169 protein-coding genes and 6 pseudogenes are annotated in these 178,253 nt (G+C 49.7%); 85 read left to right on the top strand and 90 right to left on the bottom strand.

The annotated features are described in order from the left end of the window. From C6Y40_RS02365 to glmU, 13 genes and pseudogenes are all read right to left on the bottom strand, one after another. Nucleotides 1-354, bottom strand: a pseudogene (locus C6Y40_RS02365) (IS21 family transposase); the annotation flags it as partial. Between the two features lie 130 nt (nt 355-484). Next, nucleotides 485-736, bottom strand: a complete 252-nt coding sequence (locus C6Y40_RS02360; protein ID WP_105933155.1) for a 4Fe-4S cluster-binding domain-containing protein — start codon at nt 734-736, stop codon at nt 485-487. A 192-nt stretch (nt 737-928) separates the two neighbouring features. Next, nucleotides 929-2,584 carry a Tn7-like element transposition protein TnsE gene (locus C6Y40_RS02355; protein ID WP_105933154.1) on the bottom strand — a complete coding sequence of 552 codons (1,656 nt, stop codon included), beginning with the start codon at nt 2,582-2,584 and terminating at the stop codon, nt 929-931. Nucleotides 2,585-2,598: 14 nt separating this feature from the next. Continuing rightward, nucleotides 2,599-3,228, bottom strand: coding sequence for a TnsD family Tn7-like transposition protein (locus C6Y40_RS02350; RefSeq protein ID WP_170308387.1), 630 nt, complete (start codon nt 3,226-3,228; stop codon nt 2,599-2,601). 77 nt (nt 3,229-3,305) lie between these two features. Further along, complete coding sequence (locus tag C6Y40_RS02345; RefSeq protein ID WP_205664735.1) at nt 3,306-3,590, bottom strand: hypothetical protein; 285 nt, start codon at nt 3,588-3,590, stop codon at nt 3,306-3,308. Continuing rightward, nucleotides 3,583-5,691, bottom strand: coding sequence for a Mu transposase C-terminal domain-containing protein (locus tag C6Y40_RS02340; RefSeq protein ID WP_105933152.1), 2,109 nt, complete (start codon nt 5,689-5,691; stop codon nt 3,583-3,585). Before C6Y40_RS02340 ends, C6Y40_RS02345 begins: the two co-directional genes overlap by 8 nt. Beyond that, nucleotides 5,675-6,241, bottom strand: a complete 567-nt coding sequence (locus C6Y40_RS25470; protein ID WP_205664737.1) for a TnsA endonuclease C-terminal domain-containing protein — start codon at nt 6,239-6,241, stop codon at nt 5,675-5,677. The genes C6Y40_RS02340 and C6Y40_RS25470 overlap by 17 nt, the downstream gene beginning before the upstream one ends. Before the next feature lie 24 nt (nt 6,242-6,265). Continuing rightward, on the bottom strand, nt 6,266-6,544 hold the full coding sequence (locus C6Y40_RS24895; RefSeq protein ID WP_205664734.1) for a PDDEXK family nuclease: 279 nt from the start codon (nt 6,542-6,544) through the stop codon (nt 6,266-6,268). Nucleotides 6,545-6,686: 142 nt separating this feature from the next. After that, nucleotides 6,687-8,519, bottom strand: coding sequence for a glutamine--fructose-6-phosphate transaminase (isomerizing) (gene glmS / locus C6Y40_RS02330; RefSeq protein WP_105933151.1), 1,833 nt, complete (start codon nt 8,517-8,519; stop codon nt 6,687-6,689). 2 nt (nt 8,520-8,521) lie between these two features. Then, nucleotides 8,522-9,292, bottom strand: coding sequence for a DeoR/GlpR family DNA-binding transcription regulator (locus tag C6Y40_RS02325; RefSeq protein WP_105933150.1), 771 nt, complete (start codon nt 9,290-9,292; stop codon nt 8,522-8,524). A gap of 60 nt (nt 9,293-9,352) precedes the next feature. Continuing rightward, nucleotides 9,353-9,892 (bottom strand): annotated as a pseudogene (locus C6Y40_RS25510) (DUF6942 family protein). Beyond that, entirely contained in the window at nt 9,883-10,923 is a 1,041-nt protein-coding gene (locus C6Y40_RS02315; RefSeq protein WP_105933149.1) for a Gfo/Idh/MocA family oxidoreductase, read from the bottom strand. Before C6Y40_RS02315 ends, C6Y40_RS25510 begins: the two are co-directional and overlap by 10 nt. Next, on the bottom strand, nt 10,923-12,281 hold the full coding sequence (glmU, locus tag C6Y40_RS02310) for a bifunctional UDP-N-acetylglucosamine diphosphorylase/glucosamine-1-phosphate N-acetyltransferase GlmU (RefSeq protein ID WP_105933148.1): 1,359 nt from the start codon (nt 12,279-12,281) through the stop codon (nt 10,923-10,925). The genes C6Y40_RS02315 and glmU overlap by 1 nt, the downstream gene beginning before the upstream one ends. Nucleotides 12,282-12,479: 198 nt before the next feature. Between glmU and C6Y40_RS02305 the strand changes: the two genes are divergently transcribed. Beyond that, a complete protein-coding gene (locus C6Y40_RS02305; protein WP_105933147.1) occupies nt 12,480-13,904 on the top strand; it encodes a sensor domain-containing diguanylate cyclase in 1,425 nt (474 codons plus the stop codon). Here the strand turns inward: C6Y40_RS02305 and C6Y40_RS02300 are convergent. Genes C6Y40_RS02300 through C6Y40_RS02290 form a run of 3 tightly spaced genes read right to left on the bottom strand, consistent with a single transcriptional unit; the run spans nt 13,890 to nt 16,630 of the window. Then, on the bottom strand, nt 13,890-14,786 hold the full coding sequence (locus C6Y40_RS02300) for a DMT family transporter (RefSeq protein WP_105933146.1): 897 nt from the start codon (nt 14,784-14,786) through the stop codon (nt 13,890-13,892). The genes C6Y40_RS02305 and C6Y40_RS02300 overlap by 15 nt on opposite strands. Then, complete coding sequence (locus tag C6Y40_RS02295; protein WP_105933145.1) at nt 14,787-15,239, bottom strand: methylated-DNA--[protein]-cysteine S-methyltransferase; 453 nt, start codon at nt 15,237-15,239, stop codon at nt 14,787-14,789. Then, nucleotides 15,239-16,630 carry a DNA-3-methyladenine glycosylase 2 family protein gene (locus C6Y40_RS02290; protein WP_105933144.1) on the bottom strand — a complete coding sequence of 464 codons (1,392 nt, stop codon included), beginning with the start codon at nt 16,628-16,630 and terminating at the stop codon, nt 15,239-15,241. The genes C6Y40_RS02295 and C6Y40_RS02290 overlap by 1 nt, the downstream gene beginning before the upstream one ends. Before the next feature lie 249 nt (nt 16,631-16,879). Between C6Y40_RS02290 and C6Y40_RS02285 the strand changes: the two genes are divergently transcribed. Next, complete coding sequence (locus C6Y40_RS02285; RefSeq protein WP_105933166.1) at nt 16,880-17,983, top strand: serine hydrolase domain-containing protein; 1,104 nt, start codon at nt 16,880-16,882, stop codon at nt 17,981-17,983. 34 nt (nt 17,984-18,017) lie between these two features. On the opposite strand, the gene speA is transcribed toward C6Y40_RS02285, so the two are convergent. Next, complete coding sequence (speA, locus tag C6Y40_RS02280; protein WP_105933143.1) at nt 18,018-19,946, bottom strand: biosynthetic arginine decarboxylase; 1,929 nt, start codon at nt 19,944-19,946, stop codon at nt 18,018-18,020. Between the two features lie 283 nt (nt 19,947-20,229). Between speA and C6Y40_RS02275 the strand changes: the two genes are divergently transcribed. Both C6Y40_RS02275 and C6Y40_RS02270 read left to right on the top strand, forming a co-directional pair. Beyond that, entirely contained in the window at nt 20,230-20,607 is a 378-nt protein-coding gene (locus C6Y40_RS02275) for a DUF3224 domain-containing protein (RefSeq protein ID WP_105933142.1), read from the top strand. Between the two features lie 175 nt (nt 20,608-20,782). Continuing rightward, a complete protein-coding gene (locus tag C6Y40_RS02270) occupies nt 20,783-21,514 on the top strand; it encodes a MauE/DoxX family redox-associated membrane protein (protein ID WP_105933141.1) in 732 nt (243 codons plus the stop codon). Nucleotides 21,515-21,556: 42 nt separating this feature from the next. Here the strand turns inward: C6Y40_RS02270 and C6Y40_RS02265 are convergent, their stop codons facing one another. Continuing rightward, nucleotides 21,557-22,825, bottom strand: coding sequence for a pectin acetylesterase-family hydrolase (locus C6Y40_RS02265; protein ID WP_105933140.1), 1,269 nt, complete (start codon nt 22,823-22,825; stop codon nt 21,557-21,559). Between the two features lie 243 nt (nt 22,826-23,068). On the opposite strand from C6Y40_RS02265, the gene glpK reads away from it, so the two are divergent. From glpK to C6Y40_RS02245, 4 genes are all read left to right on the top strand, one after another. Further along, nucleotides 23,069-24,565, top strand: a complete 1,497-nt coding sequence (gene glpK, locus C6Y40_RS02260) for a glycerol kinase GlpK (protein ID WP_105933139.1) — start codon at nt 23,069-23,071, stop codon at nt 24,563-24,565. Between the two features lie 324 nt (nt 24,566-24,889). Then, a complete protein-coding gene (locus C6Y40_RS02255; RefSeq protein WP_205664733.1) occupies nt 24,890-25,651 on the top strand; it encodes a fumarate reductase cytochrome b subunit in 762 nt (253 codons plus the stop codon). Then, on the top strand, nt 25,651-27,624 hold the full coding sequence (locus tag C6Y40_RS02250; protein WP_105933137.1) for a fumarate reductase flavoprotein subunit: 1,974 nt from the start codon (nt 25,651-25,653) through the stop codon (nt 27,622-27,624). The genes C6Y40_RS02255 and C6Y40_RS02250 overlap by 1 nt, the downstream gene beginning before the upstream one ends. A gap of 32 nt (nt 27,625-27,656) precedes the next feature. Then, nucleotides 27,657-28,385 carry a fumarate reductase iron-sulfur subunit gene (locus C6Y40_RS02245; protein WP_476726840.1) on the top strand — a complete coding sequence of 243 codons (729 nt, stop codon included), beginning with the start codon at nt 27,657-27,659 and terminating at the stop codon, nt 28,383-28,385. Between the two features lie 71 nt (nt 28,386-28,456). On the opposite strand, the gene C6Y40_RS02240 is transcribed toward C6Y40_RS02245, so the two are convergent. The 6 genes from C6Y40_RS02240 to C6Y40_RS02215 form a co-directional block, all read right to left on the bottom strand. Then, a complete protein-coding gene (locus tag C6Y40_RS02240) occupies nt 28,457-30,265 on the bottom strand; it encodes a DUF5666 domain-containing protein (protein WP_105933135.1) in 1,809 nt (602 codons plus the stop codon). A gap of 136 nt (nt 30,266-30,401) precedes the next feature. After that, nucleotides 30,402-30,890, bottom strand: a complete 489-nt coding sequence (locus C6Y40_RS02235; protein WP_240621820.1) for a helix-turn-helix transcriptional regulator — start codon at nt 30,888-30,890, stop codon at nt 30,402-30,404. A 114-nt stretch (nt 30,891-31,004) separates the two neighbouring features. Beyond that, nucleotides 31,005-32,393: an NAD(P)(+) transhydrogenase (Re/Si-specific) subunit beta gene (locus C6Y40_RS02230; RefSeq protein WP_105933133.1), complete on the bottom strand. Its 1,389-nt coding sequence runs from the start codon at nt 32,391-32,393 to the stop codon at nt 31,005-31,007. Between the two features lie 12 nt (nt 32,394-32,405). Beyond that, complete coding sequence (locus tag C6Y40_RS02225; RefSeq protein WP_105933132.1) at nt 32,406-32,690, bottom strand: NAD(P) transhydrogenase subunit alpha part 2; 285 nt, start codon at nt 32,688-32,690, stop codon at nt 32,406-32,408. A gap of 3 nt (nt 32,691-32,693) precedes the next feature. Continuing rightward, nucleotides 32,694-33,851 (bottom strand): NAD(P) transhydrogenase subunit alpha, encoded by a 1,158-nt coding sequence (locus tag C6Y40_RS02220; protein WP_105933131.1) that lies wholly within the window; start codon nt 33,849-33,851, stop codon nt 32,694-32,696. Between the two features lie 512 nt (nt 33,852-34,363). Further along, entirely contained in the window at nt 34,364-36,703 is a 2,340-nt protein-coding gene (locus tag C6Y40_RS02215; RefSeq protein WP_105933130.1) for a glycosyltransferase family 61 protein, read from the bottom strand. Nucleotides 36,704-36,927: 224 nt separating this feature from the next. On the opposite strand from C6Y40_RS02215, the gene C6Y40_RS02210 reads away from it, so the two are divergent. After that, on the top strand, nt 36,928-37,455 hold the full coding sequence (locus C6Y40_RS02210) for an NADPH-dependent FMN reductase (RefSeq protein ID WP_105933129.1): 528 nt from the start codon (nt 36,928-36,930) through the stop codon (nt 37,453-37,455). Between the two features lie 12 nt (nt 37,456-37,467). On the opposite strand, the gene C6Y40_RS02205 is transcribed toward C6Y40_RS02210, so the two are convergent. Next, nucleotides 37,468-38,286 carry a helix-turn-helix domain-containing protein gene (locus C6Y40_RS02205; protein ID WP_146129472.1) on the bottom strand — a complete coding sequence of 273 codons (819 nt, stop codon included), beginning with the start codon at nt 38,284-38,286 and terminating at the stop codon, nt 37,468-37,470. Between the two features lie 105 nt (nt 38,287-38,391). Between C6Y40_RS02205 and C6Y40_RS02200 the strand changes: the two genes are divergently transcribed. After that, the gene (locus tag C6Y40_RS02200; protein ID WP_105933127.1) at nt 38,392-38,769 is read left to right on the top strand and encodes a DUF3224 domain-containing protein; all 378 of its coding nucleotides are present in this window, start codon (nt 38,392-38,394) and stop codon (nt 38,767-38,769) included. 102 nt (nt 38,770-38,871) lie between these two features. Here the strand turns inward: C6Y40_RS02200 and C6Y40_RS02195 are convergent, their stop codons facing one another. The 19 genes and pseudogenes from C6Y40_RS02195 to C6Y40_RS02100 all read right to left on the bottom strand — a co-directional run bounded on the left by C6Y40_RS02195 (nt 38,872) and on the right by C6Y40_RS02100 (nt 60,640). Beyond that, a complete protein-coding gene (locus C6Y40_RS02195) occupies nt 38,872-40,803 on the bottom strand; it encodes a fibronectin type III domain-containing protein (RefSeq protein ID WP_105933126.1) in 1,932 nt (643 codons plus the stop codon). Nucleotides 40,804-42,504: 1,701 nt separating this feature from the next. Next, a complete protein-coding gene (locus C6Y40_RS02190; protein ID WP_105933125.1) occupies nt 42,505-43,353 on the bottom strand; it encodes a DUF2971 domain-containing protein in 849 nt (282 codons plus the stop codon). Nucleotides 43,354-43,757: 404 nt separating this feature from the next. Further along, a complete protein-coding gene (gene groL, locus C6Y40_RS02185) occupies nt 43,758-45,404 on the bottom strand; it encodes a chaperonin GroEL (protein ID WP_105933124.1) in 1,647 nt (548 codons plus the stop codon). Nucleotides 45,405-45,437: 33 nt separating this feature from the next. Then, nucleotides 45,438-45,728, bottom strand: coding sequence for a co-chaperone GroES (locus C6Y40_RS02180; protein ID WP_070175315.1), 291 nt, complete (start codon nt 45,726-45,728; stop codon nt 45,438-45,440). Between the two features lie 474 nt (nt 45,729-46,202). Further along, nucleotides 46,203-46,808 (bottom strand): SDR family oxidoreductase, encoded by a 606-nt coding sequence (locus tag C6Y40_RS02170; protein WP_105933123.1) that lies wholly within the window; start codon nt 46,806-46,808, stop codon nt 46,203-46,205. Further along, nucleotides 46,805-47,254 carry an FAD synthase family protein gene (locus C6Y40_RS02165; protein ID WP_105933122.1) on the bottom strand — a complete coding sequence of 150 codons (450 nt, stop codon included), beginning with the start codon at nt 47,252-47,254 and terminating at the stop codon, nt 46,805-46,807. The genes C6Y40_RS02170 and C6Y40_RS02165 overlap by 4 nt, the downstream gene beginning before the upstream one ends. A 52-nt stretch (nt 47,255-47,306) precedes the next feature. After that, nucleotides 47,307-48,023 carry a LytR/AlgR family response regulator transcription factor gene (locus C6Y40_RS02160; protein ID WP_105933121.1) on the bottom strand — a complete coding sequence of 239 codons (717 nt, stop codon included), beginning with the start codon at nt 48,021-48,023 and terminating at the stop codon, nt 47,307-47,309. Continuing rightward, the gene (locus C6Y40_RS02155; RefSeq protein WP_105933120.1) at nt 48,014-49,045 is read right to left on the bottom strand and encodes a sensor histidine kinase; all 1,032 of its coding nucleotides are present in this window, start codon (nt 49,043-49,045) and stop codon (nt 48,014-48,016) included. The genes C6Y40_RS02160 and C6Y40_RS02155 overlap by 10 nt, the downstream gene beginning before the upstream one ends. Before the next feature lies 1 nt (nt 49,046). Continuing rightward, nucleotides 49,047-50,414, bottom strand: a complete 1,368-nt coding sequence (locus C6Y40_RS02150; protein WP_105933119.1) for an alpha/beta hydrolase family protein — start codon at nt 50,412-50,414, stop codon at nt 49,047-49,049. A gap of 158 nt (nt 50,415-50,572) precedes the next feature. Next, nucleotides 50,573-51,487, bottom strand: coding sequence for a sugar kinase (locus C6Y40_RS02145; RefSeq protein WP_105933118.1), 915 nt, complete (start codon nt 51,485-51,487; stop codon nt 50,573-50,575). Continuing rightward, a complete protein-coding gene (eda, locus tag C6Y40_RS02140; RefSeq protein WP_105933117.1) occupies nt 51,484-52,122 on the bottom strand; it encodes a bifunctional 4-hydroxy-2-oxoglutarate aldolase/2-dehydro-3-deoxy-phosphogluconate aldolase in 639 nt (212 codons plus the stop codon). The genes C6Y40_RS02145 and eda overlap by 4 nt, the downstream gene beginning before the upstream one ends. Continuing rightward, the gene (locus tag C6Y40_RS02135; protein WP_105933116.1) at nt 52,122-53,585 is read right to left on the bottom strand and encodes a mannitol dehydrogenase family protein; all 1,464 of its coding nucleotides are present in this window, start codon (nt 53,583-53,585) and stop codon (nt 52,122-52,124) included. The genes eda and C6Y40_RS02135 overlap by 1 nt, the downstream gene beginning before the upstream one ends. A gap of 2 nt (nt 53,586-53,587) precedes the next feature. Beyond that, the gene (uxaC, locus tag C6Y40_RS02130) at nt 53,588-55,009 is read right to left on the bottom strand and encodes a glucuronate isomerase (protein ID WP_105933115.1); all 1,422 of its coding nucleotides are present in this window, start codon (nt 55,007-55,009) and stop codon (nt 53,588-53,590) included. A 13-nt stretch (nt 55,010-55,022) separates the two neighbouring features. Continuing rightward, nucleotides 55,023-56,510, bottom strand: a complete 1,488-nt coding sequence (locus C6Y40_RS02125; protein ID WP_105933114.1) for a UxaA family hydrolase — start codon at nt 56,508-56,510, stop codon at nt 55,023-55,025. 108 nt (nt 56,511-56,618) lie between these two features. Beyond that, complete coding sequence (locus C6Y40_RS02120; protein WP_105933113.1) at nt 56,619-57,644, bottom strand: LacI family DNA-binding transcriptional regulator; 1,026 nt, start codon at nt 57,642-57,644, stop codon at nt 56,619-56,621. Nucleotides 57,645-57,764: 120 nt separating this feature from the next. Then, nucleotides 57,765-58,926: pseudogene (locus C6Y40_RS02115) on the bottom strand (TRAP transporter large permease). Beyond that, complete coding sequence (locus C6Y40_RS02110; protein ID WP_105933112.1) at nt 58,926-59,414, bottom strand: TRAP transporter small permease; 489 nt, start codon at nt 59,412-59,414, stop codon at nt 58,926-58,928. The pseudogene C6Y40_RS02115 and the gene C6Y40_RS02110 overlap by 1 nt, the downstream one beginning before the upstream one ends. A 1-nt stretch (nt 59,415) precedes the next feature. Next, a pseudogene (locus tag C6Y40_RS02105) lies at nt 59,416-60,086 on the bottom strand (TRAP transporter substrate-binding protein); the annotation flags it as partial. Between the two features lie 71 nt (nt 60,087-60,157). Next, nucleotides 60,158-60,640, bottom strand: coding sequence for an FxsA family protein (locus C6Y40_RS02100; RefSeq protein WP_105933111.1), 483 nt, complete (start codon nt 60,638-60,640; stop codon nt 60,158-60,160). A 186-nt stretch (nt 60,641-60,826) separates the two neighbouring features. Between C6Y40_RS02100 and cutA the strand changes: the two genes are divergently transcribed. The 16 genes from cutA (at nt 60,827) to C6Y40_RS02020 (ending at nt 77,716) form a co-directional block, all read left to right on the top strand. Beyond that, nucleotides 60,827-61,168, top strand: a complete 342-nt coding sequence (gene cutA, locus C6Y40_RS02095) for a divalent-cation tolerance protein CutA (protein ID WP_105933110.1) — start codon at nt 60,827-60,829, stop codon at nt 61,166-61,168. 4 nt (nt 61,169-61,172) lie between these two features. After that, a complete protein-coding gene (locus C6Y40_RS02090) occupies nt 61,173-63,011 on the top strand; it encodes a protein-disulfide reductase DsbD (protein WP_105933109.1) in 1,839 nt (612 codons plus the stop codon). Between the two features lie 193 nt (nt 63,012-63,204). Further along, complete coding sequence (locus C6Y40_RS02085) at nt 63,205-64,359, top strand: methyl-accepting chemotaxis protein (protein ID WP_105933108.1); 1,155 nt, start codon at nt 63,205-63,207, stop codon at nt 64,357-64,359. A 10-nt stretch (nt 64,360-64,369) separates the two neighbouring features. Next, on the top strand, nt 64,370-64,654 hold the full coding sequence (locus tag C6Y40_RS02080) for an STAS domain-containing protein (protein WP_105933107.1): 285 nt from the start codon (nt 64,370-64,372) through the stop codon (nt 64,652-64,654). An 8-nt stretch (nt 64,655-64,662) separates the two neighbouring features. Next, on the top strand, nt 64,663-66,342 hold the full coding sequence (locus tag C6Y40_RS02075; protein WP_105933106.1) for an ATP-binding SpoIIE family protein phosphatase: 1,680 nt from the start codon (nt 64,663-64,665) through the stop codon (nt 66,340-66,342). A gap of 7 nt (nt 66,343-66,349) precedes the next feature. After that, on the top strand, nt 66,350-66,715 hold the full coding sequence (locus C6Y40_RS02070) for a response regulator (RefSeq protein WP_105933105.1): 366 nt from the start codon (nt 66,350-66,352) through the stop codon (nt 66,713-66,715). A 6-nt stretch (nt 66,716-66,721) separates the two neighbouring features. Next, complete coding sequence (locus C6Y40_RS02065; protein WP_105933104.1) at nt 66,722-68,734, top strand: chemotaxis protein CheA; 2,013 nt, start codon at nt 66,722-66,724, stop codon at nt 68,732-68,734. Next, nucleotides 68,734-69,252, top strand: coding sequence for a chemotaxis protein CheW (locus C6Y40_RS02060; RefSeq protein ID WP_105933103.1), 519 nt, complete (start codon nt 68,734-68,736; stop codon nt 69,250-69,252). Before C6Y40_RS02065 ends, C6Y40_RS02060 begins: the two co-directional genes overlap by 1 nt. Beyond that, complete coding sequence (locus C6Y40_RS02055; RefSeq protein WP_105933102.1) at nt 69,249-71,417, top strand: methyl-accepting chemotaxis protein; 2,169 nt, start codon at nt 69,249-69,251, stop codon at nt 71,415-71,417. Before C6Y40_RS02060 ends, C6Y40_RS02055 begins: the two co-directional genes overlap by 4 nt. 18 nt (nt 71,418-71,435) lie before the next feature. Next, entirely contained in the window at nt 71,436-72,251 is an 816-nt protein-coding gene (locus C6Y40_RS02050; protein ID WP_105933101.1) for a CheR family methyltransferase, read from the top strand. Beyond that, on the top strand, nt 72,248-72,856 hold the full coding sequence (gene cheD / locus C6Y40_RS02045; RefSeq protein WP_105933100.1) for a chemoreceptor glutamine deamidase CheD: 609 nt from the start codon (nt 72,248-72,250) through the stop codon (nt 72,854-72,856). The genes C6Y40_RS02050 and cheD overlap by 4 nt, the downstream gene beginning before the upstream one ends. A gap of 6 nt (nt 72,857-72,862) precedes the next feature. Next, nucleotides 72,863-73,909, top strand: a complete 1,047-nt coding sequence (locus C6Y40_RS02040; RefSeq protein WP_105933099.1) for a protein-glutamate methylesterase/protein-glutamine glutaminase — start codon at nt 72,863-72,865, stop codon at nt 73,907-73,909. Between the two features lie 232 nt (nt 73,910-74,141). Beyond that, nucleotides 74,142-74,576, top strand: a complete 435-nt coding sequence (gene aroQ, locus C6Y40_RS02035; protein WP_105933098.1) for a type II 3-dehydroquinate dehydratase — start codon at nt 74,142-74,144, stop codon at nt 74,574-74,576. A gap of 25 nt (nt 74,577-74,601) precedes the next feature. Beyond that, nucleotides 74,602-75,045, top strand: coding sequence for an acetyl-CoA carboxylase biotin carboxyl carrier protein (accB, locus tag C6Y40_RS02030; protein ID WP_105933097.1), 444 nt, complete (start codon nt 74,602-74,604; stop codon nt 75,043-75,045). 11 nt (nt 75,046-75,056) lie between these two features. After that, the gene (gene accC / locus C6Y40_RS02025) at nt 75,057-76,397 is read left to right on the top strand and encodes an acetyl-CoA carboxylase biotin carboxylase subunit (protein ID WP_105933096.1); all 1,341 of its coding nucleotides are present in this window, start codon (nt 75,057-75,059) and stop codon (nt 76,395-76,397) included. A 350-nt stretch (nt 76,398-76,747) separates the two neighbouring features. After that, nucleotides 76,748-77,716, top strand: a complete 969-nt coding sequence (locus C6Y40_RS02020; RefSeq protein WP_105933095.1) for a hypothetical protein — start codon at nt 76,748-76,750, stop codon at nt 77,714-77,716. Nucleotides 77,717-77,721: 5 nt separating this feature from the next. Here the strand turns inward: C6Y40_RS02020 and C6Y40_RS02015 are convergent, their stop codons facing one another. After that, complete coding sequence (locus tag C6Y40_RS02015) at nt 77,722-78,285, bottom strand: antibiotic biosynthesis monooxygenase (RefSeq protein WP_105933094.1); 564 nt, start codon at nt 78,283-78,285, stop codon at nt 77,722-77,724. A 190-nt stretch (nt 78,286-78,475) separates the two neighbouring features. Further along, nucleotides 78,476-80,191 carry a sigma-54-dependent Fis family transcriptional regulator gene (locus C6Y40_RS02010; RefSeq protein ID WP_105933093.1) on the bottom strand — a complete coding sequence of 572 codons (1,716 nt, stop codon included), beginning with the start codon at nt 80,189-80,191 and terminating at the stop codon, nt 78,476-78,478. 384 nt (nt 80,192-80,575) lie between these two features. Here C6Y40_RS02010 and C6Y40_RS02005 point away from each other — a divergent pair, with 384 nt between their 5' ends. The 9 genes from C6Y40_RS02005 to C6Y40_RS01965 are packed head-to-tail and all read left to right on the top strand — an operon-like array spanning nt 80,576 to nt 87,979. After that, the gene (locus tag C6Y40_RS02005; protein WP_105933092.1) at nt 80,576-80,926 is read left to right on the top strand and encodes a 2Fe-2S iron-sulfur cluster-binding protein; all 351 of its coding nucleotides are present in this window, start codon (nt 80,576-80,578) and stop codon (nt 80,924-80,926) included. Beyond that, nucleotides 80,923-81,846: a catechol 2,3-dioxygenase gene (locus tag C6Y40_RS02000; RefSeq protein ID WP_105933091.1), complete on the top strand. Its 924-nt coding sequence runs from the start codon at nt 80,923-80,925 to the stop codon at nt 81,844-81,846. Before C6Y40_RS02005 ends, C6Y40_RS02000 begins: the two co-directional genes overlap by 4 nt. A gap of 21 nt (nt 81,847-81,867) precedes the next feature. Next, nucleotides 81,868-83,328, top strand: a complete 1,461-nt coding sequence (locus tag C6Y40_RS01995; protein WP_105933090.1) for a 2-hydroxymuconic semialdehyde dehydrogenase — start codon at nt 81,868-81,870, stop codon at nt 83,326-83,328. An 8-nt stretch (nt 83,329-83,336) separates the two neighbouring features. Next, complete coding sequence (locus C6Y40_RS01990; protein ID WP_105933089.1) at nt 83,337-84,200, top strand: alpha/beta fold hydrolase; 864 nt, start codon at nt 83,337-83,339, stop codon at nt 84,198-84,200. A 3-nt stretch (nt 84,201-84,203) separates the two neighbouring features. Further along, on the top strand, nt 84,204-84,989 hold the full coding sequence (gene dmpE / locus C6Y40_RS01985; protein ID WP_105933088.1) for a 2-oxopent-4-enoate hydratase: 786 nt from the start codon (nt 84,204-84,206) through the stop codon (nt 84,987-84,989). Between the two features lie 14 nt (nt 84,990-85,003). Next, the gene (locus C6Y40_RS01980) at nt 85,004-85,948 is read left to right on the top strand and encodes an acetaldehyde dehydrogenase (acetylating) (protein WP_105933087.1); all 945 of its coding nucleotides are present in this window, start codon (nt 85,004-85,006) and stop codon (nt 85,946-85,948) included. Nucleotide 85,949: 1 nt separating this feature from the next. Next, nucleotides 85,950-86,987 (top strand): 4-hydroxy-2-oxovalerate aldolase, encoded by a 1,038-nt coding sequence (gene dmpG, locus C6Y40_RS01975; protein ID WP_105933086.1) that lies wholly within the window; start codon nt 85,950-85,952, stop codon nt 86,985-86,987. Continuing rightward, nucleotides 86,984-87,781, top strand: a complete 798-nt coding sequence (gene dmpH / locus C6Y40_RS01970; protein ID WP_240621819.1) for a 2-oxo-3-hexenedioate decarboxylase — start codon at nt 86,984-86,986, stop codon at nt 87,779-87,781. Before dmpG ends, dmpH begins: the two co-directional genes overlap by 4 nt. A 9-nt stretch (nt 87,782-87,790) precedes the next feature. Next, nucleotides 87,791-87,979, top strand: coding sequence for a 4-oxalocrotonate tautomerase (locus tag C6Y40_RS01965; RefSeq protein ID WP_105933085.1), 189 nt, complete (start codon nt 87,791-87,793; stop codon nt 87,977-87,979). Between the two features lie 65 nt (nt 87,980-88,044). Here C6Y40_RS01965 and C6Y40_RS01960 read toward each other — a convergent pair whose 3' ends face one another. The 3 genes from C6Y40_RS01960 to C6Y40_RS01950 form a co-directional block, all read right to left on the bottom strand. Next, the gene (locus tag C6Y40_RS01960) at nt 88,045-88,368 is read right to left on the bottom strand and encodes a DUF3718 domain-containing protein (RefSeq protein ID WP_105933084.1); all 324 of its coding nucleotides are present in this window, start codon (nt 88,366-88,368) and stop codon (nt 88,045-88,047) included. A gap of 374 nt (nt 88,369-88,742) precedes the next feature. Beyond that, on the bottom strand, nt 88,743-90,878 hold the full coding sequence (locus tag C6Y40_RS01955) for an exonuclease domain-containing protein (RefSeq protein ID WP_105933083.1): 2,136 nt from the start codon (nt 90,876-90,878) through the stop codon (nt 88,743-88,745). 67 nt (nt 90,879-90,945) lie between these two features. Next, a complete protein-coding gene (locus C6Y40_RS01950) occupies nt 90,946-91,242 on the bottom strand; it encodes a hypothetical protein (RefSeq protein ID WP_105933082.1) in 297 nt (98 codons plus the stop codon). An 82-nt stretch (nt 91,243-91,324) separates the two neighbouring features. Between C6Y40_RS01950 and C6Y40_RS01945 the strand changes: the two genes are divergently transcribed. The 3 genes from C6Y40_RS01945 to C6Y40_RS01935 all read left to right on the top strand — a co-directional run bounded on the left by C6Y40_RS01945 (nt 91,325) and on the right by C6Y40_RS01935 (nt 92,620). Then, complete coding sequence (locus tag C6Y40_RS01945; RefSeq protein WP_105933081.1) at nt 91,325-91,516, top strand: zinc ribbon domain-containing protein; 192 nt, start codon at nt 91,325-91,327, stop codon at nt 91,514-91,516. 2 nt (nt 91,517-91,518) lie between these two features. Next, nucleotides 91,519-92,172, top strand: coding sequence for a flavin reductase family protein (locus C6Y40_RS01940; protein WP_105933080.1), 654 nt, complete (start codon nt 91,519-91,521; stop codon nt 92,170-92,172). 154 nt (nt 92,173-92,326) lie between these two features. Next, nucleotides 92,327-92,620: a high-potential iron-sulfur protein gene (locus C6Y40_RS01935; RefSeq protein ID WP_105933079.1), complete on the top strand. Its 294-nt coding sequence runs from the start codon at nt 92,327-92,329 to the stop codon at nt 92,618-92,620. 58 nt (nt 92,621-92,678) lie between these two features. Here C6Y40_RS01935 and C6Y40_RS01930 read toward each other — a convergent pair whose 3' ends face one another. Then, on the bottom strand, nt 92,679-94,301 hold the full coding sequence (locus C6Y40_RS01930) for an amidase (RefSeq protein WP_105933078.1): 1,623 nt from the start codon (nt 94,299-94,301) through the stop codon (nt 92,679-92,681). Between the two features lie 162 nt (nt 94,302-94,463). Between C6Y40_RS01930 and prmA the strand changes: the two genes are divergently transcribed. The 7 genes from prmA (at nt 94,464) to C6Y40_RS01895 (ending at nt 102,089) form a co-directional block, all read left to right on the top strand. Beyond that, nucleotides 94,464-95,345 carry a 50S ribosomal protein L11 methyltransferase gene (gene prmA / locus C6Y40_RS01925; RefSeq protein WP_105933164.1) on the top strand — a complete coding sequence of 294 codons (882 nt, stop codon included), beginning with the start codon at nt 94,464-94,466 and terminating at the stop codon, nt 95,343-95,345. 194 nt (nt 95,346-95,539) lie between these two features. After that, nucleotides 95,540-96,541, top strand: a complete 1,002-nt coding sequence (dusB, locus tag C6Y40_RS01920; protein WP_105933077.1) for a tRNA dihydrouridine synthase DusB — start codon at nt 95,540-95,542, stop codon at nt 96,539-96,541. Between the two features lie 30 nt (nt 96,542-96,571). After that, complete coding sequence (gene fis, locus C6Y40_RS01915) at nt 96,572-96,865, top strand: DNA-binding transcriptional regulator Fis (RefSeq protein ID WP_070175272.1); 294 nt, start codon at nt 96,572-96,574, stop codon at nt 96,863-96,865. A 150-nt stretch (nt 96,866-97,015) separates the two neighbouring features. Continuing rightward, entirely contained in the window at nt 97,016-98,614 is a 1,599-nt protein-coding gene (gene purH, locus C6Y40_RS01910; RefSeq protein WP_105933076.1) for a bifunctional phosphoribosylaminoimidazolecarboxamide formyltransferase/IMP cyclohydrolase, read from the top strand. A gap of 156 nt (nt 98,615-98,770) precedes the next feature. Further along, complete coding sequence (locus C6Y40_RS01905) at nt 98,771-99,583, top strand: class I SAM-dependent methyltransferase (RefSeq protein WP_105933075.1); 813 nt, start codon at nt 98,771-98,773, stop codon at nt 99,581-99,583. 18 nt (nt 99,584-99,601) lie between these two features. Further along, nucleotides 99,602-100,900, top strand: coding sequence for a phosphoribosylamine--glycine ligase (gene purD, locus C6Y40_RS01900; protein WP_105933074.1), 1,299 nt, complete (start codon nt 99,602-99,604; stop codon nt 100,898-100,900). A gap of 171 nt (nt 100,901-101,071) precedes the next feature. Further along, nucleotides 101,072-102,089, top strand: a protein-coding gene (locus tag C6Y40_RS01895) for an IS630 family transposase (RefSeq protein WP_105933073.1) whose coding sequence is annotated in 2 segments (ribosomal slippage) — nt 101,072-101,515 and nt 101,517-102,089 — 1,017 coding nt in all. Because the reading frame shifts where the segments join, the coding sequence is not laid out codon by codon here. Here the strand turns inward: C6Y40_RS01895 and C6Y40_RS01890 are convergent. Beyond that, on the bottom strand, nt 102,086-102,328 hold the full coding sequence (locus C6Y40_RS01890; RefSeq protein ID WP_105933072.1) for a superinfection immunity protein: 243 nt from the start codon (nt 102,326-102,328) through the stop codon (nt 102,086-102,088). The two genes, C6Y40_RS01895 and C6Y40_RS01890, sit on opposite strands and share 4 nt — an antisense overlap. Before the next feature lie 174 nt (nt 102,329-102,502). On the opposite strand from C6Y40_RS01890, the gene C6Y40_RS01885 reads away from it, so the two are divergent. From C6Y40_RS01885 to envZ, 5 genes are all read left to right on the top strand, one after another. Continuing rightward, on the top strand, nt 102,503-103,516 hold the full coding sequence (locus C6Y40_RS01885; RefSeq protein ID WP_105933071.1) for an ion transporter: 1,014 nt from the start codon (nt 102,503-102,505) through the stop codon (nt 103,514-103,516). A gap of 108 nt (nt 103,517-103,624) precedes the next feature. Beyond that, nucleotides 103,625-104,521, top strand: a complete 897-nt coding sequence (locus tag C6Y40_RS01880) for a phosphoribulokinase (protein WP_105933070.1) — start codon at nt 103,625-103,627, stop codon at nt 104,519-104,521. A gap of 383 nt (nt 104,522-104,904) precedes the next feature. Further along, entirely contained in the window at nt 104,905-106,161 is a 1,257-nt protein-coding gene (gene nhaD / locus C6Y40_RS01875) for a sodium:proton antiporter NhaD (RefSeq protein ID WP_105933069.1), read from the top strand. Between the two features lie 117 nt (nt 106,162-106,278). Next, nucleotides 106,279-107,004 carry an osmolarity response regulator transcription factor OmpR gene (gene ompR, locus C6Y40_RS01870; protein ID WP_105933068.1) on the top strand — a complete coding sequence of 242 codons (726 nt, stop codon included), beginning with the start codon at nt 106,279-106,281 and terminating at the stop codon, nt 107,002-107,004. A gap of 8 nt (nt 107,005-107,012) precedes the next feature. Next, the gene (envZ, locus tag C6Y40_RS01865; RefSeq protein WP_105933067.1) at nt 107,013-108,353 is read left to right on the top strand and encodes a two-component system sensor histidine kinase EnvZ; all 1,341 of its coding nucleotides are present in this window, start codon (nt 107,013-107,015) and stop codon (nt 108,351-108,353) included. On the opposite strand, the gene C6Y40_RS01860 is transcribed toward envZ, so the two are convergent. The 4 genes from C6Y40_RS01860 to hslR form a co-directional block, all read right to left on the bottom strand. Then, nucleotides 108,350-109,534 carry an MFS transporter gene (locus tag C6Y40_RS01860; protein WP_105933066.1) on the bottom strand — a complete coding sequence of 395 codons (1,185 nt, stop codon included), beginning with the start codon at nt 109,532-109,534 and terminating at the stop codon, nt 108,350-108,352. The genes envZ and C6Y40_RS01860 overlap by 4 nt on opposite strands. Nucleotides 109,535-109,722: 188 nt before the next feature. Then, nucleotides 109,723-109,965 carry a hypothetical protein gene (locus C6Y40_RS01855; RefSeq protein WP_105933065.1) on the bottom strand — a complete coding sequence of 81 codons (243 nt, stop codon included), beginning with the start codon at nt 109,963-109,965 and terminating at the stop codon, nt 109,723-109,725. Between the two features lie 11 nt (nt 109,966-109,976). Continuing rightward, nucleotides 109,977-110,876 carry an Hsp33 family molecular chaperone HslO gene (hslO, locus tag C6Y40_RS01850; RefSeq protein ID WP_105933064.1) on the bottom strand — a complete coding sequence of 300 codons (900 nt, stop codon included), beginning with the start codon at nt 110,874-110,876 and terminating at the stop codon, nt 109,977-109,979. A gap of 27 nt (nt 110,877-110,903) precedes the next feature. Continuing rightward, nucleotides 110,904-111,302, bottom strand: a complete 399-nt coding sequence (gene hslR / locus C6Y40_RS01845; protein WP_105933063.1) for a ribosome-associated heat shock protein Hsp15 — start codon at nt 111,300-111,302, stop codon at nt 110,904-110,906. Nucleotides 111,303-111,441: 139 nt separating this feature from the next. Here hslR and gspC point away from each other — a divergent pair, with 139 nt between their 5' ends. From gspC to C6Y40_RS01785, 12 genes are read left to right on the top strand one after another with little or no spacing between them, the layout of a single operon-like run. Continuing rightward, a complete protein-coding gene (gene gspC, locus C6Y40_RS01840; protein WP_105933062.1) occupies nt 111,442-112,410 on the top strand; it encodes a type II secretion system protein GspC in 969 nt (322 codons plus the stop codon). Nucleotides 112,411-112,470: 60 nt separating this feature from the next. Next, nucleotides 112,471-114,498, top strand: a complete 2,028-nt coding sequence (gspD, locus tag C6Y40_RS01835) for a type II secretion system secretin GspD (RefSeq protein ID WP_420836919.1) — start codon at nt 112,471-112,473, stop codon at nt 114,496-114,498. Next, entirely contained in the window at nt 114,495-116,054 is a 1,560-nt protein-coding gene (gene gspE / locus C6Y40_RS01830) for a type II secretion system ATPase GspE (RefSeq protein ID WP_105933060.1), read from the top strand. The genes gspD and gspE overlap by 4 nt, the downstream gene beginning before the upstream one ends. Continuing rightward, nucleotides 116,054-117,277 (top strand): type II secretion system inner membrane protein GspF, encoded by a 1,224-nt coding sequence (gene gspF, locus C6Y40_RS01825; RefSeq protein ID WP_105933059.1) that lies wholly within the window; start codon nt 116,054-116,056, stop codon nt 117,275-117,277. The genes gspE and gspF overlap by 1 nt, the downstream gene beginning before the upstream one ends. Next, complete coding sequence (gspG, locus tag C6Y40_RS01820) at nt 117,277-117,714, top strand: type II secretion system major pseudopilin GspG (protein WP_105933058.1); 438 nt, start codon at nt 117,277-117,279, stop codon at nt 117,712-117,714. Before gspF ends, gspG begins: the two co-directional genes overlap by 1 nt. Before the next feature lie 15 nt (nt 117,715-117,729). Continuing rightward, nucleotides 117,730-118,392: a type II secretion system minor pseudopilin GspH gene (gene gspH / locus C6Y40_RS01815; RefSeq protein ID WP_105933057.1), complete on the top strand. Its 663-nt coding sequence runs from the start codon at nt 117,730-117,732 to the stop codon at nt 118,390-118,392. After that, the gene (gene gspI / locus C6Y40_RS01810) at nt 118,383-118,769 is read left to right on the top strand and encodes a type II secretion system minor pseudopilin GspI (RefSeq protein ID WP_105933056.1); all 387 of its coding nucleotides are present in this window, start codon (nt 118,383-118,385) and stop codon (nt 118,767-118,769) included. The genes gspH and gspI overlap by 10 nt, the downstream gene beginning before the upstream one ends. After that, nucleotides 118,769-119,383: a type II secretion system minor pseudopilin GspJ gene (gspJ, locus tag C6Y40_RS01805; RefSeq protein ID WP_105933055.1), complete on the top strand. Its 615-nt coding sequence runs from the start codon at nt 118,769-118,771 to the stop codon at nt 119,381-119,383. Before gspI ends, gspJ begins: the two co-directional genes overlap by 1 nt. Further along, nucleotides 119,380-120,363: a type II secretion system minor pseudopilin GspK gene (gene gspK / locus C6Y40_RS01800; protein ID WP_105933054.1), complete on the top strand. Its 984-nt coding sequence runs from the start codon at nt 119,380-119,382 to the stop codon at nt 120,361-120,363. Before gspJ ends, gspK begins: the two co-directional genes overlap by 4 nt. Further along, on the top strand, nt 120,363-121,568 hold the full coding sequence (gspL, locus tag C6Y40_RS01795) for a type II secretion system protein GspL (protein ID WP_105933053.1): 1,206 nt from the start codon (nt 120,363-120,365) through the stop codon (nt 121,566-121,568). Before gspK ends, gspL begins: the two co-directional genes overlap by 1 nt. Next, the gene (gene gspM / locus C6Y40_RS01790; RefSeq protein WP_105933052.1) at nt 121,565-122,041 is read left to right on the top strand and encodes a type II secretion system protein GspM; all 477 of its coding nucleotides are present in this window, start codon (nt 121,565-121,567) and stop codon (nt 122,039-122,041) included. The genes gspL and gspM overlap by 4 nt, the downstream gene beginning before the upstream one ends. Then, nucleotides 122,038-122,799 carry a type II secretion system protein N gene (locus C6Y40_RS01785; RefSeq protein WP_240621818.1) on the top strand — a complete coding sequence of 254 codons (762 nt, stop codon included), beginning with the start codon at nt 122,038-122,040 and terminating at the stop codon, nt 122,797-122,799. The genes gspM and C6Y40_RS01785 overlap by 4 nt, the downstream gene beginning before the upstream one ends. Before the next feature lie 14 nt (nt 122,800-122,813). On the opposite strand, the gene yjjX is transcribed toward C6Y40_RS01785, so the two are convergent. After that, a complete protein-coding gene (gene yjjX, locus C6Y40_RS01780) occupies nt 122,814-123,344 on the bottom strand; it encodes an inosine/xanthosine triphosphatase (RefSeq protein ID WP_105933051.1) in 531 nt (176 codons plus the stop codon). A gap of 14 nt (nt 123,345-123,358) precedes the next feature. Beyond that, the gene (gene yrfG, locus C6Y40_RS01775; RefSeq protein WP_105933050.1) at nt 123,359-124,045 is read right to left on the bottom strand and encodes a GMP/IMP nucleotidase; all 687 of its coding nucleotides are present in this window, start codon (nt 124,043-124,045) and stop codon (nt 123,359-123,361) included. A gap of 68 nt (nt 124,046-124,113) precedes the next feature. Here yrfG and nudE point away from each other — a divergent pair, with 68 nt between their 5' ends. From nudE to C6Y40_RS01760, 3 genes are read left to right on the top strand one after another with little or no spacing between them, the layout of a single operon-like run. After that, nucleotides 124,114-124,686, top strand: a complete 573-nt coding sequence (nudE, locus tag C6Y40_RS01770; RefSeq protein WP_105933049.1) for an ADP compounds hydrolase NudE — start codon at nt 124,114-124,116, stop codon at nt 124,684-124,686. Beyond that, a complete protein-coding gene (gene cysQ / locus C6Y40_RS01765; RefSeq protein WP_105933048.1) occupies nt 124,679-125,497 on the top strand; it encodes a 3'(2'),5'-bisphosphate nucleotidase CysQ in 819 nt (272 codons plus the stop codon). Before nudE ends, cysQ begins: the two co-directional genes overlap by 8 nt. A 15-nt stretch (nt 125,498-125,512) precedes the next feature. Further along, a complete protein-coding gene (locus tag C6Y40_RS01760; protein WP_105933047.1) occupies nt 125,513-126,085 on the top strand; it encodes a YceI family protein in 573 nt (190 codons plus the stop codon). A gap of 52 nt (nt 126,086-126,137) precedes the next feature. Here C6Y40_RS01760 and C6Y40_RS01755 read toward each other — a convergent pair whose 3' ends face one another. Then, a complete protein-coding gene (locus C6Y40_RS01755; RefSeq protein WP_105933046.1) occupies nt 126,138-129,335 on the bottom strand; it encodes a M1 family aminopeptidase in 3,198 nt (1,065 codons plus the stop codon). After that, nucleotides 129,335-130,186 carry an ABC transporter ATP-binding protein gene (locus C6Y40_RS01750; protein ID WP_105933045.1) on the bottom strand — a complete coding sequence of 284 codons (852 nt, stop codon included), beginning with the start codon at nt 130,184-130,186 and terminating at the stop codon, nt 129,335-129,337. Before C6Y40_RS01750 ends, C6Y40_RS01755 begins: the two co-directional genes overlap by 1 nt. Nucleotides 130,187-130,476: 290 nt before the next feature. Here C6Y40_RS01750 and C6Y40_RS01745 point away from each other — a divergent pair, with 290 nt between their 5' ends. The 5 genes from C6Y40_RS01745 to C6Y40_RS01725 all read left to right on the top strand — a co-directional run bounded on the left by C6Y40_RS01745 (nt 130,477) and on the right by C6Y40_RS01725 (nt 133,664). Next, nucleotides 130,477-131,967 carry a sensor histidine kinase gene (locus C6Y40_RS01745; RefSeq protein WP_105933044.1) on the top strand — a complete coding sequence of 497 codons (1,491 nt, stop codon included), beginning with the start codon at nt 130,477-130,479 and terminating at the stop codon, nt 131,965-131,967. Next, a complete protein-coding gene (locus C6Y40_RS01740; RefSeq protein ID WP_105933043.1) occupies nt 131,961-132,656 on the top strand; it encodes a LytR/AlgR family response regulator transcription factor in 696 nt (231 codons plus the stop codon). Before C6Y40_RS01745 ends, C6Y40_RS01740 begins: the two co-directional genes overlap by 7 nt. A 65-nt stretch (nt 132,657-132,721) precedes the next feature. After that, nucleotides 132,722-132,943 (top strand): VF530 family protein, encoded by a 222-nt coding sequence (locus C6Y40_RS01735; RefSeq protein WP_105933042.1) that lies wholly within the window; start codon nt 132,722-132,724, stop codon nt 132,941-132,943. 158 nt (nt 132,944-133,101) lie between these two features. Next, complete coding sequence (locus tag C6Y40_RS01730) at nt 133,102-133,347, top strand: type II toxin-antitoxin system CcdA family antitoxin (protein WP_105933162.1); 246 nt, start codon at nt 133,102-133,104, stop codon at nt 133,345-133,347. Beyond that, nucleotides 133,347-133,664, top strand: coding sequence for a CcdB family protein (locus tag C6Y40_RS01725; RefSeq protein ID WP_105933041.1), 318 nt, complete (start codon nt 133,347-133,349; stop codon nt 133,662-133,664). Before C6Y40_RS01730 ends, C6Y40_RS01725 begins: the two co-directional genes overlap by 1 nt. Before the next feature lie 190 nt (nt 133,665-133,854). On the opposite strand, the gene nhaC is transcribed toward C6Y40_RS01725, so the two are convergent. The 3 genes from nhaC to C6Y40_RS01710 all read right to left on the bottom strand — a co-directional run bounded on the left by nhaC (nt 133,855) and on the right by C6Y40_RS01710 (nt 139,150). Then, nucleotides 133,855-135,342 carry a Na+/H+ antiporter NhaC gene (gene nhaC, locus C6Y40_RS01720; protein WP_105933040.1) on the bottom strand — a complete coding sequence of 496 codons (1,488 nt, stop codon included), beginning with the start codon at nt 135,340-135,342 and terminating at the stop codon, nt 133,855-133,857. A 228-nt stretch (nt 135,343-135,570) separates the two neighbouring features. Further along, a complete protein-coding gene (gene mdoH / locus C6Y40_RS01715) occupies nt 135,571-137,538 on the bottom strand; it encodes a glucans biosynthesis glucosyltransferase MdoH (protein ID WP_105933039.1) in 1,968 nt (655 codons plus the stop codon). Beyond that, nucleotides 137,519-139,150, bottom strand: a complete 1,632-nt coding sequence (locus C6Y40_RS01710; protein ID WP_240621816.1) for an OpgD/OpgG family glucan biosynthesis protein — start codon at nt 139,148-139,150, stop codon at nt 137,519-137,521. Before C6Y40_RS01710 ends, mdoH begins: the two co-directional genes overlap by 20 nt. A 406-nt stretch (nt 139,151-139,556) precedes the next feature. Here C6Y40_RS01710 and C6Y40_RS01705 point away from each other — a divergent pair, with 406 nt between their 5' ends. Next, nucleotides 139,557-140,105 (top strand): outer membrane beta-barrel protein, encoded by a 549-nt coding sequence (locus tag C6Y40_RS01705; protein ID WP_105933038.1) that lies wholly within the window; start codon nt 139,557-139,559, stop codon nt 140,103-140,105. A 120-nt stretch (nt 140,106-140,225) separates the two neighbouring features. Here C6Y40_RS01705 and C6Y40_RS01700 read toward each other — a convergent pair whose 3' ends face one another. The 6 genes from C6Y40_RS01700 to C6Y40_RS01675 form a co-directional block, all read right to left on the bottom strand. Beyond that, nucleotides 140,226-141,611, bottom strand: coding sequence for a M16 family metallopeptidase (locus C6Y40_RS01700; protein ID WP_105933037.1), 1,386 nt, complete (start codon nt 141,609-141,611; stop codon nt 140,226-140,228). A gap of 2 nt (nt 141,612-141,613) precedes the next feature. Further along, nucleotides 141,614-143,086, bottom strand: a complete 1,473-nt coding sequence (locus C6Y40_RS01695) for a M16 family metallopeptidase (protein WP_205664732.1) — start codon at nt 143,084-143,086, stop codon at nt 141,614-141,616. A gap of 168 nt (nt 143,087-143,254) precedes the next feature. Next, entirely contained in the window at nt 143,255-143,485 is a 231-nt protein-coding gene (locus C6Y40_RS01690; RefSeq protein WP_105933036.1) for a YheU family protein, read from the bottom strand. A 9-nt stretch (nt 143,486-143,494) separates the two neighbouring features. After that, nucleotides 143,495-144,508 (bottom strand): hydrolase, encoded by a 1,014-nt coding sequence (locus tag C6Y40_RS01685; RefSeq protein WP_105933035.1) that lies wholly within the window; start codon nt 144,506-144,508, stop codon nt 143,495-143,497. Next, on the bottom strand, nt 144,505-145,005 hold the full coding sequence (locus tag C6Y40_RS01680) for a TIGR02444 family protein (RefSeq protein WP_170308386.1): 501 nt from the start codon (nt 145,003-145,005) through the stop codon (nt 144,505-144,507). Before C6Y40_RS01680 ends, C6Y40_RS01685 begins: the two co-directional genes overlap by 4 nt. After that, the gene (locus tag C6Y40_RS01675) at nt 144,989-146,902 is read right to left on the bottom strand and encodes an ATP-binding cassette domain-containing protein (protein ID WP_105933033.1); all 1,914 of its coding nucleotides are present in this window, start codon (nt 146,900-146,902) and stop codon (nt 144,989-144,991) included. The genes C6Y40_RS01680 and C6Y40_RS01675 overlap by 17 nt, the downstream gene beginning before the upstream one ends. 118 nt (nt 146,903-147,020) lie before the next feature. On the opposite strand from C6Y40_RS01675, the gene C6Y40_RS01670 reads away from it, so the two are divergent. The 6 genes and pseudogenes from C6Y40_RS01670 to C6Y40_RS25365 all read left to right on the top strand — a co-directional run bounded on the left by C6Y40_RS01670 (nt 147,021) and on the right by C6Y40_RS25365 (nt 151,090). After that, nucleotides 147,021-147,224, top strand: coding sequence for a YheV family putative zinc ribbon protein (locus tag C6Y40_RS01670; RefSeq protein ID WP_105933032.1), 204 nt, complete (start codon nt 147,021-147,023; stop codon nt 147,222-147,224). Nucleotides 147,225-147,286: 62 nt separating this feature from the next. Continuing rightward, nucleotides 147,287-147,738, top strand: a pseudogene (locus C6Y40_RS01665) (YgjV family protein). A gap of 98 nt (nt 147,739-147,836) precedes the next feature. After that, on the top strand, nt 147,837-148,466 hold the full coding sequence (locus tag C6Y40_RS01660) for an OB-fold-containig protein (RefSeq protein ID WP_105933031.1): 630 nt from the start codon (nt 147,837-147,839) through the stop codon (nt 148,464-148,466). A gap of 24 nt (nt 148,467-148,490) precedes the next feature. Continuing rightward, a complete protein-coding gene (locus tag C6Y40_RS01655; protein WP_105933030.1) occupies nt 148,491-150,263 on the top strand; it encodes a flotillin family protein in 1,773 nt (590 codons plus the stop codon). A 63-nt stretch (nt 150,264-150,326) separates the two neighbouring features. Further along, on the top strand, nt 150,327-150,968 hold the full coding sequence (locus tag C6Y40_RS01650; protein WP_105933029.1) for a DUF1294 domain-containing protein: 642 nt from the start codon (nt 150,327-150,329) through the stop codon (nt 150,966-150,968). Continuing rightward, the gene (locus C6Y40_RS25365; RefSeq protein ID WP_276309502.1) at nt 150,968-151,090 is read left to right on the top strand and encodes a hypothetical protein; all 123 of its coding nucleotides are present in this window, start codon (nt 150,968-150,970) and stop codon (nt 151,088-151,090) included. Before C6Y40_RS01650 ends, C6Y40_RS25365 begins: the two co-directional genes overlap by 1 nt. 8 nt (nt 151,091-151,098) lie before the next feature. On the opposite strand, the gene C6Y40_RS01645 is transcribed toward C6Y40_RS25365, so the two are convergent. Together C6Y40_RS01645 and C6Y40_RS01640 are read right to left on the bottom strand one after the other, a co-directional pair. Then, nucleotides 151,099-151,344, bottom strand: a complete 246-nt coding sequence (locus C6Y40_RS01645; RefSeq protein WP_105933028.1) for a SlyX family protein — start codon at nt 151,342-151,344, stop codon at nt 151,099-151,101. Further along, the gene (locus C6Y40_RS01640; RefSeq protein ID WP_146129471.1) at nt 151,345-152,355 is read right to left on the bottom strand and encodes a WD40 repeat domain-containing protein; all 1,011 of its coding nucleotides are present in this window, start codon (nt 152,353-152,355) and stop codon (nt 151,345-151,347) included. A 216-nt stretch (nt 152,356-152,571) separates the two neighbouring features. On the opposite strand from C6Y40_RS01640, the gene fkpA reads away from it, so the two are divergent. After that, a complete protein-coding gene (gene fkpA, locus C6Y40_RS01635) occupies nt 152,572-153,342 on the top strand; it encodes an FKBP-type peptidyl-prolyl cis-trans isomerase (protein WP_105933027.1) in 771 nt (256 codons plus the stop codon). Nucleotides 153,343-153,722: 380 nt separating this feature from the next. Here fkpA and C6Y40_RS01630 read toward each other — a convergent pair whose 3' ends face one another. The 3 genes from C6Y40_RS01630 to greB all read right to left on the bottom strand — a co-directional run bounded on the left by C6Y40_RS01630 (nt 153,723) and on the right by greB (nt 155,332). Next, complete coding sequence (locus C6Y40_RS01630) at nt 153,723-154,010, bottom strand: hypothetical protein (RefSeq protein ID WP_146129470.1); 288 nt, start codon at nt 154,008-154,010, stop codon at nt 153,723-153,725. A 295-nt stretch (nt 154,011-154,305) separates the two neighbouring features. Beyond that, nucleotides 154,306-154,842 (bottom strand): hypothetical protein, encoded by a 537-nt coding sequence (locus tag C6Y40_RS01625; protein WP_105933025.1) that lies wholly within the window; start codon nt 154,840-154,842, stop codon nt 154,306-154,308. Between the two features lies 1 nt (nt 154,843). Continuing rightward, nucleotides 154,844-155,332: a transcription elongation factor GreB gene (greB, locus tag C6Y40_RS01620; RefSeq protein ID WP_105933024.1), complete on the bottom strand. Its 489-nt coding sequence runs from the start codon at nt 155,330-155,332 to the stop codon at nt 154,844-154,846. 251 nt (nt 155,333-155,583) lie between these two features. Between greB and C6Y40_RS01615 the strand changes: the two genes are divergently transcribed. Then, the gene (locus tag C6Y40_RS01615) at nt 155,584-157,914 is read left to right on the top strand and encodes a Tex family protein (protein WP_105933158.1); all 2,331 of its coding nucleotides are present in this window, start codon (nt 155,584-155,586) and stop codon (nt 157,912-157,914) included. Nucleotides 157,915-157,982: 68 nt separating this feature from the next. Here the strand turns inward: C6Y40_RS01615 and C6Y40_RS01610 are convergent, their stop codons facing one another. The 3 genes from C6Y40_RS01610 to bioH form a co-directional block, all read right to left on the bottom strand. After that, complete coding sequence (locus tag C6Y40_RS01610) at nt 157,983-158,915, bottom strand: putative metalloprotease CJM1_0395 family protein (RefSeq protein WP_105933023.1); 933 nt, start codon at nt 158,913-158,915, stop codon at nt 157,983-157,985. 16 nt (nt 158,916-158,931) lie between these two features. After that, a complete protein-coding gene (locus tag C6Y40_RS01605) occupies nt 158,932-159,258 on the bottom strand; it encodes a hypothetical protein (RefSeq protein ID WP_105933022.1) in 327 nt (108 codons plus the stop codon). 205 nt (nt 159,259-159,463) lie between these two features. Beyond that, the gene (gene bioH / locus C6Y40_RS01600) at nt 159,464-160,279 is read right to left on the bottom strand and encodes a pimeloyl-ACP methyl ester esterase BioH (protein ID WP_105933021.1); all 816 of its coding nucleotides are present in this window, start codon (nt 160,277-160,279) and stop codon (nt 159,464-159,466) included. Between the two features lie 36 nt (nt 160,280-160,315). Here bioH and C6Y40_RS01595 point away from each other — a divergent pair, with 36 nt between their 5' ends. After that, the gene (locus tag C6Y40_RS01595) at nt 160,316-161,083 is read left to right on the top strand and encodes a ComF family protein (protein WP_146129469.1); all 768 of its coding nucleotides are present in this window, start codon (nt 160,316-160,318) and stop codon (nt 161,081-161,083) included. Here the strand turns inward: C6Y40_RS01595 and C6Y40_RS01590 are convergent. Further along, nucleotides 161,080-163,581: a M14 family metallopeptidase gene (locus tag C6Y40_RS01590; protein WP_240621815.1), complete on the bottom strand. Its 2,502-nt coding sequence runs from the start codon at nt 163,579-163,581 to the stop codon at nt 161,080-161,082. The two genes, C6Y40_RS01595 and C6Y40_RS01590, sit on opposite strands and share 4 nt — an antisense overlap. A 241-nt stretch (nt 163,582-163,822) precedes the next feature. Here C6Y40_RS01590 and nfuA point away from each other — a divergent pair, with 241 nt between their 5' ends. Together nfuA and C6Y40_RS01580 are read left to right on the top strand one after the other, a co-directional pair. Further along, nucleotides 163,823-164,401: a Fe-S biogenesis protein NfuA gene (gene nfuA, locus C6Y40_RS01585; protein ID WP_105933018.1), complete on the top strand. Its 579-nt coding sequence runs from the start codon at nt 163,823-163,825 to the stop codon at nt 164,399-164,401. A 23-nt stretch (nt 164,402-164,424) separates the two neighbouring features. Beyond that, nucleotides 164,425-164,640: a hypothetical protein gene (locus tag C6Y40_RS01580; protein ID WP_105933017.1), complete on the top strand. Its 216-nt coding sequence runs from the start codon at nt 164,425-164,427 to the stop codon at nt 164,638-164,640. Nucleotides 164,641-164,642: 2 nt separating this feature from the next. Here the strand turns inward: C6Y40_RS01580 and C6Y40_RS01575 are convergent, their stop codons facing one another. Continuing rightward, a complete protein-coding gene (locus C6Y40_RS01575) occupies nt 164,643-165,905 on the bottom strand; it encodes an MATE family efflux transporter (RefSeq protein WP_105933157.1) in 1,263 nt (420 codons plus the stop codon). 111 nt (nt 165,906-166,016) lie between these two features. Here C6Y40_RS01575 and C6Y40_RS01570 point away from each other — a divergent pair, with 111 nt between their 5' ends. Next, the gene (locus C6Y40_RS01570) at nt 166,017-167,105 is read left to right on the top strand and encodes a polysaccharide deacetylase family protein (RefSeq protein WP_105933016.1); all 1,089 of its coding nucleotides are present in this window, start codon (nt 166,017-166,019) and stop codon (nt 167,103-167,105) included. A 56-nt stretch (nt 167,106-167,161) separates the two neighbouring features. Here C6Y40_RS01570 and C6Y40_RS01565 read toward each other — a convergent pair whose 3' ends face one another. Genes C6Y40_RS01565 through C6Y40_RS01540 form a run of 6 tightly spaced genes read right to left on the bottom strand, consistent with a single transcriptional unit; the run spans nt 167,162 to nt 171,664 of the window. Continuing rightward, entirely contained in the window at nt 167,162-167,770 is a 609-nt protein-coding gene (locus C6Y40_RS01565; RefSeq protein ID WP_105933015.1) for a GNAT family N-acetyltransferase, read from the bottom strand. Continuing rightward, a complete protein-coding gene (locus C6Y40_RS01560) occupies nt 167,771-168,418 on the bottom strand; it encodes an SCO family protein (RefSeq protein WP_105933014.1) in 648 nt (215 codons plus the stop codon). Next, nucleotides 168,415-169,350, bottom strand: a complete 936-nt coding sequence (cyoE, locus tag C6Y40_RS01555; RefSeq protein WP_105933013.1) for a heme o synthase — start codon at nt 169,348-169,350, stop codon at nt 168,415-168,417. The genes C6Y40_RS01560 and cyoE overlap by 4 nt, the downstream gene beginning before the upstream one ends. Nucleotides 169,351-169,359: 9 nt before the next feature. Next, nucleotides 169,360-170,337, bottom strand: a complete 978-nt coding sequence (locus C6Y40_RS01550) for a COX15/CtaA family protein (protein WP_105933012.1) — start codon at nt 170,335-170,337, stop codon at nt 169,360-169,362. 9 nt (nt 170,338-170,346) lie between these two features. Next, nucleotides 170,347-170,919, bottom strand: a complete 573-nt coding sequence (locus C6Y40_RS01545) for a hypothetical protein (protein WP_105933011.1) — start codon at nt 170,917-170,919, stop codon at nt 170,347-170,349. Between the two features lies 1 nt (nt 170,920). After that, the gene (locus C6Y40_RS01540) at nt 170,921-171,664 is read right to left on the bottom strand and encodes an SURF1 family protein (RefSeq protein WP_170308385.1); all 744 of its coding nucleotides are present in this window, start codon (nt 171,662-171,664) and stop codon (nt 170,921-170,923) included. Here C6Y40_RS01540 and C6Y40_RS01535 point away from each other — a divergent pair. After that, the gene (locus C6Y40_RS01535; RefSeq protein WP_105933009.1) at nt 171,663-171,872 is read left to right on the top strand and encodes a DUF2909 domain-containing protein; all 210 of its coding nucleotides are present in this window, start codon (nt 171,663-171,665) and stop codon (nt 171,870-171,872) included. The two genes, C6Y40_RS01540 and C6Y40_RS01535, sit on opposite strands and share 2 nt — an antisense overlap. Nucleotides 171,873-171,874: 2 nt before the next feature. Here C6Y40_RS01535 and C6Y40_RS01530 read toward each other — a convergent pair whose 3' ends face one another. The 5 genes from C6Y40_RS01530 to lexA all read right to left on the bottom strand — a co-directional run bounded on the left by C6Y40_RS01530 (nt 171,875) and on the right by lexA (nt 177,155). After that, nucleotides 171,875-172,753 carry a cytochrome c oxidase subunit 3 gene (locus tag C6Y40_RS01530; protein ID WP_105933008.1) on the bottom strand — a complete coding sequence of 293 codons (879 nt, stop codon included), beginning with the start codon at nt 172,751-172,753 and terminating at the stop codon, nt 171,875-171,877. A 16-nt stretch (nt 172,754-172,769) separates the two neighbouring features. Continuing rightward, nucleotides 172,770-173,345, bottom strand: coding sequence for a cytochrome c oxidase assembly protein (locus tag C6Y40_RS01525; protein WP_105933007.1), 576 nt, complete (start codon nt 173,343-173,345; stop codon nt 172,770-172,772). A gap of 10 nt (nt 173,346-173,355) precedes the next feature. Continuing rightward, complete coding sequence (ctaD, locus tag C6Y40_RS01520; RefSeq protein ID WP_105933006.1) at nt 173,356-174,972, bottom strand: cytochrome c oxidase subunit I; 1,617 nt, start codon at nt 174,970-174,972, stop codon at nt 173,356-173,358. A gap of 9 nt (nt 174,973-174,981) precedes the next feature. Further along, a complete protein-coding gene (gene coxB / locus C6Y40_RS01515) occupies nt 174,982-176,094 on the bottom strand; it encodes a cytochrome c oxidase subunit II (protein WP_240621823.1) in 1,113 nt (370 codons plus the stop codon). Nucleotides 176,095-176,531: 437 nt separating this feature from the next. Next, nucleotides 176,532-177,155 (bottom strand): transcriptional repressor LexA, encoded by a 624-nt coding sequence (lexA, locus tag C6Y40_RS01510; protein ID WP_105933005.1) that lies wholly within the window; start codon nt 177,153-177,155, stop codon nt 176,532-176,534. A 155-nt stretch (nt 177,156-177,310) separates the two neighbouring features. Between lexA and C6Y40_RS01505 the strand changes: the two genes are divergently transcribed. Further along, nucleotides 177,311-177,745 (top strand): hypothetical protein, encoded by a 435-nt coding sequence (locus C6Y40_RS01505; RefSeq protein WP_105933004.1) that lies wholly within the window; start codon nt 177,311-177,313, stop codon nt 177,743-177,745. Nucleotides 177,746-178,042: 297 nt separating this feature from the next. Here C6Y40_RS01505 and C6Y40_RS01500 read toward each other — a convergent pair. Then, nucleotides 178,043-178,253, bottom strand: a pseudogene (locus C6Y40_RS01500) (IS1595 family transposase); the annotation flags it as partial.

The raw sequence follows: 178,253 nt of genomic DNA, 5'->3' as shown, positions 1-178,253 counted from the left end.
ATTGTCGCAAAACTGGCTGTAGCTATAGCAAGCATCAGGGTAATTAGCCTGATATTCCTCCCAGAGCAGCAGTTTAGTTACACCTTTACGCCGCAGTTCAATATCCATCAGGCCATAATCAGGTTTAATACGGCCCGCTTTCCTGTCAGGATAAAGTGACTGATGTAGCCATTGATCGGAGGCATGCTCAGGTAACGGCCAGCCACAATCCAGGGTTCTGAATTTACCGAGAATATCAGATATAGTGGCAGCCCCCACATTCAGTCTCCTGGCGATGTCCCGGTTACTGAGGTTTTCATCAAGCTTAAGATAGAGAACCGCTTTAACGCGTTCTATGTCAGTAGGTTTTGACATACTTGTTTCCTCTTTAAAATTAAAAGAAGTTAACAAGCATAAAAGACTGATCGGGTGGTGAAGAAAAAGTCTGTGATCGAATGACCGGAATAGAGTTGATCGGGCTAGCCAGAATCAGCGATCGAGAACATCAGAATACGCACTCTGCATGCCATTCACCTCCAAAGAAGAGCACACAGGTTATAAAGCCCTCATATTTTTTAAGGTAAGCGGCAAATGCTTCATTCGTTAGGGATACTCCCAAGTTGCCGTCCCAAATCTCTTCGCTATGGCAGCCTTCACAACGTAGTTTACAACCGGTGATAGTAAAGCCGAGCGACACTTCATCAGGTACTTCTTGGAAAAGCACTTGAGGTTCCAGTGTGTTAAAAAGGGGCTGCATTAGATAACCCAAATAACTATATGTTGTGCTAAATAATCACACGAGACACTATATGTTGTATTGATCCAGATCAAGGCTTGCAACTGCCAATCATTTTTTCACAGCGCAATAGGATGCAACCCACTTCTTCGCAAAGCAACCGCTCGAAGCTAGAATAGCCACTCTGACGGAAGCGGTATTAATATATTTCTGCTACATTCCTATAACTTTATCAGCGGCTCTTGCTACCCATGATTCAAGAGCATCTAGTTCGTTTTTTATCTTGTTGTCAGGGTGACCTAAATATTCTCTAACCGAAGTGTTTTGTGAAATAAACTGTCGTTTCCAGCTCATTGCATTCAACCTTTCGTCCTTATATGCCGTCATCAACTCATCTAAAATCCTTTGAAAAGTAACAGCGGTATCGCCTGCTCGAAAAAACAATGTGGATAAGCTTTCAGCTTCTAATGTCCCGTCTTTCTTTAACTTACTGGTTAGTTCAATTTCTAGTATCTGAATCGTCGTCGATTTATCTCGCTTAATAACAGCATGGCAGTACCGACGCGGTCTATCCCCAACTAAATGCTGACTGCGACATTTTTTCTTCGGGACATCTCCGATTTTGCTCTCAATTTGCCACCCATGTTCTTCTTCCAGTTTTCGCAGCATGGACTGAAAGAATACAATTTTCTCGGGCGCATCTACTAAGTCCGGAGGGTCAAGATTGTCGACATCGGCCTTTAGAGCTTTTCCTTTGTCACTCCCTTGTTGCAGGCTAGCCAATTCTTTAGGAGTCTGCTCTTCTATCTCTTCAAGGTCTGGTTCAGATTGGGGTGGCAGCGCCTTCACATTCCTTGGGCTACGCCTTGTATCGAGCTCCACATCAAAATTTAATCCGCTTCGCCCTAACTTTACAGAGTGCCGCTTTTTACTGGATTTCGGATTCGTGTCTGGGTCCAGTTCTCTAATATCTACGGGTGGTTTGTTAAGTGGTTTAGGTTTTTCGTCATTTTCTTTAGGGTCTTTGCTCAGCAATAGGTGGTCATCAGGGTGTGAGAAATATACAACATCAAGGTCAGGCGCCTTCAGACCAGAAACTGACCTAATTTCACGAATAAACACCTGATTTTCTTCAGCCTCTCTGCCCGTATAGCCTGAAAGTGAAATTTCACAGTAGCTCAAGTCTGGCGTTGTAAAATCAAATGTCCAACGATCTGCACCGTTTTCAACAATTGAATTCTGATTAATTGATTTAAAAACAGAGCCGAAGCTATCTTGCGTGTCAGAATCAAAGAATAACCAAGTAAAGAACTTTCTGTACTGTAGGCTGTTCATATACCTAACAGGGATATTGGCAGACAACTCAACGTTACCAACCCAATCTTCAGACCAGGACTTACCAAGTTGCCAGTTATTCCCCTGATAAACAGCAGCGCGCACCACTTCTGAAGAATGAAAGAAAAGCATGCGTGCGACTTCTGCTATTGGTAACCAATATACTTTTTCGTCAGTTTCGATTCTGTACAGAACGCAATTGTCGAATTGTTCTGAAAAATCATCGACACGTTTTAAGGTGCGAGGTAGTTGTCGAAAATCTACTTTTTTCCAGCTGTCCTGCTGAGGCAACATAACCGTTTCTGTCCATCCCTGAGCCTTGTTTTCTGTTGATGTTCTTGGAAAGACAGTTCCGGGGACTAAGGCTGGTAATAGATCGATAGGCAAACCCTTCCTAAAATAACCTAGATCATCCCGGTAAAAATAACAAATGACTTTCCACTCTTGCCCTGGATTCTGATACCAATCTCCCAACAATATTAGCTTTGATTCTTTAGGTATTCCGCGAATTCCAATCTCATCAATATTAGACATAAATCGGGCTATCCTTAACTTTGTTCTAAACGTCGTATTTCGGCTTCAATCTTGGGGGTTACTAATTCTATTCGAATTGCAGCTGTTCTGAGTAAACGCCAACGTTTCACCTCAAGGTCGTTCGATTTCATTTGTTCGTAAGCAATCCTCAATCTGTGGAGTTGAAAGTCTTCTACCGATTCTTCATGATCAGTGAGCCATTGGCTCGTCGCTGGTAGATCAGGCAAATGTTTCTCAACTGAATTTGACCGGGGCAGTTCCTTAATGATTCGAGTTCTTGTCAAACGCGGTCTATTACGCACGTTAGCCATGACCTCATATACTGATTCAAGATGCGCAACGTTTTTTGCATCCCAATCACGGTAGTTAACGGCGTAGTGGCTTTGCGAATTTACTTTTCGCTTTGGCCGATTAGACATCAGCCAGCTCTTGTCGTTGCGATACAGCCAAGCATAAATAGCATCACCACGCTCGGTACTTCTAAGTTCTTTGACGCCTGCGCTTGGGTGCCGCTTTAGCATATCTACCCAACTGTACCTGTATTCTGCAGCGTTCTGTACGGTGACTTTTTTGCTAAAATGGCTAGGCACCAAAACTCCTTCCGGAAGTCTGCGCACTTTTTCCAATAACTTAGTTACAGACAATTCGGAGACCAGTGCAGTGGTAACAAGTAAATGGCGCAAAGGGTGAAACGACTTACGATGTTTTCGAAATAGGTTAGTCAGCCAGTAGTTGTTTTCTGAATAGTTAAATTGATCTTCAAATGTTGTTCCAGCCCATGTCCTCTTGAGTAGCCTATGTATTTCCTGATTGCATGGGTTCGAATGTGGCATGGTAAATTAATTTCTTCAGGTTGAAAGTGGGGTCTCTTTCTCAAAGACTTTGCCACTTCTATAGGGCTCATTATTACCGGAAGCGCCGCGATCAGCGGGTTTTCATCGTACTCAGGCAAACCTGTTTTTTTGTATTCTGCTTCAGGAAACCTTGTAATTTTTGGATTAGTCATCTGAGTCCCCATCTTTCAATAGGTCTTTCAACCGAGTTGGAAGTTTAAAGCTCTTTTGCTCGGTATTTGCCCCATGTATCGGTGTTACAGTCGCAGAAGTCCTTTCTAAAGGTTCACTCCGATCTGCTGTTTTATTGCTTCGCTCATACTGTCTTTCTTTACGCTTATTGCCCGCTATCCCTTTCGCTCTTTGCGCTTTCTCTGTTCTCGTATATTTTGGTTGATGCTGCTTGGATTCGTCTTTGATTTGCTGAAGTTCACTAACCAAATTAACCGAGCCTGATCGTTTCTTAAGTTTTGAAGTGGCTGCTACATCCAATCGAATGTCCTGGAAAACCCATAGTTCCCATATGGTTATATTGGCGTAAGCACGACTTCGGGACGTTAAGTTTGCGGGTATAAATTCAGCATACGAGTCAGAGGGGCGAAGGTAAATTTCATTCGTACTGTATAGGTCATAGGCAACGGTAACCGTTTTAGGTCCTCTGTAATTCTCTTCGAACCAACCCCACTCCAGCGCTTGTTTACAGCTGTAATAACAGCCAAAAAGCTTTAGGCCATGCTCGGTCACAGTCGCGTTGGTATGAGGAAGCAGGTTGACCTTGACTAGTTTAGGGTCAGGTCTCCTTAGTAACCCTGTGCGATATTCGATTCCCCACGCCCACAGCGCCAAAGGGTTCGCTGGAAGTTTTTTCGGAATATCAGAGTCAATATCGTAAGTTCGAATAACATGGTCATTATTATAGTGAAGCACTATCTTAATCATCATTTTCGTGAACTCTTTTAGAGTTAATATTCCATCTTGCCGATAATCATTACCATGCCGTTTCTTGCCAATTGGATTTTTGGTTACATAACCTTCAACAAAAGGCTTCATTTTAGTCTGAACAGTTCGGAAATAGCGTTCAACAATTCCTCTCCAGTCAGCCGCTCGGTAGGCAGGCGTATTTTGAATCTCGACGTGAAAAGCTTTACTGAGTACTTCGACATGTCGACCAAGCATTTCACCTTTGTCTCCAATTATATGTTCTGGCAAACCCTGCATTGGCCATAGGTCAGACGTGATATCAATGCCATGCTCTGCACAATAATCGACTTTATTTGCCATAGCATTTCCAAGCGCCTCCATTGCACTGACCCAGGAAGCATTTTCCAAGCCAATGTAGATACCAACAATCGCTCGACTGAACACATCGACAACAAAATACATAGTAGGTCGGCCAACTATTTCTGCTCGGTCCTGTTCTGACACAAGGTACACATCAGCAATGGTGGCATCAATTTGGTAAAGGTATCCAGGACCAGGCACTTCAGCTGTCGAGGTACCAATACTGGGACTGAAATCTTTCAGATAGTTAATTTCACCTTCACGCTTTTTGGTCACTTCGATCGATGTATATTCTTTCTGAAAAAAATATTTAAATTGACGCTCTGTTGGCACATTTATTAAGTCTTCCGGCGATGCTGGAATTTTAACCCCATAAGCGATCAATAATTGGTTGTATGCATAATCGAAGTCATATTTATTTTCGTTGAGATAACTTTTTTGGATAACTACCCTGAACAGAGATTTGACTTGATCTGTGATCGGGACACCTTCACCCAGATTACGGGTACGGATGGGTCCGTTTCGCTTCTCTTTAAATGTTTTCGGTTTTCCTCGTCCCCCACACAAGTCATAACGGCCACTCAAAGAATTCGGACACATACCGAATTGCCAATATTTTCGCAGCCAACGATACAACGTTTGCTTTGTTGCTTTGTTCTCTTCCATGATCTTACTCATTAGCAATCCACGGGCCTTTCTCTCATAAATATCGGGCTCAGACTTGACTACATTCTTGATAGCAATCCATGCATTTTGTTGTACTTTCTCGGATTTCGAACCTGCCTTAGGTGCGCTCATACTGATATTTACGTAAGGGTCATTGATTATTTTAAGATCGGCTCTAGCCAACAAGTGTTCAAATTCTGATTTCTGTGTTGCTTGTGGTAGGGCTCTTTCGTCATCAATATTTATCCAATAGATTACTTGTGGATTGCTCCAGAGTATTCTGATCCTCTTGGTATCCCATTGATAAACATCATTTGGCATGAACATAATTTGCCTCCTGATTTAACCAGTACTCTGACAGTTCTATATCCCTTGCTTTTAGCTTGGTGTGCAGTGTTCCGTGAATGTCCCAAAGAAAAGCATGCTGTGCGGCTAAGTGTCTGAAGTATTGGAGGTGAGCGCCGGGCTCTTGAGCATATTTGTCATCCAGCTCTCGCAACGGAACTGGCAATTTTTCTTCCGAATTGCCATCAAGCGCTTTGGCAATTCGTTCGAAAATGCCCATTCTTTCGGAAACTTCAAGGTCATAACTGTGCATGTGAGACGCTAGCCAGCGGATATTTTTTACCGACGTAACTGGCACATCGTGTTCTGTAAATGCGTACCAAGCTACTTTTTCATTCTCCCAAAAGCGACGCTCAATCTCCTGCTTTTCTAGTGTGCGCGCATCCTCTAGATCTTCAGCATACTTGACGGAAACAGCACGACTAACTAAAACCCCATCAATTTCCATATCAATTAAAAAATCAGTAGTCATAACCTGAAGTATCCCTTTGTATGCGGGATGTTTGATACCTAATCTTTTTGCAATATCAATAGTGGCTTCAGGGTTAAGAGGGAACTACTCACGTATATCGACTACGGTATCATTCCAATCAAAAAGTAAAAATGCCGCAAGCTCAAGGTCTGACAGTAGATGGACAATACGGTTATTAGTAAGAGCTGGACGGCGATGTACTCTTCCCTTGCTTGGAACATCTCGTACAGTTAGAAAGGGCTGATAATCTTTTCCATAACCTTGACCACGTTTTTCTTTTTGTAAGCGTCTCAGAATTGCAGGCTGAAGAAGACTCTTAATTTCTTTTGGGTAGGGGCTTAAGAAAGCGGTTTTCATACTCATATTGATAATCCGAGCGAGGCTAGTAAGTCAAAGCATAGCTCGGATTATATTAAGTATGATAGTTTTTTGTTTAGTATGATACTTTTATGTAAGTGTGATAGTTTTTTGTCAATCTACAACCGACATAAAGCAAGTCTATCGGTTACTCAACAGTAACCGATTTAGCCAGGTTCCTTGGTTGATCTACGTCTGTCCCTTTTATCAGTGCCACGTAGTACGAAAGCAACTGCAGCGGGATGGTGTAGATAATTGGAGCGATCGGGCTGTCGCAGTGTGGAACATTGATTACCCGCATGGTTTCGTCGCTGGCGAATGACGCGTCTTTATCGGCAAACACGTACATGATTCCACCACGGGCACGCACTTCTTCAACGTTGGATTTGAGTTTTTCCAGTAACTCGTTGTTTGGCGCAACCACAATAACCGGCATTTCTTCATCGATCAGTGCCAGTGGGCCATGCTTAAGCTCACCTGATGCATAGGCTTCGGCGTGTATATAAGAAATCTCTTTAAGCTTTAGCGCCCCTTCCATTGCTATGGGGTACTGGTCGCCGCGGCCAAGGAATAAGGAGTGATTCTTATCGGCAAATTCCTCAGCTAAATCTTCAATGCCCTGGGTTATAGCCAAAGTTTCTTCCAGCTTGGCTGGCAGACTGTGCAGCCCCTGCACAATGGCTTGTTTCTCGGCTGTGGCCATGCCGTTGTGCTCACCAAGGGCTAGGGTCAGAATTAAAAACGCTGTAAGCTGGGTAGTAAAGGCTTTGGTGGAAGCCACGCCAATTTCGGCGCCGGCACGGGTCATAAACGCCATGTCAGACTCGCGTACCAAGGATGAGCCCGGCACGTTACAAATGGTCAGGCTGGCGGTATAACCCAGCTCTTTGGCTAAACGCAGTGCAGCGAGGGTATCGGCGGTTTCGCCTGACTGAGAAATCGTCACCAGCAGGCTGTTTTCCTGCACCACTGATTTGCGATAGCGGAATTCGGACGCAATTTCCACGTTACAGGACACATTGGCAAACTGTTCCAGCCAGTAACGTGCGGTCATGCCCGCATGGTAGCTGGTACCACAGGCCACAATTTGAACATGTTTAATCTTAGCGAGCAGCTCATCGGCTCCCTTGCCAAAGATATCCGGCAGCAATCCCTCGTCGCTCACACGTTCTTTTAAAGTGTTACGCACAACCACTGGCTGTTCGTGGATTTCTTTGAGCATGTAATGGCGATAACCGCCTTTATCGCCAGCATCATGTTCGATATTCGATTCGATAATCTCGCGTTTAACCGGCTTACCGTCTTTATCGAACACCGATACACTGCGACGGGTGATCTCGGCTACATCGCCTTCTTCAAGAAACATAAACCGGCGGGTTACAGGTAGCAGCGCCATCTGATCAGAGGCAATGAAGTTTTCGCCCAGACCAAGACCAATCACCAGCGGACTGCCCGAGCGGGCAACCACCACTTTAGACGGGTCGGTGCGATCCATAATAACAGTGCCGTAAGCGCCGTGGAATTGTTTTACTGAAGCCTGCACGGCAGCCAGTAAAGAATCAGTATTCTTTAATTCTTCATTCACCGTGTGGGCAATGGTTTCGGTGTCTGTATCGCTGGTAAAGGTGTAACCTTTGCTGGTGAGTTGCTCACGCAGAGACTGATAGTTCTCAATGATACCGTTGTGCACTACGGCAATTCGATCGTCGGAAAAATGCGGATGCGCATTGGCTTCTGTTACACCGCCATGAGTCGCCCAGCGCGTATGTGCAATACCAGTAGAACCAAGCGCTTCCTGATCGCTTAGCGCATCCACCAGTTCCTGTACCTTACCGGTACGGCGTACGCGGCTAAGAATGCCATTGGGTTGTAACAACGCTACCCCGGCCGAATCATACCCCCGGTACTCAAGCCGCTTGAGGCCCTCAAGCAATATCTCAACCACATTACGCTCTGCAACCGCACCGACGATCCCACACATAGCTATTCTCCATTGAGTGAGGCTTTCATTACCTTCACACCTTGTTGATTTAATTGTTGTTCTGCACTGAATGGTAAACCGTCATCGGTTACCAGCACTGCTACCTGTTGCCAGGCCAATTCGATATTCGGCATTTTATGCCTGAGTTTGGTTGATTCCGCTAATACCACCACGTTGCCGGCTACCCGGGCCATTTCCTGGCTCAGCAGGGTCAGTTCATTATAGGTGGTGGTGCCGCGCTCCACATCAAGTCCGGCTGCGCCCACAAAGGCCAGATCAAAACTATAGGACTGTAGCATCTTACCCGCCATGTTGCCCTGAAACGACTGCGACTGTTTATCCCAGGTACCGCCAGTCATCAGCACGGTAGGTTCATTATCAAAGGTCACTAACTGGTTGGCGACATCCAGCGAATTGGTCATCACCACCAATTGCGAAGGCTGTTTAAGGTGCTCCACCATAGTGGCGGTGGTACTGCCGCTGTCGATAACGATTTTGTGGCTGTCATTTACCAACGAGGCAGCGAGCTGCCCAATCGCCTGTTTAAGCGATAACTGCGTATTGGTAGCGGGTTGTGGCTTGTTAAGAGGCGCCGCACCGCCGTGCTGGCGGATCAGACGGCCTTGCTCGGCGAGCAGGGTCAGATCTTTACGAATAGTGACTTCAGAAGTCGAAAACTCACGGGCGAGTGTTTCCACCGGGGTTTGTCCGTGCTGAACAACCCAGTTAACAATACTTTCATGACGCGCGTGGAGGTTTCTTTTTTGTTTCATTCGAAAGTTATATATTTCGTTTGAAAACAAATATAGCACTAAACTTTCAAATGTTACGAATTAATTTTTATACATAGGTAAATGTAACTGCTCGAGCAAGTCGATAAGAAACACTATCTTAGCATTCGAAAGTTGGCGGTAATCAAAGTAGGGGCACACCACAATGTTGCGTTGCTTATTTATCGCAAATTCAGGTGTTTCCCAGTACAGGGAGGAAGCCACAGTAAGGGAGTTTGCGTAGGTCTTACCGGTAATAATGTGCAACACGTCGGGCGAAAACTCTTCGGGTTCGTTGAAATACAACGCGGTACCAGAGCCTGCTTGTAATAAGCGGCTATCACGAAAGTCCTGTCAGCGGGATGTGGTGTCTCTGAATCCCAGCGTGGGTGGCAGGGCAAAGATCAGCTTGGCATAAACATTAAACACTTTTCGCCAACCGTTCCCGCAAACCTGACCGATATTGTATATATCCTGAGCCATCAGCGGGAATACGCCGGGCTGGACGTGCTCAATCAGCGTATTGGGGCGATTGCCAATATACACACGAATTCGCGCGTTACTATCGCCCAGTGCGTTTATATCCGGATCGGTTAAATGCATTCCACGCTTAATGTTTGCTGTTGCTCACTGGCAAGCCTGGCCAGTTCGATCAACCGGATTACCGCCACTACGCTCTGCCCGCTTGCAGGTAACGCCTCAGCGTTGTTGGTGATTAAAGCCGTTGCCAACTGACGGTAAAAGGTGGTGTAGCCGCCGTTGAGCGTCGCCACCAATTTACTTTCATCTTCAAGGTAGAGTGTACCGTGCTGCGGCGCGGGTGCTACAGACCACTCGGGATCGTTAAAGGACATGCCGGCTTTGAGCTGGTCTTCCTGCGGATCGAGGTGGTACTTGCGGTAACTGCCTTTGGTGCCCTGCAGCGCATATCGTAGTGTAGGGCCTGCTTCGAATGGCGAACTGCCCACCTTCACGGTGATAGCAGCGTAATGCAGCGTTACCTCAAAGGCGTCGTCGGATTCACCGCCGTCTCGCAGAATGCGGATATCGGCCGATACCTGCTGCGGCATCCCGAATAACTGCACAACCTGGTCGATGAGGTGAGGGCCGAGATCCCAGAATATGCCGCTGCCCGGCCCGGCATTTTCCCGCCAGCGCTTGCGCGGCGTGGGTCTGAACCGGTCGAAACGACTTTCAAGCCGCTTTATATCGCCCACCGCCTGCTCAGCGATTAGCTGTTTAAGGGTAAGGAAGTCGCCGTCGAAGCGACGATTATGAAACACGCAAAGCTGTTTATTAAGCTGAGCAGCGAGTGCTACCAGTTGCTCTGCCCGCTCACTGCTCAGCGTAAAAGGTTTCTCCACCAGCACATGACACCCGGCACGCAGCACTGCTTCGGCCTGTTCGGCATGCAGATGATTAGGTGTGGTGATCACTACCAAATCAAAGTTATCGTCAGCGATTGCCTGCTCAAAACTGTTATACACGCTAACGCCCGGCAGCACTCCTTGCACCTTGGCCGGAACTGATGACACCACGCCAGCAATGCTATAGGCATCCATCGCCTGTAAAAACGGTACGTGAAAGGTTTTGGCGGCGTAGCCAAAACCCATAACCAATACTGAAAGGGCCATTATTTTTTCTTAGGACGCTGCCAGCCAGCAATGTTGCGCTGCTTGCTGCGTGCCACGGCCAGTGCGTCGTCCGGCACTTTAGCGGTAATAATAGAGCCTGCTGCCACCGTTGCCCCTGCGCCTATCTCTACCGGAGCAACCAGCGCAGAATTAGAGCCAATAAACGCATTTTCTCCAATTAGGGTCTTAGACTTATTTACACCGTCATAGTTACAGGTAATGGTACCTGCGCCAATATTACTGCCGGCGCCGATGTCGGCGTCACCCAGGTAGGTAAGGTGATTGGCTTTGGCGCCTTCGCCTAAACGGGCTTTTTTCATTTCGACGAAGTTGCCCACTTTGGCACCGCGTTCCATTACTGCGCCCGGGCGTAACCGTCCGTAAGGACCTACGGTACAGGATTCACCAACGCTGGCTTCTTCCACAATGCTGTTGGCCTCGATTACGGCGTTATCCGCCACCTCGCAATCAATCAGCACGCAGTTGGGGCCGATCACCACGTTATTACCCAGCGTTACTTTGCCTTTAAATACCGTATTGATGTCAATAAACACATCCTGTCCGGTAGTTAACTCACCACGCACATCCACACGCAGCGGGTCAGCCAGAGTGGCACCGTTGGTCATCAGTTCTTCTGCCTGCCATAGCTGCAGGGTTCGCTCCAGGCGGGCCAGCTGAATGCGGTTATTAACACCTTCAACCTCCAGCGGCGAGTCTGGCTGGGCAGCTTTGATCACTTTGCCTTCGTTGGCGGCCATGGCAATAACGTCGGTAAGATAATACTCGCCCTGGGCGTTGTCGTTATTCAGCTCGCTGAGCCAGCGCTTTAAGTCTTTACCGGGCATCATCATCATGCCGGTATTAATTTCGGTAATAGCACGCTGCGCCTCGGTAGCATCTTTATGTTCTACAATGGCCACAATGTTATCGTCGTTACGAATAATGCGCCCCATGCCAGTTGGGTCGTCGAGGTTTACGGTGAGAAGCGCTAAGTCGCAACTGGCTTTTACATCGATGAGTCGCTGCAGGGTATCGGCTTTAATCAGCGGCGCGTCCCCTACCAGGATCATCACGTCTTCTTCGTCGCTGATATGTTCAACCGTTTGCATTACGGCATGGCCGGTGCCTAATTGCTCGGCTTGCAGGCACCAGTTAATTTGTTGTCCGCTAACATTGGCCTGTAGCTGGTCGGCACCATGGCCATAAACCAGATGCACGGCCGTGGCCGTTAAGGATTCTGCGGTATTGATAATCCGTTGAACCATCGCCACACCGCCAACCGGGTGCAACACTTTGGGTAACGCCGACTTCATTCTGGTGCCCTTACCGGCTGCCAGAACCACTACAGAAAACGCCATAACTCATCCTTTTAACTGATATTTGGCCAATAGTGTAACCAAGCCGGCACAACAAGTCAGCGCTCATTTTCAGGCATCGGATTATTTAGGTGTGCGAGCTTATACGTCAGTATTTGGCGACAGTAGCATGACAAGCCGTCTGTCTGTATTATACTCAGCTTCGGGCTAACACCGCTTACAGGGAGAAACAGAAAGCAAGTGAATGCGTTCAGGACATTACATCGAAGTATATTACTGCTGTTTGCAGTAGTAGTGATTGCGATTGTCACTTTAGTACACTTCAGCATCTCAAAAATCGTCGCTGAGCAAAGTCGGGCTCAACAACAATCGTTGTCGCCAGCGGTTTCGCTTATTGTGTCGCAAATATTAAAACCGCTGCATGTTTCTGAAGCACTTGGAAAATCCCGGGAGCTGGTAGAATTAATGGAGCATGAAAATATCAACGAATCCGAGGTATTTTCTGCCTTGGACCGCCTGGAGCAGGAGTTTGGCTTAACCTTCTTTATTGCCAGCGATCTGGCCCGCATGCAATACAATTCTGATGGTACCAAGCTCGCACTGATTGAAGGCGAGGTGTCGTGGTATTTTAAATATCGTGACAGAGAAGCCGATGCAGTAGCGGATATTGGTAAGTGGGAAAACCCGCATTTTTATATCGATATAAAGATTTATGACGATGCCGGTAAGTTTTTAGGCTTTTTTGGTGTAGGAAAAAGCTTAAAAAGCTTTGTTTCGGTTTTTGAAACCTACAAACGCCAGTATGGCTACGACTTTTTGTTCGTAGATGGTTCAGGCGACATTATGCTGTCATCGGATCAAACGCTGGTTGCCACCTATTCCGAATTTACCAACTTATCAGAGCTACCCTGGTACGCCAGCCTGCCGGAACCTATCCGCGCCAAAAACGCCCTTAACAACCAGCTGATCACCATTGATGGTAAAGACCACCTCATTGCTGAAGTGAGTCTGCCTCAGTTTGGCTGGACGGTTTACCTGTTGAGTCCGCTTGACGCCAGACAAGCAGAGATTTCCCAGGGCTTTATTTTCAGCGTGGTTACCATGCTGGTAATTATTTTTGCGCTGTTTCTGCTTATCTATAATTTGCTGTACTACTTCCGCCGCGATATGCAGCCGGAGTTGATTATTCGCAATACTCACCGTTTGCCGGATCGCAATCAGCTGGAAGAAACCTACCAGTCGCTTTCGGAACAAAACGCGTCACTGAGTATTATTATGGTCGACATAGATCACTTTATGGATATCAACGACCAGTTTGGCCGCAATGCCGGTGATGACGTGCTCGACAAAGTCTCTGGTTTTATTTCCAGTCACCTGCGGGAACAGGACGTACTGGGGCGTTGGAGCAGTGAGGAGTTTATTATTCTGCTCCCCGAAATGGGCCCTCGTGAAGCGCAGGAACTGGCGCAAACGCTGCGCCACGGTATTGCTATTCTGCCGCCACCGAGCGACTATCCGGAAATGCACTTAACCGCCAGCTTTGGTGTGTCGTTTACTGCCTCTAAGCGTAACCTCAATGAGCTTACTGCCCACGCTGAGGATGCTTTATATCAGGCTCGTCGTGATGGCCGTAATCTGGTACGTGTGCAATTAATTGACAACTAATCGCTGTTTTGCCCAGTGCGCAACGCGCTGGGCAACACCCGTAGTAAAACTTATCCCCAGCAATATCAGCAGTCCGCCGCAGAAGTCCCACACACTTAAGATCTCGTTGAGAAATATAACGCCCCAGGCGATGCCAAATAACGGCACCAGATATCCCACCATCACCGCTTTGGCCGGGCCGGCAGAAGCTATCAGGTAAAAATACAGCAAATAAGCCATGCCAGTACCCACCAGTGCCAGCGCCAAAGCGTTCATCCATGCCAGCGATGAAGGCCAGGCTTCGGGGAGCTGCATTAATGCAAACGGGGTAAGTAACAGCGAGGCCCACAACTGACTGCCCGCAGCCACCGCCACCGGTTTTACCCCCGCCAGCGATTTCTTCATCATACAGGCGCCCCAGCCATAACAACCGGCGGCGCCGAGCACGGCCAGTACCGGCACAATACTGAGCTGACTGCCCAGGGTTTTATCCAGGCTGATCACCACCACGCCAACAAATCCACACAACAGGCCGGTTATTGCGAGCGTACTGAGGCGTTCTCGCAGCCAGATAAACGCAAACATGGCAGCAAACATTGGTGCGGTTGCATTGAGAATAGCCAGTACCCCGCTTTGTAATTGCAAGCTGGCAAAGTTGAATAGCGCAAAAGGCACCGCTGTATTAATCGCCCCCAGCAGGCACATTGGCTTCCAGAGTTTAACCATCTGCCGACCACCACCGGTGAGAAATAAGAATGGCAGAAACACTAAGGTTGCAAGTGAGGTTCTCAGGACCACCAGCGGCACTATGCCAAATTCAGGCGCGGCCACGCGCATAAAAATAAACGAGGCTCCCCAAATAGCGCCAAGGAGTAATAATGCGCCCATTTCTCGCGATGTCACCTAAATTGCTCCTTCCAATGCCAACAAAAACTGCTTTCTGGTTAAGCCACCCGCATAACCGGTTAATTTGCCATTGCTACCAATCACACGATGACAAGGCACAATAATGGTTAGCGGGTTTTTGCCGTTTGCCATGCCCACCGCACGCAAAGCTGTGGGCTGACCAATGCCATTGGCAATAGCGCCGTAACTTACAGTGTGACCATAGGGTATTGACTGCAGCTGGCGCCATACCTGCTGCTGAAACACAGTGCCGGATGGGTTTAACGGCACACTAAAAGTGGTCAGGCGGCCGTCGAAGTAAGCCTCAAGCTGCTCGCAACAGGCCAGAGTAAGATCGGAGGGGCTTGCCGCAGCAGTCGATTCTGACACAAAACGAATGCTGGTGATGCCCTTTTCATCCGCGCTGATTGCCATAAGCCCGCAGGGGCTTTGCCAGTAACTGAGTGCCATTAGGTTTCTCCGGTGTGTTGATTGGCAAGTAACCATAGCTGGATGGTGAGGTAACTTCGCCATGGTGCCCCCAGCGATGCCTTAATGGCAAAGCGTTGTGCCTGACGAGCAACAATAAGATCTTTTTCCAGATAGACATCCGGCTCACTGCTGCCTCGCAGTTTAATATATTGTAAGGTCCACGGGCCAATACCTTTAATCGCCAGAATGTCACTGTCGCTGAGTTCTTTACCCGGATTTGCTGCCACCAGCGCGGCAAAATCGCGGATAGCCTGCTTTCTGGCTGCCGGCATTTTAAGCATATCCAGCGCCGAAGAGGCCACTCTCTGCGGGCTTGGAAAAGTATGGCCATATGGCTGTTTTTCACCCAGTTCATCGCTCAAACGCTGCAACTGCGTGATTGCCGCTTTGATACTGATTTGCTGACCTATAATTGCCCTGCAGCCGGCTTCAAATAGACTCCACACACCGGGTAACCGTAAGCCGTTGGACTGCAGTTCTGGAGGCACTTCGGCATTACTTAATGCCTGCCCGACACTCTGTGGATCAGTATCCATATCCAGTACCCGGCGCAACGTGGTCAACAACGGCGGCAAATGTTGCGGTCGGGTGAGCTGCGCTTTTATGTGGAAGCCGCCTTGTTGTTCATCAAACGTGGCGCAAACAAAACCCGGTTCATTATCAACACGAAAGGCCCGGCTATAACTTTGCGCCTCCACACTCTCAATGTCTTCTAGCGCTCTTAATTGCAAAAAATCTCTTATCTGCGACCAGTTATAGGGTAATCGTACCGGCAAAAAAAGTGTTAGTTCCGATGCCATGGCCTGCCGCCCGCCAGCTTTGCGAATATCACCTGCGGTTAAGGCAAAATCTTTTTTTAAGTGGCTTTGCAGGCTGCGGCTCGATTGAAACCCGCTGGCTAACGCCACATCCTCAACAGACAGAGACGTTTGCTGCAGCAGGCGTTTTGCCAGCAATAGCCGACTGTAGAGCTGAAACCGTTTGGGTGACATGCCCACTTCCCGGCTGATTAACTGCCCAAGGTAACGCTCGCTGATCCCCAAACGTTCGGCGATGGCCTGCACCGTTTCATCGAGTGACTCACTCAGCAACCGCATGGCACGCTGGGTGGTGGTGCTCACGCCGCGCCAGGCAAATGAGCCCGGCGCGCTGTCTGGCCGACACCGCAAACAAGGCCGATAGCCCTGCTCAATAGCCTGCTGCGCATAATGATAGTAATCCACGTTCTTTTCATCCGGCAGACGGGCAGGACAGACAGGCCGACAAAAAATGCCGGTAGTTTTTACTGCCACAAAAAACCGCCCGTCAAACCGGCGATCCCTGGATTTTCGGGCCTCAGAGTACTGTTGTTGCAGAGCGGCGTCGAGCATCGCAGTCTCGCGGTTGATTTACATATGGCCATTGTAGCCTGCTTTGCTGAACAGGTTGCGAAGAAATCGGAACTGACAGTCAGCGATGGATTAATCAGCACTTACTTTCAATGAGTTGATCACTGTGCGGTCACCCCGCATAATAGCGTCGATCATTTGCCACAATATTATTCAATCCCATATTCCGGAGTTTTTTGTTTGCCTTATTTGGACTTGCTGCGTCGGTACTGTTTTATCGCGCTGTGTGTAATGCCTGGATGCATTGTTAGTAACACCACGATCGCCGCCGACCAGTGGTTTGAAGACTATGCTGCCCAGGTAAAGCGCGACGCACGCAAATACAATGTGCCCGGTTACGCCATGGTATTTTATCAGCAGGGCAAATCACCGGTTATCAAGGTTTACGGCAGAACTCACAGTGGCGGGAAGCCTGTTGACGAGAATACGGTGTTCCGCCTGGCATCGGTATCGAAGACCTTTACCGCTGTACTGATGGCCAAGCTGGTGCGTCAGAATCAACTCGACTGGACGACCCCCGTGACCGAAATGAGCCCTACGCTGGGCGCCGCAGGCACATTGAACCCAGGCATGACACTGGGCCATATTGTTGGCCAGTCCAGTGGCTTTATGCCTAACGCTTACGACAATCTTATTGAAGCGAATTACCCATTAAAGCGGGTCCTCAATCAACTCGCCGGACTCGAACCCTTGTGTCAGCCCGGCGAGTGTTACACTTATCAGAACGCGCTGTTTGGCGTGATCCAGGAATACTTTGTCAGTCGCAATACCTCTTATCAGCGCCAGTTGCAGGAGCAACTGCTCACTCCGCTCGGGATGGATACTGCCAGTGCCGGCAAAGGTGGTTTGCTGGCCTCAGAGCAATGGGCTCGCCCGCATATTGCGATTGCGCGAAATCGCTGGCGCGAAGGTCAGGTGGAAAGTAATTACTACCGGTTTACACCGGCGGCCGGTGTAAATGCCAGCATCAATGATATGACCCGCTGGCTGCAAGCTATGTTACTGGAGTTTCCCACTGTTGTGCCGGAAGATGTTGTGGCGGCAGTTACCACTCCGCGGGTACGTACCACCCGTGAGGTCTACCGCCGCGGCTGGCGTGACGATCTTAGCGATGCCCATTATGGTCTTGGCTGGCGAATCTACGATTATGCCGGCGAAGTACTCAACTATCATGGCGGCTGGGTAAAAGGCTATCGTGCTGATGTGTCGTTTTCGCCGAAATACAAAGCCGGCTATGTGATGCTGATGAACGCTGAGTCTAACCTCATAAACACCACCACAGCGGACTTCTGGGAAGCTTACTTTGAGCAGGCAAAGCGTCGCTTGCCTGAGTAGTTTCCCGCCCACAGAATGGCGGGCGGGACTGGTGTTATTTGCCGGTTTTTAAATAGGTATAACCGCTCAGACAGGCTTCATAAAAGTCTGTCCAGCGTACTCCTTCACGGGGTTTGATATTGCCCGCAGAAACCTGCTTGTCGATTAAACGCTTCACATCGTAAGCCATAGCTTTCGGGTTATACTGCATGATGCTCAGTACGTCTTCCACTGAGGTTCCTTTCACCACTTCTTCGATGTAAAAATCTTCCGGATCATCATCGTAACTGAAAATGTGCACTTCGTTCAGACGGCCAAACAAATTGTGCATATCACCCATTACGTCCTGATACGCACCGGTCAGGAACAGACCAATATAGTAGGGCTCATCAGGCTTCAGCTTGTGCATTGGCAACACATCGGTGATTTCACGGCCGACAGTGAACTGATCGATTTTGCCATCGCTGTCGCAGGTAATGTCTACCAGCGAACAGTTTACCTCCGGGCGTTCATTCATGCGTGTGATCGGCACAACCGGCAATAACTGGTCGATAGCCCAGGTATCAGCTGCCGACTGAAACACCGAGAAATTACACAAATATTGTGATGACAAACTGTAATCGAGCTCCTGCAGCTCTTCGGGTACATAGTCAGCATGAGCATAATACGCCTGTAAGCGCTCCATGATTTCCCAGTACAGCGTTTCGATTTTTGCCAATTCTTCTAACGAAAGGACACGCAACTTGAAGGCATCCAACGCTTGCTCTTTATATTGGGAGGCGTCGTTATACACTTCCTGCATATTGGTTTGTTGATCGAATGTGCTGGCCATTTCCCGCATGTTCTTAACGAAATAATGCTCACCTTCAGCCTCGCCGGTATCTACTCCTGCGCTATTAGAGCGAATTTCACCCACGATCTGAGTAATTACGCAGCTGTGGTGGGCGGTAATCGCGCGGCCACTTTCGCTAACCAGATGAGGATGCGGAACACCTTCCAGATCGCACACCTCTTTCATACCATAAACCACGTCGGCCACGTACTCCTGCATGGAGTAATTGCGCGAGGATTCACTGGTTGAAGCAGTTCCGTCGTAGTCGATTCCAAGACCACCACCCACATCAACATAATCGAGCGGGAACCCCATCTTATGCATTTCAGCATAAATGCGACCGCCTTCAGAAATAGCCTCTTTAACCGAGCGGATATCGGTAAGCTGACTACCAATATGAAAATGCAATAACTTAAGGCAATGCGCCATGCCCTGCTCTTTGAGATAACGGGCGGTATTAATGATTTCGGCAAAGCTCAAGCCAAATTTGGCTCGTTCGCCACCGGAGCTCTCCCATTTACCACGGCCTTTTACTGTCATTTTGGCGCGTACACCAATTAACGGTTCAATGCCCAGTTCTTTGGAGATTTTAACCAGAAGCAGTAGTTCTGAGTATTTCTCAACAACCACAACCATGCGCCGACCGAGTTTGCGACCGAGCAAAGCCAAACGCATAAACTCTTCATCTTTATAGCCATTAAGAATGGTCAATGAGTCTTCATTGGTGTTAAGTGCCAACACGGTAATGAGCTCAGCCTTAGAACCGGCCTCAAGACCATAGTTGTAGTGTTCACCCACATCAACGATCTCTTCCACCACTTCACGCATCTGGTTAACTTTCACCGGATACACGCCCTGATATTCGCCGCTGTATTCAGCCTCTGCAATGGTATTGCGGAAGATAGTATTCAGATTAGCAACCTGAGAACGCAAAATATCATGAAAACGTACTACAACTGGCAGTTGCACGCCTTCCTGATGGATCTCTTCAATGACCGCTTTGAAATCGATTTGAATTGATGGATCTGAAGGGTTGGGTGTGACCTTGATATTGCCGTTTTCACCAATGTGAAAATAGCCACCGCCCCAACGGGAAACGCCGTATACGCGTTCTGCCTCTTCAACAGACCACTCCTGAGAAGTTCCATCCATCGCTAACACCTTAAATATTTTGCGTGCTGGTAAAAATGATTTGCAGCTGACATGCTCATGGCGCGTATTATAACGGTCTTTACAATCAGCGCTATGACAATTTACGCACCTGGCACTGACCCGGATTACTGCTTTTTTACGTATTAAGTCAATATGATAGAAATTTGTTGACTATTTTTTACTCACCACAGTACCATAAAGTAGTACAAATTCATGACGTTAACATATTATCTGTGAGCATTTCATGGTGCCGGGATAAGTCCACGGAAAGGAGTATGAGGGAATGCAACGTGTATTAGGAGAATTTGCCGTTGAGTTAACCCCACAGCAGGACGAGCTGGACATGGGCAGAATGCTATTCACAAAATCCTTTACCGGCGAGCTTGCCGGTACTTCCAGTGGACAGATGCTCAGTAAGCGCAGCACCGTGCCAGGTTCAGCAGGTTACGTAGCCATCGAAACCTTTGAAGGCGAACTGCAAGGTAAAAAAGGCAGCTTCTCTTTGCAACATCTGGGCATTATGAGCCGGGGCGAGCAAAAGCTAACCATCGTAGTGGTACCAGATACAGCCACCGACGGCCTGGAAGGTTTATACGGAAATATGCAAATTCAAATAGTCGATGGTAAGCACTACTACGACTTTGAATTCGATTTTACCTGAGGCCCCCGCGGTAGTAAGCCACTAAGCAGTTAACAATAATGATTTACCATTGCAGGAATGGTTCCTGCAATGCTCTTCCGTAAAGTGTTAAACACCCTCTATTTTAACGTGTTGTGCTGTAGTTATTGCAGGTCGGGCGCGTAGGGTGTGAATAATTTTCATTGCGGAGGACTTCATGAATAAAACAGCCGAGCTTTATCGCATGGTGACATCACAACATATTTGCCCTTTTGGCCTGCGCTCTAAGGATTTACTGGAGCGGGAAGGGTTTGAGGTGGAAGATCATCAGTTAACTTCCCGCGAAGAAACCGATGCGTTTAAACAGCAATACGATGTAGAAACCACCCCGCAAACCTTTATTGATGGCAAGCTGATTGGCGGTTACGACGACCTCCGCGAGTATTTCGGTAAAGGCGAGGCGGGCCAGACAGGGACTACCTACACACCGGTCATTGCCATTTTTTCGGTAGCAGCATTAATGACCGTCGGTTGGCAGTTTGCCTCATCCAGCGGCCTGCTGAGTTTATCTTCATTATTGCTGTTTATTGCCGTCAGCATGTGTTTTCTTGCAGTACAAAAACTGCAGGATTTATACAGCTTTACGCAGTCTTTTATTACCTATGACCTGCTTGCCATGCGCTGGCTGCGCTACGGTTATTGGTATCCATTTCTGGAGGCCTATGCGGGTATCGGCATGATAACGGGTTTGCCAGCCCTGTGGGTTGCTCCGGTATCGCTGTTTATCGGTACCGTTGGTGCCGTATCAGTATTTAAAGCGGTGTATGTAGACAAGCGAGAACTCAAATGCGCCTGCGTAGGCGGCGACAGCAATGTGCCTTTGGGCTTTATTTCACTGTCGGAAAACCTGTTTATGATTGGCGGTGGTTTACTGATGCTACTGAGCTAATTCGTGTTTTAAAAAAGGCTGCCAGATGGCAGCCTGTGTTGTTTACTGGTCAATCACACTGGTTTTTCTGAACTGCCAGCGGTTGGCAAACTGATGAAGCCAGCGGGTGAATCGCAATCGCCCCGCTCTTTCATCATAAAACGGATTTTCTCCCGGCGCGGTGAGATAAGTATTCGTAAGCACTGTGTGTGCATCGCCTGCACCAATAAAATACTGATAATTCGGCACATACTCATTCAGGAAAGTATAAGAGCCTGTCATTGCTGCGTTCCACTCCATAAACAACAGGTAGTCATCTTCAGTAAGGCCCCAGGTAAACGGATCCATATTACCGGCGTCAATCTCTGAGGAAATTTTGTAGAACAGCACCTGTACTGCATCCAGTTGCGTAGAATACTGAGCAAAACGAACCTGGGGATAGCTGGCCGCCAGCACGCCCATCATATCCTGATTTAACGTAGCGGCCTGATAAGCTCCCATAAACTGAGCAAACATAGGCGCCAGGCTATTTTCTACGCCCCAGGTATGACCAAAGGAGAAGGTCGACTCCACGAAGCCCGCAGACAAGACCCCGGCAGCACCATCGCTTAACAAGGCGGTACGGGCTCTTGGGAACGCAGTTTGCAGGTAAGGGAAATTAATAGTGGCACCATAACCACCGGCGCTAGAACCGGCAACCAACATTCTGCGGGGTTTAACCGTGCTGTGGGCATAATAGTCTTTTAGCCATTCTCGCACCGCCATAAAATTATCAAAGCCGCGATGGCGCACCGGAACCGGCGCGGCAGGCACGCCTGTGATTATGCCTGTGGTATCGTCATAAACCACATCGTTTGAACCAATGTGGATATCGCCGGTGCAATAAGGAATAAACACCTTACTCCAGTTGGCAAAGGGGTTTCGCGGATTATCATCATCAAATATGCCCCCGGCATCGACCGGCGAGTTTTCAGTGTACATAGACGGGTTATAAGTAGGACGGCCACCAGGTACACCGCTCAGAGCCAGCGATGTCACGCAGGTTGCGTCGTTCCAACAGGCACCACCACCATTAAAAAAGACCACCAATTTACCGGCATTGCCCGGTTTAAAATAAAAATGGAAATCGTTTGGAATAGCAGCCCCGGTAGCAGGGTCGGTGATTGTCTCCAGAGCACAGGCTGGCGACAGCGTTTGCGGTTGCCCCTCATCATTGATGATTTCTACTGTGGCTGGCACTGGGATCTGTTGCCATTCTTCAGCGTTAACATTGATATGCAGAGCACAGGAAAACAGAGCTATAAAAGCACTTAAGCAGCGAAAGCGAGTCATATTTCATCCTTGAGTGATAAAAGATTGTTTAATAACAAACCGCTGATGCTGCAGGTAGGAGCGGGTTAAGCTTATTAATATAAGTCTTAATTTACATTAAGGTAAAAATCGCAGACAGCAAAGCAATAAATTGGCGTAACCCACAATTATTTCGCCATAGGGCGGGCAATAGCCAGCGGGCTGGCGTTCCGCTTTTATCCCGTTAAACTACATCATTATAACTAATTGAAAAATGAGTAACGTATGCCTGCTGCAACCGGTAACTCTGCCTACCTGGCCATCGACCAGGGAACCACGTCTTCCAGGGCCATTTTATTTAACCAACAGTTTGAAATGATTTACACGGCGCAGCGGGAATTTCCGCAGTACTACCCTAAAAACGGCTGGGTAGAGCAGGATCCCGAGGAACTTTGGCAGTCGGTACTGAATGTCGCCCGTGAGGCGCTAACCGTTGCCAGCGATCTCAAACTGTCAGTCAAACATGTGGGGATCACCAATCAACGGGAAACCACGCTGGTCTGGAACAAAGAATCCGGCCAGCCAGTGTATAACGCTATCGTCTGGCAGGACCGGCGCACCAGCGGCTATTGCAGCAGCTTATCGGTGCATGAAAACCTGGTACAACAAAAAACCGGCCTCAAACTGGACCCGTATTTTTCGGCCAGCAAGATTCGCTGGATCCTCGACAATGTGGAAGGCGCGGCTGAGCTGGCCGCAAATAACAAGTTGCTGTTCGGCACCGTTGATACGTTTTTAATCTGGCGCTTAACCAACGGCAACGTGCACGCCACCGACGTGACCAATGCCAGTCGCACCAGTTTGTTTAATATTCACAGCCAGCAGTGGGATAAGGAACTCTTAGCGCTGTTTGATATTCCAGCCGCCCTGTTGCCAGAGGTAAAAGATTGTGCCGACGACTTTGGCCGGACTCAGGCAGGTCTGTTACCGGTGGTGCTAAACATCAGCGGCGTGGCTGGCGATCAACAGGCTGCCATGGTTGGCCAGGGCTGCGTTACACAAGGCAGTGTTAAAGCTACCTATGGCACTGGCTGCTTTGCTCTGGTTAATACCGGATGCCATTGCGACATTAACCACACCGGTCTGCTTACCACCATTGCTTATCGGCTTAACGGCATTACTCATTATGCGGTAGAAGGCTCCATTTTTGTTGCTGGCGCGGCGGTACAATGGCTGCGCGACGGGCTGGGTTTAATTGAAAAAGCCGCCGATTCCGAAGCCATTGCCGGACAAGTGGGTAACGAACACGGCCTGGTGGTAGTGCCCGCTTTTACCGGTCTTGGTGCACCGCACTGGGATCCTGATGCCCGTGGGGCAGTCTTCGGCATCACCCGTGCCACTACTGCCAATGATATTGTGCGCGCTACCCTCGAATCGATTTGTTTTCAAACCCACGACTTAGTCACTGCCATGAGCAGCGGCGGTAATCCACCAACTATTTTAAAGGTAGATGGTGGTATGGTGGCCAACGAGTGGTTTTGCCAGTATCTGGCCGATACGTTGAATGTGCCGGTAGTCAGGCCAAAAGTGATGGAAACCACCGCACTGGGCGCTGCACTACTGGCCGCTTTTCAGGCCGGAGATATCACCGAATTAAACCAACTGGCCGAAGCGAATCCCTGCCAGCGTGAGTTTGAAGCCAATGCCACCGACAGCGCCCGCGAGCAGCGTTTAACCCAGTGGCATAAAGCGGTAAAAGCAACCCTGCTGATGACCTCTTAAATACCAAATTCTGCACAGCCAGGGGCCATTTAGGCTCCTTGTCGAGACAAAACTGTACCAGTAGTTTAACCACCCTGCTCTTTTTACGGGAGATTGAAACCAGAGGATGATCCAGAACAAACATTGGTAAAGTTGCCTTAGTTAGTGCATTGCGCCACACTTTTTAGTGCCGTAAAGTAAAACAAATACCGCATGGTTTGTGCTGTCGTCTTATGCAATCCCAACCAGCCATGTCATAACAAAGTAAAACGTAACTCTTACATTCAATCACTCAGGCCATCTTTCCCTGCATGCAGGGAACCCGACTTTCAGGGAGAAAGTGCTGTGCTGTTCAAAAATCCGCTATCCAGCCCCCGCGGCCCCGCTGTAATGGACATGCTGCAAAGTGTCAGCGGCATCATTCTGGCCCTGTTCATGTGGGCGCACATGTTTATGGTGTCGAGCATTCTGCTGGGCAATGATGCCATGTACTGGGTGACCAAGATGTTTGAGGGCGAGCCAATCTTTGGTAAGGGCTACCCCATTCTGGTGAGCCTGTTTGCGCTGTTTATTCTGTCGTTAGTTGTGCTTCACGCGTTTCTGGCGATGCGTAAGTTTCCGGCCACTCACCGCCAGTACCGTACCCTGCACAATCATCTTGGCGGTATACGCCATACCGACAGTTACCTGTGGTATGTGCAGGTGTTCACCGGTTTCGCCTTATTCTTTCTGGCCTCTGTTCATTTATACCAGTTAATCATGCATCCAGCGGATATCGGCCCGTACGCCTCATCCGACAGAGTATGGACTGGGCGCATGTGGCCGCTGTATTTAATGCTGCTGTTTGTGGTTGAGCTCCACGGCGGCATTGGCCTGTACCGGGTGCTCGTCAAGTGGGGCTGGTTTATGGGCAAGGATCCAAAAATTGGCCGCAAACGCCTGACCATAGCCAAATGGGTACTCACTTTATTCTTTCTGGTACTGGGATCACTGACGCTCGCCGCCTATATGAAAGTAGGCTACGAGCATCAGGATAGCGCCGGAGAGCGTTATCAACCCGCCGAATATTCGCAGCTGCACAGCGCCTCGCAAGGAGAGAATGACTAATGCAAACTATAGTAACCGATGCGCTGATTATTGGTGGTGGTCTGGCGGGTTTACGAACCGCTATTGGGGTTAAACGCCGCGGCTTTACGCCGCTCATTTTAAGCCTTGTACCGCCTAAACGCTCCCACAGTGCCGCCGCCCAGGGTGGCATGCAAGCCAGCTTAGGCAACAGTGCCAAAGGCTGGGGCGATAACGAAGACGTGCATTTTGCCGATACCATTCGCGGCAGCGACTGGGGCGCCGATCAGGTAGTTGCCCGCATGTTTGTGCATACCGCCCCGAAAGCGGTGCGCGAACTGGCTGCCTGGGGTGTCCCCTGGAACCGGGTACAAAAAGGCGATCATAAAAGTGTGATCAACGGCGAAGAAGTAACGATTACAGAAAGGGATGAGTCACACGGCCTGATTACCGCACGCAACTTTGGTGGCACGGCCAAATGGCGCACTAACTATGTGGCCGACGGCACCGGCCACTCCATGCTGTATACCATGAGTAATCAGGCCATTGCCGAGGGCATTGAAGTCCACGAGCGCATGGAGGCCATTGCTCTGCTCCATGATAACGGCCGCTGTCAGGGTGCGATTGTACGAAACCTCATTACCGGTGAACTCATGGTTTACCTGGCTAAAGTCACCTGTATTGCTACCGGCGGCTTCGGCCGTATTTACCGGGTATCCACCAACGCCGTAATTAATCAGGGCATTGGTACTGCTATCGCACTTGAAACCGGCATTGCCAAACTGGGCAATATGGAAGCGGTGCAGTTTCATCCCACCGGAATTTTCCCGGCGGGTATACTGGTTACTGAGGGCTGTCGCGGCGATGGCGGCCTGTTGCTGGATGCAAAAGAGCACCGCTTTATGCCGGATTATGAACCCGAGAAGCGCGAGCTTGCCTCCCGCGATGTGGTGTCGCGCTGGATGGAAACGCACATTCGTAACGGCCACGGCGTACAGTCCCGTTTTGGTGAACATTTGTGGCTGGATATCCGTTTGCTGGGCAAAAAGCATATCAACAGCAAACTGCGCGAGGTGAAGGAAATCTGCCAGTACTTTTTAGGCATCGACCCTACCGAGTCGTTAATTCCGGTACGCCCTGCCCAGCATTATTCAATGGGCGGTATCCGTACTGATTACCGCGGCGAGTCCCCTACGCTTAAAGGCCTGTTCGCCGCCGGGGAAGCTGCCTGCTGGGATATGCACGGTTTTAATCGCCTTGGCGGTAACTCGGTGGCTGAAACCGTGGTAGCCGGCATGATTGTAGGCGAGTTTATGGCCGACAGCCTGACCACAGAGGCTACCCTGGCAATCAGTTCTACGGCCATTGATAGCCAGGTGAATGAGGTTCGTGATGAACTGGCGTCGTTCCAGCGCAGCGAGAATAACGAAAACGCCTGGCAAATTATTGAAGCCATGCAATCAGTGATGACCGACAAAGTGGGGATTTTCCGCCACGGTGAGCAGTTGGCTGAGGCGGTTACTGAATTGCAATCTCTGTATGAGCGTGCCGGACGAATAAAAGTCAGCGACACCAGCCGTGGTGTAAACCCGGAACTCTGCGCGGCTTATCGCGCCAAAAAGATGCTTAAGCTAAGCCTGTGTGTGGCCAGTGGTGCATTAGCCAGGGAAGAAAGCCGCGGCGCGCATTGCCGTGAAGACTTCCCGCTTAGAAACGACAAAGACTGGCTCAAGCGTACGCTGACCAGCTGGTCACCTGAGGCAGCCTCGCCTGCCATAGACTATGAGCCGCTCGATGTAATGAGCATGGAACTGCCGCCCGGCTGGCGCGGTTATGGTGGCAAAGAGCGCATTGATCACCCTGATACGCCTACTCGTCAGGCCGAAGTAGATGGCGTACAAGCAGGCGATGCAGACCGTTTTGCCAAACAACAGCAACTGATGCCCTTTACAGGCTGCTTGCCCGAACCCTTCCGTGGCCGCAACGCCCGTTTATCCGAGGAGCTTGATGCATGAACGCCTGCACAGAAAAAACCATTCCGGTAAAGGTGAGCACCGCGAGAACCATTGAGTTTGCGATTTTTCGGCATAACCCTTTCGATGAGGCCAGCGAGCCGCATTTTGAAACCTACCAGTTAGAAGAAGCAGACAGCATGACGCTGTTTATCGCGTTAAATGAAATTCGCGCTAAACAGGCCCCCTCTTTGCAGTTTGATTTTGTGTGCCGGGCCGGCATTTGCGGCAGTTGCGCCATGCTCATTAACGGTCGCCCGGGTCTCGCCTGCCGCACCTTGATAAGCCAGCTTCCAACCAAAGTTACTTTAATGCCATTACCCGGCTTTGAGCTGATCGGCGACTTATCGGTGAACACGGGTAAGTGGATGCGCGGCATGAGTGAGCATTTACAAACCTGGATTCACAGCGCAGAAGTAAGTAACTTTGATGCGATGGAAGAAAAAATGGCACCAGAGCAGGCCGAACAGATTTACGAGCTGGAGCGTTGTATTGAGTGCGGTTGCTGTATCGCCGGCTGTGGTACTGCCCAAATGCGCCCGGAATTTGTTGGCGCAGTAGGCTTAAATCAATTAGCTCGTTTTAAAATTGATCCCCGGGACAATCGCACCGATGCGCAGTTTTACGAAGTCATTGGCAACGAACACGGCGTATTTGGTTGTATGACCATGCTCGGCTGTGAAGACTTCTGCCCCAAAGAACTGCCCCTGGCGCAGCAAATTGCTTATATGCGCCGTGCTATGGCGGCTGCCGGAATAAACTAACCAGCTTATTGCAGAGCCGAGCGATAACAAACCGTTAGCGGCTGTATAAAGCCGCTAACGGTTAACGCTGATTAGTCGTCGTCACTTTCGCCGTTATCGTCGGACGTTTCGATTTCAGCTTCCCTGGCCAGTAGTACCCCTGCTTCGTTGAGCGAACCTTCTACCTCGACGATAGTGCCTGCACTGATGGCTGCCATAAACTCAGCGGCGCTCACCCGGCGGCCGTTAAGTTCAAGCTCGGACGCACCACTTATATCTACCTCGTAGCCATTCACCGTAAAGCGGTTGTCTGCACCCACTGCACTAACCCGTCCTTCAATCTCCAGATAAGTACCCGTGGTAGCGCCATCGTTATCCTGGCCGTCGTCGTTATCGTCCGAATTATCATCAGAGCCATCATCCGAACCACCGTCTGAATCATCATCCGAATTGTCATCTTCGAGCTCCAACTCAAACTTATTCGCGGTAAAGCTACCATTGGCATCATAGTTTCCACGTACCTCAAGTATTACACCGTTAACCAGGGCAGCAATGAACTCTGCCAACGTGACACGGCGATCGTCAAGCAAGTAAACTGCGTCGACACTCATAGCGATAGTCAGGCCCGAGAGCGTTACAGAGTTCTCTGTAAAAGCTGTAAGATACCCTTCAACCTCAGACTCCTCGTAATACTCGTTGTCATCCTCACGCTCGAGTCGCAGTACGATGTTTTGCCCTGCCTCCACCTGATAAACCACTTCCACTAAATCATTCAGTTGTAGTGAATTCAGTGCAATGTATTGGTCATTATCGTCTTCAAAGCGGGTTTGTGTATTAACGTAAAATACCGTGTTGTTAACGGTAAATGAGCCTGCTTCGTTGTCCAGAGCAGTAATCATTCCCTTTAGCTTGCCGTCGGTAACGGATAGTTGTTTAAACTCAATTTTGGTAACGGTTTGCTCGCCGTTATTAAAGGCCAGGTTCAGTTCAACCACTACACCCGGCGCTAAATTTTCAGCTGCGCCATATTCAAACTGAGTGGCATTATTATAAGCGTAAGTTTGACCATAAATTTCCAGCGTCTGAGCAGCAGCATCTACCGCCGTAATCACCCCTTCCACTTCAGCTTCTGCAATGTCATCCTGCTCTTCAAAGCGGCTGTTGCGTACTTCAAGCTCAGAAGCCACAAAGACATTGTTAGTTATTACTCCCTCAAGTTTAACCTGCAGCGCGTTGGCCAGCTCACCCTCTGGCACCGCCTGGCTGTAATCCACCTGCATGCTGCCAATGAAAAAAGTTTGCGCAGTCGTTTCCAGCTCGCTAATCACTCCGGTGATGTGCTGTGGCTCACTTTCTGGCAGATCATTTTCCAGTTCTACGTATGTGGCATAAAATGAGCCATCAGCCATTGCGTAGCCGCTTGCCTCGATGCGATCTCCCACGTTTAATGTGGTAACAGAGGTACCGATAAAATGGGTTAAATCGTCGTACACCATCGTTACACCGGCAATTTGAATTTGCCCGGCAGAGCGATCAATCGACTGAATAATCCCACCCACATCTGAGTCGTAAGTAATACTCGTTGCGCTGGCGTCATTGCTATTTTCATCGTCGTCATCATCACTGGTGAGCTGAATTTTCATGCCCACTTTTAATGCGTCGATAGCCGCGCCGGCGTTGCCGTTAACAGTAATTGTGGTGGTATTGGTGGTATAGCGTTTACCATCGATGTAGACACTACCAAACCCGGTGATCACACCGCTTTTTACTACAGTAGTTGGATTGGAAGTTGGCGGCTCAGTGCCTGATGGCAGGGTTTCTACAGCAGAATCAGAAGATCCACCACCACAACCGGTTAGCAAACCGGCCAAAATAGATAAACTTAACAGTGAACGTCGCATTACGACTCCTCAGTGATTGCAAATTCTGTGAAGAGTATAGTCGTTAATCGCTATTGTTACCTTAGAACATTAGTTTGAAATACATAGGGCATTTAGCCTATAAGCGGGGCATATAGCTGATTTAATAGAATAAAAATCAACTCATTTCCTCAAAGAAAAACGCGGCTAATTCGTGGCGACCGGTACAGTCTGACTTTTTGTAAACCGCCGAAGCCTGATGACGAATGGTTTTCTCAGAAGTCTGGCGCAGCTCGGCAATTTCGTTGAGGCTAAGTCCTTTTAACAAAAACAAGCCCACCTCTTTTTCGCTTGGGGTGAGTTGCCAGCGCTCGAACTGTTCCTGCACAGCAGCAAAGAAATCACGCTTGGAGCGTTTTAGTTCTTCAGACATCTGGCTGACTTTATTGTTGGAGAGTTCCAGGTCGTCCCGTAATGCTTTTAAGGCGTTGGAGCGTTGACGAATATCAAAAATCAGAAAAACAAACAGTCCGGAGGAGATGAGAATTAAAATGGACTCCTGGATAATATGAATTAATTCAAGATCCTCTGAAAAGTCGATATACAGATCCATACACTTCAGCGCAATTATGCACACCAGCGCGACAGACAGGACTTTATCTTTCACCACTTACTCCAACAATTCATCCGGTGGAAAGAAATCATATCAGCAGCCAAAAAAAATGGCCTGCACAATTCACTCATACAGGCCATTTTTACGATGATTGACTAAGCGTAACGATTAATCGTCACCAAACTCGCGAACGATGTTATTAATGGTGTCTTTGGCATCACCCAGTACCATGCGGGTGTTGTCTTTAAAGAACAGCGGGTTATCAACCCCGGCAAAACCAGCATTGGCAGAACGCTTAAGCACAAATACGGTTTTGGCACGGTAAACTTCGATTACCGGCATGCCGTAAATGGGGCTGCCTTTCATCTCTTTGGCCGCCGGGTTAACCACGTCGTTAGCACCGATAACAATGACCACGTCGTAGTTTTCCATGCGCGGATTCACATCGTCCATTTCGCACAGCAGATCATAAGGTACATCGGCTTCTGCCAGCAGTACGTTCATGTGGCCAGGCATACGCCCCGCTACCGGGTGAATAGCGTATTCCACCGTACAGTTGTTTTCTTCCAGTAGCGACTGCATCTCGCGAACCGCATGCTGAGCCTGTGCTACCGCCATACCGTAGCCCGGCACAACCAGTACAGACTGCGCAGCTTCCAGTACGTAAAACGCATCCTGGGCAGACATGATTTTCACTTCGCCTTCGATGGCCTCGCCCATCTCTACCGGCTTGGCAAACCCGGACAGCAATACATTCATGAGCGAGCGGTTCATGGCTTTACACATAATGTTAGTCAGGATAAGACCAGACGCGCCTACCAGCAGACCGGTAACAATCAGAATGGTGTTGGCAACCGCCAGACCCGCCGCACAGGCTGCAACACCTGAGTACGAGTTAAGCAGGGCAATAACCACCGGCATGTCGGCACCTCCAATGGAGATGGTGGCCCAAATACCAAAGCTCAACGCCAGCGCAATCGACACATACAACCACAGCGGGTTGCCCGGGTCAGTAGCAAACAAATAGCCCACCACAAAAAATGCTACCAGATGCAGAATGCTCAGTTCACGCAGGCCGGTAAAAATAAATGCTTTGGAGGACATCTTGCCCGACAGTTTACCCCAGGCAATCACAGAGCCCGAGAAGGTGACACCACCAATTAGAATAGTCAGAAACACGGTGACAAAAACCAGCGAATCAGTAGTGGCCAGCGTAATGGCACTCATACTGGAAACGGTTGCCCAGCCCAGCAGCAGTGATGCTGCGCCGCCATAACCGTTAAACAAAGACACCATTTCTGGCATCGAGGTCATCTCTACGCTTTTGGCTTTCCATGCACCATACGCGCCGCCAATCACAAAACCCGCCAGGATCCAGTGATAGCTGATAATCTGCTGGTCGATTAAGGTAACGACCACGGCGATAAACATACCTATAGCCGATACCAGGTTGCCTTTTTTGGCCGATGACGGATGACTCAGTAATTTAAGGCCAACAATGAATAACGTGGTTGCCAGTACGTAGGCAAGATTAATGATCAATGCATTATCACTCACAGCATAATCTCCTTACTTGCCTTGTTTTTTCTTGAACATGCTGAGCATACGGTCGGTAACCATATACCCGCCCACAACGTTGATACTCGCGAGCGCTACCGCAGCGGTACCTAAAATGGTGGTTAGCGTATCGTTGTCGGAGCCTGAAGCGACCAACGCGCCCACCAGGGTGATCCCCGAAATGGCGTTAGAGCCGGACATTAACGGTGTATGCAGTGTTGCCGGTACCTTACGGATAAGTTCGAATCCTAAAAAGGCAGCCAGCAGAACAATAAAGATCAGGTAAATAGTTTCCATACGTTAGCCCCCTTTGTATGCGTTTTTAAGCATGTCATTGGTGATCTCGCCAGCGTGGGTAATTACGCTACTTGCGAGGATTTCGTCTTCCAGATCCAGCGTGAACTGCTTGGATTCCTTATCGAAAAACTCATCAATGAGATTGATCAGGTTATTGGCATACATATCGGTAGCATCGCGAGCCACGCGCTGGCTCCAGTTGCCGTCACCAATCACGGTAACGCCCTCAACCACCGCTGTTTCGCCAGGCACAGAGCCTTCAACGTTACCGCCCGATAGCGCAGCCATGTCCACCACAACGCTGCCGGGTTTCATGAGCGCCAGAGTTTGTTTGGAAATCAGCACCGGGGGTTTACGTCCAAACAGCTGGGCAGTGGTGATAACGATATCCGAGTCGGCAATCGCATCGCGCTGCGCTTCCTGCTGCTTGGCTTTTTGCTCGTCGGTAAGCTCTTTGGCATAACCGTCTTTGGTCTGACCGGTTTCACCAATATCAATTTTAAGAAACTTGCCGCCTAAAGATTCTACCTGCTCGGCCACTACCGGGCGGGTATCGTAAGCCAGCACGTTAGCGCCTAAACGCTTAGCAGTCGCAATGGCTTGCAGGCCAGCTACACCAGCACCAATAATAAACACCTTGGCCGGTTTAATGGTACCGGAGGGTGTCATCATCATGGGCAGGATGCTTGGCAGGGCATTCGCGGCCTGCATCATCATCACATAACCCGCCAGACTCGCCTGAGAACTCAGGGCATCCATTTTCTGGGCACGGGAGGAACGCGGGATCATCTCAACGGAAAGTGTAGATAAACCTTTACCCGCCATACTTTCAACCAGTTCCTGCTGGAAGAACGGGTCGATATGGCCAATTACCAGCGCATCGGCTTTTAGCTGAGCCAGTTGGCTGCTTAGGGGGCGGTTAACATAGAGTACAATATCGGCATCACCCAGCACGTCGGCAGTGGCTTTTACGATAGTGGCACCTTGTTCGGTGTAGGCGGCATCGGGATAGCCTGATAACGCGCCAGCGTCTTGTTCAAGCATGACGGTAAAGCCCATTCGGGTAAACCGCATTACTGTGGCAGGCGTTACAGCGCAGCGCTGTTCGACAAAACTATCATCAATAGCGTGCCTTGCTTCGTTTAGAACTAAGAGTTTCAAGAGTATCCTCCTTTCCTCCGGGCAAAATTAACCTAACCGCCGTTTTTAAGGAGCGATTAAGCGGTATCTGTTTGTTGCCACAAGGTGCTTTTGATCCATTTACTACAAAATTGTAAAGCTCTTGCTTTATAAAACTGGTTTATATCTACAATTTTGTAATCTTCCATTTTTATTGGAGTTTTAGGAAAGGATTACAGCGAGAAGCCAATAATGCATAAATAAAATCGAAATTGAAAGAGAAAATTTACCCTTAAACACGTAAATACCACTTATGAAACGTTTAAGCCTTATAACTCTTACTTATAATACAATTCAAAGAAGTAGGTAAATAGTGCGGGCGGGGAATTGAGTATTTAGCGCAGATATGCAACGGGCTGCACTATGATTTTCACCGCTTGGTATTGGATGTTTATTTTACCGGCATAATTGCGATGCTTTTTTCAGCAATATGTCAAGCGAACGGATCATCAACGGCGGCCCCTCACAAATATCCAAACTATGTTTATCGGTAATCAATCAGCGGGCCAGTTTTCTGCTATGCCCCCTGTGTATGGAGGCTCTAACTCTTTCACCTTTTCAATAAATTCATCCGGTATCTGCTTTAAATCATCGTTTGACCGAAGCGTTTCAACATATGCGTTGAAGTAACTATCAATATCCTGTCGAACCGTTGCCAGGAATTCATCAGTATCAAAGCCGTTAAGGGCAAGCTGCTGTGTCAGGTGCCCTTTAAACGCCGAAGCGTGCAGAACAGATAATGCACTACCGTGGGCAGCACTTTTATAACCTTTTACAACAAACAAGGACGGCAATACCTTTAACGCTCCGAAGAAATTAACATTCTTACAGCGGGCTTCAAGTATCGGGCTAAACAGTTGGTCGGAATTGCTCCTGCGCTGCAGCACCGTTATCCGGGCGTTCATTTCGCCAAGTAATTCCATTACGTGTAAAGCGGCTCCCTCGGCAAGCACGATTTCTGCGGCACTTTTGTAATAGCGAAACTGTTCATACAGTGAGTGTTTCTCTGGCCGGAAGATGGTGTAACCTTGCCGGGCAAAAAACTGTTCTACATACCGCTCTCCGGCAAAGCTGCCCCGCATTAAAAATGGCGTTCGACTCACATAGAGTTTTGCGGGCAGGTGCTTATCAGGCAGCACGCCGGCGCGGCGCTCGCATTGCAGCAGAAACTGACGATAATCCGCTGAGATCTGACTACGAGTACGGAACAGGCTTTGCTGTGGCGCGATCCAGAGGTTTTCAACACGCTGCGGCTTATCGACTAACACTACCTGCGACTTATCGACACCAAGATACGCCAGAATTTCATAAAAGTTTGGTGGCAGTAGCGGCTTAGTCAGTTTACGTAAACGGCGGCGTAGCTGAGGTAAAATAAGCACCTTGCTAATATTGGCCTGCTGTTTAGCACCGGACAGAGCTGCTAACCGATGGATTGACTCAGCAATGAAATGGACAAAATTACCGAACGCCGGCCCGCCGTAATAATAATGGCCCTTCTTAAGGTGGGTAACCTCTGGCTGTTCTGCCAGTACTTCGGTTTCCGTCGCGCACACTGCTGCCGATTGCTGTAAGTTGATTTGTTGATAACGAAACTGATGAGCAAACTCCGGCAGCTCCTTTGCCCGCACACCTCCACGGAGCCTGGCCGGCGTCGAACCGGACAGTTGCGGAATGATGTCAGCATTAGTGACCTTCACTGCGTTATTGAGAGATGCCGGGGGTTGCAGCGTCGATTTGTGCGCCGAGACATGCCGTTTTTGTCTGACTTCGCCCAGTTTACGCTTAAAAAACAATGGTAATGCCGCGAACCAACGCGCACCACGGCTCAACTCAAACAAGCTCTTCAGCGACGCGTCATAATCCGGCTGTTCCGCTGAATCGACTATTACACTGAGTGACCTGAAAAGCATGGGCTTATCCCGTCGCAACTGACAAACTAAGCCGGCAATTTCCGACTCATGCACACCCTGCTGATAATAGGGCAATGCAGCAACGTTATTGAGGGCTTCAGTCACCAGTTGCCAGTCCTGTTCAGGCAGTAACCGCTGAAACTTAGCAGTAACATTGGCTAGCTGCTGTTTATAAGCTGCCAGAGTTTCATCGTCCAGCAGCCGATAACGGCCTGCGCCGGCACTGGCCGCCTGTAAATAAGCATCCAGTTCTGCCTGCAAAGCGTCAATCGGGAACTGGTTAAGCCAACGTTTCAGTTCGAGCGCGGCGAAGCTGTACGAAACGTTTACCGAATTACCACTCACCGAAAGTTCATCTCGCAGACCTAACACGCCAAGAACGTCAGTAATGACATTGCCCTTTTCACCATGATTCTTATAAGCAAAGCAATGGAGCTGATGAGCCTCCAGCTGGTTGGCTGCTTTTAAAATGCTCTCCCATTGGCCAAGGTTAAGGCGCTTACCCGGCGTAAAAGGCTTTTGATTGCCATGACGTTTTACCGACTGGTTATAAATTGACAGCTGAAACTCTACCGGATTTCGCAAAAAGCAGATAATTTCAACATCAGGCACAGCCTGTGTAATGTCGTCAATAATTCTGAAAAACGATTCGGAGCTTAATAATAGTATGTGAGCTTTAGGGTTGTTCTCAAAAGCGTTAAGAACATTGGTTAGCTTTTGATGATCCAGCGCCAGGCGGCCCTCTGGATCCGGAACGCAAATTTCTCTGGCATTACCCGAGCTAATGCCGTTTTCATCTACAGAGTGCGCGGGATATAAAACCCCCGACGCCAACAGTTGCTGGCGATGCTGATGAAGAAACTGCTGGATCGCCGAACTGCCGGTTTTTGGCGGACCCACATGGAAGATAACGCGCTTATTCAAACTACTGCTCTGTCCCTGGAAAACGGCGTAATATTAGCACACATACCGGCCGCCTAGCATAACGGAAATCAGATTTTGTACCTTCGCTCTTAACTGACGAATATTTGTCCGGTTTGTAAATATCATTCTGAAAAAACGAATATCTGTGGGGTTTTAATCTGATGGATGTGCTTATCAGGCTCCATTATCATTACCATAGTTATTAAATTAGCAAGGGGCAAATTATGAAAATTGTAGCTTATGGAGCAAGTACCAGTTCAACTTCAATCAACAAGGCACTGGCTACTTATACTGCCGGTCTGGTTGACGGCGCAGAAGTTAAGGTGTTGGACATCAATGATTATGATGTGCCTATGTTCAGCGAAGATCTGGAAAAAGAAATTGGCCAGGCTGACGGGGCTAAAGAATTCTTAAACGACCTGGCCGACGCTGATGCATTTGTTATCTCGTATGCCGAGCATAACGGCCATTACCCGGCGGCATATAAAAACCTGTTTGACTGGGCAACACGAATCGACCGTGAGTTGTTCAAACAAAAGCCGGCGGTTTATCTGGCTACTTCTCCTGGCCCAAGTGGCGCGAAATCAGTGTTAGCGGCGGCCGAAGCGTCAGCACCATTCTATGCAGCGAATGTGAAGGCTACGGTTTCTGTACCGGGCTTCTACGACAAGTTCGATACAGAGGCGGGTAAAGCCACTGACGAAGCGCTGATCACCGAGCTAAAAGCCGCAGCAGCCAAATTAGCTGGCTAGTATCCACTCTTATTAAGAGCGCGATTTTTCCGGCGCGTACCTGTCTGACAGGTATTGCGCTGGTGACATCCCCAACATATCTTTAAAGTCTCTAATCAGGTGCGACTGGTCTGTATATTCAAGCTGAGTGGCCAGCTCAACCATTGTCAGTGTGTTTGCTTCAAGCTCGTCAAGTGCGTCATGCAAGCGGTATTTACGCAACAGCCATTTTGGCGACAGTCCAATATATTGATTGAATAATCGCTGTAACGTCCTCACCGAAAGGTCAGCGCGCTGCGCCAGTTGCGCAACGGTATAAATCTCACCGCTATTTTTAATGCAGTCCAATAACACTGCCACCTGTGTTTGTTTTGCCGTTACAGGCTCTACAAAGCGGACCAGGAACTTGTTTAATGCCGATACAATCATTTCGTCGGTCATGCCGTCAGCACGTGTTTCAAAAATGTCAATCACGCCTGACCCGAAATACTTGCTGGCAGAGAGTTCCTTATCGACATAATCGCTTGCTGGACCGTCCAACAGCACGTTGAGTGCACCAGCATTAAATTTAACACCAATTACAAAGCCACTGGCAGCCATCGGATACTGGTACACTTTGCTCACCGGCCCGATAAGTTTTACCCCCAGGCCATCGAAGGTTAAGTGAAAGTTAGGATCAGGCAAATTCCTTTGAACATGCTCCTGGCCGTTTTTTAGCTGCCAGTTTACTAACCAGTACTGTTCAATAAGGTTCGCCAATGGCGTATCAGGCACATAACGCCGCAGACGGTAGTGTTTTTTACTGTCATTGTGGTGCATGACGCCTGATACGCGATGATGACTGTATTGCAAATCGATGGCTCTCACAAAAGCTGGGGTGACGTGTTTTTACAATACCAAAGGCGGCAGTAATGGTAACCTGCAAACTCAATCAGGATATATCACAAAGAGGTTTACATGACACTAGAGGGCATGTTTTCGATAACCGACTGGCAGGAAACTACTGAAAAAACCTTTGAGCAGGGCAGTAAACTCAATACTGCCAAAGTTTCACAGCACTATAGCGGCGAGTTAACAGGCACCAGCGAGGTGTTTTATCACATGCATTATAGTGCTGCCGGTGATGCTACCTTCAGTGGCTTTGAATACATTAACGGCGTTATTGATAATCAGGCTTGTCGATTGGTGATAAGCCACACTGGCACATTTCAGCAAGGTGTTGCATCCAGCCACTTTACCATTATTGAGTGCGACACGATTAAGGCCCTGGAGGGACAAACTGGGTATTTTACCTCTGCCGAAGGCGGCAAAGCTGACTATGTTATTGGTGAGTAGTTGATAGCCTGAAGGTTCGGAACTAAAACGGAACAGAAATAAAAAAGGCATGCCGAGTTAAGCATGCCCCTATAACAAAGCGCAGTAATGCGCTCACTTTTTTTAGTTTAGCGAAAACTCGTCGAACAACGTGACTTCTGACTCTAAATCAGTAGGGTCGAACACGTAACTTTGTACCCTGCCCGATCCGGTATCAAGTATAGAGAAAACCGACAATGTGTTACTGGTCACAAAAGGCAGATTCGGGTAACTCTCGTTTTCTGCATCCATTGGACTAAATACCGTTGGGAAACTCATTACACGGCCTTGAGGATCGCCATTTGGCGGGTAATTAGTAATGTCCCAGCGCGGCGAAGCTGAGTTTACATCGTCCCAGAAATCGGCGTAGCTGGCGCGCACATCACGGGTGTATTCACCGGAAGCATCCACGTAGTAGGCCCCATAGCTGTTACCCACATTAGAGCTTTCTAAATAATGCAGATTGCCTACCTGGGCGCGGTTCCACAAGTGCGAGTGACCAATGTGAACCAGGTCCACATCGTTATCGAGAAGTAATGGCTCGATGTCGTTTAGCCACACATCTTGAGCTAGCGGGTACTGGTAACGGATTTCAGAGGCCTCATCGAGTAAGGGCGCAACATCTTCTGACCACTGTGTAGCAGTGAGCGGGAACGTGAATTCTTCAATAGTCTCAGCGCCGGTAGCATCTGTTTGCACTACTTGCATAACAGGCTGCGCCAGCACGGGGACGGTGTTGTCACCTAAACCAAATACGCCTTGGTGTGCCATGACCACCTTGTATTTTGCATTTCTGAAGTCGTCGCTTGCCATGACTTCTTCTAACCACGCGTATTGGTCTGACTCGGCATCGAAACGCTCAAACAAGAACTCACCAAACCCCCAGTCAGATGGAGAGGTTAACGATTCAGTCGCTTCTACAAACTTAGATTTACTGGCACCAGACACACTCCAGGAGCGCCAGATCCTCGACACATTCATGGAAATAATAAACACGTCGCCAAACTTAGCGGCGTAGTAATCTTCACCAGCCGGGCCATCTTCCGGAAAGCTAAAAATATCCAGAAAACTTTGCTGATTGTGAGAGTGATCGGCAATCCACTGAGCTTTTATATCAGCGTCGCCGGTGGGATTGACCGTTGCAGCCACCTCTTCGTAGGCCGCTTCGGCAAACCAGGCGGGTTGTGGGTCGTTAAAGCTACCGTTTAAGCTGTAGCCCTCTTCATCGGGCATATAGCGGCCCATGACTTCGTGGTTGCCAATGGTGCCGAACAGAGGTGCGTGCTGCAGAATTTCACCGCCATTGTACGGAAAACCCGGCAAATATGCCTGATAGTGTCCTTGCAGCGCAGGGAAGAAAGCAGGAGCATTGTCTTTCGCCTGATCGAACCATTCAGACGCCCGGTCCGGTACGTTTACAAAGTCGCCTGCAAATAACACGGCATCCGGAGTCCCCACGGTTTCCACCACTTTTTGGTAGTTCGCAACCACGTTTTTCTTCGACTGTAAGTCAGAGGTAAGCAGTATTTTCATTGCCTGACCTTCAGCCGGCGCTGGAGCAAGCGTAAACTGCTCGCTGTTAAAAGCAAAGCCGTCTTCGTCGGTGCTGGACACGTGATAGTTCACACGCTCGCCCTGGGTCAATCCGGTTGCAATGGCTTCATGGCGATACACGTTACGATAAGTAACTTCTTCGTAGGTTACTCCGGTAACCGAAGACGAAGCGTCTTCCATCATGCGGGTAAGCGCAGTGGTAGTTACGTCTGTGGTAGAGCTATCGCCGTAATGTAGCTCATGAGCAGTACCTTCAAAGTTAGTAAACCACACTACATTTACACTGTTTTCGGTAGGCAGTTGCAAGAAGGGGTCGGTAAGCATTTTGTGTTCCGGGTTAGCCGTTACCGGCACCTCAACGGGCACTTCAACCGGAACCTCGACCTCAACAGTCTCATCATCACAACCCGCCAAAACGATTAGCGGGCAAATAACACTCAGCAAACGCAGTTGCGACCTCATAAAATCCCCCTTAAAAAATGTCAATTAACAATTGGACTAATAAGTTAAAAGGGAGGTGTGTCGATTCAAGAAATCAGTAGTGAATTTTCGATGAACCCTTTATGACAGAGTTACCAGATGCGACTGTCCAGCTATGTTTGTTAGAAAAAGTCAGACTCATAAACTTAGAGAAGTTCATGTATCTCCATGTCACTGAATTTGCCGTATACTGAGGTCTATCTGCAATGTCAGGCGAAGAATTGTTCATATTCAGACAAGAATCGATGTTCACTGTCGGCCAGAATATGCGACGCTAAGTAAATGGTATAGGGGTCTGCTGTTAGATTACGCGTAGAGGCGCCTCATTGGAGCAAGTTAATAAAGGGAGGCATTAAGACCTCCCATACTTAACTACTTACCTTTACGTTTTGGTATCTTCCATGCTTGATAGCCATAGTCATGAGCATCCATTATCTCAGTGCTGTTCTTTTTCCTCTTGTATCTTCGGAATATAAAGTCTGTGTTCTCGCTCTTATGTTCACTCATAATTCAAACTCCGAAATTATGAACGGCATATAGCAACGAGTTGGTTTAGCTTCAGGACAGGTGCATAAAACACCCATTTTAAAAGGGCAAGACTGCCCAACGATAGATTTACAATGTGTCATTGATATTATCTCCAAATAACACGTTAATGGAGACAGAGGCACCAGAGCTAACACAAGGGTCAATACAATATAGGGAATATCAATGAGTTATCAAAGCGAGGGACGAAAAGCGTTAAATCAAAATTGATTTATACACTCAACTTCTCTATTCTCAAACTTCAAACGATACACACCGACTAGTGGCGACTCAAGGCGACATACCTCTGCAAAGGTAGTCTGAGTTGCATATTGTTTGACACTCGGAGTTAATCCGAAGCACCCTACTGTCGATTAAGTTGACTAGTAGCTTGGCAAGGAACGGTCTTAACCACCGTTCCTATGCCTACCTTCCTTGAGTACAAAGCTATAAATAATCAGACCTATTAGAGCACTGGATGTATTGACAGCCTTTTGTCTTCCTGTCTTAGAAGATAAAGCGCTTTGGAGCTGCTTGCAACCCAATATCTGGTGCTTCAATCGAATAAATTTTGATACGTGTTACAAGGTTAGTATTGACTAACTATTTACGATTGAACAAAGCAAGACTTGGTTGAATGCAAGCACTTTAAATTTTTTTCCGCTCGCTTAAAACAATTTCTTCCGAATATGACTTTTTTATAAATTTGCGATATTTAGTACCTAAAACCTCCTTGAAACACTATATATAGTAGCCACATCTACCAAAAAGTTTGACTGCAAAAATCTGAGAGGCCAACTCGACAATGATGAAGCCTCAATTCCCCCATAGGGTAGCCTCTATGTGCCACAGGAAGATCGCTTAGACCACTTCCAAATCACTAGCTACGTTTACCTTAACCAGACACGAAGACTACGCACAGGTTCTGTTGGTGGCTGTCAGAGTCAAAATACAAATATGCATAATTAACATGACTGCATTATTGCAGGCGTGAGGTTAAGCTCCGGAAATTTCCAAAGCTTGACGAGACACCAAATCTGGAGTTCCTAACTGTCCACCAAAGTAAGAGATATTGATAGTAGTAAACCAGAGTGCCAACAACTCTTAAATTTTAGATTTTGACAGTGTCAGATTTAGAGGGAGTGATTTTGACAGCATCTAATACTTATTAAACCTTAGCTGAAAGTCGCCATCATCCAGTTGTGAATTCCAAAATTCTGGTTTAAAAGGCCCTTTCGACACAAGCTCCACTATCTTTGCCTTGTGTGCCTCCCCCATGTTTAACCCAAAGTAAACGTCTGTGATTTCATCATTACTTAGCGAAAGAGAGTGGCCGTTATTCCCCAGTAGTAATGGCCAGCTTGGGCTGAAGAAGCTTCTATATTCGTCTTCATATATCCAGTCCAGCGACTTCCTTAAGATAGGTCTCATAGTACTCACTGCATTGCTGGAAATAATTGGGAAATCTAAAGTTGGATACTCATTAGAGTAATGAATTTTTCTGGTATTAGAGAAGATACTCTTATCACTATCCCCAACTTTGAACCTCAGACAGTAACCGGTACTAGATTGCGCATAATGAGCCCAGAACAAAGGGTTAGTTTTACTGGTGGTAAAGCAACATATACGCGTTTTGGCATAATAGGCTTTTAATTCTGATTCAAAGCGATTGCGATATTGCTCATCCGTTAGCAAGTCGCCAACAGTAAGGCCTTCTGGGAACTTGGTTACCCCAGATAAAGCTATGCTTAACTTTAAGTCTTCAATGTAACCGCTAATCCTCGGTTCATCGTCTATGGCAGGCCAGTTTATTTTAAAGTTTAAATCATGTGGATCGTTAAGGTGCTCTCTAGTTGTATGGTAAAGCCACCCGTGAGTAAGAGTAGCCTCATGTTTCTTAATTGCTTCGTCATCTAGTGAAAATGACAGGAATCGATAAAGACCTGATAGACCCGCTTCCTGAGCAGTTTTGTGAGTCTCTGCAAATTCTAAAATTCTCTCATCCATAACTTTTAATCCGTTACTTTGTGCAGGAATCCATCATAACTAAAAAAATGACCAAAAATAACACACGCTTTTTTAGAAAAGCATGGAACGCTGCAATCGCATAGGAAGGGTATTACCTCGCCCCCTCCCCCTGTACTCATAGGAGATCGTGAGGTGTTCTGTGAGAAGACTTTCAGACACAGTAGGGCATTTGCTTATGTCTACATTACGTGATCGTAGAGAGCCATACAGAGCTTATTTGATTGAGGTAAAGATAAAGGGTAGCTATTGGGAAGCTGATGGAATATCGTAGAAAAAGATTAAGGGAAAAGTGTGAAACCAACCGTGACACAAAACGTACCACAGTTGGTTTCGATAGGCTTCTAAGTCATTGATTTATAATGACCCTGAAAGCGGGGCGATTCTTACATCATGCCGCCCATGCCGCCCATTCCGCCCATGCCGCCCATATCAGGCATTGCAGGTGCGTCGTCTTTAGGCAGTTCAGCAATCATAGCTTCAGTAGTGATCATCAGTGAAGCGATTGATGAAGCAAACTGCAGTGCAGAGCGAGTTACTTTAGTTGGGTCAAGGATACCCATTTCCAGCATGTCGCCGTAAGTGTCGTTACCGGCGTTGTAACCGTAGTTACCAGAGCCGTTCTTAACCTCGTTAACAACCACTGAGGCTTCTGCACCAGAGTTGATAGAGATTTGACGCAGTGGCGCTTCCATTGCACGCAGAGCCAGCTTGATACCGTGAGTCTGGTCTTCGTTGTCGCCAGTCAGGTCAGCCAGTTTAGCGGCCGCACGAACCAGTGCTACACCACCACCAGGTACCACACCTTCTTCAACCGCAGCGCGAGTTGCATGCAGTGCATCTTCTACGCGGTCTTTCTTCTCTTTCATTTCTACTTCAGTGGCTGCGCCAACTTTAATTACTGCTACACCGCCAGACAGTTTCGCCAGACGCTCTTGCAGTTTTTCTTTGTCGTAGTCTGAAGTTGAATCAGCGATTTGACCACGGATTTGCTCGCAACGTGCTTCGATAGCCGCTTCTTCGCCTGCACCGTCAACAACGGTAGTGTTGTCTTTGTTGATAACAACACGCTTAGCAGTACCTAAGTCTTCCAGCTGAACTTTTTCCAGCTCCAGACCGATCTCTTCAGAGATTACCGTACCACCAGTCAGGATAGCGATGTCTTGCAGCATAGCTTTACGACGGTCACCGAAACCTGGTGCTTTAACCGCTGCAACTTTAACGATACCGCGCATGTTGTTAACAACCAGAGTTGCCAGCGCTTCGCCTTCTACGTCTTCAGCGATGATAAGCAGAGGCTTGCCGCCTTTTGCTACCGCTTCCAGCGTAGGCAGTAATTCGCGGATGTTAGAGATTTTCTTATCAACTAACAGAATGTATGGGCTGTCCAGTTCTACTGCACCGCTTTCCTGGTTGTTGATGAAGTATGGAGACAGGTAACCACGGTCGAACTGCATACCTTCAACCACGTCCAGCTCGTTTTGCAGAGCCTGACCTTCTTCTACAGTGATTACGCCTTCTTTACCTACTTTTTCCATTGCCTGAGCAATGATGTCACCTACTTCGGCGTCAGAGTTTGCAGAGATAGTACCTACCTGAGCAATCGCTTTGCTGTCTGCACAGTCAGTAGACAGGGCTTTCAGTTCTTCAACTGCTGCCAGTACCGCTTTGTCGATACCGCGCTTCAGATCCATTGGGTTCATGCCCGCTGCAACTGATTTTAAGCCTTCAGTAACGATTGATTGAGCCAGAACGGTTGCAGTAGTAGTACCGTCACCCGCTTCGTCGTTTGCTTTAGACGCTACTTCTTTTACCATCTGTGCGCCCATGTTCTCGAACTTGTCTTCCAGCTCGATTTCTTTGGCTACAGATACACCATCTTTAGTGATGGTAGGCGCGCCGAACGACTTGTCTAAAACAACGTTACGGCCTTTAGGACCTAAGGTAACTTTAACTGCGTTAGCCAGGATGTTTACGCCTTTCAGCATTTTCGTGCGGGCGTCATCACCAAAACGTACTTCTTTAGCTGCCATGATAAATTCCTCTTAATTCGGGTTAACGGGTGATTATTCTACGATTGCCAGAATGTCGCTTTCGCTCATGATCAGTACTTCCTGATCGTCCAGCTTCTCGGTTTTTACGCCGTAACCGTCGTTGAAAATAACGGTGTCACCGACTTTTACGTCTAATGCTTTCACTTCGCCATTCTCCAGAATGCGACCGTTGCCCACAGCGATTACCTCACCGCGAGTCGATTTTTCTGCCGCAGAACCGGTCAATACGATACCGCCAGCAGATTTGCTTTCTTGCTCTGCGCGCTTGACGATAACGCGATCGTGTAAAGGACGAATTGCCATTTTCAAATCTCCTGAATAATTCAACTATTCAATTTAAGTGTTGTTGGGATGCATGAGCATTCATGCAGCCTTTACGTGGTTTTGGCCTGTAAGGGCCGTAAAATCTTGTCTGCGTGGATAAATGGGGTAGTACCCGGATAAACTCAAGGGCTATGTTAAAAAAAAAGTGAAATTTTTTTCAGATACTACAAATTGGCAGGGGGAAGAGCGATTGCCAGCCTGGCAATCGCTATTTAACAAGGGCCTGATAACAGGGCGAGAGCATGAATGCTTAAATATCGCTCAACGCCCGCTATCCGGATGGCAAAACCTACAACACCCATTTAAATGTGGTGGGCGCTTCCAAGGTAGCACAGTTTTTCATTCGCGATTTGCGTGCCCGTAACCACCCGTTAGCGAAATACGTTTACCGCGACTCGCTATAAATTCACTTTCTATGGCAAAACAGTTGCAACGCTGGCTTGTTATTCCTGTTTACGGATTCAACTCAAACTCGTTAGCCCGGATAAACAGCACATCTCCGGGTGTAAATTCACCGTTGATTACCTGCATCACGTAGCCGGTGAGTTGTTCGCAGGTCATCATATTATTGTTTGGTAAATCAAAGTAATCGCGGAATTTGGTATCAATAGCGCCGGGGCATAAACAAATTGAGTTGTAACCATCGGCAGCGAGACTTTTCGATAAGGTGATCACGCCGGCTTTTGACGCACAGTACGACGACCAGTCCTTGTAGGCATTAAACCCAGCCGTTGATGAGATCTGAATTAGCTGAGTAGATTCAGAATCAGTAAGCGCATACTTACATACATAATACGTACCCACCAGATTCACCTGAATATCATTAACCCACAACGCACTGTCAGACTCCAGAATACGCTTAGGATGGATAGAGCCGGCATTGTTGATCACAATATCGTAGGGAGCAGAAAGTCCGGCAAAATAGGCTTTAACAGAGTCTTCGCTGGTGACATCCAGCTCACTGCGCCCTGGCGTATCAATGTGGAATTGATTACCGTATTGCTGCTTAAAACTCTGCGCCCAATCGCCGCTGCCCCCGGTGATTAATACTCGCTTCATGATTTTTTAATCTCCGGGTTTTCGTGCTTATCGGCGGTGCTTTTCAACTTGTTGTATTGTTCGGTGATTTGCTGTTTTAATCTGGTGGAACTCACCCCTTCACCATAAGGGAAGTAGTAAACTTCCACGCCTAAGTCGCGCAGGTAATCATATTTTCCGCGCCAGTCATCCCCTACCACGAACACGTCGATATTGAGATCTTTTACCCGGTCGGTATGATCCAACGAGCGCTGAGGGATAACCATATTGGGGTATTTTAAAGCAGAAATAATCGCCGCACGCTCTTCATAAGGCACTGCAGGGGGATTCTTATAGGTACAGACAAGTTCATCCGTACTAACGCCCACAATTAAAGTACCACCAAAGCCAGCGCCATATTCAATCATCTTAAGATGGTTACTGTGAAATAAATCAAAGGTGCCGGATACATATACTATTGGTTTCATTTTTATTCTTCCTGCGTAGCTATGTAATTAGGATAACATTGTTTAAGCGGGGTTACAGTGATAACCGTTGCCTGAATGCCTGAGCCTGGCGGCGTGAGGGCACCAGAATACGCCCGTTTTGCATACGTACCTGCCACTGGCCGTTAAGCGGCACTTCAATATCGTCGATAAAGGCCAGGTTGATAATTTCTGAACGGTTGATGCGAAAAAATTCGGCTTCAGGCAAACGCGCCTCAATATGCGAAATGGCCTTATTCAACATCGGCTTATGCTGATCAAAATAAACCCTTGTGTAATTACCAACCGATTCAAACAGCTGTACCTGTTTAAGCCTGATCAGCCAGCATTGCTCGCCCTCTTTTAAAAACAACTGGCTGTCGCCATGCAGTCTGGACTCGGTGGTTACAGCCTCTTGCGCGGCAAGTTGCGCCTCAGCTTTGGCCAGGGCTTTGGTTAATCGCGGTAAGGTAATGGGTTTAAGCAAATAATCCAGCGCATCCACTTCAAAAGAGCGCACAGCAAATTCGTCAAAGGCAGTGGTAAACACCACTTTTGGCAATACCTCAAGTTGCTCTAGTAAGTCGAAGCCGGTGCCTCCGGGTAAGTCGATGTCCAGCAGAATCAGGTCGGGCTGCACTTCGTCGATAAGAGCAGTGGCACTTTCCACTGTATCGGCCTGCCCCACCAGAGTGACATTTGGCAGTTGCGACAACTGCTCACACAACTCCAGTCTCGCCAGTCGGCTGTCTTCCACTATGACTACCCGCATGGTTTGTCCTTATACGGTATTTGTACCCGTGCCACGACCTTGTCTTGCTGTTGGCTCAGCGTAAACGCCTGCTGCTCTGTATAAAGTATTGCCAGCCGCTGACGAATATTCTCAACGCCTATACCGCCCTGGCCGGCATTCAGTGAACCAGGGTTGGCCACTTCAATCAGCAGGCAATGCTCGGCAAGGCCGATAGACACGCTAACCACACCGCCCTCTACCTGCCTGGCGATACCATGCTTGATAGCGTTCTCCACCAGCAATTGCAGCATTAATCGCGGTACGGGGCAATCCTGGCTAACTTTATCGTCCACCGTCACCTGGTAGGCCAGACGGGATTCATACTGCATCTTCATCAGGCTCACGTAAGTCTCAACAATAGCCAGTTCGGCAGACAACGATGAGGTTTCCCCGGCATCACTTTGCAGATTATACCTTAGCATATCAGCCAGATTGGCCAGCATCTCTCTGGCCTTAGCCGCATCTTCTAATATCAGTGCACGAATATTATTAATGCAGTTAAACATAAAGTGCGGATTCAACTGACTCAGCAAGGCGTTTAACTGCGCCTGTTGCAGGTTTTGCTGGAGGTCTTCCTGAGTCGTCTCAAGCTCATCTACTTTACGTTGCCGGGTAATAAAAAAGTACAGGCCACTCCAGATAAGCAGAACGGCCCAAACCACCAGCAAATTGTTAATAAACAGCAAATCCAATGCGCCACTGGCCTGTTGGATAATCGGGTTTTTGATGACCACCAGGGTGCCGAGCATCAGACTCGTTGCGCCGCCGGCAGCAAGCAGGGATGCTGTTATGACGCCGGCAACGACTTTTAACAAGGGTAAGCGCTGCCAGCGGCGATACCAGATGCGCAAACAATGTGAAGCCGCCATAGCAAAGCCATAGAGGATAAAGACAGCGATAAATAACGGATAGCTGACTATGCCTGCAGCCACTTTTAACATTGAGTCAATGGCGTAGAATAGTCCCCAACCGGTAACCTGGAGCAGCCAGTATTGCTTCACACTATTCTCCCACCCGGCTGCTGATCCAGTCACTGATAATCAATAGCGCCTGTGGCGCAAACGTCTGATTAATCCTGCCATATTCGTCCGGCAGGCCGGATTCAGCCTGCTGAAAAAGGTGATTAAGATCCGGCAGTATTTTCAGCGTTACATCCTCGTTTTCCGAGCTTGCAAAAATGGCCTCCATACCTCCGATATTCGTGGCTGCAGCCACCTGCAAATCCTTCTCGCCATTTAATGCCAGTACCGGCATAGTCAGCTTTGGCAATACCTCTTCAGGCTGATAGGTTAAAAAACTTCGCCCCCACTCGTTAGCCACCACTTTAAGATACTGTTGGGCTGTGGCTTTGTCATAACCTTTGCTCAGTAAATCCTGCTCTATGGCCTGAGGGCTTTCCCCGGCAATCACCTGCTCAGCAAACACGCGCATCGCCTGATAAATAGCCTCGCCATTGGGCAATCCGTAGGCCACCGCCATATCCCGTTGTTGTTCTGCCCATAGTGTTGTGCCATCCACACCTAATCCTGCCAGCAACACAACAAATGCAACGTCTGGCTGACGGGCTGCAAACAGTGGTGCCGTGACACCGCCCTCACTGTGTCCGATTAGACCAATCTTTTGCTGGTTTATTTCATCCCGGGTGTTTAAGTACTCGAAAGCGGATGCCACGTCGGTGCTGAAATCATCAATGGTTGCTCCGGCAAAGGTACCGCCACTTTTAGCAGTACCGCGATCATCAAACCGTAATACCGCGATGCCGGCTTTAGTCAGATGGTCGGCAATCACCAGAAAAGGCTTATGACCCATCAGGGTCTCATCACGATCCTGCGGGCCCGAGCCGGACACCAGTATGGCAGCCGGGAAAGGGCCTTTGCCGTCAGGCAGAGTAAGCGTTGCGGCAAACTCAAAAGCCCCGGTAGTATGTGGGTAACTGACTTCTTCAACGGTATAGGGAAAAGGCGCTTCAGGGTGCTGAGGTCGTGCCGCGGCTTGTTTGGCTTTCTCTTTTCCTTCCTCGGTCTGGCGGGCCAGGGTCAGCGCAAAAGACTTGCCGCTTTGAGTGAATGTCCCTGCCAGCTTGCCGTCTTCCAGCGCCGCCTCATAAGAAGCACCGATGGCAGCAAACTTCAACGTTACCTGCGTATCTGTCATTTTCTCGGCACTGCCCGGGATGCCGAATGCCCCCTGGTTCGGGCTATCCAGACTAACCTGCCAGTCGGGCTCACTGCCCGCAATATGCAGTACCAAAGGCAATGATACACCAGGCTGAATATTGAGTTCGCCGTGCCAATCACCCGCGGTTTCCATGGCCGCGCTGCTAGTTGCCAGGACTAATCCGGCAACCAAACCTGTTATCCATTTAAGCATGAAATGTCTCCTTAACGGTTGTGCTATGGAACACAGAATGCCTGATTAAATCAAGTCTGGTGGAATAAATGACTAACGGTGATAACGACGGGTAAATGGTAAATGGAGGGGGATGAGCGGTTAGCCAGCAGGGCAAAGTTACCCTGCTGAGATATTCCTTAAAGGGGTGTTACGGCCTTTCTTAACGTGTCGGCCGGAATAATGGCACCGGGGTGCTGGATAACCGTACCGGCCACCATGGCACCAAAGCTGGCGGACTCCGTCACGTTTTTGCCGGATAACCGCGCAGCAAGATAGCCGCCGTTAAACGCATCGCCAGCGGCGGTGGTATCCACCACATTAGTTACCGTTTGCACCGGAACGATAAACTGGCCTTGGTGATTGACAATATGCACACCTACTGCGCCGTTTTTCATTACCACTTCGCCAATGCCAAACGGGGCGAGGTGCGCGAGCACGTCATCAGCATTGGTATGCCCATATAGTGCGAGGTGATCATCGCCACCAGGGAACGCGATATCAGCAACCTGATAACTTTTATCCATCCACTCCTGAGCTTCCTGCTGATCACGCCACAGGCGCGGGCGGTAGTTAGGATCAAAGACAATTCGGCAGCCGCTGCTGCGTAAGGTCTTGATCAGGTCAAACAGCTTCTCGCGCTGCTCAACATCTAAAATAGCCACCGAAATGCCCGAAAAATAAAACATCTCGATATTATCCGGGGCCTGAGTCATCACATTGAGGGTTTGTGTGGCTGCCGAGCCATCCCGCCAGTAGGCAAAGGTACGCTCGCCGTACTTGTCGGTTCGTACCATATACAAACCCAGATTACGCTTGCTACAGCGATAAACATGGTCGGTATTTATTTGCTCATCACCCATGGCAAACAGCAGTTCATTACTTAAAAAGTCTTCGCCAATAGCGGTCAGATAACTTACCGACAGGCCCGGCGCATTGCGTTTTAAGTACACTGCGGTGTTGTAGGTGTCACCCGCAAAACTCTTCTTTAGTTCGGTGGCGCTGGTTGACACCAGTTCCACCATACATTCCCCAAAAATGACGACTCTTTTCACGCGGCATCCTTAGTAAATTGTTGTTGCGCCAGCGCACAGGCAGCGGTTACGCCCTGCCAGTCGCCGCTTGCTACACAGCTCTTTGGAATCATCCAGGAGCCGCCCACGGCGAACACGTTAGGCAGGCTGCTGTACTCATGCAAATTAGAATTGGAAATACCACCGGTTGGGCAGAGTGATACTTCCGGAAAAATAGCGCTGAAATTTTTCAGCATAGCGGCACCACCGCTTAAACTGGCCGGAAAGAATTTCACTTCCGACAAGCCGGCCTCAACGGCCAGTAAAATGTCTGAGGGAGAAGCAGTACCAGGCAGATAGGGAATATTAATGTCGCTCAGCGCCGACAGCAGTTTTTCACTGAGAGTCGGGGTAATAATAAACTGACTTCCGGCGTCTACCGCTTCCTGCACATGCGCCTGATTTAACACGGTGCCCATGCCCACCAATAGCTCCGGAAAAGCTTCGCGAATGGCGGTAACCGCAGCCGCGGCTACTGGTGTACGGCGCACCACTTCAATACTACGTAAACCACTGGCATGCACGGCACCGGCAATATTAACGGCCTGCTCTACACTGTGTGGTTGCAGAATCGGTAGTAATGGCGTGCCCTCTATCAGGCTTTTAAAGTCGCTCATTACAGTGCTCCTAACACGTCGGCAGCATTGTCGCCGGTGATGGATGACAGCACCTCAACGTATTCCTGCACGGTGTCTTTAAACCATTTGTTGGCCGTCAGTTCGGCGAACACCTGAGGCAGATTCAGCACCGCTGCACCGAGCGCCGGCAGGTCACCCTGGTGCTGACTGGCTAAACCAATTAAGGTTTCTGCCAGCGGATCCACCAGCTCTTCCTGGTCGCTAGCACGTTTAGCAATAAATAAAATCCATGCTGCAATCGGTACGCACAGCAGTTTTGCCTGCTGACCAAGTTTTAAGTTGTCGCGCACGGTATTAAGCACACGGAAAGGAAGCTTCTGCGAGCCATCCCAGGCGATTTGTGCCAACAAGTGGCGAATGTGGCGGTTCTTGTAGCGATTTAAAATATCTTCCGCGTAGGCCGGTAAATCCATCACGCCTTCTGCATTGATAGATGGAATAATTTCATCACTGAGCAAACGACGAATAAAGGCTTCCAGGGCGCTGTCGCTGATCGCTTCATAAACGGTTTCTTTACCAAGCAAAATACCGGTGTAAGCAAGCGTTGAGTGAGTGCCATTTAAAATACGCAGTTTGGCATTTTCAAAGGCGGCGACATCATCGGTAAAGGTGACACCAACCTTATCCCAGGCCGGACGCGGCCCGCTGAATTTGTCCTCAACCACCCACTGGGTAAAGCCTTCGCGCTGGATAGGCCAGGCATCTTCAACACCCAGCTTGTCGGCTGCCAGGCTAATCAGTGCTTCATCGGTGGCCGGCGTAATGCTATCAACCATGGTGCAGGGAAAGGCAATGTTCTGTTCAATCCAATGCGCCAGTTCGGGCTGGATTTTCTGAGCAAACTGCAATACGGCTTTGGCCAGCTTTTTGCCGTTATCAGCCAGGTTGTCGCAACTGATTACGGTAATATCAGTCTGTTGCTGTTCAAAGCGGTGCTTGAGCGCACTTACGATAAGCCCTACCGCCGATACCGGCTCATCAGGATTGGATAAATCGTGCATGATGTCGGCATGGGACGTATCCAGCTCACCATTACTGGCCAGGCAATACCCCTTCTCAGTAATCGTTAACGAAATAATATGCGTGTTGGCGTCGGTCAGCGCAGCCATAATGGCTTCACGGTCTTCATTTAATACCAGTACGCTGTCGAAAGCGCCAATTACCTGCACATAGGGCTCGTTATCCAGTACTACCAGTGAATACAGATTGTCCTGATCGGCCATTTTTTGTTTCAGCGTAGCGCTGCGCATCGACACACCGGTAATTCGCCAGTTACCACCATAAGCCATCGCCATGTCGGTATACACAGCCTGATGGGCGCGATGAAATGCGCCCGGCCCAATGTGCACAATACCGCGGCTGCGTACAGCGCGATCGTAGTCAGGCTTTTTTACCTCGGCAGGCAAGGTGGCCAGTGTAGCATTATTTAACGACGCCGCCATGATTATGCCTGCCCCAGTTTGTAAGCTTTTTTCGCCAGATCGTAAGACAGCTGTTTAATCAGGCTGCCAGCTTCTTCTTCGCTAATTCGGTGTTCCACCACCATATTGGCAAGGAACCGGCAATCAATACGGCGGGCTACGTCGTGGCGAGCCGGAATCGACAGGAAGGCGCGGGTGTCATCGTTAAAGCCAACGGTATTAAATAAACCGGCGGTTTCGGTTACCTGATGGCGATAACGCAGCATGCCTTCCGGGCTATCGTGGAACCACCAGGCAGGGCCCAGCTTAAGGCACGGATAATGACCAGCCAGCGGCGCCAGCTCACGGGAATAGACGGTTTCATCAAGCGTAAACAAAATGATGTTCAGGCGCGGATCGTTGCCGTATTTATCCAATAGCGGTTTTAAGGCGTTGACGTATTCGGTTTGCAGCGGAATGTCTGCGCCTTTGTCGCGGCCGAATTTGGTAAACACATCGTTATTGTGATTACGGAATGCGCCCGGATGGATTTGCATAACCATTCCATCTTCAATACTCATACCCGCTAATTCGGTAAGCATTTGAGCGCGGAATAACTCCTGATCAGCTTCGCTGGCTTTGCCGCTCAGGCATTTGCTGAATAAAGCCTGACAATCAGCCTTCGACAGATCTGCGGTACGGGCAGTTGGGTGGCCGTGATCGGTGGCTGTGGCACCGTGCTCGCGGAATACCGCGCGGCGCTGACGAATAGCGGCCAGGTAACCTTCCCAGTCACTGGTATTTTCACCGGTAATTTCACCGAGTAGCTCAATATTCTGTGCGAAGTCTTCACGGGAGGCATCCACCACATCATCCGGACGGAAGGAAGTAATAACACGTTTATCCCAGCCGGTGCCTTTTAATACCCGGTGGTGCTCAAGATTATCCAGAGCCCCTTCAGTGGTGGCAATCAGTTCAATATTGAAGCGGTCCATTAAAGCGCGGGGTTTGTATGCGTCTTTCGCCAGCTCTGCTGTGATGAAATGGTAGTACTCCATGGCGTTTTCGCTGCACAGCATGTCGGTTAAACCAAACACATTCTTAAATACCGTATCGAGCCACATTCTGGATGGCGTACCGGCAAACAGGTAATAATGGTCAGCAAAAATCTGCCAGATTTTCTGCGGGTCGCTTTCGGTTGGACCACCATCCCAGCGACGAATACCGAGATTCTCCAGCGAAACGCCCTGACTATAGAGCATTCTGAACACATAGTGATCGGGTAAAATAAACAGCTCGGTGGCATTACCAAAATTTTCGTCATAGGCAAACCAGCGCGGATCGGTGTGACCGTGGGGGCTGATAATAGGCAGGTCTTTGACTGTTTGATACAGCGCGCGAGCAACAGATCGGGTTGCTTCGTCGGCCGGAAACAATCTGTCTTCGTGTAATAGTATTGGTTTCATATCAGTCTCTTTGTTACAGGGTTACGCCACGTTTCCAGATCGCTATCTCGTGACTGCCATTTTTCTCGTTGCAGGTTTTCTCGCCCGACGCAATATTCAGGCATTGCTGGTACAGCAGAGCAGCACAGTCATCAATACTGGTGCCCTGCAATATCTGGCCTGCATTAAAATCTATCCAGTGTGGCTTCTTATGAGCAATTTCACTGTTAGATGAGATTTTCACTGTGGGTACAGGAAAGCCGAGCGGGGTACCCCGTCCGGTGGTGAATAAAATGATGTGCGCGCCGCTGGCGGCGAGCGCAGTGGAACTTACCGCATCGTTGCCTGGTGCCTGAAGCAAATTGAGGCCTTTCTTTGACAAAGGCTCGCCATACTGCAATACACCGTTTACCGGTGCCTGTCCGCCTTTTTGCACGGCGCCCAGGGACTTTTCTTCCAGTGTGGTGAGTCCGCCGGCTTTATTACCCGGAGACGGGTTTTCATAAATAGGTTGGTTGTTATCAATAAAATACTGTTTAAAGTCGTTAACCAGTTCAACTATTTCGGAGAATACAGCCTGGCTGGTCGCACGGTTCATCAATAACTGTTCGGCACCGAACATTTCCGGGGTTTCAGTTTGCAGCACACTGCCGTTCTGTTTAACCATTAAATCAGTCATGCGACCCACCAGCGGGTTGGCGGTAATGCCACTAAACGCATCACTCCCGCCACACTTCACACCCAGTACCAACTCGCTGCCATCAATAGGTTCCCGGGTACACTTGCCAACATCAGCCAGCATTTCATGAATAAGGCGGATACCTTCCTCAATTTCGTCGCCAACCTGCTGGGAGTTAAAATACCGGATCTGTCCGGCAGGGCGGTCTACTTTCTCAAGCAGATTGGATAACTGGTTGTTTTCACAACCGAGCCCAACAATTAGCACCGCGCCCGCATTGGGGTGCGACGCCAATGAAGCAAGTATGGTTTGGGTATCGTGCAGATCATCGCCCAGCTGTGAGCAGCCAAACGGATGGGTGAATGAACGAAAACCATCGCATTCACCAAAGAAACGGCGATCGCACTCTGCGGCGATGCGCTCAGCAGTACGGTTTACACAGCCTACGGTATTGATGATCCAGACTTCGTTGCGGATCCCAACCTTACCATTTGCCCGGCGATAGCCCATAAAGCTGGCCTGAGATGGCTTGGTAACCGGTTGGCGCACAGCAACCGGCTCATACTGATAGTTTTCCTGACCACTTAATGCCGTTTTTAAATTATGGCTGTGAACATGATCACCACGTTTGATATCAGCCTGCGCAATGCCGATGGCAAAACCATATTTCACCACTTTTTCGCCGGCGGCAATGTCACTCAGGGCAACTTTATGGCCCGCGGGTGTATCGCTGGCAAGGGTCACCGACAATGCATCTACGATCGTGCCGGCAGACAGCGCCATGGTCGACACAGCTACGTTATCGTTTGGATGCACTTGTATAAGCTTGGTTTGATCGGCCATAAAATCTCTAAACGTTTATTCCAGTTGTTGATTAAATTACCACACTTTTAACATTAATGCCACCGGTGGCAAATTACGTTAAAGCAGATTTTCTTTATTTTTTATCTGCTATGGTTTGGTTGCTTTGCGTGTTGACTCACGAATAATAAGGTGTGGCTTAATAGTGTATTCTTCCACACCTTCAGCCGGCTTATTCTCTATCAGCGCGACAATCTTTTTCGCGGCAATACCTGCCATGGCAACCACCGGACGCTGCACTGTAGTGAGTGATGGGATCACCCGCGACGCCAGTAAGTTATCATCAAAGCCGGCAACCGATAACTCGCCGGGGACATCGATACCCAGTTCATGCGCCACTTTGAGTACACCAGCGGCCATTTCATCGTTATTGGCCACAATCACCTGCGGCCGCGGCGTTTGGATCAGTAATGCCCGGGCACACTCAATACCGCTCTCATAACTGTTTTTGCCTTCAATAATCCGTTCTGCAGGAATGTTTAAGCCCAGTTCCTGAAGTGTGTTAGTAATCCCTTCCAGACGCTCTACGGTAGAATAGTAATGGTTTGGACCACTAATAATCGCGATGTCCTTGTGCCCTAACGACACCAGGTAGCGCGCCATATCACTCAACGCCGCACGGTCGTCTGACACCACAATATTGGCTTTATCGTCGATATCCACCGACGTCAGCCTGACATAGTTAATGCCATGATTTTCCAGCGCTGTGGCCAGTTCGTTTGATTCCGACACCGGCGGCAGCACTATCACGCCGTCAATGTTTGAGCGTCGGACGAAGCCAACACAATTACTGATAAAATCATCACTGCGATAATTACAGGGATGAACAACCAGCTCGTAGCCTTTTTTCGAACAAACATCGAGTACACCACGTTGTACCTGGTCGATATAGAGTGCATCCGGGTTATCGTAAATCAAACCAATCAGATAAGAACGGCTGGCAGCCAGGCCCCGGGCCTGTTTATCCGGCGAAAAGCCCAGCTCATCCACCACCTGTTGAATTTTTTCCCGGGTAGCGGCGCCAACATTTGAGGCCCCATTGATAACCCGGGAGACGGTGCGCTTGGACACCCCGGCTATACGTGCCACATCATTGATGGTTGGCTTCTTATCCATGCAGAGTACTCTTTATTTTTGTTTTTTATTCATCAGTCTGAGTTTACCGTTAACCGGTTTGTTAGGCTACTCTCAGCACTTTCGGGTTATTCGTTGATTTCCAAACCAGCAGCCGGGGTTTTATACCCCGAACAGTGGTGCCGGTAATGCCTCACTAAACCAGGCCACATAGGTTATCAGCATCAGCACCACAAACATCGCAACATAGAGTGGCAGCAACGGCCGGATAATTTTATCCAGGCGTGTTTTGGCAATGGCACAGGTAATAAACAGCACAGCCCCAACAGGCGGTGAGCACAAACCAATCGACAGGTTTAATACAATCATAATACCAAACTGCAGCGGTGACATGCCCAGTTCCGCCGCCACCGGCAGGAATGTTGGCGTATTACAGCATACAAGACATTGCCGTAGAAGCACCGATAAGCAGCATGACAATAGCGGTAGTTTCGGCCGATTTCAGCAGTATATCCGGCAGTTGTTTGGGTTTTACTTCGCGGTAAACACCCACCGCCAGGATCAGTGAATAAACCACCGCGATGGCGCCGGCTTCAGTGGCGGTAAAGATACCACCCACAATTCCGCCAATAACCAGAAAGATTAAAAACAAGCTGGGTATTGCAGCGGCAACCTGCTGCACCACCAGTATCATTGGCAGGCGATCAGCCGTTGCATAACCTTTGCGCTTGGCATGAACAAAGCACACCATCATCAGCGCCAGCCCTACCATCACGCCTGGTAGATAACCGGCCATAAACAGCGCCGCGATAGATACACCGCCGCTGGCAATGGCATAAACAATCAGAATGTTACTGGGTGGGATCAGCATACCTGTAGTCGAGGCAGCAGCGGTAACCGCCGCGCTGAAGTTCTCGTCGTAACCCTGCTTTTTCATTTCCGGCAGCATAAAGCTACCAATGGCAGACGTAGTGGCCACGGCTGAGCCTGAAATAGCCCCAAACAGCATGCAGGACACAACGTTAACCAACGCCAGACCACCAGGCAGCGATCCTATCAGCGCCAGCGCGCAGTTTATAAGGCGCTTGGCTATACCACCACGCCCCATAATCATCCCGGATAATATAAAGAACGGAATGGCCAGCAAGGCAAAGCTGTCCAGTCCACCAGCCATTCGCTGAGCAATGGTAGTGACTGCCGGCGTAAAATCTATGCTCATCAACATGGCAGCCATGGTGGCAATCCCGATGCTGAATGAAATGGGTACGTTAAGGACCAGCAGTAAAAAGAAAGTGACTGCCAGCACCAGTGCGGTGTAATCCATTATAGCGCTCCTTCTTCGTCGGCCAGCCACAGGTTATGGATATTAATTAGCCCGTAGCAAATGAGCAGGATCCCGGACAGCGGCAACACCACATACACATACCCCATCCGAATACCCAGGGCTGCGGAGATTTGCTCCAGTTCCAGCGTTAGTGATACCAACTGGCTGCCGCCAAATAACAGGGTGGCAGCACAAAAAATGATAACCAGCAATTCAACCAGAGTGAGTATGTACTTACGAACATGCTCAGACTGTTTCTTTACAACCAGATTAAAACCCAGATGGACTTTTTGCCGGTAGGCAAATGCTGCACCGAGCAGGCCAATACAAATCAGCAGAAAACGGGATAATTCTTCGGTTACTGAAGCCGGATCCTGCATGATGTAACGGGAGATAACCTGCCAAACCACGGTCAGCAAAATGAGCGCCATTGCCAGCATCAGGGTGCCGGCCACGAGTTGATCAATGAGTCGTATAACCTTGCGCATACTACATGGCCTTAATTTGAGAAATGAGATCGCCGACGGGAGTGCCGCGCAGACTATCGTGAAAGGGTTTTACCGCTTCAACGAAAGGCTTTTTATCCGGATAGATCACTTCCACACCATCAGCTTTGACCTTTGCCAGTGAATCAAGCGTAGATTCCTGCCAGGCCTGGCGCTGAAAAATTACTGAGTCCTGCATAGCCTTATCCACCCATTCCTGTTGCTGGTCGGTGAGGTTTTCCATACCCGCAATGACATCAGCATCACGTCGGGCACTGACGTGTGCTCATCCAGCGAGTAGTAACGGGCAATTTCATAATGACGAGACAGGTAGTAACTGGGCGGGTTGTTTTTTGCGCCATCCACCACGCCTTGTTGTAACGCAGTGTAGAGCTCGCCCCAGGCTACCGGCGTAGCAGCACCGCCCAGCTCACGAACAGTACGTACTGCAGTAGGGCTGTTAAGTACTCGAATTTTCATACCGGCTAAGTCAGCCGGTGTTCTGACCGGCTTGTTATTGGTGTAAAAACTGCGACTGCCAGCGTCATAATAGGCCAGACCTTTAAGTCTGAATGGCTCAACACCAGCCAGCAGCCCTTGCCCGACCTCGCTGTTAAGCACTTTCCAGAAATGGTCGTTGTCGCGAAAAATGTAGGGAATACTGAAGATGTTCATGGAAGCCAAACTGGCGACTCTTGAAGCATCACCTAAGCAAAAGTGTTAACCGGAAAGCACAGCGTCTGAGGTTATTTCAGGCGCTTATCCGGATCGTTTTCAGACTTATCAGTATACTCACCCTCGATAGTATCGCCATCATCGTGAGCCGAAGGGCGGCTGCTGTACTGATAAGTTGACTGCTGCGAAGCATTAAACGTACGCACCGTAAGATGACTGGCCGCTCTGCTGGCAATAAATTTGCGGGAAAATGGCAGCGCAAAAGCAAAACCGACGATATCGGTAATAAAACCCGGAGTAACTAACAGTACGCCGGCAATCACCAGCAACATACCTTCCATCATTTCTTTGCCCGGCACCTGATTCTGCGCCAGTTTCGCTTGTGCGGTCTGTAATGTTGAGATGCCTTCCTGACGAACCAGATAAGCTCCCACAAAAGCGGTGACTACGATTAGCCCAACCGTATTCCAGCCACCGATTAAGTCACCCACCTGCAGCAACAGCGAAATTTCAGCGATTGGCATGACAATGAAAAGTAATAATAAAAAGCGCAAAGTACGTTTCCTGTTGCATTCTTAAGTTTCAGTTAATTAAGATGGGGCACAATTATATAAACCCAAGTCATCGTATCGTAAGTTTATCGCGTACTAACGATGATTGACTTGTCATAGACCCGATTTGCTCGGTAAAGTGCCGGCAAGTCGGACAAGTTGAATAATAATTGGGATAAACCCGGTCCTATGAAAACTATGACAGACCTTTGCATCGTATATTGCACTACGGATTCGCGGCAAAACGCAGAAACCATTGCCAATCAGTTGCTGGAGCAAAATCTTGCTGCTTGCGTGCAGATAATGCCGGGGATGACCTCGGTTTATCGCTGGGATAATCAGGTGACGCAGGAACAGGAATACCAGATCCTCATTAAAACCCACCAGCACAAGATTGCACAAGCAGAGCAACTGGTGAAAGCACTTCACAACTACGACGTGCCGCAGTGGGTTGCCGTGCCGGCTTGTGCAGCGAGCGAGGCTTATAACTCCTGGGTAGAACAGGAATTAAACATTAATAAGAGGAAGTAATTCGGTGAATCAGTCCCGGCTAGCAGTAATCACCCTGACATTTTTTGCCCTGTTATTCACAACGGTGGCTTCGGCCCAGTTAAGTAACAATAACATGGACGATCTGTTCAGTGACGAACCGTCATTTCTCCCGGTAGAAGAAGCCTTTGTTTTTGACTTTTCACAAAAAGGCGACTCCCTGGTAGTACGCTTTGATATCGCAGACGGCTATTACCTGTACAAAAAGCAATTTAAGGTGTCGACCAAAAATGCCACACTGGGCGAACCGGCCTTCCCCCCGGCTGAACAGATTGAAGATGAATTCTTTGGCATTTCCGACGTGTTTTATAACACGGTGTCGTTCAGTTACCCCATTACCGAAACCGTGCAGGATGGCGTGGTTAAACTGCGCTACCAGGGCTGCGCCAGCGCCGGATTATGCTATCCACCCACCACCAAAGTGATTTACCTCAACGAAATTCAGGGTGCCAGCGTCACCGGTGAGTTAAGCGGTGGCGAAAAGCAAGCCTCTCAGAGCTCTGAGCAAACAGTCAGCGAGCAATACGATCTGGCTAACCTGCTGCAATCCGATGAAAACCTGCCTCTTACTCTGCTGCTGTTTTTAGCGCTGGGGATAGGACTGGCGTTTACGCCCTGTGTGTTCCCCATGTATCCCATCGTGTCGGGCATCGTTATTGGCCAGGGCAAAGACATTAAAATGTCCCGCGCGTTCACGCTCGCGTTTGTGTATGTGCAGGGCATGGCCATCATGTACTCATTGCTGGGCCTGGTGGTTGCCTCTGCCGGCGTGCAGTTTCAGGCATCGCTCCAGAGTCCGTATATCCTCGGCACCTTTATTGTGGTTTTTGTAGCGTTGGCCGCCGCCATGTTTGGTGCTTACGAGATTCAGTTACCCAGTAAGTGGCAGGAAAAAGTCAGTGGCATGAGCAACGCTCAGCAACGTGGCAGTCTTGTGGGTGTATTTGTAATGGGGATTTTGTCTGGCTTAATCGCCTCACCCTGCACGACTGCGCCACTCACCGGTGTGCTGATATTTATCGCTCAGAGCGGCGACATGACACTGGGCTTCCTTGCTCTTTACGCGCTGAGTCTGGGGATGGGAATTCCGCTGATTATCTTTGCCATGACCGGCGGTAAGTTACTGCCCAAAGCCGGTAACTGGATGAACATTATTAAAACCACCTTTGGCTTTATGTTACTGGCCGTCGCAATTGTGTTTGTTGAACGACTGTGGAATTCAGACTACAGCATGCTGCTCTGGTCGGCGCTTGGTCTGGGGGCTTTCAGCTACTATCAGGTGGTTAATCAGCCAAGCGCTGCCACCTTTGCCAAAGGTGTGCGAACACTGATGATTTTCCTGGGCCTGTTTGTATCCGCGATGCTGGGCTATAACGCTTTGTTTGGCCAAAGCAGTGGGCATTATGAAGCCACCGGAACATCCGCCGGAGTAACCTCCCAGACAACTTCTCATCCAACCTTTATGGTAGTGAAAAACCTTGAGGATTTTGAACAAAAGCTTGCCGCCGCCAACGCAGAGGGTAAGTCGGTTATGGTTGATCTCTACGCGGACTGGTGTGTGGCCTGTAAAGAGTTTGAAAAATACACCTTCGTTGATCCGGCGGTGATTGATGCACTGAGTAACACGGTGTGGATGCAGATTGACTTAACCGACAATACGCCCACCAACCTGGCTTTTCAGGATGCCTTTGACGTGTTGGGCTTACCCACCATTTTACTGTTCGACGAAGCAGGCAATGAACTTACCAAAGCCCGGGTAACCGGCTTTATGAAAGCAGAGCCTTTTGCGCAACATGTAACAAACGCATTAAACAAAAATCAATGAGTTAACATTCAAATTTATGTTTAAGCAAACTCAAAAACAAACTATTTACTTTAATCTATATCAAAAAAAACGATTAATCATCAATTAGTTGCAACTACTCATAAAAGTAGTTGCAACACTTTCAATACTTCCCTACAGTAGCACCATATATGTACTACAATTCATAGCGTTAGCCTGTGGATTAGAGAAAGTCATGAATAAATATTTTGTTGTAGGGATAGCAACAGTCGTTGCTCTGATTCTCGCTCATTTTGTTTCCGGCGTAGTTGGAGTGCTCATTCTTGCCGCGGCGGTATTCGCATACGAGTATCTGGCGCCAGCCTCACCAGCAAGTAGTGATAATGCACCACAAACCGCGTCATCTGCGCCAGCTACCACCGCAAGTCCGCTTGCGGCAGAGCCCGCACTAAACAGTGTTGCACAAACATCAACGGAAGTGCTGGCCGATTGTGAGTCGAGCCTGGCCAATATCATTTCCACCCACAACGACGCAGTGGATACGCTTAGCACCAGCTTTATTGGCCTGCGTGGCCTGGTGGATCAGCAAAGCAATACCATTTTGCAGTTAATCAAAGCCGACGACGAAAGCGATGAATTGTACAGCGATCGAATGCGCAGTTTTGCAGAGCGAACCGGCGTAACCCTTGACCGCTTTATCCAGAGTACCGTGGATATGTCGGCCGGGATCATGGAAATCCTCGAGCAAATTACCGCCATTAACGACACCGTACCGTCGGTTATTCAGGCGCTGAAAGATATCGACAGTATTGCAGCACAAACTAATTTGCTGGCGCTGAACGCGGCTATTGAGGCTGCCCGGGCAGGAGAACATGGCCGTGGTTTTGCCGTAGTGGCAGATGAAGTACGCAGCTTATCCAATCGCTCCGCTCAGTTTAGCGAATCGATTCAGACCCAGATTAACAGTATCAATAACAAAATATCCTCGCTGAGCGACCGAATCGGTGTACTCGCTGCCTATGATGTGAGTTATGTTATTGAAGCCAAAAAAGATATTAACCAGGCGCTGGAAGGGATAATTGTTAAGGCCGAACATGATCAAAATATCACGTCGGGCCTCCATGACCTGTCGATTCAGTTAAACTCGGCGCTGGATAATGCCACTCGCAGTCTGCAATTCGGCGACATTAACCGTCAGTATATTGAATACACCATTGGCACCGTTACCCTGCTGAATATGAACCTTGCCGATCTGATGAACGATGCTCACCGCCAGGCGTTTTTAAACGACCCGGAACAGTTTAAGCAAAAAGTGAAATCAGAGTGGGCGGCACTGCATAACCCCGTATCATCTTCTTCTGTGGAAGCAGGTGAGATTGAATTGTTTTAACGGAGCATTAATGAATTCAACAATTTCAGTCCCGGAACGCTTTGACTTTAGTTTTCATAAGTCTTTTACCGAGCAATACAACCAGATTCTGGAAAATAAAAAAGGCGGTCTGATTACACTGGACTTTTCAAAAGTACTTTATCTCGATAGTGCGGCACTTGGCATGGTGGTATTGCTCAAGAAGCGCGCTAAAGCCAATGGCTGTGATGTCGAAATCGCCAGCGCTAAAGGCACCGCTCTGGAAGTCCTCGAAATTGCCAACTTTGATAAAATGGTTACGATCCGCAAAGGGTAAATACCGTTATGAACTCACAAGAAACCCCCAAACCAACAGAATCGGTACTGGTTGTCGACGATGATCCAATATTTTGTGAGTTGTTAGTTTCCGATTTAATGCTCAGGGGCGTAAAGATCTTTTCAGCCTTTGCAATTGAGGATGCCCGTGAGGTCATTAAGAAACACCACTTTGACGTGGTGATTCTGGATAATCACCTGCCGGATGGGCAGGGCACAGACTTGCTACCCGATTTGCAGCAAATGGAACTGCCGCCCTATGTGATGATGGTATCCGCAGACGACCAGCTTAATAGTATCAGTAATAGCTTTAGTCAGGGCGTGCACGACTACATCGTTAAGCCTGTTAGCGTTGAATTGTTATGGGAAAAGATCCGTAACCTGTTGACGTTCAAACGAACCAGCCTGGACCTAGCTAATAAATATCAACTGTTACAGCAGTTACTCAGTGAAAAAGCGCAGGAAGAAAGCCTGGCCCAGCACGTTTATCAGAACATGGCCAACAGTCAGTGTGACTTGCCGGATTTTGCCGCTGTGCGTAGCCGGCCCATGACAAATTTCAGTGGCGACACTATTTTTTCACCACCGAATCCCTCTGGCAAGATTCAGCTTATTCTGGCAGATGCTATGGGCCATGGCCTGGCAGCAGCGATTTGTATTATCCCCATCGTCACAACCGCTAAAGCCATGGCGAATAAAGGTAAAACTATCGATGAGATTTTTCACGAGATCAATCGCAAGCTGTATACCGAGATCCCGGACGATCGCTTTGTCGCACTATTAGGCATTGAAATTTGCCCTTACTCCTCTACGGTAACTATTGTAAATGCAGGTTTGCCGGACGTCTTGTGCTGTTGTAAGCAAGGTGAGGTAAAGCGATTCCGTTCGAAAGCCATGCCGCTGGGCATAATGGAGCCTGGCGAGTTCAGTATTCAACCTGAACAAATTCCGCTGGAAGAAATTCAGCAACTGGCACTTTACACCGACGGCATTATTGAACAAACCAACCCGGCCGGTGAAGCCTATTCATCAGCCAGATTAATCTCACAAGCCGAGCAACTGGCGGGAAATGACGAAAGCCTGATCCACATTATGGATGATTGCCTGCAGTTTGCTGAGGGCAATGCCATTGAAGATGACATTACCCTGTGCGTGATTAATGGCGAAGCACTGCGCAGTCAGCTACAAACCCGCACCGAAGAAGAGCCGGTGAGTTTTGGTGAGATAGATTATCAGTTTTGCATTCGTGGCAAAGTCATCGCCAGTCTTGATGTGCTTAATCAGGCTATGAATATCATGCAAAATTCAGGGTTGCCCAGAGATCTGTGCCAAAAAGCGTTTACCGTGCTGGCCGAACTTATCAATAACGCCCTTGATCATGGCATCCTCCATTTAGACTCTAACCTCAAAAATGACTTTGAAGGATTTGCTACCTACCTGGCATTGCGTGAAGAGCGTTTGAGCAGCCTGACAAATAATGATCAGTTAACCATACAAATTTACACAAATTCGACTACGTTTATAAAGATATCAGTGGAAGACTCCGGTTCGGGTTTTGCGCTGCCTGACAGTTCCGCCGACCAGCAAGGTCTTAGTGGGCGGGGCCTGGGGCTTGTTCAAGCCATGAGTCAGTCAGTTGAGCGAAATGCCAGAGGCAATCGAACTACTATTTCCATAGCAAGGAATTAATACAGTTATGAGCAAGAAAATACTAATCGTTGACGACTCTATGTCAATCCGTCAAATGGTAGAGGTTACCCTGCGTGGAGCCGGCTACAATGTAGATTCAGCCGAAGACGGTCAGGCGGCACTGGATAAGTGTCAAACCACCCGTTATGACTTCGTGCTTACCGATCAGAATATGCCGCGTATGGATGGTATTACCCTGATCAAGTCCCTGCGAGGCATGATGAGCTACCGCACGGTGCCCATTGTGGTATTAACCACCGAAGCCGGCGATACCCTGAAAAGTCAGGGCAAAGCGGCCGGTGCCACAGGATGGATGGTAAAACCGTTTGATCCGTCAAAGTTACTGGCCATTGCTAAAAAACTGCTTGGTTAGTCGCACATGTCTGTTGATATGAACCAATTCCACACCGTGTTTTTTGAAGAGAGCCAGGAGCATCTTCAGACCATGGAGGAATTGCTGTTAAACATTTCTACAGACGACCCCGACGCGGAAGAGCTCAACAGTATATTTCGCGCCGCACACTCTATTAAAGGTGGCAGTGGCATCTTTGGCTTTGACGCCTTAACCGGCCTCACCCATGTGATGGAAACCATCCTGGACAAGGCCCGTAACCATGAGCTGGATTTAACCACCGACATTGTTGATGTGTTGCTGGCTACTACTGATACCCTCGGCGATATTCTGCAGGCATACCAGGACGAAAGTGAAATCAACTGGCAGCAGATAGAAGAAGGAAAAGCAGCGCTCGAAAGCGTTTTGTCTGCAGAAGGCGATGAAAGCACAAACGCAGAATTGCCCCCTGCAGCGGACACTACAGAAGACGATGACAGCTTCGGTTTCTTTGATGACGCACCCGGTCAGCCCGAAGCCGAAATGGCCGAAGAAGACGATGACGGCTTTGGCTTCTTTGACGACGCACCCGGTCAGCCTCAACAAGCCACAGACAGTGATGAGGAGGACGACGGTTTCGGCTTTTTCGACGATGCGCCAGGCCAACCAGAAGCAGAGGCAGCCGCAGCAGAAACCGGGCATGACGACAACGACGGCAGCTTTGGATTTTTCACCGAGCCCAAACCCGCTCAGCCAATTAAAGACGAAGACGCCTATGGTTTCTTCGAGCAGGAGAAATCCTCAGCAACACCAGCGGCTAAAGCGCCGGCAAAAGCAGCTAAATCACCGGCAAAACCGCCAGCCAAAGCTGCTACAAAGAACGATGCCGGCTCCATAAGGGTCGAGACCACAAAAATAGATACGGTGGTAAACCTGGTCGGCGAAATGGTGATTACTCAGTCCATTTTGTCGATGATCGGCGAAGATGTAGAAGGCAATACCGGCGAAAAACTGAATGGCGCCATTGGCGAATTGTCGCGCAACATTCGCGAAATTCAGGAAGCTGTCATGTCGATGCGAATGATCCCGGTGTCGTTTGTCTTTAACCGCTTTCCAAGACTGGTTAGGGATTTAGCGAAAACCCTGGATAAAAAAATTGACCTGATTATTGAAGGCGGCGAGACCGAGGTCGATAAGAGTATGATCGAGAAGCTCGCCGACCCGCTCACTCATTTGGTACGCAATAGTCTGGATCACGGCATAGAGCCGCTGGAGAAACGCCTGGCAGCAGGTAAACCAGAAACCGGCACGGTAGTGCTTAAAGCAGAGCAACGGGGCGGCAATATTCTGATTAGCATTCAGGATGATGGTGGCGGCCTGAATCGGGATAAGATTCTGGAAAAAGCCCTGTCTAACGGCCTCGATGTAGATCCTAAAATGCCAGATGAAGAAGTCTGGCAGTTGATTTTTGCGCCGGGCTTTTCCACTGCCGATGCGGTCACCGATGTGTCAGGCCGTGGTGTTGGCATGGATGTAGTGCGTAAAAATATTGAAGCGATTCAAGGCGGTATCGACATCGTATCGGTTGCCGGACAAGGCTCTACCTTTACCATAAAATTACCGCTTACGCTGGCGATTATTGATGGTATGTGTGTATCTGTGGGCAGTGAAACGTACATTATCCCGCTGCTGAATATCATTGAGTCGTTGCAACCGAAGCCAGAGCAAATTAAAACCCTGGCTAACGACACTATGTTATGGAGCCGCGATCAGTACTGGCCGCTCATATCATTGCGCGAGCAAATGCAAATAGACGAACCGGGTAAGCCAATTGAGAACTCAATTATTGTGCTGGTTGAGATCGGTAAGAAGCGCTACGGCATTATTGTCGATCAGTTGCTAGGCAAACAACAGGTGGTAATTAAGAGCCTGGAACGCCATTACAAGAAAGTAGAAGGCATATCCGGTGCAACCATCATGGGCGACGGCAAAGTGGCCATGATTATCGATGTTGACAACCTGATGAAAAATGAACAAATCAATCAAGTGGGGTTAGCCTGATGAATACCGTATCATCTCAGGACGCTGCCATCGCAGCAACTGGTGGTGCAAGCAAGGAATATCTGACATTCATGTTGGGTGAAGAGCAATACGGCCTGGCCATTATTCAGGTTAAGGAAATTCGTGGCTACGAACCGGTGACGAAAATTGCCAATGCCCCTGACTTTATCAAAGGCGTTATTAACCTGCGCGGCGATATTGTGCCTATCATCGATCTCCGCGTGAAGTTTAATGTCAGTGAAGCCACTTATAACGAATTTACCATTGTCATCATGCTTAACGTGCAGGACCGCATTGTAGGCATTGTGGTAGACAGCGTGTCAGACGTTATCAATGTCACCGAAGACGAAATTCACCCGCCTCCGGAGTTCGGCGTCGCTTTCGACAGCCGCTACCTGGACGGCCTGGCCAGCGTGGATGACGGACTTGTCATTCTGGTCAACATAGAACGACTGATTACCAGCAGGGAAATCGGCATTTTTGACAGCATGAATCAGCAAAACGAGGGCTCAGTATGAACTTGCGTAACCTTTTTGGGGGCCAGCCAGAACCACAAACGCCGGCATATTATGAAATTGCACTCAATGCCATTTCATCGGGTGTCATGGTGGCCGACAAAGATCGAAATATCATTTATGCAAACCCGGCGGTTTATAACCTGCTTAAAAGATATGAAGCTGATATTCGCACTGTGCTGCCACACTTCTCTGCTGACAACTTAGTGGGGCAGAACATTGACCAGTTCCACAAAGATCCAGGCCACCAACGCCGCATCCTGGCTGACTTACGGGCACCAATGTCCTCATCGATTGTAGTTGGCGATGTCAACTTTGATCTGAAGCTTACGCCGCTGCTCGACGCTCAGGGTAATCCCAACGGGGCGATGGTGGAGTGGGTAGATAAAACCGAATATAACCTCACATCTAATAAGCTCGGCGCGCTGGACAGAAGTCAGGGTGTTATTGAGTTTCGTCCCAACGGCGAAATTCTCACGGCCAATGAGAACTTCCTGAACCTGATGGGTTATGACGAGCGCGAAATCGTAGGTAAACACCACCGGATATTCGTCGATAAAGACTACGCAAACTCACCTGAATATAAAGAGCTGTGGGCAAAATTAAACCGTGGCGAATATGAGGCAGGGGAATTCTTGCGTTTCAACAGCCGCGGTGAAGAAGTCTGGATTCAGGCATCCTACAATCCAGTACTCACCAGTAATGGTAAGGTTACACGAGTAGTAAAATACGCCACTGATATTACCGAAGAAAAACGCAAAAACGCCTATTTCTCTGGCCAGATTAAAGCGATTAATCAGTCCCAGGCAGTTATTGAATTTGATCCAACCGGTAAAATCCTCGAAGCCAACGACAACTTCCTTAATGCAATGGGTTACACCCTGGGCGAAATACAAGGCAAGCATCACAGCATGTTTGTTGATCCTTCGTTTCGTTCCAGCAACGAGTACCGCTTGTTCTGGGAACAGCTGGCAGATGGTCAGTTCCAAACGGGTGAATACCACCGCATTGGCAATGGCGGAAAGGACGTTTGGATCCAGGCCACTTACAGCCCCATCATTGATGACAACGGTAAAGTATTCAGGGTGGTAAAATACGCCACAGACATCACTGGCCGAAAAATGGCTGTTAATGATATCTGTGAAGTTATGCTCGCGCTTTCCAAAGGTAGTCTCACCAGCCGCCTTGAACGCGAATATGAAGGTGAATTTGAACAGCTGGCGCAGTCGGTTAACGATTTTGTCGCCAATCTGTCGAGCATTATTCATGAGATTCGCTCAGGCTCTGAGACCATTAATAACGCCTCGGCCGAAATTGCCAAAGGGAATGCTGACCTGTCTTCCCGTACCGAGCAACAGGCATCCAGCCTCGAAGAAACCGCCTCCAGTATGGAAGAGATCACCAGTACCGTGCAGCTTAATGCCGACAACGCCAAACAGGCTAATGGTCTGGCTTCAGAGGCATCGCGGGTGGCCATCTCCGGTGGCAAACTCATTGAGCAGGTAGTTGGCACCATGGCAGACATTAACCAGTCAGCCAAGAAAATTGAGGATATCATCGGCGTTATCGATGGTATTGCCTTCCAGACCAACATACTGGCACTCAACGCGGCAGTTGAAGCAGCGCGTGCTGGCGAACAAGGTCGTGGTTTTGCCGTCGTGGCCTCAGAAGTGCGCACGCTGGCACAGCGCTCGGCTAATGCGGCGAAGGACATTAAAGGTCTGATTTCTGACTCAGTAACGAAAGTGGAAAGCGGTAATGAGCTGGTTAATCAGTCTGGTGCAACCATGAGTGAAATCGTCACCGCAATTCAGCGCGTTAACGACATTATGTCAGAGATTGCCTCGGCCTCCGCCGAACAAGCCAGCGGTATCGACGAAATTAATAAAGCCGTGGTGCAGATGGACGAGATGACACAGCAGAATGCTGCCCTGGTTGAAGAAGCTGCCGCTGCAGCCGAAAGCATGAGCTCTCAGGCCTCGCAGTTAATCTCACGGGTCAATTTCTTTGAGTTGGGCCAGGAAACCAAACTGGAAAGTGCGCCGGTTATTCGTTCTGCGCCGCAACCACAAAGCAAACCCAAAATATCGGCGAAAACCATGGCAACCCGTTCTCAGCAACTCAGCGCCGCAAAGCCCGATGATGATGATGAATGGGAGAGCTTTTAAAGCCTGAAGAGCACTGACATGGATAAACCCTTTGCGTTTAGCCTTAGGGAGTTTAATGCGGTTCGCCAGAAGATCCGCGCGCTCACCGGCATTAATCTGGCAGACAGTAAAGACAATATGGTTTACAGCCGCCTTGCGCGGCGGCTGCGCGCTCTGAATCTTGATACATTCCAGGCCTATTTAAGGTATCTGGATGATCACCAGGCGGAAACCGAACACTTTATTAATGCTTTAACCACGAACCTGACTTCCTTTTTTCGTGAGGCACATCATTTTGAGCAGCTAAAAGGATTTTTACTGACTCATCCGGAGCCGTTACGGATCTGGTGTACCGCGAGCAGCAGCGGTGAAGAGCCTTATTCGATTGCAATGACCTGTGCAGAAGCCAGGGGGTCTCTGACCAATAACGTCAAAATATACGCCTCCGACATTGATAGCAGAATGCTGGAGCGGGCACAGGCTGGCATTTACCCCATCGACCAGGTTGAAAAACTCAGTCCCATTCGACGCAAACAGTTTTTTCATCGCGGTGTGGGTGCCAATGCAGGCAAGGCAAGAGTGGTCCCTGAATTACGCAAGAGTATCCATTTCTTTCAACAGAACCTGTTGGATACCAACTATGCCATGGAACCAGGACTGGATATTGTGTTTTGTCGCAACGTAATGATTTATTTCGACAAACCAACCCAGGAAATCATTCTGAAACGAATTCTGAGATTAATGAAAACAGACAGTTGGTATATCGCCGGACATTCTGAAAACTTCTCTCACCTGAGCCAGTATATGCGACCCATGGGGAAAACCATTTATCAGGTTAACCGGGGGAACTTATGACGCCATTGCCGGGGAAAACTATCCCTAACCGGTATTTTGACCGCCACTTCGACAGTGACGCGGTAAAAATCCTGCCGGGTGAATACTACGCCACCAAGGACCCAACCATCATCGTAACCGTACTCGGTTCCTGTGTATCGGTATGCCTGCGCGACCCGATCACCAAAATTGGCGGTATGAATCACTTTTTACTGCCTAACGATGAGTTTGTCACCACCGGTGAGATGAATACCTCGGCACGCTATGGCACCTACGCCATGGAATTGCTTATCAACGAGTTGCTTAAAATGGGGGCCGACAGAAACCGCCTCGAAGCCAAAGTATTTGGCGGTGGCAACGTTTTACAAGGTCTTACTGTACACAACATTGGTGAGCGTAACAGCGAGTTTGTGCTCGACTACCTTAAACTGGAAAATATTCCGGTGCTGGCCCGTGATTTACTGGGCCCCTACCCACGAAAGGTTTATTTTTTCCCCGACACCGGGGAAGTAAAGGTGCGGAAAATTAAAATTATGCACAATACCACCATCCTTGATCGCGAAAGTGAATACCGCATGCGTATCAAAGATACGCCGATTAGCGGTGAAATTGATTTTTTTGAGTAGCTTGCTATGACAATTTCTGTATTGGTTGTCGATGATTCGGCTTTGATCCGCTCATTGATGACACAAATTATTGCCAATCATCCCGACCTCAATCTGGTGGGCACGGCACCGGATGCTTATGTCGCCAAGGACATGGTAAAGCGTTTCAGTCCCGACGTTATTACGCTGGATATTGAAATGCCCAAGGTCGACGGCCTGACTTTTTTAGATCGCCTGATGAAAGCCAAGCCGACCCCGGTAGTGATGATTTCAACCCTGACCGAAAAAGGCGCAGATGCCACTATGCTGGCACTGGAGCTAGGGGCAGTAGATTTTATTCCCAAGCCAAAAATCGATGTTCAGGCCAAATTCCTGGCTTTTCAGCAACTGGTTACCGACAAAATAATTGCAGCCGCCGGAGCCCGGGTCAAAAAACGGGTCGCCAACGAACCGGTTAACAAAACCCAGTTAACGTATTCCGGCACTGAGCTGATTGTCGGTATCGGTGCCAGCACCGGCGGTACCGAAGCCATTAAAGATTTGCTGATCAGGCTACCGGCATCCTTTCCGGCCGTGGTAATGACCCAGCATATGCCGCCGGGCTTTACCACGTCATTTGCCAAACGCCTTAACGGGCAATGCGCGCTGACGGTTAAAGAGGCACAGCATAATGAACGACTGTTGCCCGGTCATGTTTACCTGGCCCCCGGTGACCAGCATTTGAGCGTTATTAAATACGGCGCCGATTACCGCACCCAACTCAGTGACGAGGGCCGGGTTAGCGGCCATAAACCCTCTGTGGATGTCTTATTTGATAGTCTGGCAGAGCACGTGGGACACAATGCCTTTGGTGTAATCCTCACAGGTATGGGCCGTGATGGCGCCCAGGGAATGCGCGCAATGCATGATAAAGGCGCTACAACCTTTGCGCAGGATGAAGCCACCTGCGTTGTGTATGGTATGCCCAAAGAAGCCGTTAAACGCGGTGGCGTAGACAAATCTTTACGAATCCCGGAGATTGCCAAACAGCTAACAGAAGCCATTCGCAGTAAAGCCAGGGGCAACCGCCTGTAACCTTACCCTCCTGCAGCCGCAATATTTATTCGAGCCTATCACAATATCGAGAAGTTGCGGCTAAATCCCCTGATAAGACCAGTATTTTGCTGCGATATCTTAATTATTAACTATAATTGTCGATTAAGCTTATTTTAATATTAATTCAACGTGGTTTTTGTGTTAAATAATCACGAACTTATGTATAACTGGTGTTTATGCCGAACTTAGCCGCAAGATAACTACAAGATTAATGAAAATACTTCTACTGAACGGCCCTAACCTTAATATGTTAGGCAAACGTGAGCCAGAAAAATATGGCCACGCTACACTCAAGGACATCGTCGAGGGTCTGTCAAAACAGGCCAAAGACATGCATATAGAGTTAGAACATTTGCAGTCCAACTCGGAAGCAGTGCTTATCGATCGTATTCACGCTGCCATGGGTCATGTTGATGGCATTATTATCAACCCCGCGGCCTTTACGCATACCAGCGTAGCATTGCGGGATGCGTTGTTGAGTGTCTCCATCCCGTTTATTGAAGTGCATTTGTCGAACGTTCATGCCCGTGAAGCATTTCGACATCATTCCTATTTTTCCGATATCGCTGCTGGCGTAATAGTAGGCTTTGGCGCTAAAGGCTACTCGCTCGCCCTGGACGCAGCAGCAGATATTTTTACCCACTAATTGATAAGACAAACAGAGACAGATTATGGATATTAGAAAGATAAAAAAACTGATTGAGCTGGTCGAAGAATCAGGCATTGCCGAGTTAGAAATCACCGAAGGTGAAGAATCTGTACGTATTCACCGTGGCAGTTCACAAGCAGCAGCGCCTGTTCATTATGCCGCCCCTGCCCCGATGGCTGCACCAGCCGCGCCAGCACCTGCTGCCGCGCCGGCAGAGCCAGAGGCACCGGCAGGCCATACTGTAAAATCTCCAATGGTAGGCACCTTCTACCGCGCGTCTTCACCGACGGCCAAAAATTTCGTGGAAGTAGGTCAGAGCGTTAATGTTGGCGATACCCTGTGTATCGTAGAAGCTATGAAGATGATGAACCAGATCGAGTCTGATAAAGCCGGTGTCGTTAAAGCTATTCTGGTAGAAAACCAGGAAGCAGTAGAATTCGACCAGCCTCTGTTCATCATCGAATAAACGGTAATCTCATGGATAAAGTACTCATAGCTAACCGCGGTGAAATTGCCCTGCGGATCCTGCGAGCGTGCAAAGAGCTTGGGATTAAAACGGTAGCGGTGCACTCCACTGCCGACCGTAATCTTAAACATGTATTGCTTGCTGATGAATCAATTTGTATCGGTAATGCATCCGCTACTGAAAGTTATCTGAACATTCCGCGCATTATTGCGGCGGCGGAAGTCACTAACTCAATCGCCATTCACCCGGGTTATGGCTTCTTAGCCGAAAACGCGGATTTTGCGGATGCGGTAGAAAAAAGCGGCTTTATTTTCATCGGTCCGAAAGCAGATACCATCAACCTGATGGGCGACAAAGTGTCTGCGATTAATGCCATGAAAAAAGCCGGTGTACCTTGTGTACCAGGTTCTGACGGCCCGTTAACCGACGACGAAGAGCGCAATAAAGCCATTGCCAAGCGTATTGGATACCCAATTATTGTTAAAGCTGCCGGTGGCGGTGGTGGTCGTGGTATGCGAGTAGTGCGCAGCGAAGCCGAACTGATTAAATCCATCGAAACTACGCAGGCAGAAGCGGGCGCCGCTTTTGGTAATAGCGTTGTTTATATGGAAAAATTCCTCGAAAACCCACGCCACGTAGAAATTCAGGTACTGGCTGATGGCCAGGGCAATGCGATCCATCTGGGTGAACGTGACTGCTCAATGCAGCGTCGTCACCAGAAAGTGGTAGAAGAAGCGCCGGCACCAGGTATTTCTGAGCAAATGCGCAATAAAATCGGCGATCGTTGCCGCAAAGCCTGTATCGAAATTGGCTATCGCGGTGCCGGTACCTTTGAGTTTCTGTACGAAAACGGCGAATTCTATTTCATTGAAATGAACACCCGTATTCAGGTAGAGCACCCAGTATCAGAGATGATTACTGGCGTTGATTTGGTTAAAGAACAACTGCGTATCGCAGCCGGCCAACCGCTGTCTATCGACCAGTCGCAAATCCAAATTCGTGGCCATGCCATTGAATGTCGGATTAACGCCGAAGATCCTGACTCATTTATCCCAAGCCCGGGTAAAATCGAGATGTTCCACCCGCCAGGTGGTTTAGGTGTACGTTGGGATTCGCATATCTATGCCGGCTATTCTGTGCCACCGTACTATGATTCGATGATTGGCAAGCTTATTACTTACGGTGAAAGCCGGGATGAAGCGATTGCCCGTATGCGCCACGCGCTGGACGAACTGGTGGTTGACGGCATTAAAACCAATATTCCGTTGCAGCAACGCATTATGGCCGACGAAAACTTCTATGCAGGTGGTACTAATATCCACTACCTCGAGAAGAAGTTAGGCCTGAGCTAAGCTGTTTTAGCTCAGCGCAAAATCAGACAAAAGGCATTCTTCGGAATGCCTTTTTTGTTGGTTATTCTATTTTGTCGATTAACTGTATCGTTTTTTTTGATTACTAATATTCACCGACTCCATTTATATTCAACTTTAGATTAGACTTTAGTTTAATTTACGCCAACTGATACGGTATTGACCCATCGTAGTTGTTGGTGACCTTTGTTAAAGGTACTTCTCCACTTGTTAGCCGGCGACTTGCCGGCTTTTTTCTTTTTCCCCCTTATCGATAGCGCTAATATTTACTGGTTGTAAAAGCTATACTTGCGCTACACTGCGTTTTTTAGCTGTGAGTTTTTATCTATCCAATGGCATATCTGAGCACCGGGCTGACCTGCTTTATCGGATGTCTCATCCTCTTTTTCACACCGCCTGGTAAGGCAGCCGAACCGGGTGGTGAACCAATCGATGAACCGGTCGGTGAACCGGCTGGCTTTTATCAGCAAAAACTCGACGTACAGGTTCGCTACGACAATCGTTCAGACCGAAGTAATCGCTCACAATTTCGGCTGCGTTTTTATCCTCAGTTGAATCTCAGTGAGCAATGGAGCCTGCACAGTTTTGTCGTAACAGGCGATGATTTTAGCTCCAGTCACAACACCTTTGGCGATGAAGACAGTGACCAGATTGCGGTCAGGCGTCTTTATCTGCGTCGCACTCATGCACTGGGTAAAACCGAGTTTGGCGTTATTCCTACCTACAAAGGCCGTATCTCGGCCACCGGGATGTCCAAAGACGGCTGGTTTCAGGGGATTCGTCATGTCTACGAGGCAAAGCCGAGCCACAAGCTGGAATTAGTAGCAGGCGCTATTAACAGTACCGATCCGAATAAGGCGCTATCTCTTGCCGATGATTTTAACCTCTTTGAGTTTGAGTACAGCGCTACCATCAATGAACAATTCAGTATGGAATTTGGTGTCGAGCGCATTATTGAAGGTAATTACCTGCGCAGTGAAGTACGTTTTCACCAGTCTGATCAAGTGTGGTTTGCTGAATTTGTCAGGCGCGTTGACGACGCAGAGAACAAACTGGTGCTCGGCCTTGACAGTGAATTTTCCTTCGGTCAGTACCCTGTTGAGATGTATGCCTATTATGCTTATGTCAGTGCTGACTTCGGCCAGCGCGCCGAGCTGACCGAAGACTATCTGGGTACTGGTCACGGTGGTTCGGTAGAACTATCAGGCGCCCTTGCCGTTTTTGACCTGGACTGGTTTTCCAGAATCGATATGGTGGATAGCACCCGGCGGATTCTGCTTGGTATTAAACGTTCCTTCTGATGACCTCAGGAGTGTTGCCTGCCAAATAGCCAGAAAGCAAAACGTTTAGTCATAAACGGCATCAGTACATAAGACATCAATATCATTAGCACCGCCGTAACCAGCAGGGTGCGCAGCAGCAACGGTATTGCCGCAAGCCATGGCCCGAACAGCCAGAAAATCAGGGTAGCGGCCGGGTAGAGCGCCAGCCAGCTGACAATGGTCATTTTATAACGCGGCGGTGGCGTAACCGGATTTTGCGAGGGTAAACTAAACCAGGTCACCAAGCCGGAAACCTTTTCCCGTTCGGTCGGCGAAATCAGCAGTGCTTCGAGCTTTTCCAGCATCTCGGTCCGTTCGGCTGAGCTTTCCCATACCGCCAGGCGGGCCTCATCGGCAAATTTAAAAATCATCCGGTATTCCGGATCTTCAGGGCTCACCGGACGAAACAGGGTAGCGCCCATATAACCGTCGAACTCACTCGCCCGGCGCGACATCTCATCACTTAAGGATTCAAACGCGGTAACGGCTTCAGGTTTTACCCGTCTGGACACAATTACGGTAACGGGCTGCTGGGATGGGGTATTCATAAGGCACCTCTGATGACATAAAACGACTCGTAGTAGTATCAGCGCAGCATAAATAATACCGACTCTCTGAAATGCACTAAATATTATGGTTTACCTAATATTTTCAGAATCTTAAAAAGTTAATTCGGCACTAACTGTGAACCGCCAGAAAGCAGGTTAACTGCCAGAATTGACAGGTTTGATCATTTGATCACTTCAGGTTTGTCGAGTCATTCTCGCTAAGCTTTTTGAGCCGATAGGCCAGTGCCGGGCGGGTAAGGTTAAGTAGCCGGGCCGCTGCCGACACATTATCGTTGGTCATAGCCATGGCCCGGTTTATCAGTTGCTCTTCAATAGAATCCAGGCCGATTTGCTGATTAATCAGCGTATCCACCCAACCGTCAGTGGTTTTTATATTGCTCGGCTTCACCACCTGGCCTTCTGAATACACATGAGTATCGTCGGTATTAACGGCTTCAGGGCCAACACTGGCAAACAGCGATTCCAGTGAAATGGTTTCGTGGTTATCAGTAAGGATAACGCCGCGCTCAATAACGTTCTTAAGCTCACGGATATTGCCTGGCCACGAATAATTTTTAATGAACCGCCAGGACTTATCCGATAAGCCCAGCGTGCGTTTTGAGTAATCGTTATGAAACTTGGCAAGGAAGTGTTCTACCAGCAATGGTAAGTCATCCAATCGATCGCGCAGCGGCGGGATCTGCACCGGAAACACGTTTAAACGGTAAAACAGATCGGCCCGGAATTTACCGTCTTTCACCGCCTGCTCCAGGCTTTCATTAGTAGCGGCAATCACCCTTACATCTACCTTGCGGGTATTAACACCGCCAACCCGCTCAACCTCACTTTCCTGCAGTACCCGAAGCAGCGAAGCTTGCGCCCGCGGCGTGAGCTCTACTACCTCATCAAGGAAAATCGTCCCACCGTCAGCCCGTTCAAAACGCCCGGCACGAGACTGATTGGCGCCGGTGAAAGCGCCCTTTTCTACCCCAAATAGCTCCGCTTCAATAAGCTCCTGCGGAATGGCCGCACAATTAACGGCAACAAACGCTTTTTCGGCGCGGTCGCTGCGTAAATGCACGCTACGGGCGATCACTTCCTTACCAACGCCGGTTTCCCCCAATAGCAGCACCGACACTTTGCTCTGCGCAGCTTTATCGATTTTTTTGCAGGCATTTTTATAGTCCGGAGAATCGCCTATGCCATAATATTGCCCCTGATGACGGGCCAGACTGCTACGCAGCGACTTCACCTGGGATTGCAGGCTGTAAAGCTCTTCAATAATGGGCTCAGCGGTAAAATACCGGGAGAATTCGGCGGCATCTTCCCATTCTCTAGCCGGCTTACCTACTATCAGGCAGCGTTCATCACCACAGCCACGACAGCTTACCTCACGGAAGATAATTTCCTGACCCATAATGGCCGAAGTATAAGCGCAGGCATAGCCGAGTAACGACCAGCATGCCGGTTCATCAATTTGGCCGAGCTCGGTTTGCACAATCTCTACCTCCCAGGAATCCACCCATTCCAGCTCGCCGTAAAAATGACCACTTTCCTTATCGATTTCTATTTTAATCGGACGGTTTTTTACCATTCCGCGCAGTGAATGCAGTTGTGGGCCGGTCCAGAACAGCGCCATATCGTCGCTATCGGGGCGTAACCGCCGGGCCAGTTCCGCATCGCGTAAACCGCCCTGATAACCCAGGCGCATAAAGAAACCCTTGGCTCTTTCCACACCAATACTATTGACCAGTTCGCGCCTGAAGGCGGCCAGGGCAGGGAGCTGCATAAACAAAATCAGCTGTTCACCAAACCAGATCTTGCCTTCGGTGCTCTCAAACTGAATCAGTGAAGTGAGATCCTGGATATCCACATGATTGAGCTTTGCTTCGAATTCAATGGTCATGGTTTTTCCCCTGCTAATTGCTGTTTTACATCGACAAGCCAGCCAGATGTAAAACATATGTAAAACCCTAAATGACAAGAAATCAACTAAATGATCATAATTTTAAGCGCAGCGAAAATCCGATTTAATCAAATAATTAAAAACTAAGAACCAATTTAATCATTTGATTAAATTTCCATGGAATGAATAAGTATTGGGGAGTGGCGATGTGACTTTTCTGCACCTTAGATGCTTTATATAAACTACTCCTCTATCAACAAGTTAACAATAATTTTAAACATTTTATTAACCTGTGGCACAACCGTTGCTCTGGTCATCACACTGCATCAAAAAATTTTTTCTTTGGTGCCGGAGACTTAAGCATCTAAAGCGGAGCAACAGTGCATGTCTGACTATGTGATCACCGAGCAACACAGCCAACAAAGCTTTACCTGTCATCAGGATGAGTTTGTGCTCAAAGCCATGGAGAGTAACGGACTACGCAGTATTGCAGTGGGCTGCCGTGGCGGCGGCTGCGGCGTATGCCGGGTCAAAGTCATATCTGGCAGCTATGAATGCGGTCGTATGAGTAAAGCGCAGGTCTCCACAGAACAACAGCAACAGGGGTACGCATTGGCCTGTCGGCTTAAACCCACCAGCGATTTGCTCATTGAATGCAGCCCTTCACCACTGGCTATCAACGGCATCACCGGGGTAACCAAGGCAAAACAAAAACACACCGAGGTAATAAAATGAGAAAAGGCGTATTACGTCCAGGGCACATACAGTTGCGCGTACTGGATCTTGAAGCATCAATCAAACATTACGTTGAATTGTTAGGCTTACACGAAACTGACCGTGATGAACAAGGCCGGGTATATCTAAAAGCCTGGAGTGAAGTGGATAAGTTCTCGCTGGTACTGCGTGAAGCGGATGAGCCTGGCATGGATTTTATGGCGTTTAAGGTAGTCGATGAAAGCACCCTTGCAAGCCTGACCGCAGACATCGAAGCTTTTGGTCTGGAAGTCACTCACAAAGAAGCCGGCGATTTAAAGGATTGCGGCCGCCGGGTTCAGTTTACCGCGCCTTCCGGCCATGTATTTGAGCTCTACGCAGAGAAAGCCTATACCGGGAAATGGGGCGTTGAGGAGACCAACCCGGAAGCCTGGCCCAGAGCACTTCGCGGTATGAAAGCCGTGCGCTTTGATCACTGCCTGCTGTATGGCGATGAACTGGCCAAAACTTATGATCTGTTTGTGGACGTACTGGGCTTTTATCTGGCCGAACAGGTGCTCGACCCAGACGGCAACCGGATTGCGCAGTTCCTTACGTTGTCGATGAAGGCCCATGACATAGCCTTTATTCAGCATGAAGAAAAGGCCAAGTTTCACCATGCGTCATTCTATCTTGAAACCTGGGAAGACATACTCCGCGCCGCTGACCTTATCAGCATGACCAATACCTCACTGGATATTGGCCCTACGCGACACGGTATCACCCACGGTAAAACCATCTATTTCTTCGATCCGTCGGGCAACCGCAACGAAGTTTTTGCCGGCGGCGATTATATGTACCCCGACCATAACCCCATTACCTGGAAAGCTGAGGATTTAGGCAAAGCCATTTTCTATCACGACCGTGTGCTCAACGAGCGTTTTCTTACGGTTTTAACTTAACTCATCAATACAGGACTCGCTGTGAAAGAAGTTAAACATTATATCAACGGCCAGTATGTTGGCTCTGCCAGTGGCAGGATGTTCGATAACATCAACCCGGCAACGGGTGAGGTGATAAGCCAGGTGCATGAAGCCGGGGAAGCGGAAGTGGATGCGGCGGTGAAAGCCGCGCGCGCCGCTCTGAAAGGCCCCTGGAGTAAAATGACTATCGACCAGCGCAGCAAAATTCTGCATGCCGTGGCCGACGGTATTAACGCCCGCTTCGACGAATTTTTAGAAGCGGAATGTGCCGATACGGGTAAACCCAAATCGTTGGCCAGTCACATCGATATCCCGCGTGGTGCAGCCAACTTTAAAGTGTTTGCCGACATGGTAAAAAATGTCGCTACTGAAGCGTTTGAAATGGCCACGCCCGACGGCACCGGCGCGCTCAATTATGCGGTGCGCCGCCCTAAAGGGGTGATTGGTGTTATCAGTCCGTGGAACCTGCCACTACTGCTGATGACCTGGAAAGTTGGTCCGGCTCTGGCCTGCGGCAACACGGTGGTGGTTAAGCCTTCCGAAGAAACGCCTACCACCACTGCATTGCTTGGCGAAGTGATGAAAGACGCAGGCGTACCCGATGGTGTTTTTAACGTGGTGCAAGGATACGGCGGCGATTCTGCCGGCGCTTTCCTGACCGCTCATCCGGATGTCGATGGCTACACCTTTACCGGCGAGACCCGTACCGGCGAACTGATTATGCAGAACGCCGCCAAAGGCGTGCGCGACATTTCACTGGAGTTAGGCGGCAAAAACGCCGGTATCGTGTTTGCCGACTGTGACATGGATAAAGCCATTGAAGGCACCATGCGCTCAGCCTTTGCTAACTGTGGCCAGGTTTGTCTGGGCACAGAGCGAGTATATGTCGAGCGCTCAATCTTCGATGAGTTTGTTAGTCGCTTAAAAGTCGAGGCCGAAAAACTGGTCATCGGCCCGCCGGATGACGCTGCGGCTAACCTTGGCCCGTTAATCAGCCAAAAGCAGCGCGACAAAGTGCTTTCTTACTACCAGCAAGCGGTTAACGATGGTGCAACGGTGGTTACCGGTGGCGGCATACCGGATATGCCTGACGCGCTGAAAAACGGCAGCTGGATCCAGCCAACCATCTGGACCGGTTTAAGTGACGACTCCGCTGTCATCAACGAAGAGATTTTTGGCCCCTGCTGCCATATTCAGCCCTTCGATAGCGAAGAAGAAGCCATTGCACAGGCCAACCGCCTGCCCTATGGCCTGGCCAGCGCTATCTGGACCGAAAACCTGAGCCGCGCGGCGCGGGTTGCTGGCCAGGTGGAAGCGGGAATCGTCTGGGTTAACAGTTGGTTCTTACGTGATCTGCGTACTGCCTTTGGTGGCAGTAAGCAGTCTGGCATTGGTCGTGAAGGTGGTGAGCACTCACTTGAGTTTTATACCGAACTCAAAAACATCTGTCTGAAGTTGTAGGAACGAAGATGAAAGCACCCGACAGTAACACCAGAGCGGAGACAGGCCAGACTATTCAGGCCGCTGGCTGGCAAACTAATCTTCATGATAAGGGAGATGGTTTTCCGGTCATGCTGATTCATGGCTCCGGCCCCGGCGTCACCGCCTGGGCCAACTGGCGTCTTACCATTCCTGAACTTGCCAAAGAGCGCCGGGTAATCGCCCCGGACATGCTCGGCTTTGGCTACAGCGAACGTCCGCAAGACCAGCACTACAGTAAACTACGCTGGGTTGAACATGCCATTGGTGTGCTAGACGCGCTGGACATCGAGCAGGCTGACATCATTGGTAACTCGTTTGGCGGCGGGCTGGCTTTAGCACTGGCTATCGCGCACCCAAAGCGGGTGCGCCGCATCGTACTTATGGGCAGTGCCGGCGCAAGTTTCCCGTTAACACCCGGTCTTGATGCTGTGTGGGGATACGAGCCGTCGCTGGAAAATATGCGCAAGCTGCTCAACATCTTTGCTTTTGATCGCTCAAGGGTCACTGATGAGCTAGCGCAATTACGCTATGACGCAAGTATTCAGCCCGGCGTTCAGGAGGCTTTTTCCGCCATGTTTCCGGCCCCGCGCCAACGCTGGATAGAAATGCTGGCAAGCCCCTTAGGGGCGCTGGGCAGCCTGCCTCACCCAACGCTTCTGGTGCATGGTCGCGATGACCAGGTGATCCCTCTGGCCGCCTCACAAACTCTGCTGGAACTGCTGCCTGACGCCCAGTTGCACGTGTTCAACAAATGCGGTCACTGGACCCAGATTGAACAGGCCGACCGTTTTGTGCAACTGGTTACTAATTTTCTAAATGAGGCGAATATCGCCTCCCAAACCGGAACCTGATTTATGGACGCAAAGTTAATCAAACAGTATGGCGATGAACTTTACCACGCCATGCAAAGCAAACAGGCCGTCGCACCGCTGACTGCCCGGGAAAGTGATATCAGTATTGAAGATGCTTATCACATTTCTCTGCAAATGCTTAATAGGCGCATCGATGCCGGGGCCAAAGTGATAGGTAAAAAAATCGGTGTAACCAGCAAAGCCGTGCAAAGCATGCTCAATGTTCACCAGCCCGATTTTGGTTATCTCACCGACGATATGGTGTTTAACCAGGGTGAAGTGATGCCCATCAGCGAACGGCTTATCGCGCCCAAAGCAGAAGGGGAAATTGCCTTTATTCTCAAAAAAGACCTGATGGGGCCAGGCATCTCCAATGCCGATGTACTGGCCGCCACCGAGTGCGTGATCCCCTGCTTTGAAGTAGTCGACTCCCGTATTGAGAACTGGCAAATCGCTATTCAGGACACCATTGCCGACAACGCTTCGTGTGGCCTGTTTGCACTCGGCGATAAAGCGGTTTCTCCGCACAAAGTCGATCTGGTGACCTGCGGTATGGTGGTTGAAAAGAACGGCAAAATCCTTTCCACCGGTGCCGGTGCTGCAGCGCTGGGCTCACCGGTGAATTGCGTAACCTGGCTGGCCAATACGCTTGGCGAATTCGGCATAGGGCTTAAAGCAGGTGAAGTCATTTTATCGGGCTCACTGGTGCCGCTTGAGCCGGTCAAAGCCGGAGACTTTATGCGTGTTGAAATTGGCGGCATTGGCTCAGCCAGTGTGTATTTTACCTGACAGGAGCAACCGGTATGAGTAACAAAATTAATGTTGCCATAATTGGCTCAGGCAATATTGGCACCGACCTGATGATCAAAGTGCTGCGCACCTCTTCAATTCTGAACATGAGTGTGATGGTAGGCATCGACCCGGCTTCTGACGGTCTGGCTCGCGCACAACGCATGGGCGTAGCAACTACCCACGAGGGGGTGGACGGGCTGATTGCCATGGTAGAATTTAGCGATATAGACATTGTTTTTGATGCCACTTCAGCCAATGCGCACATAGTTAATGATAAGAAACTAAAAACCGCCAAACCGGGGATTCGTTTGGTGGATTTAACCCCGGCAGCCATTGGCCCCTATTGCGTGCCAGTGGTTAACCTGGAAGATCACATCGAGCAACCTAACGTGAATATGGTCACCTGTGGCGGCCAGGCCACCATTCCTATGGTTGCCGCGGTGAAGCAGGTTGCCAGGGTGCATTGCGCCGAAATTGTGGCCAGCGTATCAAGCAAATCCGCAGGTCCTGGCACCCGGGCGAATATTGACGAATTTACCCAAACTACCGCCCGCGCTATTGAGCAAGTGGGCGGTGCCGAAAAGGGCAAAGCCATCATTATTCTTAATCCGGCCGAGCCACCCATGATCATGCGCGATACGGTGTATGTGCTTTCTGAACAGGTCGACAAAGCCAAAGTCGCCGCGTCGGTAGAAAAAATGGCTAAAGCGGTACAAAGCTATGTACCGGGATATCGGCTTAAACAAAAAGTACAGTTTGACGATATTCCTGCCGACGAACCGTTGCATATCCCCGGACTGGGTAATTTCAGCGGCCTGAAAACGTCCGTATTTCTGGAAGTTGAAGGCGCGGCGCATTACCTGCCGGCCTATGCCGGTAACCTCGACATTATGACCTCAGCGGCCATGGCCACCGCCGAACGCATGGCCAAAACAATGTTAACAGGAGGCGCATAGTATGAGCTTTAATCCTGGTAAAAAACTGTATATCTCTGATGTGACCTTACGCGACGGCAGCCATGCCATTCGTCATCAGTACTCTATTCAGAATGTGCAGGATATCGCCCGCGCCCTGGATGCGGCCAAGGTAGACAGTATTGAAGTTGCCCACGGTGACGGGCTGCAGGGCTCCAGCTTTAACTACGGTTTTGGCGCCCATACCGACCTGGCCTGGATAGAAGCGGCTGCCGATGTCCTTACCCATACTCAGATTGCAACCTTACTTCTGCCCGGCATTGGCACTATTGAGGATCTCGACGACGCTTATGCTGCTGGCGCGCGGATTGTACGGGTGGCAACCCACTGCACTGAAGCCGATGTGTCTAAACAGCATATTGAACATGCCCGCAAGTTGGGTATGGATACCGTAGGCTTTTTAATGATGAGCCATATGCAAACACCCGTTGGGCTGGCTGAGCAGGCAAAGCTGATGGAATCCTACGGGGCAACCTGTATTTATGTGGTGGACTCCGGCGGCGCTATGGGCATGCAGGATATTCGTGACCGTTTTCGCGCAGTTAAGGATGTGCTCGATCCGGCTACTGAGACCGGCATTCATGCTCACCACAACCTGAGTTTAGGCGTAGCTAATTCTATCGTAGCCGTAGAAGAAGGCTGCGACCGCATAGATGCCAGTCTGGCCGGCATGGGAGCAGGCGCGGGCAATGCCCCCCTTGAAGTATTTATTGCGAATGCCGACAAACTGGGCTGGGAACATGGAACCGACCTTTATGCACTGATGGATGCGGCCGACGATATCGTTCGCCCTTTGCAGGACCGTCCGGTACGGGTAGACCGCGAAACCCTGGCGCTCGGTTATGCTGGCGTGTATTCGAGCTTTTTACGCCACTCAGAAGTGGCAGCACAAAAATACGGCTTGAAAACCGTGGATATCTTAGTCGAGCTTGGTCGCCGCCGTATGGTGGGTGGTCAGGAAGACATGATTGTAGACGTTGCCCTGGATTTACTGGCACAACAGGAAGGAGGTGCTAAGTGAGCACTCGCACATTAACAAAAGATCAGATGCTTTCTCTGGCAGAGCACATTGAAAATGCCGAATTAAACGTTCATGACATCACCAAGGTCACCAACGACTTTCCCGACATGACCTTCGACGACGCCTATGATATTCAGTGGGAAATTCGCCGTCGCAAAGAAGCCCGCGGCAATAAAGTGGTTGGCATGAAAATGGGCCTCACCTCCTGGGCTAAGATGGCCCAGATGGGCGTAGAAACGCCGGTTTATGGCTTTTTGGCCGACTATTTCTCGGTGCCCGATGGCGGTGACATTGATACCTCTGAGCTTATTCATCCTAAAATTGAAGCGGAAGTGGCCTTTGTAACCAAAGCACCGCTTAAAGGACCCGGTTGTCACATTGGTGATGTGCTGGCGGCCACTGATTTTATTATTCCGGCAGTAGAGGTGATTGACTCGCGCTACGAGAATTTTAAGTTTGATCTTATCAGCGTGGTAGCCGATAACGCCTCATCCACCCGGTTTATTACCGGTGGTCGCATGGCAAAGGTAGAGGATGTGGATCTTAAAACCCTTGGCGTAGTAATGGAAATTAACGGTGAGGTGGTTGAACTCGGCGCCGGTGCAGCAGTGCTTGGCCATCCGGCCTCAAGCGTTGCCATGCTGGCTAATATGCTGGGTGAGCGCGGCGAAGAGATTCCTGCGGGTACGTTTATTATGACCGGCGGTATCACCGCAGCTGTGGCCGTTAAAAAAGGGGATAACATCACGGTGCGTTATCAGGATCTGGGTTCTGTATCAGCGAAGTTTGTTTAGGAGATCACTATGCCTATTGCACATCTGGAAATCCTGGAGGGTCGCACTGCAGAGCAGCGAGCAAAACTGATCAGCGAGGTGACGGATGCGATCTCACGTTCTATCGATGCCCCAAAAGAAAGGGTAAGAGTGATCATCACAGAAATTCCCAAGGCAAACTGGGGGATTGGCGGCGTGCCTGCCAGTGAGGTCAGATAAATCTGCCTGAGTAAAAAACAAAAGCCTCGCGAGTTATCGAGGGGCTTTTTTGCCAGCAAACCATGTTAGTTTGCGCGGCTGATCAGAGTACCAGTGTAATCGCCAGCGGTAATGTAACGATTAATTTTCGCTACGTTTTCACCATACTGCTCAACAAACTCAACAATAGGCAGTTGGTTACACGTAACGCTGTCTTCGACGAAACCGCGGGTTAAGCCAGAATCTCTAATCGCTTTGTGTAGATTCATTTTGTTACCGTTTGCGGCGATTACACAAATTTCTGACGTAATTGCATCATCTGCTGCTTCAAACTGTGTGTTTGCCTGAGCTGTAGCCATTGCACCGAAAGCTAAGCCTGCAACCATTACTACTTTAGTGAAAGTTTTCATCGTTTTTTCCTTTTTACTATTTACGGGAGAGAGTTACTTAAGCTAGAGCAACGACGATGCCAACTTTTTAAACCTATAAATTACAGTAACTTAAACATACCCCAAACAATGAGACAATCTATTCACAAATACTAAAAACCACAATTTAGTTAATTTGACTAAAATTTAGCATTTAGAAATAGTGAGGAAACCAGAAGATGTGAATCAGTGATACGAGCAAAAAAAAGCCCACATAAAGTGGGCTAAACAGCAAGAACGCATACACACTCAGAAAGTGTACTTACTACTATGGGTTTTATTTAAAAATAGATCAAAAATTTTATCATAATTTATATTAAACTTTAGTTTATTTATATAAATCTATTGCCTATTAGCTAATCAGCACAGCTTTTTTTACTTTGAATCAGACGTAAAAGTTCAGCTGCAGCCTGTGCATCATCCAACGCTCGGTGGTGGTTTTCTAACCGGATATCAAATTGAGCAGACAGTGCGCCCAGCCCATAGGACTTTAGCCCTGGAAAGGCTTTTCGCATTCGTGCACAAGTACAAAATTTAGGTCGTCTGAAGTCCAGCTCGAGACGGGCAAACTCTTGTTTGATAAAACCGTAGTCAAAATTGACGTTATGAGCCACAAACACACAGTCTTTAGTAAAAGCCTCGATGTCTTCGGCAACTTCGGCAAATATCGGCGCTTCGGCCACCATGTTATCGCTAATGCCGGTTAACTGGGTAATTCTGGAAGGAATATGGCGCTGCGGATTTATCAGACTCTGCCAGCGGGCGACTTCTTCACCGCCAATCAGCTTGACCATGCCCACTTCGGTTATCCGATGATAGGCGGATTGTCCGCCCGTAGTTTCGATATCCACCACAACATAAGGTTGCATAGGGTCGTGATACCAGCTCACCTGGGTGATCCCCACTTCAAACCCGCACTGCCGTAAATGCTGTATGGTGATCAGCTGATTGCGTCGCAACTGATCGCCCGGCGCTTTAATTTCCTCGAACCGCAGGGTGTTATTATCGACGACCAGAATATCCGGAAAGCCATCGCGCAGACTGGCGTAATCTTTACACATAAGCACCAGAAACTGACGGAGGTTATCCATCCTGGAGTACTCAAGCAGTATTTTGAGGCTTTCCGGTAAACCCTGCCGCCACATAAAAAGGCTGTTTACTTTGCCATAGTGAGCACTGGCTTGTTTAAGCAAATAACGGTGCAGCGTATCGGCACTAGCGCAATACTTATTAAGATGTTGCTCTATGTCACTGCCAAAACGGTCGTAAAAATCATTGTAGCGAAGGACCTGCGGGCGCCGGTCAAACTCACTCACCAACCCCCATTCACCATATAACCAATCCCAGAACAATAACCCGAACAGCATCCGCCACGGTTGGTTTTCGGCGCGGTAGGCGGCTAGTCCCTGACGGCGGTAGTAACTGATTACCCCTTGTTCTACAGATTGGTTATGGATGTCATCCAGTTGCACTACGTGGGTAGCATCGCGCAGCATGTCAGTAAGGGTAGAGGTTCTTTTGCGATCAAACTTACGGGCATAAAAGTCTTCCGCGAAGGCCAGTAACGTATCCGATGCAGGGTCATCAATAATGGCTTCGAGCGCTTGTTGCACCGCGTCTTTATGGCCGAGTTTATAACTCTCGCGCAACCACTTTTCCTGCGCCTGATCGCTGCCGGCCTGCTGCAAAAGCGCCAGGGCTTTTGGCGCGTCTTTAGCCAGCCAGTAATTCCCCATCTGGAATAACACCCGGTCGCGGTAATCCTGGCCTATTGGGCAATGCACGGTTATGTCAGTATTCAGACTAAAATGCGCTTTTTCTTCTTCGTTCAGTTGCTTAAAAGCGGTTAACTGGCGGGCGTAATAAAATGCACCACGAGCAGCATCCTGCCCTTCAAATCGTGCCAGCTGTTGGCTGACATCCTGCCGCGTACGCATAACGCCAAGGTCACGCATGGAAAATTGATTGAGGCGGCCCCGGGTATGACCAAAGTACAAAAACAATAAATAACTGAGCGGTGCATCATACGCGCGCAGCAAATACTGCTCATTAAGCTCATCCATTACCGCCAGTGGCTGACGAGCCATGATACCGGCGAGTTCATCAATTAACCCCTGTTTGGCTAAGGTTGAGCTTGCCTGACAGCCATTGTCTTTGAGTAGTATCAGTAGATCGGCTTTAGTCATTGCCTGGCCCAGCGAATAACTGTCGCCCTGGCAGATACTGGTAAACCAGCCCGCCTCTCGCAACCGGGTTAGTCGCTCTAAGGGCGCGTTAATTTCTGCGTAGTCAAAAGTTTTGGTCACCACTACCGGATATTTGCGGTTGGCGGCACGCACTATCAAACACTGATCATCTTTATCCAGTGCATGAAAAGCCTCAATAAAAGCCGCAGTTTTAGCATCAACTAAAGGCCGGTTAGCGCCCTCGAAGAATTGCAAAAATTCATAAAAATGATCGAGATAATACCGTTCTGGCAGAGTTTTTCGCATTGCAGATCCTGAACCTATAACATGTATAAATATACAGCATTTAATAGGAATTTCTACCTCATACCAATTAGCCAGGTTTAATTTTTTGCCGCGCCACCCAGGCAAAATACTCGCTTAACCGGGGATCGGCGTTAAGACTCTCCAGCGTTGAAAAGGTTTTGGCCAGGGTCATTTCGTCATAAAAGCGATGAATACCATTATGGCACTGGCGGCACACCATAATGCCTTCGGCCAGCTCAGTTTTGCTGTAGCGCTTCTTAAAGTAATTGCGCCGATGCATTTTGCGCGGAATCAAATGATGAAAGGTCAGCCAGTGGAATCGTCCACAGCAACAACAACGCCCTTTCTTTACCCGATTGACCAACTATCTGTCCTCCTGTTCAATCCAGCTGTGCCGGTTATACGTATAGCGTAATAAGAAAGCACAACGACCAAGGCAAAGCACTATGAGTTTAACCAAGGCCAGCACCTTTGAGTGCCCCTACTGCATGACTATTAATGATATCGAAGTCGACGAAATTAACGATATCGGCCAGAGCCAGGTGGTGGATTGCCAGATTTGTTGTCAGCCCATCCTGGTCACCATCTACGATAGCAATGGCGAACTCGATATCCGCGCCGAAATGGAGAACGAATAAGAATGGAAACGATAGATGCGGCCGGTATTGCTGCCATGGCACAACGTTACCGCGCTAATTTTATTAACAGCTTGTCTGGATACAAAAGCGCGAACCTGGTTGGCACCTGTAACGAGCAGCAGCATACCAACCTGGCTATTATCAGCTCGGTGATTCATATTGGTGCCAACCCGCCCCTGATGGGCATGATAATGCGTCCGCACACGGTCACCCGCGACACCCTGGGCAACATTAAACAAACGGGTTTATTCACCATCAATGCGTTGCCGGTTAGCCACTATATTAATGGCCATCAAACCTCCGCGCGCTACGCCCCGGAGATCAGCGAATTTGAGGAAGCAGGCTTTACGCCGCTCTGGGAGAAGGATTTTGCTGCCCCTTTTGTAGCCGAGAGTCCACTGCGCATTGCGCTCAAGCTGGAGGACATATTGTCTATTCAGGCCAATAACACTGAGTTAGTCATCGGCCGGATCCAGCTGGTGCAGGTCGACCCAGGTGTTATCACGGAAGACGGCACCCTGAACATAGCTACGCTCGACCTGGCTGCCATTACCGGTCTGGATACCTATCATCGGGCGCAGCCAATGGCAAAAATGGCCTACGCAAAGCCAGATAATCCGCCAACGGTGATTGAATTTTTTAATGCAGATCAATAGAAAACAGGGTTTTAGTTGTAGATCTTTTTTTAACCTGTATAAGTATAAGCTAATAAATTTGTGCGCTTTTCAAAAAACCTGCCTCGGCAGGTTTTTGTGGTTTAGGCCCCAAGTAAAAAAGAATCATTCTCGTTAACTTTTTTGGAGTAATATTATGAAATCAGTCAATCGTCGTGACTTTCTGAAACTTTCCGGAACCACGCTCATTGGCATGACTTTAGGCGGTGTTGCCTTGCGTGCGAATGCTCAGGAGCAGCTCAGTGAAGACGACGCAACCGCTAAAGCACTTAAGTACGTTCACAAATCTACAACCGAAGGCTCAAGTTGCTCAAATTGTATGTACATTCAGGGCGAAGCGGGTCAGGAATGGCGTCCTTGCGCCATCTTCCCCGGCAAACTGGTTAACAGCAAAGGCTGGTGTAGTGCGTGGGTGAAAAAGCCTGGCTAAACGCAGAACAAAAAGTTTTAAGAAGGCGACGTTACCCAAAGTGACGTCGCCTTTTTCATTATTGGGCCGGCGGCTGATAAGGTGACTGAATGCCGTTCATCGATTCAGCCTGCAACCGGTTAGGTAAAAACGCAGGTGTCGCTATAAACTGATTAGCTCGTTCGAATGCCAGACCAGTGTTAAGCACCTGTGCATCCTGCCATTGTCCGCCAATTACACTTAATCCCACCGGTAATTCCTTCACTGTAGTTAGCGGTACAGTAATATGCGGGTAACCGGCAATGGCTGCCAGATAGCCAACCCCAACATAACCTTGTGGCGCATTATCACCATATACGGCGTCAATTAAGAACGCCGGATTGTTAGACGGCCCAACCAGCACATCCACATCGTATTCGTTTAATAACTTGTCGATCCCCTGCTCGCGGGTTGCGCTGCGCACAAGTGCCAGTGCCTGTTGGTAGTCTTCACCGGCCATGCCTTCGGTGGCCGCGGACTTCTCAAAGATAGACTGATTAAATAACTGCATTTCCCGTTTTGACGTGCGGTTAAAACCAATCAGTTCGTCCAGATTAGCCACCGGCAAATTAGCCGGCGATGACAGCAAATACTCATTTAAGGTGGTCTTAAATTCCGCCAGTAATACCAGGTAAGATTTGGCCCAAAAATCCTCCGGCTGCTCAAGGCTCTCGATTTCAACTACCTTTGCACCCAGTGCAGTTAACGTTTCCACGGCCGCATCGACCGCCGAAATAATAGCCGGATTGTTGCCCTGCCGATAACGCATAACGCCAATCTTAAGACCCTGAATATTACCGTTAACCGCCGCAAGCGCACTGGCTTCTGGTCGAGCTTCTGCCTGAGTGGCATCGTCCTGTTCGTCCTGGCCAGCCATCACTGAGGCCATCAGCGCCGCATCAGCTACTGAGCGAGCCATGGGGCCAGCGGTATCCTGGGTCACGGAAATGGGCACAATATGCGTGCGTGGGATCAAACCTACTGTGGGTTTAAACCCTACAATACCGTTCATTGAAGACGGACAAATAATTGAGCCGTTGGTTTCGGTACCGACTGCAAGGGATGCCAGACCAGCCGCTACAGCCGCACCGGAGCCTGAAGAAGAACCACAAGCGGTGCGGGAAAGCACGTGAGGATTACGAGTGAGCCCGCCAACCGCACTCCAGCCGCTGATAGACCCCTCTGAACGAAAGTTAGCCCATTCCGACAAATTGGTTTTGCCCAGAATAATCGCCCCGGCGTTACGCAAACTGGCCACCAGTGGCGAATCTCGCCGGGTATCATTATTAAGTAATGCCAGTGAACCTGCTGTGGTGGGCATATCCCGGGTTTCAATGTTATCTTTGAGTAATACCGGAATGCCGTGCAGCGGGCCGGTTGCCTCACCGCTGGCGAGCGCTGCATCTTTGGTTTTGGCTTCTGCCAGAGCGTTTGGGTTAAGCAGCAAAATACTGTTTATCGTCGGGCCGCTTTTATCGATCGATTCTATGCGGGCCAGATAACCAGCCACCAGCGCTTCGGCCGTTAACTCACCGCGCTTCATCGCCGCTACCTGCTCAGCCACCGGTGCATCCAACCATTTATTGTCGACCACGGGCTGGGGTTGCGTGGCACAGGATACAACGAAACAGACGAGCAGAATGCTAAGCAGTCTTTGTTTCATATTTTCTCTCCGGGCGGACTATTCCGCTTTATTACTACTAATACAACGTTTTTATTTACCATAAATGAAAAACGCAACGATCGCTATGCTGTGCAATCGCCGATACCAATTCTTACCATCCCTGTTAAAATTGCGGTTTTCTGTGCTACCGCTGAGGATCCCATGCCCTGGTTACAATTACGAATCGATACATCTGCCGAGTTAGCTGAACAAGTTGGCGGCATGATGAGTGCCAATGGCGCTCAGGCTGTTACCTTTGTGGACGCTAAAGACACCCCGATGTATGAGCCCAAACCAGGTGAAGTGATGTTATGGCCGGATACCCAGGTTGTTGGATTATTTGATGCCGCAGACGACATGCCGGCCATTATTAAGCGCCTCGAAAAAGCCAGAGTGCTTGGCAAGGATTTTAAATACCGCTTAGAGCCGCTGGAAGACAAAGACTGGGAGCGGGAATGGATGGATAACTTCCACCCGATGAAGTTTGGCGAGCGCTTATGGATATGCCCGAGCTGGCGCGATGTGCCGGAGCCCGATGCAGTGAATGTAATGCTCGATCCGGGCCTGGCATTTGGTACCGGTACTCACCCTACCACTTCCTTATGTTTGCGTTGGCTCGACGGGATCGATGTAGCAGGAAAAACCGTGGTCGACTTTGGTTGCGGCTCGGGAATTCTGGCTATCGCGGCCTTAAAACTCGGCGCTAAAGAAGTGATTGGTATCGATATCGATCCGCAGGCTTTGCAGGCCTCCATGGACAATGCCCAGCGCAATCAGGTAGCCGACCGCTTAACGGTCTTTTTGCCGGCAGACCAACCCACGCTAAAAGCCGATATTGTGATGGCCAATATTTTGTCTGGGCCGCTGCTTGAGTTACAGGATGTCATTACCGGCTACTGTAAAACAGGTGGCTTACTGGTGCTTTCTGGCATTCTCGCCGAACAGGTAGAGCGAATTGAACAGGCTTACGCCCGCGATATCATCCTCGATACCAGTGTTATAGATGAAGAATGGGCACGCGTTTCAGGCCGTCGGCACGGTTAATTATCGACAAAACTGGTTGACCTGTCTTAATTGTCAGTGTCACCGCTCTGACATAAAAACGAAATCTCTTTGTCAAGAGTGAACAGGCAAATTTTGTGTAATTTTTAGCCTTTTCAAGATTGCGGAAAACACGTACACTTAGCGCCCCGTTTCAGACAGGTGGTTATTTTCTACGCAAAGTTAGGTTGTTTTTTATGCGAATTGGAACTTATACACTTGATAACAACCTAATGTTAGCACCTATGGCTGGTGTAACAGACAGGCCCTTCAGACAACTCTGTCGTCGTCTTGGAGCAGGTTTGGTTGTGTCGGAAATGCTGAGCAGTAATCCAAGGGTATGGAATACAGCGAAATCCATGCAGCGCATGGATCACAGCGGGGAGTCAGGAATTCGTTCTGTGCAAATAGCCGGAGCCGATCCCGACTTAATGGCAGAAGCAGCAAAATTTAATGTTGCCAACGGCGCCCAGATTATTGATATCAATATGGGTTGCCCTGCCAAGAAAGTAAATAAAAAGCTGGCAGGTTCAGCACTACTGCAATATCCGGATTTGGTGGAATCTATTGTTCGGTCGGTAGTAGACGCTGTGTCAGTTCCCGTTACCCTGAAGATCCGTACAGGGTGGGACACGGACAACCGCAATGGGGTAGAGATTGCCCGCATTGCACAGGAAAATGGCATCCAGTCACTGGCCGTTCATGGTCGAACCCGTGCCTGTATGTACAAAGGTTTTGCCGAGTACGACACTATCCGCAGTATTAAGCAGGCGGTGTCGATTCCGGTAGTTGCCAATGGTGATATAACTTCACCAGAAAAAGCCAGGGAAGTGCTTGAGTATACTGAAGCTGATGCATTAATGATTGGCCGCGGTGCCCAGGGCAATCCGTGGATATTCAGAGAAGTCTCCCACTTTCTGAATACCGGCGAACGGCTGGCCCCACCATCATTAATGGAACAACATTCGGTGCTTAAAGAACACGTAACAGCGGTTCACGCCTTTTATGGCGCACAAAACGGTGTTCGTATTGCCCGCAAACATGTGGGTTGGTATTTGATGGAGCATGATAAGGATCGTCAGTTCCGTAAAGTGTTTAATGCGCTGGAGTCTGCCGAAGAGCAACTGCAGGCCATTGACCACTACTTTAACAACGTGCTGCCTGATGGCGAGGCCCGACAGATCTCACCGGCAGCTTAAGACTGATTAACAAAAGAGCAAGAAAGTATTATGTTCGATCAAAATGTAACTTCTCCTTTTACAACTACTGTAACTACTCCGTCACAAACTCAGGCACAAAAACCACTGCGTGACTCTGTTAAGCAAGCAGTCAACAAGTACCTGAAGCAGCTGGACAACACCAACATCGACAACCTGTACGAAATGGTACTGGCCGAAGTTGAAGCGCCTTTACTGGAAGAAGTTATGACTTTCACTCGCGGCAACCAAACCCGCGCAGCAATCATGATGGGCATCAACCGTGGCACACTGCGCAAAAAATTAAAGCAGTATGGCATGAACTAAGCCCTGCGGGCCTGGCCCACATAAGAGCACCTTTCGGTGCTCTTTTTGTTTTAACCGCCCTGTCTGGTTCCGGAGGCAACGGCGGATAAAATAGAGACACTCCGGACACCCACACCATTGTTATTAACCTCATCGAAGCAAAATACCACTATGGAAACACCAAAACCTATCAAACGAGCCCTGTTAAGCGTTTCAGACAAAACCGGCATTGTTGAGTTCGCGACTGCACTGCACGAAGCAGGCGTTGAGCTGCTGTCGACAGGTGGCACCGCCAAGCTACTCGCTGACAAGGGGCTGCCCGTTATTGAAGTGTCAAACTACACAGGACACCCAGAGATTATGGACGGCCGGGTGAAAACCTTACACCCTAAAATTCATGGTGGCATCTTAGCCCGTCGTGGTACCGACGAAGCGGTGATGGCAGAAAATAACATTGGCCCTATCGATTTAGTGGCGGTTAACCTGTATCCCTTTGCGGCCACTGTGGCAAAAGAAGACTGCACCTTAGAAGACGCTATCGAGAATATCGATATCGGCGGACCAACGATGGTGCGTGCTGCAGCGAAAAACCACAAAGATGTCACTATCGTGGTGAATGCGGCTGATTACCCACGCGTACTTAGCGAAATGCAGAGCAACGAAGGCTCACTGACCTACAGCACCCGCTTCGATTTAGCTATCAAGGCATTCGAGCACACGGCCGAATACGACGGCATGATTGCTAACTACTTCGGCGCACGTCTCGACTCAACCGACTGTGCTGACGACTGCGAGCACGAGCACAGCGAATTCCCGCGGACCTACAATATTCAGGTCAGCAAAAAGCAGGATCTGCGCTACGGCGAAAACAGCCACCAGTCTGCCGCCTTTTATGTTGAAAACGATATTCAGGAAGCTTCGGTTGCTACCGCTACGCAATTAAATGGTAAAGAGCTGTCATTCAACAACATCGCCGACACCGACGCCGCTTTAGAATGTGTGAAAGAGTTCGACGAACCCGCCTGCGTTATCGTTAAACACGCTAACCCGTGTGGTGTGGCACTGGGTGAAAATATTCTTGAAGCCTATGACCGCGCTTTTAAAACCGACCCAACCTCTGCGTTTGGCGGCATTATCGCGTTTAACCGCGAGCTGGATGCTACCACCGCGCAGGCCATTATCGACCGTCAGTTTGTTGAAGTGATCATCGCGCCATCGGTATCGCAAGCTGCGACTGAGATTGTGGCCACCAAGAAAAACGTACGCCTGCTGGTTTGCGGTGACTGGGCTGGCCAGTTAACTGAAGGGTACGACTTTAAACGGGTTAACGGCGGCCTGCTGATCCAGGAACGTGACTTTGGCATGGTTGATATGGAAGACCTGAAAGTAGTGACTAAGGTACAACCCACCGAAGCACAACTGCGTGACCTGATGTTCTGCTGGAAAGTGGCCAAGTACGTTAAATCTAACGCCATTGTTTACTGTAAAGACAGCATGACCATTGGTGTGGGCGCTGGCCAGATGAGCCGCGTGTATTCAGCCAAGATTGCCGGCATTAAAGCGGCGGATGAAGATCTGGAAGTGGCTGGCTCAGTCATGGCTTCTGACGCGTTCTTCCCGTTCCGCGACGGCATTGATGCCGCCGCAGCGGCTGGCATTAAAGCCGTTATCCAACCGGGTGGCTCTATGCGTGACGATGAAGTTATCGCCGCGGCAGACGAGCACGGCATTGCCATGGTGTTTACCGGCATGCGTCACTTCCGTCACTAATTCAGCATACGCTGTGTAACGTGTTTTTGCGTTGGCCTGACATCACGAATGTAAAAATTTTGTGTTAGGCTACCGCAATAGTGATTGCTCATTAAACGATCTGATGAGTATTGCAGTATAAACAACACGTTGTTAATGACAGAAGGGAAATACCAAATGCGTAAATCTGCGGTTCTTTTACTTGCCAGCTTACTGGCGACGCCGGCGTTTACAGCCAATGCCGATGCCATTGCTGATGCAGTAGCCAGCGATACACGTTCAAGCCAGGAGCGCCTGCGTGACGAATACCGTCACCCTCAGCAAACCCTGCGCTTTTTTGATGTTCAGCCTGACATGACCGTGGTGGAAATTCTGCCAGGCGGTGGCTGGTACTCAAACATCCTCGCGCCATTATTGGCAGAAGACGGTAAACTGGTAGCCGCTCACTTCAACGTGAAAGCAGACTCACCCAGCTACTACAACCGCCTGTTAGCCAACTTCAAAGAGAAAATGGCCAGCGATGGGCCGTTTAACGCAGTAGAGCTAACCGCTTTTGATCCGCTTGAGCAACTCGATGTTGCCAAAGCTGGCAGTGCCGATCGCGTACTGACATTCCGTAACGTGCACAACTGGTATATGGCCGATAAAAAGGACGGCGTGGCAAACGCCATGAAAACCTTTTTTAAAGCACTGAAACCAGGCGGTATGTTGGGTGTTGTCGATCACCGTTTACCGGAATCTGATGCCGACGATAAAATGGAATCATCCGGCTACATGAAACAATCATACGTGATTGAGATGGCAGAAAAAGCGGGCTTTAAACTGGTAGCAAGCAGCGAGATTAACGCAAACGCAATGGATACTGCAGATCATCCACGGGGTGTCTGGACACTGCCACCAAGCCTGCGCCTGGGCGACGAAAAACGCGCTCACTATCTGGCCATTGGTGAAAGTGACCGAATGACCCTAAAATTTATGAAACCTGAATAACTTTACGGAACACTCTTAATGAAGGTACTTGTAATTGGCGGTGGTGGCCGCGAACACGCGCTGGCCTGGAAAGCGTCACAATCCATTGGCGTCACCGACGTATTTGTTGCACCGGGTAATGCCGGCACAGCCACCGAAGCGGGCTTAACTAATGTTGATATTTCAGCGACTGACGTAGAAGCATTGGTGGCATTTGCCAAAGAAAACGCTATCGGACTCACCATCGTTGGTCCGGAAGCGCCATTGGTAATAGGTGTGGTAGATGCTTTTGAGGCTGAAGGTCTTAAGATCTTCGGGCCAAGCAAAGGCGCTGCGCAACTGGAAGGCTCTAAAGCCTTTACCAAGGATTTCCTGGCTCGCCACAAAATCCCAACCGCCGATTACCAGAACTTCACCGAGATTGAGCCAGCGCTGGCTTATGTGCGTGAAAAAGGCGCGCCTATCGTAGTGAAGGCCGACGGCCTGGCGGCGGGTAAGGGGGTGATTGTTGCTATGACCCTGGAAGAAGCCGAAGACGCGATTCAAGACATGCTGGCTGGTAACGCCTTTGGTGAAGCCGGTAGCCGTGTGGTTATCGAGGAATTCCTCGACGGTGAAGAAGCGTCTTTCATTGTAATGGTAGATGGCAAAAACGTTTCAGCGTTTGCCACCAGCCAGGATCACAAGCGTATGGGTGACGGTGATACCGGCCCTAACACTGGCGGCATGGGCGCTTACTCCCCGGCCCCGGTTGTAACGTCTGATATCCACCAGCGCATTATGGATGAAGTGATTTATCCCACCGTTAATGGCATGGCAGAAGAAGGGTATCCGTACACCGGCTTTTTGTATGCCGGCCTAATGGTTATGGCCGACGGCACGCCTAAAGTTATTGAATATAACTGCCGCTTCGGCGACCCCGAAACCCAGCCTATCATGCTGCGTTTGCAGTCTGACCTGGTAGCACTCTGCCTGAAAGCCTGTGACGGTGAGCTGGAAGGTATTGAGATCGACTTCGACTCCCGCGCTGCCGTTGGTGTAGTGCTGGCTGCCGGTGGGTATCCTGCCGATTATGCCAAAGGCGATGTGATCTCAGGCTTAGACGAAGCCGCGAAACTGGACGGCAAAGTATTTCATGCAGGCACTGCATTGAAAGACGGTGCAGTCGTCACCAGCGGTGGCCGCGTGCTATGTGCCACGGCGCTGGGTAACAGTGTTACAGAAGCTCAACAACAAGCCTATCAATTGGTTAAAGCCATTGACTGGAAAGATGTTTACTTCCGCAATGATATTGCTTACCGGGCAATGGCGCGGGAACAGGCTGGATTAGCCAAATAAAGTAAGAAAATAACGAGCCGCTCACCAGAGCGGCTTTTTTCTTTCTGACACACCAGTAAGCCCTTACTCCTGGGTTGCCGGCTTCTTATTATACCATTCCATCTAGATTTATGATCTAATTACCACATTCCATTCCCGAGTTCGAATAGCGTGAAATATACATCAGAGCAATTGCTTGCTCTCTCAAAATCCGAAAAAGATAATAGGAAACGATTGCGCTTGTTAGCCCTATCTCACTTTATTGACGGCAAGAGCCGTACTTATATCGCTGAAATACTCAAAGTCAGCAGGACAAGTGTGAATCTATGGGTATCCAATTACCTTTCAGCTGGTCTTGAAGGTCTGGAATCCAAAAAAGCAAAAGGTCGAATAAGCTACCTCACAGAACGGCAAAAGCAAAAACTCTGCTCTTACATCGAAGAACATAGCGAAGATAAGCACAAAGGGGGTAGGCTAACTGGGGAAAGTATTTTAACCTACATAAAGCAAGAGTTTGGTGCTATCTATCACCCTAATGCAGTCTATAAGCTTCTAAAATCTATGGGGTTTAGTTGGATAACAAGTCGTTCTCGACATCCTAAACAGCAAACAGGCGTCCAAGACGCATATAAAAAACTTCCTTCTGGAAACGATCCTTAACACTCCGGGTCATCTCTCACTAGATCGCATTGATGTTTGGTTTCAGGACGAGGCTCGTTTTGGTCAGCAGAATACGACAACACGTATCTGGGCGCCTAGGGGGAGTCGTCCAAGAGTCGTTAAGCAACAGCAGTTTGAATATGCGCATTTGTTTGGGGCAGTATGTCCTGCCACTGGCGATACCGAAGCGTTAATTTCTCCCTATGTGAGCAAAGACATCATGCGACAACACCTCTTGCAAATCTCGCACAAAACACAACAGGGGCGTCATGCGGTGGTGATAATGGATGGTGCTGGTTGGCATACTGATGATATAGCCGATGACTTTCAAAACCTGACAATTATGAAACTGCCCCCCTATTCTCCAGAACTGAATCCTATAGAGCAGGTGTGGAGTTGGATACGACAACACCATCTAGCGAACAGATGCTTCCAGGGATACGAAGATATCGTTGAAGCATGCACCACGGCTTGGAACCACTTCAGAAGTGACACTGAGCGGGTCATGGATATGTGTTCAAGAAACTGGGCATCACTGACCAGAACTTAAGATGGATTGGTATTAAACCGGTTAACCATGTTACCTGTAAATGCCCATACCATTACGCCGCCCCAGGCGATCAGAGAAAATCCGGCCGGTATACACGCCAGGGCAATTAACTTTACCTGTTTACGGTTAAACATCATTGCCACCATGGCCGGTAAAAACCACACAAATAGCACCGATGCACCCACAACGGCAAACTGAGCCGGTGAAGTATTGTCGAAAAGCTGCGTTAAAAATTCCATTATCCTATATCCTGTAAGTAAGAGGGTTATACAGGTAGTCTTCCATGGTGCAGAAAAATTACACTGTTTCGCTAAATACCAAAAAATTGTGATAGCTCAAGCCCTCTCTCCGGCCAGGCTTGCTCAACATAATTGCTAGCGGGTAGAGTAAAACAGGAGTACTAAGGAGTTTTAATGAGCGACCAGCCAATTCGCAACCGTATTTATCATATTCTTGAGCCCCATCGAAAAGGCGATCACCTTAGCCGGCTGTTTGACCTGTTCCTGATCATTCTTATCCTGCTTAATACGGTGGCTGTTATGGCATCAACGGTTGAATCGCTACACCGGCAATGGCACCCTCAACTCTATGCATTTGAGATCTTTTCGGTTTTGGTGTTTACCCTGGAGTATTTAGCCCGGGTATGGAGCGCCACCAGTGCTCCGCAAACCGTCAGCTATCGCCAGGCACCATACCGCAAATCCTGGCAGCAGCGTTTACGCTATATGTTTACGCCCATGGCACTGGTGGATCTAGCTGCGATACTGCCCTTTTACCTGAGCATGTTCATTGCTTTCGATTTGCGTATTTTACGGTTATTGCGGCTTACCCGGCTGATTAAACTCGGGCGTTACTCCCGTTCAGTTAATCTGCTGTACACCGTTATTCGTAAAGAGCTACGCGTGCTGGCAGCCGCGGTGTCGGTTTTGGTTATCGTAATGGTGCTCGCCGCCACCGGTATGTATTACATAGAACAACGCGCCCAGCCAGAAGCCTTTGGCAGCATTCCGGCTGCACTCTGGTGGGCAATCAATACGCTGACCACCGTAGGTTACGGCGACGTAACGCCCATTACGCCGCTGGGTAAGATATTCAGCGGTGCGATAACTATTTTAGGGGTTGGGATATTTGCTTTACCAGCAGGTATTCTGGCTTCCCGTTTATCCGAGCAATTACGCCTGCGGCGCGATACCTTTCGTAAGCATGTAATGGAAGTCATCGCCGATGGCAGCCTGTCACCACACGAATTATCGCGTTTGAATCAGTTGCGGGAAACCCTTGGGCTCGACGACGATCAGGCCAATTTATTGATCGACATTGCACAGGAATATAATCAGCATAATCAACACGCAAGCCCCTATCAGTACTGCCCTCACTGCGGAAAATCACTCCCTCCCGGGCCGTCCACCGATTCGCATCAGGGTTGATTATTGGCGCTCACAAGCTTATAAATAGGGATTATCTTATTGAGTATCTGACACAGGCCAACTAAGAGTCTGGTATTTCGGATCACCATCAGCCCAAAAAGAGCGCGCATGTCGGTAAAACATCCCATTATTGCTATTACCGGTTCATCTGGTTCCGGCACCACAACCACCACCAATGCGATTCGGCATATATTTCGCAACCTGAAAATTGATGCGGCTTATGTTGGCGGCGACAGCTTCCACCGTTTTACCCGTCCGGAAATGGAAGTAGAAATACGTAAAGCGCAGGAACAAGGGCGTCACATCAGCTACTTTGGCCCAAAAGCCAATGATTTCTCGTTGCTCGAAACTTTATTCAGCCAATACGCTGAAGATGGCACTGGCCGGTTTCGCCAGTATTTGCATACCTTCGATGATGCCGTGCCATTTAATCAGATGCCAGGCACCTTTACACCCTGGCAGGAATTACCTAACGATACGGATTTATTGTTTTACGAAGGGTTACATGGCGGCGTAAAAACCGAAGACATCGACGTGTCTCAGTATGTAGATTTACTGGTCGGCATGGTGCCTATTGTTAACCTGGAGTGGATTCAAAAGATCGTGCGCGATACCACCGATCGGGGCCATTCCCGGGAAGCGGTGATGAGCAGCATTGTGCGTGGTCTGGACGATTACTTCCATTATATTACGCCACAGTTTTCCCGCACCCACATTAACTTTCAACGTGTTCCCACGGTAGATACCTCAAACCCGTTCAGCGCCCGAGAAATACCCACTCAGGATGAAAGCTTCGTGGTGGTGCGTTTCCGCCGTGAAATGAAAAACGTCGACTTCCCTTACCTGCTGCAAATGATCGACGGCTCCTTTATGTCGCGCATCAACACACTGGTGGTACCGGGCGGTAAGATGGGCCTGGCCATGGAGTTAATCTTAACGCCACTGATTGAAGATTTGATGAAGCGCAAGAAAAGCCGGGGCTATCAAATGGATTGGGTGCAGTAGCACAAAAATGTTGAAACCAGTTGCTTACCAAAGTCATCGAATTCGATGACTTTGAAATAATAATTATTTAGCGGTTCACAACCAATTTCGAATAAGACGCCGCATCGCTGTACCCCTACAGCTCAAGCGCGGCGAATATCTGCTCGGAGACAAATTTAGTATAGTCACTCCTTTCAACCTGTTCAATTTTTAATCTCCCTTTTATTAAACCCGTCGAATTCAACGGGTTTAAAAGTCTAGCGCTAAGGTCGTAAGACCAAAGTATTTAATAACCAAAATGAATACTAACTATTAACGCCTGACAACACTTATTCACCGCTTAGCCCTTTACTGACGAGGGCTTCGCCGTAAAATACGGCCACTGAAATTGCGGAATCCCCCTCATGATAGATACCATTCTTATTACCCTGGCCGCCCTGGCCCTGCTTGGCGTGATGTTCGAAGAAGTCCTGCATATCAACAAGGCAAAGATCACCCTGTTTTTTGGCACGCTGGCCTGGATGATTCTTTTTATCTCTGCCGACAGCCCGGCCTCAACCGACGCGGTTAACGAAGGCTTACTGCATAACATTACCGAAATCTCCACCCTGTGGTTATTCCTGGTGGCGGCCATGACCTTTGTGGCCTATCTCAACCGTAAGGGGCTGATTGCCAATATGCTGAACCTGGTGATGCCAACCAACATTTCACTCAAAAAGCTGATGTTGATAACCGCACTGTTCAGTTTTTGCTTTTCCTCGCTGGCAGATAACATTACCGCTACGCTGGTGTCTATCGCCATGGTGCTATCATTGGGACTGCCGTTTAATCAAACCATGCGCTTTGCGGTACTGGTGGTCTTCGCGGTTAATTCCGGTGGCGTGTCGCTGATTACCGGTGATGTCACCACTTTGATGATCTTTATGCAGAATAAAGTCACCATTACCCAGCTGTTCTGGCTGTTGGTGCCTTCCTTCCTGGCCGTCATGGTACTCACCGGATTACTAAGCATCGGCATGACCGGTAAGGTAAAGATTCGTAAAACGACCTATGCCACCAACACTATCGACTACGTGATCGCCGGTATTTTCTTAACCACCATTATCTCAACGCTTATCCTTAACGTGTTATATGCCATTCCGCCCATGCTGACCTTTCTTGCGGGTATGGCGATTATGTTTCTGGTAGCCAACCACATGGGCGAAGATGACGATCAGGACCCCATTATGGATTACATCCGCTACATAGAGTTTGATACCTTGTTGTTCTTCCTGGGAGTGCTGCTGTTAGTGGGTATGCTGGAGCATATCGAAGCCTTGCACTCGCTGCTTTACCTGTACCAGGTCTTCCCGCCGTTGATTGCCAATTATGTGATGGGTGCAACCTCCGCACTAATCGATAACGTACCGCTAACGGCGGCGTTGCTTAAGGCCAATATCGGCATGTCGGTGAGTGAATGGATGTTACTGACCTATGCCGTAGGCGTAGGCGGCTCGCTGCTCATCATCGGCTCGGCAGCCGGGATTGTGACCATGAGTAAAGTAAAGGGCCTGAGCTTCGCCCGTTATGGCAAGTACTTCCTGCTGTTGCTTATTGCCTATTCCGTTGGCTATGCACTGGTTTATGGAGTAGCCACGTATATCATGCCCGGCGTTGCCTGAATTACACGCCTGACACGCTTTGTAACAATCCGTGCCGGTTCGAAACATCTGAGCACTTTTGTCCGGTATCACTTAGGGTTATAGTGATACCGGAACGCGGTTGTCAGTGAGGCAGAAATGGGTCAGGAAACATCAAAAATATTAGTCGTCGATGACGATATGCGGTTACGTAGCTTGCTTGAGCGCTACCTGGTAGAGCAGGGTTTTCAGGTAAGAAGCGCGGCGAATGCCGAGCAGATGGACCGCCTGTTAGAACGTGAAAACTTTCATTTGATGGTCCTTGATCTGATGCTGCCCGGTGAAGATGGCCTGTCTATCTGCCGCCGTATGCGTCAGGCAGAAAGCAAGATGCCCATTATTATGTTAACCGCCAAGGGCGATGAGGTCGATCGCATAATCGGCCTGGAAATGGGCGCCGACGACTACCTGCCAAAGCCTTTTAATCCACGGGAACTGCTTGCCCGCGCTAAGGCAGTACTGCGTCGTCAGACACACGAGGCCCCCGGCGCACCATCCATGGAAGAGCAAATTGTCGAGTTTGGCAGTTACCGGTTAAACCTGGCCACCCGCGAAATGACCGACGACGGCAAATCCCTGTCGCTTACCAGCGGCGAATTTGCAGTATTAAAATCACTGGTCACTCACCCACGTGAGCCGTTGTCCCGTGACAAACTAATGAATCTGGCCAGAGGCCGTGACTACAGCGCTCTGGAACGCAGCATCGATGTTCAGGTATCCCGCCTGCGCCGTATGCTGGAAGAAGATCCAGCCAATCCACGTTACATCCAGACGGTATGGGGTTTAGGTTATGTGTTCGTGCCGGATGGCGCGGTTGCCCAGTAACTTGACCCGTGCGATTACTCCCTAAAAGCGCCTTTGGCCAAACCGTACTGCTGATTGGCGTTTTATTGTTGATCAACCAGGTCGTCTCTTACCTGTCGGTCACCATGTATTTTATCCGGCCCAGTTACGAGCAAATCAACAGCCTGATTGCCACCCAGGCTGCCACACTCAAAACTCACGTGGACGAACTCAACGACCCGGAATACCTGCGTACCTTAAAAGCCCAAACCGGTATTCGCATTTTTACTGATACCGAAGCAAAGGCTGCCAGATTGGGGCAGGCTACCTTTTATCAGTTTATGTCTGCCCAGGTCACCGAGCAGTTGGACGAAAAAGCCGAAGTGCGCATTAGTGCGCCCCAGCTTGATCAGCAATCCACGCCTTATTATGTCTGGATCAAAATCGCCAGCCTGCCAGACAATTGGATCCGCGTACCGGTGTACGGCTTAAGTGAAGCCAATATCTTCCCATTAACCCTGTATCTGTTGCTAATTGGTATTTTAAGTGTGGGTGGCGGCTGGCTGTTTGTTTTTCGCCTTAACCGGCCATTGAGCGCACTGCAGCGCGCTGCAATCAAAGTGGGCCGGGGGCAGTTCCCACCACCGCTGAAAGAAGATGGCACCAGCGAAATGATTGAGGTAACCAAAGCGTTTAACCGCATGAACCAGGGGATAAAGCAGTTAGAGCATGATCGAATGGTAATGACGGCGGGGATTTCCCACGACCTGCGCACCCCACTTACCCGTATTCGCCTGGCCACCGAAATGCTGCCCGAGGATCAGGATTGGGTGAAAGAAGGCATCGTCAGCGATATCGAAGACATGAATGCGATTATTGATCAGTTCATCGAGTATGCCCGGCAGGAACAACAGGAACGCCAGACCATTGCCAACCTGAACCCGTTAATTACCGAATTAACCGATGCCCGTAACACCAATCAGCAGTTTAATCCCTCCGCGGAAGACCGTCAGTCCATTCACCTGGAGCTCAATCCACTGCCGAATATTCCATTGCGTAAAGTCGCCCTCAAACGGGTGCTGGATAATCTGATTGAAAACGCCTTCCGCTACGGCAGTAACCATATAGAAATCACCACCTATTTTGACAAGAAGCAAAACCGGGTGGTCTGTAAAGTTCGGGACTTTGGTCAGGGCATTCCTGAGGATAGTCTGGAAAACGTCTTCCGCCCATTCTCTCAGGGCGACTCAGCGCGCAATTCCGGCGGTTCAGGACTAGGACTGGCCATCACCAAGCGTATTATCGAGATGCATGGCGGGCAGATTAACCTGCGCAATCACCCCGAAGAAGGCCTGATTGCTGAGTTCTGGCTGCCCAGCGAGGGGCTCTAATACACCTGACCTCGCTTAATAATGCGACTGTAAAACCAGGTGGCACTCCAGAGTAGCACCGCTGCCATCGGCACAGCCCAGTAAGCCACTTGAATAGAAGCTATCCCGGCCCAGGCACCGGTACCAAGCGACACCAGTTGCACCCCCATGGCATTCCCGAGAATGGTTATTCCTGATAACAACGGGCCTTTTTCGCTGTCGATATTCATGGCGGCAGAGAGGATTAATGGGAAGAGGCCGCCAAGCCCCAGACCTAACAGGAAGTTACCCAGCATTATCGGCATAAAGGTATCGCCCAGCTTGGCAATAATGGCACCGGCCAGCAACATGGTGCCCAGCACCACCATTAACCGGTGCACGCTAAACCAGCGCAGAAAATACGCAAAGGTCAAACGACTCAACGCCATTCCACCGGTAAAACCAGCTAGCAGCAAGCGGGCTGCATCACCATCAAAGCCCAGGCCCTGCTGTGCGTAACTCACAAACCAGTTAACCGTACCAAATTCCACCGCACCATAGCCAAAACTGGCTACCGCCAACAATAAAAACACCGGCTGACGCACGATAGTGGCAAACGCCAGGGTTTGCTTAGGCGCCGACTCCTGCTGTTTCTCAACCGGTAATTTTGCATTGGCATTGCGCACACTGAGAAAAGTAAACAGCGCCAGAATAACCCACAAACCGGCCAGAAAGTGCAGCGGCAAGCGCCAGTTAGCCTGCCACAAGAAGATAAGCGACACGTAGAAAGACGCCACCAGCGTGCCCAGGCTAAACATAAAGTCCATAATGCCCATCATGGCAAAGCGTTTTTCTACATAGAGCTGGGCGATTACCGTATGGCCAATGGTAATTTTACAGGAGCTCAACACCCCAACAATAAACACAATCACCAGCAATCCCGGCCAGTTTGGCATTAAGCCGGCGATAACGATGAACAGGGCATTTACCAGCGACAAACTGGCAAACAACGGCAAGAACTCAAATCGCGACGCATATTTGCCACCAATAATCGCGCCCATCATCATGCCCAGTGAAAACAATGTAAACAATGCACCGCTAACAAAACTGCTCATAGTCAGCTCTGCCGCCATACGAGGCAGCAGGATCCCCCACATCAGCAACAGGATGCCGAGCAGAAAAAAGCCGCTGAATATTACGGTGGTAGCCAGGGTTCGATTCATTGTTTCTCCATAAGACGTATCAGTCCGGCTCTCAGGTGAGAGTCGGCTACGCTAGCAATAGCATCGAACCTGTGGGCACATCAATAAGAATTCGTATGCAGCGAGTGATTTCGTTAATGTACTTAACAAATCTGGTAATCACCGCCGCATGCAAAAGAAAGTATAAGAAAAGGATTAACTACGCTCGGCTAGCCGTTGCCGCCCACCAGACTCTCCAGGCGCGCCAACTCTTGTTCCAGTGAATTCGCCGGCATTGTAGTGCCAGCCCGGGTATACCAATAACGGGCATTAAACTCATCCCCCTCAACCCGGTGCAGGTAGCCGTGGATCAGGCAGGAAAATTCATCGTTATAGTCCTGAACCAAATCGTGAGAGCCATCCCAGTCACCGGCTCTGGCCAGCTCAAGCGCTCTAATGTGAAAATCAGCCATCAATCAACCGCTTACTGTGAGGCTTCTGGTGCACTGTTATAGCCGCTCTTTAACGCTTCCACGTCAATTTCATCAAAGCGATACTCTGTATGGCAGTACTGACAGTTCATGTTAATTGAACCTTCTTCTTTGATAATCGCCAGCAGTTCAGCTTTGTCGATGTTGCGCAATGCTTCGGCGCTACGTTCACGTGAGCAGGTACAGGCAAAGGTTACCGCTTCCGGCGCATACACTTCAACGGTTTGTTCATGGTACAACCGGTGCAAAACATCCTGTGCAGGCAAAGCAAACAACTCTTCGGGTGTCATGGTTTCAGTTAAGGTGCAGAGGTGCTCAAATTCACTGTCGGCAGTCACGTTAGTGGCTTCACTGCTGGTTGGTACTACCTGTAAAAACATCCCGGCTACCTTAGGCGCGTCCTTGTCTGCTAAGTCAGTATGGATAAATACGCGGGTTGCCAATTGCTCTGAGCGTTCGAAGTAATCTTCAATACAGCCCGCCAGCGAGCCTTTATCGAGCGCCACAACGCCCTGATAACGCTCTCCTTCGGTAGGCGTAATGGTAATAACCAGGACAGCATTAGCCACCAGTTCGGCGAAGCTGGCAGTCGATAAATCGGCTTCCTCATCCCAGCGGGCCACGCCCCGAAGGGTTTGTTCGTGGGTCGCATTAACTACGGCATAACGCACTTTACCCTGGCTTTGAATTTGTAGCCCTACTTCACCTTCAAATTTCAGCGTAGCGGTTAACAAACTGGTGGCTGCGGCCATCTCGGCCAGCAGTTGCTGGATGGCCAACGGATAGTCGGTGCTATGCACGATTGGCTTTAACGTGTCCTGCAATCTAACCAATTCACCGCGCACGCTGGCGTCAGTGAATAAATAACGATGTAACTGATCAAACTGATTCATGGTTTTTCCTGTCTTTCATCAGTGTTATCACTGATGTTTAAATTTAATAAGTTCGCGACGCTGCTTTTTGTCGGGGCGGCTTTCCGGTCGCGGATTATGGAAGCTTTGCGATTTTCGGGCGGCCTGATTCTCTTCCCTTTTAGCGATGCTCTGAGGCGTCTCTTCATATAATAGCTGAGCGTCTTTCGCCGGCAGGCGTTTTTCAGAAACGCCCTGAACGATAAGCTCTTTAACGTCCCAGCCAGCAGGCACCCGGATGGCCGCACCGGGTTCAACAATTTTACCCGGTTTGCTTTTTTGCCCGTTGTAGTGAACTTTTCCGGCCTGAATCAGGTCTCTTGCCAGTGCACGGGTTTTGGTTAACCTCGCTGCCCAGAGCCATTTGTCCAGCCGGACCTTTAGTTCATTGGTTGCATCATTAGCCATCGGTTGTTCTCATGCGTTTAATTACTAAACTGTAATATAATTTTAACCTGATCGGATTAATGTTGTTGCCCCCGCGCAGACTAGGCTATGATGGGAACGTTTTTTCGCGGTTATTTGTTCACCAATTAGTTGTTTTCAGATGATATTAAATCAATCCAGCTTACAAAATTTACCGGCCTTATTTAGCGCTCACCAACCCCGCATTCGACTCGCGGTGGTGGTGTTATTGTGCCTGTATCTCATTGCTTTCGCTGCTGAAATCACCTGGAAACTCATTCCCGAGCCAGATAGCAATGCCAGCCTAGCCGGGCTCAACGCCGCTGGCCCCCGTTCCGCCGGGTCATCATCAAACTCCCAACGTGGGGTCGACATTAGCCAAATACAACGCCTGAATTTATTTGGCGAAGTAAATAAAGCGGTACCACCGCCAGTCCAGGAAACTATAACCGACGCACCGGAAACTCAGCTTAATCTGGTATTGTCCGGTGTGGTATCGACCAGCGCTGAAGATCAGGGTACCGCCATCATTGAAAACCGCGGCAAACAGGCAACCTACGCCATTGGCGAGAAGATTGAAGGTACCAATGCCACGCTTTCTCAGGTTCATACCGACCGCGTTATTATTAAAAATGGCGGCCGCCACGAAACTCTGATGCTCGATGGTCTGGATTTTACCAAGCGCCGCGCTGCACAACAATCACCGGCAACCGGCAGAATTACCCGCGGCAATAACCAAAGTACTGCAACCATGGGCAGAATTGATAACAGTCCGCAGCCGGCTCGCGAGTTAAGTGACGAAGCCGTGGCAGCCACCGAGGCGCTGCGTGAGAGCCCATCCAGCTTTATTGATTTTATTACCGTGACCCCGGCACTCGAAGGCGGCCAGATGGCCGGCTATAAAGTGAAACCGGGTAAGAACCCCAGCTTATTTGAGTCGGTGGGGTTACAAAACGGCGACATTGTGATCCAGATAAACGGGTTGGACTTAACCGATCCGGCGCAGGCCAGAGAGGCCATGGGCGAATTAAGAACAGCGCAGTCCATCGAGCTGACGGTGACCCGCGAAGGCGAGTACATTACACTGTATCTGGACATGCCAGAGCAATAATTTAAGCAAGTAAAACAGGAATTAAACATGAGGCGAGTTGGTCGAACCTGGTTGACCCGAATGAGCGTAGCAATCTGCACCACATTAATGTGTGTGCAGGCAGCGGCAATCGATCGTATGCCCAAATTTCAGGATACGGATATCAACGAATTTATTACGATTGTTGGTAAGAACCTGCAAAAAACCATCATTGTAGACCCCAATGTAAGAGGCAAAATCAGCGTCATCAGCTACGACATGCTGAATGAGGAACAGTATTATCAGTTCTTCTTAAACGTGCTGCAGGTGTACGATTTTGCCGTGGTTGAAATGCCCAACGGTATTTTAAAGGTAGTCCGCTCCAAAGACGCCAAAACCTCCAATATTCCGGTGGTGGAAAACGCGAATCTCGACGGCGACGAAATGATCACCCGCGTAATCCCGGTGTATAACGTGCCAGTACGTGAGCTTGCACCGATTTTACGCCAGCTCAACGATCAGGCCGGTGGTGGTAACGTGGTGAGCCACGACCCATCGAATGTAATGATGCTGACCGGCCGCGCAGCCGTAGTAAACCGCCTGGTAGAAATCATTGAACGGGTTGACCGCGCCGGTGACGAAGAAGTCGACATTGTGAAGCTGCAATTTGCCTCAGCCTCAGAAATGGTGCGCATCATTGAAAGCATCAACAAATCCCAGGGTAAGCAAGCTGCGGGCGGTAAAAGTGAACCCCGCGTAGTAGCCGATGACCGCACCAACAGCATTATCGTAAGCGGCGACTCCAAAGCCCGCAAACGCCTGATTAACCTGGTACAGCGCATGGACCAGGAACTCGAAACCAACGGCAATACCCGGGTTATTTTCCTCAATTACGCCAAAGCCGAAGATCTGGTGAAAGTGTTGCAGGGCGTAAGTGACAGTATACAGGCAGAAGAAACCGCCGGCGCCGGCAATGCCAGACGTACTTCCTCTAATCGTAATGTCAGTATCGATTCACACGAAGACTCCAATGCACTGGTGATCACCGCAGAGCCGGATATGATGCGCTCACTAGAAGAGGTGATTCGCCAGCTGGATATTCGCCGTGCTCAGGTACAGGTTGAAGCCATTATTGTTGAAATGTACGAAGGCGACGGTACGTCTCTGGGCATGCAATTTGTGTCAGAAGCCGGAGGCGGTACGCAGTTTAATAACGGCGTGGTACCGGTAGGCGCGCTGGGTGTAGCCTTGCGTCAGGCAGAAGATCAGACAACTCAGTCAACCTATGTCACCGCAAACGGTGAGGTAGTAACAACTCAGGATACCACCCAGGGCGATTTCACCACCCTCGCCAACCTGCTTGGCGGTGCTAACGGTTTGATCGCCGGGATTGTGGAAAATGGCTGGGGCGCAGTGGTGCAGGCCGTTAGTAACGATACCAACTCAAACGTTCTGGCGACCCCGCATTTAACCACCATGGATAACGAAGAGGCATTCTTTATTGTGGGTCAGGAAGTACCGGTGATCACCGGCCAGACTACCGGCGACAACAACTCTAACCCGTTCCAGACCGTCGATCGTCAGGAAGTGGGTATTAAGCTGCAGGTTACCCCGCAAATCAACGAAGGTAACGCCATTCAGCTAACCATCGAGCAAGAAGTCTCGAGCGTATCCGGTGCCACTTCGGTGGATATTTCAATTAACAAACGTCAAATCAAAACCACGGTTATCGTGGATGACGGCGGCACCATTGTGCTTGGCGGCCTGATTGACGAAGATATTCAGGAGAGTGAATCTAAGGTGCCTTTACTGGGTGACATTCCGATTCTTGGCCATCTGTTTAAATCTACCAGCAGCAGCAAGCGCAAAACCAACCTGATGGTATTTTTACGCCCCAAAATCATTCGTGATGGCGTCACCATGAATGAAATCAGCAAGCGTAAATACAATTATATCCGTGCTGAGCAGCTTGAGCGCCAGTCGCGTGGCGTTGCACTGATGCCTCGCACCGAAACGCCGGTATTACCAAAGTGGGACGACAGCCTGGCGCTGCCGCCTACCTATGAAGATTACCTGAAGCGTCGCGAAGAGGAAGAAGCTCAGCAAAAAGCCCAGGATGGCAACGAATGAGCACCGAAACCAAGCAGCCCGAACTTACCGAATCAGTAGCCAGCGTGGCTGCTGAATCGGCAGAAGAGCTGTTACCGGAAGACACGATAGACGATCAACAGTTGCCCTTTGGTTTTGCCAAGCGGCACAAAGTGTTGCTGGAGCTCAATCAGGAGCCTGCATTGCTCTATCACACCAGCGATACGCCACTGGAAATCTTTAGTGAAGTCCGTCGTTATCATGCCGGTGCACTGGTGCTTAAGGAGCTCCCGCAAGACCAGTTTGAGCCTTTGCTAACCCAGGCTTATCAGCGCGATTCATCGGCAGCCAAACAATTAATGGAAGATCTGGGTAACGAGAGTGATTTATTCTCGCTGGCTGAAGAACTGCCGGATACCGAAGATCTGCTCGACAGCGAAGACGACGCACCCATCATTAAACTCATTAATGCCATGCTCGGCGAAGCCATCAAAGAAGGCGCGTCGGATATCCACATTGAGACCTTTGAGAATCAGTTAGTAGTGCGATTCCGGGTGGATGGCGTACTGCGCGAAATTCTGCGCCCTAACCGCAAACTGTCTTCCATGCTGGTTTCTCGGATCAAGGTCATGGCGAAACTGGATATCGCTGAAAAACGCGTACCCCAGGATGGCCGTATCACGCTGCGTATTGCCGGTCGCGCGGTTGACGTGCGGGTATCTACCTTGCCTTCCAGCCATGGCGAGCGGGTAGTGCTGCGTTTGCTCGACAAAAATAATGCCCGGTTAAATTTAACTGATTTGGGTATGACCCAGGTTAACCGCGATCACTTCTCTACCTTAATTCGTAAACCGCACGGCATTATCCTGGTCACCGGGCCAACCGGCTCCGGTAAAAGTACCACGCTCTACGCGGGCCTCAGCGAAATTAATTCCAAAGATCGCAACATCATGACGGTGGAAGATCCCATCGAATTTGATTTGCAGGGTATTGGTCAGACCCAGGTAAATCCGCGGGTAGAAATGACCTTTGCCCGGGGTTTGCGGGCCATTCTTCGTCAGGATCCGGATGTGGTCATGGTGGGGGAAATCCGTGATATCGAAACCGGCCAGATTGCGGTGCAGGCCAGTTTAACCGGTCACCTGGTATTATCTACCCTGCACACCAATACCGCAGCCGGTGCTATTACCCGTCTTGAAGATATGGGTATAGAGCCGTTTCTGCTGTCATCCAGCTTACTGGCCGTGCTGTCACAGCGTCTGGTACGTACACTGTGCCCGGAATGCAAAACACCGCATTCACCCGGCGAGCAGGAAGCGCAGATACTGGGCTTAAGCGATGCAACGGATGTAGTGATCTATTCACCTAAAGGGTGTGCAGCCTGTAATCAAACCGGCTATCGTGGCCGTACTGGTATTCATGAACTGCTGATTGTTGATGAAGCGGTACGCACCATGATGCATGAAGGCAAAGGTGAACAGGCTATCGAAAAATATATTCGCCAGACCACGCCGAGTATTCGTGAAGACGGTTGCCATAAAGTACTCAGCGGACAAACGTCGCTGGAAGAAGTGCTGCGGGTTACCCGGGAGGATTAATGGCCGCTTTTGCATACAAAGCCATTGCCGCCAACGGGCGCAATAAAAGTGGCGTTCTGGAGGGCGATAACGCCCGGCAAATCCGCCAGCAGCTGCGTGAAAAAGGCATGGTGCCGCTGGAAGTTGAGCAGGTCGCCGAGAAAAGCGCTAAGCAGTCATCTTCAGGATTTCAGCTGTTTCGCCCGCGTATCTCCGCCAGTGATTTATCATTGCTTACCCGTCAGCTTGCCACCCTGGTTGAATCAGCATTACCCATTGAGGAAGCGCTACTCGCCGTTGCCGAGCAAAGTGAAAAGCCGCGCCATAAAAATATGATGATGGCGGTTCGCAGCCGCGTGGTTGAAGGTTACACCCTGGCCGACGCACTCAGCGAATTTCCCAGCGTATTCGATGATTTATACCGCGCTATGGTCGCAGCCGGCGAAAAGTCAGGGCATCTGGATACCGTATTAAACCGCCTGGCCGACTACACCGAAAGGCGCCAGCAAACCCGCAGTCAGGTGATTCAGGCCTTAATTTATCCTGCCATTATGATGTTTTTCGCCATGATGATAGTGGTGGTGTTACTTACCGTAGTGGTCCCCAAAATCGTCGGGCAGTTTGATCACATGGGTCAGGACCTGCCCACCATTACCACGGTGCTTATCGCCATCAGTGAGTGGATGCAAAATTACGGGCTGTATTTGCTGGTCGTTATCATGCTGCTTGTCATTATGTTTCAACGTCTTATTCAGAAGCCCGCTATACGTCTGCGCTATCATCGGGTTCTGCTGAAGGTGCCCATGATTGGCAAAGTTTCCAGAGGGCTTAACACCGCGCGCTTTGCCAGAACCTTAAGTATTCTTACCGCCAGTGCCGTGCCACTGCTTGAGTCCATGCGTATTTCAACCGATGTACTGCAAAACCTGTATATTAAAGAACGTATTGCCGAAGCGGCAGTGCACGTAAAAGAAGGGTCCAGCCTGCGAGCCGCACTGGATAATACCCGGATATTTCCGCCGATGATGATGCATATGATTGCCTCGGGTGAGCGCTCGGGTGAGTTACAACAAATGCTTGGCAGGGCTGCCGATAATCAGGACAGGGAATTTGAGTCGCTAATCAGTGTCTCACTAAAGGTGTTTGAACCTTTGCTCATTGTAACAATGGCCGGCGTGGTTTTATTTATCGTCATGGCCATTATCCAACCAATTCTGGCATTAAATAATATGGTGAATGTGTAATGAAAATGCTTAAACGACAGTCGGGATTCAGCTTAATCGAAATCATGGTGGTGCTGCTGATCATTGGTATCCTCGCTTCGATGGTCGCTCCACAAATCCTGGGCAATCAGGAAGAAGCACAGCTTAAAAAAGCGGCCGTGGATATTCAGCAACTGGAAAGTGCGCTGGAAATGTACAAGCTTAAAAGCAACCGTTTTCCTACCACCGAACAAGGGCTTGATGCCCTGGTAAGTGCGCCGACTCTGGACCCTATTCCGCGTAATTATCCTGCAGATGGTTACATCAAGCGTTTACCGGACGATCCATGGGGTAATCCTTACGTGCTTATCAGCCCGGGAGAAATGGGCACCATTGATATCTTTTCTAATGGCCCGGATGGTGAACCCGGCACTGATGACGATATTGGTAACTGGAACATCAACGACTACCTGAATTAAGGCATTACGCTGTTTATGCGTGCACCAGGCCGTCACCGGTACAGCTTCGCTTTAGCATCGTTGGCGGCCAGCCGCCAGCGCGGCTTTACGCTGCTCGAAGTCATGCTGGTGTTACTGCTAATGGGTCTGGCTGCCGGCTATGTCATCTTTAATGCCTTTTCCACCGACCCGTCAGAACAGCTCGAAAGAGAAGCCCGGCGGCTGCAGGTGGTCATCGACATGGCCAGTGATTATGCGGTACTCAACCAGCAGCAACTGGGTATCTATATTGATCAGGAAAACCGTACCTATAGCTTTATGCAGCTCAGCAATGAAGATGAGTGGCAATTCATGGAAGGCAATACGCTGTATGAGCCGGTGACGCTCACCGAGCCATTCTTTTTTACCCTCAATCTGGATGATCTGCCCTGGCAAACCGAAGACCGGCTTTTTGACCGGGAAATGTTCGACAGCTCACTGAGTGTTAATGAACAGGATATTGAAATTGGCGAGGAAGAGGCGCCGCCGCCCCCGCCACAAATCCTCATCATGTCGAGCGGTGAAATCACACCTTTTAGCCTGGTGTTTCATTATGAGCCAGAGTTTACCAACGATTTGCCCGCCTATTACGTATTAAACTGCCAGGATATGCCACCGCTGGAGTTACTCGGCCCCTTGGAGCGACCCGAATGGGATTGATTTACAAACAACGGGGCATGACCTTACTGGAAGTAATGGTCGCACTGTTTATCTTTGCTATGACCGGCGGCGCCATAATGAAAGCTGCTTCAGAGCACCTCAACGGCGTGGGACAGATTGAAGAAATTACCATTGCCACCTGGGTGGCTAACAACCAGCTAAATGAAATTCAGTTAGAGCGCCCATGGCCGCTGAAAAATAACCTTAAGGGCCAGGCTGAAATGGCCGAACGCACCTGGTACTGGAAACAAGTCGTCAAGGATACCGGCGACAGCGATTTTAAAGCGGTAGAAGTAAGCGTCAGCCTTGATGCAGACTTCAATGACACCATCACCACAGTGATCACCTATTTTGCCAAACCAGCGGAGAACGGCTAATGCGTACCCGCGGCTTTACTCTGATCGAAATTTTAATCGCCATGGCGATTTTCGCCATGCTGGGTTTGGCGTCCACGGCGCTGCTCTCTACGGTAATCGACAGCGACGAAATTTCCAGCGAGAAATTCGCCCGATTACAACAGCTGCAACGCTTTATGCTTATTATCGAACGAGACGTACAGCAGGCAATGCCACGGGCAGTCCGTATGGAAGGCCAGCAAAACAGTATTGTGATGCGTGGCGGTGAAGAAACCGACGACAGCGACGCTGGCGGACTGGCCTTTGTGCGCGGCGGCTGGCACAACCCTAAACTGGCTCTGCCACGCAGCACCTTACAAGGCGTAGCATATCGACTGCGGGAAAATAAACTCGAACGTCTGAATACCGTTTATGTGGATAGCGTACTGGGCACCGAACCTAAAGTCAGGGAAATCCTCGACAACGTGACTAACTTTACCGTTGAGTTTAATACCGGTGGCAGTGAAACCGGCGAAGCGGCCTGGCATGACAACTACATTGGCGAAACCCTGCCGCGGGGAATTCGGATTACCATTACCCTTGCCGACATGGGCGAAATCCAGCGCGTTTTTGCGCTTACGGAGCAAGCGTCATGAGGCATAGCAAACAGCGCGGTGCAGCCCTGTTAATTGTGTTGATGGTAGTCGCTCTGGTAGCCATCATCGCTTCAGAAATGGGCGCCAGACTGCAACTTCAGGTACAGCGGGCCAGTAATATCAAAAGCAGCAACCAGGCTTACTGGTATGCCAAAAGTGCCGAAGAATATGCCCGCATATCGCTGGTAACGCTGATGGAAGAAACCGGCAATAAAATCACCCTGAACCAGCCCTGGGCGCAGGAGTTTGAATATCCCATGGAAGAAGGCGGTATCAGTGTGACCCTGGAAGACATGCAAAGCTGCTTTAATATCAACGCACTGCCCAACGCCAATCAGACCAATGTAAACGACCAGCAACCCACCGAAGCCATGAATGCGTTTGCCCGTTTGTTGCAGCTAACTAACGAAGAGATACCCAGCTTTACGGTAGATACGGTACGGGATTCGCTGGCAGACTGGCTCGACAGTGACGACCGCATGCGCATTTACGGCGCTGAAGACAGTGAATATGCCTCACGCGCATTCCCTTACCTCGCCGCCAACGGGCAGATGAGCAGCCAGTCTGAGTTACGCCTGATCAATGGTGTGGAAGCCGAGTGGCTGGAGGATTTGCTGCCGCAGGTTTGTGTTATTCCCGGCAATGATCAGTTAGTGATCAATGTAAACACGCTGAGCGAGGAGCGCGCGCCGGTTCTGGCTGCCTTAACCGGACTGAGCCTGTCACAGGCCTCCTCGATTATCGCGGCTCGTCCACTGGATGGCTGGGATGACGTCAATACCTTTTTAGCCGAACCGGATATTGCAGCGTTAAATTTGCAGCCGGAACAAACTCAATGGTTTAGTGTGACCACAGAGTATTTTATTTTACATACCAAGAGCCGTTACAATGAAGCAACGTTTGCCATGACAACCGTGTTAAATGCCGCTTCATCAGGCAAAATAGCGGTGTTGCGCCGCGAATTTGGAGTCATAAAGTAATGGAACAGTTAGTTGTTAGGCTGGGTACTAACCTGCACGATCCCGTGCATTGGGTAGTCTGGTCTGCCCCAAGCCAGGAGGTTATCGCCAGCGGCGAATTAGCCAGTGCCGATGCACTGATAAGCCTCGGCGAGCGCACCAGTTTGCGCAGAGCAATCGTGCTGGTTCCCGGCGCGGATGTGCGGCTGTGCAATGTTATTTTGCCTGGCAAGGTCAATCGCAAACTACAAAACGCGATTCCGTTTATGCTGGAAGACGAACTGGCTGAAGATATCGGTGAACTGTTTTTTGCCATGGGCCCTTCTCATGGCACGGAACAATCCGTGGCCATCGTCAGTCACCGGCAAATGGCAAAATGGCAGGGCTGGCTGGACGATGCCGGGATTACTGCGGATGTGATCCTGCCTGATATCCTGGCGCTTCCTCAACAGGAAGATAGCCAATGGGTAGCGCTAACAGTCGGCGAACAGCTAATTGTTCGTCAGGGGTCATGGCAGGGCATGCAGGGAGAACAGGCGTTTCTTACCGGGGTACTTGCCTTACAGGCAAAAGCCCAGCCACAACCGGTTCGCGTAAGTGCACTCACCGACATCGATCTTCACGCGGTCCCCAATATTCATCAGCAAGCACATAACGACGACGTGCCAGCCATTGGCGTACTGGCAAAACACGTTGGTAAAGCATCCTTCAATTTACTCCAGGGGCAATACAAGCCTAAAAAACAACACAATCAGGTGTGGCAAGTCTGGCGTGTACCGCTTATTTTGCTCGCTCTGGTGGTCGTTTTAACCATCGGCGATAAAACACTCCGACTCAATAAACTGCAACAGCAAAATGCCAACCTGACCGCGCAAATCGACGCTCTGGTAAAACAAGGATTTCCGGATATCGGTACCTATCGCAACGTCCGCCTGAAAGTGCAACAGGAGATGCAACGCCTGGAGCAGTCCGGCGACGGCAGTTCGCTACTGGTGATGCTTTCGCAATTAAATACGGCATTCGCCGCGTCGAATATCACTCCACAAACATTGCGCTTTGATGCTAACCGTACTGAGATCCGCATGCAGGCACAGGGTAAGGATTTTAACGCGCTGGATACGTTTAAGCGCAGTGCAGAAGCGGCCGGATTTACTGTAGAGCAGGGCGCTATTAACAACCGCGATGACACGGTCATCGGCACAATGAATATCCGGGGAGCCTCATGAACGCTTTAAAGCAAAAGTTTACTGCTCTCACAGAGCGGGAGCAGCGCCTGGTGCTGCTATCAGGCCTGGTTATTTTACTGGGTATTTTTTACTGGGGGTTATGGGCACCGCTTAATCAGAGTATCAGTCAGCAAAGTCAGTTACTGGAAAGTAATAAGAAACTGGTTAGCTGGGTTGAAGAGCAGGGCCAAAAGGCCGCGCAGCTACGCCGTACTCAGTCGTCGCCCAGACGGGTTACCGGTTCGCTGCCACAGTTGGTTACCAGTACAAGTAGTAATCATTCACTATCTATATCACGCATGCAACCACAAGGTGATGAAATTCAGGTATGGATAGATGAAGCGCCTTTCAACAGTCTGGTGGGCTGGCTGAATGAATTAGAAACGCGAGGTATTGTGATTGAGCAACTCGATGTGGCTGAAGCCAATGCGCCAGGAATGATAAAAGTCAGACGGTTGGTACTTACAAAATGATGGGCATTAACTGGCGCTGGCTGTTAGCCGGTCTTTTTCTTTATTTGTGTTTACTGGTTGCTTACCTGCCAGCATCGCAGGTGGTTAGCCGAATCAGCCTGCCAGACAACGTTAGGGTTGGCAACGTGCAGGGCACGTTGTGGCAGGGCGAAGTTGACAGGGTTATCGTTAATAATATCCCGGTTAATCAGTTAAGCTGGGACGTATCCCCTTGGGCCTTATTCACCGGCCAGCTGGCCGTGAAACTCGATGCCGGTAACATGCGTGACGCAGCATCAATTGCCTTTAACGGGCCGGTTAGCGTGAGCCTGCTTGATTTTCAGGCGGTGTCTGCCGAGGACTTTTTACTGTACCTACCGGTTGATCGGGTGTTGTCTGAAGTGCAATTACCGCTGCCGGTAAATGCCGGCGGTCGGTTTCGGGTTAATATCGAAGATCTGGCATATTCCGCTCAGGGTTGCGACCAGATGATGGCCTATGGCGACTGGTTAAACGCTCGCGTTGCCGGTACGCAGGGGCCCATCGAGCTGGGCACCTTTTCGGCGCAAATCCGCTGTCAGGACGAGCAAATTGTGATTAATGTTGAAGAGCCTAACGCCTTCGGATTGAGCATGCGAGCCTCAGCCCGTCAGGATTTTTCTGGTTTATCCGTAAAAGGGCAGTTCAGACCCGACCCATCACTGCCGCAGGAAGTGCACGAGGCAGCGTTATTTTTTGGTCGCCCGGATGCCAATGGCTACACCCAGTTTGAGCTTTAATCCCAGCTTGAGCTTCAATCTGTGTACAGCGGCAAAAAGTTAAATTTGGCCATGGTCAGAATAATGGCCAGCTCATAAACACTCTGACGGGTGGCCAGGTGATTGGTTAATAAGCCAATAGCGCCGCCTTTTTGTTTGATATTGTGGGTATCAAACAGTTTATCCATCACATCGCCCAGCTCCTCGCCGGCGGTCAGAGATGCGTAAACCATCTCAGGCAGAGGCAGGTTAGCACTGCGACCCACCGACCAATGCTCACCATTACAAATGGCTACGTAAGCAAAGGTAGCGGGGCCGTCGGTGAACTTATCCACACCGCCCTCAATGGCCACATACCAGTTGGCCTTATATTCAGCCAGACAGGCTTTTACCCGGTTAACGGCGCCTAACCGCGTTTCCGCTTCAGTCATGGGCTGATCAGCCACCAGGCTTGGCGCGTCGACACCTATCACCTCAAAATCATCCCCAGCCTCTAATACCTGCTGCAGGGCTACATGGGTAGCATTTATCTTTACCGGATTTTTAGAGCCAACTACGACTTTCATTACACCATTTCCGTTTATGCGTTATCAAAGGGGTGATTAGTAATATCATCAATAAGGGTGCGGTAATCGCTGATCGCCGGGTAGCCCTCTATTTCCCGATGGGGTTGCTTGCTATCGGGATTTTTTACAGCCAGCACGTACTTTATGCCAAAGGTCTTTGCAGCCTCAAGAATATTGAGGCTGTCATCAACAAATAACGTGGTGGCCGGGTCGAACCCTAATCGGGCCTGCAATGCACGCCACAAGTCCTGCGACTCTTTGGTGACGCCAAATTCATGGGTGGATATGAGGGTATCGATATGTGAGTCGAGTTTGGTATGTTCCACCTTTAACGAAAGACTACCCGGGTGGGCATTGGTTACCAATACCACCTCACGGCCACTGTTATGCAAGGCGTCCAAAAATGGCAGGGTATCGTCTCGCATAGCAATGAGGTGCTCTATTTCCCGTTTGGCTGCCACAATATCCATATCCAGATGCTTAGCCCAGTAGTCGAGGCAGTACCACTCAATGCGGCCACTTACCCGTGAATAGTGCTCATGCATTTCTTCGCGGCACTCTGCCAGCGAACGGCCACTTTTCTCAGCCAGCTTTTTAGGCAGGTGCTCCAACCAGAACTGATTATCGAAGTGCAGGTCCAGTAAGGTGCCGTCCATATCCAGTAAGACGGTATTGATTTCGTTCCAGGGCAGAAATGGCAAGCGCTTTTCCTCTAAATACGTTAACCTTAAGTTTGATAATATGATAACGAAAGACTGACCCAAACAACATGAGCAATATCGATAAGGACAAAACGCTTCCGCAGATCCACCAGCGCGAAATCGTGGCTGAAAGCCGTTTTTTCAGGGTTGAGCGTGTGGACCTGGAATTTACCAATGGCGCAACTCGTCAGTTTGAACGTATGGCAGGCTACAACCGCGGGGCAGTAATGATCGTTGCGGTGCAGGATGGCGACTTTCTGTTGGTCAGAGAGTATGCAGCCGGTACCCACACATACGAACTGGGGTTCCCAAAGGGCCTTATCGATCAAGGTGAAAGTATTTTAGAAGCGGCGAACCGTGAGCTGAAAGAAGAGGCAGGCTTTGGTGCCAGAGAACTTGAGGCCATCCATAAAGTAAATATGGCGCCAACGTTCTTTAACGCCCAGATGAATATTGTTATCGCTCACGATTTATACCCCGAAATTCTGCCTGGCGACGAGCCGGAGCCGCTTGAGCTGGTGCGCTGGCCAATTGCCCGGGCCGACGAACTGCTGGCTCGCGAAGACTTTATCGAAGCACGCTGTATCGCTGCACTGTTTCTTGCTCAAAAGTGGTTAAAGGAGCATCCGGACTATGCCTGATAATTCTGATCATGATTTGCTACAGATAGCCAAAGACGCCGCTCTGGCGGCTGGCGAAGCCATTATGCGGTTGTATGATTTTGGCGACTTCGAAAGCTACCAGAAAGCCGACGAATCACCGGTCACCAGTGCCGATTACAAAGCCAATGAAATTATCACCGAACATTTAACCCGACTGGTACCGGATATTCCGATCCTCTCGGAAGAAACCAAACACGCCAGTCTGGAAGAACGTAAAACCTGGAAACGTTACTGGTTAATCGACCCGATTGACGGCACTCAGGAATTTATCGCACGCAGCGGCGATTTTGCCGTGAATATCGCGCTCATTGAAGACAACAAGCCTAAGATAGGGGTGATTTTCTGGCCACCCGGGCAAAGCCTGTATTACGCTCTGGCAGGACATGGCGCCTTTAAAGATTCGCCTGAAGCCAGCGGCCCTATCAGCGTGCGTAAGCTGGACGACCCACACAACAGTGTGGTGATCCTGGCAATCAGTCGCCGTCAGCCGCGGGAACGGGTGATTTCTAAATTATGTGCCAAGCGGGTGTATCAAACCCTGCCATTAGGCAGTTGCTCGCTGAAGTCCTGCTTTATCGCCGAGGGCAAAGCCGACGTCTTTATGCGTTTGGGTGTCACCGGCGAGTGGGACACCGGTGCTTCTCAGTGCATTGTTTCGGAAGCGGGCGGTGCCATCTATGCTGCTGATTTTGAGCCACTTAGCTACAATCAGCGTAATACGTTAGAGAACCCGGACTTTATTGTGCTGGGCGATCAAAATGTGCCGTGGCGGGACGTTATTCAATATTAGGGAGTAAGTGTTTTTATGCTTAAGCAATCATTAGTTCTTCTCAGCAGTTTACTGGTAGCACCGACTTTTGCCGACTGGACCGTCGCGCCAGAGCAATCCAGTCTGCACTTTATGTCGACCAAAAACGCCCAGGTAACCGAGGTACATGCTTTCGAGGAGCTCTCCGGCTCAGTGTCAGACAGCGGTAAACTGATGATTGAGGTACCACTTAGCTCAGTGAATACCAACATTCCGATTCGCAACACGCGAATGCAGGAAAAGTTGTTTAACGTGGCGAAGTTTCCGGCCGCGACCTTTACCGCCGATGTCCCCGCAGACTTAATGAAACTGCAACCGGGTAGCAGCACCACGGCAAAAGTGGATGGCACCCTGTCGCTGCACGGTGTGGAAGCACCTGTCAGCTTTAACGTGAGCGTGAGCAAGGTGTCTGCCGATACCATGGTAGTAAACACGGTATCGCCCACCCTGATTGGTGCCGAAACCTTTGGTTTAACGGCTGGCCTCGACATGCTGCAAAACATTGCAGGCTTAAAGAGTATTACTCAGACGTCCCCGGTAACCTTTTCGGTGACCTTCGAAATGGAATAAGCCTTTGGCTTAACCCCACAAAAAGGAGCAGCCATCTGCTCCTTTTTCATTTCTAAAGCAACCCCTTTACCTCTGGCCCCAGCAGCAGTTGCCTTATTTCGTCGTGATATTGAGCATCAGTCGAGGCCAGCAGTCGGATCACAAAATCCATCGAGGTAACACTTTTCTTACCCGGCGCGTTCTGCTCAAGAAGCTGTTTCAATACGCTGACAATGGGCTCGTCGCCCAGCAGCTCACGGAGCCTGGCAAACACTAGCGTAGCTCTGGCATACACATCCGGCGAGCTGGTAGCATCAATAATGGCTGTGGTAGCCGTTAACCTGCCCCGCAAAGCGTGTTGATAGCGCTGCCGCTCAAAGTCCACCAGCGCCTGCATTGTCTCTTTACCGAAGCGCTGCTCAATCAGCACCAACTCAGCGTATTTCGCCAGCGATTCTATTAAAAAAGCACCATCAGCCTCTACACCATAACCAATCTGATGGCCAAACCACTGATGGGCCACTTCATGCACCGTACGTCGATAGCGCTGGTCAAAACCAGCATCGTCAGCAGGGCGCGCCCGCACTGCCAGGCGATGAGACATTAAAATAACCTGTGGCAGCGCATAACCGCTGGGGCCGAATTCTGGCGTAAACAGCAAGGATAACTGCTGGTAAGGATAGGGCGTAAGCTGAGCCGAAAACCATTTAAGGGTGTCGGTCACTGCCTGTAAATGAACTTGCTGCGCGCTGTCCTTTGAGCCTCTCGTGAGATCACGGGTTAAGCCGGTCAAATGGATATCCACCGAGCGCTCCCCCGTCGAGGCGCTATAGGTTGTACTCGTTTGCAAAGTGGCAAGCCAGACCGGAATATTACGAACAGGCTCTGCAGTGGCAAATTCCGTGTAGCGACGACCAGCAGCCAGCCACTGGTTAACTATTTGCCCCTGAGTATGCACGGTATGCGAAACCGGCGAAGAAACAACACTGCGAAGAGTAACCGGGGTCGATTGCAATGTTGTCTCCGGAGCCGCATCCGCAAATGAAGTGGGTAACGGCAAATCCAGAGCCGTTAAGCTAAGTTCTTCCCTGAGCACTTCATCACGTAGCGTGTACTGCCGGTTAAACCCAATATTGGGTAATAATGGAATGCCGCGTAAATAGCTGAATTCCGGCAGCAGAATTTGATGCCCTGCGGGTAGCCACCAACGTGTACCGTTTACCACTATTTCCGCGTGTAATGTCAGCATTTTTCCGGGCTGTAATGGCGAATCCAGCTTATACACAGACTGCTGTAAGCGCTCGTTCTGAGACGTTAATTGCCCACCGCTGAGCGTTAACACTTTGGGTTTAAAGCCCGGATAGCTACCCACTAACACTTTATTAATTGCCTCACCACTGAGGTTTTTAAGGTGCAGTGTGAGATTAAGCGTTGCCTGGCGCTGCAGCGGGAAAAAATCCACCAGCGCATCAATGTGCGTAACAACCGGCTGAGCCCGCGCTTCCCAATGGCCATATTGCTTTTCGTAGTCGGCGCGCAGGGCATAACGGGCGTCGGGCGTCATATAAGGTCGTTCCTGCTGCAGAGCCAGGTGAAAGCCCACAAGCATCACGACTGCCACACCAATAGCCAACCAGCCAGAGCGAGGCAACGAACGCCAGGCTCGCAGCACAAAGCCTGCCCCACGGTGCGTTTTGTTTACCGCCAGTACCATTGCGCAAGCCGCTACTGCTGACCACATAATCAGGTACGGCCAAAAGGTATGTTCACTGCGGGAGAAGCCGATTAAATAGTCTGCCGCCTGTAACGGCGTGCCGGCGATATCAAGTAAAGGGTGGGAAATACCCGCCAGGGAAACGAGTGGCGTAAACTTAACCATCAGCAACAGCAGGCCAAGCCCGCCTGCTATCAACGCACTTCGCATAACATGATGAAGTGCCAGGCAAAGCCAGCCAAACAGCAATACAGGCAGGCCGGTCATTGTAAGCATACGGGCATAGATAACTACTTTTATCTGGCTGCCCGAAAGTAACTGGGCAACTGCAACGGCAATAGCTGTTATACCCAGCAAAACAAGGCCGGCGAAGAACAACGCACCGGCCTGCGCCACAACCAACTGTGTGTTAGTTACTGGCGTAGCGGCGATCATTTCTGCACTGCCATTACGCTGATTTTGCCAGCCCAGTTGCCAGCTCCAGAGCGCCATAAGTACGCAGCCGGCAAAGGGTAACATGTCCCACACAACGCGATTGAGTGCATCAATACTCAGCGGCGTGATGACTGAGTGGGGTTCTGCATAATCAATGGCTGCCAGCACTTCGGAGCAAACCGCGCCAGCGTAAAGTGCCAGTACTAACAGCATCACCCGATTAACCAGTAATGCTTTGGTTGCGCTCACAAGCAACGTGGCAAAGGGATGATGAGTAATGGCCGCAGGGATTTTACTTTGGCTATCAGGCAGGGCTGTTTTCCTTAAACGCCACCCGGGTGCGCGTTTAACGCTTTCATTTAACACACTTCGAGCGCTCAACGCTAACCACACCAGCAGTGCGCTAAGCGCCAGCCAGGCCAGACGATTCAGAACAATGCTCGGGTTAACTGACCAGTCAGTCTGATCACCGGTAAACTGGGCAAAAATCGCCGTAAAACCCAAAGGGTCAGCTACCAGCATCGCCTCGTAAAGCGATGGATGGATAATGCTACTCCCCGCCAAAACAGGCGAGCCAGTCACGGACGCCAACATGACATAAGCTATCCACACCAGGGCGAAAAAGGCATACACCGGCAGCGCACTTCTGACTCGCTGAGCAATCAGTAACGCGGCAGCGCAATACCAAAAACACGCCGGAGCGACTATAAACAAGCCGTTTTTCAGCGCCGTGTGAATAACACCGGCGTCGAATAGCGGATGCTGACTAAGCATTAATAGCTGCAGCACCGAGCCGCATAAACAGATCACCGCCACCAGACTCAAAAAGGCCACAAACCGGTTCAGCCGCCGGGTAAACTGACTCGTTCTGGCCGCACCAACGAGTTCCTGCATAGTGTAGAGCCTGTCACGCTGCAGCAAGGGAGGCGTTAACGCGGCCACCACCACAGGCAGCGCCAGCATGACCACCGTAATATTTAGCATGGTAAGGCGTTTTGCCAACTGTAAATCGGCAACGGTCAGGCCCTGCACCAACAATACCGACAATCCGGGGAGACCCAGTGCACCTAACCACACCAGAGGCTGACGCACATATAAACGCCATTCATTGATGATCAGCATCAGTTCGCCTCCCGCCTGGCCAGTTCAAGAAAGTAGCGGTCCTGCAAGGTTGCCCGGCAGGCTACGGCATCAGCACCAGGCGGTTCATGATGGCACACCCGCCATACTGGCTGGCCGAAGTGATAACGCTCACCCAATAATATGCCTTCTGCGGGTTTTGCTGAGGTTTCCCACACGTTGTTTTGCATTGGCGCAATGAGCGCGGGAATAGCACCGCTGTCGACGATGGCGCCCTGCATCATAATGGCGGCATGAGGACACAGGTGCTCAATGTCTTCCACAATATGAGTGGAAAGCAATACCAGCTTATTCTGGCTCAGGCGGATGAGCACGCTGTGCAATCGCTGGCGCTCCTGCGGGTCGAGCCCTGCCGTGGGCTCATCCATGATCAATAACTTTGGGTCGCCGAGCAGTGCCTGGGCAATGCCAAATCGTTGTCGCATGCCGCCGGAAAAGGTGCTTACGCGCTTACCGGCAAATGCTGTCAGATTGGTTAGCGTTAGTAATTCCTCTATTTGCTGTTTAGCCTGCTTACGCGGAATTTTTTTAAGTGCGGCAATGTGCTCAAGTAGCGCCACGCAACTCATGTGTGGATACACCCCGAAAGACTGGGGTAAGTAGCCAAGCTGTTCACGCAAACGCTGCGGTGATTGCTGAATATCCGTATTGTTAAAGCTAATCTGCCCGCTGTCTGGTGCCTGTAAACAAGCCAGAGTGCGCATTAAGCTGGATTTGCCTGCACCATTGGGGCCTAAAAGGCCTACCATGCCCGCCGGCAAGGTTAAGGAAATATCATTCAGCGCTTTGGTGCCATCTGAATAGGTTTTAGACACGTCGGTCATGGTAAGCATGGGGTCATCATCCTGAATGTGAAACGAGAATGGCCTTAACCTACCAAGCTGATTAACGGCTAAACAGCAAGGGATGACAAAGCATAAGTTTGCGGTGACAAACGGCAAAAGGGTGATTTATTCAGTACCGGATGGAGAAAAAACCTTGTTGCGATGACTGAAACAGGACTCCGGCAGTATCAGGTTTTACTTTCATCTTTAAATTGCGTAGGTTCATCATTCATAACGTGTGCAGGCCGCGCCTTTCAGGCAGGCTTTGACAGCATTATTTTATTCAAGGGTTCAGCAACATGGTGGTTAATTTGCGCAAAAACTGTTTGGTATTGTTACCGATTTTTGCCGCGCTGTTGCTGGAGGCGGCGATTCGTTTTCTTTCTTACCAACAACCCGATGCCACCACTTATCTGGCGGTGCATGGCCAACTGTTGATAGAGATGCTACCGTTTTTTGTGTGCCATTATCTGGCTTCAACACGCCCCGGCAGGGGGGCGCTGCTCATCTGGTTAGGCGGGTTTATCGGTTATCCGCTGTTAAGCAATATTCTGGCGCATACCATTCCCGCCTACGGTCAGTGGCGGTTGCTGGAAATACAAGGCGTAGTGTTTGCCATGGTAGCCAGTGTGCTGTGGTTTATTCACCACTTCTACGGGCGGGTTAAGCAGGGCCCCCGAAGCTGGATTGCACACCTGTTATCATTAGACTTCATGGTGGCCCTAAGCTTGTTTTTATGGGCCTTTACCATGGCAGGCGTTTTTCTGTACACAGACAACCCCATGGTCAATCAGCCATTACAGATGATCATCGACTTTGCCCTGATTACAGAAAAACTACCGCTATTTATGCACTATTTCTGGCAGTTCAGTTTGATGGCACTGGTGCTATTCGGCGTATATTGGTTTAACCGTTATGTGCTGATCCGCCGCTTGCTGGCAGTACATGGTTTAATACCGTTCCTGGCCGGTGGACTCATCTTTATTCTGCTGTTCAGCACACCGATAAGCGCGCTGCTGTTATTGATGCCGCTGAATAACGTCACAGATTTCACCTTACTTCCCTCGGAAAACCATAACCCGTTTGACCCCTTTAACAGTCAGATGACCTTTTGGTTGTTGATGTTCAGCACCCCTATTATTCTGGCGTTTGAGCGCAAATCTCAGGATGCCAGAGTAGCGGATATTGCCCGCCGACAAACCCGCACCGAATTGCAAATGCTGCAACAACAGGTAAACCCTCACTTTCTGTTTAATACCCTGAATAATTTGTATGCGCTGTGTCTGGAGCGTTCACCACAGGCGCCGGACATGGTAGAAAAACTCGCAGGGCTGTTACGCTACACCGTTTATCAGGGCCAGAAAGAACAAGTATCCCTGGTTGATGACGTGCGTTATTTGCAGGACTACCTGGCACTGCAGTCTATGCGCTATACCGATGACTGTCACTTTCAGTGCACCTGGCCAACCCAGGCTGAACGCTGGCAGCTGTCACCGCTGTTACTGATCATAGTGTTGGAAAATGCCTTTAAACATGGCATCGAAAAAGCCAGCAAGCCCTGCGAGCTTAAGTTAGCGCTCACACTGGATAATAATCGCCTGGTATTTGAATGTAAAAACCCCATAGGCCAGAGCGCACAAACGCCAGTTAATGAAGACAACAGCGGGCTGGGGCTGGAAAACCTGCGGCGCCGCTTAAACCTGCAGTACGCTAATTGCCACGAGCTGATTAGCGAACAGCGCGGTAATCACTGGTACACCCGATTGCAGATGGAGCTCGCGCCATGCTAAACGCATTGATTGTGGATGATGAGCCGTTAGCCCATAAAGTCATTTTGCATCACCTGGCCAGTCACCGGGACGTAAAGGTGGTAAAACAATGCTATAACGCCGCCGAGGCACTGGCCTGGTTAGCCTCTAACCGCGCTGATTTGATCTTCCTCGATATTAATATGCCGCAGCTAAACGGCATGGATATGCTCAAGGTCATGGCTAACCGACCCCAGGTGATTATCGTCAGCGCCTATGAGGAATTCGCCCTGCAGGGTTTTGAACTGGATGTGACCGATTACCTGTTGAAGCCGGTGAGTGACGCCCGCCTTACATCTGCCTTAGATAGAGTTCGCCAGCGCAGCGCTGCCAGCCAACCTATACCGGCACCCAAAGAGATTGTGATTAAAGTAGACCGCGAACTACGAAAAGTAAGCCTGCGAGACATCACCTATCTGGAAGCCTATGGCAACTACGTCAAGGTGTGGCAGGGTGATAGCATGCTACTGGCCAACAGCACTTTAAAGAAGCTACTGGCAGAACTGCCCGCACAGGCCTTCAGCCAAATCCACAAATCCTTTGTGGTACGCAACAACGCAGTAATAGGGCAAGACAGTGACTCAGTGTTACTGAATAATCAGGTGCGACTTAAAGTGGGCAAGTCATTCAAAGGCGTACTAAACCGGCTATTACCTCTACCCGGCCAATAAAGGCTTTTCAGGCCAACAGCGACACGCGATAATACCCACACAATTAACGCGACAGAGCTCCCACCTTGAACCAACAACCCAACAATCCGTTACACGGCCTGACGCTGGAAAAGCTCCTTACCCGTCTGCAGCAACACTATGGTTGGGAGGGTTTGTATCAGCAAATCAGAGTCAATTGCTTTAACAACGATCCGTCGATTAAATCGTCGCTGAAATTTTTGCGTAAAACCCAATGGGCCAGGGATAAGGTAGAGGCGCTGTACCTGAGTACTTTCAGTGACGGTTAGCTGCGAATCGGTGCTTAAAGTAAGCATCAAAGTGAAGCTGCCCGGGTGTAAGCGTCCAGCGGGCGAGTCGAGCGCCTAGACTGGTTATATTCAAATCACACTTTTCAATGCGCATTTGCATGCGTATACTAAATTTTGAATTTTATTGGAGTGATAAAATGCAAAATTTATATGACATCAATGCCCCAAAAAAAGCAACAAACTTAAGCTTAAACAGCGATTTATTGCAGAAAGCTCGGAGCTTAAAAGTGAATTTATCTGCGACTTTGGAGCAAGCACTTAAAGACAAGCTCAAGAGTGTTGAAGCTGAGAAATGGAAACAGGAAAATAAGGCTGCGATATCGGCATATAACGAGTTTGTAAGCGAAAATGGTTGTATAGGTGATGAATACAGGCATTTTTGATGGCTCAGTTTGATGTCTACAGAAATCCAAGCAAGAAAACCAGTAAGGCCTATCCTCTGCTGGTTGATGTCCAGAATTCTGTTATCGATCAATTAGCAACACGGCTAACGGTACCATTAATCAAAAGGAGTACCAGAAGCAGCCTGTACATGAAAAAGTTGACGCCGGAGATAGAGTTCGAAGGAGAAACTTATTTATTCCTTGCTCAGCAATTAAGCGCTATCCCCGAGGAGGTGTTACGTGATCGCATTGGTTCTCTGGAACCATACAGAGATTTGCTTATAGACGCGATAGACTTCGCCATTACAGGAATATAACGCCGTATTCAGCGGCTTGCTTTGATTAGCTTATACGCCGCACTACTCTGCATTCACTGATTCTGCCCTCCAGCTCTTTAGTGGTGACGAACTTACCCGGGCATTTTTCACCGACGAATCCATCAGGGACCATGTGAAGCATTGCATATGGTGTGACAGGAAACTCACCTCGAAACACCTTTGAAAAGCCTTAATTCGCCACTGGCGTACCATCGTCATTAAACTTTGCGATGTCAGCGCCTGATGATTCCCATTCTTCGCGTTCCTCGTCTGAGGCTTTGGGTGAGAACCAACCAAGGTAGGCATAAAATATCCCGATCAAAGGCGCTGTCCAGCAAGCGAAGGCCAGAGGGATGTACAGTAAGTTTTCTAAACTATCGCCAGCAATGCCAAGACCAAGCGCTGAGATAACAAACGCGCCACCGGCATTCCAGGGGATCAGGGGCGACATTAATGTTCCCCCTTCCTCAACGCCTCGCGATAGGTTTAACGTTGAATACCCCATGCCGCGGTAGACAGGCGAAAACATACGGCCTGGTAATGCTACCGATAAATAGGGGTCGCCTGCCACCAGGTTGGTCGCGAACGCCGTTCCTACCGAAGCCACCTGAGTACCGGCAAAGGTTTTAACCTTGCTCTTAATGGAATTAATAATACTTCGCAGACAGCCCGTGGTTTCCAGTGCACCGCCAAAGCTTAAGGCAATCAGTACCAGCGATATGGTCCACATCATGGACTGAATGCCACCACGATTGAGCAGGTTGTCTATCTCGCTGATATTGGTTTGAATGCTGTAGCCGTTATTCGCATAGTCAAAGACCGACTGCAAACTTTGCCCCTGAGTCACCATGGCAAAAGCCCCACCCACAATTACCCCCGCGAATAATGAAGGCAGTGGCGGGAATTTCTTCAGCGCCAGCAGCATGACCACTAAAGCAGGAAGTAAAGCCCAGGCTGAAATATAAAAATTGTCTTCTAACGCTGCCGTAATTCCTTCGATTTTCTCAAACGAAACACTCTGCGTATCAATAACAAAATACCCGACTCCAATATAAATAAGAAAGGCAATAAGCATGGCGGGAATAGTGGTCGCCATCATATTTTGTATGTGAGAAAACACATCGGTGCCGGTGACGGCCGGCGCGAGATTGGTTGTGTCTGATAGGGGCGAGACCTTATCGCCGAAGAATGCTCCCGAGACTACCGCACCGGCGGTCCAGTAAACAGGGATATCAAACCCATCACCGATGCCCATCAGTGCCAGGCCAACAGTTCCCACACTTCCCCAACTGGTACCAAGGGAAACGGCTACCACGGCACATATCACCATGCCCGCCGCCAGAAAGATCTCAGGGGACAGTGTTTTTAAACCGTAATAGATGATGGTTGGTACGGTACCGCTGGCAATCCATATGCCGATGATCATCCCAACCACAATCAGCACACTTACCGATGGCAGGGCCACATGGATAACTTTAAAAATACCGGCTCGAATTTCTTCCCAGCTAAGACCCTGGTATATGCCTACAAAGCTCGCCAGCGCCACCCCAATAGCCAGGGGAATATGTGGCTCAAATACACCAAAGTAGAATATCTGAGTGCCCAGAATAATCAGCGTCAATATCACCGGAGTGAGTGCGAGCGATAGTGTTGGCGTAACAGGCTGCTTCTGTTCCATGCTGCCTCCATTCATTTTAAAGCGGGCGAGATGAGTGAACCTCCGGGTACAATTTAAGCTGGGAACACTGGTTACTTAAACTCGATATTTGTGTTTAAGTATTGAGTTAGCTACGTGGCGTCGCGCTGTATAGATCGGAAAAGACTACGACCACCACCAATAAGAAACATAACGGCTTTAACCAAAAAAGCCGTCATACGACGGCTTTTAATGGTAGTTATCAGGCTATTACGCTGCTTCAGGCGCCAGTGGCGTTCGCGGTTCAGGGTAAGCACTGAAATCCTGAATCACCATAGGCTGCCAGCTACTTTCAGGCAATGCCGGTACCGGGGCTTTCACATTGCCAGCTTCACTGGGTTCAATGTTAGCCATACCAATACGAACCCGTTTTAGTGCGCGGCATTCGTTGATTTCGTCCTGAATCACGAAGATACCACCGCGCATAGCTGCCCGGCCAAGGCCAAGGCTTGAAGTGATCCGAATCAGCGGCGCTGCCAGAATGAGTCCGATTAATACCGGTAACAGCCAGATAAACAGAGCCGGTGTGTAGATGAACGTGGCTGTGCCCCAGGCTAAAGCGACAATGGTCGCTACTTTTGAGCGTTTAAGTGAATCCATCCACGGTACCATACTACCTTCACGGGCCTGGGCTTCCCATTTCACCGAAATACCGGCAAATACACTGATCACAAAGTAGCTGTGGTAAAACATCATCAGCGGTGCAATCAGAATGGCCATAGCCAGCTCCATCACGCCGCCTTTAATTAAGCGCCATACACCACCAAACTCGTCGCGACGCTGGATCAGCGCAAGAATAAGACCCAGCACTTTAGGCATAAATAACAACGCTGCCGTGCCCCACATGGTGGCCACCATCAACCCCTGTCGGGCAATCTGCCAGTCCGGGAACAACTGATATTCAGCAGTAAAGAATTCTACTGGTGTTAGTGCACGGTAGAGCGCATCGGCGGTACCGAACGCCAGTACCAACAGCAGTAACAATGACGAAATATAAGCGAAAGCACCAAACACAAAATGCAGACGGCTGGTTGCTTTTAAGCCTTTAACACCCAGCAAGCCTAAATGCTGAATATTACCCTGTACCCAACGGCGGTCGCGGGTAGCGTATTCAATCATGTTAGAAGGTACTTCCTCATAACTGCCGGTAGTATCCGTTAGCAAGAAGCAATTCCAGCCAGCGCGACGTAATAAAGCCGCTTCCACAAAGTCATGACTTAAAATGTCACCGCCAAAGGGTTCTTTGCCTTCCAGCGTGGGTAATCCACAGTGTTGCATAAAAGGTTCTACGCGGATAATCGCATTGTGGCCCCAGTAGTTTGCGCTGTCGGTTTGCCAGAATGACAAACCGGTTGCCAGCATCGGGCTGTACAGGTGCGCAGCAAACTGCACAAAGCGCGCAAAGAAGGTATGCTGACGCACCGGCATAGGAATGGTCTGAATAAGCGCCGTATCCGGGTTTTGCTCAATGCGGTAAGCCAGATCGTTCATACGCTCGCCAGACATAATACTGTCGGCATCCAGCACAATCATCGCTTCGTAACGATTCCCCCAGCGCTGACAGAAGTCGGCCAGATTCCCCACCTTACGGCCGGTGTTTTTCTCACGACGACGGTAGAACACCTGACTGCTTTTATCGCCTAAACGAGCGGTTAGCGCTTCCCAGGCGGCCAGTTCGGCCTCGGCCATTTCCGGCTTGGTGGTGTCACTGAGCATGTAGAAGTCGTATTGCTTGCCGTTGTCAGTATCCAGTAACTCCCGTACGCAGGCTTCGAAGCCCACCATAATACGGCGGGTGTCTTCGTTATACACCGGCATTACCACGGCGTGGCGCTTGGTGAGCGGTGCATCGGTGCGCGGTGCGGGTTGTGCTTTACGCATACTGAGCGGATCGATATTAAACAGCTTTAATACAAAGCCGATCACCGCTGTCCAGAACGACATCGCCAGCCACAAAAACAGCATCATACTTAATGCCAGCTGGGCAATTTCCATTTCGGTTAACACGTTAGGTTTAAAAATTTCGTACAGGCTCCACCCGGCTAATGCTGCGGTGGGAATGGCCAGAATCGCCATTATCGATAATCGTACGCCTGAACCCCACGCCCGCAATACAGGCGTTCCCTTTGGAGTACTTCCTTCAGAGTCCGAGTGAGTATTATTCTGCATGATAGACATAGTTCCATACCTCACTGACACGTTGGTTTTCTTGATGAATGTAAAGACGCATATCCGCTGGCTGACCGGCCTGCGGAGTTAGCAGAAAAGTTGCGCGCAATAATTTACCGCTGTTAACCGGGAACACGCGCGCCTGCTGAATCTGTCCCTGGTTGGTGGTAGCTGTAAGGTTAAGCATTTCAGGAGCAATGCTCATGCCTTCAGGCACCTTAAAATCGATAGAAAAACGGCGGGTTTGCGACTCCTGAGGCTCTTCGCCCGGTAATACGGTAGCGCCCTGACGAGTGCGCACAACCGTAGCTAAGTCGCTGTCGCGGGCACCGGTTACCGTTTCAAGCTGGTAAGCGAAGTAGCGGCTTTCACCGGCCACAAAAGGTGCCTCAGGTACCCAGTAAGCCACAATGTTGTCGTGGGTTTCAGATTTAGTGGGGATTTCCACCACTTCCAGACGGCCTTTTTCAAACCCCGCCTGTGGTGTTACCCATAAACCCGGGCGCTGGTGATAATTCGCTTCGCCATCAAGGTAGCTGGCAAAGTCGGTGTCGCGTTGCATGACACCAAACCCTTTTGGCGCACTGTCACTCATCGACGTGATTTGCAGTTGTGCAGGGTTAGTCAGTACACGCCAGATTTGTTCGCCGCTCTCGGTGATCATGTTCACACCATCACTGTCGTGCACTTCAGGACGATAATCGTCGGGCACTACAGCCGTATTTTCACCGTATAAAAACATACTGGTGAAAGGGGCAACGCCAAGCTTGGCAACGTCTTCGCGAGCAAATAACCAGCTTTGTACTTTGACGTTGGTCTCATCCCCCGGGGTAATAATAAATTTATAGGCTCCGCTTACCGAAGGGCTCTCCAGTCGGGCATAAATCATCATGGGTTGACCCTGACCCGGCTCAATTAACCAAAACTTGGTGAAATGCGGAAACTCTTCCCCTTCCGGTAAGCCGGTATCAATAGCAAGGCCCCGCGCTGAAATGCCGTAGACATGCTCTTTACCAATCAGGCGAAAGTAAGAAGCGCCCAGGAATACGGCAAATTCGTCTTTGTATTGTTGGTTTTTAATCGGAAAGTGAACACGAAAACCAGCATAACCATTGTCGTCATCGGTTTCCTTAGCCAAGGGGGCAGCATCGCCGTCATAGCGGAATGCTTCGCGCTCGAAAGGTAAACGCTTCGGCTGGTTGTCTGCGCCAATGGTGTACACGGTAACCGGCTGCTGATACAAAAAGCCGGGGTGGAAAAACTGCACTTCATAGGGGTTCTCACCGCGCCACAAGCTTTTATCGGCTTTAAAACGGATTGCACGGTAAGTCTGGTAATTCATTTCTTTTAGCGCGTCAGACAGCTCATGGTCGTCTGTTTCGTAGGCCTGGGTAGCCGACTGACGGGCTTCTTCAATCACACTATTTAAAATAGGCGCTGATTCGAGTGGCAGATTTTGCGCCGACACTTCTTCGGCCTGAGTCACTGCCGCGCCGCATAACATAAGAATGACACAGGCGATCGCACGTACTGAATAAACGATAGTGCGGTCACTGAACACGGGACCGCCGGCTGATAAAGCAGCCAGATAATGAGGTAAAAACCGTTTAGTTGGTGGCATTGCTATCTCCATTTGATTCAAAGCAGCCAGAAAAACTACAGTGACTACAGCAAATGTCGATCCAATCTTGTTACTTTGCATGCAAATTAAAATAAAAGCATTATTTATTAGAAGGTTAGAGGATGATTTAATTCATAATGAGCATATCTGTTCAAAAAACACACCGTGAAAATTATACTTTAGGCTAACCAGGTGTAGGTATTTAGCAACACTTTTCATGAAACAACTGTTTAAAAATCAATCTAAACACTACTCCGCACTCCGAAAAAATCTACTTATAAAATATATAAACATTTGTTTAATAAGCATTAATTTACTTTTATTCAACTTAATTTACACCTTGGCCTAATGCTTGCGGTAGTCCTGACAGCAAAACGCTTATTGTTTTTTCTTAAGGAGTATCACGATGAAAGCATCTTCAATTATCGCCATCACCGCGTTGTCGGCTTCCATGTTTTCCCTATCAGCTGCTGCTGATACGCCCGACTGGCGCTATGTAGAAGGCGGTTACCTGAGCTATGACGGCGATGGTGGCTTCGATCCAGACGGGTTACAGGTTAATGGGAAGTATTTACTCGATCCCAACTTTTATGTGAACGGTGAGTTTGGCTGGGCAGAGACCGGTAATATCGATTTTACCACTCTGACACTCGGTGGTGGTTATCGCCTGGCCTTAAATAGCACCACCGATGCCTATGTTGGCGCGAATTTCGAACGCATTGATGCGGATTTTTACGATGACAATGGCTACAGCCTGAATGCCGGTGTGCGCAGCATGCTAACGCCCGAACTGGAAGTGAATGGTGAGCTAGGTTATCTGGATCTGGACGACGGTGACATTACCCTTAAAGCCGGTGCCTATTACTACTTCAACCCGCAATTTGCTGTGGGTGCCAATTATGAATTTATGGACGACGCGGACGTATTTCAGCTTTCTGCCCGGTACGCGTTTTAGTTAGCAGTTTACGCTCTGCATACAAGGACGAGGCGGGGCTTTTTATTCCTCAATCCCTCAGAAGTAAAATGCCGGATGTGGGTCCGGCATTTTTTTGTTTAGCAAAACATTGGCTCACGCCTACTGGTAGGCTTCTAATGCTTTAACCTCTTTTAACTGTGGTGTAACCGTTGCCGTATCGCCCACTATGGTCAGATGCATACTGGCATTATCCAGATATTTCTTCGCCATATTACTCACTTCTTCCGGTGTTACACCGTGCACATTCTGTACATAGTCGGTAAGGTAAGTCTTATCCAGACCATGAAGCTCCAAAAACGCTAACTGCGAAATAATCGCGCTTCGCGAAGAATTTCGCAGCACAAAAATCCCCGCCATGTAATTTTGTACGCCCTTAAGCTCCTCAGTTGTGGGGGCCTCACTGGCCAGCAATTCAATCTCTTTGAAGATTTCGACCAGAGACGCGCCGGTGGCTTCGGCGGTAACATCGGCACCTTCATACCAGACTGCACTGCCAAGGCGGTCGACCACAGCAGAACGCGGCGAATAGGTGTAGCCTTTATCTTCACGAATATTGGCAGTAATGCGGCTGGAGAATGCGCCCCCCAGCAGGGTGTTCATTACGCTGAGTTTGGTGTAGTCAGGATGGGTAGCATCTACCGTGGCCAGTCCCAGGCGCAACGTTGACTGTGGTGCGCCTTCGCGCTCAATCAACTCGAGGGTTGGGCCAGGCTTGGTGAGTACGGTTTTTGTAGCGCGTGCCTCACCTGCCTGCCATTCGGCAAACGCCGCTTTAACGGCTTTTCTAACGGCCGCCTGATCAAACACGCCAGACACATACAAATGACTACGATTCGGCACGACATTAGACGAAATAAACGTTTTCGTATCGTCCACGGTTAATGCCGCCAGACTATCAGCGGTGGGATACAATCGACCATAGGGATGGTTACCATAAATTGACTGGTAAAAAGCCTCGGTAGCAATGGCCGAAGGGCTGGATTTTTGCACTGCGAGGTTACGCTGGCTATCGGTTTTAAGCCGGGTCAGATCTGCTTCAGCAAAGCTGGCGTTCATTACCATATCTGCCAGTACGCCCACCGCGTCCGGGGTAAACTCGCCAAGTACATCCATGCCAATAAAGCTGGAGTCCATGCCTACGCTGGTAGCAATCTCACCGCCCATACTGGCAACGGCTTCTGCAAGGGCTTTGGCAGACTGGGTGGCTGTGCCCTGACGCAACATATCGAAGCTCAGATCGGCTAGCCAGGCCTTTTCACCGTCATCGATATTGCCTGTGTTGGTCACCAACCTGACCGTGGCTTTAGGGGTACTGCCATAAGGGATAAAGGTCACCTTCAGGCCATTTTCCAATGTTATTTCCTGTGTCGCAGGCACAGTGAAATCGCCCGGCGTACCGCCCGCCGGTGGCATTTCCTTAGCATTCACCGACAATGTCAGCACCGTGATCAGCGAGGAAGCCAGTAGTGTTTTGACTAATTTCATGGTTATTCTCCCTGTGCCTGTGATTCGTCGGCCGCCGCTTCACCGGGCGTTACGGTAAGAATGGTGCGATTGGTTGGGCGCAGGTAATCTTTTACTGTTTGCATAATAAGCTCAGGCGTTACCTGCTTAAAATTGGCTTCCAGTTCATTAATTTTTTGCGGTTTATCATCAAACAACGCAAAACTGGCCAGTAGATCGGCGCGTCCGAAACCGTAGAAACCGTCGATGGAATCAAACAGACTGGAACGGATCTTCACGATCGCTCGGGACATCTCTTCATCGCTGAGTGGTTTTTCAGACAGTTGATTAACGACAGAATCAATGGCAGAAGTAATGGTTTCCTGGCTTACGGTATCGTCGTGAGTAAACGAGCTCATCCACAGCATAGGGCCGTTGTAGTTAAACATATTACCCAGCAGGTAGTTAATCCCACCACCCACACTGCCGGTAATTTGTTTATTTTTTACCAGCTCCTGATACAACAGGCTATCTTCACCCTGGACCAGGATCTGGTCGATAATGCCCATGGCATAATACTCAGGGGTATCCCGGGGCGGCATTTTATAGGCAAAGGCATAAGCTGGCTTAGGCGCCAGCTTATCGTGCTTATTGAAGACCTTTTCTTTTTCCTGACGTAGCTCAGATAAATCCGGCTGTGGCGCAATCTCAGCTGCCGGAATATCACCAAAGTATTTCTCAATCATGGCTTTTGCTTCGGCCACATCAATATCGCCTACCACAGCGAGCGCAGCATTATTTGGCGCGTAGTACATGTCGAAAAATCCCGCCACATCTTCCAGATTAGCCGCGTCGAGGTCGGCCAGGTCGCCGTAAAAGTTGTGTGCGTTGTACCAGTTATTGAAGGCGTACTGGGGCATATCCAGCCAGGGGAAACCACCATAAGGCTGGTTAAGCACATTGACTTTAACTTCGTTCTTCACCACGCCCTGCTGGTTAGTCAGGTTGTCCTGAGTGATGGCCAGCCCTTTCATCCGATCGGCCTCTGCCCATAAGAAGGTTTCCAGGTTATGCGCCGGGACAATCTCAAAATAATTGGTGAAGTCAAAACGGGTTGAGCCATTCAGCACCCCGCCGTTGTCATTTACCAATTTAATGAACTCCATCTTGCCAAGGTTTTCGGAGCCCTGGAACATCATATGCTCAAACAAATGCGCAAAACCGGTACGGTCTTTTGGTTCATTACGAAACCCGATGTTGTAGTACACCGCAACGGTAACCGTAGGGGCGGTATCGTCTTTGGATAAAACCACTTTAAGGCCATTGTCGAGCTTGAAATATTCTACCGGGACATTGTAATCCACGTTCATATCTACGCCGCTGGCAGCATCGGCGATGGTTTTGGCATCCGGCATAGCCGCCGCACTACCGGACTGTGCATCATTCTGCGCTGGCTGACTACAGCCCATCAACCAGACAGACATCACGCCCGCTGCAATTACAGAGAGTGTTCTCATAATGTTCTCTTGTGTCGTTAGAGTAAGGTTTATAAGATTTACCCACAGCCACACAATCGGCTATGAGTATATTATTAATCCCAGCATGCGCGCTGTTTAAAGATTGGTCAACACTCAGAAATACTTTGAAAAGATTTTATGTCTTTACAGCCCGGTAACACTCAAGGCCTATTCTTCACCGCCTGGTTGATAGCTGTCGGCAGGGCGGATATCCACGGTTTCATGTAGTTCGGAATACACTAAAATGGCTTCGCCGTTTTTGAGTTTAGCAATCACCTGCTCCACTTTATCGGCAAAAGCCGCCTCAATTTCGCCGTAATCGGTGCCTTCACGCAGCACAAACTCCCGGGCAATATTGTTAAGGGTATCCGGCGCGAGTTCGTCGATAGGAATAATCATGCAGACTCCTTAGGTTGTGGGTAAATAGTCGCGAAAATAACGCAATACACGTTGGTGCATCCACACCTCAGGCGCGGTTGGCGAGCCCTGCATAAAGCCCACATGGCCACCGGTTTCACTCAGTTCAACGGTGACGCTATGGGCCAGCTCGTGTTCTTGCGGGATCACCAGATGATTCATGAAGGGGTCGTCCAGTGCATGCAGGATAAGCGTTGGGCAATGGATCGCTTTTAAGAAGTAATAAGCGCTGCACTTCTCGTAGTAGTCTTTGGCATCAGCATAACCATGCAGCGGAGCAGTGACCAGATTGTCAAACTGCCAGAAGGTCTGTATGGCTTGCACCTCGGCCTCGCTGATCTGCAAAATATCACGGTAATCAATGCGCTGCATTTTCTTGAGCAGATTTTTCTTCATGCTGGCGAGCAGATACTTCTGATACACCTTCGAAAAGCCCTGATTGACGCTGGTAGCGCACTCATCGAGTTTTAACGGTGCCGACACCGCTACTGCGGCTTTTAACCCCAGGCTATCCGGGCTTTCACCCAGCAGTTTAAGCAACATATTGCCCCCCAGGGAAAAACCTATCGCAGCCTTTGGAATATCCGGGTAACGCTGGTGTAAGAGATTAATTACCCACGCCGGATCGCCGGTTTCACCGGAGTGATAAGCCCTGGGCGTTAAGTTGGCTTCGCCACTGCAACCACGAAAATGCATCATCATCACCTGCCAGCCACCCTGGCTCAACGTGGCCATCATATCGTTGGCATAATGGGAATGCATGGAGCCTTCCAGGCCATGGAACATCACCACCAACCCGGTCAGCGCCTGCGGCGCTGGCCCCCAGGCCAGATCGAGGAAATCACCGTCGTCGAGCTTAATGCGCTCCATAGTGAATTTCAGTGGTAAACGGCGCTGAATAAAGCGCGGCCAGATAGTTTGAATATGCCGGTTACGTGCCCAGCGCGGCGCAATAAAACTGCTCTTAACAATGCTTCCGTGTGATTGATTGGTCCGTATGGTCATACCTGTAACACTGTTGTGATTAAATTCTGGGTTTTCGAATGATTTGGCAAACCTAACCAGTTAAGCAAGGCAATCAAGGGGTCAGAGTCGTTGAATACGCTATTCAACGACTCTGACCCCTTGATTGACCCCTTGATTTTTGACCCCATTATTTTTTGGTAGGCGGCTACCAGCTCTGCCTGCTGTGCAGCTTCCAGTTCAAGTTCCTGCTGCTTAAGCGCCTTGTAAACTTTGCTGCCTTTCGCTGCACGGCGCCTGATACGGTGATTTCGTATGGCCGGATCGGTGGTGGCGACGGCTTCTTCCAGGGCTTCACGTAAAGCCTGGGAGACCGGTTGGTTTATCGTAAAGCACCAATGATAAAACAACAGCAGGTTAACGTTTACCTGATAGTGATCCTGTAATGCCAGGCAGGCTTCCGCCACACCAGGCTGTGTATAATGCTGCAGGCTATGCTGCCAGAACAGTTCAGGTGTTAACTCAGGCGCTGATGTCATAGGCGTCTTTAGCAGCTTCCAGTTGTTCCTGTGCATCCAGCCACTGCATCTCCTCATCCTCTAGTTGAGATTTGAGAGTTGCCTGCTGATCTAAGAATTTCATTAACTCAGGCTTGTTATCGGCCTCGTAGAGTTCGCTGCGCCCCAGCTCCTCCTCCACTTTGGCCAGCGAGGCATTGAGCTTTTCCATTGCCTTTTCAGACTGTTGAATTTGCTTACGCAGATGCGCGGTAGACTGACGAAACTCAGCTTCGCGGCGTTTTTCTGCTTTACGATCAACCTTGGGTTTGTCTTCCACCGGTTCAGCATTTGCCGCTTTATCGACGTTTTGCTGCGCAAGGATCCAGTCGCGATAATCATCCAGGTCGCCACTGAATGGCGCCACTTCGCCACTGTCGACCAAATAAAACTCCTCACACACTGCGGTTAATAAAAAACGGTCGTGCGATACCAGCACCATAGCCCCTTCAAAGCCCTGCAAGGCCATATTCAGCGCATGACGCATTTCTAAATCGAGGTGGTTAGTTGGCTCATCGAGCAGCAACAAATTCGGCTTCTGATACACAATAAGCGCCAGCACTAAACGCGCTTTTTCACCGCCAGACATTGGGGCTACCGGGCCGGTAGCTTCGTCGCCGTGAAAGCCAAAGCCGCCAAGGAAGTCGCGGTGCTGCTGTTCGGTGGCTTTGCTGTCGAGACGCTGCAAATGCAGTAATGCCGAGGCCTGAGGATCCAGATATTCCAATTGATGCTGGGCAAAATACCCTACGTTTAACCCTTTAGCCGTGGTAAATACACCGGTTTTCGGCTCGTGTACTCCAGCGAGGAGTTTGATCAGCGTTGATTTACCCTGGCCGTTACGGCCCAGCAAGCCAATGCGGCTGCCCGGTACCAGATTGAGCTTTACCTGCTCCAGCACAATGTGATCGCCATATCCCAGCATGACCTTTTCCATCTGGATGAGCGGGTTAGGCAATGCTATGGGGGCTTTAAATTCAAAACTAAACTGGCTGGCATGATGGGCCGGCAGCAGCGTTTCCATGCGCTCTAACTGCTTAATGCGGCTTTGTGCCTGCTTGGCTTTACTGGCCTTGGCCTTAAAGCGGGTAATGAAGGATTCTAAATGAGCGATTTTGTCCTGCTGCTTGCGGTATTCAATGTCCTGTAAGCGCAGTCGTTCGGCACGCTGGGTTTCGTAGCTTGAGTAGTTGCCGGTGTAGGCAATAAGTTGCTGCTGTTCAACGCTGATGATCTGCGCCACGGTGTTATCGATAAACGCCTTATCGTGGGAAATCAGCAGCAGTGTGCCCTGATAACGCTGTAACCAGCGCTCCAGCCAGATTACGGCATCCAAATCAAGGTGGTTGGTGGGTTCATCGAGCAACAGTAAGTCTGAAGGGCATAGCAGCGCCTGGGCCAGGTTCAACCGCATCCGCCAGCCCCCCGAGAAATCGGTTACCGGCGCGGTAAGCTGACTTTGAGCAAACCCCAAGCCGGCCAGAATGGTGGCGGCTCTGGCTTCCACATCATAGGCGCCTGCCTGAGCGAGTAAATCATGATACTTACCCATCTCTTCGCCGTTACTCGCCGCTTCTGCCTCACTGAGTTTTTGCTGAAGGCCGCGTAAATAATTGTCGCCGTCGATGACATAATCAATGGCGCTTCGCTCTACCGCCGGCGTTTCCTGCGCCACGCTCACAATGCGCCAGTCGGCAGGCACTGCGCAGTCACCGGCATCCACGCTAAGCTCACCACGTAATAAAGCAAACAGGCTCGACTTACCACAGCCGTTGCTGCCAATCAGGGCAACCTTATGGCCGGGAAAAACCTGTGCCGATGCGCCATCCAGCAGTACTTTACTGCCGCGCAACAAGGTGACGTCGGATAACTGGATCATAAAACTGCGAATACCTGTGATAACATAGTCTGGCTGCGTAGTTTACCAGAAGCGCTGCAAGCGATCTGCATTTGCGCGCAGTGCGTAATAACCTTAATCATTCACAACGGTTTACCCCATGAGTCAACGCCAACGAAAACGCTTTATTGCCGGTGCCACCTGCCCCAAATGCAAGGCCACCGACACCATTATGTTATTTTTCGAAAACAACATTGAAAAGCTCACCTGTGTAGAGTGCGGCTATGCCGAATCGCAACCCCAGGAAGAAGTTAAAACCGCCAGCAAAAACGCCAACGTGATTGGCGTGTTTAAACCTGAATAATCACCAAACCGTTTATTTTGCTACCCGACTTACCCGAATTTAATCTCGCCCAGGCGTTTGGCATGCTGAGCTTTGTGCTCGGCATTTTGTGTTTCTATCAGAAAGACGATCAGCATCTGCGCATTATGATGGTATTGATGAACCTAAATCACGCCCTGCATTTCGCGCTACTTAGCGCCACTACCGCCTGTTTAAGTGCGTTGTTATCGGTGGTCAGAACCGGCTTATCCATAAAAACACGCTGACGCTGGGTATTTATCTGGCCGATGTGTGGTACGACTTATTCCCCATTCTGGGCACCTGTATAGGTACTTATGCGCTGTATTGCCTGTCGGGCATAAAAATGCGGCTGGCGTTTATATGCGGTGCTATTTGCTGGCTTACCAACAACATTCTTGTTGGCTCTATTGGTGGCACGCTGCTGGAAATGACCCTGCTAATGGTAAATAGTTATACAATCTGGCGGTTGTATGTGCTTAGAAAACTTGGACAACATGGCAACGACGTATCCTGAACGTTAGGCCTGAACTACCTATTAAGTGCTTTACCATCTGGCTATTTTAGGATTACACTCCTTTTCTCGATTATGAATTCACCATCAGGGACGGTGGCATGTTGTCATTCTTATTAGATGATGCCAATTTCTGGTTTAGCTGTGCGCTGGGCATTGTTATAGCGCTTTTCATTCTGGAAATGGCAGGGATGTTTTTTGGGGTTAGTCTGCTAGGGCTAGTCGACGATCAGGCGGCACTGGATGCCGACACTGATACTTCTTCAGGTTTTACCGAGTTTGGTAGCTGGCTGGCGCTCGACAGACTGCCGCTGCTGGTTTGGCTGGTATTACTGCTTACCACTTTCGGCTCTGCCGGTCTGACATTTAATTTTCTTTCTCTCACGCTGCTGGACACCTATTTTGCCCGTTGGCTAATAACGCTTCTGGCTGTTATAGCTGGACTGTTTTTCACGGCCCGGTTTGGCTCTTTTATTGCCCGCCTGCTCCCCAAACAGGAATCGTCGGCCACCACAGCCGATGAACTGGTTGGCACGGTTGGTCACATTACCGTTGGTGTTGCCCGTCAGAACAGTCCGGCGGAAGGTAAATTCATTGATGCCCATGGCCAGCCTCACTACCTGTTGGTAGAGCCTTTCGAGCCTTATGAGCAATTCAGTCAGGGCGAAAAAATATTATTAATACAAAAGCGGGATTACCGCTGGTTAGCAAGTCGCTATTCCGACCTTTAACCCTTTACGATGGAAGTAGTCACTATGGAAAATTCAGGATTAGGTAACTTACCTTTTATGCTGATAATGATCGGCGCAGTAGTCATTGGTCTGCTCGTTATTGGTTTTATCTTTGCCCGCTTATATACCCGGGCTACCAAAGAAACCGCCTTTGTACGTACCGGCTTAGGCGGTGAAAAAGTCATCAAGGATGGTGGCGCGCTGGTGTTGCCAGTGGTGCACGAGGTGATCCCGGTAAATATGAACACCCTTCGCATTGAGGTAGAAAAAACCTCCAAGGATGCGCTGATCACCAAAGACCGGATGCGCGTAGATGTAAAAGCCGATTTTTACCTACGCGTTGCGCCAAACGCCGCCGGTATTTCTATGGCAGCGCAAACCTTAGGCACACGGACCACCCGTGCCGAAGAAGTGAAAAAGCTCATGGAATCGAAGTTCGTCGACGTACTGCGTGCGGTTGCGGCCGAAATGACCATGACCGAGATGCACGAACAACGGGCCGACTTTGTACAAAAAGTGCAGCAAAGTGTGGCTAACGATCTGGAAAAGAACGGCCTTGAGCTGGAATCGGTGAGCTTAACCGGCTTCGACCAAACCGACCTGCAGTACTTCAACGAAAACAACGCCTTCGACGCCGAAGGTCGCGCCCGCTTAGCCAAAATTATTGAAGAAAAACGCAAAGAAACCAACGATATTCAACAGGAAAACCGCATCCAGATTGAACAGCGTAACCTGGAAGCAGAAAAACTGTCGTTAAACATCAAGCGTGATGAAGAAGAAGCCCGCATTCAGCAGGAACAGTCACTGGCCTTTAAACGGCAGGAACAAAAAGCCGAGATTGCCAAGCAACGCGAACAAAAAGAGCAGGAAGAACGCCAGGCTGAAATTGCTAAAGAAAAAGCCATTTCTGCATCGGAAATCGAAAAAGCGCAAACCATTGAAGCCCGCGAGATAGAAAAGCGTAAAGCTATCGACGAAGCACGCATTCTGCAACTGCAGCAAATTGAAGTGGCCGAGCAGAATAAACAAATTGCTATTGCCAATAAGTCTGAAGAAGAATCCGCTGCCCGCGCCAAAGCGGCTGAAGCCGAAAAGCTCAAGGTTGAAAAAGAAGAAGCGGTTATTACTACCCGCCAGGTGGCCGAAGCTAATCGACGCATGGAAATTGAAGTTATCGACGCCCGTAAAGAAGCAGAGCGTGAAGCGGTGAACATTACCGTAGAAGCCGAAGCGAAGCGTGAAGCGGCGATCAATACGTCAGAAGCGATCCTTACCGAAGCCCGGGCCAGCGCTGATGCCAAGAAACTGCAGGCAGAAGCCGACGAGAAAGTGTTTGCCGTGGAAGCAGCCGGTAAGAAAGCCATGTACGAAGCCGAAAACACCCTTAAAGACGAGCAAATTGATCTGCAACGCTCACTGGCCATCCTTAAGATCCTGCCAGACATTATTGCCAATGCGGTTAAACCACTGGAAAACATCGACGGCATTAAAATCTTACAAGGCTATGGCAACAGTCTTGGTGGTGCTGGCGGCAGTGGTGAGAGCGGTGGCGCAGGCCTGGCGGATCAGGTTACCAGCGCGGCACTTAACTACCGCGCCAATGCGCCGTTAGTTGACTCTTTACTGCGTGAAGTGGGATTAGTGGATGCTGAAGATGGCACACTGGAAGATCTGATCCAGGGCAGTGCTGTAATTGATGGCGACCTGGTGACTACCAAAGCGAAAAAGCCGCAATCCGGGCCTGCTAAATCAGCTCAAGGTGAAACGCCGGCAGAAGATGACAAGCCCAACAGCTAATCCTTTTTACCTGCCTTGCTACCGCGCCCCAGGCGCCGGTAGCAGCTTGTCTGGCCTGAACCCATGAAGCTACAGGGCAAGCTGCTCAACTGGGACGATAACCGGGGCTTCGGCTTTGTTGAGCCCAAAGGTGGCGGCCAGCGTGCCTTTGTTCACATTAAGGCGTTTAGTTTTTATTCCCGCCGCCCTCAGAGCGGCGATATGATCCAGTACCAAACCAGTCAGGACCGCAAAGGTAAACTTCGGGCCATTGAGGTTAACCTGGTCAACGACCATCCAACGGGCAATAAGCCTCCGCCGAAGAAAACACCGAAACCACCATCCCGACCATCTAAAAGGCGGGTTCCGCTGCTGCTACCCTTTTTCGCCTTGCTTGGTGGCCTTATCTGGTTTCAACGCATTCCCATTGAAGTGCTTTACGTTTATGGCGTTGCCAGCCTGATTGCATTTGTCATGTATGCCATAGACAAATCCGCAGCGCGCGCTTACCGCTGGCGTACTCCGGAAAGCCATTTACACCTGATAGCACTGGTTGGCGGCTGGCCCGGTGCTTATTTAGCTCAGCAGTGGCTGCGGCATAAATCCGCAAAGCGGGACTTTAAAGCCATGTTCTGGTTTACTGTGGTAATCAACCTTACCGCACTGGGTTACCTGTTAACCCCCAGTGGTCAGGCATTGTTAACCGGTATTATGGGCTTGCGTTGATGAAGTCATTCCTTAACCGACTCAGCGAAGGGCTCGACAGTCTGAAATCAGAGCTCGATAACACTGCCACGCTTATCAGGGAACAGGTAGGTAAGCTACCGGTACTGGCCGGTAGGCTCTAGCGCAACACTTAATAATGGGGCGGCGGGGTCTCTTCTGACATTTTGGCAATATTGGAAGGCTCCATGCCTTTGACCTTATCGATAACATGACGTAACTGAAACTGCATCTTATCGATTTGTATTTGCTGATGGGCCAAAGCTTCATTGAGTGCATCAATAGTGTGCTCCTGAAAAGCCACCTTGGTTTCCAGCTCGGCAATAGCTTCTTCGGCTTTGGCTAACTCGTTAGCCAGCTTGTCGTTGTTCGTTGTCATTCAGGGCATACTCCACAGCTCAGCTAATCCGCTACTACTTACCGACAGCACGTGTGCGTCATCAAGAAAGCCCACGCCATACACTACGGCTGAGGGCGGTGACATATTTTCACGGGGCGCCACTTTCCATTCGCCCACCTGCTCACCCGTTGCAACTTCCCACAAGTACAACCTTCGGGAAGGGGCTCCAGTAAGCAAATACTTACCATCTTTAGAAAACACGGCATCGGTAAATATCTTCTGGCGCGCAATATACTGCAATTGGCTAATCGGTTCACCTGTTTGTACATTCCAGATTTGCGATTTTTGCTGGCTGTCGGCGGTAAAGGCATAGCGCCCCTCATCATCCAGTGCCACCAGGGTAACGCGGCTGGGATGTGTAAACGTATGGATCACCTGCCCGCTATCGGTGCTCCAGAGGTAAGCCACATAGTCGTTTCCGCCAGTCAGGGCGTAACGGCCATTCGGCGTAATATCCACACTATTAATGCGCTCCTGATGACCAAGAAACTCAATGCGCCGGCCGCTTTCCGGTTCAAAATACATCACCTTGCCGCTGGAACGCCCCACCAACACACCGCGTCCGCCGTTGGCCAGCGCCACATCGCGGATAGTTGACTCGTCGATGCGCCAGAAACCCACCGGCTCACCAGAAGATAAACTCCAGATAGCAAAAGCCTCACGGTCTGATGTTACCGCAAACTGACTGTCAGCACTGATATGCACATTGGCCACCAAATTATTGCTCTGATCGCCGTCTTCGCTTTGGTGGCTCCACTGAAATAACGGTTGAGCTTCACCAAAGCGCCACACATGGATGCCATTATTGATACCAGACATCACGCTTAACTGGCCATCCACCGATACGTCTGCCGCGTAAGCGCCATCTTCAACAATGCGCCATTGATTGTCCGGCGTGGTATCCGGAACAATACACCCGGCTAAACCAAATCCTGCCAGTAGCGTAACAATCAGTCGAGAAGTGAACGTTTTCAGTGATGGTGTTGTCATAGGCCTTTCTTATTGCGAATGCTCGCATTAACATAGCACGAAATCGTAATATGCGTCGCTTATCCTGGGGATTGGGCGCAATGTGAAGCCGATATTCGTGATTATCGTATCAGGCGTGTTACAGTAAAGCGTTAATAACCTGATTTACATTTATAGAATTTGATTTGTCGCAGCACTATTAGCGCTGCTACAAGATACCAACTAACGGAGAAGTTTATGCAAAAGTCGCTCGTTGCCCTAACTATCATGGCTACACTGGGTCTGGCAGCATGTCAGCCTCAACAGGGCACCACTACCGAACCCGCTCAGGACCCTAAGCTGACTAAAGAAGAAATGACCGACGCGCAAAAGCAAGCGTATGCCATGGGTGCCAGCATGGGCATGTTCGTGTTTACCCGCGACAAGCAAATGCAACAGTTTGGTGAAAGCATCGATAAAGACGCCCTGATGCAAGGTATTAAAGACGGCATGGGTAACACCCTGATGTTTGAAACAGCTGAAATTCAGCAACTGGCGCAAGCTGGCGAGCAGGCAATGCAAGCCAAGCAACAGGAACTGGCCAGCAAAATGGCGGAAGAAAATATCGCCAAAGGCGAAGCTTTCCTGGCTGAAAACGGTCAGAAAGAGGGTGTAATTACTACTGAGTCAGGTCTGCAGTACGAAGTAATGGCAGAAGGTGAAGGCGCCAGCCCGGTTGCCACCGACACAGTTAAGGTTCACTACAAAGGAACCTTACTGGATGGCACCGAGTTTGACTCTTCTTACTCTCGTGGCGAACCAGCGGTATTCCCACTGAACCGCGTTATCCCAGGCTGGACTGAAGGCGTTCAAACCATGAAAGAAGGCGGTAAAACCCGTTTCTTCATTCCTTCTGAGTTAGCCTATGGCGAACGTGCTACAGGTAATATCACACCTAACTCAACACTGATCTTTGAAGTTGAGTTACTGGAAGTGGTTAAACCGGCAGAAGAAGAAGCCGCAGAATAACCTCTGGCGCGGTGTCTCATGCACCGCCCTGATATTCCATCGACCCAGATATTCAATAGACCCAAAAAGAAAAAGCCGACATTTATTGTCGGCTTTTTATTCAGCACCTGTCCTTGCTCATCAGTAAGTCCATACTGTCTGCATACTCATGCCAATCAAAACGATAGCAACGCATGCGCCCAAATACTCATTCGGGTAAAGTTTTGTTTGCTTTTTAAGCTTAGTTTAGATTTACCGGTTTGCACGGCGAACAGCGACTTTTTAAAAAATATTTCGAGCTAGAAGGCGTGGGTTTTATTCCAATCTGAACTTAACAGATCAGAGGGCACACTTGTTACTGTGTGCCCCTTGTAGATTTGGATAACTACTGATTTGGAAAATTAAGAGATAACGCTGCGGCGGCGATTAGGCGGCATTTTGAATTTGCTAACCTGTTGCAGCAAAAACTTTCCGGCCCGGTACATAGCAAGGCAGATCAGCACTGACACCATAGTTTTTGTGCCTTCATTACTACTAAAAGCATTCACCGTGGTAAGGATAAACATTAAAACGCCGCTTAACAACAGCAGGAAGCCCATTAAACATAAGCCGAGGGCGCTGGCGGTTGCCGGCTTGTCAGCTCGCTCTTGGTGTTGCTCAGTTCGTTCTGTTGGTGAGTATCGATTCATAATCTCAATTCATTTAATGTAAACGATGTCATTTAAAAAAGTGACTGCAAAGTTTAGTCACTTGTATGACGAATTCGTTCAATATATTTACATTTTGATTACAATACCTGAGAACCGAGGCTACGGATAGGGATCTTTAGTATAGATAACAATCATTAATCACATAGATTATAGACATAAACACAAGGTTTGTCGCTAATCTGCTACACAGCTTATCGGCATTTTGTATAAAAATATGATTTTATTTATTGCTGGTGGCTATAAGCTGAGTCTATTCAACATCTTCGGCAATGCGCTAATCAAAGGCAATCGCCATAACAGCACTACGCGCAGCTTCATATCCGGCAGCGTCTAAATCGGTAAAATCCTGAACATGAAAACTGAGTAGTTGCTGCTGATATATCATGCAGTACATTTCGCCATACAGCTCAACATTGTTCTCGGTACTGCGTCCGTTCCAGCTGATCCGCACGGCAGGAACTCCGTCAATCGAAACTGTTTCTATGGCAGACGTAGAAAAATTATCCCGGCGACGCTTCACGCCCTCTAAAAACTGCATCAGGTATTGTTTGGAAAAAGCGATTTGCCTGGCCTGATTGAGTTCAGGTATACCATTTGGCGGCGTAAACACCGTCAGTTGTAGCAGCGTGCTCTTGTCACTATCGTCGTGACGACGGGTAAATCCAACGGCCGAGAAGGCCTCGCTGGGCGCTTTCATTACCGGCCCCTCAAAACCTTCGGGAACCTTAATATCCCCCGAGCCAAAGTCGTAAGCGCTCGCACTCTGACTAAGCACTAATAAAACAGCGCACCACATGAATCGTAACATCATCTCATCCTTCCTGGTTATCTTCGGCATAGCTAATCCGGTTGATATACCAGACTCTGATGCCTTCGGGTGTTTTTACATCTACCTGATCATCTTCTTCTTTTTTTAGCAGCGCTCGTGCCATCGGTGAATCGATGGAGATATAGTCTTTACGATCGTAAATCTCATCCGGCCCGACAATGCGAAAGGTCTTGGTGTCACCATCGTCATTTTCAATTTCTACCCAGGCACCAAAGAACACCCGGCCGGCCTGCTCCGGCGCAAAATCCACTACTTTAAGAATTTCCAGGCGCTTTCTTAAAAACCGGATCCGGGAATCGATTTTACGCAACAAACGTTTATTTTCTTTGTAGTCCGCATTTTCTGACCGATCGCCCAGGCTGGCAGCCCAGGTAACCTTGGCCGTAATTTCCGGCCGATACTCACGCCACAGATAATTTAGTTCGTCACGCAGTTTGTCATACCCTTCCCGGGTCACCAGGTTTGTACGCAAGTTGGCAGATCCTTTAAAATTGATGCTAAAAGTAAATTGTATCGGCAATTAACTATGCCAGCCAGGGATTATATCTGCCACCGGTTTGCAGCCCAAAATGAGGTTAGCAAACCCATATGACACGGCGGGTAGAGGTGCTATACTCTGGACCCATTAAAAGCGTGGGTAACGCTTACCGATTGCAAATCAATAGTAGGTAGGAAGGGACACTTCCAATCATTAAATTCACTACCGCCTGAATCTCATACATGATGATAATTAATACCATTGCCAACGAACTCGCCGTTAAACCTGCTCAGGTCGAAGCGGCTGTAAAACTGCTCGACGAAGGTTCAACCGTACCTTTTATCGCCCGTTACCGTAAAGAAGTCACCCAGGGACTGGATGATTCCCAGTTACGTAACCTGGAACAGCGGTTAGGTTATTTACGTGAATTAGAAGACCGCCGCCAGGTGATTTTAAAATCTATCGGTGAGCAGGAAAAACTCACGCCTGAACTCCAGCAACAAATTCTTGCTGCCGACAACAAGACCACGCTGGAAGACTTATACCTGCCGTATAAACCGCGTCGTCGCACCAAGGGGCAAATTGCGATTGAAGCTGGCCTTGAGCCGCTGGCCGATGCGCTGTTTGCTGATCCAACTCTGACTCCGGAAACCGTGGCTGCAGAATATATCAGTGCTGAAAACGGCGTGGCAGATACCAAGGCAGCACTTGAAGGCGCGCGTTATATCCTGATGGAGCGGTTTGCCGAAGACGCCGGCTTACTGGCGAAGATTCGTCGTTATCTCAACGAAAATGCCCACATTCGCAGTCGCGTTGTGGAAGGCCAGGAAAAAGCAGCGGTGAAGTACAGTGATTACTTCGACCACTCAGAAAAACTTGCCTCTGTGCCTTCGCACCGTGCCCTGGCAATGTTTCGTGGCCGTAACGAAAACATGCTGCACATTCAGATGGTCGCCGATCCTGGTCAGGAAGACTCGCCGGCTCAGGCCTCCCATTGCGAGCAAATTATTGCTGAGCATTTTGAACTGCGTAATCAGGGTCGACCTGCCGATGCATGGCTCGCTCAGGTAGTTACCTGGACCTGGAAAATCAAAATTGGCCTGCACATGGAAACCGAACTGTTTGGCCAGCTTCGCGAAAAAGCCGAAGAAGAAGCCATTAACGTGTTTGCCAAAAACCTTAACGACCTGCTGATGGCTGCCCCAGCCGGTGCGAAAGTCACCATGGGTCTGGATCCGGGTCTGCGTACCGGGGTTAAGGTCGCCATTGTAGATAATACCGGTAAGGTGGTTGGCACCACAACCATCTTCCCTCACGCACCGCAAAATCAGTGGGATAAATCCCAGCGCACCCTGGCGAATCTGTGCAAACAGCACAAGGTAGAGCTGATCAGCATCGGTAACGGCACCGGCTCGCGGGAAACCGACAAGCTGGTAGGTGAAATGCTCAAAGCCAACAGCGAGCTGCAGGCCCAGAAAATTATGGTCAGCGAAGCCGGCGCGTCGGTTTATTCTGCTTCCGAGCTAGCCTCAAAAGAGCTGCCGGGTCTGGATGTATCATTACGCGGCGCAGTGTCTATTGCCCGTCGCTTGCAGGATCCGCTGGCAGAACTGGTAAAAATTGAGCCAAAAGCCATTGGTGTAGGTCAGTATCAGCATGATGTCAGTCAGAGTTTACTTGGCAAGTCGCTGGACCAGGTGATTGAAGACTGTGTTAACGCCGTTGGCGTTGATTTAAATACCGCTTCGCCGGCCTTGCTCAGCTATGTATCCGGATTAAACAAAACCCTTGCGCACAACATTGTTAGCTACCGTGATACCCATGGTGCCTTTGCCCGTCGTCAGGATTTAAAATCTGTAGAACGTTTGGGGCCCAAAGCCTTCGAACAGGCCGCAGGATTCCTGCGCATCGTGGATGGTTCTAACCCGCTGGACAGCTCAGCGGTGCATCCGGAAGCCTACCCGGTAATAGATAGCATTGTGAGTCGCACCGATGTGGCGGTAAATGACCTTATTGGTAATACCGACTTACTGCGTAAGCTTAATCCGGAAGATTTTGTCAGTGACAACTTTGGTATTCCAACTGTTAAGGACATTCTTAAAGAGCTGGATAAACCTGGCCGGGATCCGCGTCCGGAGTTTAAAACCGCCGCCTTTAAAGAGGGCGTGGAAACCATGGCAGATCTTAAGCCAGGCATGATCCTCGAAGGCGTTGTCAGTAACGTAGCCAACTTTGGTGCCTTTGTGGATGTAGGAGTTCATCAGGACGGTCTGGTGCACATTTCGGCACTGACCAATAAGTTTATCTCCGATCCGCGTGAGGTGGTGAAAGCCGGTGATATCGTTAAGGTTAAAGTGCTGGAAGTCGATGTAGATCGCAAACGCATCTCGTTTACCATGCGTTTGGATGACACCCCGGCTCCGCAAAGTAAAGGGCCGAAGGGGAGTGGCAAGCCGCAAAACAAAGGCGGCAGTAACCGCAATCAGAAAGGCCAGCAAGGACGCCAGAGTGCACCTGCTAATGCAGCAATGGGTAATGCGTTCGCCGATGCTTTTGCCAAAGCAAAGAAAAACTGATTAAACAGCTCAGCAAACTAAAAAAGCCCCGCTCGCAAGAGACGGGGCTTTTTTGTATATCTGCTCGTTTACGCTGAGGCGCTGAACCCCCCTTCAACAGGCACTGCGACATTTTTATAAAATGAGGCAATCACGGTATTTCGCTGCTGCATTTGCTCGCTGTCTATTTGCAGCGAGCGACGGCCACTGCTTTGCTGACTGTACCTGTCTTCGTCGGCGGCCAGCTCGTCGAGTTTACGGGTTGGAATCTGTGGCTGATTGTTCTCAACAATTTCTTCCAGCGTAGGGACTTCAGATGCTACTCGCGAGGGAGAATCGCCTTCTTCCGGGCTCACTGCCGACGCTTCTTTGCGCTCTTCGGCCAGTTTACTGCGTGCTTCAAATGCTATGCGGGAAGCTTCTGCGGCAACCTGTAAATCCTGCGGTGATGGCTCAGCAGGCGCCAGCGCAGCAGCGCGAACCTGCTGCATTTTGCGAATAGTTTGTTGCGGTGTATTTTCGGTAGAGACATCAATAGACACCTCTCCGTCAATAGCGTAACGCTGGCCGTCCGGACCGCGTTGAAAATCATACTGAGGCGAACCGGCGTACTGACCACCAATGGTGGCGTGAGCCTGTTCGTGGGTGCGCACTTCCTGATCGCGCTCTTTCATTGATTCAACCTGACGCTGTTCGGCCTGCTCCTGCTGGCGCTCCCGGGCGTCTTCTTTGCCGGCACTTTCTTCGCTGGCATCGTTGAACTGTTGTTGACTGTCGCCGGTTACCTGCGCCGCGCTACCCTGATTCGACTGTGGTCGTTCATAGGTGAGCGGCTGATTACCTTTAACCGAAGATTTTAATTTGTCTGATTCGGAGCCCAGGCCCTGTTCTGCACTGCCTTGTTTGGCATCTGATGGCTGGGGAATGGACTCACGGGCAAGATTATCACGCCGGGCCGCTTCCACGCTGAGATTAGCAGTTGGAATGGCAAAGGACGTTGGGATGGGCGTGACAATATTCATAACGGGTTACCTGCGATCAGGCAATCGTGTCGATGATGCGGCCAACCGTATCGTTAGCAACATCTATAACCTTGGCCGACGCCAGGGCGTTATTGGTATACATCTGCATCGACAGTAAATCAGATGTCATGCTGTCACCGCCGGATGGCAGCAAATCAGATGTGGTGGACAAACTGCGCAACGAAGCATCGGCCAGAAAATTGCCGGTACCATTTTGCGCCACGTCCTGCTGGGCCGTCCGCTGTGCAATGTTCATCGCTGACTGGGTCATCCCCTCAAACGACTGTTGCAAACCGAACTGACCAGCAACTATCGCAGAATTTACGTTGTTGCTTATCACCATACACTACCTCTACACTCTCATGTTCAATTATTAACCAAAACGGTTAAAAAATAAAGTCTGAGTTAGGCACAGGCGTGGTGTTAAATCGTTACACAAGCCAGTCATGGCGGGCGATTTTGCGTATGAGGCATTGATCAAGTCAGCAATTCAATTACCGCAAAGCAGCCCCACTCAGGTGCAGTACTTTGCGGTACGGCATCACAGGCTAGCTGTAATAACGGTCAATGCGGGTCAGGTTATTGATGAAATTCAACAGGATATCGGCGGTCTGTTGCGGATGAGAAATAAACGGCGCATGGGCAGCATGGGGCATTACCACGGTATCCGCACCGGGATGCAGTTCGTGAATACGGTCGATGCTACTGGTAGGAACCAGGCTATCCAGGCGACCATACAAACGCAGCGTAGGTTGATTTATCCGCCCAATCATACTTCGCAGATCCACTGTTTCCAGCAAGGAAAGGCCGGCAGCCAGTGCGACTTCGGCAGGTGAGGGCAAAGCGCCCAGTTGCTGGCGTATAGTTTTTACATCCTGCCTGGCTGATGCACTACCCATAGCCTGAATAGCTAAAAAACGGTCCAGGGTTTTCTCGTAATCTCGCGCCAGCTGGCGCTGAAAACCGTTCAGCACTTCTGGCTCAATGCCTTTCCAGCACCCGTTGGAGACAAAGCAGGGACTAGAGGCCAGGGTAATTAAACCGGCAATCTTATCGGGGTAAGACAGCGCCAGCTGTTGCGCTACTAAACCACCCAGCGACCAACCTGCTACCACAGAGTCCTCGGGAACGGATTCATTAACCAATGCCGTAATGGTATCGAGTGAGTAGTCTTCCGGCAGTTTGTCGCTATTCAGACCAAAGCCTGGCAGACAAATGCGGATCACTTCAAGATCGGCGGTCAGAAACGGTAAAAACTCACTAAAAACGGCGCTGTTCATGCCCCAGCCATGGAGCAAAACCAACGTCTTTCCCGATCCCTGAGACAGGCTTTTTAATGCTGTATTAGTGTTATTGTCACCCACGTAATCACTTCCTGACAGAACGTAACAAAAGTTTACATGAGCATTTTAAAAACCCCAATAGCGAAATGCGTGGAACGTCTCAAAGGCGCGACGAAATTCCGTCCTGCAGGGTTATGTTATTTATGTCAGCAACACTGCAAGGCCGCTGTTTGCGAGGCTTGCGAACAAGACTGCTTGTTCTTTAATAATCAGAAGGTAGCTGGCAACCTGTTAAATTGGCCCAACATTAAGCAGGGACTAACACCCGGCCCCTACCAGCAAATGTGTGCGCTAAGTTACTTTCAGTGGCCGCTGGATCATTTGATTCGCCGCTTTAAATACGGTCATCCGCTGCTGGCGGAGCCATTGGCACAATGGTTCTTGCGATACTCCGCGGCCTCATCCGGCCAGCTACCCGACTGCCTGCTGCCCGTACCGATTAGTCCCTGGCGTTTCGCTAAGCGACAGTATCATCAGACCCTGCTGTTAGCCGACTATGTTGGAAAGCACCTGGATATCCCGGTGATGCCCAAATGGGCTCACAGAAGAGGCTGGCAACGCAGTCAGCAATCCCTTGGCAGGCGCGAGCGACTGCGCAACCTTAAACAGGCATATGAGCTGGGAAGCGGCGACTTTCCCGCCCGGGTAGCCCTGATTGACGACGTGGTAACGACTGGTGCCACTATCGCCACTCTGAGCAGGCTCATCCATCAGGTAGCGCCGAGCACGGAAATCGTGGTTTGGGCACTGGCTGTTACACCCAATAAGGCCGACCAGGCGCTACTGCTGCCTGGTCGTCAAATCCTTGGTCACCGCGAGGCTTAATTAATCGCCTCAGCCATAAACAGTGCATTGCTCATCAGCTTATTGGTGCCATACCAGAACCCGCGAAATTGCGGATCGTCGGTAAAGCCAATCACCCGGCCGCGTCCCATGGCTTCGGCTACTACCGCTACCGAACCGGCTATTTCGTTTGCCACCGGGTCGGCACTGAAACCAGCGACCAGCGGTGAGTCAGTGTAGCGGGCCGGAACCACTGTTGGCGAGGCATTGCTGAACACCATCATATTACTGGTTTTAAACAGGTTTAACCGCGGCGCGTCATAGCCGTAAAACAGCGGGTGGGAGGTATCGATGCTGGCCTGATAAACCGCCCCGGCTACCAGTTGCTGCGCATTGTGTGCGGAACGATCGGCAAAGGTCAGTTTCTTGTCGCTAAACAGGTCGGCGACGTCCTGCCTTGAACTCAGTTTGATATCCAACCAGTTATGCCGGGCAAATAATCGCAATGCCGAAGTCTGGCCTACCAGGGTGCCGCCGGCACGAACCCAGTCGGTTAGCGTTTCATCAACACCTTCAGGTAAGTCATAGCGGCCACCAACAAATACAACGTGAGTGTAATCATGCAGGGAAACGTTATCGAGATGACGCTGTTCCACCAGGGTGACCGGCATGCCTACCTGTGTATCCAGGTAATGCCACACTTCACCGGCCTGATAAGGACTGACGCCCTCGCCACCTACCAGCAGAACCTTAGGCGCTTTTACCGGCACCATACTGCGGCTACCAATGTCAATACCAGTAGTGGTGAAGCCGCTGCTGAGGGATAACACCTGCACCCCGGCATCAACCGCCGCCGCATTAACCAGCTCAATAAGCGCCTGTGGCTGAGGCACGCCCCGCGGGATCACGATGGTACCAGCCGCCAGCGACAGGTTGCCCTGAGTCGTTGCTGCGGTAAAAGGCTGGGTGGCAATACGCGCTGCCACGCCTTTATCTAGCAGTTGCTGTAACAATGCCGGTGTTTTGTAGTGATGCCACTCAAACGCATAGGCATAAGCGTCGCTGTCAACCGGCACTATCGGAGCGGGTGACGGGCTGGTGTCGGTGAATTTGGCCCGGCGCAACTCACGGCTGCTCATCGGGGCAAAGGTTAAATCAAATGCCAGTGGCAGGTTGAAGTTAGACACATCATAAAAAGTATTATCCACAAAATCCTGCTGAGTGGAGAATAACGACTTGATTAAGCGGTACTGTGGTTGCGCCAGCGGCACTACCAGGGTGCTGTTTGCTTTATATACGGTGTCGTTAACTTCAATATCTTCGCGCGGTTGCTGATAACGGATATTATGCTGGGTGAGCACCCAGCGCGCTTTTTCCAGGCGCCAGCTGTCCTGCGGCTCATGAATTAAATAGGCTGCATTGTCATCCTGACTGGCAAGCTCTGCGGTTTCTTTGTAAAAGTTATGCTGATAGTCGAGCAGCGCCGCTTTGTTTGCCATGGCGCCATCAAACACCGCCACTGACATGGTGAACTGGTTCTGGATAGTTTGCGGGAACGCCAGCGGGCCATTAATAGAATCCTGCAGGTGGCCACGACTACTGGCCTGCTCAAACAACACGCCAATACTGCCCTGGGCATCCGGATAGGATGAGCCTTTACCATAGTAAAAGTCATCAAAGCCTTCCTGACTGAAATACAGTTGTTTCTCGCTGTCGAAGGCGCTGACGTAGTATTCTGCCAGCGCGTTGGTCAGGCGTACGTTACCTTCCGGCGTAAACGGGTTTTTGCGACTCGGCACACCCGGCTGGAAAAAGTAAGAACTATTGGTACCCATTTCGTGGAAGTCTGTTAACACGTGGGGGCGCCAGTGCTGAAACTTGCTGATACGCGCCTGAGACTCAGGATGCACCATCATCAACCAGTCCCGGTTAAGATCAAACCAATAATGGTTGGTACGCCCGTTGGGCCAGCCTTCCTGGTGCTCCCGATGCGCCGGGTCGGCATTGAGTACCTTGCCCTTGTGCATATTCGCCCAGTGCGCAAACCGCGATAGCCCATCCGGGTTGTAGGAAGGGTCCAGCAGCACCACATTTTCCTGCAGTAAACGGGTTACCCTTTCGTCCTGGGCCGCGGCAAGATAATAAGCCACTAACAGCGATGCATTAGCACCGGAAGGCTCATTACCGTGCACGCTATAGCCCATGTAAAAGAACAGTGGCGCATCCGCCGGTGTTTTCTTACCTTGCTGAACCTGAGCCATGTGCGCGGTACGCCAGTCTTCCAGCTTACTGCGATTTTGAGGTGCCGTGATAGTTAACAGCAGCAGCGGGCGTTGCTCGTGGGTATAGCCGGTAACTTCCAGGGTTATCCGATCAGAAGCCGCCGCGAGGCTGCGCATATAAGTGACCAGCAAATCATGGCGTACGTGCCAGTCGCCAACATTATATCCAAGCACCGATTCGGGAGTGGGTATAGCGGGATCAAGCTCAACATTGTCAGGTAAGTAGGCTCTGGCCGGCTTGCCCCCGGCAGTAGCCATAGCGCTGAAGCAAAGCGATAACGCAACAATCAGAACAGTATATAGCCTGGCAAGACATGAGCGTAAAGGGGTGGAATTTGTCGTTATTGGCGCTGATAGCATTTTACGGACACCATAATTAGTTTTATTTGATGGTCTTGAAACCTGTGACTTCGGCATAATATATTTTCAATACCTGACTGTTTTACTCAGGTTAATTTGTTATCATATGCGATAGTTATTGATTATGCAGGACTCTACAATGATCTCAATATCAAAAGAGGCCCAGGGACACTTTGTTAAGTTACTGGCTAAACAGGAAGAAGGCACAAATATTCGTGTTTTCGTGGTGAATCCGGGGACCTCAAGTGCTGAATGCGGTGTTTCTTATTGTCCACCCGATGCGGTGGAGCCTTCCGACACCCGTTTACCCTTCGACGGCTTTGATGCCGTGGTTGACGAAGAGAGCGCGCCTTATCTCGAAGAAGCCGAAATCGATTATGTCACCGATCAGATGGGTTCACAGCTAACGCTGAAAGCGCCAAACGCCAAGGCTCGTAAAGTGGCAGACGATGCGCCAATAGTAGAACGTCTGAACTACATGATTGAATCTGAAATTAACCCGCAACTGGCCAATCACGGCGGTCAGGTTGTGCTGCTCGAAATCACTGACGACGGTTATGCCGTGCTGCAGTTTGGCGGCGGATGTAACGGGTGTTCAATGGTTGATGTTACGCTTAAAGAAGGTATCGAAAAGCAAATGCTCGAAGAATTCGCCGGCGAAATCAAAGGCGTTCGCGATGCCACAGAGCATCAGTCGGGTGAGCACTCTTACTACTAAGCTCACAGCCGGGCCACGGCGCTATGCTGCCTTTTAGCCACTGGCAACGCTTTATTCAGGGCCTCAGCGTTTTTGCCTTGGGTCTTAGCGTTATGGTGGCGGGCGCCTGGTGGTTAGAACCGCTTTATTATGTGGGGTTAGTAGTGTTGCTCAGCGGCTTCGGCTGGGCGATGTCGGGTTATCTTGGCCTGCTCTGGCAGCGCCTCACAAAGTCGATAAATCCTAACCGGCACAGGTAAACTCAGGTGCTAACAACGAGTTTATCCCTGCGCCAGTAAAACACCGCACCCAGCGTTACTCCCCGGGCAAGTAAAAAGGCCAGCAAGGCCCACCATAAGGCCGGGTTACCCTCAGATTGAGTAACATACCAGACCGGAAAATACACCAGTAATGCGCTGATGATCATGGTATCGCGCATGGCTTTGGCCTGAGTAAGACCAACAAACACCCCATCATATAGAAAGCACCAGTGAGCCACTAAGGGCAACACGGTCATCATGCCGAGGTAGGCATATGCTGCCTGCTGCAAAGACTCGATATCCGTGAGTAAGCGAATAATTTGCGGCCCGAAAAACCAGAATATCACCGCATAGCCAACGGCAAACAGCCCTGACCACAATAATCCCCGCTGCGTCTGGCGCATCACCCCTTTGGTACTCCTGGCACCGGCGGCCTCTCCGACGGTGGCCTCTACAGCGTAAGCAATGCCATCGAGGCCCAGCGCGATCAGCACAAAGAACTGCATCAGGATGGCATTTACGGCGGTGGCCGTCTGACCATAACGGGCGCCCTGAATGGTTAAAAACGCCAGACAAGCCTGCAATGCCAGATTACGCAGCAGCATGTCACCGTTTAATTTCATCAAAAATTTACGCGCCGTTTTATTAAACCACTCCATTGCCGGCGGCTGCCACTGAATATGTTTTAAGGCAATCAGCATCGCCATGACCATCATGGTGTATTCGGCGACTACGCTGGCCAGCGCCACACCGCTTACGCCCCAGTCCCACCACCAGACCAGCAGGATATCGAGGCCGGCATTAAGCAGGTTACCGACAATCTGCACCAGTAACACACTGGTGGTTTTTTGCTGTCCCACCAGCCAGCCAATCAAAGCCAGATTGAGCAGAGCAGCCGGTGCACCCCACACCCGGATATTAAAGTATTCACGGCTGTAAACCGCCACATCGGCAGCCGGAGCCGCTAGCCATAAGCCGGCTTGCAAAATAGCCTGTTGGGTTAACCAGATAAGCAGGCCAATAGTGATGGCAATTACCGCGGTTTGATAAAATGACCTGGCCATCACGGTGAGGTCGCCCTCGCCCCTGGCCTGTGCACTCATACCGGTGGCCGACATACGAATAAAACCGCACACCCAGTAAATTTGGGTAAGAATTAACGCGCCAATGGATGCGCCGGCGAGTTGCGCCGATGAATCCATATGCCCCATTACCGCCGTATCAACCAGTCCAAGTAAAGGAGTAGTGATATTCGCCAGGATCATCGGCAGGGCCAGCTTTAATAACTGAATGTGGGCAGCACTGCCGCGTAACTGATAGGATAGGGTTGTCACCGGAACCTTTGCGAGTTTTGTATTAATTTTCAAGGAGAATGCATGCAGTTTATCATGACACGCCGATTTATCCCGCTGTTACTGAGCCTGTTATTTTTGCACAGCACGGCAATTCAGGCCGAGGCCGGTCCAGCCCATTCCAGCGGCGTGATCTTACTGTATCACCATGTAGCGGATGATACCCCGCGCAGCACCTCAGTAACCCCCGAAGAGTTTGCCCAACACCTCGACTACATTGCAGAAAACTATACGGTAGTGCCCTTAAAGGAGCTGGTTGAAGCCGCGAAAGGCAAGGGCAGCGTGCCGGATAACGCGCTGGCCATTACCTTTGATGATGGCTACGAGAATATACTCACCAATGGTCACCCGTTACTACGCAAGCATGACTTCCCTTACACCATTTTTATTAACCCTGAAGTTATTGGTAAACAGGGCAATCAGCTTAGCTGGGAACAGGTTAAGCAAATGCAAAAACAGGGAGTGACCTTCGCCAATCACACCATGGACCATTTGCACCTGCTGGCAAAACAGGCCGGAGAAAATGAACAGGCCTGGCTTAAGCGTGTTTGGCAGAACATCACCCGTGCCGAAAAAATCATTCAGCAACATACCGGTGAATCACTCAAGTACCTTGCCTACCCCTTCGGCGAGTACAATCGTACGCTGGCTAAACGCCTGGCCGAGCATGGTTATACCGGGTTTGGACAGCACTCCGGCGCCTTAGGTAAATTTACCGATATGACGGCGATCCCGCGCTTTCCTGCTGCCGGGCCCTATGCCAGGCTAAGCACCCTGAAAACCAAAATGGCGAGCCTGGCGATGCCGGTGGCAAGAGCTTCGCTGGCCGATCCGCAAATGGCCAGCCGTCAGCTTGATGATACCGTTACCATTGCTCTGGACGAGACTGTCGCTAAAGACGTGAGATTATCGCAGCTGGCCTGTTACTATCAGGGCGGTACGCTTGACGTAGCAAACACAGCCAGTGAGTTTAAATTTACCCTGGATGCAAAGTTACCAATTGGGCGTTCACGGGTGAATTGTACTGCGCCATCAGAGTCGGCAGGCGGCCGCTTTTACTGGTATTCGATGCCGTTTTTCGTGGCCAACGAGAAGGGACATTATCCGGATTAAGCGAAACAGCGGCGACTACTGACGCGAGTAGATCGCGGCTGGCAATAGCCCACTGGTTATTGCGTTTCGATATGCAGCGCTTTGATCATCTGCACAAACTGGTCGTTGACCCGGTGTTCACCAAATCCTAAACGCTGATAAAAAGCAATCGCGCCTTCATTTGCAATTTCACAGTTTAAAACAAGCGCATTTTTTTTCATCGCACGGGCTTTTACTTCCATAAACTCGATAAGGGCAGAGCCCGTACCCTGTCGACGAGCGTCAGGCGATACGGCCAGGTGGCCAATACCGAGTTCGGTAAATAAAGGCGCTTCTAACACGGCCAGGTATTGTTGAGAGCGCATGACAATATCAAGCGCGTCATCGATACCGAAGTGTTCAACGATAGAAGACAGGGTTTCTCTGTCGAAGTTTTCAGGCAAGCGATCATGCCAGCAACTAACCAGGCCGGTCACTTTGCCGTTATACTCGGCAACCCAATGATTTTCAAAACCGTACTGTCCACCACCTTTCTTCCAGGCTGATAACAGGTAGTCCAGGGTGGCTTGTTGGTCACCTTGGCCAAAGACCTCAGTAAGCAAGTGCTTACCAGCGTTAAACAGCAGGGGAACAGCTATACTACCATCATCCTTTTTGGCATTTCGGATAACACTACAACATGGCATTTATTGTTCTTTGGTAATAACAGGCATATCAGTAAGTATTTGAACACTGTCACTTACTGCAAGTTCACCAGGATTATACTCAGGCTTAAACCTTCCGATGGCTAAACCATTCGGATCGACCACAACAACAGAAGCACTGTGATCAACAAGATAATTGGGGTTATCTGTACTTTCAGCAATGGCATACATCAGCCCCAGCGATCTCGCAAACGGGAACAACATTTTATGCTCACCCGTTACAGCAACAAACTCCGGGTTGAAGTACTCAACATAAGAGGCGAGCCTTTCAGGTGTATCCCGCTTTGGATCCACGGAGACAAACACTACCTGAATCGGTGAGTCGGTGGAAATATTTTTTAGTTCTGGATAAATTTTTCCTAATGCCGCCATAGTAGTAGGACACACATCAGGACAAAAGGTATAGCCTAAGAACAGCAGGCTCCAATGCCCTTTAAACACTTCGTTAGTGACCGTTTCGCCCTGTTGATTGACCAGCGTGACCTCAGCCAGCTGGCGAGGCTCAGGAAAGGTTTGCAGATACTGAGGGTGTTCGTTGTCGGTATTTTGCGCAGTGAACCACCACGCCAAAACCACGCCAGCCACCAGGGCCAGCGCAGCTACCAGGGTTAACAACAATTTTTGATTCATAAAGCCATCGGAACATAGTGATCAACCAACAATACAACAAATAATACCATCAGATGGACAATCGAGTATCTAAAGGTGGTCATGGCAGTTTGCTCATCGGCCGCATACTTGAGCTTTAACGCATAATATAGAAAACCGGCGTTAAGCAGCGATGAACCGACCAGATAAATAAGGTGCGCTTTACCAATCAGGTAAGGCAGCAGGCACACTAAACACAGTAAAATGGTGTACAGCAGTACGCAGGTTTTGGTAAAAGCAATGCCGTGAGTCACCGGTAGCATAGGCACTTTGGCTTTGGCGTAGTCTTTCTCGCGATGGATAGCCAGCGCCCAGAAATGCGGTGGTGTCCAGGTAAATACAATCAGCACCAACAGTAATGCGTAGGCATGCACTTCACCAGTAACAGCCGTCCAGCCAAGTAATGGCGGCGCGGCACCGGCTAAACCACCAATCACAATATTTTGTGGTGTGGCACGTTTTAGAAACATGGTGTAAACCACGGCATAGCCTACGAGGCTGGCTAATGTGAGCATGGCAGTTAGGCGGTTAACCCAGATTTCAAGCAACGCATAACCCACTACCGCCAGCACAAACGAAAATATCAGCGCCTGTTGAATACTTACCTTGCCTTTCACCACCGGACGATTAAAGGTGCGCGCCATCTGGCTGTCTATTTTATGGTCCACAATATGGTTGAGTACGGCTGCCGCACTGGCCAGCAGACCAATGCCCAGTAACCCGGCAATTAAGCGATCGGCGGGTACCCAGCCTGGCGTGGCCAGACACATCCCCACCAGGGCGGTAAGTAGTAATAGCATCACCACCCGGGGCTTGGTCATTTCGTAATAATAACGCCAGTTTGCCCGCCAGCCGCTTAACGGGCGGCTTTTGGAGGCTGACAGCGGTGCATTAATCGGTTGCGATTTAGCCATGAGGATCTCCTACACTTTTCGATACAGTGTGTAAGTAATAAGAACGAGCACCAGTAATAAACATGCCGCTACGGCATTGTGTAAAACGGCAACCTGCAGCGGTAGGCTAAACACCACATTGCTGATACCCAGACCAACCTGAGCCAGCAACACCAGACCTAATACCACCGACGCGTTGCGCAGATGCTGAGAAGCGGAGCGACGATACAGGCTGATAGCCAACCACCCCAGATACAGAAAAGTAATCACCGCGCCCAAACGATGAACAATATGCATAGTCATGCGTTCGGCGTAATCGTGAGCGCCATATTCGTAATTGACGGCCTCGGGCACACTGTACGCGCCGGCCATATCCAGGCGGCTTAGCCAGTCACCTTCGCAAACCGGAAATTCGGTACAGGCCAGCGCAGCATAGTTGGCTGAGGTCCAACCGCCCAGGGCGATTTGACCCACCAGCACCACAATGCCCAGCGCGGCAAACGTGGCATAGCGTTTAATCCGCATATCCACAAAGCCAATCCGGTAGCGGGATAAGCGTAAGTAGAGTAAGAACAGGCAGGTCAGCACACTAAAACCACCCAACAGGTGGCCCATCACCACCACCGGCAGCAGGTTTAAAGTGACTGTCCACATACCGAGCAGGGCCTGAAAAGACACCAGCGCCAGCAAAATCAGCGGCAGTTTTATGGGGACCTCAGCAGATCGCTTGCTCACCGCCCACACGGCAATAGCTAAAATACACAGTCCCAGGGTGCCGGCAAAATAGCGGTGGATCATCTCGTTCCAGGCTTTGTGGGTTTCTACCGGCCGCTCAGGATAAGCGGCATTAGCCGCCTCAATATGCATATCAGATTCTGGCACCGTAAGGTGTCCGTAACAGCCCGGCCAATCCGGACAGCCTAAGCCTGCATCGGTTAAACGGGTGTAGGCACCCAGCACAATCACTACGACGGCCAGGAGAATACTAAAACCAACCAACTTCCGCATAGTGTCGCCTCAACCAATACGTGACAGTTTAAGTAATTTACGCAGATCAGACAGTACGTCGCGGCTGCCCATTACGGCATCCTGACGAAGCTGATAAAGGGGATAACGCAACATCGCATTGCCCTGAGTATCGACCAGAAAAATATGCTCGTTGACCTGGCTGGCTTCCAACTGCTGCATTTGCGACTGGTTAAGCGTAACCGCATTGATATGTTCGTAATCATGCAGAATATTCATGGCTTTGCTGTCGCTGGTTGCGGTTAAAAATACCGCTGGCTGAGCCCGGTCAGACTCTTTGCCCAGTGCCAGCCAGACTTGCTGAATGGCGTAAATCGCATTTTCACATTCGTTACCACAGTGCGCCGGGACGATATACATTACCCGCCACTTTGGTGTTTGCTCGCTAAGCAGTGGCTGAAGGTTTTCTACCGGTTGCAGCAGCTCACCCTTATTGGTAGCGCCTTGCTCAAACCAGCTAAAGTCGAGAGCCAGCTTGGCCAACACCACCGGAATAATAAATGCCGCCATTAAAATCAGCAGCGAGCGTTTGGGTTTAGCCTGAGGATTAATTGCGGTCGCCATATTATTGGGTTCTCCTGATGAGCACGATAATGAAAATAACTACTGCAGCAATGGCCAGCCCAAACCATTGAATGGCATAGCCGAGGTGTTTTTGCGGCGACATCACAACCGGTTGCCAGTTAGTGACAAACCGGCTCATCTGAGGTTGCGACGACAACCGCTCAACCACCATGTCTGGCAGTTGCGATGCCCATTGCTGATTAAACAGAGGAATATCTATTTGCTGCACCCGCAGCGGAAAAGCGTTGAACTGTTGCTGGGTTTCTTTAATGAGTGGATTAAGCCCGGGCTGGGTTATTACCCCTTTGATTTCCACCTGCCCCTTAGGAAGCTCAATGGTTGGTAACTCAGCCCGGGAAGCAGAGGCCGCCACCCAGCCGAGGTTTACCAATAGCGGACGACCGCGGGTAATCACCGGCGCCAGCACGTCATAACCGTTGGCACCATTGGTGATCTGGTTATCAAGAAAAATCAGCTGTGTTGCCTGCAACTCTCCACGAAACTGTACCGGTACATCACGCACATCCTGCCATTGATCGGCGACGTCGAAGGGATGCATTGGCGCAGTGGTGTATTTTTGCGCTATGCTGTCGAGACGCTGTTGTTTTTGCTCCATGCGATCAAGCTGCCAGATACCCAAAAACACCATAATGACAACCGCCATCAGCGTTAGGCAGCTTGCCAGTACCGGCCATTTCCTGGGCCCGGAACCATTCGCCACGGAGTACTGAGGAGTTTTACTCATGGTCATTAAAGTGATTATTGTTGGTTTACTGATTTTTATGATCATTAACCTGTTTTTAGCGATGAAAGTGATGCTGGGTAACAACTCAGGTAAAGCCCCGATGAGTAAATATATTGGCCGGCGGGTCATGACGTCGGCCCTGATTGTGGTGATCATCCTGATAGCCATGGCCACCGGGCTGATCACGCCCAATCCGAGTCCTTATTAGCCTTACAACACGTAAACAAACACAAACAACATTACCCACACTACGTCGACGAAGTGCCAGTACCAGCTGCCTGCCTGGAAGGCAAAGTGATTGTCGGGGGTGAAATGGCCTTTAATTACGCGCAGGAATAACACCATTAGAATGATGGTACCCAGGGTAACGTGCATACCGTGAAAGCCGGTTAACAGGAAGAAGGTATTGCCATACACGCCGGATTGCAGGGTAAGCCCCAGCTCCTGATAGGCATGAATATATTCTTCTACCTGCAAGAACAAAAACACGCAGCCCAGCAAAATGGTGGCACCCAGCATGGTGGTAAGCTGCTTACGTTTGTTCTGCTCCAGCCCAACATGTGCAAAGTGCAGGGTAACCGAGGAAATGAGCAGAATAATGGTGTTGATGGTGGGCAGGCCCGCCCAGCTCATTGGCGTAGTATTAATGCCTCCCGGAGTTTCCACCAGCGGCCACATTGCCTGAAAACCTGGCCACAACACTTCGTTGGTCATGGCGTTGTTCGACGAACCGCCAAGCCATGGCACCGCTATCATGCGGGCATAAAACAGCGCGCCAAAGAAAGCCGCAAAAAACATCACTTCAGAGAAAATAAACCAGCTCATTCCCTGTCGGTAAGAACGGCCCAGCTGGTCGCTGTACAAGCCGCTCATGGACTCGTTAATCTGATCCTTAAACCAGCCAAACAGCATCACCAGTAACATAACGATGCCAGCGCCCAGTACGTTATCGCCCCAGCCGCTCTCGCCGCGAGTGGCTTCTATAACAAAGTTACCGGCCCCTACCGCAATTAAAAACAGTGCAATGGCACCCACGATAGGCCAGTAGCTCTGCGCCGGAACATAGTATTTCTGATACTCTTGTTGCATTACTTTCTCCTTAGACTCAGTTATCGCTAAATGAAGTCAGGAAAGGGTTATTAAGTTGTTTGTCATCGGTACCATTACCGGTGACGTCAAAAAGGGTGTATTGCACGGTAAAAAAGTGAATGTCTTCGGGCAGTTGCGGATCCACATAAAACCGCATGGGCATAAGCGACTCGCCACCGGCTGCCAGTGGCTGACTGTTAAAACAAAAGCATTCTGTTTTGTTTAGATACAACGCCGCCTGACCCGGTGTAACCGATGGAATGGCCTGCGCAACCATCGACTTGTTAGCCGGGTTACGCACATAAAATTCCACCATATTCATTTCGCCAGGATGCACTTTTACCTTTTTGGTTTGCGCTCTGAATTCCCACGGCATGCCGGTATGAGTGCGGGTAATAAACTCCACCGTAATGGTGCGCGACTCATCCACCTGCCCGTCGTAGTAAACCGCGGCGGTTTCGTTGGTTTTGCCGTTGATACCGGTGATGTCGCAAAACACGTCATACAACGGGACCAAAGCAAAACCAAAGCCGAACATACCCACTACAATCAGCAGTAATTTGGTTACCAGTGCCGAATTGGAATTGGCCATGGTTGTGCCCTTACTTCACAACCGGTGGCGTTTCGAAAGTGTGATAAGGCGCCGGTGAGGGGATTTCCCACTCCAGACCTTCCGCACCGTCCCACACCTGATCAGACACCGGCTCACCCTGTTTACGACAGGCTTTAATCATCACCGCCAGGAAAATGAGCTGCGAGAGACCAAAGGCAAAACCGCCCAGGCTAATCCACTTGTTAAAGTCAGCAAACTGCAATGCATAGTCCGGGATCCGCCGCGGCATACCCGCCAGCCCTACAAAGTGCATAGGGAAAAACAGCACGTTTACGGAAATCAGCGAGCACCAGAAATGCCATTTAGCCAGGGTGATATCGAACATGCGGCCGGTCCACTTGGGGATCCAGTAATACACCGCGGCCATAATCGAGAACACCGCGCCGGTTACCAGCACATAGTGGAAGTGTGCCACCACAAAGTAGGTATCATGGTACTGGAAATCCACCGGCGTAATCGCCAGCATCAGGCCCGACAAACCGCCAATGGTGAACAACACAATAAAGGCAATAGCAAACATCATTGGGATTTCGAAGGTCATGGACCCACGCCACATGGTGGCTACCCAGTTAAATACTTTCACCCCGGTTGGTACCGATATCAGCATGGTGGCAAACATAAAGAACATCTCTGCCGCCACCGGCATCCCCGTAGTAAACATATGGTGAGCCCACACAATAAAGCTCAACAGCGCAATAGAAGCCGTGGCATATACCATGGAGGCGTAACCAAACAAGCGCTTACGGGCAAAGGTAGGGATAATCTGCGATATAATACCGAAGGCCGGTAAAATCATGATGTACACTTCGGGGTGACCGAAGAACCAGAAGATATGCTGGAACATCACCGGATCGCCACCACCGGCAGCATCAAAGAAGCTGGTACCAAAGAACTTATCGGTTAGCACCATGGTCACCGCGCCTGCCAGTACCGGCATTACTGCTATCAGCAGGAATGCAGTGATCAGCCAGGTCCACACAAACAGCGGCATTTTCATCCAGGTCATGCCCGGCGCCCGCATGTTAAAGATGGTCACAATCACGTTTATCGCGCCCATAATGGATGAGATACCCATGATGTGCACCGAGAACACGAACAATGCCGTACTGTCGCCACTATAGGTAGTAGACAGCGGTGCGTAGAACGTCCAGCCAAAAGCCGGGCCACCGCCCTCAACAAACAGTGAGGCCAGTAAAATAGTAAAGGCGAACGGCAGGATCCAGAAACTCCAGTTGTTCATCCGCGGCAACGCCATATCCGGCGCACCGATCATCATGGGGATCAGCCAGTTAGCCAAACCGGTAAAGGCCGGCATAACTGCCCCGAACACCATGATAAGACCATGCACGGTGGTCATCTGGTTAAAGAAATTAGGTTCTACAATTTGTAACCCGGGCTGAAACAGTTCGGCCCGGATCACCATAGCCATGGCGCCGCCCACTAAAAACATAATGAAGGCAAACCACAGGTACAGTGTGCCGATGTCTTTATGGTTGGTAGTCAGTACCCAGCGCATTAAGCCTTTGGGAATATGATGCTCATGATGGTCATCGTGGGCACCTGCGTCCCCGTGGGCGGGGCTGATAATCTCAGTTGCTTTGCTCATGTTCTGCTCCTATTCCCCGCTGGCCACAGCGTTAACATCTTTGGCCTGCACCATATCACCGGTGTTATTGCCCCAGGCGTTACGCTCATAGGTAATCACCGCAGCCAGTTCTTTAAGGCTCAGCATTTTGCCAAACGCCTGCATGGCGGTGCCGGTTTTACCGTTTAATACAATGTCGATATGCCCTTGCATGTCGTTAAGTGCCATGGGGCTGCCTTTCAGGGCTGGGAATACGCCCGGTAAACCTTCGCCGTTAGGCATGTGGCAGGCTGCGCAGGTAGCGTTGTACACGCGCTCGCCCTCGGTCATCAGCTCTTCCATCGACATATTCATCGCCAGTAAGCGCTGTTCTTCCTCGCGGGCTTGCTGACGAATGGACTCCTGCTCACTGACCCAGGCTTCATAAGCAGCCGGCTCTTTGGCAATCACCACTACCGGCATGAACCCATGGTCTTTACCGCACAGTTCAGCGCACTGACCCCGATAAATCCCCGGCTCATCAACCCGTGTCCAGGCTTCATTGATGAAACCCGGGTTAGCATCTTTCTTCACTGCGAAATCAGGCACCCACCATGAGTGGATCACATCGTCAGAGGTGATCAGGAAGCGTACTTTCTGGCCGGTTGGGATCACCAACGGGCGGTCGACTTCCAGCAGATAGTTTTCGCCCTTGGCGTAACGGTTATCGATTTGTTCACGCTGAGTCGCCAGCAGTGAATAAAACTCCACGTCGCGATCCATATACTTGTAATGCCATTTCCACTGCGAACCGGTTACCAGAACGGTCATATCCGGTTCGGTAGTATCTTCCATTGCAAGCAGTGTTTTGGCGGCTGGTACAGCCATAAAGATAAGAATTAAGAAGGGTAAAACGGTCCAGGCTATTTCGACTTTCACACTCTCGTGAAAGTTAGCTGGTTTTGCACCCCGTGATTTGCGATGCAAATACATAGAAACAAACATGATCCCAAACACTACTACTGCGATCCCCACACAAATGGAGAACATCAGCATGTGTAGATCGTAAACCTGGCCACTGATCTCTGTCGCGCCACGCCGCAGATTTAGTGCCGACACTTCGCCGCTTCCTGCTGCTACCGCTGTCGCGCCAGCTACCAACAGAACGAGTGCTGTCCAGGCTTTCAGTACACATATCCCGAGTTGTTTCACTCGACACCTCCGTTAGACCGGTAGCCACTCGCGAAACGCCCCAATGCGAAAAAGCCTGACTGGTCTGTATTGGTTGTTATTTGAACTGCCTTTTTAATATTTTGTGCTTACTTTGTTATTTTATTGTTAAGCACTGTATAAGAATTACTCATTGTGACTATAACGTCCAGCTATTTTTGTCTAAAATTCGGATAAATGGTTATTTTTTGTGCGAGGAGGGTAATCGGCGTGAATTTTGTTAGTGAGCTTTTACTAACTTAATAAGTAGACCTGAACAGGCAAAAAGTACCGGGAAAGCGTGGCTTAAAGAAAATAAAACCCTAAACGCAAGAAAACCGGCGAATGCCGGTTTTCAAATTCATAGATTTAAAAAATAATGCCTGGGGTGCTTACATCCAGTCGGCATTACGGATAACGCCTACAGCGATACCTTCGATATTAAACGGCTGATTAGCCAGGTCGACCTTAATGGGTGAGAATTCTTCATTTTCTGCATGCAGCAGTACTTCACGCCCGCGCTTTTCCAAGCGCTTTACGGTAACGTCTTCATCTACACGGGCCACCACTACCTGTCCATTGTGGACATCGCTGGTGCGGTGCACTGCTAACAAATCGCCGTCCAGTATGCCTATGTCTTTCATACTCATACCGTTTACACGCAGCAGGAAATCGGCTTTTGGATGGAATAACGCCGGATCCACTTTATAGTGCATTTCCACATGTTCCTGAGCCAGAATCGGCTCGCCAGCCGCAACCCGGCCAATCAGCGGTAAGCCTTCTTCTTCCACTTCGTCATCCAGCGGAATATTAAGCTTAATCCCCCGCGAAGTACCCGGAAGTATTTCAATCACGCCTTTTTTCGCCAACGCCTTTAAATGCTCTTCTGCAGCATTAGCAGAGCGAAAGCCTAACTGACGGGCAATCTCAGCACGCGTGGGCGGCATACCAGTATCCAGCATAGTGGATTTGATCAGATCGAGTACTTCTTGTTGTCGGGGGGTTAGTGGACGCATAAACAGCCTGTTATTCCATACAGTTGTTAGCAGTATAACGACTAAAACTTAAAACACAACGATTTTTGCTGGATCCAATTTAAGGCTCAACTAATCCATAGTACGATTTATTCAGCCGATAACAGGATGAAATAATCAAAAAGGATATTGCGATTGTGTCCAGCCATCGTGAAAGTATTTTTAAGAGAAATAATGTTTTAGCTCGAATTTATATTGTCATATTTCTTATAGGACTCTGGTTATACCAATATGTTGTTAGGGATCCAGCAAGCATCGACCCAGAAACGCTAGCTAAGTATGAACTTGGCCTTTATGGCACGCCGATAATTGTCATGTATTGTATTTTCGAGCTTTGGCGCACGTTTAATTATCCGTATAAGTTAATTATCAATGACGAAAAGAAAACGCTGACTGAAATCTACCTGATGAGTCAAAATACACTTACCTATCTGAGTATAGAGAAGGCACAAGTACGTGCTGGATTAGTTTTCCTGGTTGCCCTTAGTGAGAATAGAAAAATCAGGGTCAAAGGAGAATATAAAGAGATATCTGAAGCCCATAAATCTGATGCTAAGAACACCAGCAGATAAATCGCAAAGGGATAACGGCGAAGCTCTCAATACACCATCACAGCACTGATTCGAATATATTCGTAATAAAATCATGAATGAGGAGGCAAAGGGTGATGACGCACTGCCTCCTTATGAAGAGCGCTTCAAGGCCACTGAAGACAAAGTAATTGACTGCCTTTCGCAACTAAACCGATAGCCGCAAACCCTACTCATAAGAAAACCGGCTATTCCTGTATCGTAAAACGCTATCAGGAATAGCCTGCTAACTAGTTTTCTGCCAACTCTGCCTTTCCGCAATTTTATCTTTTTCAAAGGCTATGTTCGGATTAACTGTTGTTGAATCGAAAAGAGCCTGTTTTCGTTAAGGTTTTCTGGATTATCCATAAACCTGAACCAACCCAGGTAGTGTTCCAAGTATTTTGTGGCTACTCCGTGAAACCGTTTCATCCACGCTTTCAGACGGCTGTGATAGGCGTTAACATTCTGAATATGAAAGACTTTATCTATCACCTTAACACCTCCCGCC

The sequence above is a fragment of the Marisediminitalea alba genome, from assembly GCF_002993365.1.
GTDB classification, from domain to species: Bacteria; Pseudomonadota; Gammaproteobacteria; order Enterobacterales; family Alteromonadaceae; genus Alteromonas; species Alteromonas alba.
Note: the sequence above shows the minus strand (reverse complement) of the source record. Positions and strands in the feature narration are given on the sequence as shown.

What these genes read in the sequence shown, in the direction of transcription:
- fkpA (WP_105933027.1), top strand. Translation starts at nt 152,572, where the DNA reads ATGCAAAAGTCGCTCGTTGCCCTAACTATCATGGCTACACTGGGTCTG.
- C6Y40_RS02000 (WP_105933091.1), top strand. Translation starts at nt 80,923, where the DNA reads ATGAGAAAAGGCGTATTACGTCCAGGGCACATACAGTTGCGCGTACTG.
- accC (WP_105933096.1), top strand. Translation starts at nt 75,057, where the DNA reads ATGGATAAAGTACTCATAGCTAACCGCGGTGAAATTGCCCTGCGGATC.
- C6Y40_RS01760 (WP_105933047.1), top strand. Translation starts at nt 125,513, where the DNA reads ATGCTTAAGCAATCATTAGTTCTTCTCAGCAGTTTACTGGTAGCACCG.
- purH (WP_105933076.1), top strand. Translation starts at nt 97,016, where the DNA reads ATGGAAACACCAAAACCTATCAAACGAGCCCTGTTAAGCGTTTCAGAC.
- C6Y40_RS01590 (WP_240621815.1), bottom strand. Translation starts at nt 163,581, where the DNA reads ATGGCTACTGCCGGGGGCAAGCCGGCCAGAGCCTACTTACCTGACAAT.
- C6Y40_RS01960 (WP_105933084.1), bottom strand. Translation starts at nt 88,368, where the DNA reads ATGAAAACTTTCACTAAAGTAGTAATGGTTGCAGGCTTAGCTTTCGGT.
- C6Y40_RS02285 (WP_105933166.1), top strand. Translation starts at nt 16,880, where the DNA reads ATGCCTGGATGCATTGTTAGTAACACCACGATCGCCGCCGACCAGTGG.
- ompR (WP_105933068.1), top strand. Translation starts at nt 106,279, where the DNA reads ATGGGTCAGGAAACATCAAAAATATTAGTCGTCGATGACGATATGCGG.
- C6Y40_RS02050 (WP_105933101.1), top strand. Translation starts at nt 71,436, where the DNA reads ATGGATAAACCCTTTGCGTTTAGCCTTAGGGAGTTTAATGCGGTTCGC.
- C6Y40_RS01935 (WP_105933079.1), top strand. Translation starts at nt 92,327, where the DNA reads ATGAAATCAGTCAATCGTCGTGACTTTCTGAAACTTTCCGGAACCACG.
- C6Y40_RS02250 (WP_105933137.1), top strand. Translation starts at nt 25,651, where the DNA reads ATGCAAACTATAGTAACCGATGCGCTGATTATTGGTGGTGGTCTGGCG.
- yjjX (WP_105933051.1), bottom strand. Translation starts at nt 123,344, where the DNA reads ATGAAAGTCGTAGTTGGCTCTAAAAATCCGGTAAAGATAAATGCTACC.
- C6Y40_RS02070 (WP_105933105.1), top strand. Translation starts at nt 66,350, where the DNA reads ATGAGCAAGAAAATACTAATCGTTGACGACTCTATGTCAATCCGTCAA.
- cutA (WP_105933110.1), top strand. Translation starts at nt 60,827, where the DNA reads ATGAAAACTATGACAGACCTTTGCATCGTATATTGCACTACGGATTCG.
- C6Y40_RS01670 (WP_105933032.1), top strand. Translation starts at nt 147,021, where the DNA reads ATGAGTCAACGCCAACGAAAACGCTTTATTGCCGGTGCCACCTGCCCC.
- C6Y40_RS02265 (WP_105933140.1), bottom strand. Translation starts at nt 22,825, where the DNA reads ATGACTCGCTTTCGCTGCTTAAGTGCTTTTATAGCTCTGTTTTCCTGT.
- aroQ (WP_105933098.1), top strand. Translation starts at nt 74,142, where the DNA reads ATGAAAATACTTCTACTGAACGGCCCTAACCTTAATATGTTAGGCAAA.
- C6Y40_RS01785 (WP_240621818.1), top strand. Translation starts at nt 122,038, where the DNA reads ATGATGGGCATTAACTGGCGCTGGCTGTTAGCCGGTCTTTTTCTTTAT.
- C6Y40_RS01700 (WP_105933037.1), bottom strand. Translation starts at nt 141,611, where the DNA reads ATGAAATTAGTCAAAACACTACTGGCTTCCTCGCTGATCACGGTGCTG.
- C6Y40_RS01655 (WP_105933030.1), top strand. Translation starts at nt 148,491, where the DNA reads ATGGAAAATTCAGGATTAGGTAACTTACCTTTTATGCTGATAATGATC.
- C6Y40_RS01705 (WP_105933038.1), top strand. Translation starts at nt 139,557, where the DNA reads ATGAAAGCATCTTCAATTATCGCCATCACCGCGTTGTCGGCTTCCATG.
- ctaD (WP_105933006.1), bottom strand. Translation starts at nt 174,972, where the DNA reads ATGAGCAAAGCAACTGAGATTATCAGCCCCGCCCACGGGGACGCAGGT.
- C6Y40_RS01955 (WP_105933083.1), bottom strand. Translation starts at nt 90,878, where the DNA reads ATGCGAAAAACTCTGCCAGAACGGTATTATCTCGATCATTTTTATGAA.
- nhaD (WP_105933069.1), top strand. Translation starts at nt 104,905, where the DNA reads ATGATAGATACCATTCTTATTACCCTGGCCGCCCTGGCCCTGCTTGGC.
- C6Y40_RS01615 (WP_105933158.1), top strand. Translation starts at nt 155,584, where the DNA reads ATGATAATTAATACCATTGCCAACGAACTCGCCGTTAAACCTGCTCAG.
- C6Y40_RS01640 (WP_146129471.1), bottom strand. Translation starts at nt 152,355, where the DNA reads ATGACAACACCATCACTGAAAACGTTCACTTCTCGACTGATTGTTACG.
- C6Y40_RS02180 (WP_070175315.1), bottom strand. Translation starts at nt 45,728, where the DNA reads ATGGCAATTCGTCCTTTACACGATCGCGTTATCGTCAAGCGCGCAGAG.
- C6Y40_RS02355 (WP_105933154.1), bottom strand. Translation starts at nt 2,584, where the DNA reads ATGTCTAATATTGATGAGATTGGAATTCGCGGAATACCTAAAGAATCA.
- mdoH (WP_105933039.1), bottom strand. Translation starts at nt 137,538, where the DNA reads ATGTCTATCATGCAGAATAATACTCACTCGGACTCTGAAGGAAGTACT.
- C6Y40_RS01570 (WP_105933016.1), top strand. Translation starts at nt 166,017, where the DNA reads ATGCAGTTTATCATGACACGCCGATTTATCCCGCTGTTACTGAGCCTG.
- C6Y40_RS01980 (WP_105933087.1), top strand. Translation starts at nt 85,004, where the DNA reads ATGAGTAACAAAATTAATGTTGCCATAATTGGCTCAGGCAATATTGGC.
- C6Y40_RS02065 (WP_105933104.1), top strand. Translation starts at nt 66,722, where the DNA reads ATGTCTGTTGATATGAACCAATTCCACACCGTGTTTTTTGAAGAGAGC.
- C6Y40_RS25365 (WP_276309502.1), top strand. Translation starts at nt 150,968, where the DNA reads ATGAAGTCATTCCTTAACCGACTCAGCGAAGGGCTCGACAGTCTGAAA.
- C6Y40_RS01945 (WP_105933081.1), top strand. Translation starts at nt 91,325, where the DNA reads ATGAGTTTAACCAAGGCCAGCACCTTTGAGTGCCCCTACTGCATGACT.
- C6Y40_RS02195 (WP_105933126.1), bottom strand. Translation starts at nt 40,803, where the DNA reads ATGAGGTCGCAACTGCGTTTGCTGAGTGTTATTTGCCCGCTAATCGTT.
- C6Y40_RS01675 (WP_105933033.1), bottom strand. Translation starts at nt 146,902, where the DNA reads ATGATCCAGTTATCCGACGTCACCTTGTTGCGCGGCAGTAAAGTACTG.
- C6Y40_RS02290 (WP_105933144.1), bottom strand. Translation starts at nt 16,630, where the DNA reads ATGCTCGACGCCGCTCTGCAACAACAGTACTCTGAGGCCCGAAAATCC.
- eda (WP_105933117.1), bottom strand. Translation starts at nt 52,122, where the DNA reads ATGAGCGACTTTAAAAGCCTGATAGAGGGCACGCCATTACTACCGATT.
- C6Y40_RS01525 (WP_105933007.1), bottom strand. Translation starts at nt 173,345, where the DNA reads ATGGCCAATTCCAATTCGGCACTGGTAACCAAATTACTGCTGATTGTA.
- C6Y40_RS01905 (WP_105933075.1), top strand. Translation starts at nt 98,771, where the DNA reads ATGCGTAAATCTGCGGTTCTTTTACTTGCCAGCTTACTGGCGACGCCG.
- C6Y40_RS01540 (WP_170308385.1), bottom strand. Translation starts at nt 171,664, where the DNA reads ATGAGTAAAACTCCTCAGTACTCCGTGGCGAATGGTTCCGGGCCCAGG.
- C6Y40_RS01565 (WP_105933015.1), bottom strand. Translation starts at nt 167,770, where the DNA reads ATGCCATGTTGTAGTGTTATCCGAAATGCCAAAAAGGATGATGGTAGT.
- C6Y40_RS02325 (WP_105933150.1), bottom strand. Translation starts at nt 9,292, where the DNA reads ATGAAACAAAAAAGAAACCTCCACGCGCGTCATGAAAGTATTGTTAAC.
- C6Y40_RS02340 (WP_105933152.1), bottom strand. Translation starts at nt 5,691, where the DNA reads ATGTTCATGCCAAATGATGTTTATCAATGGGATACCAAGAGGATCAGA.
- C6Y40_RS02150 (WP_105933119.1), bottom strand. Translation starts at nt 50,414, where the DNA reads ATGCTTAAATGGATAACAGGTTTGGTTGCCGGATTAGTCCTGGCAACT.
- nhaC (WP_105933040.1), bottom strand. Translation starts at nt 135,342, where the DNA reads ATGGAACAGAAGCAGCCTGTTACGCCAACACTATCGCTCGCACTCACT.
- gspG (WP_105933058.1), top strand. Translation starts at nt 117,277, where the DNA reads ATGAAAATGCTTAAACGACAGTCGGGATTCAGCTTAATCGAAATCATG.
- C6Y40_RS01650 (WP_105933029.1), top strand. Translation starts at nt 150,327, where the DNA reads ATGAAGCTACAGGGCAAGCTGCTCAACTGGGACGATAACCGGGGCTTC.
- C6Y40_RS02345 (WP_205664735.1), bottom strand. Translation starts at nt 3,590, where the DNA reads ATGACTAATCCAAAAATTACAAGGTTTCCTGAAGCAGAATACAAAAAA.
- C6Y40_RS01855 (WP_105933065.1), bottom strand. Translation starts at nt 109,965, where the DNA reads ATGGCTGATTTTCACATTAGAGCGCTTGAGCTGGCCAGAGCCGGTGAC.
- hslO (WP_105933064.1), bottom strand. Translation starts at nt 110,876, where the DNA reads ATGAATCAGTTTGATCAGTTACATCGTTATTTATTCACTGACGCCAGC.
- gspC (WP_105933062.1), top strand. Translation starts at nt 111,442, where the DNA reads ATGATATTAAATCAATCCAGCTTACAAAATTTACCGGCCTTATTTAGC.
- C6Y40_RS02210 (WP_105933129.1), top strand. Translation starts at nt 36,928, where the DNA reads ATGAAAATTGTAGCTTATGGAGCAAGTACCAGTTCAACTTCAATCAAC.
- C6Y40_RS02010 (WP_105933093.1), bottom strand. Translation starts at nt 80,191, where the DNA reads ATGACCATTGAATTCGAAGCAAAGCTCAATCATGTGGATATCCAGGAT.
- dusB (WP_105933077.1), top strand. Translation starts at nt 95,540, where the DNA reads ATGCGAATTGGAACTTATACACTTGATAACAACCTAATGTTAGCACCT.
- C6Y40_RS02055 (WP_105933102.1), top strand. Translation starts at nt 69,249, where the DNA reads ATGAACTTGCGTAACCTTTTTGGGGGCCAGCCAGAACCACAAACGCCG.
- gspJ (WP_105933055.1), top strand. Translation starts at nt 118,769, where the DNA reads ATGCGTACCCGCGGCTTTACTCTGATCGAAATTTTAATCGCCATGGCG.
- glmS (WP_105933151.1), bottom strand. Translation starts at nt 8,519, where the DNA reads ATGTGTGGGATCGTCGGTGCGGTTGCAGAGCGTAATGTGGTTGAGATA.
- C6Y40_RS01625 (WP_105933025.1), bottom strand. Translation starts at nt 154,842, where the DNA reads ATGATGTTACGATTCATGTGGTGCGCTGTTTTATTAGTGCTTAGTCAG.
- C6Y40_RS01550 (WP_105933012.1), bottom strand. Translation starts at nt 170,337, where the DNA reads ATGCGGAAGTTGGTTGGTTTTAGTATTCTCCTGGCCGTCGTAGTGATT.
- C6Y40_RS02225 (WP_105933132.1), bottom strand. Translation starts at nt 32,690, where the DNA reads ATGGAAACTATTTACCTGATCTTTATTGTTCTGCTGGCTGCCTTTTTA.
- gspI (WP_105933056.1), top strand. Translation starts at nt 118,383, where the DNA reads ATGGGATTGATTTACAAACAACGGGGCATGACCTTACTGGAAGTAATG.
- C6Y40_RS01530 (WP_105933008.1), bottom strand. Translation starts at nt 172,753, where the DNA reads ATGCAACAAGAGTATCAGAAATACTATGTTCCGGCGCAGAGCTACTGG.
- C6Y40_RS01890 (WP_105933072.1), bottom strand. Translation starts at nt 102,328, where the DNA reads ATGGAATTTTTAACGCAGCTTTTCGACAATACTTCACCGGCTCAGTTT.
- C6Y40_RS01690 (WP_105933036.1), bottom strand. Translation starts at nt 143,485, where the DNA reads ATGATTATTCCTATCGACGAACTCGCGCCGGATACCCTTAACAATATT.
- C6Y40_RS02190 (WP_105933125.1), bottom strand. Translation starts at nt 43,353, where the DNA reads ATGGATGAGAGAATTTTAGAATTTGCAGAGACTCACAAAACTGCTCAG.
- gspD (WP_420836919.1), top strand. Translation starts at nt 112,471, where the DNA reads ATGAGCGTAGCAATCTGCACCACATTAATGTGTGTGCAGGCAGCGGCA.
- C6Y40_RS01685 (WP_105933035.1), bottom strand. Translation starts at nt 144,508, where the DNA reads ATGACCATACGGACCAATCAATCACACGGAAGCATTGTTAAGAGCAGT.
- C6Y40_RS02005 (WP_105933092.1), top strand. Translation starts at nt 80,576, where the DNA reads ATGTCTGACTATGTGATCACCGAGCAACACAGCCAACAAAGCTTTACC.
- C6Y40_RS01645 (WP_105933028.1), bottom strand. Translation starts at nt 151,344, where the DNA reads ATGACAACGAACAACGACAAGCTGGCTAACGAGTTAGCCAAAGCCGAA.
- gspK (WP_105933054.1), top strand. Translation starts at nt 119,380, where the DNA reads ATGAGGCATAGCAAACAGCGCGGTGCAGCCCTGTTAATTGTGTTGATG.
- cysQ (WP_105933048.1), top strand. Translation starts at nt 124,679, where the DNA reads ATGCCTGATAATTCTGATCATGATTTGCTACAGATAGCCAAAGACGCC.
- accB (WP_105933097.1), top strand. Translation starts at nt 74,602, where the DNA reads ATGGATATTAGAAAGATAAAAAAACTGATTGAGCTGGTCGAAGAATCA.
- C6Y40_RS01730 (WP_105933162.1), top strand. Translation starts at nt 133,102, where the DNA reads ATGCAAAATTTATATGACATCAATGCCCCAAAAAAAGCAACAAACTTA.
- C6Y40_RS01595 (WP_146129469.1), top strand. Translation starts at nt 160,316, where the DNA reads ATGAGCATTTTAAAAACCCCAATAGCGAAATGCGTGGAACGTCTCAAA.
- C6Y40_RS01880 (WP_105933070.1), top strand. Translation starts at nt 103,625, where the DNA reads ATGTCGGTAAAACATCCCATTATTGCTATTACCGGTTCATCTGGTTCC.
- C6Y40_RS01610 (WP_105933023.1), bottom strand. Translation starts at nt 158,915, where the DNA reads ATGAATATTGTCACGCCCATCCCAACGTCCTTTGCCATTCCAACTGCT.
- gspM (WP_105933052.1), top strand. Translation starts at nt 121,565, where the DNA reads ATGAACGCTTTAAAGCAAAAGTTTACTGCTCTCACAGAGCGGGAGCAG.
- C6Y40_RS02015 (WP_105933094.1), bottom strand. Translation starts at nt 78,285, where the DNA reads ATGAATACCCCATCCCAGCAGCCCGTTACCGTAATTGTGTCCAGACGG.
- C6Y40_RS01755 (WP_105933046.1), bottom strand. Translation starts at nt 129,335, where the DNA reads ATGCTGATCATCAATGAATGGCGTTTATATGTGCGTCAGCCTCTGGTG.
- C6Y40_RS02200 (WP_105933127.1), top strand. Translation starts at nt 38,392, where the DNA reads ATGACACTAGAGGGCATGTTTTCGATAACCGACTGGCAGGAAACTACT.
- C6Y40_RS02060 (WP_105933103.1), top strand. Translation starts at nt 68,734, where the DNA reads ATGAATACCGTATCATCTCAGGACGCTGCCATCGCAGCAACTGGTGGT.
- gspL (WP_105933053.1), top strand. Translation starts at nt 120,363, where the DNA reads ATGGAACAGTTAGTTGTTAGGCTGGGTACTAACCTGCACGATCCCGTG.
- C6Y40_RS01965 (WP_105933085.1), top strand. Translation starts at nt 87,791, where the DNA reads ATGCCTATTGCACATCTGGAAATCCTGGAGGGTCGCACTGCAGAGCAG.
- fis (WP_070175272.1), top strand. Translation starts at nt 96,572, where the DNA reads ATGTTCGATCAAAATGTAACTTCTCCTTTTACAACTACTGTAACTACT.
- groL (WP_105933124.1), bottom strand. Translation starts at nt 45,404, where the DNA reads ATGGCAGCTAAAGAAGTACGTTTTGGTGATGACGCCCGCACGAAAATG.
- C6Y40_RS02110 (WP_105933112.1), bottom strand. Translation starts at nt 59,414, where the DNA reads ATGCGCAAGGTTATACGACTCATTGATCAACTCGTGGCCGGCACCCTG.
- C6Y40_RS01535 (WP_105933009.1), top strand. Translation starts at nt 171,663, where the DNA reads ATGGTCATTAAAGTGATTATTGTTGGTTTACTGATTTTTATGATCATT.
- C6Y40_RS01725 (WP_105933041.1), top strand. Translation starts at nt 133,347, where the DNA reads ATGGCTCAGTTTGATGTCTACAGAAATCCAAGCAAGAAAACCAGTAAG.
- C6Y40_RS02165 (WP_105933122.1), bottom strand. Translation starts at nt 47,254, where the DNA reads ATGAAACCAATAGTATATGTATCCGGCACCTTTGATTTATTTCACAGT.
- C6Y40_RS01605 (WP_105933022.1), bottom strand. Translation starts at nt 159,258, where the DNA reads ATGGTGATAAGCAACAACGTAAATTCTGCGATAGTTGCTGGTCAGTTC.
- C6Y40_RS02040 (WP_105933099.1), top strand. Translation starts at nt 72,863, where the DNA reads ATGACAATTTCTGTATTGGTTGTCGATGATTCGGCTTTGATCCGCTCA.
- C6Y40_RS01745 (WP_105933044.1), top strand. Translation starts at nt 130,477, where the DNA reads ATGGTGGTTAATTTGCGCAAAAACTGTTTGGTATTGTTACCGATTTTT.
- C6Y40_RS01885 (WP_105933071.1), top strand. Translation starts at nt 102,503, where the DNA reads ATGAGCGACCAGCCAATTCGCAACCGTATTTATCATATTCTTGAGCCC.
- C6Y40_RS02125 (WP_105933114.1), bottom strand. Translation starts at nt 56,510, where the DNA reads ATGGCCGATCAAACCAAGCTTATACAAGTGCATCCAAACGATAACGTA.
- C6Y40_RS02170 (WP_105933123.1), bottom strand. Translation starts at nt 46,808, where the DNA reads ATGAAGCGAGTATTAATCACCGGGGGCAGCGGCGATTGGGCGCAGAGT.
- speA (WP_105933143.1), bottom strand. Translation starts at nt 19,946, where the DNA reads ATGGATGGAACTTCTCAGGAGTGGTCTGTTGAAGAGGCAGAACGCGTA.
- C6Y40_RS02315 (WP_105933149.1), bottom strand. Translation starts at nt 10,923, where the DNA reads ATGGCCCTTTCAGTATTGGTTATGGGTTTTGGCTACGCCGCCAAAACC.
- dmpE (WP_105933088.1), top strand. Translation starts at nt 84,204, where the DNA reads ATGGACGCAAAGTTAATCAAACAGTATGGCGATGAACTTTACCACGCC.
- C6Y40_RS02080 (WP_105933107.1), top strand. Translation starts at nt 64,370, where the DNA reads ATGAATTCAACAATTTCAGTCCCGGAACGCTTTGACTTTAGTTTTCAT.
- C6Y40_RS01680 (WP_170308386.1), bottom strand. Translation starts at nt 145,005, where the DNA reads ATGACATCAGCGCCTGAGTTAACACCTGAACTGTTCTGGCAGCATAGC.
- C6Y40_RS02085 (WP_105933108.1), top strand. Translation starts at nt 63,205, where the DNA reads ATGAATAAATATTTTGTTGTAGGGATAGCAACAGTCGTTGCTCTGATT.
- C6Y40_RS24895 (WP_205664734.1), bottom strand. Translation starts at nt 6,544, where the DNA reads ATGAGTATGAAAACCGCTTTCTTAAGCCCCTACCCAAAAGAAATTAAG.
- C6Y40_RS01630 (WP_146129470.1), bottom strand. Translation starts at nt 154,010, where the DNA reads ATGAATCGATACTCACCAACAGAACGAACTGAGCAACACCAAGAGCGA.
- C6Y40_RS01940 (WP_105933080.1), top strand. Translation starts at nt 91,519, where the DNA reads ATGGAAACGATAGATGCGGCCGGTATTGCTGCCATGGCACAACGTTAC.
- glpK (WP_105933139.1), top strand. Translation starts at nt 23,069, where the DNA reads ATGCCTGCTGCAACCGGTAACTCTGCCTACCTGGCCATCGACCAGGGA.
- C6Y40_RS02160 (WP_105933121.1), bottom strand. Translation starts at nt 48,023, where the DNA reads ATGCGGGTAGTCATAGTGGAAGACAGCCGACTGGCGAGACTGGAGTTG.
- C6Y40_RS01750 (WP_105933045.1), bottom strand. Translation starts at nt 130,186, where the DNA reads ATGCTTACCATGACCGACGTGTCTAAAACCTATTCAGATGGCACCAAA.
- C6Y40_RS01575 (WP_105933157.1), bottom strand. Translation starts at nt 165,905, where the DNA reads ATGATCCTGGCGAATATCACTACTCCTTTACTTGGACTGGTTGATACG.
- C6Y40_RS02240 (WP_105933135.1), bottom strand. Translation starts at nt 30,265, where the DNA reads ATGCGACGTTCACTGTTAAGTTTATCTATTTTGGCCGGTTTGCTAACC.
- C6Y40_RS02275 (WP_105933142.1), top strand. Translation starts at nt 20,230, where the DNA reads ATGCAACGTGTATTAGGAGAATTTGCCGTTGAGTTAACCCCACAGCAG.
- hslR (WP_105933063.1), bottom strand. Translation starts at nt 111,302, where the DNA reads ATGGCTAATGATGCAACCAATGAACTAAAGGTCCGGCTGGACAAATGG.
- uxaC (WP_105933115.1), bottom strand. Translation starts at nt 55,009, where the DNA reads ATGAAACCAATACTATTACACGAAGACAGATTGTTTCCGGCCGACGAA.
- nfuA (WP_105933018.1), top strand. Translation starts at nt 163,823, where the DNA reads ATGATCTCAATATCAAAAGAGGCCCAGGGACACTTTGTTAAGTTACTG.
- C6Y40_RS01545 (WP_105933011.1), bottom strand. Translation starts at nt 170,919, where the DNA reads ATGGCGACCGCAATTAATCCTCAGGCTAAACCCAAACGCTCGCTGCTG.
- dmpG (WP_105933086.1), top strand. Translation starts at nt 85,950, where the DNA reads ATGAGCTTTAATCCTGGTAAAAAACTGTATATCTCTGATGTGACCTTA.
- gspE (WP_105933060.1), top strand. Translation starts at nt 114,495, where the DNA reads ATGAGCACCGAAACCAAGCAGCCCGAACTTACCGAATCAGTAGCCAGC.
- lexA (WP_105933005.1), bottom strand. Translation starts at nt 177,155, where the DNA reads ATGCGTCCACTAACCCCCCGACAACAAGAAGTACTCGATCTGATCAAA.
- C6Y40_RS01740 (WP_105933043.1), top strand. Translation starts at nt 131,961, where the DNA reads ATGCTAAACGCATTGATTGTGGATGATGAGCCGTTAGCCCATAAAGTC.
- nudE (WP_105933049.1), top strand. Translation starts at nt 124,114, where the DNA reads ATGAGCAATATCGATAAGGACAAAACGCTTCCGCAGATCCACCAGCGC.
- C6Y40_RS02020 (WP_105933095.1), top strand. Translation starts at nt 76,748, where the DNA reads ATGGCATATCTGAGCACCGGGCTGACCTGCTTTATCGGATGTCTCATC.
- prmA (WP_105933164.1), top strand. Translation starts at nt 94,464, where the DNA reads ATGCCCTGGTTACAATTACGAATCGATACATCTGCCGAGTTAGCTGAA.
- C6Y40_RS02270 (WP_105933141.1), top strand. Translation starts at nt 20,783, where the DNA reads ATGAATAAAACAGCCGAGCTTTATCGCATGGTGACATCACAACATATT.
- glmU (WP_105933148.1), bottom strand. Translation starts at nt 12,281, where the DNA reads ATGGCGTTTTCTGTAGTGGTTCTGGCAGCCGGTAAGGGCACCAGAATG.
- C6Y40_RS01990 (WP_105933089.1), top strand. Translation starts at nt 83,337, where the DNA reads ATGAAAGCACCCGACAGTAACACCAGAGCGGAGACAGGCCAGACTATT.
- C6Y40_RS01695 (WP_205664732.1), bottom strand. Translation starts at nt 143,086, where the DNA reads ATGAGAACACTCTCTGTAATTGCAGCGGGCGTGATGTCTGTCTGGTTG.
- C6Y40_RS02075 (WP_105933106.1), top strand. Translation starts at nt 64,663, where the DNA reads ATGAACTCACAAGAAACCCCCAAACCAACAGAATCGGTACTGGTTGTC.
- cheD (WP_105933100.1), top strand. Translation starts at nt 72,248, where the DNA reads ATGACGCCATTGCCGGGGAAAACTATCCCTAACCGGTATTTTGACCGC.
- purD (WP_105933074.1), top strand. Translation starts at nt 99,602, where the DNA reads ATGAAGGTACTTGTAATTGGCGGTGGTGGCCGCGAACACGCGCTGGCC.
- cyoE (WP_105933013.1), bottom strand. Translation starts at nt 169,350, where the DNA reads ATGGCTAAATCGCAACCGATTAATGCACCGCTGTCAGCCTCCAAAAGC.
- C6Y40_RS02360 (WP_105933155.1), bottom strand. Translation starts at nt 736, where the DNA reads ATGCAGCCCCTTTTTAACACACTGGAACCTCAAGTGCTTTTCCAAGAA.
- gspF (WP_105933059.1), top strand. Translation starts at nt 116,054, where the DNA reads ATGGCCGCTTTTGCATACAAAGCCATTGCCGCCAACGGGCGCAATAAA.
- C6Y40_RS02120 (WP_105933113.1), bottom strand. Translation starts at nt 57,644, where the DNA reads ATGGATAAGAAGCCAACCATCAATGATGTGGCACGTATAGCCGGGGTG.
- gspH (WP_105933057.1), top strand. Translation starts at nt 117,730, where the DNA reads ATGCGTGCACCAGGCCGTCACCGGTACAGCTTCGCTTTAGCATCGTTG.
- C6Y40_RS01710 (WP_240621816.1), bottom strand. Translation starts at nt 139,150, where the DNA reads ATGCCACCAACTAAACGGTTTTTACCTCATTATCTGGCTGCTTTATCA.
- C6Y40_RS01660 (WP_105933031.1), top strand. Translation starts at nt 147,837, where the DNA reads ATGTTGTCATTCTTATTAGATGATGCCAATTTCTGGTTTAGCTGTGCG.
- C6Y40_RS01860 (WP_105933066.1), bottom strand. Translation starts at nt 109,534, where the DNA reads ATGAATCGAACCCTGGCTACCACCGTAATATTCAGCGGCTTTTTTCTG.
- C6Y40_RS01930 (WP_105933078.1), bottom strand. Translation starts at nt 94,301, where the DNA reads ATGAAACAAAGACTGCTTAGCATTCTGCTCGTCTGTTTCGTTGTATCC.
- C6Y40_RS01560 (WP_105933014.1), bottom strand. Translation starts at nt 168,418, where the DNA reads ATGAATCAAAAATTGTTGTTAACCCTGGTAGCTGCGCTGGCCCTGGTG.
- C6Y40_RS02295 (WP_105933145.1), bottom strand. Translation starts at nt 15,239, where the DNA reads ATGGCACTCAGTTACTGGCAAAGCCCCTGCGGGCTTATGGCAATCAGC.
- C6Y40_RS02135 (WP_105933116.1), bottom strand. Translation starts at nt 53,585, where the DNA reads ATGGCGGCGTCGTTAAATAATGCTACACTGGCCACCTTGCCTGCCGAG.
- C6Y40_RS01580 (WP_105933017.1), top strand. Translation starts at nt 164,425, where the DNA reads ATGCTGCCTTTTAGCCACTGGCAACGCTTTATTCAGGGCCTCAGCGTT.